The sequence below is a fragment of the Labrys methylaminiphilus subsp. lupini genome, assembly GCF_051161885.1.
Taxonomy (GTDB): Bacteria; Pseudomonadota; Alphaproteobacteria; order Rhizobiales; family Labraceae; genus Labrys.
In genome coordinates, this window is the sequence record NZ_JBMDIH010000002.1 from 811,454 (window position 1) to 1,042,139 (window position 230,686).

The 230,686-nt window shown below is 61.4% G+C and carries 199 protein-coding genes, 4 pseudogenes and 1 riboswitch (2 of these 204 cut by a window edge); of the genes and pseudogenes, 137 read left to right on the forward strand and 66 right to left on the reverse strand.

The annotated features are described in order from the left end of the window. From ACN6KF_RS29465 to ACN6KF_RS29475, 3 genes are all read left to right on the forward strand, one after another. Positions 1-703, forward strand: the 3' portion of a protein-coding gene (locus tag ACN6KF_RS29465; RefSeq protein ID WP_434960434.1) for an urease accessory protein UreD. 173 nt of this gene lie to the left of the window's left edge; the window shows 703 of its 876 coding nt (coding positions 174-876); its start codon lies beyond the left edge, outside the window; its stop codon occupies positions 701-703. 42 nt (positions 704-745) lie between these two features. After that, complete coding sequence (locus ACN6KF_RS29470) at positions 746-1,348, forward strand: HupE/UreJ family protein (RefSeq protein WP_434960435.1); 603 nt, start codon at positions 746-748, stop codon at positions 1,346-1,348. 98 nt (positions 1,349-1,446) lie between these two features. Next, complete coding sequence (locus ACN6KF_RS29475; RefSeq protein ID WP_434960436.1) at positions 1,447-2,079, forward strand: helix-turn-helix domain-containing protein; 633 nt, start codon at positions 1,447-1,449, stop codon at positions 2,077-2,079. Positions 2,080-2,495: 416 nt separating this feature from the next. Here the strand turns inward: ACN6KF_RS29475 and ACN6KF_RS29480 are convergent, their stop codons facing one another. Next, complete coding sequence (locus ACN6KF_RS29480) at positions 2,496-3,089, reverse strand: Urease operon accessory protein (RefSeq protein ID WP_434960437.1); 594 nt, start codon at positions 3,087-3,089, stop codon at positions 2,496-2,498. Between the two features lie 237 nt (positions 3,090-3,326). Between ACN6KF_RS29480 and ACN6KF_RS29485 the strand changes: the two are divergent. Continuing rightward, positions 3,327-3,419, forward strand: a pseudogene (locus ACN6KF_RS29485) (IS6 family transposase); the annotation flags it as partial. Positions 3,420-3,628: 209 nt separating this feature from the next. Continuing rightward, complete coding sequence (locus ACN6KF_RS29490) at positions 3,629-4,966, forward strand: S41 family peptidase (RefSeq protein ID WP_434960438.1); 1,338 nt, start codon at positions 3,629-3,631, stop codon at positions 4,964-4,966. A 265-nt stretch (positions 4,967-5,231) separates the two neighbouring features. Here the strand turns inward: ACN6KF_RS29490 and ACN6KF_RS29495 are convergent, their stop codons facing one another. Next, entirely contained in the window at positions 5,232-6,155 is a 924-nt protein-coding gene (locus tag ACN6KF_RS29495) for a nitrilase-related carbon-nitrogen hydrolase (protein ID WP_434960439.1), read from the reverse strand. Positions 6,156-6,506: 351 nt separating this feature from the next. Here ACN6KF_RS29495 and ACN6KF_RS29500 point away from each other — a divergent pair, with 351 nt between their 5' ends. Then, complete coding sequence (locus ACN6KF_RS29500; protein WP_434961341.1) at positions 6,507-7,670, forward strand: extracellular catalytic domain type 1 short-chain-length polyhydroxyalkanoate depolymerase; 1,164 nt, start codon at positions 6,507-6,509, stop codon at positions 7,668-7,670. A gap of 260 nt (positions 7,671-7,930) precedes the next feature. Here ACN6KF_RS29500 and ACN6KF_RS29505 read toward each other — a convergent pair whose 3' ends face one another. Further along, the gene (locus ACN6KF_RS29505; protein ID WP_434960440.1) at positions 7,931-8,980 is read right to left on the reverse strand and encodes a LacI family DNA-binding transcriptional regulator; all 1,050 of its coding nucleotides are present in this window, start codon (positions 8,978-8,980) and stop codon (positions 7,931-7,933) included. 106 nt (positions 8,981-9,086) lie between these two features. On the opposite strand from ACN6KF_RS29505, the gene ACN6KF_RS29510 reads away from it, so the two are divergent. The 4 genes and pseudogenes from ACN6KF_RS29510 to ACN6KF_RS29525 all read left to right on the forward strand — a co-directional run bounded on the left by ACN6KF_RS29510 (position 9,087) and on the right by ACN6KF_RS29525 (position 20,351). Further along, positions 9,087-9,923, forward strand: a complete 837-nt coding sequence (locus ACN6KF_RS29510) for a phytanoyl-CoA dioxygenase family protein (RefSeq protein WP_434960441.1) — start codon at positions 9,087-9,089, stop codon at positions 9,921-9,923. A gap of 727 nt (positions 9,924-10,650) precedes the next feature. Then, complete coding sequence (locus tag ACN6KF_RS29515; protein ID WP_434960442.1) at positions 10,651-11,103, forward strand: DNA-binding transcriptional response regulator; 453 nt, start codon at positions 10,651-10,653, stop codon at positions 11,101-11,103. Between the two features lie 71 nt (positions 11,104-11,174). Then, positions 11,175-11,387 carry a hypothetical protein gene (locus ACN6KF_RS29520; protein ID WP_434960443.1) on the forward strand — a complete coding sequence of 71 codons (213 nt, stop codon included), beginning with the start codon at positions 11,175-11,177 and terminating at the stop codon, positions 11,385-11,387. 419 nt (positions 11,388-11,806) lie between these two features. Further along, positions 11,807-20,351 (forward strand): annotated as a pseudogene (locus ACN6KF_RS29525) (glycoside hydrolase family 94 protein). 311 nt (positions 20,352-20,662) lie between these two features. Here ACN6KF_RS29525 and ACN6KF_RS29530 read toward each other — a convergent pair. From ACN6KF_RS29530 to ACN6KF_RS29550, 5 genes are all read right to left on the reverse strand, one after another. Beyond that, a complete protein-coding gene (locus ACN6KF_RS29530) occupies positions 20,663-20,920 on the reverse strand; it encodes a hypothetical protein (protein WP_434960444.1) in 258 nt (85 codons plus the stop codon). Positions 20,921-21,038: 118 nt separating this feature from the next. Then, complete coding sequence (locus ACN6KF_RS29535; RefSeq protein ID WP_434960445.1) at positions 21,039-21,248, reverse strand: cold-shock protein; 210 nt, start codon at positions 21,246-21,248, stop codon at positions 21,039-21,041. Positions 21,249-21,503: 255 nt separating this feature from the next. After that, entirely contained in the window at positions 21,504-21,701 is a 198-nt protein-coding gene (locus tag ACN6KF_RS29540; protein WP_434960446.1) for a hypothetical protein, read from the reverse strand. A 1,601-nt stretch (positions 21,702-23,302) separates the two neighbouring features. Continuing rightward, on the reverse strand, positions 23,303-23,581 hold the full coding sequence (locus ACN6KF_RS29545; RefSeq protein ID WP_434960447.1) for a hypothetical protein: 279 nt from the start codon (positions 23,579-23,581) through the stop codon (positions 23,303-23,305). A gap of 483 nt (positions 23,582-24,064) precedes the next feature. Next, on the reverse strand, positions 24,065-24,397 hold the full coding sequence (locus ACN6KF_RS29550) for an NAD-dependent epimerase/dehydratase family protein (RefSeq protein WP_434960448.1): 333 nt from the start codon (positions 24,395-24,397) through the stop codon (positions 24,065-24,067). Here ACN6KF_RS29550 and ACN6KF_RS29555 point away from each other — a divergent pair. Next, positions 24,382-24,942 (forward strand): hypothetical protein, encoded by a 561-nt coding sequence (locus ACN6KF_RS29555; protein ID WP_434960449.1) that lies wholly within the window; start codon positions 24,382-24,384, stop codon positions 24,940-24,942. The genes ACN6KF_RS29550 and ACN6KF_RS29555 overlap by 16 nt on opposite strands. A 35-nt stretch (positions 24,943-24,977) precedes the next feature. Then, complete coding sequence (locus tag ACN6KF_RS29560) at positions 24,978-25,328, forward strand: hypothetical protein (RefSeq protein WP_434960450.1); 351 nt, start codon at positions 24,978-24,980, stop codon at positions 25,326-25,328. A 178-nt stretch (positions 25,329-25,506) separates the two neighbouring features. Here ACN6KF_RS29560 and ACN6KF_RS29565 read toward each other — a convergent pair whose 3' ends face one another. Continuing rightward, positions 25,507-26,526, reverse strand: coding sequence for a LacI family DNA-binding transcriptional regulator (locus ACN6KF_RS29565; protein WP_434960451.1), 1,020 nt, complete (start codon positions 26,524-26,526; stop codon positions 25,507-25,509). A gap of 92 nt (positions 26,527-26,618) precedes the next feature. Between ACN6KF_RS29565 and ACN6KF_RS29570 the strand changes: the two genes are divergently transcribed. From ACN6KF_RS29570 to ACN6KF_RS29595, 6 genes and pseudogenes are all read left to right on the forward strand, one after another. Further along, a complete protein-coding gene (locus tag ACN6KF_RS29570; protein ID WP_434960452.1) occupies positions 26,619-27,845 on the forward strand; it encodes an MFS transporter in 1,227 nt (408 codons plus the stop codon). A gap of 400 nt (positions 27,846-28,245) precedes the next feature. Further along, positions 28,246-29,196 (forward strand): ABC transporter substrate-binding protein, encoded by a 951-nt coding sequence (locus ACN6KF_RS29575; RefSeq protein ID WP_434961342.1) that lies wholly within the window; start codon positions 28,246-28,248, stop codon positions 29,194-29,196. A 70-nt stretch (positions 29,197-29,266) separates the two neighbouring features. After that, positions 29,267-30,751: a mannitol dehydrogenase family protein gene (locus ACN6KF_RS29580; RefSeq protein ID WP_434960453.1), complete on the forward strand. Its 1,485-nt coding sequence runs from the start codon at positions 29,267-29,269 to the stop codon at positions 30,749-30,751. A gap of 50 nt (positions 30,752-30,801) precedes the next feature. Continuing rightward, positions 30,802-30,948: pseudogene (locus tag ACN6KF_RS29585) on the forward strand (ribose ABC transporter permease); the annotation flags it as partial. A 717-nt stretch (positions 30,949-31,665) separates the two neighbouring features. Further along, on the forward strand, positions 31,666-33,237 hold the full coding sequence (locus ACN6KF_RS29590) for a Re/Si-specific NAD(P)(+) transhydrogenase subunit alpha (RefSeq protein WP_434960454.1): 1,572 nt from the start codon (positions 31,666-31,668) through the stop codon (positions 33,235-33,237). 10 nt (positions 33,238-33,247) lie between these two features. After that, complete coding sequence (locus ACN6KF_RS29595) at positions 33,248-34,684, forward strand: NAD(P)(+) transhydrogenase (Re/Si-specific) subunit beta (protein ID WP_434960455.1); 1,437 nt, start codon at positions 33,248-33,250, stop codon at positions 34,682-34,684. Positions 34,685-34,903: 219 nt separating this feature from the next. Here ACN6KF_RS29595 and ACN6KF_RS29600 read toward each other — a convergent pair whose 3' ends face one another. Next, a complete protein-coding gene (locus ACN6KF_RS29600; RefSeq protein ID WP_434960456.1) occupies positions 34,904-35,689 on the reverse strand; it encodes an AraC family transcriptional regulator in 786 nt (261 codons plus the stop codon). Between the two features lie 105 nt (positions 35,690-35,794). On the opposite strand from ACN6KF_RS29600, the gene ACN6KF_RS29605 reads away from it, so the two are divergent. Then, positions 35,795-37,051, forward strand: coding sequence for an MFS transporter (locus ACN6KF_RS29605; RefSeq protein WP_434960457.1), 1,257 nt, complete (start codon positions 35,795-35,797; stop codon positions 37,049-37,051). A 109-nt stretch (positions 37,052-37,160) separates the two neighbouring features. Here ACN6KF_RS29605 and ACN6KF_RS29610 read toward each other — a convergent pair whose 3' ends face one another. Beyond that, a complete protein-coding gene (locus ACN6KF_RS29610; RefSeq protein WP_434960458.1) occupies positions 37,161-37,760 on the reverse strand; it encodes a LysE family translocator in 600 nt (199 codons plus the stop codon). A 103-nt stretch (positions 37,761-37,863) separates the two neighbouring features. Then, positions 37,864-39,297, reverse strand: a complete 1,434-nt coding sequence (locus ACN6KF_RS29615; protein ID WP_434960459.1) for an NAD(P)/FAD-dependent oxidoreductase — start codon at positions 39,295-39,297, stop codon at positions 37,864-37,866. A 284-nt stretch (positions 39,298-39,581) separates the two neighbouring features. Here ACN6KF_RS29615 and ACN6KF_RS29620 point away from each other — a divergent pair, with 284 nt between their 5' ends. The 12 genes from ACN6KF_RS29620 to ACN6KF_RS29675 all read left to right on the forward strand — a co-directional run bounded on the left by ACN6KF_RS29620 (position 39,582) and on the right by ACN6KF_RS29675 (position 51,494). Further along, positions 39,582-40,595, forward strand: coding sequence for an SMP-30/gluconolactonase/LRE family protein (locus ACN6KF_RS29620; RefSeq protein WP_434960460.1), 1,014 nt, complete (start codon positions 39,582-39,584; stop codon positions 40,593-40,595). Between the two features lie 62 nt (positions 40,596-40,657). Beyond that, positions 40,658-41,503: a sugar phosphate isomerase/epimerase family protein gene (locus ACN6KF_RS29625; RefSeq protein ID WP_434960461.1), complete on the forward strand. Its 846-nt coding sequence runs from the start codon at positions 40,658-40,660 to the stop codon at positions 41,501-41,503. A gap of 148 nt (positions 41,504-41,651) precedes the next feature. Continuing rightward, on the forward strand, positions 41,652-42,530 hold the full coding sequence (locus ACN6KF_RS29630) for a branched-chain amino acid ABC transporter permease (protein ID WP_434960462.1): 879 nt from the start codon (positions 41,652-41,654) through the stop codon (positions 42,528-42,530). Between the two features lie 2 nt (positions 42,531-42,532). Continuing rightward, complete coding sequence (locus tag ACN6KF_RS29635) at positions 42,533-44,335, forward strand: branched-chain amino acid ABC transporter ATP-binding protein/permease (protein ID WP_434960463.1); 1,803 nt, start codon at positions 42,533-42,535, stop codon at positions 44,333-44,335. After that, positions 44,328-45,029 carry an ABC transporter ATP-binding protein gene (locus ACN6KF_RS29640; RefSeq protein WP_434960464.1) on the forward strand — a complete coding sequence of 234 codons (702 nt, stop codon included), beginning with the start codon at positions 44,328-44,330 and terminating at the stop codon, positions 45,027-45,029. The genes ACN6KF_RS29635 and ACN6KF_RS29640 overlap by 8 nt, the downstream gene beginning before the upstream one ends. Positions 45,030-45,034: 5 nt before the next feature. Beyond that, positions 45,035-45,559 (forward strand): thioesterase family protein, encoded by a 525-nt coding sequence (locus tag ACN6KF_RS29645; RefSeq protein ID WP_434960465.1) that lies wholly within the window; start codon positions 45,035-45,037, stop codon positions 45,557-45,559. A gap of 93 nt (positions 45,560-45,652) precedes the next feature. Next, positions 45,653-46,549, forward strand: a complete 897-nt coding sequence (locus ACN6KF_RS29650; protein ID WP_434960466.1) for an enoyl-CoA hydratase — start codon at positions 45,653-45,655, stop codon at positions 46,547-46,549. A gap of 37 nt (positions 46,550-46,586) precedes the next feature. Next, complete coding sequence (locus tag ACN6KF_RS29655; RefSeq protein WP_434960467.1) at positions 46,587-47,750, forward strand: acyl-CoA dehydrogenase family protein; 1,164 nt, start codon at positions 46,587-46,589, stop codon at positions 47,748-47,750. 13 nt (positions 47,751-47,763) lie between these two features. Further along, complete coding sequence (locus ACN6KF_RS29660; RefSeq protein ID WP_434960468.1) at positions 47,764-48,828, forward strand: acyl-CoA dehydrogenase family protein; 1,065 nt, start codon at positions 47,764-47,766, stop codon at positions 48,826-48,828. Then, complete coding sequence (locus tag ACN6KF_RS29665) at positions 48,821-49,975, forward strand: acetyl-CoA C-acetyltransferase (RefSeq protein WP_434960469.1); 1,155 nt, start codon at positions 48,821-48,823, stop codon at positions 49,973-49,975. The genes ACN6KF_RS29660 and ACN6KF_RS29665 overlap by 8 nt, the downstream gene beginning before the upstream one ends. Further along, positions 49,975-50,577: a gamma carbonic anhydrase family protein gene (locus ACN6KF_RS29670; RefSeq protein ID WP_434960470.1), complete on the forward strand. Its 603-nt coding sequence runs from the start codon at positions 49,975-49,977 to the stop codon at positions 50,575-50,577. The genes ACN6KF_RS29665 and ACN6KF_RS29670 overlap by 1 nt, the downstream gene beginning before the upstream one ends. An 11-nt stretch (positions 50,578-50,588) precedes the next feature. Then, positions 50,589-51,494, forward strand: coding sequence for an SDR family oxidoreductase (locus ACN6KF_RS29675; RefSeq protein ID WP_434960471.1), 906 nt, complete (start codon positions 50,589-50,591; stop codon positions 51,492-51,494). A 219-nt stretch (positions 51,495-51,713) separates the two neighbouring features. On the opposite strand, the gene ACN6KF_RS29680 is transcribed toward ACN6KF_RS29675, so the two are convergent. Next, entirely contained in the window at positions 51,714-53,297 is a 1,584-nt protein-coding gene (locus tag ACN6KF_RS29680) for a FadD3 family acyl-CoA ligase (protein ID WP_434960472.1), read from the reverse strand. Positions 53,298-53,513: 216 nt separating this feature from the next. On the opposite strand from ACN6KF_RS29680, the gene ACN6KF_RS29685 reads away from it, so the two are divergent. The 5 genes from ACN6KF_RS29685 to ACN6KF_RS29705 all read left to right on the forward strand — a co-directional run bounded on the left by ACN6KF_RS29685 (position 53,514) and on the right by ACN6KF_RS29705 (position 59,151). After that, positions 53,514-54,320: an SDR family oxidoreductase gene (locus ACN6KF_RS29685; protein ID WP_434960473.1), complete on the forward strand. Its 807-nt coding sequence runs from the start codon at positions 53,514-53,516 to the stop codon at positions 54,318-54,320. 193 nt (positions 54,321-54,513) lie between these two features. Beyond that, complete coding sequence (locus ACN6KF_RS29690; protein WP_434960474.1) at positions 54,514-55,713, forward strand: ABC transporter substrate-binding protein; 1,200 nt, start codon at positions 54,514-54,516, stop codon at positions 55,711-55,713. Positions 55,714-55,728: 15 nt separating this feature from the next. Then, the gene (locus ACN6KF_RS29695) at positions 55,729-56,505 is read left to right on the forward strand and encodes an ABC transporter ATP-binding protein (protein WP_434960475.1); all 777 of its coding nucleotides are present in this window, start codon (positions 55,729-55,731) and stop codon (positions 56,503-56,505) included. Next, positions 56,498-57,211: an ABC transporter ATP-binding protein gene (locus ACN6KF_RS29700; protein WP_434960476.1), complete on the forward strand. Its 714-nt coding sequence runs from the start codon at positions 56,498-56,500 to the stop codon at positions 57,209-57,211. Before ACN6KF_RS29695 ends, ACN6KF_RS29700 begins: the two co-directional genes overlap by 8 nt. A gap of 5 nt (positions 57,212-57,216) precedes the next feature. Further along, on the forward strand, positions 57,217-59,151 hold the full coding sequence (locus ACN6KF_RS29705) for an ABC transporter permease (protein ID WP_434960477.1): 1,935 nt from the start codon (positions 57,217-57,219) through the stop codon (positions 59,149-59,151). Positions 59,152-59,167: 16 nt separating this feature from the next. Here ACN6KF_RS29705 and ACN6KF_RS29710 read toward each other — a convergent pair whose 3' ends face one another. Further along, positions 59,168-60,706, reverse strand: a complete 1,539-nt coding sequence (locus tag ACN6KF_RS29710; protein ID WP_434960478.1) for a class I adenylate-forming enzyme family protein — start codon at positions 60,704-60,706, stop codon at positions 59,168-59,170. A gap of 99 nt (positions 60,707-60,805) precedes the next feature. Further along, positions 60,806-61,561 (reverse strand): SDR family NAD(P)-dependent oxidoreductase, encoded by a 756-nt coding sequence (locus ACN6KF_RS29715; RefSeq protein WP_434960479.1) that lies wholly within the window; start codon positions 61,559-61,561, stop codon positions 60,806-60,808. A 211-nt stretch (positions 61,562-61,772) separates the two neighbouring features. Between ACN6KF_RS29715 and ACN6KF_RS29720 the strand changes: the two genes are divergently transcribed. The 9 genes from ACN6KF_RS29720 (at position 61,773) to ACN6KF_RS29760 (ending at position 71,748) form a co-directional block, all read left to right on the forward strand. After that, positions 61,773-62,783, forward strand: a complete 1,011-nt coding sequence (locus ACN6KF_RS29720; RefSeq protein ID WP_434960480.1) for an NADPH:quinone oxidoreductase family protein — start codon at positions 61,773-61,775, stop codon at positions 62,781-62,783. Continuing rightward, entirely contained in the window at positions 62,780-64,873 is a 2,094-nt protein-coding gene (locus ACN6KF_RS29725; protein WP_434960481.1) for a 3-hydroxyacyl-CoA dehydrogenase NAD-binding domain-containing protein, read from the forward strand. Before ACN6KF_RS29720 ends, ACN6KF_RS29725 begins: the two co-directional genes overlap by 4 nt. A gap of 49 nt (positions 64,874-64,922) precedes the next feature. After that, positions 64,923-65,801, forward strand: coding sequence for a CoA transferase subunit A (locus ACN6KF_RS29730; RefSeq protein ID WP_434960482.1), 879 nt, complete (start codon positions 64,923-64,925; stop codon positions 65,799-65,801). 11 nt (positions 65,802-65,812) lie between these two features. Then, complete coding sequence (locus tag ACN6KF_RS29735) at positions 65,813-66,613, forward strand: CoA-transferase subunit beta (protein WP_434960483.1); 801 nt, start codon at positions 65,813-65,815, stop codon at positions 66,611-66,613. A 58-nt stretch (positions 66,614-66,671) separates the two neighbouring features. Then, positions 66,672-67,880 (forward strand): acyl-CoA dehydrogenase family protein, encoded by a 1,209-nt coding sequence (locus ACN6KF_RS29740; protein ID WP_434960484.1) that lies wholly within the window; start codon positions 66,672-66,674, stop codon positions 67,878-67,880. A gap of 15 nt (positions 67,881-67,895) precedes the next feature. Then, the gene (locus tag ACN6KF_RS29745; RefSeq protein WP_434960485.1) at positions 67,896-68,966 is read left to right on the forward strand and encodes a phosphotransferase; all 1,071 of its coding nucleotides are present in this window, start codon (positions 67,896-67,898) and stop codon (positions 68,964-68,966) included. A 12-nt stretch (positions 68,967-68,978) separates the two neighbouring features. After that, positions 68,979-69,749, forward strand: coding sequence for an SDR family NAD(P)-dependent oxidoreductase (locus tag ACN6KF_RS29750; RefSeq protein ID WP_434960486.1), 771 nt, complete (start codon positions 68,979-68,981; stop codon positions 69,747-69,749). Positions 69,750-69,929: 180 nt separating this feature from the next. Beyond that, entirely contained in the window at positions 69,930-71,135 is a 1,206-nt protein-coding gene (locus ACN6KF_RS29755) for an acetyl-CoA C-acyltransferase (RefSeq protein WP_434960487.1), read from the forward strand. A 19-nt stretch (positions 71,136-71,154) separates the two neighbouring features. Further along, positions 71,155-71,748 (forward strand): VOC family protein, encoded by a 594-nt coding sequence (locus ACN6KF_RS29760; RefSeq protein ID WP_434960488.1) that lies wholly within the window; start codon positions 71,155-71,157, stop codon positions 71,746-71,748. A gap of 39 nt (positions 71,749-71,787) precedes the next feature. On the opposite strand, the gene ACN6KF_RS29765 is transcribed toward ACN6KF_RS29760, so the two are convergent. The 5 genes from ACN6KF_RS29765 to ACN6KF_RS29785 form a co-directional block, all read right to left on the reverse strand. After that, positions 71,788-72,531, reverse strand: coding sequence for a TetR/AcrR family transcriptional regulator (locus ACN6KF_RS29765; protein WP_434960489.1), 744 nt, complete (start codon positions 72,529-72,531; stop codon positions 71,788-71,790). Positions 72,532-72,715: 184 nt separating this feature from the next. Beyond that, positions 72,716-73,606 (reverse strand): SDR family NAD(P)-dependent oxidoreductase, encoded by an 891-nt coding sequence (locus ACN6KF_RS29770; protein WP_434960490.1) that lies wholly within the window; start codon positions 73,604-73,606, stop codon positions 72,716-72,718. Beyond that, on the reverse strand, positions 73,603-74,481 hold the full coding sequence (locus ACN6KF_RS29775; RefSeq protein ID WP_434960491.1) for an SDR family NAD(P)-dependent oxidoreductase: 879 nt from the start codon (positions 74,479-74,481) through the stop codon (positions 73,603-73,605). The genes ACN6KF_RS29770 and ACN6KF_RS29775 overlap by 4 nt, the downstream gene beginning before the upstream one ends. An 18-nt stretch (positions 74,482-74,499) precedes the next feature. Continuing rightward, entirely contained in the window at positions 74,500-75,018 is a 519-nt protein-coding gene (locus tag ACN6KF_RS29780) for a nuclear transport factor 2 family protein (RefSeq protein ID WP_434960492.1), read from the reverse strand. A gap of 103 nt (positions 75,019-75,121) precedes the next feature. Beyond that, positions 75,122-75,889: an SDR family NAD(P)-dependent oxidoreductase gene (locus tag ACN6KF_RS29785; RefSeq protein WP_434960493.1), complete on the reverse strand. Its 768-nt coding sequence runs from the start codon at positions 75,887-75,889 to the stop codon at positions 75,122-75,124. Between the two features lie 206 nt (positions 75,890-76,095). Here ACN6KF_RS29785 and ACN6KF_RS29790 point away from each other — a divergent pair, with 206 nt between their 5' ends. The 10 genes from ACN6KF_RS29790 to ACN6KF_RS29835 all read left to right on the forward strand — a co-directional run bounded on the left by ACN6KF_RS29790 (position 76,096) and on the right by ACN6KF_RS29835 (position 84,774). Then, positions 76,096-77,238 carry an acyl-CoA dehydrogenase family protein gene (locus ACN6KF_RS29790; protein WP_434960494.1) on the forward strand — a complete coding sequence of 381 codons (1,143 nt, stop codon included), beginning with the start codon at positions 76,096-76,098 and terminating at the stop codon, positions 77,236-77,238. Next, positions 77,235-78,410: an acyl-CoA dehydrogenase family protein gene (locus ACN6KF_RS29795; RefSeq protein ID WP_434960495.1), complete on the forward strand. Its 1,176-nt coding sequence runs from the start codon at positions 77,235-77,237 to the stop codon at positions 78,408-78,410. The genes ACN6KF_RS29790 and ACN6KF_RS29795 overlap by 4 nt, the downstream gene beginning before the upstream one ends. A 55-nt stretch (positions 78,411-78,465) precedes the next feature. Continuing rightward, entirely contained in the window at positions 78,466-79,002 is a 537-nt protein-coding gene (locus ACN6KF_RS29800) for a nuclear transport factor 2 family protein (RefSeq protein ID WP_434960496.1), read from the forward strand. 26 nt (positions 79,003-79,028) lie between these two features. Beyond that, positions 79,029-79,793 (forward strand): SDR family NAD(P)-dependent oxidoreductase, encoded by a 765-nt coding sequence (locus ACN6KF_RS29805; protein ID WP_434960497.1) that lies wholly within the window; start codon positions 79,029-79,031, stop codon positions 79,791-79,793. A gap of 112 nt (positions 79,794-79,905) precedes the next feature. Continuing rightward, a complete protein-coding gene (locus ACN6KF_RS29810; RefSeq protein ID WP_434960498.1) occupies positions 79,906-80,973 on the forward strand; it encodes an NAD(P)H-dependent flavin oxidoreductase in 1,068 nt (355 codons plus the stop codon). A gap of 13 nt (positions 80,974-80,986) precedes the next feature. After that, positions 80,987-81,745 (forward strand): enoyl-CoA hydratase family protein, encoded by a 759-nt coding sequence (locus tag ACN6KF_RS29815; RefSeq protein WP_434960499.1) that lies wholly within the window; start codon positions 80,987-80,989, stop codon positions 81,743-81,745. 22 nt (positions 81,746-81,767) lie between these two features. Then, complete coding sequence (locus ACN6KF_RS29820; RefSeq protein WP_434960500.1) at positions 81,768-82,568, forward strand: SDR family oxidoreductase; 801 nt, start codon at positions 81,768-81,770, stop codon at positions 82,566-82,568. A gap of 2 nt (positions 82,569-82,570) precedes the next feature. Continuing rightward, positions 82,571-83,029 carry a MaoC family dehydratase gene (locus ACN6KF_RS29825; protein WP_434960501.1) on the forward strand — a complete coding sequence of 153 codons (459 nt, stop codon included), beginning with the start codon at positions 82,571-82,573 and terminating at the stop codon, positions 83,027-83,029. 28 nt (positions 83,030-83,057) lie between these two features. Then, a complete protein-coding gene (locus ACN6KF_RS29830; RefSeq protein WP_434960502.1) occupies positions 83,058-83,675 on the forward strand; it encodes a nuclear transport factor 2 family protein in 618 nt (205 codons plus the stop codon). Further along, positions 83,656-84,774, forward strand: a complete 1,119-nt coding sequence (locus tag ACN6KF_RS29835) for an NADH:flavin oxidoreductase (protein WP_434960503.1) — start codon at positions 83,656-83,658, stop codon at positions 84,772-84,774. Before ACN6KF_RS29830 ends, ACN6KF_RS29835 begins: the two co-directional genes overlap by 20 nt. 108 nt (positions 84,775-84,882) lie before the next feature. On the opposite strand, the gene ACN6KF_RS29840 is transcribed toward ACN6KF_RS29835, so the two are convergent. Together ACN6KF_RS29840 and ACN6KF_RS29845 are read right to left on the reverse strand one after the other, a co-directional pair. Then, entirely contained in the window at positions 84,883-85,947 is a 1,065-nt protein-coding gene (locus tag ACN6KF_RS29840; RefSeq protein WP_434960504.1) for a helix-turn-helix transcriptional regulator, read from the reverse strand. Positions 85,948-86,350: 403 nt separating this feature from the next. Then, positions 86,351-87,514, reverse strand: a complete 1,164-nt coding sequence (locus ACN6KF_RS29845; protein WP_434960505.1) for an ABC transporter substrate-binding protein — start codon at positions 87,512-87,514, stop codon at positions 86,351-86,353. A 281-nt stretch (positions 87,515-87,795) separates the two neighbouring features. On the opposite strand from ACN6KF_RS29845, the gene ACN6KF_RS29850 reads away from it, so the two are divergent. The 3 genes from ACN6KF_RS29850 to ACN6KF_RS29860 are packed head-to-tail and all read left to right on the forward strand — an operon-like array spanning position 87,796 to position 90,043. After that, the gene (locus ACN6KF_RS29850) at positions 87,796-88,707 is read left to right on the forward strand and encodes an NAD-dependent epimerase/dehydratase family protein (RefSeq protein WP_434960506.1); all 912 of its coding nucleotides are present in this window, start codon (positions 87,796-87,798) and stop codon (positions 88,705-88,707) included. Further along, positions 88,704-89,141, forward strand: a complete 438-nt coding sequence (locus tag ACN6KF_RS29855; protein ID WP_434960507.1) for a nuclear transport factor 2 family protein — start codon at positions 88,704-88,706, stop codon at positions 89,139-89,141. Before ACN6KF_RS29850 ends, ACN6KF_RS29855 begins: the two co-directional genes overlap by 4 nt. A gap of 32 nt (positions 89,142-89,173) precedes the next feature. After that, a complete protein-coding gene (locus tag ACN6KF_RS29860; protein ID WP_434960508.1) occupies positions 89,174-90,043 on the forward strand; it encodes an SDR family NAD(P)-dependent oxidoreductase in 870 nt (289 codons plus the stop codon). 237 nt (positions 90,044-90,280) lie between these two features. On the opposite strand, the gene ACN6KF_RS29865 is transcribed toward ACN6KF_RS29860, so the two are convergent. Then, complete coding sequence (locus ACN6KF_RS29865) at positions 90,281-91,522, reverse strand: porin (protein ID WP_434960509.1); 1,242 nt, start codon at positions 91,520-91,522, stop codon at positions 90,281-90,283. A gap of 399 nt (positions 91,523-91,921) precedes the next feature. Then, positions 91,922-93,379 carry a hypothetical protein gene (locus ACN6KF_RS29870; protein ID WP_434960510.1) on the reverse strand — a complete coding sequence of 486 codons (1,458 nt, stop codon included), beginning with the start codon at positions 93,377-93,379 and terminating at the stop codon, positions 91,922-91,924. A gap of 1,018 nt (positions 93,380-94,397) precedes the next feature. On the opposite strand from ACN6KF_RS29870, the gene ACN6KF_RS29875 reads away from it, so the two are divergent. After that, positions 94,398-94,862: a Ros/MucR family transcriptional regulator gene (locus ACN6KF_RS29875; RefSeq protein ID WP_434961343.1), complete on the forward strand. Its 465-nt coding sequence runs from the start codon at positions 94,398-94,400 to the stop codon at positions 94,860-94,862. 161 nt (positions 94,863-95,023) lie between these two features. Continuing rightward, a riboswitch (cobalamin riboswitch) is annotated at positions 95,024-95,220 on the forward strand. Positions 95,221-95,520: 300 nt separating this feature from the next. Here ACN6KF_RS29875 and ACN6KF_RS29880 read toward each other — a convergent pair. Further along, positions 95,521-96,600: an IS5 family transposase gene (locus ACN6KF_RS29880; protein WP_434960511.1), complete on the reverse strand. Its 1,080-nt coding sequence runs from the start codon at positions 96,598-96,600 to the stop codon at positions 95,521-95,523. Between the two features lie 45 nt (positions 96,601-96,645). Between ACN6KF_RS29880 and ACN6KF_RS29885 the strand changes: the two genes are divergently transcribed. Beyond that, on the forward strand, positions 96,646-98,577 hold the full coding sequence (locus ACN6KF_RS29885) for a TonB-dependent receptor plug domain-containing protein (RefSeq protein ID WP_434960512.1): 1,932 nt from the start codon (positions 96,646-96,648) through the stop codon (positions 98,575-98,577). A gap of 418 nt (positions 98,578-98,995) precedes the next feature. On the opposite strand, the gene ACN6KF_RS29890 is transcribed toward ACN6KF_RS29885, so the two are convergent. The 3 genes from ACN6KF_RS29890 to msuE form a co-directional block, all read right to left on the reverse strand. Further along, on the reverse strand, positions 98,996-100,105 hold the full coding sequence (locus ACN6KF_RS29890) for a calcium:cation antiporter (protein ID WP_434960513.1): 1,110 nt from the start codon (positions 100,103-100,105) through the stop codon (positions 98,996-98,998). 433 nt (positions 100,106-100,538) lie between these two features. Next, positions 100,539-101,651 (reverse strand): dimethylsulfone monooxygenase SfnG, encoded by a 1,113-nt coding sequence (gene sfnG / locus ACN6KF_RS29895; protein WP_434960514.1) that lies wholly within the window; start codon positions 101,649-101,651, stop codon positions 100,539-100,541. A gap of 34 nt (positions 101,652-101,685) precedes the next feature. After that, positions 101,686-102,252 (reverse strand): FMN reductase, encoded by a 567-nt coding sequence (gene msuE, locus ACN6KF_RS29900; protein WP_434961344.1) that lies wholly within the window; start codon positions 102,250-102,252, stop codon positions 101,686-101,688. Positions 102,253-102,467: 215 nt separating this feature from the next. Here msuE and ACN6KF_RS29905 point away from each other — a divergent pair, with 215 nt between their 5' ends. Then, complete coding sequence (locus tag ACN6KF_RS29905; protein ID WP_434960515.1) at positions 102,468-102,983, forward strand: GAF domain-containing protein; 516 nt, start codon at positions 102,468-102,470, stop codon at positions 102,981-102,983. A 307-nt stretch (positions 102,984-103,290) separates the two neighbouring features. On the opposite strand, the gene ACN6KF_RS29910 is transcribed toward ACN6KF_RS29905, so the two are convergent. Together ACN6KF_RS29910 and ACN6KF_RS29915 are read right to left on the reverse strand one after the other, a co-directional pair. After that, a complete protein-coding gene (locus ACN6KF_RS29910) occupies positions 103,291-104,418 on the reverse strand; it encodes a Gfo/Idh/MocA family protein (protein WP_434960516.1) in 1,128 nt (375 codons plus the stop codon). Continuing rightward, positions 104,405-105,415 carry a hydroxyacid dehydrogenase gene (locus ACN6KF_RS29915; RefSeq protein WP_434960517.1) on the reverse strand — a complete coding sequence of 337 codons (1,011 nt, stop codon included), beginning with the start codon at positions 105,413-105,415 and terminating at the stop codon, positions 104,405-104,407. Before ACN6KF_RS29915 ends, ACN6KF_RS29910 begins: the two co-directional genes overlap by 14 nt. Before the next feature lie 154 nt (positions 105,416-105,569). On the opposite strand from ACN6KF_RS29915, the gene iolD reads away from it, so the two are divergent. The 3 genes from iolD to ACN6KF_RS29930 are packed head-to-tail and all read left to right on the forward strand — an operon-like array spanning position 105,570 to position 109,186. Next, complete coding sequence (gene iolD / locus ACN6KF_RS29920) at positions 105,570-107,414, forward strand: 3D-(3,5/4)-trihydroxycyclohexane-1,2-dione acylhydrolase (decyclizing) (RefSeq protein WP_434960518.1); 1,845 nt, start codon at positions 105,570-105,572, stop codon at positions 107,412-107,414. A 49-nt stretch (positions 107,415-107,463) separates the two neighbouring features. Continuing rightward, on the forward strand, positions 107,464-108,363 hold the full coding sequence (iolE, locus tag ACN6KF_RS29925; protein WP_434960519.1) for a myo-inosose-2 dehydratase: 900 nt from the start codon (positions 107,464-107,466) through the stop codon (positions 108,361-108,363). A gap of 4 nt (positions 108,364-108,367) precedes the next feature. After that, positions 108,368-109,186: an SDR family oxidoreductase gene (locus tag ACN6KF_RS29930; RefSeq protein WP_434960520.1), complete on the forward strand. Its 819-nt coding sequence runs from the start codon at positions 108,368-108,370 to the stop codon at positions 109,184-109,186. A gap of 121 nt (positions 109,187-109,307) precedes the next feature. Here the strand turns inward: ACN6KF_RS29930 and ACN6KF_RS29935 are convergent, their stop codons facing one another. The 4 genes from ACN6KF_RS29935 to ACN6KF_RS29950 all read right to left on the reverse strand — a co-directional run bounded on the left by ACN6KF_RS29935 (position 109,308) and on the right by ACN6KF_RS29950 (position 113,221). Continuing rightward, positions 109,308-110,177: a MurR/RpiR family transcriptional regulator gene (locus tag ACN6KF_RS29935; RefSeq protein WP_434960521.1), complete on the reverse strand. Its 870-nt coding sequence runs from the start codon at positions 110,175-110,177 to the stop codon at positions 109,308-109,310. Positions 110,178-110,350: 173 nt separating this feature from the next. Next, positions 110,351-111,367 (reverse strand): substrate-binding domain-containing protein, encoded by a 1,017-nt coding sequence (locus tag ACN6KF_RS29940; protein ID WP_434960522.1) that lies wholly within the window; start codon positions 111,365-111,367, stop codon positions 110,351-110,353. 62 nt (positions 111,368-111,429) lie between these two features. Continuing rightward, on the reverse strand, positions 111,430-112,473 hold the full coding sequence (locus tag ACN6KF_RS29945) for an ABC transporter permease (RefSeq protein ID WP_434960523.1): 1,044 nt from the start codon (positions 112,471-112,473) through the stop codon (positions 111,430-111,432). A 7-nt stretch (positions 112,474-112,480) separates the two neighbouring features. Next, positions 112,481-113,221 (reverse strand): ATP-binding cassette domain-containing protein, encoded by a 741-nt coding sequence (locus ACN6KF_RS29950; RefSeq protein ID WP_149250197.1) that lies wholly within the window; start codon positions 113,219-113,221, stop codon positions 112,481-112,483. Between the two features lie 333 nt (positions 113,222-113,554). Here ACN6KF_RS29950 and ACN6KF_RS29955 point away from each other — a divergent pair, with 333 nt between their 5' ends. Both ACN6KF_RS29955 and ACN6KF_RS29960 read left to right on the forward strand, forming a co-directional pair. Then, positions 113,555-114,748 (forward strand): Gfo/Idh/MocA family protein, encoded by a 1,194-nt coding sequence (locus ACN6KF_RS29955; protein ID WP_434960524.1) that lies wholly within the window; start codon positions 113,555-113,557, stop codon positions 114,746-114,748. Positions 114,749-114,781: 33 nt separating this feature from the next. Beyond that, positions 114,782-115,783 (forward strand): Gfo/Idh/MocA family protein, encoded by a 1,002-nt coding sequence (locus tag ACN6KF_RS29960; RefSeq protein ID WP_434960525.1) that lies wholly within the window; start codon positions 114,782-114,784, stop codon positions 115,781-115,783. An 89-nt stretch (positions 115,784-115,872) separates the two neighbouring features. Here the strand turns inward: ACN6KF_RS29960 and ACN6KF_RS29965 are convergent, their stop codons facing one another. The 3 genes from ACN6KF_RS29965 to iolG are packed head-to-tail and all read right to left on the reverse strand — an operon-like array spanning position 115,873 to position 119,160. After that, positions 115,873-116,688 carry an HpcH/HpaI aldolase family protein gene (locus ACN6KF_RS29965; RefSeq protein WP_434960526.1) on the reverse strand — a complete coding sequence of 272 codons (816 nt, stop codon included), beginning with the start codon at positions 116,686-116,688 and terminating at the stop codon, positions 115,873-115,875. Positions 116,689-116,698: 10 nt separating this feature from the next. Then, positions 116,699-118,135 (reverse strand): NAD-dependent succinate-semialdehyde dehydrogenase, encoded by a 1,437-nt coding sequence (locus ACN6KF_RS29970; protein ID WP_434960527.1) that lies wholly within the window; start codon positions 118,133-118,135, stop codon positions 116,699-116,701. 2 nt (positions 118,136-118,137) lie between these two features. Further along, on the reverse strand, positions 118,138-119,160 hold the full coding sequence (gene iolG / locus ACN6KF_RS29975) for an inositol 2-dehydrogenase (protein WP_434960528.1): 1,023 nt from the start codon (positions 119,158-119,160) through the stop codon (positions 118,138-118,140). A 432-nt stretch (positions 119,161-119,592) separates the two neighbouring features. On the opposite strand from iolG, the gene ACN6KF_RS29980 reads away from it, so the two are divergent. Genes ACN6KF_RS29980 through ACN6KF_RS29990 form a run of 3 tightly spaced genes read left to right on the forward strand, consistent with a single transcriptional unit; the run spans position 119,593 to position 123,078 of the window. After that, entirely contained in the window at positions 119,593-121,089 is a 1,497-nt protein-coding gene (locus ACN6KF_RS29980; RefSeq protein WP_434960529.1) for a sugar ABC transporter ATP-binding protein, read from the forward strand. Next, the gene (locus ACN6KF_RS29985) at positions 121,082-122,095 is read left to right on the forward strand and encodes an ABC transporter permease (RefSeq protein WP_434960530.1); all 1,014 of its coding nucleotides are present in this window, start codon (positions 121,082-121,084) and stop codon (positions 122,093-122,095) included. The genes ACN6KF_RS29980 and ACN6KF_RS29985 overlap by 8 nt, the downstream gene beginning before the upstream one ends. Before the next feature lie 35 nt (positions 122,096-122,130). Beyond that, positions 122,131-123,078: a substrate-binding domain-containing protein gene (locus ACN6KF_RS29990; RefSeq protein WP_434960531.1), complete on the forward strand. Its 948-nt coding sequence runs from the start codon at positions 122,131-122,133 to the stop codon at positions 123,076-123,078. Positions 123,079-123,457: 379 nt separating this feature from the next. Here ACN6KF_RS29990 and ACN6KF_RS29995 read toward each other — a convergent pair whose 3' ends face one another. Beyond that, positions 123,458-124,312, reverse strand: a complete 855-nt coding sequence (locus ACN6KF_RS29995) for an IclR family transcriptional regulator (RefSeq protein WP_434960532.1) — start codon at positions 124,310-124,312, stop codon at positions 123,458-123,460. Between the two features lie 50 nt (positions 124,313-124,362). Between ACN6KF_RS29995 and ACN6KF_RS30000 the strand changes: the two genes are divergently transcribed. The 7 genes from ACN6KF_RS30000 (at position 124,363) to ACN6KF_RS30030 (ending at position 131,217) form a co-directional block, all read left to right on the forward strand. After that, a complete protein-coding gene (locus ACN6KF_RS30000) occupies positions 124,363-125,112 on the forward strand; it encodes an SDR family oxidoreductase (RefSeq protein ID WP_434961345.1) in 750 nt (249 codons plus the stop codon). Positions 125,113-125,304: 192 nt separating this feature from the next. Beyond that, on the forward strand, positions 125,305-126,846 hold the full coding sequence (locus ACN6KF_RS30005; RefSeq protein ID WP_434960533.1) for a sugar ABC transporter ATP-binding protein: 1,542 nt from the start codon (positions 125,305-125,307) through the stop codon (positions 126,844-126,846). Further along, complete coding sequence (locus ACN6KF_RS30010; protein ID WP_434960534.1) at positions 126,846-127,844, forward strand: ABC transporter permease; 999 nt, start codon at positions 126,846-126,848, stop codon at positions 127,842-127,844. Before ACN6KF_RS30005 ends, ACN6KF_RS30010 begins: the two co-directional genes overlap by 1 nt. A 69-nt stretch (positions 127,845-127,913) precedes the next feature. Next, positions 127,914-128,858, forward strand: a complete 945-nt coding sequence (locus tag ACN6KF_RS30015; protein ID WP_434960535.1) for an ABC transporter substrate-binding protein — start codon at positions 127,914-127,916, stop codon at positions 128,856-128,858. 25 nt (positions 128,859-128,883) lie between these two features. Then, the gene (locus ACN6KF_RS30020; protein WP_434960536.1) at positions 128,884-129,132 is read left to right on the forward strand and encodes a fumarylacetoacetate hydrolase family protein; all 249 of its coding nucleotides are present in this window, start codon (positions 128,884-128,886) and stop codon (positions 129,130-129,132) included. A gap of 20 nt (positions 129,133-129,152) precedes the next feature. Further along, the gene (locus ACN6KF_RS30025) at positions 129,153-130,430 is read left to right on the forward strand and encodes an L-fuconate dehydratase (protein ID WP_434960537.1); all 1,278 of its coding nucleotides are present in this window, start codon (positions 129,153-129,155) and stop codon (positions 130,428-130,430) included. A 10-nt stretch (positions 130,431-130,440) separates the two neighbouring features. After that, positions 130,441-131,217 carry an L-fucose dehydrogenase gene (locus ACN6KF_RS30030; RefSeq protein WP_434960538.1) on the forward strand — a complete coding sequence of 259 codons (777 nt, stop codon included), beginning with the start codon at positions 130,441-130,443 and terminating at the stop codon, positions 131,215-131,217. A gap of 76 nt (positions 131,218-131,293) precedes the next feature. On the opposite strand, the gene ACN6KF_RS30035 is transcribed toward ACN6KF_RS30030, so the two are convergent. Further along, positions 131,294-132,127 (reverse strand): enoyl-CoA hydratase/isomerase family protein, encoded by an 834-nt coding sequence (locus tag ACN6KF_RS30035; protein ID WP_434960539.1) that lies wholly within the window; start codon positions 132,125-132,127, stop codon positions 131,294-131,296. A gap of 126 nt (positions 132,128-132,253) precedes the next feature. On the opposite strand from ACN6KF_RS30035, the gene ACN6KF_RS30040 reads away from it, so the two are divergent. The 9 genes and pseudogenes from ACN6KF_RS30040 (at position 132,254) to ACN6KF_RS30080 (ending at position 141,297) form a co-directional block, all read left to right on the forward strand. Continuing rightward, positions 132,254-132,622, forward strand: a complete 369-nt coding sequence (locus ACN6KF_RS30040) for a winged helix-turn-helix transcriptional regulator (RefSeq protein ID WP_434960540.1) — start codon at positions 132,254-132,256, stop codon at positions 132,620-132,622. A 315-nt stretch (positions 132,623-132,937) separates the two neighbouring features. Further along, positions 132,938-134,347, forward strand: a complete 1,410-nt coding sequence (locus tag ACN6KF_RS30045; protein ID WP_434960541.1) for a rhamnulokinase — start codon at positions 132,938-132,940, stop codon at positions 134,345-134,347. A gap of 36 nt (positions 134,348-134,383) precedes the next feature. Then, a complete protein-coding gene (locus ACN6KF_RS30050; RefSeq protein ID WP_434960542.1) occupies positions 134,384-135,139 on the forward strand; it encodes a DeoR/GlpR family DNA-binding transcription regulator in 756 nt (251 codons plus the stop codon). A gap of 97 nt (positions 135,140-135,236) precedes the next feature. Next, on the forward strand, positions 135,237-135,920 hold the full coding sequence (locus tag ACN6KF_RS30055; protein WP_434960543.1) for a class II aldolase/adducin family protein: 684 nt from the start codon (positions 135,237-135,239) through the stop codon (positions 135,918-135,920). 49 nt (positions 135,921-135,969) lie between these two features. After that, entirely contained in the window at positions 135,970-136,743 is a 774-nt protein-coding gene (locus ACN6KF_RS30060; RefSeq protein WP_434960544.1) for an SDR family NAD(P)-dependent oxidoreductase, read from the forward strand. Then, positions 136,740-137,206 (forward strand): annotated as a pseudogene (locus ACN6KF_RS30065) (SDR family NAD(P)-dependent oxidoreductase). Before ACN6KF_RS30060 ends, ACN6KF_RS30065 begins: the two are co-directional and overlap by 4 nt. A gap of 35 nt (positions 137,207-137,241) precedes the next feature. Beyond that, positions 137,242-138,135: a sugar phosphate isomerase/epimerase family protein gene (locus ACN6KF_RS30070; protein WP_434960545.1), complete on the forward strand. Its 894-nt coding sequence runs from the start codon at positions 137,242-137,244 to the stop codon at positions 138,133-138,135. 149 nt (positions 138,136-138,284) lie between these two features. Then, positions 138,285-139,268, forward strand: a complete 984-nt coding sequence (locus ACN6KF_RS30075; RefSeq protein ID WP_434960546.1) for an ABC transporter ATP-binding protein — start codon at positions 138,285-138,287, stop codon at positions 139,266-139,268. 232 nt (positions 139,269-139,500) lie between these two features. Further along, positions 139,501-141,297: a flavin-containing monooxygenase gene (locus ACN6KF_RS30080; RefSeq protein WP_434960547.1), complete on the forward strand. Its 1,797-nt coding sequence runs from the start codon at positions 139,501-139,503 to the stop codon at positions 141,295-141,297. A gap of 220 nt (positions 141,298-141,517) precedes the next feature. Here ACN6KF_RS30080 and ACN6KF_RS30085 read toward each other — a convergent pair whose 3' ends face one another. Next, on the reverse strand, positions 141,518-142,159 hold the full coding sequence (locus ACN6KF_RS30085; RefSeq protein ID WP_434960548.1) for a TetR/AcrR family transcriptional regulator: 642 nt from the start codon (positions 142,157-142,159) through the stop codon (positions 141,518-141,520). A gap of 326 nt (positions 142,160-142,485) precedes the next feature. Between ACN6KF_RS30085 and ACN6KF_RS30090 the strand changes: the two genes are divergently transcribed. The 7 genes from ACN6KF_RS30090 to ACN6KF_RS30120 all read left to right on the forward strand — a co-directional run bounded on the left by ACN6KF_RS30090 (position 142,486) and on the right by ACN6KF_RS30120 (position 151,347). Next, complete coding sequence (locus ACN6KF_RS30090) at positions 142,486-143,598, forward strand: sugar ABC transporter substrate-binding protein (protein ID WP_434960549.1); 1,113 nt, start codon at positions 142,486-142,488, stop codon at positions 143,596-143,598. A gap of 83 nt (positions 143,599-143,681) precedes the next feature. After that, entirely contained in the window at positions 143,682-144,647 is a 966-nt protein-coding gene (locus ACN6KF_RS30095; protein ID WP_434960550.1) for an ABC transporter permease, read from the forward strand. Between the two features lie 7 nt (positions 144,648-144,654). Then, the gene (locus ACN6KF_RS30100; RefSeq protein WP_434960551.1) at positions 144,655-146,160 is read left to right on the forward strand and encodes a sugar ABC transporter ATP-binding protein; all 1,506 of its coding nucleotides are present in this window, start codon (positions 144,655-144,657) and stop codon (positions 146,158-146,160) included. A gap of 11 nt (positions 146,161-146,171) precedes the next feature. Continuing rightward, positions 146,172-147,113, forward strand: coding sequence for an ABC transporter permease (locus tag ACN6KF_RS30105; protein ID WP_434961346.1), 942 nt, complete (start codon positions 146,172-146,174; stop codon positions 147,111-147,113). A 16-nt stretch (positions 147,114-147,129) separates the two neighbouring features. Then, positions 147,130-148,164, forward strand: a complete 1,035-nt coding sequence (locus tag ACN6KF_RS30110) for a zinc-dependent alcohol dehydrogenase (protein ID WP_434960552.1) — start codon at positions 147,130-147,132, stop codon at positions 148,162-148,164. Between the two features lie 85 nt (positions 148,165-148,249). Then, entirely contained in the window at positions 148,250-149,749 is a 1,500-nt protein-coding gene (locus tag ACN6KF_RS30115) for an aldehyde dehydrogenase family protein (RefSeq protein WP_434960553.1), read from the forward strand. Continuing rightward, positions 149,749-151,347, forward strand: a complete 1,599-nt coding sequence (locus ACN6KF_RS30120) for a GMC family oxidoreductase (RefSeq protein ID WP_434960554.1) — start codon at positions 149,749-149,751, stop codon at positions 151,345-151,347. The genes ACN6KF_RS30115 and ACN6KF_RS30120 overlap by 1 nt, the downstream gene beginning before the upstream one ends. Positions 151,348-151,527: 180 nt before the next feature. Here the strand turns inward: ACN6KF_RS30120 and ACN6KF_RS30125 are convergent, their stop codons facing one another. Further along, on the reverse strand, positions 151,528-152,346 hold the full coding sequence (locus ACN6KF_RS30125) for an aldo/keto reductase (protein WP_434960555.1): 819 nt from the start codon (positions 152,344-152,346) through the stop codon (positions 151,528-151,530). Between the two features lie 176 nt (positions 152,347-152,522). Here ACN6KF_RS30125 and ACN6KF_RS30130 point away from each other — a divergent pair, with 176 nt between their 5' ends. Both ACN6KF_RS30130 and ACN6KF_RS30135 read left to right on the forward strand, forming a co-directional pair. Further along, positions 152,523-154,115, forward strand: coding sequence for an acyl CoA:acetate/3-ketoacid CoA transferase (locus ACN6KF_RS30130; protein WP_434960556.1), 1,593 nt, complete (start codon positions 152,523-152,525; stop codon positions 154,113-154,115). Continuing rightward, on the forward strand, positions 154,115-154,885 hold the full coding sequence (locus ACN6KF_RS30135) for an enoyl-CoA hydratase/isomerase family protein (RefSeq protein ID WP_434961347.1): 771 nt from the start codon (positions 154,115-154,117) through the stop codon (positions 154,883-154,885). Before ACN6KF_RS30130 ends, ACN6KF_RS30135 begins: the two co-directional genes overlap by 1 nt. Positions 154,886-155,036: 151 nt before the next feature. Here ACN6KF_RS30135 and ACN6KF_RS30140 read toward each other — a convergent pair whose 3' ends face one another. Next, positions 155,037-155,510 carry a MaoC family dehydratase gene (locus tag ACN6KF_RS30140; protein ID WP_434960557.1) on the reverse strand — a complete coding sequence of 158 codons (474 nt, stop codon included), beginning with the start codon at positions 155,508-155,510 and terminating at the stop codon, positions 155,037-155,039. Next, positions 155,507-156,523 (reverse strand): aldo/keto reductase, encoded by a 1,017-nt coding sequence (locus ACN6KF_RS30145; RefSeq protein ID WP_434960558.1) that lies wholly within the window; start codon positions 156,521-156,523, stop codon positions 155,507-155,509. The genes ACN6KF_RS30140 and ACN6KF_RS30145 overlap by 4 nt, the downstream gene beginning before the upstream one ends. Before the next feature lie 134 nt (positions 156,524-156,657). On the opposite strand from ACN6KF_RS30145, the gene ACN6KF_RS30150 reads away from it, so the two are divergent. The 13 genes from ACN6KF_RS30150 to ACN6KF_RS30210 all read left to right on the forward strand — a co-directional run bounded on the left by ACN6KF_RS30150 (position 156,658) and on the right by ACN6KF_RS30210 (position 170,831). Next, complete coding sequence (locus tag ACN6KF_RS30150) at positions 156,658-157,803, forward strand: acyl-CoA dehydrogenase family protein (RefSeq protein WP_434960559.1); 1,146 nt, start codon at positions 156,658-156,660, stop codon at positions 157,801-157,803. Further along, complete coding sequence (locus tag ACN6KF_RS30155; protein ID WP_434960560.1) at positions 157,800-158,582, forward strand: 3-ketoacyl-ACP reductase; 783 nt, start codon at positions 157,800-157,802, stop codon at positions 158,580-158,582. Before ACN6KF_RS30150 ends, ACN6KF_RS30155 begins: the two co-directional genes overlap by 4 nt. A gap of 10 nt (positions 158,583-158,592) precedes the next feature. After that, entirely contained in the window at positions 158,593-159,738 is a 1,146-nt protein-coding gene (locus ACN6KF_RS30160) for a dihydrodipicolinate synthase family protein (protein ID WP_434960561.1), read from the forward strand. Between the two features lie 9 nt (positions 159,739-159,747). After that, on the forward strand, positions 159,748-160,608 hold the full coding sequence (locus tag ACN6KF_RS30165; protein WP_434960562.1) for a sugar phosphate isomerase/epimerase family protein: 861 nt from the start codon (positions 159,748-159,750) through the stop codon (positions 160,606-160,608). A gap of 154 nt (positions 160,609-160,762) precedes the next feature. Beyond that, positions 160,763-161,800, forward strand: coding sequence for a LacI family DNA-binding transcriptional regulator (locus ACN6KF_RS30170; RefSeq protein WP_434960563.1), 1,038 nt, complete (start codon positions 160,763-160,765; stop codon positions 161,798-161,800). 104 nt (positions 161,801-161,904) lie between these two features. Continuing rightward, positions 161,905-163,560: a GMC family oxidoreductase gene (locus ACN6KF_RS30175; RefSeq protein WP_434960564.1), complete on the forward strand. Its 1,656-nt coding sequence runs from the start codon at positions 161,905-161,907 to the stop codon at positions 163,558-163,560. Between the two features lie 101 nt (positions 163,561-163,661). Further along, the gene (locus tag ACN6KF_RS30180) at positions 163,662-164,174 is read left to right on the forward strand and encodes a VOC family protein (RefSeq protein WP_434960565.1); all 513 of its coding nucleotides are present in this window, start codon (positions 163,662-163,664) and stop codon (positions 164,172-164,174) included. 115 nt (positions 164,175-164,289) lie between these two features. After that, positions 164,290-165,702, forward strand: coding sequence for an extracellular solute-binding protein (locus ACN6KF_RS30185; protein WP_434960566.1), 1,413 nt, complete (start codon positions 164,290-164,292; stop codon positions 165,700-165,702). Between the two features lie 76 nt (positions 165,703-165,778). Beyond that, positions 165,779-166,672, forward strand: coding sequence for a carbohydrate ABC transporter permease (locus ACN6KF_RS30190; protein ID WP_434960567.1), 894 nt, complete (start codon positions 165,779-165,781; stop codon positions 166,670-166,672). Positions 166,673-166,689: 17 nt separating this feature from the next. Continuing rightward, entirely contained in the window at positions 166,690-167,514 is an 825-nt protein-coding gene (locus ACN6KF_RS30195) for a carbohydrate ABC transporter permease (RefSeq protein ID WP_434960568.1), read from the forward strand. Between the two features lie 81 nt (positions 167,515-167,595). Beyond that, complete coding sequence (locus tag ACN6KF_RS30200) at positions 167,596-168,681, forward strand: ABC transporter ATP-binding protein (protein WP_434960569.1); 1,086 nt, start codon at positions 167,596-167,598, stop codon at positions 168,679-168,681. Between the two features lie 28 nt (positions 168,682-168,709). Then, positions 168,710-169,705: a zinc-binding dehydrogenase gene (locus tag ACN6KF_RS30205; protein ID WP_434960570.1), complete on the forward strand. Its 996-nt coding sequence runs from the start codon at positions 168,710-168,712 to the stop codon at positions 169,703-169,705. A 760-nt stretch (positions 169,706-170,465) separates the two neighbouring features. Next, positions 170,466-170,831: a tail fiber domain-containing protein gene (locus ACN6KF_RS30210; RefSeq protein ID WP_434960571.1), complete on the forward strand. Its 366-nt coding sequence runs from the start codon at positions 170,466-170,468 to the stop codon at positions 170,829-170,831. A 91-nt stretch (positions 170,832-170,922) separates the two neighbouring features. On the opposite strand, the gene ACN6KF_RS30215 is transcribed toward ACN6KF_RS30210, so the two are convergent. The 3 genes from ACN6KF_RS30215 to ACN6KF_RS30225 form a co-directional block, all read right to left on the reverse strand. After that, a complete protein-coding gene (locus ACN6KF_RS30215) occupies positions 170,923-173,247 on the reverse strand; it encodes a caspase family protein (RefSeq protein WP_434960572.1) in 2,325 nt (774 codons plus the stop codon). Between the two features lie 195 nt (positions 173,248-173,442). After that, positions 173,443-174,720 carry a type VI secretion system protein TssA gene (locus ACN6KF_RS30220; protein WP_434960573.1) on the reverse strand — a complete coding sequence of 426 codons (1,278 nt, stop codon included), beginning with the start codon at positions 174,718-174,720 and terminating at the stop codon, positions 173,443-173,445. A gap of 201 nt (positions 174,721-174,921) precedes the next feature. Beyond that, positions 174,922-176,289, reverse strand: a complete 1,368-nt coding sequence (locus tag ACN6KF_RS30225) for a sensor histidine kinase (protein ID WP_434960574.1) — start codon at positions 176,287-176,289, stop codon at positions 174,922-174,924. A gap of 281 nt (positions 176,290-176,570) precedes the next feature. Here ACN6KF_RS30225 and ACN6KF_RS30230 point away from each other — a divergent pair, with 281 nt between their 5' ends. From ACN6KF_RS30230 to tagH, 3 genes are all read left to right on the forward strand, one after another. Next, positions 176,571-178,328, forward strand: coding sequence for a type VI secretion system Vgr family protein (locus tag ACN6KF_RS30230; protein ID WP_434960575.1), 1,758 nt, complete (start codon positions 176,571-176,573; stop codon positions 178,326-178,328). Positions 178,329-178,635: 307 nt separating this feature from the next. Further along, complete coding sequence (locus ACN6KF_RS30235; protein WP_434960576.1) at positions 178,636-179,190, forward strand: DUF6931 family protein; 555 nt, start codon at positions 178,636-178,638, stop codon at positions 179,188-179,190. A 46-nt stretch (positions 179,191-179,236) separates the two neighbouring features. Next, positions 179,237-180,550 (forward strand): type VI secretion system-associated FHA domain protein TagH, encoded by a 1,314-nt coding sequence (gene tagH / locus ACN6KF_RS30240; protein ID WP_434960577.1) that lies wholly within the window; start codon positions 179,237-179,239, stop codon positions 180,548-180,550. A gap of 458 nt (positions 180,551-181,008) precedes the next feature. On the opposite strand, the gene ACN6KF_RS30245 is transcribed toward tagH, so the two are convergent. Together ACN6KF_RS30245 and ACN6KF_RS30250 are read right to left on the reverse strand one after the other, a co-directional pair. After that, positions 181,009-183,456 carry a M23 family metallopeptidase gene (locus ACN6KF_RS30245; protein WP_434960578.1) on the reverse strand — a complete coding sequence of 816 codons (2,448 nt, stop codon included), beginning with the start codon at positions 183,454-183,456 and terminating at the stop codon, positions 181,009-181,011. An 18-nt stretch (positions 183,457-183,474) separates the two neighbouring features. Beyond that, the gene (locus tag ACN6KF_RS30250) at positions 183,475-184,023 is read right to left on the reverse strand and encodes a DUF1036 domain-containing protein (RefSeq protein ID WP_434960579.1); all 549 of its coding nucleotides are present in this window, start codon (positions 184,021-184,023) and stop codon (positions 183,475-183,477) included. Positions 184,024-184,326: 303 nt separating this feature from the next. On the opposite strand from ACN6KF_RS30250, the gene tssK reads away from it, so the two are divergent. The 7 genes from tssK (at position 184,327) to ACN6KF_RS30285 (ending at position 196,878) form a co-directional block, all read left to right on the forward strand. Continuing rightward, positions 184,327-185,661 carry a type VI secretion system baseplate subunit TssK gene (gene tssK, locus ACN6KF_RS30255; protein WP_434960580.1) on the forward strand — a complete coding sequence of 445 codons (1,335 nt, stop codon included), beginning with the start codon at positions 184,327-184,329 and terminating at the stop codon, positions 185,659-185,661. Positions 185,662-185,672: 11 nt separating this feature from the next. Then, complete coding sequence (gene icmH, locus ACN6KF_RS30260) at positions 185,673-187,133, forward strand: type IVB secretion system protein IcmH/DotU (RefSeq protein WP_434960581.1); 1,461 nt, start codon at positions 185,673-185,675, stop codon at positions 187,131-187,133. Then, the gene (gene tssM / locus ACN6KF_RS30265) at positions 187,133-190,699 is read left to right on the forward strand and encodes a type VI secretion system membrane subunit TssM (RefSeq protein WP_434960582.1); all 3,567 of its coding nucleotides are present in this window, start codon (positions 187,133-187,135) and stop codon (positions 190,697-190,699) included. Before icmH ends, tssM begins: the two co-directional genes overlap by 1 nt. 11 nt (positions 190,700-190,710) lie before the next feature. Then, positions 190,711-191,394, forward strand: a complete 684-nt coding sequence (gene tagF, locus ACN6KF_RS30270) for a type VI secretion system-associated protein TagF (protein ID WP_434960583.1) — start codon at positions 190,711-190,713, stop codon at positions 191,392-191,394. Further along, positions 191,394-192,161 (forward strand): PP2C family protein-serine/threonine phosphatase, encoded by a 768-nt coding sequence (locus ACN6KF_RS30275; RefSeq protein WP_434960584.1) that lies wholly within the window; start codon positions 191,394-191,396, stop codon positions 192,159-192,161. The genes tagF and ACN6KF_RS30275 overlap by 1 nt, the downstream gene beginning before the upstream one ends. Before the next feature lie 21 nt (positions 192,162-192,182). Further along, positions 192,183-194,876, forward strand: a complete 2,694-nt coding sequence (locus tag ACN6KF_RS30280) for a serine/threonine-protein kinase (protein ID WP_434960585.1) — start codon at positions 192,183-192,185, stop codon at positions 194,874-194,876. A gap of 526 nt (positions 194,877-195,402) precedes the next feature. Then, the gene (locus tag ACN6KF_RS30285; protein ID WP_434960586.1) at positions 195,403-196,878 is read left to right on the forward strand and encodes a PIN domain-containing protein; all 1,476 of its coding nucleotides are present in this window, start codon (positions 195,403-195,405) and stop codon (positions 196,876-196,878) included. A gap of 93 nt (positions 196,879-196,971) precedes the next feature. On the opposite strand, the gene ACN6KF_RS30290 is transcribed toward ACN6KF_RS30285, so the two are convergent. Further along, the gene (locus ACN6KF_RS30290) at positions 196,972-197,262 is read right to left on the reverse strand and encodes a PAAR domain-containing protein (protein ID WP_434960587.1); all 291 of its coding nucleotides are present in this window, start codon (positions 197,260-197,262) and stop codon (positions 196,972-196,974) included. A gap of 175 nt (positions 197,263-197,437) precedes the next feature. Continuing rightward, on the reverse strand, positions 197,438-198,352 hold the full coding sequence (locus tag ACN6KF_RS30295; protein WP_434960588.1) for a hypothetical protein: 915 nt from the start codon (positions 198,350-198,352) through the stop codon (positions 197,438-197,440). A gap of 282 nt (positions 198,353-198,634) precedes the next feature. Here ACN6KF_RS30295 and ACN6KF_RS30300 point away from each other — a divergent pair, with 282 nt between their 5' ends. The 11 genes from ACN6KF_RS30300 to ACN6KF_RS30350 all read left to right on the forward strand — a co-directional run bounded on the left by ACN6KF_RS30300 (position 198,635) and on the right by ACN6KF_RS30350 (position 212,658). After that, positions 198,635-199,321 (forward strand): response regulator, encoded by a 687-nt coding sequence (locus tag ACN6KF_RS30300; RefSeq protein ID WP_434960589.1) that lies wholly within the window; start codon positions 198,635-198,637, stop codon positions 199,319-199,321. Positions 199,322-200,037: 716 nt separating this feature from the next. Continuing rightward, positions 200,038-200,556, forward strand: a complete 519-nt coding sequence (gene tssB / locus ACN6KF_RS30305) for a type VI secretion system contractile sheath small subunit (protein WP_434960590.1) — start codon at positions 200,038-200,040, stop codon at positions 200,554-200,556. Positions 200,557-200,610: 54 nt separating this feature from the next. After that, positions 200,611-202,104 carry a type VI secretion system contractile sheath large subunit gene (gene tssC, locus ACN6KF_RS30310; protein ID WP_434960591.1) on the forward strand — a complete coding sequence of 498 codons (1,494 nt, stop codon included), beginning with the start codon at positions 200,611-200,613 and terminating at the stop codon, positions 202,102-202,104. Positions 202,105-202,223: 119 nt separating this feature from the next. Beyond that, positions 202,224-202,712 (forward strand): Hcp family type VI secretion system effector, encoded by a 489-nt coding sequence (locus ACN6KF_RS30315; protein ID WP_434960592.1) that lies wholly within the window; start codon positions 202,224-202,226, stop codon positions 202,710-202,712. A gap of 236 nt (positions 202,713-202,948) precedes the next feature. After that, positions 202,949-203,503: a type VI secretion system baseplate subunit TssE gene (locus tag ACN6KF_RS30320; protein ID WP_434960593.1), complete on the forward strand. Its 555-nt coding sequence runs from the start codon at positions 202,949-202,951 to the stop codon at positions 203,501-203,503. A 4-nt stretch (positions 203,504-203,507) separates the two neighbouring features. Further along, positions 203,508-205,472, forward strand: a complete 1,965-nt coding sequence (gene tssF, locus ACN6KF_RS30325) for a type VI secretion system baseplate subunit TssF (protein ID WP_434960594.1) — start codon at positions 203,508-203,510, stop codon at positions 205,470-205,472. Continuing rightward, positions 205,469-206,497, forward strand: coding sequence for a type VI secretion system baseplate subunit TssG (gene tssG, locus ACN6KF_RS30330; protein WP_434960595.1), 1,029 nt, complete (start codon positions 205,469-205,471; stop codon positions 206,495-206,497). Before tssF ends, tssG begins: the two co-directional genes overlap by 4 nt. Positions 206,498-206,502: 5 nt before the next feature. Continuing rightward, positions 206,503-209,136, forward strand: a complete 2,634-nt coding sequence (tssH, locus tag ACN6KF_RS30335) for a type VI secretion system ATPase TssH (RefSeq protein WP_434960596.1) — start codon at positions 206,503-206,505, stop codon at positions 209,134-209,136. Positions 209,137-209,284: 148 nt separating this feature from the next. Then, on the forward strand, positions 209,285-210,709 hold the full coding sequence (locus ACN6KF_RS30340) for a peptidoglycan-binding domain-containing protein (RefSeq protein WP_434960597.1): 1,425 nt from the start codon (positions 209,285-209,287) through the stop codon (positions 210,707-210,709). Positions 210,710-210,902: 193 nt separating this feature from the next. Further along, the gene (locus ACN6KF_RS30345) at positions 210,903-211,742 is read left to right on the forward strand and encodes a hypothetical protein (protein ID WP_434960598.1); all 840 of its coding nucleotides are present in this window, start codon (positions 210,903-210,905) and stop codon (positions 211,740-211,742) included. Between the two features lie 79 nt (positions 211,743-211,821). Beyond that, positions 211,822-212,658 (forward strand): peptidoglycan-binding domain-containing protein, encoded by an 837-nt coding sequence (locus tag ACN6KF_RS30350; RefSeq protein ID WP_434960599.1) that lies wholly within the window; start codon positions 211,822-211,824, stop codon positions 212,656-212,658. 132 nt (positions 212,659-212,790) lie between these two features. Here the strand turns inward: ACN6KF_RS30350 and ACN6KF_RS30355 are convergent, their stop codons facing one another. Beyond that, a complete protein-coding gene (locus ACN6KF_RS30355) occupies positions 212,791-213,492 on the reverse strand; it encodes a polysaccharide deacetylase family protein (RefSeq protein ID WP_434960600.1) in 702 nt (233 codons plus the stop codon). Positions 213,493-214,097: 605 nt separating this feature from the next. Beyond that, a complete protein-coding gene (locus ACN6KF_RS30360) occupies positions 214,098-215,018 on the reverse strand; it encodes a LysR family transcriptional regulator (protein ID WP_434960601.1) in 921 nt (306 codons plus the stop codon). A 128-nt stretch (positions 215,019-215,146) separates the two neighbouring features. Between ACN6KF_RS30360 and lysA the strand changes: the two genes are divergently transcribed. Further along, positions 215,147-216,472, forward strand: coding sequence for a diaminopimelate decarboxylase (lysA, locus tag ACN6KF_RS30365; protein WP_434960602.1), 1,326 nt, complete (start codon positions 215,147-215,149; stop codon positions 216,470-216,472). A gap of 91 nt (positions 216,473-216,563) precedes the next feature. Further along, positions 216,564-217,079: a L,D-transpeptidase family protein gene (locus ACN6KF_RS30370; protein ID WP_434960603.1), complete on the forward strand. Its 516-nt coding sequence runs from the start codon at positions 216,564-216,566 to the stop codon at positions 217,077-217,079. A 148-nt stretch (positions 217,080-217,227) separates the two neighbouring features. On the opposite strand, the gene ACN6KF_RS30375 is transcribed toward ACN6KF_RS30370, so the two are convergent. From ACN6KF_RS30375 to ACN6KF_RS30400, 6 genes are all read right to left on the reverse strand, one after another. Then, on the reverse strand, positions 217,228-217,581 hold the full coding sequence (locus tag ACN6KF_RS30375; protein ID WP_434960604.1) for a hypothetical protein: 354 nt from the start codon (positions 217,579-217,581) through the stop codon (positions 217,228-217,230). 210 nt (positions 217,582-217,791) lie between these two features. Further along, complete coding sequence (locus ACN6KF_RS30380) at positions 217,792-218,004, reverse strand: hypothetical protein (protein ID WP_434960605.1); 213 nt, start codon at positions 218,002-218,004, stop codon at positions 217,792-217,794. 263 nt (positions 218,005-218,267) lie between these two features. Beyond that, positions 218,268-218,414, reverse strand: coding sequence for a hypothetical protein (locus ACN6KF_RS30385; RefSeq protein ID WP_434960606.1), 147 nt, complete (start codon positions 218,412-218,414; stop codon positions 218,268-218,270). A 123-nt stretch (positions 218,415-218,537) separates the two neighbouring features. Beyond that, entirely contained in the window at positions 218,538-219,140 is a 603-nt protein-coding gene (locus tag ACN6KF_RS30390; RefSeq protein ID WP_434960607.1) for a response regulator, read from the reverse strand. A 230-nt stretch (positions 219,141-219,370) separates the two neighbouring features. Beyond that, a complete protein-coding gene (locus ACN6KF_RS30395) occupies positions 219,371-219,787 on the reverse strand; it encodes a response regulator (protein WP_434960608.1) in 417 nt (138 codons plus the stop codon). Between the two features lie 282 nt (positions 219,788-220,069). After that, complete coding sequence (locus ACN6KF_RS30400; RefSeq protein ID WP_434960609.1) at positions 220,070-220,336, reverse strand: hypothetical protein; 267 nt, start codon at positions 220,334-220,336, stop codon at positions 220,070-220,072. Between the two features lie 255 nt (positions 220,337-220,591). Here ACN6KF_RS30400 and ACN6KF_RS30405 point away from each other — a divergent pair, with 255 nt between their 5' ends. The 5 genes from ACN6KF_RS30405 (at position 220,592) to ACN6KF_RS30425 (ending at position 225,080) form a co-directional block, all read left to right on the forward strand. Beyond that, on the forward strand, positions 220,592-221,668 hold the full coding sequence (locus ACN6KF_RS30405) for an ROK family protein (protein ID WP_434960610.1): 1,077 nt from the start codon (positions 220,592-220,594) through the stop codon (positions 221,666-221,668). A gap of 88 nt (positions 221,669-221,756) precedes the next feature. Beyond that, a complete protein-coding gene (locus ACN6KF_RS30410) occupies positions 221,757-221,912 on the forward strand; it encodes a hypothetical protein (RefSeq protein ID WP_434960611.1) in 156 nt (51 codons plus the stop codon). 343 nt (positions 221,913-222,255) lie between these two features. Then, positions 222,256-223,710: a PAS domain S-box protein gene (locus tag ACN6KF_RS30415; protein WP_434960612.1), complete on the forward strand. Its 1,455-nt coding sequence runs from the start codon at positions 222,256-222,258 to the stop codon at positions 223,708-223,710. An 89-nt stretch (positions 223,711-223,799) separates the two neighbouring features. Then, positions 223,800-224,060 carry a PepSY domain-containing protein gene (locus ACN6KF_RS30420; protein ID WP_434960613.1) on the forward strand — a complete coding sequence of 87 codons (261 nt, stop codon included), beginning with the start codon at positions 223,800-223,802 and terminating at the stop codon, positions 224,058-224,060. An 87-nt stretch (positions 224,061-224,147) separates the two neighbouring features. Then, a complete protein-coding gene (locus ACN6KF_RS30425) occupies positions 224,148-225,080 on the forward strand; it encodes an alpha/beta fold hydrolase (protein WP_434960614.1) in 933 nt (310 codons plus the stop codon). Here the strand turns inward: ACN6KF_RS30425 and ACN6KF_RS30430 are convergent. The 7 genes from ACN6KF_RS30430 to ACN6KF_RS30460 form a co-directional block, all read right to left on the reverse strand. Further along, entirely contained in the window at positions 225,062-226,027 is a 966-nt protein-coding gene (locus tag ACN6KF_RS30430) for a DUF6328 family protein (RefSeq protein ID WP_434960615.1), read from the reverse strand. The genes ACN6KF_RS30425 and ACN6KF_RS30430 overlap by 19 nt on opposite strands. Before the next feature lie 28 nt (positions 226,028-226,055). Further along, positions 226,056-226,334: an aa3-type cytochrome c oxidase subunit IV gene (locus tag ACN6KF_RS30435; protein ID WP_434960616.1), complete on the reverse strand. Its 279-nt coding sequence runs from the start codon at positions 226,332-226,334 to the stop codon at positions 226,056-226,058. A 190-nt stretch (positions 226,335-226,524) separates the two neighbouring features. Beyond that, on the reverse strand, positions 226,525-227,178 hold the full coding sequence (locus ACN6KF_RS30440; protein WP_434960617.1) for a UdgX family uracil-DNA binding protein: 654 nt from the start codon (positions 227,176-227,178) through the stop codon (positions 226,525-226,527). Positions 227,179-227,207: 29 nt separating this feature from the next. Next, a complete protein-coding gene (locus ACN6KF_RS30445) occupies positions 227,208-227,405 on the reverse strand; it encodes a hypothetical protein (RefSeq protein ID WP_434960618.1) in 198 nt (65 codons plus the stop codon). 32 nt (positions 227,406-227,437) lie between these two features. Beyond that, positions 227,438-227,752: a plasmid stabilization protein gene (locus ACN6KF_RS30450; protein WP_434960619.1), complete on the reverse strand. Its 315-nt coding sequence runs from the start codon at positions 227,750-227,752 to the stop codon at positions 227,438-227,440. Positions 227,753-227,879: 127 nt separating this feature from the next. Next, on the reverse strand, positions 227,880-228,881 hold the full coding sequence (locus ACN6KF_RS30455; RefSeq protein ID WP_434960620.1) for a DNA topoisomerase IB: 1,002 nt from the start codon (positions 228,879-228,881) through the stop codon (positions 227,880-227,882). A gap of 541 nt (positions 228,882-229,422) precedes the next feature. Continuing rightward, entirely contained in the window at positions 229,423-229,578 is a 156-nt protein-coding gene (locus tag ACN6KF_RS30460) for a DUF3309 family protein (RefSeq protein WP_434960621.1), read from the reverse strand. A 35-nt stretch (positions 229,579-229,613) separates the two neighbouring features. Here ACN6KF_RS30460 and ACN6KF_RS30465 point away from each other — a divergent pair, with 35 nt between their 5' ends. After that, on the forward strand, positions 229,614-230,069 hold the full coding sequence (locus ACN6KF_RS30465) for a hypothetical protein (RefSeq protein WP_434960622.1): 456 nt from the start codon (positions 229,614-229,616) through the stop codon (positions 230,067-230,069). Positions 230,070-230,132: 63 nt separating this feature from the next. Continuing rightward, the gene (locus tag ACN6KF_RS30470) at positions 230,133-230,339 is read left to right on the forward strand and encodes a CsbD family protein (RefSeq protein ID WP_434960623.1); all 207 of its coding nucleotides are present in this window, start codon (positions 230,133-230,135) and stop codon (positions 230,337-230,339) included. Between the two features lie 101 nt (positions 230,340-230,440). Here ACN6KF_RS30470 and ACN6KF_RS30475 read toward each other — a convergent pair whose 3' ends face one another. Then, positions 230,441-230,686: the final stretch of a DUF72 domain-containing protein gene (locus ACN6KF_RS30475; RefSeq protein ID WP_434960624.1), read on the reverse strand. 645 nt of this gene lie beyond the right edge of the window; 246 of the gene's 891 nt are visible here — the last part of the coding sequence; its start codon lies off the right edge, out of view; it ends in the stop codon at positions 230,441-230,443.

A 230,686-nucleotide genomic window follows, 5' to 3' on the forward strand; every position in this document is an offset into this window, starting at 1 on the left:
AGACATTCCGTCGCTACTCACGCTCTACCAGCAATCGTCATCCGGCGGCCTTTATCGAGGGGAGCGGCTCTCCTGCCGATTTCGCGTTGCAGCAGGTGCCGCCGCCCATATAACGACCCAAGCTGCCACGATCGTCCATGACTGCCAGGGCCAGCCCGCTCTTCAGAATACCGCCATCCGGGTCGAGAGCGGCGGTTTCCTGGCCTATGCGCCTGACCCGCTCGTGCTCTTTCCTGGTGCGTTTTTTGCAGCCGGGCTGGAGGCTAGCCTGGCCGATGACGCAGTCCTGTTCCTTTGCGATGCTTTCAGCATGCATGACCCCAGGGCCGAAGGGCGCTGTTTCGATCGGCTCAGTTCGGACGTGGTGATCCGGGATCGTGGCGGAAGGCTGGCCGTGCGGGACTGCTTCCAGCTCGTCGGCGATGCGCTACGCGATCGGGCTTCTCCGATGGGCCGCTGGCAGGTCATGGCAAGCTATCTCATTCTCGGGCCCTCCTCCCGTCTGCCGTCCCAAGCCGACCTGCAGAATTCGCATGTCGAGGGCGGCTCGATCATTGGTGTGAGTGCGCTCCCCAATGTGGCCGGCTGGGGCATTCGCTGCCTTGCCGCAGATGCGATTGCGGCTCGTAAGGCCTCCGATCGGCTGTTCTCACTGTGTTGCCAAGCCGTATTCGGCCATTCGCCCATGCCCCGGAGAAAATAACGCCTCGGGGACGTTGACTGATTTTATAAAGGAGACATGCCCATGAAATCCCGGTGCACCGCCCCATTGCTTGCCGCGATCCTTGTTGGCGCCATGACAGTCACGGCCAATGCCCATACGGGTGTTGGAGCGACCAGCGGGCTCGCGCATGGTTTCCTTCATCCTGTCAGTGGACCGGATCATGTCCTGGCCATGGTCACTGTCGGCCTGTTTGCTGCCCAATTGGGCGGGCGGGCAATCTGGCTCGTACCCCTGAGTTTTGTCTGCGTCATGGCATTCGGCGGCGCCTTGGGGCTTGTTGGCGTGACCTTGCCGTTCGTTGAACTGGGCATTGGTCTTTCCGTGGTGGTGCTGGGCGCGATCGTTGCTTTGCGATTGCGTGCTGCCACACCCATGGCGATGGCTCTTGTCGGCTTTTTTGCGATCTTTCATGGGTATGCGCATGGAGCCGAGATGCCAGAAAATGTCGGAGGCTTCACCTATGGCGTGGGTTTCGTGCTTGGAACGGCTTTGCTGCATGCAATTGGCGTGGGAACGGGCCTTGCAATCGGCAATCTGCGGGAGGGGCGGGGCGAGCTCATGGTTCGTTCCACGGGCGCTCTCATCGCAATTGCCGGCGTCGTTCTTCTCGGCGGTCTGGCTTAGACAGCCATGCGCGTCGCCGTTACCAAAGTTCTGATCACCGTCATCCATGGGCGTGACAAAGGCCCAGGCTATATCGGCCTGAGCCAATTGCTTCTTCCATGGATGAATTTGCAGCACCATTCGATCGGGAGGGTCGGTTGTCAATCAGGAGAAAGAAGGAACGCCTTCCGGTTGTAATTGGACGAGAACTGCGAGCCTGCAGAGAACGCGAGGGAATTTCGGCCGTCGACTTGGCTCGTGCAGCACGGATATCGGGGGGGACACTGTCAAAAATCGAGCATGGCACCATTACGGCGTCGCTGACAATTATACAGTCCCTCTCTCGAATTCTTGGCGTCTCTCTCTCCACGCTGATGCGGCGCGCCGAACAGCATCGAAGCGCCATATTCGTAAGGCGAGATCACGCGACTTCTCCCGTAAATCGTAATCTACTTGAGACGCGTGCAAGTTATCTACTTGGTGAAATCAATAATGATTCAAGTCGTTTTCAATTAAATTCGTCTATAATTCTCTTGGAAGATTGTGGTATTGGTTTCGAATTGGTGCAAAAGAAGGGAAATTTCCTCGTTTATGTGCTGGAAGGGGAGATGATATATCGGCATGATGCAAAGTATTATGCATTGACACCAGGAGATAGTTTATTCTTTGATGCGAGCTGGTTGCATGGACCGGATCGTGTTGTCAGTGGCCCAGCAATATTTTTGCAGGTACATTCCAATTTTGTAATATAACTTTTAATTCGGATTTGACAATTTTAACTTGGTATAAAAATTGATATGTTGGATTATTTGGCCAAAAAATTCTTTATGCATTGTAATTTTAATTTGGAATTAAGCTATCTGTCGATACTTTTTGTCTTTTATGCCCAATATATACTCAACAATGAGGTTCGCCGGGGCGGCTAAGCATGACTACGTCATGCTGGAGGCGACAAGGCCGCGGGCCTCGCAAGGATTCTTCCGCATGGGTGCTTAATAGGCAACGCGGACTCGGCTCGTGAGACCATTGGGATCGGCAAGCAGGACTGTCAGGAATTTCGTGCGTAGGTTGCTGCTTGACCGTCGGGCCGCCATGGCCCCGATGAACCACTCTCTGAAGAGTGCGACGAGTTGAGCTTGGAACATAGCCGCTCATGGGCTGGGCTCTCTTAAAGGCGAGTTACCCGACCAAGACGGATATAGTGGTCCACGAGGGTCTTTTCTGCAGAAAAAGGATGCCACTTCCACCCTTGGTGGGTAAAGCCTGCGAGAATGACAGGAAGGTCCGGGAAACGTCGGAGAACATAGTGGAGGGCAAGCATTCCGCTGCTCGGTACCACATAGCGCGGCGGGCCAAAATCCGCCAGATTGCGGTCGACTTGATCATGGATACTGTGATCAAAAACGACAAAATTCTTGCCAAGGGCGGCGGAATAGGCGGCGAACCTCGATGTGTGATCGTCGCAAAAGTCAGCAAGGCCGGGCCACTGATCTATGATGGAATCCCTTAATTCGAGAAATTTGGCTGGATTGCGCACGCACCAAAATTCGCGGGCCTCGCGGATCGCCAGATGGGATCGCCATTTGGCAGAGGTCGCCAACGAGCGGCCGGATCGGCCGGTATTGCAGACGGCTACGGCATGTGTAGGGCCCGGTAGCTCGCCATAAGACCGGCAGTCGTTGAACCGGACAACGAAGTTGGCCTGATCGATAAGGGACACGGCGTCAGGAGAGATGGGACCGTTGCCAACCAAGAGGATCATGCAGCAGCCAAATAAGACCGTAGCGCCCGACGACCGGGAACACGATAGCGCGAACTCACAGGATTGTGTCGCAAATTCACGGATGGAACGCAAACGCGTTTTCACCAGACACGTTTCAGAGAAACCACTTCGCGGTCGGAAGGCCTTGGTGCTCGGCCACCTCAAAGTCCGCCATGTCTCCGATGCGGACCCAAGCCGTGCCCAGCCTCAAATCGACTGCCAGCGCAGCGACAGTCTGGGATCGAAATGGTTCACATGATGCGGAAACGGCAGGCGAGGTATGCCTGTGATCCGGTGCGACTGCTCGCCAATCGGTTCGAATTCCTCGCTGACCGAATACCGTATCCGATGGCCTTTTTGTCCAAGCACGCGTTTGCGACGCAGCTCATTGGTTGGATGGCGCCGAACGAGCAACAAAATGCGGCCATAATCGAGGTATCATTTTCGCTGGCGCTTACCTGGGGCAAAGTGAAGTGGGGATGGAAGGCGCACCGAGTTCGTTTGGACTCAAGCTTGGCTTCCAACAGAAGAGTTCCCCCATGCGTAATCTTGCCCTCATGTTGACGGGAGCAGCCCTTGGCGCTCTCGGCACGGTCGCGCTGACGCAATCCCCTGTTTGCTTTGTCGGCCGTGCCCAGGCGTCCCTGGCGGATAGCTACAAGCAGCTCAACCTGTTCGGCGAGGTGTTCGAGCGGGTGCGTTCGGATTATGTCGAGCAGCCCGAGGATGGCAAGCTGGTGGAAGCGGCCATCAACGGCATGCTGACCTCGCTCGACCCGCATTCGAGCTATATGGATGCCAAGAGCTTCCAGGACATGCAGGAGCAGACCAAGGGCGAGTTCGGTGGCCTCGGCATCGAGGTCACCATGGAGGACAATGCTCTCAAGGTTGTATCGCCGATCGATGACTCGCCCGCCTCCAAAGCTGGAATCCTCGCGGGTGACGTGATCACTGCGCTCGATGGTGATGCGGTGCAGGGCATGGGCATGCAGCAGGCCGTCGACAAGATGCGCGGCGCCGTCAACACGCCGATCACGCTGAAGATCCTGCGAGCGGGCAAGGGAGCTCCCTTCGACGTCAAGCTCGTGCGCGACATCGTCAAGGTCGCGTCGGTGAGAGACGAGAAACTCGGCAATGATATCGGCTATATCCGCATCAGCCAGTTCACCGAGCAGACCTTCGACGGCCTGAAGAGAAGCATCGACAAGCTGAGCAAGGAAATCGGCCCGGACAAGCTCAAGGGTTTTGTTATCGACCTGCGTAACAATCCGGGCGGCCTGCTCGACCAGGCCGTATCCGTTTCCGGCGCCTTTCTGGGACGAGGAGAGGTCGTTTCGACGCGGGGACGCCAGGCCGACGACGTGCAACGCTTCACGGCGAGCGGCCCCGATCTCACCAAGGGCAAACCCATCGTGGTGCTGGTCAATGGCGGCTCGGCTTCGGCATCGGAGATCGTCGCCGGCGCCCTGCAGGACCACAAGCGCGCCACCATCCTGGGTACGCGCTCCTTCGGCAAGGGCTCGGTGCAGACCATCATTCCGCTGCAGGACAATGGCGCGCTGCGCCTGACCACGGCGCGCTATTACACCCCGTCCGGCCGCTCGATCCAGGCCAAGGGCATCGAACCGGAGATCGTGGTTCAGGAGAACGTGCCCGACGACCTCAAGGGCAGTGACCAGACCAAGGGCGAATCCGGTCTCAAGGGCCATCTGGCCAATCCGGATGCCGACAACAAGTCGGAGGAAGGCGGCTCCTCGGCCTATGTGCCCGCCAACGAGAAGGACGATACCCAGCTCAACAAGGCGATCGACCTGCTGCATGGTGCGCAGAAGAGCGCCTATTTCCCGCCGGATCCGAAGGCGGGCGTGCCGAACTGACGGGCTTTCAGCCCGACTCGGCTATCGCCTGCTCGATGGGCCGGTCCGGCAATGGCTTAAACAATGTTTTAGCGACCTCGTTTCGCTCGAAAAATTGCGCATCAATAAAATCAAGCACTTACAATCGCAGATTCAAATCAGGGGTTCCGTACCCTGCAACCAATAGCAGAAGCCGTTGATGGAAGGAGCTGAGAGAGGGAGAAGCGGCAAGGCCCAGGACTCGTTGATCAGAGCCAAATGATGACGGCCGCTTCGAATCGGAAAGCTACGACGCCGCCGGATCGTTGATAATAACATGGTCGGCCGACCATGAACTGGGCCACACCTCTGCCTCGGCAGCCCCGTGGCGCATCTTGCGGCAGTAGCCGACCGGCAAATCATGCGCGATGAGGATGGGGCTCAAGCCGGATGCGGCCGCATGCGGCCCGAGCGCCGCTGCAATGCCGGTGTAGCCGAGTGCCCCGTCGCACGGCACGTAAGCGCAAGCGCCGCCCATGACGACGTCGGTTGCCGGGTTGCTGCCTGGCGTGCCGACGGCGCCGACGACACAAACGACAGTCTGCAGTTCGGTCGCTCGCGCATAGGCACAGCTAAACACGCGGTAATAGCCCGAGATCAGTCCCGTCTTGGCTGGAATGAGAATCAGATCGAGGTCGAGTTTGCCGAGGCGGGCCCACAGCGACGTGAATTCCACATCGAGGCAGATCAGTATCGCAATGCGCAAGCCCACCCACTCGATAATCTCGACGTCGGTTCCAGGCGACAGCAGCCAGCCCTGCGGGTCCATCTCGCTCGGCGTAAGGCAGAGCTTGTCCTGGCTAACCTCGCGCCCGTCCGGAAGGAAAAGCCAGGCTCGGTTCGCGTAGCGCGTACTGCCTTTCTCGTCGATGAGTGCGTGCGGCATTGTACCCGGCAGCAGGGCCACATTGTAGCGCGCTGCGAGCGGGCGCAACATGACAAGCGCTTCCACGGCTTGCGCGGCGAGCCAGGGCAACTGATCTGGCACCGTAAGCCCGGGCGGAGAGAAACTGAGCCACTGCATACAGGCGAATTCAGGCAGAGCGAGGATTTGCGGTGTGGACGACGAGAATTCCATCATCTTCGCTTCAACGAACCCGACCCAGGCCTCCAGGCTAACAGCCGATACTTCAAGATTCGTAGCCCACATCGCGACGGATAACGTGTCCATGGTCCATCTCCTGCTGTCGAACCCGAACAATTCATGCGCTGGAGTTGTTATGGCTCTGTGTGAATAATGCCGGAATTATTTCCAGTCGCCGTTATTGCTGCCGGTGCGTCATATTTGCTCGAATGACCTCGGAAAGTGATATCGGATTAATCAAGCTAGGAACATGGCAAGAACGAGTCGATGGAGGTCGATGTCGGCATATTGCCGTCCCGGCTGGCAAAGGCAGCTCTCGTCTGGTGTTCATGGACGATTTCCAATCCAGTTTTTTTGTGCAATGCAGCAACGATATTGCTGCAGATGCGTTGTTCCCGTTGCCGTTCAATTCCGGGCGTCAAAACAGAGACAGCCACATTGCGAAAAATCTCCGATACGATCGCGCGCCTAAGCGCGTTGCACATGCAACGCTCCGTTCAAGCCCTGGACCATGGAAAGCAAGACCGCCTCAAGGTTCTGACGGACTTTGGCTCCAATTCGGGGGCGCTGAAGGGCAAATTCTACCTTCCGATCGACTTGCCAGAGAATGCGCCGCTTGTCGTCGTGCTCCATGGCTGCACCCAAAATGCCTCCGCATACGACCATCATTCCGGATGGTCTCGGCTTGCCGACGACGCCGGCTTTGCCCTGCTTTTTCCCGAGCAACAGCGTACCAACAATCCGAACCTTTGTTTCAACTGGTTTGAGCCTGGAGACACCAGGCGTAACTCCGGTGAAGCGCTCTCGATTTGGCAGATGATCGAGGCGATGGTCCTTACGCACGGAATCGATCGACAGCGCATCTTCGTCACCGGGCTTTCAGCCGGCGGCGCAATGGCGGGGACCATGCTGGCGACGTATCCGGAGGTCTTTGCTGGCGGGGCAATCATCGCAGGGTTGCCGTATGGCAGCGCGGCGACGGTCCCGGAGGCGTTCGATCGCATGCGCGGCCACGGTGGCCCGTCGGCGCAAGATCTGCAGCGGCTCCTCCATCGTGCTTCGGACCACCGTGGACCGTGGCCGAAGATATCGATCTGGCAAGGCACGGCCGACCACACGGTTGCCCCTTCCAACGCGGAAGCAATCGCCCTTCAATGGCAGGACGTGCACAGGTTGAAAAATACCCCGGCACGTTCGGAAACCACCGGTGCCCATGCAAGACAGGTCTGGTGCGATGCTTCCGGTGAGGCGGTCGTCGAGATCAGGATGATCGCGGGAATGGGGCACGGAACACCCGTCGGAGATGGCTTGGGCACTCCCGGACCCTACATGCTCGATATTGGCATCTCGTCCACGCGCGAGATCGCGCGTTTCTGGGGCATCGACGCGACGCAGATAAGCGATTCGACACCATCGAAGCCCATCGTGGCTGCAACAGAAGTGCCATCACCGAGCATGCCGTCGCCGGCCGCGGAAAAGAAGATGGCGAGGCTTCCAGCCCCGTCGGACGGTGGTCTATCCACACCTCGATTGGAGACAGACCGGCGGGGTGTACGCACGATCATCGAAGATGCGCTTCGGGCAGCGGGCTTGATGCGTTGATGTAGGCATCACGGTATAAATTGACCTCGCGCGTGCTCTGCGGCTGTTGTCTGAGCCTGAACGGGCAGAGTAGGGGGCTCTTGGGTTCGATGAGAGCCCGCGGATGGTCGGATTGGGCCCGATCTGAAAGTCGCCGAACGTCCCAGGATGCGGGCGTAGCTTCCCTGAGGCAATGGATATGCCGTGGATCAACCGATGAAATCCACGGCATGATGCAGACAGACATGCCCCAGTCGCGCCTGGGCTGACCGGGCGCGATGTCATGGCTTGCGAGCTGCTGGTCTACCTGATGACGCCCGCTCGATCAGAGTGCATCCGACCTTGTGAATGCGGTGAGGCGACGATGTGGTCTTGTTTGCGAGTTGCCCGACGGCCCAGGCGCCCATCGGACGATGCGGAAGCTCAAGCGTGGTCAGCTGGGGCCGCAGATGCCGTGACAGCTCGTCATCGTCAAATCCGACGACGGAAAGATCATCCGGAATACGCAATCCGGCCTCGCCGATCGCAGTAAAGCAGCCCATGGCCATTTTGTCGTTCTGGCAGAAAATGGCAGTCGGTGGCTCCTCGAGCGACAGGAGTTTCTGCGTCGCCTCGAAGCCGGATGTCGGTGTCCAGCTCCCCTCGACGACCAGCCGGCCGTCGTAAGGAAGGCCAGCCTCCGCCAGCGCCCCTCTATAGCCGGCGAGCCGATCCTGAGCGGCCTCCATGAAACTCTCTCCAACGATTGTGCCGATGCGCCTGTGCCCTTTCTTGATTAGTGAGCTGGTCGCCATTCGCCCGCCCGTCATCTCATCGGGGACCACCGCTGGAAAGCGGTCATCGTCGGTATAGCAATTGAGCAAGACCAGGGGGACGGGAAGAGTGTCAAAGGCGTGATCCAAGGAGACCCGACGTGTGAAGATCGACATATAAACAATGCCTTGCGCGCCGGCCTGCAGAAGCCGAGCCAGCGCTTTGCGCTCGTGCTCCGCCCGGCCTTGGGTTTGCGCCACGAGAATGGTCACGTCGTTTTCCCAGGACGCGTGCCGGGCGCCCTCAATGGCGTTGACCGCTTCCGGCGTTGTCGCCAACTGGTCCACAATGAAGCCGATGCAACCGCCTCGCAGGTCTTCGAGACCCGCCCGCCGGATCGGACTTCCCATTCCGTAGCCAAGGGAGCTAGCAACATTCAACACCCGCTCCCGCAGTTCGGGAGAGATCTTGATGTCCGTGACGCTGTTCAGAACGACGGATACCGTCGCCTGCGAGCAACCGGCCGCCTTCGCCACGTCCATCATCGTCACGCGCTTGGTGGTCTTCCGGCTATTCACGTGTCCCCCGTTCGGACCTCGATCGTACATGAACTAATAAAGTTCGACCATTGACTAATAATTATTAGTGGCGGTAGTGTTGGAAAAATTGGGAGGAGATGGCTCCATGACCGCGCAGCCCTCGTACAAATACGACATCGCCTCTCAGGTGGCGCAACTTGCCGAGGACGGCATTATCGGACTGAAAGGGGCCTTCAGCCCCGAATGGGCTGACCACATGCGGGAAGACATGATGACGGCGTTCTGGTCAGCCATTCAAAGGCCCGGCGGCGCCGTCGGTCGCGGTCCGCGCCGCTGGTATGTCGAGATACACCCGCAGGCGTTTGGCGGTTTTGTGGACCTCATCGTCCACCCATGGGTGGTGGATGTCTGCACCCATGTCCTGGGGCCTGATTACCAGATCGTGGAAGTTGGCTTCGACGTGCCGTTCCAAGGTGCAAAGTACCAGCCCTGGCACCGTGACTTTCCCTCGCCTGTCGACACCTATCGCGATCGAAAAATCACCTCGCTCGCCTTCAACCTCACCGGCGTCGACGTCACCGAGGATATGGGGCCTTTCGAAGTGGCGCCCGGAACGCAATATGACGACGGCCGCGAATGGAAGCACGAGATGTTTCCGGACAAGTCGCTCTGGAGCCGTTTCCAGGAGCGTGCGACCCGCAAATATCCTCAGCGTGGCGATGTCTCCTGTCGGTCTGCCCTGACGGTCCACCGAGGAACAGAGCACCAGTCGCCCATCGCGCGGCCCGTCATGGTCCTCGGCGTCGATGCACCAGGGGCCGGACATGCCGAACTGCATGACATGATGGTCACCCGCGACTGGTATGACGCGTTGCCGGGCATTGCGAGAAAACATCTCGTCTGCCGGGTCGTGGATGAGTTGGTGCCGATCAGCCAGAAGCACGATATCGAAGGTCTCGTGATGGGAGCCGATCCGACCTGAAGACAGCCCTCAGCGCGGGTGGATCAACCAGCCCGCCATTTTGGTGTCTCGAACTCTGTGGTAGAATGTCAAGAATACCGGGCTGCATTGACGCCCACCACAGAACGACGCCAGGCTATGCTATCACTTCTTTTTTGGAAGAATAGTGCTGACCGGCGTCAGCGTTCCTCGCGTCAGTAATGAAGTTGCGGCAGCGGGGGCTGCCGGCTTGGCAGCCTTTGGCTTGCGAGTTTCCCGATTGCCGCGTTTTTGTCCCTTGGCCATTCCTGTCGCCCTTTGTCAGCCGCATTTTGAATTTCTTGCGCAGAAACACAAAGCCCTGCGATCTTTAAAATCCAAAATGGTGCGATGGTTTCGTTAGTTATGTTACATCATATTTCACAATTATATTCGTAAATGAACGCAAAAATCATGCCAATTGACAATTGAAATAGGCAATTTACGTTTTCACTTAGGTAGTTATGATTACAAAAATTAAAAGGGGAGGAGGATATATTATTTTGTTTATTTTAAATTCATGAAAAATACCTTGATATTGAGGTGGATCCGTGTAAGGTTTCACTGCTGCATTTTCTGGCCTCCGTGGCCAGAGGTGCCACCATATGTGAGGTCAATCGGGCTTCACGTGCTGCGCCACCGGTTTTTGCAGCGGGGACCAGCCAGGGCAAATTACCTGCCGTCGCCACGCAACAGGCCCATCCCGGCCCTCGTATCGACAGGCTTTGATATGCCCACCAGCACCACCATCGCCGCGGTGAATCATCGCCGCCGGCATTCGGACAGGCCTTTGCAATTGGCCTCATCTCCCTTGGTTCTACTCGTGGAGCACGAACTCGCTTCGCGTGTGAGCAGTGCCAACGAACTGCTGGATGAAGGCTACGATATTGTCGAAAGTGAAAGTGCCAGCGAGGCTATGAGCATTTTGCGGAGTCGCAGCGACTTCGATGCGATGATTGGTGACATTGACGCGGAGCATGCTCCTGGTGGGCTGGCTCTTGTTCGCTACGCGGTAAATCACCATCCGTCGATGAAGATCCTGGTCCGGTCCGCCTGGCCGGATGCCCAAGCGGAGTCGGGCGAGATCGATACGGATTTTCTGCCGAAGCCATATCCCGCGGGTGACCTCGTCCGGCGCATGCACGGCCTGCTCGGCTATCGGCTTGCGCCGGTACGTGAATAATCCGTCTGCACCGCAAGGTTCTCCCGTGACGTGGAACCCCCTATCGAAATCTAAAACGACGAAGGAAATCCATGATGGTTACAGATGTGAAGCCGATCTACAGCAGTTCAAACGGGGATCGTTGGGTTCTGGTCCACGACATCGAATCCGGCCGATCTTTGGTCAGGCATGAACCGAACCCGTCTTCGGGCGGGAAAGCAGTCGAGATCGATGTTGACGATTTCATTCTGCGCGATGGTGAGAGCCCACAAGGGATCGCGTTGCGAGCATTGCTGAGCAAATAATTCTTCGTTCGGGTAGCCCGAAGAGAAAAATTCAGGACACGGGCATCGGATCGGAAAAATTAATTGCGAGTCTCGATGTGAATTTGATCCATCAAGTCGATCATAAAACCTCAATATTGCGATATTTTTGTAGTTCTATTTTTATAATTTATCGCTAGTTCGCCGTTCGATTCAATTCAGAATCGAAAATTTTTTCAAAAATGCTGTTAATACATTGATATAAAGTCCCGAAAATATTCGCGATTGATCGTCTAATCTGAACGGAAACAATAGCAGGCGCTAGCCACGGATGGACTAGCGGGCGTTTGCTGGCATGTCATTTTGGATGAGACCGATTTGGGAGGTGCATACGCGTGCTGCCATGGAGCTCGCCATTCATATGCGCTGAAGCCGGCGCTGACAGCGCGACTGGATAGGGAATGAACGCTTTGTTGCATCGGATGTTCGGGCTTCGCGCGCCACCACACCCATGGAGCGCCATCGCACCGGTGCGCGAGGAGCTGTTCGGCGTCGAGCGGCTCGAGCAGCATGCGCAAAGCCTCTCTGCTGCGCAAACGGTCACGAGGCGCCCGCCCGCCGTTCTGCCTCTACAGACACGGTTGAACGACAATGCCACTGCACTGCTCAAGGCGTACCGGGCAAGCGCCGCGGACGTGGAAAGCGGCCTTGGTATTGTTCCCGCGGCGGAATGGCTTCTCGACAATTATCATCTGGTCGAGGAGCAGATCCGCGAGATCCGGGATGACCTGCCGCCTGGCTATTATCGGCAACTGCCGAAGCTGGCGAGCGGGCCTTTCGCGGGCTATCCGCGGGTGTTCGGGCTAGCCTGGGCCTTCATAGCGCATACCGACAGCTATTTCGATCCCGAGCTACTGCGCCGGTTCATCCGCGCCTACCAGCAGGTCCAGCCGTTGACGATCGGTGAATTGTGGGCCGTCGCGATCACGCTGCGCATTGTCCTCGTAGAGAATCTGCGCCGGCTCGCCGACCAGATCATTGCCGGACGCGAGGAGCGGGCGGATGCCGACGCCCTGGTCGAAAAGCTTCCTGCAATAGGGCAGGCGGCTTCCGAGCTCGATGTCCTGATGGGCCCCTTCGTGCCCCTGTCGGACATCTTTGCCGCGCAACTCGCCAAGCGGTTGCGGGATCAGGATCCCAGGACGACCCCCGCGCTTGGATGGTTCACGGAGCGGCTCCGCCTGCAGGGCACCTCGATCGAGGACGTGGTGCAGCATGCCCAGCAAAGGCTGGGAGCATCCAACGTCACCGTGCGCAATGTCATCACCAGCATGAGGCTGATCTCCGACATCGATTGGGCGGACCTGTTCGAGACCGTGAGTCTCGTCGACGAGCGTCTTGGCTCGGGAAGCGATTTCGCCGCGATGGACTTCCCGACGCGCAATCTCTACCGGAGCGCGATCGAGGAACTCGCTCGCGGCTCGACATTGACGGAACTCGAGATCACCGGGCAGGTGCTGGAGACAGCGCGCCGGGCAGCCGCGGGCGTGGTCGAGCCCGAGGAACGCTGGCGCCTCGCTGATCCCGGCTACCATCTGATCGGGGACGGCCGGCGCGCGCTGGAACGGGCGATCGACTTCAAGCCGCCTCCACGAACGCGGATAACCCGCTTCGGCCTGCGCCTGGGCATCAGCGGATATGCGGGTGCCATTTTTTCCGTTACCGCCGTGCTGCTCGCCCTGGCGTCATGGGCGCTTGGCCTCTACGGCCTTGATGCCGGCTGGCTTGCCCTGTTCGTCTTGGTGGGGTTCGTGCCGGCGACGGAGGCCGCGATCGCGATGGTCAACCGAGTGGTTGCCTGGTGCTTCGGCGCGACAGCGTTGCCGGGCCTCGAACTCGCCGATGGCGTGCCGCAATCGCTGCGAACACTCGTCGCCGTGCCGACGCTGCTGACCAGCGAGGCCGATCTCCTCGAACAAGTCGAGCGGCTGGAAGTGCATCATCTGGCGGGCTCGAGCGGGGACCTGACTTTCGCCCTCCTCACGGACGGCCTCGACGCGGATCGGCAGACCGTCGAGAGCGATGCGGGACTCATCGCGGTGACGGCGCAGGCGATCGCGCAACTCAATCGACGCTATGGCCCGGGACCGGGAGGCGACCGGTTCCTTCTTCTCCATCGTCGCCGCCTCTTCAACGAAGGCGAGAGCACATGGATGGGATGGGAGCGCAAGCGAGGCAAATTGCACGAGCTCAACAGGCTGCTTCGCGGGGCCTCCGACACCAGCTTCGTGGCCGTGGAAGGGCGCCCCCCCCAGGTGCCGGACGGCGTACGCTTCGTCATTACCCTCGATGCCGATACCAGATTGCCGCGCGATGCCGCGCGCCGTTTGGTCGGCAAGATCGCCCATCCCCTCAACAGACCCAGATTCGACGACGGCGAACGACGAGTCGTGAGCGGCTACGCGATACTCCAGCCGCGTGTCACGCCGGCATTGCCGCTCGACCATGAGGGCTCCATCTATCAAAGGGTGTCGTCGGGCCCGGCCGGCATCGATCCGTACGCGGCGGCGATCTCGGACGTCTACCAGGATCTGTTCGGCGAGGGCACCTATACCGGCAAGGGTATTTACGACGTCGATGCTTTCGAGGCCGCTCTCGCCGGACGCGTGCCGGACAGCACGCTGCTGAGCCATGATCTCTTTGAGGGCGTTTTCGCTCGCGCCGGCCTTGCCTCCGACATCGAGGTCGTCGAGGAGGTCCCGCCGCGATACGACGTCGCCGCAAGACGCCAGCACCGATGGATCCGGGGCGACTGGCAGCTTCTGCCCTGGGTGTTCGGCTCCTCGACCGGGGACCGGGCGATGCCGCCCCTGGGGCGCTGGAAGATGCTGGACAATCTGAGGCGGTCGCTGCTGGCGCCCTTCACGCTGATGGCCTTTGCTCTGTCGTGGCTGTTCCCAATCCCTGCGGCAGCGGTCGGACTTGCGGTCGTGTTCGCGGCCGTTGCGATCCCGGCCTTCCTGCCGGGCGCTTTCTCCATATGGCCGCGCCGCTCGGGACTGCATTTGCGCAATCATCTCGGCATGCTCGATCGTGGCCTGCGCCTCGCGGCTGCCCAGGCGTTCTTTTCGATCGCCTTCCTGCCCGATCAGGCTTGGCGGACGGGAGACGCGATCACAAGAACCCTTGCGAGGCTGTTCGTCACGCATAAGCATCTTCTGGAGTGGACGACGGCGGCAAGATCGGCTGCAGCACCGCGCCTGAGCGTGGGTGGCTTCTATCGCCGGATGGCGGGCGGTGTGGCGCTTGGCCTGGTTCTGGCGGCACTCGCCGTCACGCTCGCTCCGGCCTCCTGGCTGCTCGTCCTGCCTTTCGCATTGCTCTGGGCCGGAGCGCCGGCACTTGCGTTCCGCATCAGCCGCGCGCCGCCGATCTCGCGCCGGCTTACCATGTCGCAGGCGGAGGCGGCCGATCTGCGCCTCACTGCGCGTCGCACCTGGCGCTATTTCGAGACCTTCGTCACACCGTCCGACAATATGCTGCCGCCCGATAATTTTCAGGAAGAGCCGAAGCCGGTGCTCGCGCGGCGTACGTCACCCACCAATATCGGGCTCTATCTGCTTTCCGCGGTTGCCGCCCGCGATTTCGGCTGGGCCGGGCTTACGCAAACCGTCGAGCGATTGGAAGCCACACTCGACACCATGCGCGAGCTCGCCTTGTTCAAGGGGCACTTCTTCAACTGGTATGATACGCAGAATCTGCGCATTCTCGAGCCGGCCTATGTCTCGTCGGTCGATAGCGGAAACCTCGCGGGTCACCTGATCGCGCTTGCCAACGCCTGCGAGGAATGGGTGGGCGCCGCACAGGCGCCGGATGTGAGGGCCGGCATGCTGGACGCCTTCACCCTGGCGCGCGAGGCGGCCGACGCCCTGCCCGCCGGAGGAGGAGGGCCCGGGCAACCACTCACCGTCATTCTCGATGAGATCGAGGCCCTGCTCAACAGTCCGAGGGCGATCGAGTCCATCGCTGCGCCGCTCAACAGGCTGGTCGAAAAGGCCACCAATTCGGCCCGCACTTCTATGTCTTTGATGAAGGACAATGGAGAAGGCGGCCCGCCAGACCTGTTGTTCTGGATCGAGGCGATGAGGCAAGGCGTGATCGAGTGGAGCCGTGATCGTCTCGGGATTGCCGATGTGCCGAACCTCCTCGAGGAGCGCCTGCAAGCGATCGCCGACACGGCGCGTGAAATGGCGCTCGCGATGGATTTCGCGTTCCTTCTCGATCCCGACCGGAAACTGCTGTCGATCGGCTATTCGCTTGCCGACAATGGCCTCGACCCAAGTTGTTACGACCTGCTCGCCTCGGAGGCGCGTCTTGCCAGCCTGTTTGCGATCGCCAAGGGTGATGTTCCCACACGGCACTGGTTCCGGCTGGGCCGAACCGCGACTCCGGTGGGAAGCGGTTCGGCATTGATCTCCTGGTCCGGATCAATGTTCGAATATTTAATGCCGTCGCTGGTGGTGCGTGCGCCGGCCGGCAGCCTGCTCGAGCAGACGAGCCGCCTGGTGGTAGGGTACCAGCAGGCGTATGCGCGCTCCCTCGGCATCCCGTGGGGCATATCGGAATCGGCCTACAACGCCCGCGACTTCGAGTTCACCTACCAGTATTCAAACTTCGGCGTGCCGGGCCTGGGTCTCAAGCGCGGCCTCGCGGGACAGGCCGTGATCGCGCCCTACGCGACGGGACTGGCGACCATGATCGACCCCCAGGCGGCGCGCGCGAACTATAGCCGGCTCGCTGCGATGGGCGCCCGTGGCCGCCACGGCTTCTATGAAGCGCTCGACTTCACCCGCTCCCGTCTGCCGGCGGAAGAGAAAGTCGCCATCGTGCGCGCTTTCATGGCCCACCATCAGGGCATGACGATCGTCGCCATCGCCAACACCCTCCAGGAGGGACGGATGCGCGCCCGGTTCCATCGCGAACCGATGATAAAGGCCAGCGAACTCCTGTTGCAGGAACGTATCCCGGACGAGATCGCCATAGCGCAAGCCCGGGCTGAGGAGGTGAATGCGCCGCCTGTCGCAGCCATCGACGAAGTTGCCTCGGCGCGGCGGCTTGCCGCCTCGGCTGCAGGCCCGCCGATGACGCATCTGCTCTCGAACGGTCGCTATGCGGTGATGCTGACCACCACCGGCGCCGGCTACAGCCGCTGGCGCGACATGGCCGTGACGCGATGGCGGGAGGATGCGACCCGCGACGACTGGGGGGCGTTCATTTTCCTCAAAGACGTCCAGACCGGAAAGGTCTGGACCGGGGGCGCACAGCCGATAGGGGACGGTTCCGGACACGGAGAAGTCATCTTCGGCGAGGACTACGCCCACTTCATCCATCGCGACGGCAGTCTGACCACGACGATGGACGTCCTGGTCTCTTCCGAGGACGATGGCGAAGTCCGTCGCATAGGCCTGACCAACAATGGTCGCCGCCCGCGTGAGATCGAGCTTACCTCCTACGCGGAAATGGTGCTGGCGACGCCCGCCGCCGACAACGCTCACCCGGTCTTTTCCAAGATGTTCGTTCAGACCGAGCATCTTGCCGAGTTTGGCGCACTCGTGGCGACGCGCCGGCCGAGGTCCCCTGACGAGCCACGGCTCTGGGCGGCCCATCTCACGGTGGTCGAGGGTGAGATTGCTGCCGATCCGCAATATGAGACCGATCGGGCCCGCTTCCTCGGCCGCGGCCGCACGATCGCCGACGCGGCGGCTCTCAAGGAGGATCGGCCGCTCTCGAACACGGTCGGCACGGTTCTCGATCCGATCTTCTCGCTCAGGCAGCGCGTGATCGTTCCGCCCGGCAAGGTGGTGCGGGTCGCTTTCTGGACCGTGGTTGCATCGTCGCGGCCCGAGCTTCTGGACATCGTCGACCTGCATCACGATCGCAGCTCGTTCGATCGTGCAAAAACACTGGCGTGGACCCAGGCGCAGGTTCAGCTTCGCCATCTCGGCGTCGCGGCGACGGAGGCGGCCGATTTTCAGCGCCTCGCTGCACCGATCCTCTACGCCGATCCGCGTTTTCGGGCATCGTCGGAAGCGATCCTGCGCGGGGCTGGACCCCAGTCTGGACTGTGGCCGCTTGGAATCTCCGGCGACCTGCCGATCGTCGTGCTGCGCATCGACGATATCGCGGACATCACCCAGGTCGGACAGTTGCTCCGTGCCCATGAGTATTGGCGCATGAAGCGCCTCGCCGTCGATCTCGTCATCGTCAACGAGCATGCCGCCTCGTACATGCAGGATCTACACATCGCGATTGAAATGGCCGTGCGCAGCAGCCAGTCCCGGCCAAGGCTGGGCGATGCCCACGCGAATGGCTTGGTTCATGTGCTGCGAACCGATCTCATGAGAGCCGAGGCCCGGTCCCTGCTGCACGCGGCGGCCCGAGTTGTACTCCACGCCCGTCGCGGGCCAATTGCCGATCAGGTCGGGCGCTTTTGGCCCCAAGCGGCCGTGCCGTCCCATGGCCGGCGGACAAAGGCGACTATACCCCTCGGATTGTCACAGCCAGCAGCATCCGAACTCGAATTCTTCAACGGCCTCGGCGGCTTCGATAGGGACGGGCAGGAGTATGTGACCATCCTCCATGGCGGCCGCATCACGCCCGCGCCCTGGATCAATGTGATCGCCAACACCAGCTTCGGCTTCCAGGTCTCGGTGGACGGAGCGGGCTATAGCTGGGCGGAGAACAGCCGCGAGAACCAGTTGACGCGATGGTCGAACGATCCGGTTGCAGACCCCTCAGGCGAAGCGATCTATGTGCGCGATGAAGTCACCGGCGATCTCTGGAGCCCGACGGCGCAGCCCATCCGTGACGGAGGTACCTATGTCGCTCGCCATGGCTTCGGCTACAGCCGCTTTGAACATGAGACGAATGGGATCGCCCTCGCGCTGCTGCAATTCGTGCCGCTTTCCGACCCGGTCAAGATCTCCCGCCTGACATTGCGCAACAATTGCGAGCGGTCGCGCCGATTGTCGATCACGGCCTATGCGGAATGGGTGCTGGGCATATCGCGCGGCGCTTCCGCGCCGTTCGTCGTGACGGAGATCGATGCGGTCACCGGCGCCATCTTCGCCCGCAACCCCTGGAACGCAGCCTTTCCGGGCCGCATCGCCTTCGCCGATCTCGGCGGGCGTCAGACATCGTGGACAACTGATCGTAGCGAGTTTCTCGGGCGTGGCGGGGAGCCTGGCACGCCGGCCGCACTCATGGACGAGCACGCGCTGTCGGGTGCGGCGGGAGCCGGCCTGGACCCCTGCGCGGCGCTCGCCACGAGCATCGAGCTCGGCGTGGGCGAGACAGTGGAGATCGTGTGGCTGGTCGGCCAGTGCAGTTCGGTGGAAGACACGCGCGAACTGATCATGCGCTATCGCAACGCCGATCTCGACGCGGTACTGGCATCGGTGACCGAACATTGGCAGACCCTGCTCGGCTCGATCCAGGTCAGGACGCCGGATCGCACCATGGACCTGATGCTAAACGGCTGGCTGCTCTACCAGGCGCTCGCATGCCGTATCACAGCCCGCTCGGCTTTCTATCAGGCGAGCGGCGCTTACGGCTTCCGCGACCAGCTCCAGGACGGCATGGCGCTATCCTTTGCGGCTCCCGAAGAGACCCGCCGCCATCTCCTACGCGCGGCCTCTCGGCAGTTCGTCGAGGGTGACGTGCAGCATTGGTGGCTACCGCATTCGGGCCAGGGCGTGCGCACGCGCATTTCCGACGACCGTGTGTGGCTTGCCTTCGCCACCGCGACCTATGTCGCTGCTTCCGGCGACGCTGTAGTGCTGGAAGAGACAGTGCCATTCCTGGAGGGGCCGCCGCTCGGCGAGGGCGAGCATGACGCCTTCTTCCAGCCCTCGATCGCCGACGAGCAGGAGACGCTGTTCGAGCATTGTGCTCGGGGGCCTTGACCAGTGCCTCGAACTTACGGGCGAGCACGGCCTGCCACTGATGGGGACCGGCGACTGGAACGATGGCATGAACCGGATTGGCGAAGGCGGGCGGGGCGAGAGCGTGTGGCTCGGCTGGCTGCTGGTGCGTGCGATCGCGCTTTTTGCTCCTTTTGCCGACAGTCGCGATCCGGCCCGTGCCGCACGTTGGCGGGCGCATGCCGCCTCCGTCCAAGCCGCGATCGAGCGCGACGCCTGGGATGGCGAATGGTATCGCCGGGCGACGTTCGATGATGGAACGTGGCTCGGCTCGAAGGAGAGCGAGGAATGCCGGATCGATTCCATCGCCCAGTCCTGGGCGGTGCTGTCGGGTGCTGCAGACCCCGCGCGCGCCGTGCAGGCGATGGCCGCCCTCAAGAGACACCTGATCCGCCGGGAGGATGGTCTGGCGCTGCTCTTCACACCGCCTTTCGACACGACCTCCCGCGATCCCGGCTACATAAAGGGCTATCCGCCGGGCTTACGCGAGAACGGCGGACAATACAGCCATGCCGCCATGTGGGCTATCATGGCCTTTGCAAAGCAAGGGGACGGCACAGCGGCTGCCGATCTGTTTTCGCTCCTCAATCCGATCAACCACGCCCGAACGCCTGAGGAGGTCGAGCGCTACAAGGTCGAGCCTTATGTCATCGCCGCCGACGTCTATTCCGTTCCGCCCCATGTGGGACGAGGGGGGTGGACGTGGTATACGGGCTCAGCCGCATGGATGTATCGCGCGGGCGTGGAAAGCATCCTGGGCATTCGCCGCGAGGGTGCCTACCTTGTTATCGATCCCTGCATCCCCGCTGCCTGGCCGGGCTTCGAAGCCACGGTCAAGATTGCCGCCACCCAATACACCATCCGTGTCGAAAGCCCATCCGATACGGGTTGCAACGTTGTTGTTGCGGCTGTCCTCGACGGGGCACCTCTCGGATGCGTCAAAGGCTACGCCCGTGTCCCCCTGGACGGAGGAATGCACGATTTGCGGATCAGTCTCGGTGGAAAGGTTATTCATGGGGCATGACCGTTCGTCAGCCTCTCCGATTCTGAGTTTGTGGAAGTGTTCGTCGGCATTGCCGCAACGTGCGCGATCTCTTCGAACAGGTGCCGGCCAAGCCACGGCCAATCGAGTTCATCGACGTGCTCGGCCGAAAGCCAGACCGGCAGTGCAGGCCGGCTTCAAGGCCACTATGAACGCACTGTTGCTGAAAGACTTTCCGCTGAAAACCCATAGAGGCCTGCGGAGCAGGATGGAGAAGGACAAGGCGGAGGAGGGCGCTGTAACAGGCCTGCCGATCTGGAAGGTTCCTCGAACAGCTGTTGTTCGGAAACGTCTCAGTCGGCCGCTTTGCGCAGCGGATAATTATTATGGTCGTAGAGAGACTGGATCTCGGCGCCGGTGTAATCGCCATCATCGGTTTCGATCATGAGCGTTCGCAGTTCTGCCAGCGACGTCTCGACCGCGAACTGAACGGCAAGTGCGAGGCTTTCGAACCGACGATATTTCTGGGGTGCCCTGCCTCGCATTGAACGAAAGGCCCCGGGTATCTGCACATATACCGCTGCGGGCGTCGTGAAATCCAATGTCGTCATTTCGGCAATCTTCTCGTAAATTACCATAACAAAAAGGCCGGGCGAACCCGGCCTTCTCATCGCGCATCAATGGCCAGTGCCAGTACATCCGTGGTCAAAGACCAGACGCGCCATATTCTCACGCAGCCTGAAGGTTCTCAGCTGCACTTTTTCCATTGCGCCGATCCGTCACGACATCAAACGAGAGCTTCTGACCCTCTACGATGGTGTGCATTCCCGCCCGTTCGACGGCCGAAATGTGAACGAACACATCGGAGCCTCCAGCATCGAGCTGGATGAAGCCAAAGCCCTTGGTCGTGTTGAAGAACTTTACGGTTCCGGTATTCATAACGATTTCCTTTCAATCGTTCATAATAAATAACCCACCGTGCAAAGCCCCGGCGAGTAAGTTTTGATCGATTTTTGGAGAGGAAAATCGTCGACGCTAATAGCGCAGAAAAAGATCGGCAACAAGATCGATGAAAATTACCATAAACTTTAAATATGATTATGGCAAGTCAGATAAATATTTTTAGAACTTTCTTCGGAAAGATCCCAGAAATTCCCGGAATTAACATCTCGTATTCCAGAAAATACGAGATGTTCACTTGTCGATCTTAACGACGGATAATCCACTCGGCAATGTGTCCCCGTCGCGAAGCTCAGCAAGTATCTGCGTCACGTCCTCCCGGAAGGACTCCCACATGGGCTCGCCCTCAAACCCTACCAATTCCTCATGTCCCTCCATGCGGCACATCAAGCGGCAAATGCGCTCCACCGGGCCGGAGAGGTTTTGGGACATCGTTCTTTCCTTTCAGTGTGTCTGTTACCGGTGAGCGGAAAGGCCCCTGCCTACCGTTCCGCATTCCCCCGATCGGCAAAGGGAGGCGTTTGCACAAGTGTCGCTATGAGTCGCAGCAAAGCCCTATGCTCTGGACCGTCTGCGCCAGCTCTGAGGAAGTCGCGCAAGGCGATAAAGGAAATGGCGGAGCCGGAAGGACCATTCGCTTGATGAATGATGATGGCCATCCCGTCCGAAGGATCGCGACCGAGGTACCAGACATCATCGCCAGGGCTTCTGTAAAGCTCACGTCGTTCTTCCATCTCAGTTCTCCTGTTTTGCGGTAGCCGGCAATGAGTTGGGTCAGCTTCAGGCAAAATGAGAGGGCCCGGGTGAGAGCTCCACGTCGCAGCCGTTCCCCGCCGCGCCGCTGGCTTCCTCAGTACCTGTCATCATGACAATGTGATTGTCTCACTTTCATTTGGACAATGGTGCGAACGCTGGCTGGGGTGACATCCAAGCAAAGGGACCAAGGTCATCATCCAGCCACGGACCCCCCTGCAGTCTATTGACAGGATCTTTCAAAATCACATTCGTCTTGCACGCCGACCAGAACTTATCCCAGGTCGCGTTGAGCTTGACTCTTCCTGGGAGCGCGGACGTTCTCGTCCGCTCTTGGAAACACGGCAATCGCGGATCGAAGAGCGGATCGTCCGACACTCTCTTGAGTGTTGCAGGGACGTCCGCGCTCCCAGGAAAGCTAAGTCTTCGATAGGTCAGTGTGTTTGAGACTCGATATTACTCGTCTCTACGGCTTTCGAGCCAGGGAAGCTCCTTTTCGTTTCTAGCCGATCAACGCTGGGATCTTGCCAGTTCGCTACGGCGCATGGGCGATGGCTTCCCGTAGCCTTTGAATGAGTTCTTCATGCCCTATGGCTACGGATACTGTCGTTTGATCACCCAGATATATCATCGACCCCTCCTTGAGAGGTTCGATTTTCAAAATCTGGGATACGTTCACAGTAACCGGTGTTGCGTCGCGGCCTGTCTTTGTGAGTGTCATGAGGATTGGTTTCATCTGCCCCCTCGGATTATGAATGTGGCCCCTGACGAGCAACATAACAAGGCGTGAAGGGTACGCTAAACAAGGAGGACCTTGAAGCTCTGCAGACAGCATTCCCTCATAAGCAAACAGGTGTTGCCTCGGTCTTGGTTTCTCACTCTGAAATCTCTGTTTTCCGTCCGCTGCCCGCTGCTGCGCTCCAACAGCATTGCACCTTATGGGGACGAGCGAATTAGACGGGCTCGCTGGACCCGTCGAGATCCGGGGGATGTCTTTTGGAGCCTGGTTCGCGTAGGCGGTGTCCCGTCGGTATTTGTACCGCCGGCGGTCTCTTCACGGTCGCCTTCGCTGTCATGCCTTTGTATTTCTTGCGAAACGTTGGAGCGCTTCTTGTAATAAGAACTTGAAGCGACAGAAAAATCGCTGTTCTTCGGTTGATTTTTTTGTGCAGACTTATCATTTTTATTTTTCATATTATCCAATCCAATCATCAAGTTTAGATCTTAAGCCTTATTTGTCGGATTTAATATGAATAAATATTTATTTTGTCTAAGTAATTCTAATTGCTCTTGTTTGCCGCGTGCTCATTCATCGAGGGCAATTCCAACTGAGGCCCGCGCACATAAACGACGTCGATGCCTACTTCTTGGGCCAAATTCGTTGCGGCTTTGACTGCATCGCCGCGGGTATGAAACGGCCCAATGGGGTCGGAGGGAACAACATCCTCCGAGTATGTGGCGCTGTTTACAACCCAAACGGGGCCGGTCAATTCAATCAGGACCCAATGGCTTTCCGTCGGAGGGCTTTCGTCTTCGCGAAGAAATCGAACCGTGGTCATCGCCGTTCCCCTACCAATCCTCATAGGGTGAGAACAGTATGGCACTCGCAAGGTTCCAGTTCGAGGTTGCCACACTCGCATGTGACGACGGTCTTTATCTGTAGGATCGCAGCGAAGTTGAGCTTTCACCGCGCGAAAACCCGGTACCCGGTTCCCACCACGCTGATCGCGTCAGACCCGCCGTAGATGCCCCCTGGTCGCTTCTAAATGTGGGTCGGCATTGTAGCGGGACCCCAGCCATACTCGGTATATCAATGAGTTAGAAAGCAGATCGGCATCGTAGGCGCGAGCCGAGCCACAAACGCGGAAAGGTTCAAAATGGAAGGCTTCCACTTGCTGGGAAGCGCTTCGCCGGTGCGGCTTTTGTCGGTGGCGCCGATATTCCAATCCGTATTCCAATGGTGTTTGTGCTGGAGCGGCGCATCATAGGTTTTGACGGTTCTGTCAGATCGACCATTTAGCCCGATGCTCGCGGCTGCCGGATCAGCCAGGGGCCGCGCGTACCTGGGCGAAGCCTTGGCGCCACGAGGGGTATCGCGGGATCCATCCGATTTCGGTCTTTGCTTTCCTGTTCGAGCCGGCCCGGATTTCAGTCATCATCTTGACCAGGTGGTCGCCGACAACGAACTGGGCGATCCATGCCGGGATGTGCATTGGTGGCTTGGCGCCAAGCAATTCTGCCAACGCCGGAAGCCACTCGCGGACCGGTGCTGGCTCATCGTCGACGACGTTGTAGATGCCAGGCAAGCCGCGGTCGACCGCCAGAGCTGTGGCTTCTGCCGCGTCGTCGATATGCAGGAATGACCACCATGCCATGCCATGCCGTTGCCGATGATCGGCATGCGGCGCTTGCGGATCTGCTCGATCAGGCTCGGATCGAATACGCCGCTCTCGGGACCGTAGAAAGCGCCATAGCGCAGGACGACCCCCTCCACGTCCCTCGACGTGGTGACGCGACGCTCCATATAGGTCAGCGCGTCGAGGGTGGGCTGCATCTGGTGGAGCCGGAACCGAAGTTCCGTCGTGCCATCGATGCTTTCTTTCTGTTTATCGAGCAGCAGCCGGTGGCTGCGCGGGTTTTGCTGTCGACGCCGACCGACAATTTAGTGGCGGCTGAACTGTCACGTGCGGTGCAGGTCGGGGCTTCCGCGAGACTGGTAGTTCTGCTTGCCACATTTATGCGGGGCGATGCTTCGCCCCGCGTGCAGGCTGCGACGGAGTTTCTCAAGCATGGTCTCCACGCGCTCGGCTTGTGGTGGTTCGACCATCCCGATGTCGCGCGTGCAGAACTCGTCGACGTCGTCATGCGCATCGCCTGGCTTGGGCTCCAAACCGATGATGCTCGAGGAGAGCCGTCGTAAACGGTGTCGACATATCGACCCGACGGGGGTGCCCGATGAGAGATCTGGCTTTGCAGGCCGCGGGAGCGTTGGCCATCATGTTTGCGATGATGCACGGGGTCATTGGCGAATGGCAGCTGTTTCCCAAAGCGATCATCGAGACAAAGAGGGTGCGCGCGCTGCTCAGGATGGTCTGGCAGGCAAGCACGATTGACTGGATTGCAATTGGGGCGCTACTGATTGCGGCCCCTGCATTAGGTTCGGAGAATGCCCGCCGATGGATCATTGGAGCCGCGGTGATCGTCTATGGCTACGCGGCTGTCGGCAACGCCATAGCCAGCCGAGGCAGGCATTTGGGTTGGGTCTTGATGAGCCTTGTGGTGATCTTTTCCCTGGCGGGACTTTGAAAAGACACGAGATCGAGTTTGAAGAATATGCCGTGGACCGAGATGGGTGCGCATCGCCGTCCCGTCCAGAAACAGCGGGCGCAGGGGCGATGGCAACCAGATCGGCGGTGTAGAGGCGGTTCAGTATGGCACTGCCGTTTGCCACTCCTCCACGATGTCCGATAATCTCGTCAATGCATCAGGATTTCGCCGCCCCTGCCGATCCTCGCTCGATGAGAGTGGCTGAAAACCGTGCATCTTCTGCTTTCTCCTTGCTGGAAAACATATGTTGCAGCTTGGAAACACTGGCTCGGCCCATGTCGCCGGCCGGCATGCGCATGGTCGTCAGCGATGGGCGCACGAACTTGCTGGTGACGTAATCGTCAAAGCCCATGACGGATATGTCGCCGGGAACGCCAAGGCCGCAATCGGCGAGCGCCGCCAAGGCACCGAGAGCATGGCGGTCCGTGGAGGCAAGGAGGGCGGTGGCGTTCAATCCGGCTGCATAGGCTTCACGAACACAGCGATAGCTATCGGCTTCATCGAGGAGGTCCTCAAAGACCCGGGCCTGATGATGTTCGGCCCTGCTGCGCAGAAACTCCAGCATGCCCGCTTCCCTGTCCTTGAAGTCGTGCCAGCCTGCATGACCCGTCAGATAGGCGAACCGGCGATGTCCCAGGCTCCAAAGATACTCGGTTGCTTCGTAGCCGGCGCGGCGGTTATCGACGGTGATGATCGGAAATCCTGTATTGGCCTGCTGACCGATCAGCACGAAGGGGACGCCGGCGGCTTCAGGTGTACGGCCGGGCATGTGGTCTGCGGCGCCCGCACACACGATGATGCCATCGACCTGGCGAGCAAGCAGTTCGTCGATCACCGTCTCGCGTCTTTCCTCATCGCTGTTGGTGAGACTGAGCAGCATGCAAAGCCCATGTTCACGTGCCATTGCATCAATGCCTTCGACCATGGCCGCGTAATAGGGATTCACCAACAATGGTGCGACCACCCCGATGCTGTCGCTTCGCGCCCGGGCGAGGCTGCGGGCCAGTGCGTTTGGCACAAAACCAAGCGCCCGTGCCGTCTCCTGAACTTTTTCGCGCGTTGCCGCGGCGACCGGGTAATTTGTCGAAGCCAGAACGCGCGATGCCGTGGCGACTGAAACGCCGGCCGCTCTGGCGACATCTCGGATGTTTTTCGTGCCGGTGGTATTGCCGCCCAATCTGAGGCTCCTCGTCTTGTCGTCGCGATGATTGACCGCATCGCTTTGACAGAATATGCATATAGTAACCGGTTACTGCAAAGGCCCAAGGCATGGAAGCGCGTGTTTTCGACCAGTCCGAAGGCCCGTCGGCCATCAAACAGGTTTTGTCTTCGCCGCTTTACCGTGGCGCGACCGTGGCGATGTTCCTTTCCGGCCTCGCAACGTCGGCGGCGGCTCCCCAGATCGTGCTGTTCCTGGTGAAGGAATTGCGCATCTCCCTGCCGGTCGCTGGTCTGTTCTATCTGACCAGTCTGGTGGCACCCATTGCCGGTTATGTCGTCGGTAGCTACTCCGACCGGACCGGCAACCGCCTCGGTCTGTTCCGGATCTGCGCAATCCTGGGCTTCCTAGGCTGGGCCGGCATCGCAATCTCAACTGCGGCGTGGATGCCGTTCGTGATGAGCGCTTTCTTCCTGGCGTTCTCCGTGGCAGCCGCTTCACAGGTGTTCGCGGCCCTTCATGATGATTTGGGCCGGGGGGGAGGGCGAGCCAATGAGAGCGTTGTCGCCATCGTCCGCATGGCCCTTACTGCAGGCTGGGTTCTGGGACCGGTGGCCGGGACATGGCTTGCTGCCGAAGCGGGTTACCGCACCATGTTGTGGGCAACGGCACTGTGTTTCCTGTTGCAGATCGTACCGCTGGGTACCCTGAACGTTTCAGTGCCGCCAAGGCAAAGCACGCCAGCATCGCCTGCCGGGAGCGGTCAAGTCGCATCGTGGCGGTCAATGCTGCCTTTGCTGGTCTTCACCGGCTTTTTCATTCTCGTCTACGGTGGGGAATCAATCAAATACGGTTTCCTGCCGCTCTATATGGAAGAAACACTCAGGCTGGATGCCGGAACCCGCGGCGCTGTCATCGGTATTCAGCCTTTCGTGGAACTGCTGATCATGCCCTTCAGCGTCGTTCTTGGCCGCAGGATCGGGTATCTCTGGCTGATGTCACTGGCCGCAGCACTCGGCGTTGCGGCCAATATCTGCTTTGCTGTCTGGAGCACGGCAGCCGGAATGTTTGCCGGCCAGATTCTCATGGGCGGCGTGTGGGGCGTGTTCGCGGCACTTGGCATCATCGTTGCCCAACGGCTCCTCCCACAAGCGGTCGCCACAGCATCAGCCATCTTCATGAGTTCGGCGGCACTCAGCACAGCTCTTGGAGGCGCGACCGGTGGGCTTGGAGTCGCCTTGGTCGGACTGCCGAATGTGTTCTTCTTTCCCGCCGCTTTCTCCACCGTTGCCGTCATCGGATTGGCTGTGATGGCCCGCTCCTCTGAGTTGAAATAGTTTTGCTCGAGCGCTGCGCGTCAACCGATCACCTCAGCCGGTTCTGTCAGAGCAAACCATCGTCCGGCAGCACGACAGGGACTTGCCTGCCGGATTCCAGGTAGCGATTACTTAGAGCACGCTATCGGTGCCGTCGCCGGCGGGCCTCTTGCAGTGTTGTTCTCCGCGTCGCCGATCAAGTCGGTGAACAGCTGAGAATCTACCTTGTTCATAGCTTTTACCCGTCGCCCATTTCGGTAGCACGGTTCGGCGCAGACGGTGCCGCGATCGGCGCAGCGCACGGGTCCGCTCGAGATCGACATAAGAGGTTGACAGGGCAGTCGAGTTGATAACAGTCTGTACACGTTAAATATAAAATTCTAATGAGATCGATCTCATTAGGGAGGGAAACGTGAAAGCCATGAATTATCTCGCCGGCTTTGCAATGACCGGCGTTGCCCTGGCCATGGGTGCGGTTGCTCCAGCATCGGCCAAGGACGTCAGATCGGTGGGTATATCGGTGGGATCGCTCGGCAATCCCGGCTTCGTGATCATCGCCAACACGGCGACCCGGATCATCAAGAAGGCCTATCCCAAAGCACAAGTGACCACCGTCGGCTACGACTACGACCTCGGCAAGCAGGTCAACCAGATCGACAATTTCATCGCTGCCGGTGCCGACTTCATCCTGCTCAATCCCGGCGATCCCAACGCGATCACCCCGGCCATCAAGAAGGCGCAGGCGGCCGGTATTCCCGTCGTCGCCTTCGATACGGCCGCCGAGGGAGCCGATGCCGTAGTAATGACCGACAATATCATGGCTGGCAGTGTTTCCTGCCAGTATATCGCCGACAAGCTCAAGGGTGCCGGCAATGTCGTCATTCAGAACGGGCCGCAGGTTTCTTCGGTGATCGACCGTGTGGTGGGCTGCAAGCAGGTACTAGCCAAATATCCCGACATCAAGATCCTGTCGGACGACCAGGACGGCAAGGGATCGCGCGACGGCGGCATGGCGGTGGCGCAGGGCTATCTGACCCGCTTCCCCAAAATCGATGCGATCTTCACCATCAACGATCCGCAGGCTATCGGCACGGCGCTCGCGGCCAAGCAGGCAGGTCGCAGCGAGTTCTTCATCACGTCCGTCGACGGCTCGCCCGACATCGAGTCCGCCTTGAAGGATCCGGCCCTGGACATGATCAAGGCCTCGGCCAGCCAGGATTTCTATGCCATTCCCAAGGTCTCGGCGCAGACGGCAATGGACCTGGTCAACGGCAAGAAGCCCGAGAAGCCCATTATTCTGATTCCCCCCGCCCTGGTTACCCGCGAAAATGTCGGCGACTACAAGGGATGGAATACCAAGCACGACGACTGACACCATCGTCTGGCTCAAGATGGCCTCCTCCTGCCCGAGGAGGCCATTTCAATCCTGAAAGTACAGGCCCATGCTCCCGCTCAATACTTCGACACTTGCCTCATTCGGCCCGACCGTGACCAGGCCGATCTACGACCGGAGCCGGCTGCGGGCCGGGATCGTGCATTTCGGGGTCGGCAATTTCCATCGGGTGCACCAGGCAATCGCCATCGATGCCTGCCTCCATCATCCCGGACATGAGGATTGGGCGATCTGCGGCGTAGGCCTGACGGATGGTGCCGCTGCCCGCACCAAGGCCGATGCCTATCGCCGGCAGAACAATCTCTACACGGTGACGCAACTCACCTCGTCGATGCCGAAGCAAACGCAGGTCGTCGGGGCGATGATCGACTATCTGCATGCTCCGGCGGATCCGGAAGCTGTGCTCGCCCGCCTCGCTGATTCCGCGACGCGCATCGTCTCGCTCACCATCACCGAAGGCGGCTACAATATCGACGAAGCCAGCGGCGCTTTCCGTCTCGATACCCCCGACATCCGCCACGATCTGGCGGGCGGACCGCCCCGGACAGTGTTCGGCTATATCGTGGCTGCGCTGGCGCGCCGGCGCCAAGCCGGGCTGCCGCCCTTCACGGTGATGTCCTGCGACAATCTCCCACGCAATGGCGACACCTCGCGTCTGGCCGTGATCGGTTTTGCCCGCGCTCTCGATCCCGGTCTTGCCGATTGGATCGAGGCGAATGGTGCCTTCCCCAACTCGATGGTCGACCGCATCGCACCGCAGGTGCCGGAAGACGAGCGCCGACGCATCACCACCGGTATCGGCGTCGACGATTTCGTCGCCGCCACCTGTGAACCCTATACGAGCTGGGTGGTGGAGGATCGTTTCTGCGCCGGGCGGCCGCAGCTCGAACTGGCCGGGGTGGTGTTCAGCGATGAGGTGCCGGCCTATGTCGCGGTGAAGGGGAGGCTCTCCAACGCCGCCCATATGCTGATGTGCTATCCATCCTTGCTGATGGGTGCCCGCCTGGTCGACGAAGGCATGCGCTACCCCGACATTCCCCGCCTTCTCCACGCCTTCTGGGAGCGAGACGTCCGGCGCCTGGTCGAACCGCCCGCCGGCTATTCGACGAAAGACTTCACCGACAAGGTGATCGAACGTTTCGCCAATCCCGCGATCAAGGACCAGCTCCTCAGGGTGGCCGGCGACGGCGCCTCCAAAATCGTGGTCTTCCACGGCAAGACGATCGGCCAGTTGCTTGCCGGCGGTGGCGAGCTCGACCGCGAGGCCTTCCTGCTTGCCTGCTTTGCCCGCTATCTAGGCGGCGTGGATGATCAGGGTGTTGCCTTCGAGATTTTCGAACCGCGCATCGGCACAGCCGATTGGCAGAGGCTGAAGGGTGGCGATCCCCTGGCCGTGCTCGACATCGAGGCTTTTGCCAGCCTGGGTCTTCGCCGAAGCTCGGCCTTCGTTGCGGCCTATCTCAAATCCCTAGGGGCTCTGGCAGAGCAGGGCGCTGCTGCAACATTGGTGCAACTGCTGAGATCACGGCATTGAGTTGGGGGCAGGATGAACACAGGCCAGAGGCAAGCCTTCCTTGAAATGCGGTCGGCGCCCTGATCATCGCCGTGCTCTCCAACGGCCTGATTCTGATCGGTGTCTCCGACATCTGGCAGTTCATCATTAAGGGCTTGATCATTATCGGAACCGTCGCTCTCGACCGCCTGCGATCTTCCGGCGACGCCCGGACATAGAAATCGATACTCACTCGTGAGGTCGATAGGGCCCCGCCCAAGAATCTGCCCTGTCCTTGGGCGCGTGGCCCTTTTTTTCGAGAGAGCCCACGAAACGGCTTCATTGCGTGATCTCAACAATGAAAACCAGAAACGACCGCATCATCGTCGTCGACGCATACGAGATCGTGCTGGCTGGGAGCGAGCAGGCTCTCCCTCCCTATCGCGGCCTGCCTTGCCGAAGCCGGCATCGCTCCTGGCGAAGTGGCGGTGATCGGGGATGGAGCCCGCAACGCGCTGTGGGTGCGGATTCTCGCCGATGTGCTTGGCCGGCGGCGAGGCGATCGCCGTAATTGCCACCAAGTCCGCCAATCTTGGACGTTGCCAAGCCGAGGGCCGAGCTGATGCAGGCCTATCCCGATAATTTTGCGGCCTTCTCGACGGCTCCTATCGGTTGTCGAGGGTGGTGCTCTAAAAGACTCTTATAGCAAGAGGCATTTTCAATAACTCCTGGTTCCGTCCAACGATTTTTGCCAAATCGTCGATTTGGTGTCTGAGATCGTCAGGTGTTCAAACCCCCGTTGCGCCAGCATCTCCGGGGCTTGGTATAAGGTCAAAGTGTGTATGGGTCGTCGACATGGACTTGACCCCACGACATAAGCCGAAGCTAAATATTGGCGATCCATCAAAACTGAACATCGAAGGATGCCGGTGGGAGTGCTGGCGCAGGGGAGTGGAATGAAGATAGGCGCACTGAAAGAAATATGGGCGGGTGAGACGCGGGTTGCGGTGACCCCGTCGTCCGCGGCGCACCTTGCCAAGCTGGGCCATGAAGTCTTTGTCGAGGCCGGCGCTGGAACTGCTTCCGGTTTTGGCGATGCCGACTATGTGAAGGCGGGCGTCGTGGTGGCCAATTCTGCCGCCGATCTCGTCGAGGCCGTCGACGTGGTGGCCAAGGTACGCCAGCCCAGCGATGCGGAACTGGAGCGCATGAAGAGCGACCAGACGCTGATTTCCTTCTTCTACCCAGGCCAGAACCAGGAACTGCTCCAGCACGCGAAGGACAAGGGCGTCACCGCGGTGGCCATGGACATGGTACCCCGCATCTCGCGCGCCCAGAAGATGGACGCCTTGTCCTCGATGGCCAATATCGCCGGCTATCGGGCGGTAATCGAGGCTGCCAACAATTTCGGGCGCTTCTTCACCGGGCAGGTCACTGCCGCCGGCAAGGTGCCGCCGGCTAAGGTACTGGTGATCGGCGCCGGCGTCGCAGGCCTTGCCGCGATCGGCGCAGCCCGCGGGCTCGGGGCGATCGTGCGCGCCTTCGACGTTCGGCCTGAAGTCGCCGAGCAGATCGAGTCGATGGGTGGCGAGTTCCTCTTCCTCGATTTCTCCGACCAGCAGGATGGCGCTTCGACGGGTGGCTATGCCGCGCCCTCATCGCCCGAATTCCGGGCCAAACAACTCGAGCTGTTTCGCGCACAGGCGCCCGAGGTCGATGTCGTCATCACCACGGCCCTGATCCCCGGCCGCGACGCTCCGAAGCTGTGGACCGCCGACATGGTGGCGGCGATGAAGAACGGCTCGGTCGTGGTGGACCTTGCCGCCGAACGCGGCGGCAATTGCGACCTGACCGTGCCGAACGAGAAGATCGTCAGCGAGAATGGCGTCACCATCGTCGGCTATACCGACTTCCCCAGCCGCATGGGCGCGCAGGCTTCCGAGCTCTACGCCAACAATGTCCGCCACTTCATCGCCGACCTGACACCTGCCAAGGACGGCATCATCAACCACAATATGGAGGATGACGTGATCCGCGGCGCGACCGTCACGCGGGATGGTGCCATCACCTTCCCGCCGCCGCCGCCCAAGATCGCGGCCATTGCCGCGCAAAAGCCGAAGGAGAAAGCCAAGGAGCTGACCTTGGAGGAAAAGCGGGCCAAGGAACGCGCCGACTTCAGGGCACAGACCCGCTCGCAGTTCACCCTGCTCGGCATCGGCGCCGTGCTGATGCTGATCGTCGGCCTCTATGCGCCGCCCAGCTTCCTCGGCCATTTCATCGTCTTCGTGCTGGCCTGCTTCATCGGCTTCCAGGTGATCTGGAATGTCAGTCACTCGCTGCACACGCCCCTGATGGCGGTCACCAACGCGATCTCCGGCATCGTCATCCTGGGCGCACTGCTGCAAATAGGGTTCGGATCGTGGTGGGTGATCCTTCTTTCGGCGATTTCGGTACTGATCGCCTCGATCAACGTCGTCGGCGGCTTCCTCGTCACCCGGCGCATGCTCGCCATGTTCCAGAAGTCGTAAGGGGATCGCCATGGAATACGGATTGACCACGGCGATCTATGTTGTTGCCGCCATTCTCTTCATCCTGTCGCTCGGCGGCCTGTCGGGGCAGGAGAGCGCCAAGCGCGCCGTCTGGTACGGCATCATCGGCATGGCGCTGGCGGTGCTCGCCACCCTGTTTGGCGCCGGCTCGGGCCATTTCTATCTGACGGTGGTGATGATCGCCTTCGGCGCGCTGGCCGGCTGGTATGTCGCCAATCGCGTGCAGATGACGGAAATGCCGCAGCTGGTGGCTGCCTTGCACTCCTTCGTGGGCCTTGCCGCGGTGTTCATCGGCATCAATGCCGAGATCACGCTGCAGGATGTGGTCGCGGCTCATGCCTCCGGTACGGCAGAGACCTTCACGGGCTTTGCGGCGGTGCTGGCGCACAAGACCTCGGCCGAGATCGCCATGCTGAAGGTGGAAGTCTTCCTCGGCATCTTCATCGGCGCGGTCACCTTCACCGGCTCGATCGTGGCCTTCGGCAAGCTGGCCGGCAAGATCGACGGCAAGGCCCAGAAATATCCTGGCGGCCATGCCCTCAATGCCGGGGCAGCACTGCTCTGCCTGGTTCTGGGCATCGCCTATTGCATGGGCGCCGGGCTGTGGGCGCTTTTGTTGATTACGCTCGCTGCCGGTTTCATCGGCTGGCACCTGATCATGGGCATCGGCGGGGCTGACATGCCGGTGGTGGTGTCGATGCTCAACTCCTATTCGGGCTGGGCAGCGGCGGCGATCGGCTTCACGCTGGGCAACGACCTCCTGATCGTCACCGGCGCGCTGGTGGGCTCGTCGGGCGCGATCCTGTCCTACATCATGTGCAAGGCGATGAACCGCTCCTTCGTGTCGGTCATTCTCGGCGGCTTCGGCGGCCAACAGCAATCGACCATGCAGATCGAGGGCGAGCAGGTCGCCATCGATGCCGACGGCGTGGCGTCAGCGCTCAACGATGCCGAAAGCGTTATCATCGTGCCCGGCTACGGCATGGCGGTCAGCCAGGCCCAGCAGTCGGTCAGCGAGCTGACGCGCAAGCTGCGCGCCGCCGGCAAGAACGTGCGCTTTGCCATCCATCCGGTGGCGGGCCGGCTACCTGGCCACATGAACGTGCTGCTCGCCGAGGCCAAGGTGCCCTACGATATCGTGCTGGAGATGGACGAGATCAACGAGGACTTCCCCTCCACCGACGTGGTCATCGTCATCGGCTCCAACGACATCGTCAATCCGGCAGCCCAGGAGGATCCGGGCAGTCCGATCGCCGGCATGCCGGTGCTCGAAGTGTGGAAGGCCAAGACCGTCTTCGTCTCCAAGCGCGGCCAGGGTACCGGCTATTCGGGCATCGAGAACCCGCTGTTCTTCAAGGAGAACACGCGCATGTTCTACGGTGACGCCAAGAAGTCGATCGACCAGCTCCTGCCCATGCTGGCCTGATCCAACGGGGCGATATCGGAATATACATGGCAAAGGTCGCTCCCGGCATATGGGAGCGACCGGAGGCTTCCTCCCGAGGAATTGCGGTGTTCGACATTCACCGGTCCCTGGCACTGTGAAGCAGCATAGAAATTGGCCGAGGGTGCGAGGCCGTTTTCCAAGATCATCATTCAAGGCTCGCAAGAGGCCTTCGCAGTATCAGGGTTTCTTGGCCTTTTTTCAGTTCGCGCGGCTGGTACGCATCCCAAGATAGGTCAGGGGCGGACTGCCGAAGGCGCGCTTGAACATGATCGTGAATGCGGCCGGGTTTTCGTAGCCCAGGTCGATCGCAACCGTCGTGACGGGCTCGCCCGCCGCCAGACGGGGCATGGCAAATAATAGACAGGCCTGCTGGCGCCAGGCCAGGAAACTGAGACCCGTCTCGAGCCGAAAAACGCGCGTGAACGTGCGCCGGCTCATGCCGAGCGCTGTGCTCCAGTCGTCGATTTGCTCGTGAATGTTCGGTCGTTCGACGAAACGTCGGCAGCGGAGAGCCAGCGGGCCGTGCGAGGGGTAATTCAGCGAAAGCGGCAGGGCCGGCATTTGCTGCATTTCATGGCGTATCAACTCCATCAGTGCGCCGGAGCGGCTATCGAGGTCGTATTCGAGTGGTAGGCTGAGCGCCTCGGTCATGAGGCTTCGCATGAACGGCGAAATGCCGACGACCTGGCAGTGGGCAGGCATGCTCGGAACCGCGTCAGGCTCGAGATACAGGCTTTGCATGCCGACCACGCCGACCATGCGAACATGATGGGTCGTGCCGGGTGGAATCCACATTCCGCGTTGCGGAGGCATGACCCAAGTACCGTCCGGTGTCGCAAGCACGACGACGCCGGACGCGCCGGAGATCAACTGCCCGCGTCGGTGATGGTGAGGCGGGACGATGAAGCCATCCGGATAATCTCGGCCGATCGCGATAATCGGCCGGGGGATGTGATCGACGGTGTCGATATGAATGTCCCGCATGTTGGCCCACTCTCGTAGGATTTTGGCCCAACATTGGTGGCAGGCCGCATGGCCACTCGGTACGCTGCCGATCGGCCGAACACAAGCTCTCCGTTCCGATCGGCGATGGCTTTCTCCGAGGATTTTCCCGTGTCTACCCGAACTCTACCGCGTCAACATACATCCCCCCAACCGCAGACAAGGACAAAGACGGTATTCACCGTCTTGGGGGCGGCGAGTTTTTGCCATTTGCTGAATGACATGCTGCAGGCGCTCCTGCCCGCCGTCTATCCGATCCTTCAGGGCAATTTCGCACTCAGCTTCGCACAGGTCGGTTTTCTGACCTTCATCTACCAGATCACGGCATCGCTGTTTCAGCCCTTCATCGGTTACTATACCGATCGCCGGCCCATGCCATATTCCCTGCCTGTGGGCATGGCTTCATCGATGTCGGGTTTGCTGACGCTCGCCTTCGCACCCAATTATGGCGTGCTGCTGATCGGCGCCATGTTGCTCGGCCTCGGCTCCTCGATCTTCCATCCGGAAACGTCGCGCATTGCTCGTCTGGCGTCCGGCGGCGCCCATGGTCTGGCGCAATCGCTGTTTCAGGTCGGCGGCAATTTCGGATCGGCGCTCGGTCCCTTGGCGGCCGCCTTCTTCGTGCTGCCTCGTGGACAGGCCGGCCTCGCCTGGTTCGCGCTCGCCGCTCTTGCCGGCATCATCATCCTGACGGCGCTGGGGCATTGGTATCAGCTCAACGGTCACGCAAAGCGGGCATCGCACAAGGCTCCCGGCCATCATCCGACACTGACACGCGGTCAGGTTTCGCGGGCAATGGCCGTACTGATCGCGCTGCTTTTTTCAAAATATATCTATCTCGCCAGCTTCACGAGCTATTACATTTTCTATCTCAAGGACAAATTCGGCTTGGCCACGCAGACGGCCCAGATCTATCAGTTCGTCTTCTTCGCGGCCGTCGCATCCGGTACTATTGCCGGCGGGCCGATCGGCGACAGGCTCGGGCGCAAAGTCGTGATCTGGGTTTCGATCCTTGGCGTGCTGCCATTCACCCTGCTGCTGCCGCATGTCGGCCTGACCGCAACCGCCGTGCTGAGCGTGATCATCGGCTTCGTGATCTCCTCTGCCTTCCCTGCGATCGTGGTCTATGGGCAGGAACTGATGCCGGGCCGTGTGGGCATGGTATCGGGCCTGTTCTTCGGCTTCATTTTCGGGATCGGTGGCATCGGGGCAGCCGCACTCGGCACGTTAGCGGACCGGACCGGCATCGACTTCGTGTTCCAGCTCTGTGCCTTCCTGCCGGCACTCGGCATTCTCACGGTGTTGCTGCCGAACCTGCGAGGGCACGAGTCATCGCAGGCATGAGGGGCTGGCGGCGGCGCTCACTTTGCTGTGCGGCATCTGAGCCTGGAACAGACGTTCGGGCACAAGTCCCATGGATAGCGAGCCCACGTGCGCGAGAGCGCGCGCGGGATCACCGGTCGAAGGCTTTGACCACCGTAGATACGAAGAGGGAAGCGGCAAAGAGCAGGAGCACCAGTGCCCCTATACGGGCGAACAACCGCGACGAAGCCATGAGTCTGAAGCGCGAGGCGAGCCCGGCGCCGATCATGGTCCAGACGAGGCCTGCCGATGGGATGAGTACCGACAACCAGCAAAGATAGGGAAGGGCGGCCAATATCTGGCCGTCACGCAGGTGCGGTACGATCGACAGCGTGAACAAGAGTGCCTTGGGATTGAGGAGCGTCACGAGGAAAATGTCGCGGCTGCCCGATCCGACCGATGCCTGCCCGCGCTCGTGCCATCCCCACAATTTCCTTGCCGAGTAGAAAAGGGCGCAGCATGCGGCTATCGCCGCATATGTCGTTGCCGCGGGTACGATGCGTGCCGCGATGGCGAGGCCATAGGACCAGCCGAGTATGCCGGTCAGGTAGCCGGCCAGTTCCGCAGGCAGCAAGAATATGGTCGAGCGAAAGCCGATAAGGGCACCATTGGTCGCGATGAGCGTGTTGGTTGGCCCTGGGACGAACAGCAGCGCCATGGCCGCGAGTGAAAACGCAAACCAGTTTTCCATTACCGATACCTATGGCTGTGTGACGGCACCATGCGATGGCCGGCTCGGTCCAACCGGCCGACAACGTGGTCGGAAACCGCCGACCACGTCCGGGCATTCGGCCCTAGGCCGCCTGGGTGAGCATGATCTGGGGCCGGGTGACGACATAGAGGCCGTCGATCGCTGCAGTGGCCTGCAGGAAGTGCAGTCCGTTCAAGGCATCCATGAACTGCATGTTCTCGCGCCGCGTTTCCTCGCCGAATTGACCGGCACCACGACGCATGTCGACGCCCTGCCGCAGCTTTTCGGCAACCTTCTTGGCGACGAGCTCGCCATATTTTCCGTCGCTGAACTCGGTATAGTCGGCCCCGCCGGAGACGATGCTGACAAATGCCTTCTTCATGTCCTGATCGGAATAGTCCTTGGAGGTGAGATGCTGCGCTTCCCAGAAATAGCCGTCCTGTCCCTTGTTCAGGTCATAGAACGAGGACACCATCATCAGGAAGCGAAGATAGGCTTGCCGGTAGCTCGTTTCGAAGAAGTTGACCGCCCGGTCTTCGTCGACCTTTCCCTTGAAGATGCTGGCAATCGAAGCACCGGCGACGAGGCTCGACATCATCGCCAGATGCACGCCGCTCGATAGCAGGGGATCGAGGAAGCAGGCTGAATCGCCGCACATGAAATAGCCGGGCCCGGAAAACCGTTCCGAGGTGTAGGAGTAGTCGGTCTCCATCCTGATGTCGTTGCGCTTGGCATCTTTCAGGATGATCTTGGCCTCGTCATTGTTGGCCAACAGATGATCGTAGACCTGTTCGGCAGAACGGCCGTCCTCGCGTTCTTTTCTCAACTGGTCGCGGGTAATCACCGTGCCGACGCTGACGGTGCCGTCATTGAGCGGGATGAACCATATCCATCCCGCCTCGATCGAAATGATGCGCGTCGAGCCGGGCGGCAGGTTGTCATAGTTCAGGTTTGTCCCGGTCCAGTACGACCAGACGGCCACATTCTTGAAGACGTTATGGAATTGGCGGTCCTTCCTGTAGTCGTTGGCGATGATGCCGCTGCGCCCCGAACAGTCGACAAGATATTTGAAGCGGATGGTGCCCCGCGTCTCCGAGCCACGATCGAGATAGCTGGCGCCAACAGCCCGGCCATTCTCGAATTCGATATTGGTGACTTTCACGTTTTGATGGATGTCCGCGCCGTTTTCGGCTGCATGATCCAGCAGAAGCTTGTCGAATTCGGACCGTTTTACCTGGTACGAGTGCTGGGGCGCGCCTTCGATCTCGTCAAAGCGGAAAGACCATTTCTCGTTACCCCAGTTGAAGTAGCCGCCGGGTTTTTCAACGAAGCCATGTTGCTTGATCTTCTCGCTGGCGCCAATCGCATCGAGCATGGGCATCAGGGATGCGAGGAGAGATTCACCAATGTGGTACCGCGGAAACACGTCTCGTTCCAGAACCGTCGTCTGTACGCCATGACCGGCGAGGATGGTGGCAACCGTCGAGCCGGCTGGACCTCCACCAATCACAAGTACATCTGTTGTATTTGGTATCATCTAGGTCTCCTGTGCGTTTCGCGAGGCTAGATGTAGAAAGGGCGGCGGATTTGAAGTCCTATCGAGCCTCGGTAGTACGGGCGCCCGAATTGACGATAATTCTGCAAGTGAGAGCCGGTATCGTCCGTTCGGACAATATGTATTGCGTTCTTCTTGGCTGGCGGCGGCGTTGAGCGGCGGATGATCCGGCCGCCGTCTGGCAGGGAGCTAGTCCAACCGGACGATGCTCCGGATGCGGCCGACGTTAGCTTGGCCGGTATTGTCTCTCGAATGAGGCGCGCGGCATGTCGGCATTACTGCATAGGGCGCTGCTCGCGCTGATGATCTCGCTGTCGTGGACGTCGGCTCGGGCATCGCAATGGCGGATATTGGCGCAATTCGACGATGCGCCTGAGGGCCTGGTCGCAGACGCGGACGGCAATCTCTTCGTCAGCCTGTTTCATTCCGGTCGGATCATGCGGGTGACCGGGGATGGCCGGGTCAGCAAGGTTGCCGATCTGCGTGATGTCATCGGCGATGCCAAGGGCAGCACGGTCGGCATCGATTGGGATCGCAAGGACCATCTTTATGTGGCGTTCTCTCAATATTCGGAACGCTACCCCTGGCCGGCAAAGGCCGAGCTTGCCGCCGAAGCCTGTGGCGATGCGACCGTCACCAAATCCGGCCTTTATCGCGTAACGATTACGACCGGAAAGGTCGAAGCGATCGTGACCAGGGCGGACGGATATCCGTTCTGCTTTCCCGATGATCCGGTCTATGCGCCGGACGGTACGATTTTTCTTTCTGACCTCAGCCTGCAGGCGATCTGGAAGATCGATCCCGAGCAAAAGGCGGCGCGGATCTGGTCGAAGGATCGCTTGTTCAGCCCGGGCGACCGCTCCCTGAGCGGCTACCCGGTCGGCGTGAACGGCATAGCCCTGGCGCGCGATGGCAAGGCGCTGTTCGGCGTCACCGGAGGCATCCCCATGCTCGTGCGGGTCCCGATCCTCGACGACGGCCGTGCCGGCAAGGCCCAGATGCTGGCCTTCGGCTATGACAATATGGATGGTCTGGAAGTGGATCGGAGCGGCAATTTCTATCTGACCGAAACCACGCGCAGCGAGATATGGAAGGTCAGCGCCGATGCCAGCAAGCGCCAGCAACTCGGCAATCCGCTCGAGGCCCCCCTCGGAGCCCCCGCCAGTATCGCACTCGTCAATGACGAGCTGTGTGTCACCAATTTGAATTTCTTCAAGAATCTCCCCCCAGCCAAGGCCAATTCGATCGTATGCCGCAAGCTCGATACTTCCCTGTGGTAGGCGCGGCTAGTCTCGATGCGCTTCGATGGTTTGTCCGTCGCCGTCGACAAGGGCCAAGGAAGATGAGGTCGCGTCCATATATCTGCAGCTCCTATACGATAAGCGGCACGATGCCGGGCGGGGCGGTAGCGTCGCGCCATGGTTTTGCCGAAAGGGTGGCTGCGTGCGCCGAAGCCGGCTACGCCGGCATGTGCCTGCATTTTCGCGACTATGCCGAACAGCGCGAGCGCGGATGGCGCGACGAGGACATGCGGGCCGTGCTGGCTGCAGGCCGGATCGACTATCTGTCCATTGAGTTCCTGATCGAGTGGTTCATGGACGGCCAGGCAGGCGAGCTTGCCAGATCAAACGAAGAAGTCGCCTTCCAGGCGGCCAGGGCACTGGGTGCGCGGATTATTCATGTCGGCCCGGATCTGTCCGATCGCCGGATAGCCGGGCCGGTGATGCGCCTGAAATTTCGCGAGCTTTGCGAGCGGGCGGCCCGCTATGGTCTGATGGTTGCCCTGGAGCCGGTCGCCTGGGGCAATGTGCGCGACATCGACACGGCTCTGGGAATCGTCGACGATATCGCCAATGCTGGCCTGGTGCTCGATTGCTGGCATTTCTTCCGGGCCGGCCTTGCGCTCGACGAGATGAAAAAGATCCCGATGGACCGTATCCTGGCAGTTCAGATCAACGACGCCGACAGCGTGCCCGTCGGGGCCCTGGCCGTCGACACGATGAACCGCAAACTGTGCGGGCAGGGTTCGTTCGAGCTCGATCGTTTTGTTGCGACCCTGGACGAAATGGGCGTGACCGTGCCCCTGAGTATCGAGATCATTTCCACGGATATGGCAGGCCGGTCGGCAGCCGAGGCCGCGGCCCTATCGCTGGCCTCGGCGCGCAACTGCCTGCGTGGCCTGGGCTGAGCCATCAAACTATCCGCTGCTAGTCCGTTCGAACGATGTCGAGGCAGGCGGTAATTTTGCATAAGCTGGCAAAAATGCGCCGTCTGCTTCGTGGGCTTAGAGCCCCCCGATGCAGTCGTTGCGTCCTCGAAATCAGGGAGGCGATGCGATGCTCAGTGAACTCGTGATCATCGCGATACGCGGGATTGCCATCGGGTCAATTTTCGCCACCATCGCGATGAGCTTCAACATCGTCCACGGCGCCACGAACATCTTCAATTTCGCCCAGGGCAACATGTTCATCCTGGGCGGGTTCGCAGCCTATTTCCTGGCAAACCAGGTTGGCCTGGGCCAATGGAGCGTGATGCTGCTGGTAACGGGCCTTGCCATCGCCGTCCTCGTTACCTTCCAGGGCTATCTCACTCTCCTGCCGCTCCGCTCGTCCGTCGAGCAGGATAGCTGGCTGATCTCCACGGTCTCGGTGTCGGTCATCGTCGCCGCCCTCCTGATGATCACGCAAGGACCGTTCGCTTATTCGGTATCCAATGTGGTGCCGAGTTTTCGCATTTTCGGAACCCGCACGCCCGGTGCTTATGCGTTGGCGATCGGGGCCATGCTATTCTGGTTCTGTGCATTGCGCTTCTTCCTGCGCCACACCTTCACCGGCCTCGCCATCAGCGCCCTGTCGCAGGATTTCGATGCTGCCCGAGCGGCGGGACTGCCGGTGCGTCGCCTTCAACTCATTTCGTTCGGCATCAGCGGCCTGATGGTGGGAACGGTCGGTTTCCTGGTCGCTCCGGTCATCTCCGTCAGCCCGGATGCCGGCCTGAAATATGTGCTGAATGGTTTCGTGGCCGCGGTCGTCGGCGGTATCGGCTCCAATGCAGGCACGCTGATCGGTGGGCCCCTGGTCGGTATCGTGGCGATGCTCACCGCCTACAAGCTCGGCGGGGCCTATCAGGATCTGGCGTCCTTGCTGGTTCTGGTCCTGATCCTGATGTTCAGGCCGCAGGGCTTGTTCGGGCGCGCCAGCGCAAGGCGCGTGTGACCATGCAGACAGCCCTGAACGTCCACACCGATCCTGTTCCCGTGACGAATGCCAAGGCCAAGGGCCGCTTCAACTCCGATCTTGCGCAGGTCTGGATCGGCGTCGCGCTCATTGCGGTAACCGGTTTCGGCCCCTTGATCGTCGGCAATTCCTACTGGATCCATACGTTCCAGCTGGTGAACATCTATATTGCCGCGGCAATCTTCCAGAACATGCTGTTCGTCGACGCGGGGCAGAAGTCATTCGGCCAGGGCGCCATTCTCGGTCTCGCGGCCTATGGCGCCGCCATTCTCTATGGCTTGCATGGCTGGTCCTTCGCCACTGCGGCCTTGGGTGGTGTCGCCTGCTCGGTCCTGGGCGGCCTGCTGTTCGCCCTGCCGGCGCTCAGGGTGCAAGGCTTCCACCTGGGTTTTGTCACCATGAGCGCGGCTATCGTCTTCCCGCAGCTCCTGGTTACGCTCGATGCCTGGACCAACGGCATCAACGGCATCAACGTCACGGTGCCCGCGCTGACCAATCCGGCCATCCTCGGCATGTCGCCGCTGGCGATCATGGTCGGCGTTCTTCCGATGGTCGCGCTGTTTGCGCATTATGCTGTTCGCCGCTCGAAGCTCGGCCGGAGCATGTTCATCGCTGCGCTTAGCCCCGAGGCGGCTCGCTCCCTTGGCATCAAGCCGGGTGTGATGCGCTTTCTCGCCTTCGTGCTCACGGCGGTCGGCACGGGCCTGTGCGGGATCCTCTATTTGCCCACGGTCGCCTTTGTGAGCCCGCAGGGCTTCAACATCGAGCTGTCTTTCGTGTTCTTCTTCGCCGTCGTGGTGGGCGGGCGCGGCCAGATGCTTGGGCCAATCGTCGGCATCTGGATCGTCTTCATCCTGCCCAATATCCTGCTCGCCCAATTCGTCGAATATCGCCTGTTGATGTACGGCACCTTGACGCTCCTGGCGGTGATGGCCTTCCCGGATGGCATCGTCGGCTCCATCGAGCGCCTGCGTGCGAAACGAAAGCAGCAGGGCGGAGGCGAGCACGCCTTTCGCATCGATGGCTTCCTGGCCGACCTGCAGTCCGGCAAGGGCTCGCGCGAGCCGACCGAAGAGACCGCCATCGAGGTCCGCGGCGGCACCAAGAAGTTCGGCGAGGTTATTGCGGTGAACGCCGTCACGCTCAAGGTCCGCAAGGGTGAGGTGCATGGCCTGATCGGCGCCAACGGCTCGGGCAAGACCAGCCTTCTCAACGTGCTGAGCGGCCTTTCCAGGCTGAACGCCGGCTCCTTCACGATCAACGGCTTCGACGCGACCCGAATGGCCGCCGATCGCATCGCCAATCTGGGCCTGGGCCGTACCTTCCAGGCACCGCGCATCTTCAGCCAGATGTCGCTGTGGGATAATTTGAAGATCGGCATGGATGCCCGGGTCGGCCCCGCGAGCACCAACATTGCGGCACTGGCGAGGACCCTGGAGGAAAGCTTCGGCCAGGATAGCGCCGGCCTGCTGTCGCACGGCCAGCGCCGTTTGGTGGAGGTGATGCGCACGGTGCTGAAGGAGGCTCCGATCGTGCTGTTCGACGAACCGGCCGCCGGTTTATCTCCCAGCGAGCGGGCCAATTTCGCCAATCTGGTCAGGTTCCTCAGCCGGCAGATGGGCAAGACCGTGGTGCTGGTCGAACATGATCTCGATCTGGTGTGGGGCATTGCCGATACCATCACCGTGCTGGATCAGGGCAAAGTGGTTTGTTCGGGCAAGCCGGATGTGGTCGCCAAAGATCCGGCGGTGCAGCATATGTTCGTGAGTCCACGCCATGCTTGAGGTCAAGAACCTGGTCGCCGGCTACGGCACCATTCCAGTGCTGCGGGATGTCAGCCTCATCGCCAAGGCAGGCGAGATCCTGCTCATCGGCGGCGAGAACGGTGCCGGAAAATCGACATTGATGCGAGCGCTTGCCGGCTTCAACAAGCCGGACGGCGGAGAGATCCTGCTTGATGGCAGGCCGATCGGCGGGCTTGCTCCCGAGAGGATCGCGCAATCGGGCCTGCGTCTGGTGCTGGACGGGCACCGCGTCTTCCCGGAGCTCAGCGTCTTCGACAATCTGCGCATGGGAGCGGCGGCTCGCCGCGGTGACCGTGCCGGCTTCAATCATGCCGTGGAGGAGATCTACTCGGTCTTCCCGGTCCTGAAGGAAAAGCACAAGCTCTATGCTCGCGACCTGTCGGGAGGGCAGCAGCAGATGCTCGCGCTTGGGCAGGCCTTCATCGCCCAGCCCAAAGTGTTATTGTGCGACGAACCCTCGATGGGGCTCGCCCAGGCATTGCTCCCGCCGATCCTGGCTTTCCTGCGTCGTTGGGCAGAGACCGGTACCGCGGTCGTCATCGTGGAACAGCATCTGGGAGTAACGGCGCCCTTTGCTGATCGCGCCATGATCATCGAGCGCGGGCAGGTGAAGTTCTCGTGCCTGGCTCCCGAGCTCGACGGCATGCTCGGCGCATCCGTGGCCGCGGAGTAGGCCGGATGAAAGGCGGCATGGACGAGCAGGCCGATAGGACGGTCGCGCTGGCTGGGGGCGATCCGCGGCCCTATGTCAGCTTTCGCGGCGCGGTCGAGCCGCATTGGCTCGATGTGAACCGTCACATGAACGTGTCCTGGTACGATGGCGTGTTCGACAGCGCCGAAAGCGACCTGTTCGATGTTTTCGGCATTCGCGATGCCTATATCCGCAGAACGAACTACAGCATCTTTCGTCTCGAAAAAACTGTTCGCTATGAGCGCGAACTGATGCTGGGTGGGCGGTTGGAAGTGCGCAGCCTCGTGTTGTGGACCGACCTCAAGCGCATCCACCATTTTCACGAATTGTGGAATGTCGACCAGGACTACCGCGCGGCGACGGCCGAGGGGGTGTCGATCCACGTGGATCTGCGATTACGCAAGGCCGCCAAGATTCTCGACGCCGAGGTGACGGCTCCCCTGATCCGGCTTGCCGCCGAACATGGACGGTTGGCGCGCCCGAAGGGTGTGGTGCGGACCTTTGGGCAGTAGGGCTTTGCTAGTCTCTTTGGACGATTGCGGCTTCTGGCGGCGGTCGTAGTGTCCCGCCAGCTAGTAAATTGAATTGTCGGCGGAAATCCTGACATGAGCGATCTGGTGGAGCCGCGTAAGGCAGACATTGCCTATGAGACCGAGCGGCCGGTTCTCTACGAGACCGAGGGGCCGGTTGCCTGGGTGACGATGAACCGCCCCCAGTTTAACAATGCCCAGAACTCGCAGATGACCTACGCGCTCGACGACGCCTTCAAGCGGGCGGTGGACGACGATGCAGTCAGGGTCATCATTCTCAACGGTGCCGGCAAGCATTTTTCGGCGGGCCATGACATCGGCACGCCGGGGCGCGATGTCAGCAAGACGTTCGACCGGCGCCTGATGTGGGCCGATCACGTCAACAAGCCGGCGGCCGAAATGCTCTATACCCGCGAGCATGAGGTTTATCTCGGCATGTGCCGGCGCTGGCGCGACATGCCCAAGCCGACGATTGCGCTGGTGCAGGGGGCTTGCGTCGCCGGTGGTCTGATGCTTGCCTGGGTCTGTGATTTCATCATCGCGACCGACGATGCCTTTTTCCAGGACCCGGTCGTGCGCATGGGCATTCCGGGCGTCGAATATTTCGCGCATGCCTTCGAGCTGCCGCCGCGCGTGGCCAAGGAATTCCTCATGATGGGCGAGCGCATGCCGGCTGCTCGCGCCGAGCGTTTCGGCATGGTCAACAAGGTGGTGGCCCGCGACGACCTCGAGGCTGAAGGCCGCGCCATGGCCGGCAAGCTCGCAGGCCATCCTCGTCTCGGCCTCTGGCTCTCCAAGCAGGCGATCAACCATGTCGAGGACCTGCGCGGCAAGCGCAGCGCCATGGATGCGCACTACCACATGCACCACTTCGCTCATGCTCAGAACGACCTGACCACCGGCAATACGCTGGGAGGGCAGGACGCCAGGAGCATGGCGGCCGCCAACAAGAAGCAGGCCGGCGAGGGATAGGCCCGCCGCCGCCCGCGATCATCGGGAATATCAAGACGTGGACCTGAACTATACCCAAGAACAGAAGGCCTTCCGGCGGGAAGTGCGCGCCTGGCTCGAGACCCATGCACCTCAAAAGCCGCTGCCTTCCTTCGATGCCAGCCGCGAGGGTTTCGAGGCGCATCGCGCCTGGGAGCGTGTGCTGGCTGGGGGGCGCTGGGGCATGGTGACCTGGCCCGAACGCTATGGGGGGCGTGGGCTCGACCTCATCCAGTGGCTGATCTTCGAGGAGGAATATTATCGTGCCGGCGCGCCGTTGCGGGTCAACCAGAACGGCATCTTCCTGTTGGGCCCGACTTTGATGGAATATGGCACGCCTGAGCAGAAGGCGCGCTTCCTGACCGCGATGGCGTCCGGCGACGAGATCTGGGCGCAGGCCTGGTCCGAACCGCAAGCCGGATCGGACCTGGCTGCAGTGCGCTCGACGGCACTTTGGGAGGGCGATAGCTATGTGCTCAAGGGCCATAAGATCTGGTCGTCGCGCGCCGTCTTCGCCGACTGGGCTTTCGGCCTGTTCCGCACCGATCCGGCTTCGCAGCGACACAAGGGCCTGTCGCTGGTCTTCTTTCCCCTGGACGCACCGGGCGTGCGGGTGCAGGCCATCCCGCAGATCGATGGCGAGACCGGCTTTGCCGAGATCTTCCTGGAGGATGTACGCGTGCCGGCCTTCAACCGCCTCGGCGGGGAAGGCGAGGGCTGGGCGATCTGCATGGCAACAGCCGGTTTTGAGCGTGGCCTGATGCTGCGCAGCCCGGCGCGTTTCCAGGTCGCGGCGCGACGGTTGGTCGAGCTTTACAAGGCGCATGAGGCGGACGTCGATGCCACCGTTCGCGCAGCCGTCCTCCAGGCTTGGATGGATGCGGAGGCCTATGCGCTGTCGATCTATGCCACCGCCTCGAGGCTGACGGCAGGGGGCCAGATCGGGGCCGAGGCCAGCACCAACAAGATCTTCTGGTCGGAAATGGACATCGCACTGCACAAGGCGGCCCTGTCGATCCTCGGCGCGCGTTCGGAACTCCTGCGCACGGCCCCCGCGGCGGGCGATGTCGGCCGCTGGCTCGATGGCTATTTCTTCTCTCTGGCCGGCCCGATCTATGCCGGCTCCAACGAGATCCAGCGCAACATCATTGCCGAGCGCATGCTCGGATTGCCGCGCGCCTGAAGGAGGACGAAGAATGGATTTTCGTTTTTCCGAAGAGCAGGCCATGACGGCCGATATGGTGCGCGAACTGCTGGCCGAAATCTGCCAGCCGGCGCATCTGCGTCGCCTGATGGAGGAAGGGGCTGCTCGCGATGCCGGGCGCTGGACCAAGATCGTCGAACTCGGCCTTGCGGGCGCGCTGGTCCCCGAGCAGAGCGGCGGGCTTGGCCTTTCGGCCGTCGATTTCGTGCAGGTTGCCGAGGCATGTGGCCATGCGGGCTTGCCCGAGCCGCTGGTGGAGAATGCCGGGGTGGCGCTGCCGCTGCTGGCTGCTTTCGCCAGCAATGCCCGGGCGGCACGCCTGCTCGAACAGGCGTTGGCGGGCGAGGCGACGGTCACGGTCGCCCATCCCGTCAATCCTTTCGTCGCCGATGCCGACATGGCGAGTGCCGTCCTGGCCGTGCGTGAGGGCGCGGTGCATCTGGTCAACCTCAAGAAAGCGGATGTCGTGGCACAGCCCAGCATCGATCCGTTTCGACGCCTGTTCACGCTTGCCCTCATACCGGATGCCGGGACAGCGATTGCCGATACCGGGCAGGCCGACGTTGGGCTCGCGACAGCGCTCGATCGGGGTGCCTTGTTTGCGGCCGCCCAGTTGCTGGGCCTCGCCCAGCGCTGCGTGGATCTCGGCGTCGTCTATGCCAAGGAGCGCCAGCAGTTCGGCAAGCCGATCGGCTCGTACCAGGCGGTCAAGCATCATCTCGCCACGGCGCAGGTGAAGATCGAGTTTGCCCGCCCGGTGTTGCATGCGGCGGCAGCCGGGCTCGAACGATCGGATGTCCACAGCCGGGCGCGCATCTCACAGGCCAAGCTTGCCTGCGCCGAGGCAGCCGATATTGCTGCGCGAACCTCGATACAAGTCCATGGCGCCATGGGTTATTCCTGGGAAGTGGACGTGCACCTGTTTCTCAAGCGTGCCATTGCCTTGACCCATTGGTGGGGCGGGAGCGCCTTTCACCGCGAACGCGTCGCCGCCCGCGTCTTCGGGACATCGATCGGGCCCGAACATACTTTTGCAGGAGAGGCCGAGAATGCCTGAAGCCTATATCGTCGACGCCATCCGCACCCCCGTGGGCCGCAAGAAGGGTGCGCTCGCCCATCTGCACTCGGCCGATCTTGGCGCCCAGCCGATCAAGGCCCTGATGGCGCGTACCGGCATCGATCCCGGTGCCGTCGACGACGTCGTCTATGGCTGCACCGACACCATCGGGTCGCAGGCGGGCGATATCGCCCGCACCTGCTGGCTGGTTGCCGGATTCCCCGATCACGTGCCGGGGGTGACTGTCGATCGCCAATGCGGATCGGGACAGCAGGCCGTGCATTTCGCAGCGCAGGCGGTGATGAGCGGCACGCAGGATCTGGTGGTTGCCGGCGGGGTCCAGAATATGAACATGGTGCCCATCGGGGCCGCCATGATCGTCGGCGCGCACTATGGTTTCCCTGATCCTTTCAGCACTTCGCCCGGCTGGCTCGCCCGCTATGGCGAGGAGGAAGTCAGCCAGTTTCGTGCGGCCGAGATGATTGCGCAGAAATGGCAGTCCAGCCGCGAAGAGATGGAAGACTTCGCCCTGGAAAGCCACCGGCGCGCCATCGCGGCAATCGACGAGGGGCGTTTCGTCGACGAGATCGTCCCGGTCGGCGACTTTTCTGTCGACGAGACGCCTCGCCGCGACACCTCGCTGGAAAAGATGGCCTCGCTCAAGAGCCTGGTCGAAGGCGGCCGTGTCCACGCCGGGGTGGCCAGTCAGAACTGCGATGCCGCCGCCGCGCTCTTGATCGCCTCCGAACAGGCGCTCAGGGATCACAACCTCAAACCGAGGGCGCGCATCCACCACATCAGCGTTCGCGGCGACGATCCGGTCTGGATGCTGACGGCGCCCATCCCGGCGACGCGCTATGCCCTGGCAAGAGCTGGCATGAAACTCGACGACATCGACCTGTTCGAATGCAACGAGGCTTTTGCCTCCATTCCACTGGCCTGGATCAAGGATCTCGGGATTCCCCGTGACAAGGTCAACGTCAATGGCGGGGCCATCGCTTTGGGACATCCCCTCGGCGCGACCGGCGCGCGGCTCATGACGACGATGCTTTACGAACTCGAGCGCCGCAACGGCCGCTTTGCCCTGCAGACCATGTGCGAGGGCGGCGGCCAGTCCAACGTCACCATCATCGAAAGACTGGGGTGATGCCTGTCTATGCTTTCGAGGGGATCGTGCCGGTCGTGCATCCGACGGCCTTCCTGCATCCGACTGCGGTCCTGATCGGCGATGTGACCATTGGCCCGCGCTGCTATATCGGCCCGGGGGCATCGCTTCGAGGGGATTTCGGGCGGATTACCGTGGTGGGAGACGCCAGCGTTCAGGACAATTGCACGCTGCACACCGGCGCCGGCTCGGATTGTATCGTGGGGCGGGGAGCAACCGTCGGCCATGGTGCGATCCTTCATGGCTGCCGCGTGGGCGAGAACACGCTGATCGGCATGAATTCCGTCGTGCTCGATGGCGCCGTGATCGGCGAGGAGAGCCTCGTCGCGGCGATGAGCCTGGTTAAAAATGACCTGGTGGCGCCGTCTCTCAGCCTGGTGGCCGGCAATCCAGCCAAGGTGATCAAGCAATTGCCGCAGGAGGCCGTCATCTGGCGTAACGACGGCGATGGTGAATATCAGCGCCTTGCTGACCGTTCACTGGCCGGCATGGTCGAATGTGAACCGCTCAGGGCGCCGGAGCCCGGCCGCAGGCGCAATGCCGGACAGGCACGCGCCGTGCGGTTGTCGACACAGGTGAAGTGAGAAAGAACGATATGGCAGGCATCTGCGAAAACCGGGTTGTGATCGTCACCGGTGCGGGCCGCGGCCTTGGCCGCGCTTATGCATTGGGGCTCGCGGCCGAAGGGGCGAAAGTCGTGGTCAACGACCTCGGTGTCGGCACCCATGGCGACAGCACCGGCGAAACGCCGGCACAGCAGGTCGTCGACGAGATCAGGGCCCTGGGTGGCCAGGCCATCGCCAATTACGATGACGTGGCCGATTTCGAGGCGGGTGGTCGCGTGGTGAAGGCCGCGCTCGATACATTCGGAAATTTGGATTGTGTAGTCAATAATGCGGGTTTTGTGCGCGACCGCATGTTCGTCTCCTGCACGCCGGAGGAGTGGGACGCGGTTCTGCGGGTGCATCTGCGTGGTCATTTCTGCATCAGCCGCCATGCCGTCGATTATTGGCGGGCCCGTCAAAAGGCAGGCCAGGCAGTCGATGCGCGTATCGTCAACACTTCGTCGGGCGCGGGGCTGCAGGGCAGCGTCGGTCAGGCCGCCTATTCGGCGGCCAAGGGTGGAATCGCCTCGCTGACGCTGGTCCAGGCAGCGGAGCTGCGTCGGTATGGCATCATGGTCAACGGCCTTGCGCCGAATGCGCGCACGCGCATGACGGAGACAGCCTTTGCCGAGGCGATGAAGCCTGAGCAAGGCCAGTTCGATATCTTTGCGCCGGAGAATACCGCGCCGCTGGTGGCTTGGCTGTGCAGCTCGGCTTCGGCCGAGGTCACCGGCCAGATCTTCGAGTTGATCGGCGGCAGGATCCGTTTGGCGCTTGGTTGGAACGATGGCCCCGAATTCGACAAGGGCAGTCGCTGGGATGCCGTGGAGCTGGGAGCCAAGATCAGGGAGCTGGTCGCGGCGCGTCCTGCCGCCAAGCCGGTCTACGGTTCATAAGGTACAGCATCCCCGAAAACTGTGAGGGCGTGGCCGATCACACGCCCTTGCATCGCGTCAGTGTCGAGAGCGTTTTGCGATTTGACGGAGTCACCAAGAATCGCAAAGATGCGTCGAACCAAAGAGTTAGAGCAAACAAGCGGTCAATCATGAACGCACTTTGCTCCAGCGGACACACGGCCTTCAGCTTCGGTTGCGACTGCAGGAGGCCTGCAATGATCAGGCCTCCTGAAGTAATTCTTCGCGCAGGATGTTCTTGAGAACCTTGCCCTGGGCACTGGTGGGCAGCGCCGGGCGGATCTCGACACTGCGCGGGCATTTGAAATTGGCCATGTTCTCCCGCGACCAGGCGATGATTTCCTGCTCGGTAGCGCCCGTTCCCGGGCGGAGCACCACGAATGCCTTGCCGACTTCACCGAGCTTCTCGTCAGGGACGCCGATCACCGCGACGATGCCGATGGCCGGGTGGGTGCTGAGGATGCGCTCGATCTCGGCGGGATAGCAGTTGAAGCCGCCGGCGATGTACATGTCCTTCAGCCGGTCTTCGATGCGCAGATTGCCGTTTGCGTCGAAATAGCCGATGTCTCCGGTATGCAGCCAGCCTTGCTGATCGATGGTCTTGGCCGTCGCTTCCGGATCGTTGAAATAACCCTTCATCACGACATAGCCGCGAATGACCACCTCGCCAGGCTTGCCATCGGGCAGGAGCTGGCCATCCTCTCCCATGATACGCACGTCGACACCGGGCGCAGGCTTGCCGGCCGTATTGGCAATGACGTCATCGGGGTCGGTCGCCAGGCACATCGTGCCGTAGCCTCCGCATTCGGTGAGGCCATAGCCGTTGACCACGCCGGCAAAGCCCAGCTCCGACCGCATGCGACGGATGAGGATGGAAGGCACGACCGCACCCCCCGTAACGCCCAATCGCAGGCTCGACGTATCGAATTTCGCGAGCTCCGGATGCTGCAGCATGCCCTGGAAGATTGCCGGTGGGCCGGGAATGACGCTGATTTTCTCCATCGAGACGCGTTGAAGGATCTCGCCGGCATCGAAGGTGAGGTGGGGCATCAGCACCGCGCCCCGCATCAGCGATACGATGGCGCCGGAACGATAGCCGAAGGCGTGGAAGAAAGGCGGGATGACGAGAATGCGGTCGTGCTCCTGGATGCCGACCCGCGTCGCCCAGGCATCGATGGCCCTGAGGCACTGCCGGTGGGCATACATTACGCCCTTGGGATAGCCCGTGGTCCCCGATGTGAAGAGCATGTCGCAAAGATCGTCCGGACCAATGTCGGCTTCGCGCGCGGCGAGTTCGGCGTCACTGATCGCATCGCCCGCGGCGACGAAACTCTCCCAATCCTGGTCGCCGCCATGCGGATCACCGAATACGACCACCCGGCGCAGCAGATCGCGTGTTTCCGGCTTTAACTGGTCGGGATAGTAGATGCGCAGGAAGTTGCCGGCTGAGAACAGCACCGAAGTGCCGCTACGCTTGACCAGTTCGGCAATCTCGGTGCCCTTGAAGCGCGTGCTGGCCGGGATCAGGACGGCGCCCGCACTGACAAGACCCAGTGCCGTGGCAAACCACTTCCAGGTATTGGGCGCCCAGATCATGATGCGGTCGCCCTTCTTGACGCCGGCGGCAATCATGGCCTTGGCGACGCGCCTGCGCATCGCATCGAGCTCGATGAAGTTCAGCGTGATGCCGTCCTCGATCGCCATGCGGGTGCCGTAGACCTCGGCTGCTCGTGCGCACAGGGCGGGAATGGTGGTGAACGTCCAGTCCGAGTCTTCGATGATCATCGGTCTACCTGCGCACTCTTTGGTTGTCTGGGTCTTGGGTTGTCTGGATGGTGCGGCCGGGCGGGGTGGCCGGGCAAGCTGGAAAGGGAACATAGGCATTGACCGATGACCAACATCGTCCGAAGGGACGACTTAAGCTGACGGCGATGGAATTATAGGCGTGTAGGAGTGCGCGCAATCGCGTACGTCACCGACAGGCAGGCTGAGAGAAACCAGATGAATGAGGCCCAGCAATCGACCGCCACCGGCTTCGAGGAGCGCGTCGTGATCGTGACCGGCGGCACCAAAGGAATCGGGCGCGCCATCGCGCATGGGTTTCTCGAGGCGGGCGCAACGGTGATCGTATGCGCACGCACGCAGCCCGAGGATTTGCCGCGAAGCGCCGGGCGCCAGGCCCTCTTTCTTCCTTGCGACGTGCGCAACGCCGCTGCCTGCAAGGAACTGGTCGAGCGCGTGGGCGAGGAGCACGGACGCGTGGACGTGCTGGTCAACAATGCTGGCGGCTCGCCGCATGTGGATGCCGCCTCCGCCTCGCCGCGTTTTTCCGATGCCATCGTCAATCTCAACCTGATGGCGCCGATCTACCTTTCCCAGGCAGTCTATCCCTGGATGGCCAGATTGCCCGAGGGGGGCAATATCATCAACATCGCCAGCGTGGCGGGACGGCGGCCGTCGCCCGGCACGGCTGTCTACGGAGCCGCCAAGGCCGGACTGCTCAGCCTGACGACCAGTCTTGCCCAGGAATGGGCGCCTAAGGTGCGCGTCAACGCTATCATCGTCGGCTTGATCGAGACTGAAAAGGCGGACGAGACCTATGGTTCCCCAGAAGCACGGCGGGCGATCGCTGCATCCGTGCCGATGAAGCGCATGGGCAAGGGAGCCGATATCGCCCGCGCCGCACTGTATCTGGCAAACCCGACGGCGACTTTCGTGACGGGGGCGACGCTCGAAGTTCATGGCGGTGGCGAAACCCCGCTGTTTCTCGATCTCATGAAACGCCATGCCAAGGCTGATCCGACCTGACCCCTCCGGTGGCCTGGCGACGGGAGCCGGGCACCGACATCAATAGTCCGCATGGACGATGCTCGCTCCGCGCGCATCCTGTGATCTCTCCCGAGCAGCCGACGCGCCGTTTGCAAAAGGATGGCCTCGCGTCGGTCTGAATGCCGGCATGCATAAGACCGGCAGCCAAGTCATGTTTCCCTGGGAGGGATGAATGAGGAAATGCCTTCTGGCCGCGGCTTTCCTGTTGTCGATGCCGCTCGCCGTGGCCGCACAGGAGGGAGCGAGCGTCAAGCTTGGTGTGCTCAACGACCAGAGCTCGTCCTTTTCCGCCCTCGGCGGCACCGAAGTCGTGGATGCCGTGGCGCTCGCCATTTCCGATTTCGGCGGCAAGGTCTTGGGAAAGCCGATCGAGCTGGTTTCGGCCGATCATCAGAACAAGCCGGAAATCGCGCTCTCCATCGCGCGCGAATGGCTGGAGCGCGACAATGTCGACGCCCTGTTCGACATCGCCAACTCGGCGATTGCCCTGAGCATCAACACGTTGCTGGGCGAACGCAAGAAGCTGGGCTTCTTCATCTCGCCGATGACCGACAGGATGACCGAAGCCGATTGCAACGGCTACGGCCTGGCCTGGGCTTTCGACGCCTATTCCCAGGTGCGTTCCTCGGTGAGTGCCCAGTTGAAGGCGGGCGGGGAAAGCTGGTTCGTCATTTCGCCCGACTATGAGGCAGGCAAGGTGCTCGAGGCCGGCGTGAAGACCGCGGTCGAGGAAGAGGGCGGCAAGGTTCTCGGAACGGTGCGCGCGCCGCTCGGGACGACCGATTTTTCCTCCTACATCCTGCAGGCCCAGGCCTCCGGCGCCAAGGTCCTGGTGCTGACCCTCAACGGGCCGGAGCTGGTCAATGCCTTGAAGCAAGTCCAGGAATTCGGCCTGATCGACCAGGGCATGCGCGTGGCGTTGACGGTGCTGCACCAGTCGGATGCGCGCGCCATCGGCCTCGAAGCGTTGAAAGGCACGCAGTTTGCCGCGGCCTGGTATTGGAACACGGACGAAGCCTCCCGGCACTTCAAGGAAGAGATGCAAAGGAAGACAGGTCATGCACCGGGCTGGGTTGCGGCTGGCGCCTATTCGGCCGTGACCAACTATCTCAAGGCGGTCGAGGCCGCGGGTACGGACGAGCCCAGCGCCGTGCTTGCCAAGCTGCGCGCAACCAAGATCAACGATCTGTTCGCGCACAATGCCATGCTCTGGCCGAATGGCCGGCTGGTGCATGACATGCAACTGCTGGAGGTTCGGGCTCCGGGCGAATCCGCCGACCCGCAGGACGTTTTCAAGGTCGTCGCGACGATACCCGCCAACGTTGCCTTTCGCCCGCTCGACAAGAGCGCCTGCAAGCTGGCCGGCCACTGACTTCGAGGCAGCAAGATGGAAAACGAGGTGCGCGGAGGTGCTGGCGATTACATCATCGAGGCGAAGGGCCTGAGCCGGTACTTCAACGGTTTTGCGGCCGTCGAGGATGTCGGGCTCAAGGTCCGGCGCAACACCATCCACGCCCTGATCGGCCCGAACGGAGCCGGCAAGACGACCACCTTCAACCTCATTACGAAGTTTCTTGCCCCGAGCGGGGGCACGATCCGCTATGACGGCGAAGACATTACCGCGCTGTGTCCCGAGCAGGTGGCGCGCAAGGGCATTGTCCGTTCCTTTCAGATCTCGGCCGTGTTCCCCCGCATGAGCGTGCGCGAGAATGTTCGCATAGCGCTGCAGCGTTCGTCCGGCGCGCCCTACCGCTTCTGGCAGAGCGAACGCAGCCTCGCCCGTTTCGATGAGCGCGTCGATGAACTGCTCGATACGGTCGGCCTGCTCGATCATCGCGATCACGTCGCCGTAAACCTGTCCTATGGCCGCAAGCGCGCGCTGGAAATCGCCACGACCCTGGCGCTGGATCCGCGCATGCTGCTGCTCGACGAGCCGACCTCCGGCCTGGGCCAGGAGGACGTCGAGCGTATTGCGCAGTTGATCGGCGCGGTGTCGGCCAAGCGCACCATTCTCATGGTCGAGCACAATCTGCCGGTCGTTGCCGCCCTGTCGGATACCGTCACGGTGCTCGCCCAGGGGCGCGTGCTCGCCGAAGGTCCCTATGACACCGTGTCGCGCGATCCGCGCGTCATCGAAGCCTATATCGGTGGCCCGGATGATTGAGATATCGAAACCGGTACTCGACGTCGCCGAACTGCACGCCTGGTATGGCGAGAGCAAGGCTCTTCACGGCCTGAGTTTCAAGGTCGGGGAGGGCGAGCTTGTGACGCTCATCGGCCGCAACGGCGCGGGCAAGACCACCACCTTGCGCTGCATCATGGGCCTGGTCCGCAAGAAAACCGGTACCATCGCCTATCGCGGCCGAAACGTCACGGCCGAGGCGCCGGAGATCATCGCACGCCGCGGCATTGCCTATTGCCCGGAGGAGCGGGGCATATTTTCGAGCCTGTCGGTTGGCGAGAATCTGGTGCTGCCGCCGCTCATCGCGTCCGACGGCATGGGCCTGGACGAAATCCTCGCCTTGTTCCCGAACCTGAAGGCGCGCTGGTCTAGCCCCGGCACCAGATTGTCTGGCGGCGAGCAGCAGATGTTGGCCATCGGCCGCATCCTGCGCACGGGCGCCAGGTTGCTGATCTTCGACGAGCCGACCGAGGGGCTGGCGCCGGTCATCGTCAAGCAGATCGCTCGGGCAATCGAGGTACTCAAGGCCAGGGGCTTCACCATTCTGATGGTCGAGCAGAACTTCGCCTTCGCATCGAAACTCGCCGACCGCCATTTCGTCGTCGATCACGGCAGGGTGGTCGATTGCTTCAGCCGTGACGAGCTCGCCGGCAACGAAGGCAAGATCCACGCCTATCTCGGGGTATGACTGCCATGCTGGACCTGTTCGGCATCTCGCCGACCCTCCTTTTCGGCCAGCTGCTGGTTGGTCTCATCAATGGTTCCTTCTACGCCATGATGAGCCTGGGCGTGGCGATCATCTTCGGCATGCTGCGCATCGGCAACTTCGTCCATGGCGCGCAATATATGCTCGGCGCGTTCGGAGCCTGGTTTCTGCTGCGCCTGCCGGAGCTGTTTCCCGGCATCGGCCTGCCATCCGTGGGCTATTGGTGGGCGCTCGTCCTCGTGCCGGTGATGGTTGCCCTCATCGGCTGCCTGACCGAGCGCATCTTCATTCGCCGCATCTACGATCTCGACCACGCCTATGGCCTGCTGTTGACCGTCGGCCTTGCCATGGCGATCGAGGGGGTGTTCAACGTCCATTATGGCGCCGCGGGCCAGATGTACGGTGTGCCCACCTCCCTCAAGGGCGGCCTCAATCTGGGCTTCATGGTCCTGCCGTTCTATCGCGCCTGGGTCATCGTGGCCGCCATCGTCATGTGCTTCGGCACCTGGTACGTGATCGAGCGCACCAGGCTCGGGTCCTATTTAAGGGCCGCGACCGAAAACCCCGATCTGGTCCGCACGTTCGGCATCAATGTGCCACGGATGCTGATGTTGACCTATGGCTTCGGCGTCGGCCTTGCCGGCTTCGCCGGTGTGATGGCCGCCCCGATCTACCAGATCAGCCCCCAGATGGGGCAAAGCATCATCATCACCACCTTTGCGGTCGTGGTGATCGGCGGCATGGGTTCGATCTCAGGCGCCATCGTCTCAGGCCTGATGCTGGGCGTGATCGAGGGGCTGACCAAGGTCTTCTATCCGCAGGCCTCGTCAACGGTGATCTTCGTCATCATGGCGCTGGTGCTGATCTTCCGGCCGGCCGGCCTGTTCGGCAGGCAGACATCGAGCCATTCGGTGACCGACGTCTCGTCGGGCCGTTCGGGCGGCTTCCTGGAAAACGGGCGCCTGTGGCTCGCGATCTTCGCGCTGGGCGGGTGCTTCCTGCCATTCCTGGTCTATCCGGTGCTGGGCATGAAGATCCTGGTGCTGGCGCTCTTTGCCTTGGCCTACAATCTGATCTTCGGTTATGTCGGCCTGCTCGCCTTCGGCCATGCCGCCTTCTACGGGGCTTCGGCCTATGTGACGGCCCATGCGGCCGTGGCATGGGGGCTGCCGCCGGAACTCGCCCTCCTGCTCGGTGTCATGGCGGCCACCGCCATCGGTGCCTTGTTCGGCTGGCTGGCGATATGCCGGCAGGGGCTCTACTTTGCCATGATCACGCTGGCATTGGCCCAGATCGTCTATTTCTACGTCGTGCAATCGCCATGGACCCATGGCGAGGACGGCATCCAGTCCGTGCCCCGCGGCACCCTGTTCGGCCTGGTCGACCTGTCCGATACGCTCAACCTGTATTACGTCACGCTGGCAGTGTTCCTCGCCGGTTTCGCCTTCGTCTATCGCGTCATCCATTCACCGTTCGGCCAGACGCTGAAATCGATCCGCGAGAACGAGCCGCGGGCGATCTCGCTTGGCTATTCGACCGATCGTTTCAAGCTGATCGCATTCACGCTTTCGGCAATGCTGTCGGGCGTGGCGGGCGGCATGAAGGCGATCATCTTCCAGCTCGCCTCATTGGCCGACGTCTATTTCACGACCTCGGCCGATGTATTGCTGATGACGTTGATCGGCGGCGTCGGCACCTTGCTCGGTCCAGTCGTCGGCGCTGCCGTCGTCGTGGTCCTGCAGCGGGAATTGGCAACGCTCGGCGCGTGGGTGGTGGTGGTACAGGGCGTGATCTTCGTGCTGTGCGTGCTCTTCCTGCGCAAGGGCCTCGTCGGCACGCTGGAGGAGTTCCTGGCCAACCGCGCCGAGCGCAAGGCACAGGCCAGCACACAGGCTGCGCCGTCGACGAAGCCGGCGCAATGAACGCGCCATCGACGCCTCACCTGTTCCTGAAATCGTCCAGGCGGTTCTCGTGCAGCGCCGACACCAGTTCGCGCTTGCGGATCTTTGCCGCCTCAACCGGCATGGTGTCGATGAAGTGGATGGCACGCGGTGCCTTGTAGGCCGCCAGATTGTCGCGGCAATAGCGAATGAGCTCCTCGGATGAGGTTTCCTGGCCTTGCGCCTTGACCACGATGGCGACGGGGATCTCGCCCTTGCTCTCGTCCGGCGCGCCGACCACCGCGCACAGGGCGATCGCGGGGTGCTTGTAGAGAAGCGCCTCGATCTCCAGCGGATAGACATTGTGGCCGCCGGCGATGATGACGTCCTTCTTGCGGTCGACGATGAACAGATAACCGTCTTCGTCCAGATAACCCAGATCGCCCGATTTCCATCCGCCATCGCTGAAGGCTTCTTCCGTCGCTTTTTCATCCCGCCAATAGCCCTGGGACACGCAATCACCCGAAATGACGACCTCGCCGATCTCGCCTTGCGGGAGAGGGCGGCCCTCGTCGTCGATGATCAGGATGCGCGAGCTGCCGACCGGAAGGCCGGCGGAGCCGGGCTTGCGGGTGCCGGCGGTGGGCTCCATGACGTTCTGGCCGCAGGTTTCGGTTGAGCCATAGACCTGGGTAACGCGTGCTCCGGACAGCGCCTCGAACCGGCGGATCACGGGCTGGGGCACCGGGGAGCCGCCGGTGACGCACACGCGCAGGGAGGAGAGGTCGTGCTCGTCCGGATCGACCTCATTGACCATGTAGGCGTACATGGTCGGTGTGCCGCCGAAATAGGTCGCCTTATAGCGGCTGATATCGGCCAGCACGCGCAGGGTATCCCAGCGTTCGTGCAATACGATGCTGCCGCCCGTATACACACACAGATTGAGGGTCACCGTCAGGCCGAAATTGGTGAACAGCGGCACCGCGCACAGATAGGTTTCTCGTCCAAAGCGGGTGCGATGGGAGACCATCATATCCCGTAATGTCGAGCATTGGTTGAACTGCGATTGCACGATGCCCTTGGGGGCGCCGGTCGTGCCGGACGTGAAGAAGAGCGCGCAAATGTCCGCGCCGTCGCAGGCCACGTCCTCGAACATCGGCGATGCCTGCGCCATCAAGATGGCTAGATCGTCGGCACCCCCGGTGCCCGAGGCCACCAGGCGATGCGCGAGATCGGGGAATTCATGGCGGATTTCGGCAAAATAGGGCCAGGTCGTGCTGTCGGCGATCAGTGCCTTCATGCCGGTCTGCGGCATGATCTTGCGCAGTTCGGCATGGCGGAACATGGCGCTGAGCGGAGCGGGAATCGCGCCGAGCCTCTGGCATGCCCAAAAGCCGATCGCCATCATCGGCGTACTCGGCAGATAGAGACCAACCCGATCGCCCTTGGCGACGCCGCGCGCTTTGAGCACATGGGCAAGCTGGGCGGTACGCCGGGAAAATGCCGCATAGGTCAGCGTTTCATCGTCGGTCACGATGAAGGTGCGCTCGCCGATGAGGCGCACATTCCGCGCCAGGATCTGGCTCAGGGTTTCCATGATCGTCTACCTGCCCTCGGATGGGATTTGCACCGACTTCAACGCGTGTTCTTCGGCCGGTCATCGTCTGCATAGACTAAGGATCGGCGGAAGTGGCGATCACGAAATCAGAATGCCGCCGTCGATGGGAAGCTGGTGGCCGGTCATGCGCCGCGAGTCGTCGCAAGCCAGATAGAGAGCGGCCCTGGCGACGTCGATCGGTTCGGCGATCCCGAGTAGATAGGCGTCCCATTGCGCCTTGAGATGGGGCTCGCGTTCGAAGAAACCGAGAACGCGGTCGGTGGCGACCGCGCCCGGCACCAGGACATTGACGCGGATCCTGTCCTTGGCGAATTCTACCGCCATCGAACGGGTGAGCGAGATGACACCGCCCTTGGCCGCGGTGTAGGCATCGCGGTTGGGGATGCCCATGGCACCTACGATGGAGGAGCAATTGACGATCGACCCGCCGCCGCATTCCTGCATCAGCGGGATGGCATGGCGGCAGCACAGCCAGGTGCCGAACAGGTCGAGCTTGATGCAGCGCCAGAATTCCTCGACCGGGGTGGTGGTGACCGGCCCATCGGCCGAGCTCGAGCCGCCGGCATTGTTGTAGAGCACATCGAGCCTACCCCAGGTTTCCGCCACCGTCCTGAAGCAGGCCCCGACGCTGTCGGGCAGGGTGACGTCCATCTCGAGATAGCGCGCCGTGCCTCCCCGTGCGTTGATCCCGGCGGCGACTGCCTCGCCCTTGCCTCGGCTGCGGCCGGTGACGGCGACCTTGGCACCCTCTTCGGCGAACAAGTGGGCGGCCGCTTCTCCGATTCCGCCGGTTGCACCGGTGATAATTGCCACCTTGCCTGCCAGGCGGGCCATTGTTCATTCTCCTTCAAACACAATCCGCAAGCTGCGTGTCGAGGCGCGGCCGGCATCGTCCGAATGGATTAAAGGCCTGGAGGGGCGCTCTTTCGGCCCGCGCCCGCCTGAGTTCTCGCGACTAGTCTCATCAGACGATGTTTGGCCCGGGGCCATGTTCCATTGCTTGGACAATGGATGAATTTGGCAAGGCCGGTTCGGCGGTACAGGTATGAAAGCAGTCGTCTGCAAAATGTTTGCGCCGCGGGCGGGGCTCCGGATCGAAGACGTGCCGGAGCCCGTGGCAGGTCCCGGGCAGGTCGTGATCCAGACCCACGCGTGCGGTATCAATTTCTTCGACGGCCTGATGGTCGAGGGCAAATATCAGACCAGGCCCGAGCTCCCCTTCACGCCCGGCAGCGAAGTTGCCGGTATCGTCGTGTCGGTGGGGCTGGGCGTCGAATATCTTGAGATCGGCATGCGCGTGCTCGGCTTTGCCGGCATTGGCGGCTATGGCGAGCAGGTTGCGCTCGATGCCGGGCGGGTATTTCCGATCCCGGCTGAAATGAGTTTTGTCGAGGCCGCCGGCTTTCTCATCACCTATGCCACCTCCCATCATGCGCTCAAGGATCGGGCGCAGCTCAAGGCGGGCGAGACCTTACTCGTCCTGGGTGCGGCGGGTGGTGTCGGCCTTACCGCCGTCGAACTCGGCAAGCAGATGGGCGCCCGCATCATCGCCGCTGCTTCCAGCGACGAGAAGCTCGCGCTCTGCCGCACCCACGGCGCGGACGAGACAATCAATTATGCCAGGGAGGACCTGCGCCAGCGCATCAAGGCCCTGACCGACGGGCAGGGTGTTGACATCGTCTATGATCCGGTCGGTGGAGCCATGACCGAGACGGCGGTGCGTAGCCTCGCACTATTCGGACGCATGCTGGTGATCGGCTTTGCAGCGGGTGACATTCCCCAGATCGCCCTCAATCTGCTGCTTCTCAAGCAATCGGCCCTGATCGGCGTGTTCTGGGGTGCCTTTGCGCGTGCAATGCCTGAAAGGAATGCCGGTAATATCGCCGAACTGATGGATTGGTTCGCCAAAGGCAGGCTCAAGCCGCACATCTCGGCCCAGTATTCCCTCGATCGCTTTGACGAAGCGCTGGATCTCGTCATGGAACGGGCGGTCAAGGGCAAGGTGGTGCTGGTCATGGGCCAGGCGGCGAACAATATGGAAGGAATGCCGGCATGACCGAGTTGCTCGCAAGATCCGTATCGATCGTCCGGCAAGGCGACATCCTGCTTGCGGCTGTCGACAATCCACCGGTTAATGCCCTGTCGTATTCAGTGCGCGCGGGATTGATCGAGGCGGTGAGGATGCTGGAAGGCGATGCGGATGCGCGCGCCATGGCGATCATCTGCCGGGGACGCACCTTCATCGCCGGCGCCGACATTCATGAATTCAACAAGCCTATGGTGCCGCCGCTCCTGGGCGAGGTCATCGACAGGCTCGATGCGGCCACCAAGCCGATCATCGCCGCAATCCACGGCACGGCGCTCGGCGGGGGGCTCGAGGTGGCGCTGGCCTGCAGCTATCGTATCGCGCTCGAAGGCGCTAGGGTCGGCCTGCCCGAGGTCAAGCTCGGCATCCTGCCGGGCTCCGGCGGCACGGTGCGTCTGCCGCGCCTGGTGGGCGTGGAACAGGCGCTGGCGATGATCAGCGAGGGAGGACAGGTTTCAGCGCGTGATGCATGCGAGAGGGGCCTCATCGACGACGTAGTCAGTGGCGATCTCGAGGCTGCGGCCGTCGCCTTCGCCGGGAAGGTGGTTGCCGAAGGCGCCAGGATGCGCCGCACCAGCGATCTGCCAATCCCGGCCTTCGACCCGACCGTACTCGAAGCAAGTCGAGCGTTATTATCTAGGAAATACAAAGGGTTCAAGGCACCTCTTATAGCGGTGGATCTAGTTCGGATGGTAGCCGAAACGCCCGTGGCCGAAGCTATCGCTCGCGAATATCAGACTTGCAGGGAGTTGCTTGGCTCACAGCAGTCGAAGGCGCTGCGCCATGTCTTCGCGGCGGAGCGCGAAGCTTTCAGGATTGACGGTGTCGGCGCTGAGATAAAGGCCCGGGAGGTAAGGAAGGTAGCCGTCGTCGGCCCCGGCGTCATGGGCCGCGGCATCGCCACATGCTTCCTCAATATCGGCATCCCCGTCACACTGGTCGGCTTGTCGGAAGAGGGGCTCGCTACGGCGGTCGGGGCGATCGGTAAAAGCTATGAGAGCCTGGTCAAGCGCGGCGTCTTGACGGCCGAGGAGATGACGCGGCGCATGGGGCTGCTGACCCCGGCCACGACCTATGACGGGCTTGGCGACATCGATCTTGCCCTCGAGGCGGTGACCGAGGATATGGCGGAGAAGAAGGAGGTCTTCTCCAGGCTCGAGGGGGCGGTTCGCGACGATGCGATCCTGGCGACCAACACCTCCTTCCTCGACATCGAGGAACTCGCGGGCAGTTGCAGGAATCCCGGCCGCATGGTCGGCATGCACTTCTTCAATCCGGCCAATGTCATGAAGCTGCTCGAAAATGTGCGCTCCGCGAAAACGTCCTTGGACGTGCTGGCGACCACGATGGCGCTGGGCAAGCGCCTGGGCAAGGTGCCGGTGATGGTCGGCCGCTCGGAAGGCTTTGTCGCCAACCGCATGCTCTCCAAGCGGACGCGGGAAGCCCAGTTCCTGCTCGAGGAGGGGGCGACACCCCTTCAGGTCGACCGGGTGCTCACCACGTTCGGTTTCCCCATCGGGCCGTTCGCCCTGGCCGATCTCGCCGGCATGGACATCATGGCCGCCGCCCGAAGGGCTCGTCTGCCTCGCATGTCGCTGCGCGAGCAGCAATGCGCCATCGTCGACAAGCTGGTTGGAGCCGGCCGGCTCGGCCAGAAATCGGGCGCGGGCTATTATGTCTATGACGAGAACCGCAAGGCTGCCCATGATCCGGCCGTCGACGATATACTCGATGCCCATCGGCGCGAGCGCGGCTTTGCAGCGCGCAGCATCAGCGACGAGGAGATCCTGGAGCGTTGCCTGTTTGCCATGATCAACGAGGCGGCGCGGATCCTGGAGGAGAAGGCCGCGGCGCGGCCCGGCGATATCGACGTCATCTGGACCAGCGGCCTGGGTTTCCCGGCCTATCTGGGGGGGCCGATGTTCCACGCCGACCAGATCGGCTTGGCGAAAGTCAAGTTGGCCCTAGAGAAATATGCCGGCCTGGTGGGCGACGATTATTTCCGCCCTGCCGCTCTCATCGAAAGGCTGGTTGCCGAAGGCCGCGGCTTCCATGGCTGATGTCGCCGCCCGTGCCGAACCCATTCAAGACCAGACGGAATAGGACATTATGAACAAGCAGATGGACCTGGCAACGGCAGTCGGCCAGCTCAGCAGCGGCATGACGATCGGCATCGGCGGTTGGGGACCGCGGCGCAAGCCCATGGCGCTCGTGCGCGAGATCCTGCGCTCCGATCTCAAGGATCTGACGCTGGTCGCCTATGGCGGGCCGGAGATCGGCATGCTGTGCGCGGCTGGCAAGGTCCGGAAGCTGATCTACGGCTTCGTATCGCTCGATGCCATGCCGATCGAACCCTATTTCCGCAAGGCCCGCGAGGCGGGTGCCGTCGAGGTCTCGGAACTGGACGAGGGTCTGCTGCTGCTCGGGCTGCAGGCAGCGGGCCATAATCTACCCTTCGCGGCGACGCGCGTCGGACTCGGCTCTGGCGTCATGACCTATAATCCGCATTTCAGGACGGTGAAATCGCCCTATGACGATGGCGAGGTATTGCTGGCGATGCCGGCAATCAGGCTCGATGCCGCCTTGATCCATGCCAGCCGGGCCGACCGGCTGGGCAACACCCAGACCGATGGTCCCGACCCGTTCTTCGATGGCCTGTTCGCGCGCGCGGCGGACAGGGTGTTCGTGACCAGCGAAGTGCTGGTCGACCGCATCGATGCCGACCATTCGCACACGGCCAGGTCGAACCTGTTCGAGCGCTGCCTCGTGAACGGCGTGATAGAGGCGCCGCTCGGTGCGCATCCGACCGCTTCGCACGATGCCTATGGCTGGGACATGGGCCACCTGAAGAGCTATGCCGCATCGGCCGGCGAAGAGGGAGGCTGGCAGCGTTATTTCGAGCAATATCTGAAGAGCGACGAGGCCGGCTACATCGCGAGCGTGGGCGGCGAGGCCGAGATCCGCGCTTTGCCGCTCCCCATTTTCTGATCGGATACGATATGACGACCGCACAAGACTATACACTGGCAGACCTGGTCATCGTGGCTGCCGCACAGGCCTGGCAGGGCGATGGCGAAGTGCTCGCCACCGGTATCGGCCCGTTGCCGCGCCTGGCTGCCGGCCTTGCGAAACTGACCTTTGCGCCGGGCCTCATGCTGACGGATGGCGAGGCCTATCTCGTCGAGGATCCCGTGCCGCTGGGGCCGCGCGGTGACTATCAGCCGAAATTCTCGGGCTGGATGCCCTATTCGCGCGTGTTCGACAGTGTCTGGAGCGGGCGCCGCCATGCCATGGTCACACCCGTCCAGGTCGACCGCTTCGGCCAGGGCAACATCTCCGCGCTTGGCGGCGATTTTCGCAAGCCCAAGGTCGCCATGCTCGGTGTCCGCGGATTCCCGGGTAATTCGATCTGTCACAAGAACTCGATGTTCCTGCCCAACCACAGCAAGCGCACCTTCGTCGAAGGAGAGGTCGACGTGGTGGCGAGCGTCGGCCACAACCCGCGCAACTGGCCGGAGGGCGCCAAACCGATAGATGTCAAGCTCGGCCTTGTCGTCACGGATCTTTGCGTGTTCGATTTCAATGGTCCCGGCCACACCGCGCGGGTGCTGTCACTGCATCCCGGCGTGACCTTCCAGCAGGTGCAGGAGGCCACCGGCTTTCCATTGTTGCCTGACGAAGGCCTGACGACGACGCCGGCCCCCACCCCGGAGCAATTGGCGATCATCGGCCGGCTCGATCCGCACAATATCCGGTCTGGGGTCCTGAAGGGCAACCCGCCGGGCGTACGGGCAGCCTAAGACGGCCGCCACCGGCGATCGGACCGGCGGCGCCGCGCCAACCAGCGGCGGATGCGAGATGGATTTCGATTACAGCACCAGGACCAAGGACCTGCTCGACAGGCTCAATGCCTTCATGGACGAGCATGTCTATCCCAATGAGCGACGCTATCATCAGGAGGTCGAGGCCGACCGCTGGGGGCATCCGCCCGTGCTCGATGAACTCAAGGCCAAGGCGAGGGCGGCTGGGTTGTGGAACCTGTTCCTGCCGGATTCAGAGCATGGCGCAGACCTGAGCAACACCGAATACGCGCCGCTTTGCGAGGTGATGGGACGCGTGCATTTCTCGTCCCAGATCTTCAATTGCTCGGCGCCGGACACCGGCAATATCGAGACGATCGAACGCTACGGCACCGAGGAACAGAAGGCGCGCTGGCTGCCTGGCATGCTCGAGGGTACGCTACGTTCGGCTTTCGCCATGACCGAGCCGGATGTTGCCTCCAGCGATGCCACCAATATTCAAAGCTCGATCGTCCGCAGCGGCGGTGACTATGTCGTCAACGGCCGCAAATGGTGGATCTCCGGTGTCGGCGATCCGCACTGCCGGCTGCTGATCTTCATGGGCAAGACCGATCCGAGCGCACCCAGACACAAGCAGCAATCGATGATCCTGGTGCCGATGGATACGCCCGGCATCAAGGTACTCAGGCCGATGTCGGTGTTCGGCTATGACGATGCCCCGCACGGGCATATGGACATGATCTTCGAGAATGTGCGCGTGCCCGCGTCCAACATCCTTCTGGGCGAGGGGCGGGGCTTCGAGATTGCACAGGGTCGTCTTGGCCCGGGGCGCATTCATCATTGCATGCGCCTGATCGGACTGGCGGAGCGCTGCCTGGAATTGATGTGCCGGCGCGTCAACAGCCGCGTCGCCTTCGGCCGGCCGATCGGCGAGCAGTCGGTAACCCTGGAGCGCATCGCCGAATCACGCATCCTGATCGATCAGGCGCGGCTGCTGACGCTGAAGGCAGCGCATATGATGGATACGGTCGGCAACAAGGCGGCCAGGGCCGAGATCGGCATGATCAAGGTCGCAGCGCCCAACATGGCCTGCAAGGTTATCGATTGGGCGATCCAGGCGCATGGTGCCGCCGGGCTGTCGCAGGATTTCGTGCTGGCGAACTATTATGCCCATGCGCGCAAGCTGCGTTTCGCCGACGGTCCGGACGAGGTGCATCGCAACCAGATCGGGCGACTCGAGCTCGCCAAATATGCCGGCAACGGTTGAGCGGGAGGGCAGGTCATGGATGCCAGCCGCTTCGCCGGCACCGAGCCGCTTGCAGCCGAGAGCAGGATCGATCTCGCGCGGCTGCAAGCCTATCTGAAGGCTCATCTCGATGGATGCGGAGGCGAGCTGACGGTCGCGCGCTTCCGTGGCGGGCAATCCAATCCGACGATGCTGCTCAGCTTCGACGGGAAGCCTCGCCTGGTCTTGCGCAAGAAGCCGGACGGCAGGCTGCTGCCCTCGGCGCATGCTGTGGATCGCGAGTTTCGCGTGATCTCCGCGCTGCGCGACAGCGATGTGCCCGTGGCGCGAGCCAGACTGCTCTGCGACGACGACAGCCTCGTCGGCACCATGTTCTATGTCATGGATTTCGTCGAAGGCCGCTCGTTCTGGGCGCCTGCCTTGCCCGACCAGTCACCCGCCGAGCGCCAGGCGATCTATGGCGAGATGAACCGTATCGCGGCGGCACTTCACAAGATCGATCATGGGGCGATGGGGCTGGAGGATTTCGGCAAGCCGGGCGATTACGTCGCAAGGCAGGTGGCGCGCTGGACCAGGCAATACCGGGCCTCGCAGACCGGGACCATCGAGGCCATGGATCGGCTGATCGAATGGCTGCCCGACAATCTCCCGCCGCAGACGGGCACGTCGCTGATCCATGGCGATTTCCGGATCGACAATCTGATCTTCCATCCAACCGAGGCGCGCGTGCTCGCGGTCGTCGACTGGGAGTTGTCGACCCTGGGCGAGCCGATGGCGGATTTTGCCTATCACATGTTGACCTGGCATCTCCCCAACAAGCCCTATCGCGGCCTTGGCGATCTCGACATCCAAAGTCTCGGTATTCCGGACGAGCGGCGCTATCGCGACGCCTATCTTCGGACGACCGGCCAGCAGGGCGTGCCGGATCGGCATTGGTATGCCTATCTCGCCTACAGCCTGTTTCGCGTTGCGGCCATTCGCCAGGGCATCATGAAGCGCGTGGTCGAGGGCAATGCCGCGAGCGCCCACGCGCGCGAAGCCGGCGCATTGGCCCGGCCGGTGGCGGAATACGGTTGGCGTTACGCCGAACTGGCAATGAAATCCTGAAGGAGAAAGCGCATGAGCGGGCTCTATCCGGCGGCCGGAACCGCCATCGTCATAGGCGGCAGCGGCGGTGTTGGGGCCGAGATCTGCCGCGTGTTGGCACGTGATGGCTGCGATGTTGCCCTTACCTACCATACCAACCAGGCCAAGGCGGTCACATCTGCCCACGCCGTATCCGACGAGGGGCGGAAGGCCTCGATCCACAAGCTCAACATCGAGAATGCCGAGGCGACGCGTGGCTTCATCGACAGCGTGGCCGAGACGGGTGGCGGCATCCACACGGTGGTCTATGCCGCCGGCCCGTTGGTGCCGCTGATCCATCTGAGCAAGATCGAGCCGGAACAGATGCGTAAGCACCTCATGCATGATGCCTTCGGCTTCTTCAACGTCGTGCATTTCGCCATCCCGCATCTGCGCAAGACACAGGGCTCGATCGTCGCCTGCCAGAGTTCGGCGCAGTATCGCTTTGCGCCGGCCGACGGCCTGTCGGTCGTGCCCAAGGCCGCCGTGCAGGCGCTGATGAAGGGCGTGGCCAAGGAAGAAGGGCGCTTTGGCGTGCGCGCCAATGGCGTGGCGCTCGGCGTAATCGAGACCGGCCAGCACACGCAATTGAGCGAGCTTGGCTATATCGACGACAAATATATACAGGCTGCAGCGATGAACACGCCGCTGCGCCGCAACGGCAAGGCGATCGACATCGCCGAGGCCGTCACCTTCCTGGCTTCTAGCCGGGCTGGCTTTATTTCCGGCCAGGTCATCAATGTCGACGGCGGCTATCACGTCTGAGGATCCTTCACCGCTGGCAGAGCCGGACCGCACCGGTCGCTAGTCTTTTCAGACGATGTTCGTTCGCACCACCGCTCCTAGGCATGTTGTTGGAAAATAGCGGTTCCGGGCCCCGTTGATGGAAAAACTCACCGAAGCAACCCGGATCCCTGCCGAAAACAACTGTCCTGGAGCAATCCATTGCGCGAAGCCGTCATCGTTTCAGTCGCCCGCACTCCCATCGGCAAGGCTTTCCGCGGCGCCTTCAACGACACCGAGGCGCCGACGCTGTCGGGTCATGCCGTTCGTGAAGCAGTCAAGCGCGCCGGCATCGCCCCTCAAGCGGTGGAGGATGTCGTCATGGGATGCTCGGCCCAGCAGGGCACGCAGGGCTACAATATCGGGCGCCTTACGGCTGCCGCCGCCGGCCTGCCGGACAGCGTGCCAGGCATGTCGATCGATCGCATGTGTTCCTCGGGCCTGATGGCGGTGTCGATCGCGGCCAGGCAGATCATCGTCGACGGTATGGAAACCATCGTTGCCGGCGGAGTCGAATCGATCAGCCTGACCCAGAACAAGCACAAGAATGGCTATCGTGCCCGCTCGCAGGCCGTGATCGCCCAGTGGCCGCATATGTATATGACCATGATCGAAACCGCGGAGATCGTCGCCAGGAAATACGGCGTCAGCCGGGAGGCGCAGGATGAATTCGCGCTGACCAGCCAGCTGCGCACCGCCGCCGCGCATCAGGCCGGCCGTTTCGATGACGAGATCGTGCCGATGGCTTCACGCAAGATGGTAGTCAACAAGGAAACCAACGAGACCAGCTTCGAGGATGTCCTCCTTGCGCAGGACGAGGGCTTTCGGGCCGATACCAATCTGGAAGGGCTGGCCAAGCTCAAGCCGGTCTTCGCTGATGGCGACGTCATCAGGATCGGAGACTATGTGACCGCCGGCAACTCGTCGCAGCTTTCCGACGGGGCGGCGGCCCTGGTCGTCATGGAAGCGCGCCGCGCCGCCCAGCTCGGCCTGCAACCCCTGGGCGCCTATCGTGGCATGGCGGTGGCGGGCTGTGCGCCGGAGGAAATGGGGATCGGGCCGGTCCTGGCCGTGCCGAAGCTTCTGCACAGGCATGGCCTCAAGCTCGACGATATCGGCCTGTGGGAACTCAACGAGGCCTTTGCCAGCCAGGCCGTCTATTGCCGCGACACGCTCGGCATCGATCCGCAGAAGCTGAACGTCGATGGTGGCGCCATTGCCGTTGGCCATCCCTTCGGCATGACGGGTGCGCGTACCGCCGGCCATATCCTGATCGAGGGCCGCCGGCGCGGCGTGAAATACGGGGTGGTGACGATGTGCGTCGGTGGCGGCATGGGCGCGGCCGGCCTGTTCGAGATCTTCAACTGATGCTGGATCGGAGGCGGCGATGAGAGTGTCGGCAGCGGGACTCGAACCCATCCTGGGGCATGCCACGCAGCTCGGCTTCGTCGTACGCGATATCGAAAAGGCAATGCGCCATTGGATCGAGGTCTTCGGCGTCGGTCCCTTCCTTTTCATGCAGCGGGGCGTCAACCAACCCGTCGCCATCACTTATCATCGTGGCCTGCCCGTCGAGGTCGAGCTGCGGCTGGCCTTCGGCTATCTCGGCGACGTCCAGATCGAATTGATCGAGCAGACCAACGGCGCATCCTCGCCCTACAGAGATTTCCTGGATGCGGGCCGCGAGGGCCTGCAGCATCTGGGTTTTTGGGTGCACGATCATGCCGCCGCCACGGCCAGGGTGGAGGCGGCAGGCTATCGGCGCGACTATGAGATTCGCATTGCCGGCCAGGATCACGCGATCCTCTACTACAGATCACCGGAACTCTACGGGCCGATGCTGGAGATCGTGCCGCCGAAGTGGCGCCGGTCCCGCCAGGCGGTGCTGGATCATATCCGAGCCCATGAGGGGACCGACCCCATCATCCGATTTGACACCTATAGCAGCTTCATCCGTCAGGTTGGCGTGACATTCGACTGACGGGGCGGATGGCCTTTGGCCCCGCCGAGGCAGAAACGTTCATTTGACCAGCTTTTCCAGGGCGTCGATCTGCTGGCGCAGGCCGGCGATGGTCTGGCGTACCGCTTCGGCATCGCGTGGCCCATCCTCATGGGCGCGCAGGCCCGCCAACGCCATGTCGGCGATAATCTCGCCGATTTCGCGCGGGGTCTTCGAACCTGTCGGCGAATACCAACGCGAGGTCCAGTTGGCCATGCCGATGACAGCGAAAGCGGTGATCTTCGGATCGACGGCACGAAATTCGCCGCTGGCGATGCCATCGGCGATACAGCGTACATAGAAATCGTAGATATGGCGCCGCCCCTGGTTGTAGAGCGGGCCGAGGGCCTCGGGGATCTGCGTCTCCAGCCGCGAAACCAGGATGAAGCGAGCGCCTGACGACAGCCGGCGGACGACCCCGTCGACGACCGCCCGCCGAATGCGTTCGGTGGGCGCCAGACCGGGCTCGGACATCAGCTCCTGGAGACGGTGCGAGGGCGTGAGCGCTTCGGATTCGATCAGTGCCGCCAATATTTCCTCCTTGTTGCGGAAATAGTGGTAGACGGCGGAGCGGCCGAGCCCGAGAGCCTGGGCTATGTCGTTGATGCTGGTCTGGGCATAGCCCTTTGAATCGAAGAGTTCGGCGGCGATATCGATAAGCTGCTCTCGCACCAGTTCCTTGCGCGGATTGGTTGGGGTGCGTGCCGCGCCATCGCGGTCAAACGCCGTCTCGACACCATTGTCGCCCCTGTCCATCTGTGCCATTCGAACCACCCTGCTCACTGTCAGGCCTCCCCTTGTGCGGCGTGCAGCTTCCGCGCGCTTGCCAAATGGATCCGCGAGCTGAATCGCCGGCGGCCGGAAGGTCTTTCGATCGAGACTATAATACGGTTCCTGGAAGAGAGTGACAGTCGCGGAAACTGACTGATCGTAAGCACAGAAAAAGTCATCAGTGGTTCTTGTTCCTCGTCTCTGACAGCGGGTGGTAGAGAGGCGTGCCGAACAGGGGACGTCTCGTATCGGGGCGTCGGCCGTCGACATCGACGACGTCGTAGCGCTCGGCGAGTTCGGTCGAATAGAAGGTGCCTCCGCTCAGCGCCATCACATCGCCTTTCGAGACGATGGCAGCCAGCAGGCGGCCGATGAAGAACGGCGTTTCGATATGGGGCAGGTCGCCGGCTTGCGCGCCGATGACACCGCCGGCCTCGATGCCGGCAAGGGTGCGCTCCGTGCCGATCAGGCCAGGCCAGAGCGAGATCGCGGCGACGCCGAAGGGCTGCAGCTCGACGGCCATGTCATGGGCGAGCTTGTCCTGGCCGACCTTGCCCACGCCATAGGGCAGGGCATGGCGATAGACCTTGCCACCCGGGCCGGAAGTGTTGGCGATCAGCCCGGAACCCTGGCGGATCATGATGGGCGCCGCGAAATGGCTGGCGACGTAGCTCGATCGCAGGCCGACATCGATCATGTCGCGCCAAAGCGACAGGGGGCGTTCCCAGAACCTGCCGTCCGGCACAGCCCAGTCGGGCATGGCGAAGGCGTTGTTGACAAGAAGGTCGAGCCGGTTTTGCTCCGCGTCGACGCGCTGAAGAAGGGCGCGCGTCTGGGCATCGTCGAGATGGTCGCAGACGGCGGCGATACCGTCGCCGCCGGCCTGGCTCACCGCATCGGCGGTCTCGCGCACGGTGCCGCCCCAAGGACCGGTCGCCCGGCTGTCGCTGCGGCCGGTGCAGTAGACGGTAAAGCCGGCTTGCCCGAGCGCGACGGCGATGCCTCGCCCCAGGCCGCGGCTTGCGCCGGTGACGACGGCAACGGGGCGTGTCTGGGGCGAAATATTCATTTGGCAGGCCCCGCATAACCGAGGCCGAGTGGTTGCTGCCTGTCGGCGAGAATTTCCGCAAAGGCGCGGCCGACCGTCTCATAGCTCCAGTCGTCCTCCAATATCGGCTCGGCGATCAGGGGATGGGTCACGAAGGAAAGTTGTCGTCCGGCGATGCGCACCACCTGTCCGTTGATCCTGCTGCTGGCGTCGGACAGGAGGAAGCTCACGACGGGCGCATTGACCTCCGGATCGGGAAGGGTGGTGTAATGAACCTGCCGATTGGCGGCCTGCTCGGCCATGAGTGCCTTGTTCTGCGCCGCCATGGCCGTCTCCGCCAAGGGTGACAGTGCATTGACGCGTATGCCCGTGCCACGCAATTCCATGGCCCAGCTATAAGTCAAGGAGGCGACCGCGCCTTTCGTTGCGCCATACCCGCCAAGCCCGATATCGCCCGCCTGCGATCCAGACGCCACATTGACGATCGATCCGCTGGTGCCGACGGCGAGCATTCGCCGCGCGGCGTGGCTGGCGCAGGCAGCGGTGCCGACAAGGTTGATCTCGACCATTCGGCGCATGTCGGCCTCGGTCAGGTCAAGGACCCTGCCGGTGCGCAGGATGCCGGCATTGTTGACCAGGCCGGTCAAGGTGCCGAACGCATCGAGGCAGGCTTCAACAAGCGCCTCTGCGTAAGGCCAGGACGACACGTCGCCGGCATGCGCGATGGCTTTGCCACCGGCTCTCGTGATCGCCTCGGCCGTGGCCTGCGCCGCCTTGCCATCGACATCGTTGACAAGGATCGCGGCCCCGAGAGCCGCCGCATGGCGCGCATAGGCTGCTCCGAGGCCGGAGCCTGCTCCGGTGATGATCACCGCCTTGCCTGCAAGTGCTTGCATGTCACATCCCCCCGGCCATTATCGCGGCGGTTTCGCCGCCTCGGCGACGCCGTTCGACAGGAGATCGCGTGCCTCGGCCTGGCCATTCAGGAGACGGTTAGTGCGACGCTTGATGCGCCAGCCCGCGGCGGTACGGATCAGGTCCCAGCGGTTGGCGCCGGCCCTTTCGACCCGCCACCGGTCACCCTCGTGGATGTAGACGCAGGAATAGCCGGTTGCGACGGCGGTATCGCGGTCGATGGTGACATGCGGCATGGAGATCACATGCGCACAGCCCGCTGCGACATAGCCGATATGGGGTTCGATATCGACCAGAGAGCCGACCTTCTGAGCGCCGACCATGGGGGCCGCGCCAAAATCGAAGCTGCCATCTTCGGCCCATAGCGAAGCGGTGACTCCTCCCATCCGGCTGTCGACCGACGGGCCGTAGGTGGCCAGCAATTTGTTGATGGCAAGTTGGTCTTCCAAGGCCCGAATACGCGATTCCAAGGTTGAGAGGCGGTCTTCGGCTGAAACACGATCTTCGACTTGAGACATTCCGGCCTCCGGCTTTGCTTGAGGGACCATTGCTAACGAGGAAAGACGCAGCGGCATCGTTCGTTTGGAGGATGACGGCCGACGGTGATTTTCGCCGGCAGGGTCAACCCACGATCTGGGCCCCGTCGACCGCCAGCACGGCTCCCGTCACGAAACAGGCCTCGTCGGAGGCAAGATAGGCAAAGGCACTGGCGATATCCTCGGGCTCGCCGAATGTCTTGCCCGCGAGTTTGGGGGGCCGGACCGAGATGGCGGGATCCTGGTCTTCGATGGGCGCGAGGGCCGCTGCGATTTCGGTTCGGATACGGCCGGGGCAGATCGCGTTGAATCGCACGCCCCTCGGGGCATATTCGGCTGCCAGCGATTTGGTCATCGCGATAATTCCGGCCTTGGATGCTGCATAGGCTGCGGCATAGGCGATGCCCTGCAAGGCGGCGGTCGAGGCCGTGGAGACGACGTTGCCGTGCGCAGCGATCAGCGCCGGCAAGGCCTGCTGTACGATGTGAAGGACACTCGTCAGATTGACGTCGAGGACCTGGGACCATTCCTCGCCGGTCTGCTTGGCGAAATGGTCGCGCCGGTAGATGCCGGCATTGTTGATGAGGCAGTCGAGGCGCCCGTGGAGAGCCACGGCAGCGCTGATCATTTCCCGGGCCGAGGTGGTGTCGGATGCCTCGTAGAAGAGTGCATCGGCCCGCACGCCGAACCGCGAGCCCGCCTCGGCGCGAACCTGCATGGCCCCTTCCAGATTGCGGTCGGCGAGGATCACGTCGGCGCCTTCGCTGGCGAGGCGCAATGCGGTTGCCCGCCCGATGCCGGAAGCGGCGCCCGTGATCAGCACGGCCTTGTCGACGAAACGCTTCGGATTCATGGCCTTCTCCACTGCAGGGGCGGCGTTCTCACATCGGCCGCCGGTCCCAGCAGACCAGCCACGGGGCAGGTCGGGCATCCCACATTTGGACGATGCCGCTGGCCCTTGCCGCTGCCATTCGTCATGAATGAGCATGCGCCGCGGCACTCGAGATCGAGCCCGGCCCGGCGCACGAGACCGCCCAACACCTGCCCCCCAAGGACTGTATGTTCCTCCAATTCACACCCGACCAGCAGATGATCCGCGAGGAGGCCGAACGCTTCCTGCGCGAGGAATCGTCGTCCGAGGCCGTCAGGCGCGTCGTCGATGCCGGCGCCGGCCATGACGCCAGGCTCTGGCAGCGTATTTCACGCGAACTCGGCTGGTGTGCCATGGCTATCGGCGAAGACCGTGGCGGCCTGGGATTGGGACCCACCGAGGTCGCTATCCTGCAGGAACTCACCGGAGCGAGGCTTGCCTGTGTGCCATTCTGGTCGACGGTCTGCGTGGCGGTGCCGCTCCTGCAGTCGGCCGCGAGCGAGCCGGCCAAGGCTGAATATCTCGGGGCCATCGCAGCCGGTGAGATGGCCGCTACCGTTGCCTATGCCGACCTCGGCGCTGTCGAGGCCGCAGCGAATGCAGGGCTCAGGGCGCGGATCATTCCAGGTGGTTATCGCCTCGACGGCCGGATCGAACAGGTGATCGATCTCGAAGGGGCCGATCTCGTCCTGGCCCTGGCTGAGCTCGAGGACGGCACCACGGGGCTGTTCGCGCTGGGGCGCGATGAGGGCCAACGGGTCCAGCAGCATAAAGTGATCGATACGACACGCCCGATCGCCATGCTGGAGCTGGCCGGTGTCGAGGTTTCAGCGAGAGGCCGTATCGATGATGGCGGCGTCACCGACATGCAGCTTCGCTCGGCACTGGCCTTTGCCAATCTGGGCCTTGCGGCCGAGCAGGTCGGTGCCGCGCAAGGTGCTCTTGACGCAACGCTGGCCTATGTCGCCGGACGCGTGCAGTTCGGCCGAACCATCGCCTCCTTCCAGGCGATCAAGCATCGCTGCGCCAGGCTTGTCGTCGATATCGCCGAGGCACGCTCCCTGGTTTTCGGCGCTGCCCTCGCCCTGCAATCGGGAAGTGCCGTCGAGGCGGAGCGGGAGATCGCTGGCGCTCGTGTGCTCGCCACGCAAGTGCAATTCCTTGCCGCCGAGGAGGCCATCCAACTGCATGGCGGCGTCGGCTTCACCTGGGAGTACGACCCTCATCTTTATTTCAAGCGCGCCCAGGCGAGTGCGGCCCTGCTCGGCTCATCCGAGAGACAGCTCGATTGCATTGCCGCAGCACTTTTCGGTGACGGAGGCCGGTCATGAGCGATCTCGAGGGACTGCGCGCCGAGGTGCGCTCTTGGATGGCGAGCCATCTTTCGGGCCGGTTCGCCGAGCTGAAATATCGCGGCGGCTCCGGCGAGGGGGATGTGCTGCCGGAACTGCGCAAAGCGTGGGAGCGTGAACTGGCAACTGGTGGCTGGACCTGCCCTGGCTGGCCTTTGGTCCATGGTGGACGCGGGCTTTCGGTCGACGAACAGGTGGCCTTTCAAGAAGAGTATGGCCGCGCCGGCGGACCTGGCCGGATCGGGCATATCGGCGAGGGGCTGCTGGGGCCGACGCTGATCGCCTATGGGAGCGACGCGCAGAAGAAGCGTTTTCTTCCCGGCATTCTGAATGCCACCGAATTCTGGTGCCAAGGCTATTCAGAACCCAGCGCCGGCTCTGATTTCGGCAATATCAAAACCCGCGCCAGGCGCGATCCTGCCAGCGGGGATTGGATCGTGTCGGGACAGAAAATCTGGACCTCGCTCGCTCATCTGTCCGATTGGATCTTCGTGGTGGCGCGTTGCGAGGAAGGCTCGGTTGGGCGCAATGGCCTGATCTTCCTGCTCATGCGGCTCGACCAGCCCGGCATCGAGATCCATCCGATCCGCCAGATCAGCGGCGGTGCCGAATTCAACTCCGTGTTCTTCGATGGTGCCCGCGCCAGTCCCGAACATGTGGTCGGCCAGCCGGGCGACGGCTGGAAGATCGCCACGGCCCTGCTCGGCTTCGAGCGCGGGATCTCCACGCTCGGCCAGCAAATGAGCTTCCAGCAGGAACTCGATCTGATCATCGAACTGGCCAAGGAAAATGGCTCGGCCCGTATGCCTGCAATCAGGCAGCGCGTGGCAATGGCCTGGGTCGGTCTGCGCGCCATGCGCTATCTCGCCATGCGGGTCCACAGCGACGACCCGTCGGCGGCGACGCAGCGCGAAGCCCTCACCTACAAATATCAATGGTCGAACTGGCACCGCGATCTTGGGCGCCTCGCCATGGACGTCCTGCGCATGGATGCCAACCTCGTCGGCACCGATCCGCGCCGCGACCGCTTGCAGCAGATGTTCCTGTTTGCACGGGCTGACACGATCTATGGCGGCACCAACGAGATCCAGCTCAACATCATCGCCGAACAAGGGCTCGGCATGCCCAGGGAACCACGCGGCAACCTCTAGCGTGTTGCGGATCGGCGGGCGCGCAGCCTTGCCCTCGGCGGAAGGAAGGAACGGGATGGCCATTCGGGAGGCGGAGCCGGCGGAACTGGCTGCACGCGAGGCTTTGCGGCAATTGGTGACGGCCTATTCGCGCGCCATCGACCGGCGGGATTTCAACCTGCTGCGCAGCCTCTATCACGACGATGCCGTCGAGGACCACGGCGACATGTTTGCCGGTGGCCCTGGCGCCTATGTGGCTTTCGTCGAAAAGGCCCTGTCGACCTACGCTGCCACTGCCCATTACGTGGTCAATGCCAGCTTCGAGATAGCCGGCGACCGCGCCGAGGGCGAGGTCTACAAGATCAACTATCACCGTACCCACGGACCTAATGCCCATGAGGTGATCACCGGCAGCCGGAGCCTCGATCGCTACAGGCGCGATGATGGGCGTTGGCGCTTCGCCAGGCGCTCGATCACCCTCGACTGGTCGACCAAACGTGCCGTCGAGGCCGAGGCCTATGGCGATTTCGCCGCTGCCAGTCCGCCCGGCAGGCCGGGTGGCGATGATCCATCCTACACGATGCTGACACTTTTCGGCCGTCACGGCGGCTGATGCAGAAAATAGACAGGGAGGAAGACATGACCGACAACAGGCAGTTCACCGGCAAGATCGCCGTGGTGACGGGGGCCGGCAACGGCATCGGCCGGGCTGCGGCAATTGCCTATGCACAGGAGGGGGCCGATCTTGCCCTCCTCGACCGGGAGGCCGATGCGCTGGCCGAAACCGCCGAACTGGCCAGTGCGCACAAGGCGAAGATTCTGCCCCTGGTCGGTGACATGACGAACCAGGAAACGGTGGTCGACAGCTTTGCCCGTATCAAGCGCGAGATGGGAGCAGTCGACATCCTGCTCAACAATATCGGCCAGACCGCGCGCGAAAACTATTCCGAATTCTGGCAGGCCAAGCCCGAGACGCTGCAATTCGTGATCAACGTGTCGCTGATGACGACATTGATGTGCTCGCGGCAGGTGGTCGGTGACATGCGTGAGCGCCGTTCGGGCAAGATCGTCTCGATCTCATCGGACTCGGCCATGAATGGCGATATCGGTACCGTCGACTATGCCTCCGCCAAGGCCGGCGTGCTGGGCTTCACCCGTGCGCTCGCCCGGGAGCTGGGCCCCTTCAAGGTGAACGTCAATGCCGTCTGCCCCGGGCCGACCAATACGCGTGCCATGCAGCGCATTCCCAAGGATGCCTATGAGCGCGCGCGCAACATGATCCCCCTGGGCGAACTGAGCGAGCCGGAGGACATCGCCAATGCCGTAATCTTCCTGTCCAGCGAGAAGTCACGCTTCATCACCGGCCAGACGCTGATGGTCAATGGCGGGCGGGTCTTCTACTGATTTCCACGGTAGTTCATTCAGACGATGTTTCCGATTGTGCAATGCATCATCTGAAGTGAAGCAGCGCGGCCGCCCAGGGTGGTCGCTGCAATCGTACCAGAGAGAACCGATCATGAGCCTGCATACCGTCCTGTGCGAACGTCTGGGTTGCCGCTATCCGGTGGTGCAGACGGCCATGGGCTGGGTTGCCGATGCCGGCCTGGCCGCCGCCACCTGCAATGCCGGCGGTTTCGGTTTCTTCGCAGGAGCGACCGCCGAGCCGGGGAATGTCGAGAACCAGATCCTGGCCATCAAGGCGAAGACGGACCGCCCGTTCGGCGTCAACTTCCATATGTTTCAACCCAATGCCGAGGAAGTCATTGCGGCGGTCATCAAGCACAGGGTGCGCGCCGTCAGCTATGGCCGCGGCCCCGATGCCAAGGCCATCAAGCGGCTCAAGGATGCCGGCGTGGTCTGCATGCCCACCGTCGGCGCCGTCAAGCACGCGGTCAAGGCGGTCGAACTCGGGGCCGATATCGTCACCGTCCAGGGTGGCGAGGGCGGCGGCCACACCGGCGCGGTTCCGACGACCATCCTGCTGCCGCAGGTCCTCGATGCGGTAAGGGTGCCGGTGGTCGCCGCGGGAGGATTCTTCGATGGGCGTGGCCTTGCCGCCGCCCTCGGCTACGGGGCCGTCGGCATCGCCATGGGCACCCGCTTCCTGATGACCCGGGAATCTCCCGTGCCGCGCTCGGCGCTCGATCGCTATTTGGCGACCAAGGATCCGGCATTGATCCGTGTCACCACCGCGGTCGACGGCTTGCCGCAACGCTTCATCGAGAATGCCGAGATCCGGCGGCTGGAAAGCATGAGCCTGCCGACCAGGCTCGCCATGAGCTTGAAATATGCAAGCCAGTGGAGCCGGCAGAACGGTCTTGGCTTTGCCGGCATGGCCAAGCTTGCCTTCAAGGTGCTGTCGAGCGGGCAGAACAGCTTTGCCCAGACCGTTATGGCGCCCAACCTGCCGACACTGGTGCGACGGGGCATTGTGGACGGCAATGCAGAGATCGGCCTGCTGCCGTCTGGCCAGGCCGCAGCCATGATCGACAGGATCGAAAGCTGCGAAGAATTGATCGCCCGTATCGTGCGCGAGGCGCAGACCCGGCTCGATGCCATCTCGACACGCGTCGCCGCCAACTGACTGGAGAATTTCGATGAGCGAGCCATTCTGGATCCGGATCGAGGAGGGCATCGCCGAACTGGTGATCGAAAACGCGCCGGTGAATGCCCTCGACAGCGCTGGCTGGCGCGCGCTTGCGCAGGCGATCGACGGGCTCAACGCCAATCCGCAGGCTAGCGTGATTGTCATCCGCGCCGAAGGCCGGGGTTTTTGCGCCGGCGTCGACATCAAGGAGCTGCAAAAACACCCTGAGCGGATCCCCGAGGTCAATGCCGGCAATTGGGAGACCTTCCGTGCCGTGCACCGTGGCCTGAAGCCGGTGATCGTGGCTGCCCATGGCTACATCCTGGGTGGTGGCATCGGCATCTGCGGATCGGCCGACATCATCCTGTGCTCGCCCGACGCCACGTTCGGCGTGCCCGAGGTCGACCGGGGGGCCTTGGGAGCCGGGGCGCATCTGCAGCGCCTCTTCCCCGTTCAGAAGGTTCGGCAGATGTATTTCACCGGCGAGCCGATCGATGCGGCCGAGGCCTATCGCCTGGGCGCGGTGGAGAAGATCGTTCCGCGCGAAGATCTGCGTGCGGCGGCCCTTGATCTTGCCAGGAAGATCGCGGCCAAGAGCTCGGTGATGATCCGCCTCGCCAAGGAGGCACTGAACGGCATCGAGGATGGTGACCTGGAGCAGAAATACCGTTGGGAACAGGGTTTCACGGCACAGGCCTACCTCACCCGGGAGTCACAGAAGGCGCGCGACGCCTTCGTCGCCAAGCGCGATGCCGATTTCAAGAAATAGCCAATTCCAGGATGCCTAGGAAATGACCTCTGCCAATTCCATTCCAGTGCCTGCTTATGTGGCGGGCCATGGCCTGCTCAAGGGGCGTTCTGTGCTCATTACCGCCGCGGCCGGCGTCGGCATCGGCTTCGCCGCGGCCCGCAAGGCCATCGAGGAAGGCTGCCGCGCCATCATGATCTCCGACATTCATGAGCGCCGCCTTGCCGAAGCCGCCGAGAAACTGCGCCACTATTCGCCGAGCGTCGAAATCTACAGTCAGATTTGCAACGTCACCGATGAGCAGCAGGTCCAGGCTCTGGTCGATACCGCCGAGGACAAGCTCGGCGGCATCGACGTGCTCATCAACAATGCCGGCCTCGGCGGTCTCAAGCCGGTCATCGAGATGACGGATCAGGAATGGAACCTCGTGCTCGACGTTACCCTTACCGGCACCATGCGCATGACCCGGGCGGTGCTGAGGAAGATGCAGCCGCGCGGCCGCGGTGCCATCGTCAACAACGCCTCCGTGCTGGGTTGGCGCGCCCAGAAGGGCCAGTCGCATTATGCGGCCGCCAAGGCCGGGGTCATGGCTTTCACGCGCTGCTCGGCGGTGGAAGCGGCCGAATATGGCGTCCGCATCAATGCGGTTTCCCCCTCCATCGCCATGCATGACTTCCTCAAGCGCTCGGCGCCGCAGGAGCAGCTCGATGCCCTGGCGAGCCTGGAGGCCTTCGGCCGTGCGGCGGAGGTGTGGGAGATCGCCAATGTGATGATGTTCCTGGCCAGCGACTATGCCGGCTACATGGTCGGCGAGGTCATCTCCGTTTCCAGCCAGAGGGCGTGACGATGGGGTTTGTCTTCTCTTCGCCCGAGCAGGCGGTGGCGGCGATCGGTCGGCAGCTGGGGGAGACCGACTGGCTGACCATCGATCAGGAGCGTATCGACATGTTTGCCGATGCGACGGGCGATCACCAGTGGATCCATGTCGATGTCGAGAGAGCCAAGGACGGCCCGTTCGGCTGCACCGTGGCGCACGGCTATCTGACGTTCTCGCTCATCAATGCCTTCCTTCCCGACCTCTTCCGGGCTGAGGGCATGACCATGGCCATCAATTATGGCTGTGACCGGCTGCGTTTTCCCGCGCCCGTCCCAGTCAATTCGCGCGTGAGGGCAAGCGCCCAATTGATCAATGCCGAATTGCTGCCGGGCCATGCGGTGCAGACGACCTTGCGGGTGGCGGTGGAAATCAAAGGTACGGCAAAGCCCGGCTGTGTCGCCGACATCGCGGGCCGCTACTATTTCTGAGCCGCCATGCTGGAGACGGGAACAGGCCATGGATCAAACGATATTGGCGCGGCTCGATCGGCTGGAATCGCGCGAGGAGATCCGCCAGTTGATCTCCAAATATTCATTGGCACTCGACATGCGCGACATGAACGCGATGGCTTGCCTGTTCGTGCCCGACGTCAAGGTCGGCAGCCAGGGGCAGGGGCGCGTAGCCTTGCGGAATTGGCTGGACCAGACGATGCGCCAGCAATTCGAGGGCACGTCGCATCACGTTGGATCGACGATCATCGAGTTCATCGACACCGAGAACGCCGTCGGCATCGTTTATTCGAAGAACGAGCACGAATGCAGCGGCGAGTGGGTCATCATGCAGATGATGTATTACGACCACTATGAACGCCGCGACAGCCGCTGGTTGTTCCGCCGCCGCCAGCCGCTCTATTGGTACGCCACCGACCTCAACAAGCCTCCCACCGGTCCGCGCAAGATGCGCTGGCCTGATCGTGACGCCTATGACGGCTCCTTCCACGACCTGTTCCCGTCCTGGAAGGAGTTCTGGGCTCGCTCGACAGCGAAGGAAGGATTGCCGGAGCCCGCTCCGCTCGAGGCCTTCATTGAAACCATGCGCAGAGGCAATGAAGTCCGTGGCAATCGCGTGCGCTGACGGCATCATAAGGGATCGGCTGTTCGCGCCGTTCGCCATGGGAAACCTCGCGCTTGCCAATCGCATCGCGATGGCGCCGATGTCTCGCTATTTCTGTCTGGATGGTGTGCCGCACGACCAGGTAGCCGCCTATTACCGTCGGCGGGCCGAGAATGAGGTCGGGCTGATCATCACCGAGGCCACCTATATCGGCCATCCAACGGCGCCCAGCTACGAAGGTGTGCCCTGGTTTCACGGCGAGGCGGCGCTTGCCGGGTGGGCCAGGGTTTGCGCGGCCGTTCATGCCGTGGGCGGCAAGATCATTCCCCAGCTCTGGCATACGGGCAGCTTCCGCAATTCCTCCATGGGCCCCCAACCGGGCGTGCCCGGCGTGGGCCCATCGCAGAACCTCAATGCGTTTACCGGCCATCCCGAAGCGACGAGGCCAATGTCGCTTCAAGAGATCGCCGAGGTGATCGCAGCCTTTGCGGACGCGGCCGGCGCTGCTCGCAAAATCGGTTTCGACGGGATCGAGATCCATGGGGCGCATGGCTATCTGATCGACGAATTCCTATGGGGCACCTCCAATCGCCGTGTTGATCGCTATGGAGGAGACCGCCGAAACCGGACGCGTTTCGCCGTAGAGGTGGTCAAGGCCATCCGGGACCGCGTCGGGCCTGACCTTCCCATTTCGTTTCGCTACTCGCAATGGAAGCAGCAGGACTACAAGGCGAGATTGGCCGAGACGCCTGCCGAGCTTGCCGATATCCTCGAGCCGCTCGCCGCTGCCGGCGTCAGCCTGTTCCACTGCTCGACGCGGCGGCTGTGGGAACCCGCCTTTCCGGAGGAGGGCGACATGACGCTGGCCGGCTGGACCAGGAAAATAGCCGGCCTGCCCGTCATCGCCGTCGGCGGGGCGGGACTGGATCGAGCCGGCCTGAATGCGGCGAGGGCAGCTTCCCTGGCGCAGATCGAAAAGCCTCTCGAACGTGGTGAATTCGATATTCTGGCCGTCGGCCGGGCCTTGCTGGCCGACCCGGCCTGGGTGCGTAGGGTCAAGCAGGGCAGGGCGGAGCAGGGGCCGGGTTACACGTCGGATTTGCTAGACACGCTGATCTGAAACGATTGTGACACCGACGATCGCTTTCGTGCCATCTCGTGGAACGTAAAGCCGCCCTCCGGCAACCGGAGCGGCTTCCCTCTCGAAAATGACTGCGATCGGACCTCTTTACATGATTTGTCGGGGTTCGCCGAGAATGACGGCGCTGTTGAGGACCAGGCGAACGAGCTCGGACTGGCGCGTAATGCCGCTCTTGGAGAAGATCGACCGCAGATGCGCACGCGCCGTGTTCCGGCTGATATCCAGGGAACTGGCGGCATCTTCGAGCGAGAAACCGGCAGTGAGCTGACGCGTGACGGCGGCTTCCGCCGGCGTGAGATCGAAGATCTGCCGAACCAGCTCGCCTTCCACGCTGTGATTGGCCTCCTGGTCGCGGATATAGACAGCCACGGCCGAACTCGCCGCGGCGGCGCTGTCCTGGCTGCCGCGAATGGGGCGGACGATGACGCCGAGATTGCGCAGGCCGGACTGCTTGGTCAGCGACAGGCCGCGCGGGGCACTGCCTTGCCCCCGTTGAACGGGCTCCAGGGCGTCCTTGATGAGCTTCTGCAGATCCCGGTCTTCACCTGTCGAGTTTGCCCTCAGCCGATTGGCCCGCAGTTGGAGACCATCGCGGGCTTCCAGGACGCGTCGGGCCGTCTCGGACATGCGAATGACTTTGCCGGCATGGTCGAGGATGACGACACCGACATAGAGGCGGTCCATGACATGGGAGAACAATGTGCGCTCGACTTCCGATGTCCCCATCTTCCAGGTGGTCTCTACGCTGCGCACGATTTGCGACAGGAGAATCTCGCATACCGAGCTGGCATCGTCGTCGAAGCCTGCCGCCATGCGATCGCGAAACACCCAAAGCGTGTAGCGCACGGAACCGTCTTCGTTGAGAAGCGTGACGGACAATGGACGGCATCGTTCCGTCAGATAGGACAATTGCGCCGGCCGGCTCAGCAATGTGCCCGAGGCATCGGTCATGCGCTCGGCGATTTCGGTGAAGACGTAATAGGTCTCTTCCGTGCGGCTGCGATCGTCGATGACCAGGACAGTGGCGTAGGCGTCGAATTGCTGCCTGATCAATTCCAGGGAATGACGCAGCGGCTTGCCATTGAGAATGGCCTCGGACACCCCATTGAGGAAACGGCCAAATTCCACAATCGAACGGGCATGAAAGGTCATTCGAAACTCCCCGGATATGAATAGGCGTGCGCGCGTATGCTCGCGGCTCATGCCAGAGCATCGGCTGATAGGATGGTCGAGATTTGATTTTGCTCAGGCGGGCTGTGGGTCGGGTGGCGCAGGCGGGGAGAAGGAAAGCGGCCGGGTGCCGGTCCCAATCCGTGAGCCGGCCGGGCTCACGCAAAGTCCCTCTTGCGTGATCATTGCGCTTCCTCCCCGAATGCGAAATGACTATCTGACGACAATGTCATTAAATCAACGTACTGTCAAATTTAAAGGTAGTACGTTGATTTTTTGACGCAATGCAAAAAAGGCAAGAGGCATGTACCGCGCGCACAGAAAAGGGCCGGTCTTGCGCCCGGCCCTCCCACTTGGTCCTATCGCTATAGCTCCCGGTGTGTCGCTACGAACGGCAATCGGCTCGCTCGACCAGGCCATCCTCGCGGGGCTGATAGACGTTCTTCACTACCTTGATCGATTCGGGGGCCGGCAGGAAATGGCTCTTTGCGCTGGCCTGGATCGGCCCGATGAGCAAGTCGACCCTGGAGGCATTGTCCTGCAGCCATGCGGCAATGGCCTTGCCGTCGGAGGCACCCGAACCATTGATGGCGGCCGCGAGCACGAGTGGCTGGATGTAATAGGGAATGAGAGCCGAAGGGCCTCCCATGCGATCGATGTCGGCCACCTGCTGCCGGGCGCGCTGGGCGAATTTGGCGAAGGCAGAGGTGCCGACCTTGTCGCTCGGGCAATAGGTCATCCCGACGAACTGCACGCTGTAGACGTCGTTGAACAGGTCCTTGCCGCCGACTTCCGCGATACCGACGGCATAATTGGTCATGGTCTGGCTCGCAAAGACCGGTACGTTCCAGCCGATATCGGCACGATTTTCCAGGAGCTTGCGCGAGTCGTCGCTCAGCGAATTAATGAGCAGGATCGCCTCCGCTCCGGAATCGCGCATCTGGAACAATTGCGGGGTCATGTCTTCGGTGCGGAAGGCGAATTCCTGCACGGCGGTCGGCTCGACACCGCGAGACTTGAGATAAGCCACGATCTCGGCGATGGCCGCCTTGGACATGCCACCATTGTCCGAAATCAGGGCGAGCTTGTTGAGCTTGAGCACGTCGAGCGCATAGTCGATCGAGGGCCTCATCTGGTTGAGGCCCGTCACGGAACTCGAGAAATGAAACGGCCCGATTTCGGGCGTAAGCTGGGTCGACGCCGCCGTGGTGACCTGGGCAATATCCTTCTCCGTCGATACCGGGACGATGGGCATTGTCTCCTGGCTGGTGACGGGCCCGACCAGAATCTGCACCTTCTCGTTTTCGATCAGGCGGCGGGCCTCGCTGACGCCGTGGGTCGGGTCGGTCATCGTGTCGCCCAGCACCAGTTCCGCTTTCCTGCCGAGCACCCCTCCGGCGGCATTGATGTCTTCGATGGCAAGTTTCCAACCCATCTCCGCCGTCTTGCCGATGGGAGCGCCGCCTCCGGTAAGGGATAGAACCCCGCCCACCTTGAATGCCTCTTCGGCTCTGCCAGGGCTCGCCGGCAGTGTCAATGCTGACGTCATGGCCAGAGTTGCAACCAGATATCCGACCGTGGACCGGCCTTTTTGGACGTGCATATGCGTTTCCTCCGCTTGCTCCGTACGATAACCAGCCACAGCCCCTTGCCTAGGGCATCGTCCGCTTGGACGAGGAATTGTTGCACGTGCGAGAGCAGGTCGTCGGCGGGCAATCGATCACCGCGTCGGATTTTTGGACCCGATAGTCCAAATGGACGATTTCATGGATTGGGCACGGGTGCAGCCTGGCCTTCAATCAGGTCTCTTGAGCCGAGCGGGAAGATTCAGTGAAGATACTCATTGTCGGGGGAACAGGGATGATTGGCGGCCACGCCGCCTTCCATCTGGCGGCACTCGGGCATGAAGTCGTCCTGGCCGCGCGCAAGCCCGTGGCGACGCAATCCCTGCTGGCCGGATTTCCCGTGATCGTCGGCGATTATACGAGCGGAGGCATTGCGCTGGAGGACCTTGCCTCGTTCGACGCGATCCTGTTCGCTGCCGGCAATGATATCCGCCATGTCCCAAAGGAAGAGGACGAGAACGAGTTCTGGCGCCGCACCCAGATCGACGGCGTGCCCGCCTTTGCCGCTCTGGCCAAGAAGGCAGGCGTCAGGCGCCTGGTTCAGCTCGGCAGCTATTACCATCATGTCATGCCGCACCTGGCCGATACCAACGCCTATGTCCGGGCCCGTAAGCTCGCCGATGAACGTACCCGCGCCCTGGCGGGGTCGAGCTTCAATGTCTGCACCTTGAATCCGCCCTCCATTGTCGGGGCGATGCCCGGTGCTTCGGCGCGGCGCTATCAGACCCTGGTGAAATGGGCCGAGGGCGACATGCCGCAAATTCCCGATTTTGCACCAGCCGGCGGCACGAACTACATGTCCGTTCGCTCGCTTTGCCAGGCGATCGAGAGCGCGCTTGAACACGCCCAGCCCGGCAAGGCCTATCTTGTCGGCGATCAGAATCTGAGTTTTCGCGCCTTCTTCCAACTCGTCTTCGATGCGGTGGGAAGCGATCGGCGTCTCGAGGAACGCGATGAAGAACATCCCTTCCTGCCGGACGCATTCATCGTGCCGGGGCGGGGCAATGTCCTGGCCTATGAGCCGGATGCAGAGGAGACGAGGCTTTTGGGCTATGCGCGCGATGATGTGCGCGCGGCGATCCGGAGAATCGTCGAACAGGTCAAGCCTTCTGCATGAGCATGGACGACGCTGCAGCCGAGACGCTGGCGAGCGTCGAACTGCGCCTCTTGGCGGAGCGTTATGCCATGGCGGTCGATAGGGGTGACGGCGCGCTGTTTGCCGCCCAATTTACGCAAGGAGGTGTGCTGGTGACGCCGGCTGGCAGCTTTTCGGGGCGTGCCGAGCTCGCCACCGTGCCTGAAATCGTGAGAAGCCGCTATGAGCACACGCATCATGCCGTCGTCGGCATGGTTCCTGTGTTTGATGGTGATCGCGCCAATGCACAAACCTACTGCCATGCGCGCCATTTCTATCGCACCGGGGCCAGGGAACGGATGTGTTACGAGATGACCATCCGGTACGACGACGAATTCGAACGCGCGCGGGGGCGCTGGCTGCTTTCACGCCGAGCCCTGACGGTGGTGGCGGAGACCCGCTTTTCCGCGTGTTAACAAGCGGTTATTGCAGTGGGAGTGACCAAGGCATGATTTCCTCGGATGAGATGTCGATACTCGGGGTGAAGGATAAAGTCGCGGTGATCACGGGCGGCGGCGCCGGCATCGGGCGGGCCATTGCCGAGCTGTTCGCCCAGGCAGGCATGCGGCTGGCGGTCGCGGAGATCGATCCGCAGCGCGTGAAGGATGTTCGCCAGGCGCTGGAGGCGATGGGCTGCGACTGTCTCGTCGAGCAGTTCGACGTGCGCAAGAGCGCCGATGTTGCCTCTTTTTTCGGTCGGGTTCAGGAGCGCTTCGGGCGGCTCGACATAGTGGTCAACAATGTCGGAGATTATCTCGGCTTCAAATCGGAATTCGTGGATTCGTCCGAGACGGAATGGCAGGCACTTTATGAAGTCAACCTGCTGCATATGCTGATTGTGACCAAGGCCAGCATTCCGCTCCTGAAGATGAGCGGCGATGGCGGTAGTATCGTCAATGTCTCTACCATAGAGGCATTTCGCGGCATTCCTCTTTCCGTGGTCTATTCCGCCTTCAAGGCTGCGATTACCGGCTTTACGCAAAGTCTTGCGGTTGAACTCGGCCAACACGGCATACGCGTCAACGCCGTGGCGCCGGAAACCACCGATACGGCGCAGATCACCGCGACATCCAGAGTGCCGGCGGCAAACAAGGATCATCTCAAGCGCTGGTTCCCGATCGGCCGCTTCGGGACCCCTTCGGACTCGGCGGGGGCCGCCTTGTTCCTGGCTTCGGATCGGCTTTCGGGCTGGGTCAGCGGATCGACGATCGTCGTCGACGGGGGCGCTCTCACCGCCGGCGCCTGGATGCGTCTGCCGGACAATGGCTGGACGCATCTGCCCATTATTCTCTCCGACGGCTACACGGTGCCGGCATAAGATGCTTTCGACAGGGCCGGATGGCTGCAGAAGGTCTGCGCCTTCCCTGCGCGTCTTTGCGATTTGATTGAACCCACTTCAAATCGCAGAGGCCTGCCTAACCAAAAAGCCAGAGCAAGGATCGCACGGCTTTTCTCAAGCGGCTACAAAGGCAGACAGCCGCAGAAGAGAGCGAGTGGCGGCAATGCTTTGCCGCCACCTTGCTGCACGGGATGATTGTCTTTGGAAGGAGGTGCTTCAGAAAGTGCGCTTGATGCGCAATCCGCCGAACCACAGATTATAGTGATCGAAGCCCTTGGTGGGCCCTGATGCGATCTTGCCGCCGCTGACGCGCCCCGTCTCATAGGAAATCATCGGGGTGATCGAAAGATCCTTGGTGACCGAATAGACCAGTGAACTCGTCAGGATGAGGTCACTGTTCCCCAACGAAGCGGTGTTTGCGAATACGCCGTCATATTTGGCGTCGTAGTAGGATGCGATGAGATCGAGGTTCAGCGACGGTGTCAGGCGGGCGGACAGTTCGGCGGTTACCGACCACCCCTTGCCGCTCCGTATCTGCCCCGAATTCGTTCTGAAATAGTCGGATTGGGCAAGCCAGGTGAGATTGCCGCCGAGATAGTTGAGGGCACCGTCGGCATATTGGCCTTCGATGATGAGGTAGCCCTTGATCGCCGGTATGTTGATCAGGGCGGTCGCGCCGGCGGCCCAGCCGAATTTGCTCTGCCTGGGCGTTACATCCTCTGCGGTGCGAAACTCATGGGCAGCGGCCTGAACGGCGAACGATCCCCAGTCCTGGGTATATCGCAACTGGCCGACGAGATCGGGCAGGCGTTGCCCGCCCTGTTTGATGGGAAGCTGCCCGCCACTGGTGAGCGTGCTCATCTGGCGGTGATCCCGGCCGTCTTCGATTGATACGGTCGCCAGGAAGCCATTACCGAGTTCGGCCGTATAGGCGATGAGATTGGATCTGGCGTTATTGGCAAAGTAGTTGGCAAATACCGAATATCCGTATTCGGCGTCGTAAAAGCCGAAGAAGGAATGGGCATATCCCGCGGTCAATCCGCCATACTGGATGAAGGCGCGCCAGAGGACGAAGCTGTTCGGGTTGTAGCTGCCGCCACGGCCCTGCTGGCTGATGGGATGGCTGTCCATCCAGGTTTCGACATAGGAGCGCAGCACACCGTAGTCCGTCTGGGTGCGGGCATCGAATGACAGACGCATCTGGGCATTGAACGCCGAGCGATCATCGTTTCTGCCAAACCCGGTGCCACCGTAGACGCGGTAGCTTGCACGCATGTCACCGCCGATCTTGAGGCAGGTATCGGAACCGGGCAGATAGAAAAAGCCTTTGCCGAACTGCGAACAGACCTTCACATATTCGACAGCACTCCCTTTTTCCGCAGGAAGATCGCTGGCTAAGGCTGCATTTATTGACGTGATTCCGGCGATAACAGCGACTGCGGCTGCTTTACGCTTCATTGTTCCTCCCTCCACTGACAATACGAAACCACACAGGCCACAAGTCTGCTGCTTGCAGTCACAAGGCTTGTTCGGATTTCAGCGCTGTACTTATTCTTGAGTTGGCGAATTGGGACTTCTTGTTTCTGCTGCCGACATAGGAGGCCAAGAGCATTGATTGGCCACGCTAGCGTTTGCCGCGCGCTGAACATCGTCCGGTTGGACTATCGCTGTAGTTGCGATCGTCATTTTGGAAACGCCCATGGCGTGCATCCATGGCGGCATCGCTTCTCGATGCCGATCGTAAGGCCGCCAACCGCGACGGCCTGAAAAGGACGGGACACCAATACCCAGTCTGGTGTCGCACCGGCTGAAATAGCAGCCGACGCCTGACAACTCAGTGGCATGTTACGGCAGGTCTTAGATGAGCTCCATTCGATGCAGCTTTATACTAAGGCGGCGTTCGTCCGAATTGATGCCGAGCGTCTTGGGACTAATCGCGGTGTCCATGCCGATCGAAATTTCCAGTATCGAACCTGCCGTGGCCGGTGGGAGGGCAATCTGCAATTCGCACGTTTCGGCGGTTGCCAATACCATTTTCTCGGTGAGGCCGACGGGTTGTGAAGAAATAACCAGTTCCTGTGGGTGATCCGCATCCGGTACAAAGGCGCTGAGTGTCAGAACCAGTGTCGTTGCCGTCCCGTCATTGCAGGCAGGTACCTGAAGAACAGCCAATATGCCGTCGCTCCAGACGCCATCCGGTTCTGTTCCGCTCCAGCCGAACACGCAATAGGGTTGGATATTCGTCGTTGCTTCGCCTCGCGAGAGCGGCGAGAGGGCAGTGGCCGTCGCGGGCGGCGGAAGCCCCCAGTTCGCCCCGAATAGACGACGCACCGGGAGACCTGGGGAAGGAAGACTTGGCGTTTGAACGGCTTGATTGAGCAGGTCCCCCCAGAAGGGAGCGCTCGAAGCCCTGCCATCGATGCGCTGAAACGGGCCAACCACGCCGGGTTCGACAAACTCCACATCGGGGTCGATCAGCCGGCTGGCGGGCTTGTCGAAATACATGGCTTCTGTCGCGACACTTGATGAAAGAGTGACGACTGCCCCAAGCCAGGGAGCCGTCATCAAGGCGTAGATGTTGTCGCGCGTAAAGCGGCTTCTGGGCAAGGCGCGATGCAGCGTCGCAAGATCGGGATTGCCAGGAGCATAGGGATGCGGCTTTAGCAGAATTTGGCGTCCGGCAGCGATCTCGTTCAATCGATGGGCAAAAGGCGTTGCGCTTTGAATGCGGCTCCCGGCAATCAGGCTGCTGTCATCGGGAACTTGTCCTGCGAACACGATTGCCTCCGGCTGGGCAGGGAGCGGCTGAATTCGGGCTCTAAGGTCTGCTGCGCCGGCAGCAATCTGTTTTGACGGAACGGATTGTTCGGCAAGCAACGTCTGGAGCACGGGATCGTTGCTGCGCATTCGCAAGAACAAATCCTCACAGAAGCGGATGGGATCAATCGAGATATCGATCAGTCTTTGTCCGTGTGCATGCAGACCACGTATGAGATTGGGAGGCATCTCGAAGCCCAGCACCAGATCAAAGGCTCGAAGCCGGGCAAGTGTCGGCATGATCAGGTTGCTGACGTCAGGGTGGGAAAAGACATGCGCCCAGCCACTTTTGTCCCGCGGCCAACCATGCCGTGCTGCGAGATCCTCGAGCAGGGTGGGGCCGCCGTCCGCCAGGATCGAGACACGCTCGACCTCGACGCGAAGTGGTCGCAAAATCTGAAGGAACCGATTGTAGAACCAGTGGCCAATGACGGGATCGGCTTCCGGCATGCCGAGCACGCTGGAACGAAAAATGTCGTGGATGGTTGCTATTCTCATCGGTCTTTATTGGCCGAAAGGTGTTGCGGGAAATATAGTCGATTGGCGTAGAATTCGGTAAATTTTATCGATGCCGGAAGGTGTGGCCAATAGCAATGCAGGATAGGGATCAAGATTGGATTATCCTGGATCTTTGATCCCAGCTTTGATGGGGTATGCATATCATCTGAAACAAAGGATGCGCTGTAGGCCAGATTCTGTATGGGAGCGCCACAACGACAGAGATGCTCGCCGACGATACGGTATCCGCTGTGTCACCATCTCGGCGCCCTGCCGGAATCATGGGATCGGTGACGCCAGCATTTTACAAGTGGAAGGCGCAATACGGCGGCATGAATGTATCGCTGGCCAGGCAGATGAAGGGATGAGAACGCCGAACTCAAACCGATGCTAGCGCATGTGATGTTCGACAATGTCGCGGAGAGATCTGGTGGGAAAGAAATGGTGACGCCCCCTGTCGCGCGGAAAGCCGTCAGCACATCCGGTCGAACCCAGGGAATGAGCGACCGGCGGGCATGTGAAGCCGTCGGCTGCGCTGCCGCCGCATGATGATCCGATGCAAAACACTCGCTCCAACCACGCCACGCTTCGGGAGCGTAAGCAAGTCATTGCACACGAACGCCGCTGTTTCTGCCAGGGTGCCCCTTGCGTGAGGTTGCGACCGTGGGCTTCTCCAAAGGTAGGAACGTTGCTGGCATGAACCCCGGCGGATGGGCGTGGCAGCTTGTCTGTCTTGAGGAGATTGATCTTCGTTCGGGAACGGGCCGATGTAAATCGAATGCTCTCAGACGACCCTCTTTTATCTGGATTTGTTCAAAGAGAGCCGCTGGTGGAAGCAAAATTCGAGAAAACTCAAAATAGTGGTGGCGAGGACTTCGATTGTTTACGGAGCGTCCTTTACACTGGCCCGCAATTGCCTGAGAATCCAAGATGGCGCAGCGATCGGGTCCACAATGCTGCGCTCATAAAGAAAAACGTCACTCACTTCGATATCAACACAACAAGAAAGTGATTGAACATGCTTGAAGAAGACACGAGTTTGCTCGACCTGACCGCCGATATCGTCTCCGCCTATGTAGCCAACAATCAGGTCGCCACAGCTTCCCTCGCGGATCTGATCCGTTCGGTGCATGGAAGCCTTACTGGTCTGAATAGTCCAAAGCCGGTTGAAGCGGACAGACCGCTGACGCCTGCCGTTCCGATCAGGAAGTCCGTCACCCCGGATCATCTGATCTGTTTGGAAGACGGTCGCAAATTCAAATCGCTGACGCGGCATCTGCGAACAGCCTATGACCTGACGCCGGTGCAGTATCGGGAAAAGTGGCGGCTACCCAGCGACTACCCCATGGTCGCACCAAACTATTCGGCTCATCGCTCTCGCCTCGCAAGGGAACTCGGCCTTGGCCAAGTGCGCCAGAAAGCCAAGAGCGAGCCACCGCCGCCTCCCGCCCCAAGCAAGGGCAGAAGGAAAAAGGCGTCATAGACGTTCGTCACCTCGGTCTAATGACGATCCCGATCTCGCCGGCTCCAGCAGGGCCGGCGAGTACGATCCAAGCCAGGTAGATGGAGCTCAAGCTTTCCCTGAAATCGTCCAGGATTGCACAGGACGGGGATTCCCAGTGCTTGACAGTTGCGACCCTGTCACCCTAGCGTCACGTCGACGGTTCCCCTCGGGGATAATAGGGAACGCGGAGAAGTGAGAAATCATTTCGAACCGCGGCTGCCCCCGCAACTGTAGGCGGTGAGTCCTTCGTTACATGCCACTGGGATCAGGCCCGGGAAGGCGACGAGGCGTACGACGACCCGTGAGCCAGGAGACCTGCCGTCACAATGGTCACGCGCGGTAACATTGGGCGGGGGTCCTCAATGGTGGTCGATCCAGATGTCCTTATGGGGCAGCGGGAGGGACTTCAATCGCAGTGACGGCCATTGGCTATCCTGCTTGAGGTCTTCATGGACTCGACTATTTCGCGCCTGCAACGCGCGGTTTTGACAGCCGGACACCTCCAATAACCGGGTTTTCGGTTGAAGTAGCGTGCGCGATTGATGGCGCCGACGGCGGTGGGCGAGTTTTGTCGCAGATGAACGGTCAATTCGAGGCCCGAGAGCGTCGCGCAACGGCGTTCCCGCCGTCTTTTAGATCATCCGGCCGCCGCTCTGGCGATCAGCCAAACGCTGCGCCTCATGTTGTAGACGAGGTTGGCCAAGCCGATCTTCACCTTCGCCCGCGCCAGGCCGATGGTTCGCACGACGAGCGCCATCGGTCCCTTCTCCTGAGCGAACACATGCTCGACGGCGGAGCGAACCTTGGATTTCATCGCGTTGGCACGGCGAGTGCGCTCGGACATGGGCTTGCCTTTAGGCTTCTTACGGTGAAGGCGCGAGACAAACCCTCGCGCCTTCAGCATCGTCTCGTTCTTGGCCGAACGGTAGGCCGTGTCGGCCCACACGTCGCTCGCTGTGTTCCTCGCGTCGAGCACCTCGCCCAGTCTCGCGCCGTCGTGTGCAGCGGCGTCGGTTGCCGTCCACTTGCGGATCAGGCCGTGCTCGCGGTCGATGGAGACGTGGTTCTTATAGCCGAAGGCCGGGATCGCCAGATCGACCGGTTTGGTTCCATCTTCCTGCGGCTTGGCCTTGGTGTATTTGACGGTCCAGCGCGCCTCGCGGTCCTTCTGCGCGATCTTTGCCGGCTTGTCCTTCCAGGCGTCCGGGATGCAGCCCTCCTTGATCGCCTGCTTCTCGTCCTTCGTGTTGCGCTGCTTGGGCGCGGCCACGACGGTGGCGTCGACGATCTGGCCGCGCATCGCTAGAAAACCACCGGCGCGCAGTGCCTCGTCGAAACGCACGAACAGCGCCTCGACGGCGTCGGCCTTTTTCAGCGCCTCGCGGAACGTCCAGATCGTGTTGGCGTCCGGCACGCCGTGGCTCAGCGACAGGCCGAGAAAGCGCATGAACGAGAGGCGGTCCTTGATCAGATATTCGGTCCGCTCGTCCGATAGCGAGTGCATGGTCTGAAGGATCAGGACCTTGAACATCAGCACCGTGTCGAATGGCGGACGACCGCCCTTCGAGCGGTCGGCTCGCGGAACCGCAGCCTCCAGCGCCGGCCGGAATATCTCGAAATCCACGACCGCGTTCAAGCGCTCCAGGTCATCGCCCTTGGCCGAAAGCTCGGCCAGTCGTTCGTCAAAATCGAAAAGCCCTGGAACCTTCGACGCCATGATCGTCTCCACGAACCATGCCCCACGGAATCACATTCGCCGCAAATGCGCGAGGGTTTTTGGAGGTGTCCAGCCGGCATCGTTGGGACGTCCTGCATTCTGGCGACGCATGCTCTGGCGCAGAGTGCGGGAACACCGCCCGAGCCGATCGAACTGGATCCGGTCTATGTCAATTCTGCCACGCTGACGCCGACACCCGCCAGTCAGATAGGCAGTTCGATCACGGTAATCACGGCAGATGACATCGCCAAACAGCAGCGGCGCACCGTCAAAGACGTACTGAGCACCGTGCCCGGCCTCAATCTCGTGCAGTCAGGCGGCCCGGGCACCCAGACCTCCATCTTCATGCGCGGAACCAATTCCAACCATGTCAAGGTGCTCATCGACGGCATCGATGTTTCCAATCCTGCCGTTCCCAATGCTGCCGCCGATCTTGGCCAATTGCTGACCGGTGACATTGAGCGCGTCGAAATTCTGCGTGGACCGCAAGGCGGACTCTATGGCGCCGACGCCATCGGAGGCGTCATCTCGATCACCATGAAGAAAGGCTCAGGCGCCCCCAAGCTGACGGCCAGTGTCGAAGGCGGATCACATGGCACGTTCAATCAACGCGCGGGAGTGAGCGGCTCGGCTTCGATTTTCAACTATACCTTCGGTATCGAGCATTTTCGTTCGACGGACACGCCGGTCACGCCCTGGGAACTTCTCGTATCCGGCACCGTCGCGCGCCCCAACTACTATGACAATTACACCTATTCCGGCCGGGTCGGTGCCGATCTGACGGATAATTTCTCCGTCAATGTCATTGCCCGCTACACCGACTCCAAGCTCGGTTTCACCAGCGACGGCTATGGAGCGTGCTTTTGCGCGCCCAACCCTTCGCGCACCTGGCTGTTGAACCATCAATTGTTCACGCGTGCCGAGGGTATCTGGCATTCGCTCGATAATCGCTACCGAACCATATTCGGCGTTTCCTACAGCAATCTATGGAGCCGGAACGTCTATCCACCGGTGACTTTCACGGCGCCGAGCGCGGCAACCGGCGAACGGCTGAAGTTTGACCTGAGGCAGGAGATTGCCCTCAGCGACAATTACAAGGTGCTGCTCGGCGTCGAGCACGAGCGCTTCAGCCTGGATCTGGGAAATCTCAAGGCTTCGGATGTCGACAACGCAGCCTATGCCCAGTTGGAAGCAAACCTCTTCAAGGGCTTCACCGTGGCGTCCAACATTCGCTATGACCATTACAATAGTTTCGGCGGTCACTTCACCTATCGCCTCGCCCCGACCTACACCTTCGATCAGACCGGAACCCAACTGAAGGCCAGCGTCGGCACGGGCTTCAAGGCACCGACCTTGAGCCAGCTCTATCAGAGTTTTCCAGCCTTTGGTTTCTACGCCAATCCCGACCTGAAGCCGGAAGAGAGCACCGGCTATGATGTCGGTTTCGAACAGCCCTTGTTCGATGGCGAGGTTCGGGTTGGATCGACCTATTTTTACAACAAGATCAAGAACCTCATCATGGCCAATGCCGATTTCACCACCAATATCAACATCGGCAGGGCCGAAACGCATGGCAACGAGTCATTCATCGCCTGGAAGGTGAACGATCAGCTCGATCTGAGGGCGGACTACACCTTCACCATCGCCAAGGACGAGGACGAGAACCAGGAATTGCTGAGGCGACCGCGGCACAAGGTCAGCCTGCAGGCGAACTGGTCGCCGATCGACCAGCTCCACCTCTCCGCCACGTTGCTCTTCGTCGGTTCCTGGGTCGACGGTAACCGTGATTTCTCGATCCGACGCATGCGAACTCCCAGCTACACGACGGTGAACCTCGCGGCCGATTATGATCTGAACGACAAGATCAATCTCTACACGCGCGTCGATAACCTGTTCGACCGTCGCTATCAGGAACCAATTGGTTTTCTTCAGCCGGGCCTCGGGGTCTATGGCGGTGTTCGGGTGCGGGCGTTTTGATGCGCCGATCTCGGGGTCCGACCAGAGCAGCGTCCACCTTCTGGTGGCCTGCCTGGTCCTCGCGATGTCTGGTATCGGACAAGCCAGCGCCGAGACTCCGGTGTCTGCGTCTCCACCACCCAAACGCGTCGTCTCCATCAACATGTGTACGGATGAACGTCTGCTGCTGCTGCATCGTGTGGGCATGAATGTCGCTGAATACGATGTCCTGCAGGGTCTCCAGGGCGTGCGCGGACAGATCCGCCAGGTCGCCAGGCTCGTCGGAGAGCCGGACAGGGGAGAAGCTATCATCCGTGAGATGGACGGGCGCCTGGAGGCCTTATTTTGTCATGACAGAAGAGGAGCGCTTCCGCCACGACTGCAGATATGCTCGCCGTTGGCGGGTCGGCTTGCGCAAGAGACAGGCGGGCCATGCCTCTTACGGGCTGAAGACCAGAACCAGGAAGACGAAGAACACGCCAAGATGCACTGCGCCCTCAAGCATCGTCGTTCTGGTGCCTGTGAAGGTGAGCGTCGAAAGCATCAGCGTCATCGCCAGCAATATCATGTTGGTCGCTGAAAGCCCGAGCACCACATTCTGTCCGGTCAGGAGACCGATCACGAGGATGGCCGGCACAGTGAGGCCCAGCGTCGAGGCCGCCGCACCGAGACATAGATTGATGGCCCGCTGTAGCTGATTGGCCGTAATGGCCCGCAAAGCCGTGATGCATTCGGGTGTAAACACGATCATGGCGATCAGAATGCCGCCGAGCGCTGTCGGGGCGCCCAGGCGGGCGATGCCGAAGTCGAGCACTTTTGCCAGGCTTTTCGCCAGCAGAACGATCGGCAGGATGTTCAGCAAAAGCAGGAGAAGATGGGGCACGATCGGGCCGTCGTCGGCTGCCTCCTGGATCCCCGTGTCCTCCTCTTGTACTGGAGCGGTTTCCGCAGACGGCTCGCGGTAGAACTCGGCGTGGCGGCCGGTCTGAAGCACCAGGAAGGCGCCATAGAGCATGAGCGTGAAGATCGAGAAACTGATCGCCTGGAAGCGCGTCAGGGAGCCGTCGCTGACGGAGGTGGTGAAATTCGGCAAGATCAGGGGGATGACGGCCAGCGGAATGATGATCGCAAGATAGGATGCCGCGCCCTTCAGATTGTAGCGCTGGGCGAAATGCTTCATGCCCCCGAGTAGAAGACCAAGCCCGACCACCCCGTTGAGAACGATCATCAGTACCGCGAACATCGTGTCGCGCCCGAGGGTCGGGGCTCCTTTGGCGCCCAGCATCACGGCGGAGATCAGCGCGACCTCGATGATGACGATCGCGAGCGTTAGGATCAATGTGCCGTAGGGCTCGCCGAGACGATGTGCCAGCACCTCCGCCTCGTGCACGACGCCGAAGGCGGTCCACATGATCACAGCCAGGAGCCACAGGAAGACCGCCACTGCGACAAGTGGCGTGTCGAGATGACCCAAAAGCGGGTCCGCCAGGAAATGGAAAGCGGCGACGCTGGCCCATGCGGTGACGAGGCGGAGAATCAGGATCGGCATGAAGGGGAGACCTCGGATGTCCAACGGGATGTCGGAGAATGGCCCGTCAATCGCTCCACGGCAAATCGAGCCTGAAGCGTTTTGCGATCAGACGAGGATACTGGAATTGCAACGAGGCATCGAAAACGGGGCTGGAGGGGAGGCGCTGCTCATGGTTCTTCTGCTCTCAGGATTGGGAGGCATTGTCCCGCCGATGGAACAGGTAGCGGCAGATGTCGAGGATAGGCTTCCTATCTTCAAGTTTCGTAGTGTGCAGGCGCAAGGTCACGTCTACGGCTGCTGTCCCGCCTATAGATGACGTTGATGTGCGAATTCCTGCCTGCGCCGTTAAGCCCGATGATGGTAAATATCTCAGCGGGGCGGACAAGCAGGCTTACCTGCGCGAGCGTCGTGACGCCGTCGAAGGAGAGGCTGCCAGCCGCGGGCTGATGAACTATTCGGCCGCGACAGCCAGCGACCGCTCGGCTTCCAGCTCACGCACCAGTGGGATGATGTGCCTGCCGAAATATTCCACCTCTTCCTGGAAGTGCAGGAAGCCCAGGAGAATAAGGTCAGCGCCCGCATCCTTGAGGGCGATGACGCGCTCGGCGATCTGTTGCGGCGTGCCGATCAGATTGGAACGGAAGCCGTCATTATACTGCACGAGGTCCTCGAAGGAGGACTTGGCCCAATTGCCTTCGCCTTCGGGCGAGGCCTTGCCGGCGTTTTTCACCTCATGGGCGAAGCCGTGCACGGCATCAGGATTGGCCTTGGCGATGATTTCGGCCAGGACGGATTTGGCTTCCTCCTCCGTCTGTCTGGCAATGGCGAAGGCGTTGACGCCGACCTTGACGGAATGGCCATTCGCGGCCGCCTTGGCGCGAATGTCGTCAACCTGCTTCTTGATTTCGGCGGGCGTGTTGCCGTTGGTAAAATACCAGTCGGAGACCCTGGCCGCCATATCACGAGCCGCCCGCGAGGAGCCGCCCTGGAAGATTTCCGGCTGGGGGTCGATCGGCTTGGGCTTGAGATTGTAGTCGGTGAAACGGTAGAAATCGCCCCGGAAAGTGAAGTTCTCCTGGGTCCAGATTCCGCGCAAGGCGCGGATGAATTCTTCCGAACGGCGATAGCGTTCGTCATGGTCAAGCCAGGGTTCGCCTATGGCCGTGAACTCGCCCCGGAACCAGCCGCTCACCACATTCACCGCGACGCGGCCGCCATAGATATTGTTGATCGTCGCAATCTGCTTGGCGGCGACGGCCGGATTCCACGGCCCCGGCAGGAGAGCTACAATCACCTTCAGGCGCTCGGTCGAGGCGATCAGGGCCTGGCTGAAGGTCACGGGCTCGTGCTGGTTGTCGGCGCCGTAGCCCGCCGTGAAGCGAATCTGGCTGAGCGCGTAGTCGAAGCCGTTGTTTTCGGCGATCTGGGCAAGCTTGCGATTGTAATCGATGTCCCAGCTCGTGCGCTGCTCGATATTGCTGATCACGAGTCCGCCAGACACATTTGGAACCCAATAGGCAAATTTCAGTGGTTCACGCTCGCGTGGCAAAGGGTTGGACGACATTGGCTTATCCTGGATCTGGGAGGGGCGGAGAGGTTCAGGCATTGACCGAAAGACGGATCGGGGCAGGGCGCGAGGCGAGCGCGGGTAGGGTGAGTTGTTGCCGGGCTTCGACCACAGCCCGATCGATCCGCTCCTGCACGGCCTGGCTGGTAAGCTCGTAGTCATCGAAGTCGGCATCGAGTGCGTAGACGGCGGTCGAGATCGTGCGGGCACCGAAAAAGCCGAATAGCGGTCGAAGTTGGTGCTCGGTCATCAGGCCGTGCAAAGGAGTACCGCCGGTGGCGGTGAGGACGACCGGCGTGCCGCGCAGGGCCCGATAATCGACAAGATCGAAAAGATGCTTGAGGGCGCCGGTGTAGGAAGCGCGATAGACGGGCGAGCCGACCACCAGCAGGTCTGCATTTTCTACGCGTTGGACAACCGTAGCGGCACGATCCGAGAGGGTTGCAGCCGTCAACGAAGAGAACAGATGCGGTGCTTCGTCGACAAGTTCCAGCAGGGTAACGGCACCGAGATCCCCCAGTCTGTCCAGGATGTTCTGGACGAGGGCAGTCGTCCGGGACGGCCGCCTCACGCTTCCGGATATTCCGACAATCTTCAAGCCAGACATTGCGATCCCTTTGTTGCGCCATTAACAATTTATAATCTATAGATTTTGTCAATTAATTATTTGGAGCACCTCGTTTGCAGGCTTGGCGCTAGCGTCCTGCCTTTGTTGCGGTATCGGTGATCAAAGGTCGGTCGGGTCTCGCTCGGCCGTAGGGCGGCACGCTCTCAGGCCGGCAGATTCACTCGCACATATGGGAAACGATCGATATGAGCTTTCAGGCAACGGCTATTCAAGGCGACAACAAGTCGGACTTCTATCATGATCTCGCCGCGCAGCTCGGTGCCCTTCTGCATGGAGAGCGCGACGCGATCGCAAATGCCGCCAACACCTCGGCCCTGATCTTTCAGATGGTGCCTCAGCTCAACTGGGCCGGCTTTTATTTCCTGCGCTCCGAAAGGGAGCTGGTGCTCGGGCCATTCCAGGGTAAGCCTGCCTGTGTGCGCATCGCCGTCGGGCGCGGCGTCTGCGGAAGTGCCGTCGAACGCGGCCTATCGGTTCTGGTCGAGGATGTGCACGCTTTTGCGGGGCACATCGCTTGCGACGAGGCTTCCCGATCCGAACTCGTCGTGCCCCTCATGCGGGGGGACCGGATCTTGGGGGTGCTGGATCTCGACAGCCCGGTCGCGGGGCGCTTCGACCTCGCCGACCAGGCGGCTATGGAGGAACTCGCCGGGATCTATGTTGCTGGAAGCGAATGGGATCAAGCCATAACGCTACCGTGAGGTTCGATCAAAGATCGCGTCCTATCTCCCGACCGGGAGTGATCACAGAGCGCCGCCAAAATATATTTGCACACCTGCGAGGTTCATGGGCTGGAGAGCCGTAAACCTTCGTATATGTTGTTCGGCCCGATATTCGCGATACGCTGACCGGCGTAACTCCGCGTCCTGTACACGTGGATGATACTCCTAACGACCATCTCACCCGGCGCTTGTTGGCGTCGGGTTTTTTGCTTTTCCATCAACTCGATATGGCTTCGACCTGCCGCCGGAGTTCATTTTCCGTCCAAGATCATTTTTCCGTCGAAGATCATGGGCCGGTATCGACCCACCGGCCTTCGGTGGCAGACCTCTGGATTGCTTCCACGAGTTGCTGAATGCGCCGGCCCGATCCGAAGCCAAAGGGTTCGGGATGCCTGCCGGCGATGGCGTTGACGAAGCCGGCGATCTCGATGGCCTTGAGGTCGTTGAAGCCCAATTGATGGCCAGGGGCAACGCAGAACAACCCGTAAGGAGTGTGGTCGGGGCCCGCCTCTATGCGGCGAAAACCCCGCCGACCCTGCTTGTCTGCGGCATCGTAGAAATTCAGTTCGTTGAAGCGCTCTTGCGTGAACACCAGCGCTCCCTTGGTGCCATAGACCTCGAAATCGTGCTGCATCTTGCGGCCCGTGGCGATCCAGCTTGCCTCCAGGCTGCCGGAAGCCCCATTGGCGAACCGAAGGAAGGCTCTGCTTAAATCGTCGATCTCAACCTGCCGTCGCCCGCCCTTGCCATCAGGCCGGCTGGCGATCACGGTGGCGCTGTCGCCCTGGACGCGTTCGATCGGCCCGAGGAGGAACTCCGCCGTCGCCAAGGCATGGCTGCCCAGATCCGCCAATGCCCCGCCGCCGGCCGGATCATGCCGGAACGTGAAGGGGCTTTCGGCATCGGCCATATAGTCCTCGGCGTGAATACCCCGATAGCTGCGGATCTCGCCGAGTTCGCCACCGCGGATCATATCGCGGGCGAGTGGAAACAGAGGGTTGCACAGATAATTGAAGCCGACCTGGGTACAGACGCCGGCCTCTTGCGCGGCTTGCGCCATTTGGGCCGCATCCACGGCGGTGGTCGCGAGAGGTTTTTCGCAATAGACGTGCTTGCCGGCCGCCAGCGCGGCAAGCGCCATTTCCTTGTGCAGGGCGTTGGGGGCGGTGATGTCGACCACGTCGATGTCGGGATCGGCGACGAGGGATCTCCAGTCGCTGGATGACTTCGCAAAGCCGAGCGTCCGCGCTGCTTCGGCAGCTAGATCGTCGGTGCGATCCGCCACAGTATGCAGCACGAGTTCATAGGGAAGGTCGAAGACACGTTGCGCGGCTGTAAATCCGAACACGTGGGTTTTTCCCATGAAGCCCGTGCCGATGAGGCCGATCCTGAGCTGCCTTTTATGAGCTGGCATTGAGATGTTCTCTGTTGACGACGAGTGCGGGATCGATCGCGCCGGAAAAGAAATCCAGCACATTCTGGACCGATGAGATGGCCATCCGCTCGGCGCATTCGGCCGTCAGGCCGGCGATATGCGGTGTCAGGATCACCTGATCGAGCCCAAACAGAGGATGATCGGCGAGGGGAGGCTCATCGTCGAAGACATCGAGACCCGCGGCCGAGATCCTTCCCGTGCGAAGCGCGTCGAGCAGCGCAGCCTCGTCGACGACGCCGCCTCGCGCCGTGTTGACCAGGATTGCCGACGGTTTCATGAGCGCCAGTTCGTCCGCGCCGATTGCCGGGCGTTCTCCTCTCGGTACGTGCACGGATATGGCGTCAGCCCAAGCCAGCCCCGCCCTCAGGTCGCTCACGCAGGCAACCGCGCCTTTAGGCCAGCCCAGACTTTGGAGATAGGGGTCGAATGCCCGCACTTCCATGCCGAAGACGGCGGCAAGCTTGGCAAGTTGCCGCCCCGTGCGGCCAAACCCCATGATGAGGAGACGTTTGCCGAAAAGTTCAGTGGCCTCGAGCCGGTTGCGCCAGGCCCAGCCGGCCTCCCGCACGGAACGATCCGCCCGCAGCAACTGCTTGGCGCAAGCAAGCATCAACATCATCGCGTGTTCGGCCACCGATATCGAATTCACGTCGCCCACGATCGAAAGAGCGATGCCCTTGCTGTTCAATGACGCCAGATCGACGGCGTCGTAGCCGACGCCGTGCCGGGAAACGATCCTGAGCCTGGCGGCATGTGCGACCGTGGCGGCCGAGAGAGGCTGCGTGCGAATGATCAACCCGTCCGCAGCGGAGATGAGAGGGGCATAGCTGGCCTCCGAGACCTCTTCCACATAGTCGAACGTCACGCCGGCTTCAGACCGCAAAAGGGTGATCCCGCTCGGATGCAGTTTGCCCGCGACGAGTATATGCGGCATCGTTTCCTCCGACCAATTCTGACGACTGGCTGTCTCGATCATCTCACGGCCCGCCACGGGACCGGGGCTGGCCCGTGAGAGACCGGCCTTTTGCGTCTTGTTCGACTAATGATGCAATGGTGATTGCAATTATCTTGCTTTGTCAATAATCATTTCGTAAGCAGTATAAAAATCGCAATTGCGAGGGAGGAACACGATGTCCGCCACCATTCGTCTCACCATGGCCCAGGCCCTGGTGCGCTACCTGTGCAACCAGTTCACAGTCGTGGATGGCGCGAAGGTGCCTCTTTTTCCCGGCGTTTTCGCTATCTTCGGGCATGGAAACGTCACCTGTCTTTCGGAGGCGTTGGAAGCCGTCAAGGACACGCTGCCGACCTGGCGAGGCCAGAACGAGCAGTCGATGGCGCTCGCCGCCATCGGCTTTGCCAAGGCCAAGCGCCGGCGCCAGATCATGGTCGCGGCGACCTCGATCGGACCCGGCGCCCTGAACATGGTTACGGCCGCCGGCGTTGCCCATTCCAATCGCCTGCCCGTGCTGCTGCTCTCAGGGGATACCTTCATCAACAGGCGACCTGATCCGGTCATGCAGCAGGTGGAACATTTCGGCGATCCGACCATTAACGTCAACGACGCCTTCAAGGCGGTGACGCGCTATTGGGATCGCATCGTGCATCCCGAGCAGATCATCTCCTCGCTACCGCAGGCGGTCGGCGTGCTCCTGGATCCGGCCGATTGCGGGCCCGCTTTCATCGCGCTTCCCCAGGACGTGCAGGAGATGGCGTGGGATTACCCGGAAGCGTTCTTCGAGCCGGTCATGCACCGGATACCGAGGGCTCGGCCCGATCGCGACCGCCTCGGTGAGGCGGTCAATATGCTGCGACAGGCCAAGCGCCCCCTGATCATTTCCGGTGGTGGGGTTCGCTATTCGGGCGCGGAAAAGGCCCTGGCTGATTTCGCGCAGAAGCGCGGCATTCCATTGGCCGAGACCATTGCCGGCAAGGGGGCGGTGACGCATGACCATCCCGCCCATGTCGGGCCGCTCGGCATTGTCGGCTCGACATCCGCCAATGCGCTTGCCGGCGAGGCCGATGTCATCGTCGCCGTCGGCACGCGGCTGATGGATTTCACCACCGGCTCGTGGACCGCCTTCTCCCCGGCGGCGAAGTTCATCTCCATCAACGCGGCGCGCTGGGATGCCACCAAGCATCGCGCATTGGCGGTGGTGGGCGACGCCCTCGAAACCGTCGAGGAACTGGAAGCTGCGCTCGATGACTGGAAGGCGCCGGAGGCCTGGACGGCAAAGGGCGTGTCCGAATTCGCCACATGGAACGACATGCTCGACGGCTTCCAGAAACCCACCAATGATCCTATCCCGACCTATGCCCAGGTCGTGGGCGTGGTGAATGCCAAGGCCGGCGCAAGGGACCTGCTCATCACCGCTGCCGGCGGATTGCCCGGCGAAGTCATGAAGAACTGGCGCGTCAAGGATCCCAATACCTTCGATTGCGAATTCGGCTTTTCCTGCATGGGCTACGAGATCGCCGCGGGCTGGGGCGCCGCAATGGCCGATCCGACACGCACGCCCATCGTCATGATCGGCGACGGCACCTACATGATGATGAACTCGGACGTCTATTCGACCGTCCTGAGCGGCCACAAGATCATTCTGATCGTCTGCGACAATGGCGGCTATGCTGTCATCAACCGCCTCCAGAACGCCAAGGGTACGCCCGGCTTCAACAATCTCATCAAGGATTGCCGCGTGAAGGAGCCTTTCTCGGTCGACTTCGCCAAGCACGCCGAGGCGATGGGGGCGCTGACGCGGCGCGTGGAGAGCCTGGCCGATCTCGGCCAGGCCGTGGAATGGGCGAAGACGAATGACCGCACCACCGTCATCACCCTCGTGTCGGATGCCTTCACCTGGACGCCGGGCGATGCCTGGTGGGATGTCGGGGTCCCGGCCACCAGCGAGAGGAAGGAAGTACGCGAGGCGCATGACGCCCAAATCGCTGGCCGCCAGCATCAGCGGGTCGGCGTCTGATGGGCGTTCCCAAAGCTGACTGACTGTTACGCATGCGTTGGAGAATCTTATGAAAGCGAGACTTGGCATCGCGCCGATTGCCTGGTGGAACGACGACCTGCCGGAATTGAGTGACGACGTCTCCCTCGACGAGTGCCTGCGCCAGGCCCGCGAGGCGGGCTTCACCGGGATGGAGACCGGCCGCCGCTTCCCGATGGATCCCGCCGACCTCAAGCCTGTGCTGAACAAGCACGGCGTGAGCGTATGCGGCGGCTGGTTCTCAGGCCTGCTGCTCGACGGTGACCTCGAGCGGGAGAAGGAGCGCGTCGCTGCCCAGATGGCGCTCTTCAAGGCCGTCGGTGCTCCCTGCATCGTCTATGGCGAGACCGCCGGTACCATCCAGGGCGATCGCTCGGCGCCGCTCGCGACCAAGCGGCGGCTGAGCGAGGACGAGATCAAGGCCTATGGCCGCAAGATGACGGCCTTCGCCGAATGGTGCGCGGGGCAGGGGATGCCGATCAGCTACCATCATCACATGGCGGCGGCGATCGAGACCGAGGCGGAGCTTGACCTCCTGATGAAGCACTCGGGCGAAGCCCTGCCGCTGCTCTATGACGCGGGACACATGGCGTTCGCGGGCGGCGATGTCCTGCGGGTAATCGACAAGCATCACGCCCGCATCTCGCATGTCCATACCAAGGACATCCGGGCGGAGGTGGTTGATGGCCTCGATCGGGGCAAGGAGAGTTTCCTCGACGCGGTGGTGAAGGGAGCCTTCACGGTTCCCGGTGACGGCTCGCTCGACTTCGAGGCCATCGTGAAGCGCCTGGCTTCCTACGGCTATGAGGGCTGGTTCGTGGTCGAGGCGGAGCAGGACCCCGTCAAGAGCCCGCCGCTGCAGATGGCCAAGACTGGACACGAGGAACTGCTGCGCGTGATGGCAGCAGCCGGCTATACCGTGGAGAACTGACGACATGAACCGCATGGATGGAAAGATCTGCGTCGTGACCGGCTCGACACAGGGCCTGGGTGCCGAGATCGCCCGGCAACTTGCTGCCGCCGGTGCCACCGGCCTGGTGACGCTTGGACGCAATGCCGCGAAGGGTCAGGCCGTGGCTGACAGGATCAAGTCGCAGACCGGCGTTCCCATTCATTTCGTCAAGGCCGATGTCGCCGATGTCGGGGAATGCCGGCATGCCATCGCCGAAGCGGACCGCCTCTATGGCCGCGTGGATGTCCTGGTGAACGCCGCTGCCTGCACGGATCGCGGCACGATCATCGATACTTCACCGGAACTGTTCGATCTCATCTTCGCCACCAATGTGCGCGGGCCCTATTTCCTGATGCAGGAAGCCATCAAGCTGATGGTCCGTGATGGCGTCGCGGGATCGATCTGCAATATCGGCTCGATCTCCGAACATACCGGCCAGCCCTTCATCAATGCCTATTGCGCCTCCAAGGGCGCGCTGGCGACGCTGACCCGCAACACGGCGTTTTCGGTGATGAAGAATCGCATCCGGGTGAACCAGCTCAATGTCGGCTGGATGTCGTCCGACCATGAACGGGAGCTGCAGGCCGCGGCCACGGGTGATCCGGACTGGGAGGCCAAGGCTACCGCCACACTGCCGTTCGGACGGCTGGTCGACCCGGAGGAGGCCGCAAGAACTGTCAACTTCATCGTATCCGATGATGCCGGCCTGATGACGGGTGCCGTGGTCAATTACGACCAGACGGTGTGGGGCGGCTCGGCCGGCCCCATGCCGGTACCGACCGAGGCGCTTGCGCTCGCCTGATGCCTTTCAGGAAAAATCCATTGTCCCGACTGGAAGCAGCCCGTCTTGGGCTGCTTCTTTTCAAGACCCGGGCGCATGCGTCCTGAACGCATGTATCCTGTGTGGAGGCGACAAGAGCTCTTCAGGGCTGCGTGACGATCGGGATGCGCGGCACGGGAGCCTTCTGCAGCCGAGCGGCCAGAGCTGCCGTAAGGGATTGAGCCAGGCACATCGGTGCGGCCAGGGATCTTGAGAACGTATACTGATGCTCGGGCACGGAGAAGAGAACCGTTGCACTCTTGGCAAGTGGCGAAAGGGTCGAATCCGTTATCGCCAGGATCGGCAGGCCCTTGGCTGCAGCCTGCTCGACGATGTTGACGACCTCGGTTGCGTAAAAGCGGAATGAAACGGCAAAGAGCAGGTCCGTGGGCCGCATGGTGCCGGCGATATGCGTGGAAAGACCGCCGCTTGCGTCCAGGAGAACCGTGCGTTTTCCCAGCATCGTCAGAATGTAGCGGGTGAGATCGACGATCGGCGCTGAGCGGAGCTGGCCCACCAGATAGATGGTGTCTGCCTTTTCCATCAGGTCCACGGCCTTTTCGATGGTCTCCCCGGAGGTCAAGTTCAACAATTCCTGGAGTGCGTCGATGTCCCGTAGCACCAGGTCGTGCAGGAATCCCCAGCCGCCGACATTCTCGCGGTCGCTCAGCTCGGTCTCCAGGGCCTTGATTCTAGCCTGGAAACCGGGAGCTGCGGTCGATAGGCGTCGCTGAAAGACCGCCTGTACTTCCTTGAAACCCTTATATCCCAGCATCTGGGCGAAGCGTACAAAGCTGGATGCGTGGATACCACAGGTTTCTGCAATGGCGTTGAGCGACATGACCGCCACATCATTGGGGTTTTGGGTCAGATACACCGCTATATTCTGATAGGCCTTGCTCATCCCGTCATATTTGTCGTGGATGATCCGAATTAGGTCCTCGTAGTCTTGCGGGACACTGTCGGCGCCCATGAATATTCCCTCTTTCCAATACGTCCGCGGCTCTCAAGCGTGCCATGTACAAATGGCGCTTCTAGCATAGGCATGCCGCGCAACGTTAGTCGCGCGACATGCCGCCATGGGCCCGAAACGAGACCCGGGAGGTCAAGCGGGATCGCTCGGCTGCGCAGAGCGTTCTCGTTTCGTCAATTGCCACCGCCGATACAGGTGGCGACATTGTCCGGCGTGCAGATGTCGAGACCGGTATAGCTCGGGTCCTTGGGCGCTGCCTTGCCGTCCTTGATGTCCTTCAGGTAGTACATGGCCTTGTAGCCCATCTCGAAAGGACGCTGACCCACATTGCCGGAGGCCAGACCTTCCTTAAGCAGGTCGATCTGCACAGGCAGCGTATCGGCAACCACGAGGGCGAGAGCGCCGGAGGCGATCTTGGCCTTGTATTTGGTCGCGACTTGCCGGTAGGCATCCGGCAGGAATTGCGGGAAGCCGCCTGTCGGGATGAAGGCGTCGAGATCGGGATACTTGCCGAGAGTATCTTCAAGCTGCTGCACCGATTTGGGGAAATCGTCATCGGTATAGAGCGGGCAGCCGTCGACTTCGGTCCAGCCATTTTGACCAGCCAGCCGATCGCCGGGGGCCTGGGCGCTTTCCTTGCCCGCAAGCGTATCGCGAATGCCCTGCATGCGCTCATTGTGATTGGCGGCAGCTGCGCCGCCGGACTGGATGCAGATCTTGCCGCCTTTCGGCTTGATCTTCATGGCGATCTTGGCGAGGTTCACGCCAATCTCGTAATTATGCGTTCCGACATAGGCGGCGCGTTCGCCCTTGGCGTCGGGCAGGAGATCGGAATCCCAGGTCAGGACCGGAATTTTTGCGCCAGCGGCACCCTGCAGCGCCGCCGCGATGGCCGGGGCGTTGGCTACGGAAACCGCAATGCCGTCGACGCCCTTGGTGATGAGGTCCTGCACCATCTGCGCCTGTTCGTCGCCGCCGCCATGCTCGCCAGGGCCGACATAGAGGCATTCGATGGCCCCGTTGAGTTCCTTTTCCGCCTTCTTGCAGCCGGCCATGGCTTGGTCGAAGAAGGGATTGTTGGTGTTCTTGGGAACCAGCGCGAAGGTAAGCTTGTCGGCGGCGTAGGAGCCACCGGCCGTAGCGGCAAGACCGACGGCAATCGCCGCCGTGGTCAGCAGATATCTCAACATCGTTTCCTCCAGATGGGTTGTTCGCCGTTTCGGGCGTTTCACACGACGCCGGCTTTGGCCGGTCATTCGCGTCGTTTGCCGCGGATCCGCTCGAGCAGCACCGCGAGAACCAGGAAGCTACCGACGAAGACGCCCTGCCAATTGGAGTCGACGCCGGCCATGAGAAGGGAATTGCGGATGACTTCGAGAAGGGCAGAACCGATGAATGCACCGAGTGCTCCACCTTCACCGCCCATCAGGTTCGCGCCGCCGATCACGGTCGAGGCGATGGCGCGCAACTCGTAGCCCGTACCCAGGGAGTTGATCGCCGAGCCTGCCCAACCCACGCTCAGGATCGACGCGATGGCGCCACTGAGCCCGGAAATGGTATAAGCCTGCAATTTGATGCGCTTGACCGGTACCCCGGTGAGGTTGGCCGCATGCTCATTGCCACCGACGGCGAGCAGATGCCGGCCCCATGTCGTCATGCGCATCACCACGAACATGGTCAGGGTCAGGACAACGAGCACCCAGACCGGGTTGGCGATACCCAAGATCGCACCAGCGCCGATCGACTTGAAAGCCGGGCCGCCGGGACCGAAATTGTAGAGCATCTTGTTGCCGGAAAGCACCACGGCCACGGAGCGTGCCGCCGACAGCATGCCCAGGGTCACCACGAAGGGTGATAGTCCCAGATAGGCGATGAGGCCGCCATTAATGGCGCCGGCGACGCCACCCGCCGCGAGGCCTGCAATCACCGCCGCGTACCAGGGATAACCTGCTTCCAGCGTGAGTCCGCAGGCGACTGCGACAAGGCCCATGATCGAGCCGACCGAAAGGTCGATGCCACCGGTGATAATGACCATGGTGGCGCCGAGCGCCATGATGCCGATGAAGGCGAAGTTGCGGGTTATGTTGTAGAAATTGTCTTCCGTGGCGAAGCGCGGCTCGCGGATGGACATGATGGCGCAAATGACGATCAGCGCGATTGTGACCCAGAAGGCCTGGCTCGACAGCATCGTCTGCCACAGCGACTTCTCCTTGACCGTCAGGACGGACTCGATGGAGACATTAGCTGGTGCAGGCGTATTGGCCTGCTTCGGGCGGTTGGAAGAAGTGTCCGTCATCGCGACCTCACGCCGTATGGATTGCGCCAGTAATGAGACCCGTAACTTCCTCCGGCGAGGTTGCGGCGATGAGCTTGTCGGCCACCTTGTGGCCGCGTCGCATCACGATCACCCGATCGCAGACCTCGAAGACATCAGGCATTCGATGCGAGATCAGTACGACGCTGATCCCAGCGTCGCGCAGGCGGTGGATCAGCCCCAGCACTTCGGCAACCTGCCTGACGCTGATCGCCGCGGTCGGCTCGTCCATCAGCACGATCTTAGCCTGGGACAGCCTGGTGCGTGCGATGGCGACGGCCTGGCGCTGCCCGCCCGACATTTGGCGGACGAGGTCGCGCGGCCGGGTTTCGGACTTCAGCTCACCGAAAAGTTCACCGGCTTTCTTGATCATCGCACCGTGATCAAGCCAGCGGAAAGGACCCGCTCGTTTCTTGATCTCCCGGCCGAGGAAGACGTTGGCCGCCGCCGAGAGGTTGTTGCACAGCGCCAGGTCCTGGTAGACGACTTCGATGCCCTTGGCCCGAGCTTCGACGGGCTTATGAAAATGCACGATCTCATCATCTAGGACGATTTCGCCAGAGGTGGGCGGGAAGTTGCCGGCGATCAATTTCACCAAGGTGGACTTGCCGGCACCGTTGTCACCCATCAAGCCTACGATCTCAGCTCTGCCAATCGTCAATTCGACGTCCGTCAGTGCTTTGATGGCGCCGAAGCTCTTCGAGACTGACTTCAGCTGCAGCAGTGTCATTCCTCGCTCCCTGGTTTATTTTCTTGTTTGTCTAATCATGACACATCAACCGCAGGTTGCCACCGGGGAGGCGCCGATATCGACCGCTGCCTGGATCGATAGTCTCACCGCGAATGGTTCTGCCGAAGCCGAGGATGGCCCCGGGATGGCCAGTTGATTTGCTTTGCAATTTCTATTTCATGATTTTAAAAATTGCAACACTTATTGCGGGTGTGGTGCCGGCGCGACGATTTGAAACAATAATTGACTATTTTTATTTTTAGCAATAATCGTTGATTCATGCGGAAAACCGCGGTCACCCCGTCAAATGACCCGCTCCTGGGAGGAGAAGGCATGAAAGCCGAGCAATTTCGGATCGATACCTATCCCCCGCCGGATCGCCGCTTGAGACTGGGATTTGTCGGAGGCGGGCGGGGCGGCCAGGTGGGCGCCTGGCATGCTGCGGGCGCTCGTCTTTCCAATCGATGGGATATCGTTGCGGGCGCCTTGTCGACCGATCCTGCAAAGGCGAGGCTATCGGGTCGCGATTGGTTCCTGGCCGAGGATCGCATCTATGACGACTATCACGCCATGGCCGAGCGCGAGGCGGCTCGTGCCGATCCCGTAGATGCAGTTGCGATCTGCACGCCCAATCACACCCATTATGAGATCGCGCGCACATTCCTGCAGGCGGGCATCAATGTCATCTGCGACAAACCCCTGACGACCTCTCTCGAAGACGCCCAGGCCCTTGTCGCTCTCCAGAAAGACACCGGGCTCGTCTTCGGCGTGACCTATGCCTTTGCCTTCCATGCCATGGTGAGGCAGGCGCGGCACATGATCCTGGAGGGCAGGATAGGGCGGATCCGCCAGGTCCATGTCGAGTATTTCCAGGAATGGTCCTGCCTGGAAAAGAAACCAGACAGCGGCGAGGTCTCGTGGAGGCAGGATCCCACCAGGGTTGGAAAGGCGTCTGCGATCAGCGACATCGGCACGCATGCCTTTCATCTGGCTGGCTATGTCACGGGGGAAGAGATCGTCGCCTTGAAGGCCGATCTGTATGTTTGCGGCCCGGAGCGCGGGCTGGAGGACACGGCCTTCATCAATGTGCGCTTGGCTGGCGGGGCGCCCGGCACGCTTCTGGTCACGCAGGTCGCCCCCGGCAATTACTGCGCTCTGCGTATCCGGGTCTATGGGGATCGGGGCGGCATCGAATGGGACCAGGAAAAACCGGAATATCTGCGGGTCAGCTATCTCGGACAGCCGGACGAGATGATCGTCCGGGGCAAGGAGGGGGCGATGCTTCCTTCCATCGAGAAGATGTCCACGCTGCCGAGCGGACATGGCGAGGCGCTCAGCAATGCCTGGGCCAATCTCTACACCGAATTTGCGGTGGCAATCGAGGCGAGAGCCGCCGAGCGTTCGTTGCCTGAGGGAATGCTGGAATTTCCCACTGCGCAGGATGGTGCTCGCGGGGTGCGCTTCATCCATGCCGCGGTGGAGTCTCATGAAAATGGCGGTGCTTGGACGCCGTGCGGGCCGGCGTAGAAGTCGGCCGGGGTCACTATCGGGAGGGAAGGCATGACTGTCAGGTTGGGGATTGTCGGCGTCGGCGTGATGGGCGCCGATCATGCGCGCACGATCGCTTCGCAAGTGGCAGGAGCGGTCATCCATAGCATCTACGATGCCAATCAAGAGCGGGCGCGGCAGATTGCTGACGAAGTCGGCGCCGCCGATGTGGCCGGCGATCCCAGGCGTCTCATTGACGATCCGCAAGTGGATGCCGTCCTGATCGCCTCTCCTGATGCCACCCATAAGGAGCTGACGCTCGCCTGCGTGGCGGCCCGCAAGCCGGTACTGTGCGAGAAACCCCTTGCCCCGACTTCGCCGGAATGCCTCGAACTGATCGAGGCCGAACTCGCGGCGGGCCGGCGTTTCATACAAGTCGGCTATATGCGACGCTACGATCCATCCTATGTGGCGATGAAGAATCATCTCGCGGCAGGCCAACTCGGCAAGCCGCTGATGTTTCACTGCGTTCATCGCAATGTCGCCGCACCGCCCTGGTTCGACGGCGGCATGGCGATAGCCAATTCGGCCGTGCACGAATTCGATATTGCCCGTTGGCTGCTCGCCGGCGAATTGATGGCGATCTCCATATTCAGGCCCGCCAATATCTCAGGCCAATCGCCGGGAGCGCCCGTTTTCCTGGTCTTGGACAGTGCCGGTGGCAGCCTGGTGACGATCGAGGTCTTCAACGACGCGGCCTATGGCTACGATGTCAGGGGCGAACTCGTATGCGAAAAGGGCACGGTCGAGCTGCAACGGCCGGTTCATGGTGTCGTCAACCACGCTTTGTTGCAGGGGACCGCCTACCCCCTCGATTGGCGTCCGCGCTTCCAGGATGCCTATCGCCTGCAGGCGCAGGGATGGATCGAAGGCATCAGGACGGGCAAGCCCAACGGTGCGAGTGCCTGGGACGGCTATGCCGCCACCCGCGTGGCCGAGGCAGGGATGCGATCGCTGAAGTCGGGCCTGCGGGAGGAAATCTCCGCCGTGCCTGTTCCAAAGCTCTATGGCTGAGCCGGCTCGCGTCCGACGAGGCAAGATCTCTTGCGCAAATGCCGCACCGCTGGATCTGTAATCCGGCGATGCGGCCCTCCGGCGAGAGGTCAATAGGCCGATTTCACCGTCGACGGTGCGGCCGCGGCCTTTCCGTTGAGCTCCCTGAAACGCGCGACGCTGGCGTGGGCGGCTGCCGCGAGCAATCGTGAATCGCCCGATACCGTCGTCATGTCGAAACCCCATACGATGGCGCGCGTCGCATAGTCGGGCGTGCCGCAGTGCAGGGCGGCGATCTTGCCCGATTTCCTGCACGCCGCGACGATCGTCTGCAGCGCCTCGATCATCTCCGGCTCCTCGCGGTCGAATGCCGGAGCCAGGCGTCCCTGATGCAGGCTGAAGGTCAGGTCGGCCGGCCCGACATAGATGCCGTCCAGCCCGGGTGTGGCAGCGATCGCCTCCAGGTTTGACATGGCTTCGGCGGTCTCGACCATTGCGAAGGCGAGGATCTCGTCATTGGCTTCGGCGGCATAGTTTGCCCCTGCCGAAAAATTGGCGCGCGTCGGCCCGAAGCTGCGCTGGCCAAGGGGGGGATAGCGCATATAGCTGACGAACTCGGCGGCCTGGCTGGCCGTGTTCACCATCGGGCAGATGATGCCATAGGCGCCGGCATCCAGCGCCTTCATGATAATGCCGGGTTCGAGCCAGGGCACCCGTGCCATTGGAACGACGCCGGAAGCGCGCACGGCCTGGAACATCGGCAGCAGCATGGAATAGTCGAGGGCACCATGCTGCACGTCGACCGTGACACTGTCATAACCCTGTGCGGCCATGATCTCCGCGGTGAACGGGTTGCCGATCGAGAGCCATCCGTTGATCGTGGGACGTCCCTCGGCCCAGGCCTGCTTCAGCTTGTTCTTGATCACGAGTGCCTCCTCAAAACACGATCTGCGCCAGCTTGGTGTCGAGATAGTCGGAAATGCCCTCGAAGCCTCCCTCTCGGCCCATTCCCGAATATTTGGTGCCGCCGAAAGGAGCCTCGGCAGCCGCGAGCGCGAAGCTGTTGATGCCGACCATGCCGGACTTCAGCTCCGCGACGGTGCGCCGGGCTCGCTTGGGGCTGCTCGTGAAGGCATAGGCGGATAGCCCCATATCGCTGGCATTGGCCCGGGCGATGACGTCATCATCCGTCGAGAAGGACGTTATGGCGGCGATCGGTCCGAAATTCTCCTCGGCGAACACGCGCATGCCGTCCTCGACATGGGTGAGCACCGTCGGCTCGAAGAAAAAGCCTGTATTGAAGGCAGAGGGGGCTCGTCCACCGGTGGCCAGCCTAGCCCCGGCTTTTTCGGCCTCGGCGACGATGGATTCGATCTCGTCACGGCGATTGGCGTTGATGAGAGGTCCCATCTGCGTTGCGCTGTCGAGGCCATCTCCGAGCCTGAGGGCCCGGGTCCGGGCAACGAACCCTTCCACGAAGGCGTCATGCAGGCTTTCGTGAACGAAGAAGCGATCGGGCGTCACGCAGACTTGCCCGGCATTGGCGTATTTGGTCGGTACCGAAACGTTGAGCGCCAATTCGAGGTCGGCATCGTCATAGATGATGAGAGGCGCGTTGCCGCCGAGTTCCATCGAGACCTTCTTCACCGTCTCGGCGGCATCCTTGATCATCTGCTGTCCGACGCGCGTCGAGCCGGTCAGCGAGACCTTGCGCACCCCCGCGGAGGCCATGATGGGATCATAGGTCGCGCTGGTCGGTCCAACGACAAGGCTGACGACGCCGGCCGGAATGCCGGCGGCCTTGGTGCAATCGACCATGACCATGGCCGTTCCCGGCGTTTGGCTCGAAGGGCGAACGATGATCGAACAGCCGGCAGCGAGGGCTGGCGCTACCTTGCGGGCCACCAGTGCCGCGGGAAAGTTCCAGGCCGTGAAGGCGGCAGCGATACCGACGGGCTCATGCAGGACTTCGAAACGCCCCGCCGGCACCCGGCTTTCGATGACGCGGCCATAGATGCGGCGTGCTTCCTCGGCGTACCAGCGGAACTGGTCGGTGGCCAGGATCCATTCACGTTCGGCCTGCACCAGAGGCTTGCCGGTTTCACTCGAAATCATGCGGATGGCTTCGTCCTTGCGGCGAAGCATCTCATCTGCAATGCGATGCAGGGCATCCGCGCGTTCGAATGCCGGTTTGGATTTCCACAGTGTGAACCCCCTTGCCGCACCTTCAAGGGCGTCTTGCGTATCGGAGCGTGCGGCGACGGGTACCTCGCCCAATACGCGTTCATGTACCGGGCTGATGACCGGTGCGCGGGCCTTGTCCGCTGCCTCGCGCCATTGGCCGTCGATGAAAAGGCCGAAATCCTGGTACATGCTCAAATGACCTCACTTGTCTTTACCGGCCGTCCCTCCTGGATGGATCTGCCGGCGGCTTCCGCCAGAACGAGGGCTCGCCGGCCGTCCTCAAAACCAACCTCCGGCGCCGTGCCATTTTCGACGGCGTCGACGAACGCACCGATCTCGGCGTTGAAGGCCTCGGCATATCGCTCGATGAAGAAATTGAGGTAGGGCGCCCCACGGGATGTGAACTCCCCGGTGAAGCGCACGGAATCATGCATTCTCCGGTTCTCCGAGACCGCCATGCCCTTGTTGCCGAACACTTCGACCCGCTGGTCGTAGCCATAAACAGCCTGCCGCGAGTTCAGGATGACACATTGCTTCCCGGATGCCGCGGTGAGAACCACCGATACGGTATCCCAGTCATTGCAGCGTTCCATCAGTGGCGGGTTCACAAGGCGGCTTCCGACGGCACTCACTGTTTCGGGTTCCTCCCCCAGCAGGAAGCGGGCCATGTCGAAATCATGGATCGTCATGTCGCGAAAAATGCCGCCCGAAACCTCCATATAGGCAGCTGGAGCCATTGCCGGGTCTCGGGAGGTGATGACGATCTGGTGCAGGTCGCCGATGTCACCGTTCACGATGGCGGCGCGCGTAGCCCTGTGCGTGGGATCGAAGCGCCTGACGAAACCAAGCATGATAGGCAGGGACGACTTGCCGATGATCCTGGCGCAGCGATCCACTCTTTCCAGGCTGAGGTCGATCGGCTTCTCGCACAGGATGGGTTTGCCAACCGCCACAGCCTTCTCGATATAGTCTGCATGCGTGCTCGTGGAGCTCGCAATGAGCACCGCATCGACGCCCTCGGAGGCGAATACATCTTCGTCGGTTTCAAAAACGGTGGTGGCTTCCCTTGCCCCCACCTCCATGGCCGCCTCCCTCGAAACGTCGAAGACACCTGCAAGCCTTGCCCGAGGGTGCGCTGCTATATTCGCAGCATGCATCCGCCCGATGCGCCCGCAACCCAACACAGCGATTCTGAGCACGGAAGTTCCTCCCATTTTTTCTTAGCAATGATCATTGCAAAAATCTCATATTGTCAACAACTGATGCGGAGTTTTTGAAGGAACCTCCATCACAGTTTTGGGATGACCGTTTTCGCACCGCCCTGTCAGGCGCCGGACAGCCGAACTCCCGGTTCGTGGCGGCCCGGCACAGGTCCCATCGTCGGCCTGCGCCACGGTCGGCTCTCGAAATGTCGCCCAATGGAGAAATGTTTATTGACATTTTTTATTGTTTGCAATTTCCTTTGCACGGGTGCCTGAGGGAGGACGTGATGACTGGCCGGGAAAAGGCATATGCGCTGGAGGCATGCCGCGGGTCCAGGAAGATCGTTCCCTCTGATTTACCTGGGTTTTCAATCTAAAACAGGTTCATAGAGATAAAATCTAAATTAAAACATTAAGTATTTCCGAGGGCGGGAACCAGCGAAAATGTCACTCCTGAGATTGGAGGAGGTCGCCAAGTCCTATGGCGATGTCCAGGTGTTGAAGGACATCACACTTACCGTCGCGCCCGGTGAGGTTCTCGCGCTGGTCGGAGAAAACGGTGCCGGCAAATCCACCCTGATGCGCATTGTTGCGGGGCTGACCGCGTCAAGCGCCGGTTCTCTTAAGTTCAAGGATAGTCCGGCGCCTGGAACGCTCATCGAAGCCGAGCAGGCCGGGATCGTGATGGTGCATCAGGAGTTCTGCCTGGCGCCGCATCTGACCGTTGCGGAGAATATCTTCCTCGGGCGGGAACTGACACGGGGCCTGTTTACCGATGTGAAGGCGATGAGGATATCCGCCGCCGCAATCCTGGCCGAACTCGGCTCGGCGGTGTCACCTCGGGCGCGGCTCAGCGAATTGCCGGTATCCGCCTGGCAGATGATCGAACTCGCCAAGGCCTTCGCCCGCGATCCCAGACTGATACTCATGGACGAACCGACGGCGGTGTTGTCCGCCGATGAGGCAGCACAGCTGTTTGCCAGGCTTCGCAAATTTCGAAGCACCGGCGGTTCGGTGATTTTCACCTCGCATCGCCTCGATGAGGTCAAGCAGATCGCCGACAAGGTAGCCGTGTTGCGCGACGGGCAGATCGCCCGGATCGAAACGGCGGAGCGCATCTCTGAAGAGGAAATGGCCGAGGCGATGGTCGGCCGTCCGCTCGCGGAGATCTATCCGAGGAAGGCCGATCGAAAGACGGTCGAGATCTTCCTGCGGGTGGAAGCGCTTTCGGACAAGACGCTTGTGCGAAACGCGACGTTCGAAGTGCGCCGAGGCGAGATCCTCGGCATATCCGGCCTCATCGGATCCGGACGAACCGAGCTCTTCGAAGCCCTTTTGGGGCTGCGCTCCGCCAGTTGCCGCTCACTGGAGATCCATGGAAGGCCTTCGAGACTGCCGTCTGCACGCCAGGCATGGCGCATGAGACTGGCCTATCTGACCGAAGATCGAAAAGGCAAGGGGCTGCTGCTCGGCAAGAAACTGGAAGAGAACATCGCCCTTACCAAAGGAGCGATCGATGGCGGAGCCTGGATCGATTTCAGAGCGGAAAATCAAGATCTCGTCGACGCGGTGCGGGTCTACGACATCCGCGCCGGCAACTTGAACATCGCCGCGGGCTCTCTGAGCGGCGGCAATCAGCAAAAGGTCCTGATTGCAAAGACACTCGCCACCGATCCCGATCTGATCGTGTTCGATGAGCCGACGCGCGGCGTCGATATCGGCGCCAAGCAGCAGATCTACCAGATCATCGCCGACCTGGCGGAGACCGGTAAAGCCGTCGTCGTCATCTCTTCCGAAATGCAGGAAATCGTCGGACTGGCCGATCGGGTTCTCGTGATGCGCGGCGGCGCCATTGCGGGCGAACTGGCCGGCGCTGACGTCAAGGAAAACGAGATCATCCGCCTAGCGATGGGACTTCGGGAGGAAGCAGTCAATGTCTGATATCGCAAAGGCCAGCGCCCCGGGTTCCGGCGCGCTCGTTTGGTCGCCTCGGCGCCTGCTGGAAGCGGCGGGACCATTGCTGGCCCTCGCGCTCCTCCTGATCGTGGGCGCCTCCATGAGCGGCAGTTTTCTCGGGGCCGAGAATCTATCGAATGTGCTGACGCGCAGTGCCTTGATCGGCATCATCGCGATAGGAGCGACATTCGTGATCACCGCCGGCGGTCTCGATTTGTCGGTGGGCTCCCTTTCCGGCCTCGTGGCCGGCTTGACGATCATGTTCATGAATCACGGGCTGCCATGGCTCGGGAGCGATTGGGGCCTGGTGGCGGCCGGCATTGCCTGCGCGCTCTTCCTGGGGGGCTGCGCCGGATTGCTCAACGGCGTCATGATCGTGAAGGGGCGTGTCGAAGCCTTCATCGTGACCCTGGGCGCCATGGGTATTTTTCGCTCCATCCTGACCTGGCTGTCGGATGGCGGCTCGATAGCGCTGGATTTCTCGCTGCGGACGGCGTCGCGCCCGATCTACTACGGCGAGATCGCCGGCATTTCCGTGCCGATCATCGTGTTCGCCCTGATGGCAATCGTCGGCGAAGTCGTACTTCGGCGCACGCGCTTCGGCCGGCACGTTGCGGCCATCGGCTCCAGCCGTTCAGTCGCGGTCTACTCGGCCATTCCCGTGGATCGGGTTCGCATACTGACCTATGTCGTGCAGGGACTGACCGTCGCGGTTGCAACGGCGATCTACATCCCGCGCCTCGGCACGACCACGCCGTCTACGGGCCTGATGTGGGAACTGGAGGCGATTGCGGCCGTCATCATCGGCGGGACCCGTCTGAGCGGTGGATTTGGCCGCATCTGGGGAACCGTGGCCGGCGTTCTGATCCTCGGCTTCATCAGCAACATCCTCAATTTGAGCGGTCTGGTCAGCCCCTATCTGAACGGGGCTTTCCAGGGCGCCATCATCATCATCGCCGTCTTGCTCCAACGCGATCGCTCACAGGGTTGACGGCGTCAGAACACCAATCAAAGAGGGAGGAAACTATGTTCGGCAGATTGAAATCGGTCGTGGCAGCGGGAGCCATGCTCCTGGCGGGATGGACAGCGCCAGCGGCGGCCGCCGAAACCACGATCGGTATCTCTATCCCCGCGGCCACCCATGGCTGGACTGGGGGGCTCAACTATCACACCAAGCGCACGATCGAGCGCATGAAAGCGGCCTTTCCAGACGTTGACTTCGTCCTCACCACGTCGTCGAGCGCGACACAGCAGGTCAACGACGTCGAGGACATGCTCGCCCGTGGCATCAAGGCCCTGGTGATCCTGCCTTTTGAGTCCGACCCGCTCACCGAACCGGTCAAGGCAGCGAAGGCCAAAGGGGTCTTCATCGCAACGGTCGACCGAGGCCTGTCCCAGGAAGGGATCGAGGACGTCTATGTCGGGGGCGACAATCCCTCTTATGGGCGCACGGCTGCCGAGTACTTCAAGAAGAAGTTTCCGAATGGCGGCAAGATCGTCGTCATGCGCGGCATTCCCACCGCCATCGACAACATTCGGATCGAGGCCTTCAACGAAGCGTTGAAGGGGACCAACATCAAGGTCCTCGACATGCAATACGCCAATTGGAATCCCGACAAGGGCTTTGAAGTGATGCAGGACTATCTGCAGCGCTTCCCCGAGATCGACGGTGTCTGGACAGGCGATGACGACGCTGCTCTCGGCGCCATCGAGGCCATCAAGCAGTCGGGCCGAAAAAACGTCGCAGTACTGGGAGGTTCCGGCATGAACAAGGTGATCAAGCTCGTCATGGATGGGCACGACATGGTCGATGCCGATATTTTCTATCCGCCGACCCTGATCATCCCCGCCATCGAACTGGTCACTATGAAATATGCGACTCAGGCACCGATCAGCGGCCGTTATGTTCTGTCCAGTCCGCTCATCACCAAAGACAACGCCGCGGAATATTACTTTCCGGATGCGCCTTATTGATCCAGAACGGGGGCGAGTTCGGTGGAAAGCTGAAGCGTCTGGCGGCCGCACGCGATCGTGCGGCCTGCTCCCTTGGCGATCCGTACAATCTTAAGCGGGCGTTCTTCGCCCACATCGAGAAGGGCAGGCAACCTCCCGGGCTGCCTTGTTCATCCGGAAGATCTTACAGCGGCCGCGCACACCGGCAGCCATGCCGATCACACACGCGGCCCCGTGTAGTGGTGATTTGAGCGTTTTCTTATCTCCGCTGCCTGTTGTCTGACGAAGCATTTCGCGCCTGAGGCATTGAGCGCCGAAGAGGGCGATCTACGGCCTGTTTCCGACAACGACAGCGAGCCCCACCTCCGGGCCGAGAGCGATGTGCTGGCCAGTCTCTCGACTATAAAAAGGATAATTTGTCGGCGACCTCCTTCAAGAGCCGAAGAGCATCGTCAATCCCGCCCTCGACCGAATCCAGACGATGCACGAAGGGGCAGGTCAAGACAGCGACCGCATGGCGCTCCGGCGACAGAATTGGCACGCTGACATCTTCGATGCCCCGAACCTCCTGGCTGTCCCCGATGCGATGGCCTTGCTGCCGGTATTCGGCGAGGTGAGACTTGATCGCCTGGAAGGACTTCTGCTTATCGGGATCGTCCCATCGAGCAAGGAGGTCCTCCATTATGGCCGGGCTCGCAAAAGCAAGGAGCGTTTGACCGGAACTCGTGGCGACAAGATCGATTGGCGCGCCGATCCGCAGTCCGAACTCCCAATTTCCCGGACAGCTTGCGTGTGCGACGACGACAGCCGCATCTGCCTCCCGCACGACGAGATGGCAGGACTGGCGCGTTTCGCGAGCGAATGCATCCATCAGCGGCTGGGCGGGGGCGACAAGCCGCCGCAACGGCGGATGCCGATGCGCCAGCGAGAAAAGCTTCATCGTCAGCGCATAGCGGTCTCCCTCGAGGGAGCGGCTGACATAGTTGCGCGCCACGAGCCGTTCGACCATGCGATAGACTTCGCCGGGACTGCGGCCCATGGCCTTGACGATCTCCGCGCGGGTGAGCCCGCCGGGCTGCTCGGATAAGAGTTCCAGAATATCCAAACCCTTGTCGAGAGCCGGAGCGCGGTAGCGATCCTCGCTCTCCATATCGGCCTTGAGTGGCGTCGCCATCGTCTTTTCTCTTTTTGCCATCGTTCTCGGTTTACATATAAACGTATTGTTCGTATAAGAAGCGTGCAGGCAGATTATCATGCAGAAGCATTGTGGTCGAAGTCACAGGCTCAGGGAGGATGGATAGGCCCATGCGTTTGGAAGGTAAGCGTATTTTCATTTCCGCCGCCGCGCAGGGCATTGGCCGAGCTAGCGCATTGGCTTGTGCCCGCGAAGGCGCCGAGGTGGTGGCAACCGACGTCAATATCGAAGGCCTGCGAACGCTTTCCGCCGAAGACAGCCGCATCGAAACCCTGCCTCTCGATGTTCGCGACGGATCGGCCGTCTCCGCCTTTGCTTCGGCCCAGACCCCTTTCGATGCGATCTTCAACTGTGTCGGTTTCGTCCACAACGGAACCATCCTCGATTGCGAGGAAGAGGACTGGGACTTTTCTTTCGACCTCAACGTAAAGTCGGCATATCGGGTAACGAGAGCCTTGCTGCCAGGGCTGCTTGACCGGGCCAATCAAACAGGCACAGCCGCGATTCTCAACATGGCCTCGATGGCGTCATCCATCAAAGGTTTCCCAAATCGCTTCGTCTATGGGGCGACGAAAGCTGCCGTCATCGGCTTCACCAAGAGTATTGCCGCCGATTATGCGTCCCGGCGGCTGCGATGCAACGCCGTCTGCCCCGGGACGGTCGATACGCCGTCGCTGCGCGAGCGTATCGCCACTGCCGCCGATCCCGTTCAGGCCGAAAAGGACTTCATTGCCCGCCAGCCGATGGGTCGCCTGGCAGCGGTCGGCGACATAGCACCGATGGTCGTCTTTCTCCTCTCCGATGAATCGCGTTTCGTCACCGGTCAAGCCGTTCTCGTCGATGGCGGCGTCACGATCTGAGGAAAGCGTGAGCGGGTGACGGGCGGATCGAGCGCTCATCGGTCTCCGTCAGCAACGGGGCTTGGATCTCGTTCGAGCCGATCTCGCAAGTAAAGCCAAAGTACTGGAGCCGGGATCTCGATCCTCGGCAGGTAGACTCGTGCCTAGCTGTATCGCCTCTCATTTTTGCGCAAGCCACATGGACCAGAGGTCATGAACGCAATCGTCTCGATGACGGCAATTGAGAAGACGTTCCCCGGTGTGCATGCCCTTCGTCAAGCGCGGCTGGAGCTCATGCGCGGCGAGGTCCATGCGTTGATGGGCGAGAACGGGGCCGGCAAATCGACCCTGATGAAGATCCTTTCCGGCATCTACACGCCTGATGCGGGCGAGATCCTGCTCGATGGCAGGCCGGTCACCATAACCTCGCCCAAACAGGCGCAGACCCTGGGCATCTGCATCATTCACCAGGAACTCAACCTGATGAATGACCTGACCGCCGCCCAGAACATCTTCATCGGTCGCGAGCCGCGCAAGGCAGCCGGCCTGCTGCTGGACGAAGCCAAGCTAAATGCCCAGGCGGCAACGATCTTCGCGGAAATGAATCTGCAACTCGATCCGCGCACGCCGGTCGGCAGTTTGACGGTCGCGCGCCAGCAGATGGTGGAAATCGCCAAGGCGCTGTCCTTCAATTCGCGCATCCTGATCATGGATGAGCCGACGGCGGCGCTCAATGATGCCGAGATCGCCGAACTCTTCGCCATCATTGCCAGGCTGAAGGCAGACGGTGTCGCCATCGTCTACATTTCCCACAAGATGGACGAGATCAAGCGCATTGCCGACAAGGTCACGGTGATGCGCGACGGGGAATATGTCGCCACCGTGCCTGCGGCGACAACGCCGCTTGAAACCATCATCTCCATGATGGTTGGCCGTACGCTGCAGGACGAAACACCCGTTTTCCCCGACCTCGGCGCCGCGCCGGAAGTGCTCAAGGTGGTGGGGCTGCGGCGCGGGCGCGAAATCCGGGACGTCAGCTTCGCGATCAGGAAAGGGGAGATCCTCGGCTTCGCCGGGTTGATGGGAGCCGGGCGCACCGAGGTTGCGCGTGCTATTTTCGGAGCAGACCGCCGCGAGGCCGGCGAGATCTTCATGCATGGGCGCAAAGTCTCCATCCACACGCCGCAAGACGCCGTGAGGGCCAGCATCGGTTATCTGTCGGAAGATCGAAAGCGTTTTGGCCTCGCCCTCGGCATGGATGTGCGAAACAACGTCGTCCTTGCCAGCATGAGGCGCTTCATCACTGCGGGAGGCATGCTCAGGGAAGGGGCGATGCGCCAGGTGGCGGTGGACTACATGGCGAGTCTTGCCATCAAGACGCCGTCGGACCGCCAGACCGTGCGCCTGCTGTCAGGCGGCAATCAGCAGAAGGTCGTCATCGCCAAATGGCTGCTGCGTGACTGCGACCTCCTCATTTTCGACGAGCCGACGCGGGGCATCGATATCGGCGCCAAGAGCGAGATCTACAAACTGCTCAACGCCCTCGCGGCGGAGGGGAAGGCGATCATCGTGATCTCCTCCGAATTGCCGGAGGTGGTTCGGCTGAGTCACCGCATCGCGGTGATGTGCGAGGGCCGCTTGACCGGCATGCTGCCGGGAGGCGCCTCGCAGGAAGAAATCATGCGCCTGGCAACCCAACGCCATGGCGGCGTGGCAGCCGAAATAGCGCAAGGCGACCATCGGGGAGGACATTGATGAGCAGTACGACAGCAGCCGGCGCGCCTACTTCCAAGCGCTTCGCCGACGCGCAGCAAAAATTGCTGGCTTTCGCGAGCCTGATCGCGCTCGTGGCGGTTTTCGGGATATTGCGACCCGACAGCTTCCTGCAATCGTCGAATTTCGTTGCCATCCTGCAGCAGACCACGGTGAATGGCGTGCTGGCCATCGCCGCTACCCTGGTGATCATCACCGGTGGCATCGATCTGTCGATCGGCACGCTGATGTCCTTTTGCGCCGTCATTGCCGGCGTGATCCTCACATGGGGGCAGATGCCGCTGGCCGTGGGCGTGATCGGCACGATCCTGGCAGGCGCGGCGGTAGGCATTTTTTCCGGGACGCTCGTCGCCAAGCTGAAGATCCCGCCTTTCATCGCGACGCTTGGCATGATGCTGGTGCTCAAGGGAGCTGCCCTGCTGATTTCGGGAACCAAGCCGATCTATTTCAACTCGACGCCGGGCTACAGCAAGATCTCGCTGGGTTCGCTGGTCGGCGATGTCGTTCCAGGCTTGCCGCTGCCCAATGGCGTGCTGGTGCTGTTCGCCGTGGCGATCGTCACCAGCTTCATCCTTGGCCGCACCATCCTCGGCCGCTTTACCTTCGCATTGGGATCCAACGAGGAGGCCGTGCGCCTGTCGGGTGTCAATGTCGACGCCTGGAAGATCGCCATCTATGCCCTTGCGGGCGGTATCTGCGGTATTGCCGGCATTCTGCTTTCCTCGCGTCTCAACTCGGCCCAGCCGGCACTCGGCCAGGGCTACGAACTCGATGCCATCGCGGCCGTCGTCATCGGTGGTACCTCGCTCAGCGGCGGGCGGGGCACCATTCTGGGAACGCTCATCGGAGCCTTGATCACCAGCGTCCTGTCCAATGGCTTGCGCATCATGTCGGTGCCGCAGGAATGGCAGTTCGTCGCCACCGGCTCGATCATCATCCTCGCCGTTTTCTTCGACATGCTGCGCCAGCGTCGGCAATAGGCGCGCGGGCGCGTGCCGAACCAAAGAGTGAAAAGCTCAAGACCCTCATAACCTAGGAAGGAGACGTCCATGATCACCAGACGCATGATGCTCGGAGCGGCCGCCGCATTGGCGCTTGCCGGCTTGGCTCCCGCGGCCCAGGCTGCCGACCAGCCTTATGTCGCGTTGATTTCGAAGGGCTTCCAGCATCAGTTCTGGCAGGCCGTCAAGGCCGGTGCCGACAAGGCGGCCAAGGATTTCAACGTCAAGGTGACGTTCGAAGGGCCGGAATCGGAAACCCAGGTCGACAAGCAGATCGACATGCTCGCCGCTGCCCTCTCGCGCAAACCGTCAGCGATCGGCTTTGCTGCACTCGACAGTCAGGCCGCTGTGCCGCTCTTGCAGCAGGCGGCGGATGCCAAAATCCCGGTGATCGCCTTCGACTCCGGCGTCGACAGCCCGATTCCGCTCAGCACTGCCGCCACAGACAACCAGGCTGCAGCGGCGCTGGCCGCCGACAAGATGGCCGCGCTCATCGGCAATGAAGGCAAGATCGCGCTGGTGGTGCACGATCAGACCAGCCGGACCGGCATCGACCGGCGTGACGGTTTCGTCAACCGCATCAAGGAAGCCTACCCCAAGATCGAGATCGTCTCCATTCAATATGGCGACGGCGACCAGCTCAAATCGACCGAGATCACCAAGTCGATCCTGCAGGCCAATCCCGATCTCAAGGGAATTTTCGGTTCGAACGAAGGCTCGGCCATCGGCGTGGTCAATGGCGTGAGCGAGACGGGCAGGAAGCTCGTCGTGATCGGTTATGATTCCGGTGCTGCCCAGATCAAGGCCATTCGCGACGGCGTGATGGCTGGTGCCATCACTCAGAATCCGGTCGGCATCGGCTACAGGACGGTAGAGGCGGCGGTCAAGGCCCTCAAGGGCGAGACATTGCCACCGAAGATCGATACCGGTTTCTACTATTACGACAAGAGCAACATCGATCAGCCGGAAATCAAGGCGGTCCTCTACGATTGAGTATGGCTCCCTCAATTACGGGGCGGTGCGCCGAAGCATCGTCCCGCTTCAATCTGCTCAAGGCAGAGCCAAGACCATGATCTGCGCCGTCCGTTACATGATTTCCTGTCGTTCCCGCTTCCTGCGCCTGCAGATGGGTGACATTATCTCGACCGGCGTGCCGCCGGGCGCCGGTCTTGGTCAGCAACCGCCCGTCTATCTGCAGCCCGGCCAAACCGTTTCACAGGGCATCGAGGGCTTGGGCGAACGCAAACAGCGCGTCGTCGCGGCCTGATCTTCCAAGGAATAGTTTTCATGACCATTATCACCGGCATGCAGGTCCTCGATCTGCGCTTTCCAACCTCGCAGCATCTCGACGGTTCGGATGCGATGAATCCCGATCCCGATTATTCGGCTGCCTATGTGATCCTGGAAACGGATACGGGCGGGCTCGCGGGGCACGGCCTTACCTTCACCATCGGTCGCGGCAATGAAATCTGCTGCGCGGCCATCGAGGCGCTTCGGCATCTCGTCGTGGGGCTCGACATGGACGTGGTCACCAAGGACATGGGCGCCTTCTGGCGTCACATGACCTCCGACAGCCAGTTGCGCTGGATCGGTCCGGACAAGGGTGCGATCCACCTTGCCACCGGTGCCGTGGTCAATGCGGTCTGGGATCTTTGGGCGAAGATCGAGAAGAAGCCCGTCTGGCGGCTCGTCGCGGACATGACGCCGGAAGAGTTCGTGCGCTGCATCGACTTTCGCTACATCACGGACTGCATCACGCCCGAGGAGGCGATCGACCTCCTGCGTGGGCTCGAGCAGGGCAAGGCTGAGCGCCTCCAGACGCTGCAGCAGGAAGGCTATCCCTGCTATACGACATCTGCCGGCTGGCTCGGTTATAGCGACGAGAAGCTGCGCCGCCTTGCCAGGGAGGCTGTCGAGGCCGGCTTCAACCACATCAAGTTGAAGGTCGGGCGCGATCTCGAAGACGATATTCGCCGCCTGAGTATCGCCCGCGAAGCCGTCGGCCCCAATGTCAAGCTGATGATCGACGCCAATCAGGTCTGGGAAGTCGACCAGGCGATCGACTGGGTGAAGAAGCTCAGCTTCGTCAAGCCTTGGTTCATCGAGGAGCCCACCAGTCCCGACGATGTCGAGGGGCATCGCAGGATCCGGGCAGCCGTGGCCCCGGTACAGGTCGCGACCGGCGAGATGTGCCAGAACCGCGTCATGTTCAAGCAGTTCATCATGCGCGGCGCCATCGATGTCGTGCAGATCGATGCCTGCCGCATCGGCGGCATCAACGAGGTTCTCGCCGTGCTGCTCATGGCAGCGAAATACAAGCTTCTCGTCTGCCCTCATGCCGGCGGCGTCGGCCTGTGCGAATATGTGCAGCATCTGTCGATGATCGATTATCTCGTCGTCTCCGGTTCGCGGGACGGGCGGGTGATCGAGTTCGTCGATCACCTCCACGAGCATTTCAAGGATCCCTGCATCATCCAGGGAGCTGCCTATATGCCGCCGTCCGAACCGGGGTTCTCGATCGAGATGAAGGAACAGACCCTTTCAGATTTCCGCTTTCGCGGTTGAGGAGAGACGAATGGATCTTGGTCTGAAAGACAAAGTCTTCATCGTGACCGGCGGTGGCGCCGGGATCGGTGGGGCGATTACGCTGGGGCTTGCGGCAGAGGGCGCGATTCCCGTCATTTTCGGGCGCAGCCCGCTGGACGCTGATTTCGAAAGGCGCCTCCGCGAGGCTTCACCCGCGGCCCTGTTCGTGAGGGCCGATCTGACGCAAGACCAGGCCTGCGAAATGGCCGTCGCGGAGGCCTACAAGGCCTTCGGTAAAATTGATGGCTTGGTCAATAATGCCGGTGCAAACGACGGTGTTGGCCTGGAGGCGGGGCCGGCCGATTTCCGTGCGTCGCTGGAGCGCAATCTCATCCACTACTATACCCTTGCCCATCACTGCCTACCTGCATTGCGGCTTTCGAAAGGCTCGATCGTCAATATTTCCTCGAAGACGGCGTTGACGGGGCAGGGCAATACGAGCGGCTACACGGCCGCGAAAGGCGCGCAACTGGCGCTCACCCGCGAATGGGCGGCGGCGTTGCGAGAGGACGGCATTCGCGTCAATGCCGTCATCCCCGCCGAGGTGATGACGCCGCTTTATGAGCGTTGGTTGAACACTTTTGAGGATCCGCAAGCGCGGTTGCAGGACATCACGCACCGTATCCCGCTCGGCAAGCGCATGACGACGGCCGAGGAAATCGCCAATACGGTGATTTTCCTCCTGTCCGATGCCTCCAGCCATACCACGGGCCAATGGCTCTTCGTCGACGGCGGTTACGTGCATCTCGATCGCGCTCTGGTATGATAAGGTCGTTTTGGCGGAGCGGTGAGGGCAGGCATTCAGTCTGACCAAGGATCAGCGCAGATCGTAGCGGCGCAGGTCAGATGGCCAGGGCGCGGAGCAAGCCTTCGAGATTGCGCTCGCCGTCCTTGGTCTGTGCGCCGGCCCTCAGGCCGCCCCGGATCAGCTTTTCGGCTGCGGGACGTTCGAAAAGTCCGGCCCAGGCATCATGCTCACGGCGAAAGCCTTCTTGCAGGTCTGTCACAGGCACGGCTTGCTTGGCGGCGGCGATGACGCCTTCGGGCAACGCGGCGATGTTGCGCGCCAGCCGATCGACGAAATCGTCAAGCTCTGCCGCCGGCAAGGCTCGGTTGATCCATCCGTAGCGCTCCGCCGTCGCGGCATCGGTGAGATCGCCGCCGAGGATCACCTCGAGAGCGCGACCGCGCGTCATCCGACTGGATAGATATTGGGTGGCGCCGCCCCCCGGGGTGATGCCCATCAACGCCTCGCACTGCGCGAGCCCTGCTCGGTCCTGGGCGGCGAACGCCATGTCGGCTGCCGCAACGAACTCTGCGCCGCCGCCTCGGGCCAGCCCGGCGAGCTTGACGATGGTCACCTGCGGCTGCTCCCGCAGGAGTTCGCCGAACGCCTGGAATGGGTTGAGCCCGTCAGGAGCATCGCGCACGAGCTCGTCGAAGGCATGCGGTTCGTCGATCAATGTCATGTCGACATGGGCGATGAAGAACTCTGGATCGGCGCTCTGGAAAACCAGCACGCGCGTGTTTGGATCGTTGCGCAATGACAGGAGCAGGCGGCGGATTTCGCCCATCAAAGTCACATCGAGGACGTTGACCGGCGGATTGTCGATCGTGATCGTCGCGACGCCATCCGCCTGGGAAATGCGGAGCTTGCTGAAGTCTGCGTCTGTCATATCTACTTCTCTTTGTTTCGGGGAATACCGGGCGTTGGACTTTCACGCGTTTGATCATATGGTATTCATTGGATACCTAGCGTCAATTACGCACCTGAAGCATCCCAGGGATGCCGGAGGATACCGATGGATGACACCGATCCGATCTACCGTGCCGACTGCCCGAGCCGCGTGATCCTCGATCAGATCGCCGACAAATGGTCGATGATGGTGCTGGCGGTGCTGCGGGAGCCACGTCGCTTCAATGCGATCAAGCGCCGTCTCGATGGGGTCACGCAGCGCGTGCTGACTCAGACACTGCGCAAGCTGGAGCGCAATGGCATGGTGACCCGCCGAGTGTTGGCTGGCCGCGTGCTCGGCGTCGAGTATGCGCTGACACCGCTGGGCCAATCATTGCAGGGCCCATTCGCCATCCTGTTCGACTGGACCGTCGAGAACATGGGCGTGATTCAGGATTGCCAGCGCAGCTATGACGTACTTTCAGCGAGCGATTGAGTTGCCGCTCCGCCTCAGAATGCACCAGCGGGCCGTTCCCACACCTGGTGGCCGGCCATGGCATCGTCCGCTGGATGAGCCGGTCCGCGATGGCTAGAGGCCACCTCCATCCTGGTTGGGTCACGATGCGAAAGAGAAGAAGCTCTCCCTCCGATCAAAAGGACCTCCCAATCATCCCGCCTAATCGGCAATTGTCGGTTGCAGGTCGGCTGCGTTGGGCTCTAATGTCAAATTCGGACTTTTGACAACAATCGACCTGTCGAGTTTGCCCGATAATGTTGTTTATCGCGGAAGGTCGGAAATCGGAAAGAGGTGATGACGCGTTGTCTCGTACTTGACCTTGGAGCCGGCAGCGGCCGTGCGATGCTGGCTACGTTTGAGAACCGCCAGCTACGGCTCGACGAAATTCACCGCTTCGACGGCTATGCGGTCGAAAGGGACGACGGCCCTCATTGGTCCCTCCCGTGCCTTTTCGATGAGATCGAGGAGAGCCTGCGCCGGTGCAGGGTCGAGGTCGGTTCGCTCGATTCCATCGGCGTGGATAGCTGGGGCCTGGACTATGCGTTGCTGGATCATGCCGGCGGGCTGGTAGGAGAGCCCTATCACTACCGCCATCCGCGCTCGCAGCGCGGACGGGAAGCCTTGCGGCTCGCCCCGCAAGAGCTCTACGCGATCTCGGGCGCGCAGGACCTGCCTGTCAATACGATTTGCCAGCTTTTCGACCAGGCTCGGCATGGCCCCGATGAACTGGCAAAGAGCCGCGGCCTTCTGATGATGGCCGATGTCGTCAATTACCATCTGACCGGGAACCTGCGGTCCGAACTGAGCCTGGCGCGCACGTCCGGGCTCGTCGATGCCCGTACGGAAGATTGGAGTACCGAGCTTTGCCAAAGGCTCGGTCTGCCACGGCAGCTACTGCAGCCCATCATTCGCCCTGCCGAGGTCTATGGCACGCTGCGCGGTGAACTTGCCGACAGGCTGGGATTGGGGCCGGTTCCGGTGATCTCGGTCGCGGCCCATGATACGGCCAGCGCGGTAGCGGCGCTCGATCTAACCGATGGCGGCGGCTTCGTGATCTGCGGATCATGGTCCCTGATCGGCCTGGAGCGGCGTGTGCCCGATCTCGATGATGGCGTGCGGGCCTCAGGCTTCGGGAATGAGGGCGGCATTCTCGGCCGTACCTTCCTGGTCAAGAGCCTGAACGGCCTGCATCTCATCCAGAAATTGCGGGCTGCCTGGCAGCAGCGCCACGGCCGGCCGGTGACGTTTGCCGGGATCGCCGATGAAGTCACGAGAGCCGCTGCCCTGGATGATACGCCCGCCATCGATCCATCCGATCCGCTCTTCTTCAATCCCCCGGACATCATCGAGGCGATCCGCCGATCATGTGCGCGGAACGGCACCTTTCCTCCCTACGACCTCGGAGGCCTGGCGCTGGCCGTCTATAATGGCTTGGCCGCAGAAATCGGTTCTGCGGTCAAGACGATCGAGAAGCTGACGGGCCGTCCGCTGCCGAGCCTCACTTTGTGTGGCGGTGGCGTGCGGGATGCAGTTCTGTGTGACAGGATCGCCGCCCGTGCCGGAAAGACCGTGCGGATCGGTCCAGCCGAAGCGAGTTCCTGGGGCAATGCCTTGGTTCAGCTCCTTGGCCTGGGCCAGATAAAATCATTGGAAGAAGGGCGGGCTCTGGTTGAACAGTCCGCGGACATTCGCGATCTTGTCTGAAACGTTCCGATATTTGGTCAGGTGATCCGGTGATGCATGTTGGCGGTTGAGCGAAAAACCAGGATACTCGACCTTGTCACCCGCAACCGCAGCGTTGTGGTGGCCGAACTCAGCCAGGAACTGGGGGTCACCGAAGAGACCATACGGCGCGATCTCAACAAGCTCGAAAAAGAGGGCCTCCTCAGCCGGACGCATGGGGGCGCGATCGCACTCCAGGGCGAAGCCGAAGACCTGCCTTATCGGACACGGCATCTCATCAACATCGAAGCCAAGCGCTCGATCGCCGGGAAGGCATCGACGCTCGTCAGGGACGGCGACGCGGTGATGATGGATTCGTCCTCGACGGCCTATGAGACTTTGAGAGCGATTGGCAACCGGCGGGATTTGACCCTCATTACCAATTCCGTACGCATCCTGTCGGACCCCAGCCTGCCCCCTTACACGATCATGTCGGTCGGTGGAGAATTGCGGCGCCGCTCGATGACCTTCGTCGGCCCGCTGGCCGGCCAGACCATCGCCCAGTTCAATGCGGATGTCGCCCTGATCAGTTGCAAGGCAATCTCGCTGACCGGCGGTCTCATGGAGGCGAACATGGCCGATGCGGACGTGAAGCGCGCCTTCATCGAGAGCGCACAACGGGTTTGCCTCCTCGTCGACAGCGAGAAATTCGACAAGACGGCCCTGATCAGCATTTGCGGCTTCGGACCCATCGATTTCGTGGTCACGGACCGGGAGCCATCGCCGGAATGGCGCGAATTGTTCGAAAGGAACCAGGTGAAGCTGATCGTGTAATGGATATAATCGGACAAACACAGAAAATATAATGTCTGGATTATTGACTTTTTGACCGAATATCCGAAAACTTGGGGCGACCAATGAGGTGCCCGGCATGCAAGACGATCTGCGATTGCGCGAATATATCTGTGAAATCGGGCGGCGCGCTTATGCGCGCGAGATGGGCGCCGCCAATGACGGCAACTTCTCGGTTCTCCTGGATGACGGCACCTTGCTGTGCACCCCGACCAGCGTCTCCAAGGGGTTCATGACGCCTGACATGATCTGCCGGATCGACCGGCAGGGCGCTCTTCTCGAAGACAGGGGTTTTCGTCCCTCGACCGAAATTAAGATGCATCTCTGCGTCTACGACCGTCGTCCTGATGTCCGGGCCGTCGTGCACGCCCATCCCCTCTATGCCACCGTTCACGCCATCTGCGGCAAGCCGATCACGCAGCAGATCATGCCCGAATCCACCATGTTCCTCGGCGAGGTGCCTCTGACGCCCTATGCGCTGCCCTCGACGAGCGAATTGTCCGATGCGATCGCTCCCTATCTCGACCGATATGACGCCCTGCTCCTGGAAAACCATGGCGCGCTGTCCTACGGGCACGATCTCACCAGTGCCTATTTCAAGATGGAAGCGCTCGATTATTACGCCAAGGTCGTCTACCTCGCGGCCCATTATGGCGGCGCGAAGGAATTCAACGCCGAGCAGATCGAGAGGCTTCTCGATATCCGCCGCACCAAATTCGCTCAGCCCGGACGCCATCCCTTCCTCGATCGGCCTGCCGAATAAGAGCGGGCTCGACCTGCATTGCCATAATATCCGCAAACGGGAGGATCCCATGTATGTGCGCAAGTTCCGTCTTGACGGCCGGGTTGCCGTCGTCACCGGCGGGGGACGTGGCATTGGCCTGAGTTGCGCAGAGGCTTTGTTGGAAAACGGCGCAAAAGTCGTCATCGCGGACATCGACCTGTCGATCGCCGCCGAAGGGCAGGCGGAACTGGCGCGCAGGGGCTATGAAGTCGATGTGCGCCAGGTCGACGTGACCAAGCCCGCCGAGGTTGATGCCCTGGCCGGCGACATTGTGCGGGACCATGGCCGGGTCGACATCCTCGTTGCCAATGCGGGCATTGCCCGTTCGGGAACGGCGGCCGAGGATGTGACCGACGAGCACTGGCTGCACGTGAACGACGTGAACTACAATGGCGTTTTCTGGTGCAATCGCGCGTTCGGCCGCCACATGCTCAAGGCGGGGCGGGGGGCTATCGTGAATATCGGCTCGATGTCCGGCCTGATTTCGAACCGCCCTCAAAAGCAGACCTACTACAATGCGGCCAAGGCCGCGGTACACCAGATGACCTCGTCTCTGGCTGCGGAATGGGCCGATCGTGGCGTACGGGTCAATGCGGTGGCGCCGACCTATATCGAGACGGCGATGACAATGTACCGGCACGACAATGACGGCATGATCGATGTCTGGCTGCGCGACACGCCGATGCACCGCCTCGGCAAGCCGGACGAGATCGCATCGGTGGTGCATTTCCTAGCCTGCGATGCTTCCAGCCTGATGACGGGAACCACGGTGGTGGCAGACGGCGGGTTCACCTGCTGGTGACATGCGGCACCATCGATGTCCTGGTCAACAATGCGGGTGTCCTGTCGGTCCACAAGGTCGAGGATATCGAGCCTGACGCGTGGGACCGCATGTACGACGTCAACACCAAGGGCACCTTCATGGTGACCAAGGCCCTGCTTGGCCATTCCCGGCAGCGCAAGGCCGGGCGCATTACTGTTCCTGCAAGGCCGCGGTGATCAGCTTCACCCACATCCTGGCCATGGAGGTCGGCCTCGACGGCATCACCGTCAATGCGGTCTGCCCCGGCATCATCGACACCGACATGGGCCGCAACAATTATCGGGACGAAGAGTCGCTCAAGAAAGTCATCGAGAAGACCACGCTCGGGCGCCTGGGATATCCTGAGGATGTCGTCGGCTCCGTCGCCTTTTTCGCATCCGATGATGCATCCTTCATCACCGGGCAGGCGCTCAACGTCTGCGGCGGCATCATCTTCCACTGAAACCATCAACCTCCGCTGAAAGAAAGACCAGCATCGTGAACAATAAACTGGGACTGCACGCCTTTGTCTGGACACCCGGCTGGAGCCACGAACAGTGCGCTCGCGCCATCGGGAAGACGGCGGAACTGGGCTATGACATCATCGAAGCGCCGGCCCTCGATCCGAGCGTATTCGACGTGGATTTCACGCGGCGCGAACTCGAGAAAGCCAATGTCGGCATCACCTTCTCCCTCGGCCTCGATGCCACCACCGATATCTCGAATGGCGACCCCGAGATGGCCAAGCGCGGCGAACGGCGCCTTCTCGACATCGTCTCCATCGCCCGAGACCTGAAGGGCACGCATATCTGCGGGATCATCTATTCGGCGTTCCAGAAATATGCCGTGCCGCCCACAAAGGATGGTGTCGCCCGCGCCGTCGAGGTCCTGCAGCGCGTCGCCGAGCAGGCGGCCAAGAGCGATATCACCCTCGGGCTGGAGGTGGTCAACCGCTATGAGAGCAACGTCCTCAACACGGCGGCGCAGGCGGTCGAGATGTGCAAGCGCATCGGCGCCCCGAATGTGAAGGTCCATCTCGACTGCTACCACATGAACATCGAGGAGGCCGACGTCGCCGCCGCCATCGTCGAGACCGGACCGCTGCTCGGCTATTTCCACACCGGCGATTCAAATCGAGGCTATCTCGGGACGGGGTCGATCGATTTCAAGATGATCTTCCGCGCCCTCGCCAAGGCCAATTACCAGGGACCGATCACCTTCGAATCCTTCTCCTCCCGGGTCGTCGGCCAGCCTCTCGAAGGTATTCTCGGCATCTGGCGTGACCTGTGGGACGACGGCGACGACCTGGCCGCTCATGCCAAGATCTTCACGCAAGCCCATCTCAAGGCCGCCTATGAGACCGAAAAGCGCGGCCGCAGCAGCCTCGTCTAGATCGGATACCAAGTCGCGAAGATGCTGACGCATACGCGACTTGAGCACCTCGCGATTTTCGATGCCAAATCAAAGGCTTGGCGAAAATCGTGAGACGGAACCAAGAGCCATTTTCAATGACTCTCGGTGTGAGCCATCAGGAGGTGACCATGGGAAGCATTCAGTTCGACCGTGTCAGCAAGAAATATGGGTCCCATCAGATCGTCTCCGACGTCAGCCTGGAGGTGAAGGACGGCGAGTTCGTGGTGTTCGTCGGCCCGTCGGGCTGCGGAAAGTCGTCGCTGCTCCGGCTGATCACCGGCCTGGAGCAACTGTCGGAGGGCCGCGTGCTGATCGACGGCACGGATGTCTCCCGGCTCGCGCCGGCGGACCGTCGCATTGCCATGGTCTTCCAGTCCTACGCGCTCTATCCGCATATGAGCGTGTGTGACAATATCGGCTTCGGCCTGAAGATCGCCGGCATGCCCAAGCAGGAAATCGCCAGCAAGGTGGCGATCGGGCGGGCCATCGTGCGCTCGTCCACGGCCTTCCCGTTCGACGAACCCTTGTCGAATCTCGACGCGGCCTTGCGCGTGCAGATGCGCATCGAACTGGTCCGGCTGCATCGCATCCTTCGCACCACGATGATCTATGTCACCCACGACCAGGTCGAGGCCATGACGATGGCCGATCGCATCGTGGTGCTGCGGGCCGGCAATGTCGAGCAGTTCAGCACGCCGCTCGAACTCTACGACCGTGCCGCCAACCTTTTCGTCGCAAGCTTCATCGGCTCGCCCAAAATGAACTTCGTGCCGGCGATGCCGAGCGGCGACAAGGAGTTGGAGCTCGCCGGTGGCTCGAAAGTCGCTCTGCCGGATGGGCGGGGCACCCGGCTGGACCAGAAGATGACCTTCGGTGTCCGCCCCGAGCACTTTCTCTATTCCCCCGATGCTGGGCTGTGGGACGGCACGGTGTCCCTGGAGGAGCAACTCGGTGGCGACGCCCTGCTCTATGTCGACGTGCCATCGCTCGGAACCATTACCGTGCGCGCCGTGGGAGAAAGGCGCTTCAAGACCGGCGATAGGATCTTCCTTACGCCTGATGCGTCCCGCGTGCATTTCTTCGATGAGCACGATGTGGCCATTGCCGCATGATGCGCAATTCCTTCCCGATCGATTTCGGTTTCAGAGTTACTTGACACATACTTTGTGATCACCTCCATTTGGTACTGAAAGAACGAGGTGCGAGAAGAATCCATAGTATTACGTCTGCATATACGGCCTTTTGGCGATACGGATTGCCGGTATGCGTTGTTAAATCGCCGCTTTTTGCGGGCGCCCGGATCACAATGAGGCGCGCTTTGAAAAACCATAGGGATGAAATGCCATGAGTAGATCAGATGCAAAGGGCCAGCTTTCGAGGTGGCTGGATCGCTTTGCTCTCGCCGCGGCTGCTGCCGACAAATCCGGGCTCCTCGCTCTGTTCGCGGAGGATTGCTACTGGCGCGATCTGCTGGCGTTCACCTGGAACCTTTACACTGCTGAGGGCGGGGAAGGCGTCGGCGGCCTGATCGATGCGACCTTGGCACGCACGCGGCCCAGCGCCTTTGCCGTGCAGGACGAGGTGTCGGAAACCGATGGCGTCATCGAAGGATTTTTCACGTTTGAAACCGGCGAAGCGCGCTGTCGCGGCTATATCCGCCTCAAGGGCGATCTGTGCTGGACGCTGCTGACCTCGATGGAGGAACTGAAGGGATTCGAAGAAAAGAAAGGGCGCCGCCGCGTCATGGGCGCCCAGCATGGCGTACACCGCGATCGGCAGACCTGGCTGGAGCGACGGCAGGAGGAAGATAGCCTCCTGGGCACCGAGACCCAACCCTATTGCGTGATCGTCGGAGCCGGGCAGGGCGGCCTGGCCCTCGGGGCCCGGCTTAAGCGTCTCGGTGTGCCGACCCTCATCGTCGAGGCCCATGAGAGACCGGGCGATTCATGGCGCAAGCGCTACAAGTCGCTCTGCCTGCACGATCCGGTCTGGTACGACCACATGCCCTATCTGCCTTTCCCCGATGACTGGCCTGTTTATACGCCCAAGGACAAGATGGCTGACTGGCTCGAAGCCTATGCCAAGGTGATGGAACTTAATGTCTGGAGTTCCTCTCCTTGTCGGAAGGCATCCTTCGATGCCGCGCGAGGGCAATGGACCGTGGAAGTCTCGCGCGAGGGCAAGCCGGTTGCGCTCACGCCCAAGCACCTCATTTTGGCGACCGGCATGTCCGGTATTCCCAATGAACCTGCATTTCCCGGCATGGAGCTTTTTGCAGGCGAGCAATGCCACTCCAGCCGCTACAAGAGCAGTGATGCCTATAGCGGCAGGAAATGCGTCGTCATCGGCTCGAACAACTCAGCCCACGATATTTGCGCCGATCTGTGGGAGAAGGGCGCCGATGTCACCATGGTGCAGCGAACCTCGACCCATGTCGCGAGTTCAGACGCGCTCTTCCAGTTCGGCACCAGCCGGCTCTATTCGGAGGAGGCGCTCGAGCAGGGCATCGATACCGACAAGGCCGATTTGTTGAATGCCTCGGTGCCCTACAGGCTCATGCCGGACATTCTCAGGCCCGTGACCGCGTCCATCAAGGCCGCGGATGCCGATCTCCTGGAGAGACTTGAAAAGGTCGGCTTCCTGCTCGACTTCGGCGACGATGAATCCGGCCTTTTTCTCAAATATATGCGGCGCGGTTCGGGCTACTACATCGATGTCGGGGCGTCAGACCTGATTGCAAACGGGGACATCAAGCTGAAAAGCGGCGTGGGGGTCCGCGAAATCACCCGGAACGGCGTCATGCTCAGCGATGGCACCGAGTTGCCGGCCGAGCTCATCATCTACGCCACCGGCTATGGCTCGATGAATGGCTGGGCCGCCAGGCTGATTTCGCAGGAGGTCGCGGACAGGGTGGGCAAGGTCTGGGGGCTCGGCTCCGATACCACTAAGGATCCCGGCCCCTGGGAGGGTGAACCGCGCAACATGTGGAAGCCGACCCGGCAGGAAGGGCTGTGGTTCCATGGCGGAAACCTGCACCAGTCCCGCCATTACTCCCAATATCTCGCATTGCAGTTGAAGGCGCGCATGGAAGGCCTGCCCACGCCGGTGTTCGGGATGCCGCTGGTTCATCATCTGGTATGACGATGGCGAAAAGACTGTCCGGTGGCTGACTGCCGCGACCGATGCAACGGCGGAGAGATCCACATCGGACGGGGCGCACAATAGTGCCTCGTCCTGGGACTGCCAGCATCTTGCTGGCTCCTGGGCGGGGGACCTTTGCGGGCGGAAGCCAGAAAGATGCTGGCGGTCCCGGGGGAAATCCAAAATCGCCTATGCAGATCAGCGTCTTCGAGACCGGATATCAGGCCTCGACAAGCCGCATGATGGTATCGACGTTGAAACGGATCCGTTCTTCAAGCGCTTCGGGGGTCATGAGGTCGCGTTGAAAGACAATCGAACCGGTATAGCGATTTGTAAAATAGTAATATCCGATCGCTGCAATCGTGATGTTCAGTTGTACGGGGTCAATGCCTGACCGGAATTCACCCGTCTCGACGCCGCGATCAAGCAATTTCCCGACCATGTCGACAAAGCGCGTGCTCACCTGGCGCACCACTTCGGATTTCTTGATGTGCTTTGCCTTGTGCAGATTGGCGCTGTTGACGAGCGTCAGAAATTCCGGGTTCTTCAGGTAATAATTCCAGGTAAATCGCACCAGGCGCTCAAGCGCATCCTTGGGGGGCAGTCGTTCCAGATCGAGCTTTTGCTCGGCCGTTCGTATGTCGGAATAGGCGTCTTCCAAGACGCGTTGAAATAAATCCTCCTTGCTTTTGAAGTAATGATAGATCATGCGCTTGTTGGCCTTGGCGCGTTCGGCAATGATGTCGACCCTTGCGCCGCCAAGTCCGTTTTTCGAGAATTCCTTCTTCGCCGCGGCAAGGATTCTTGCTTGCGTGGCTTCCGCGTCTCGGATCCGGGGTCGCTTGGGGGGATTGGTGAGCATTCCTACCTCATTGGGCGTCGCCTGATGCGGAGCCGTCCGTGATGGTACTCGAGGCCGCGTGCCTCTTTCCAGTTACGCTTTGTCGGCCGGTCGGCGGATTCGATCAAGAATTTTGGTAACTTACTGGTTACTTTGACGCTGCGCCAGTGCCGCTTCCACTTTCCCGCTTTCCCTTGCCGCAATGATCCGAGGCTGCGCCCGCGCATCCGGCAGCGTTGACACATCGACGATAACGAAGTAACTAGATAGTGCAATATCGAGAACGCGACAGCGTCCAATGGCGCTCAAAAGCGCGGCGCGATGCGAAGGTCGGCAGGGAGGAAGACATGTCGTTCATCAAGAAATTCATCGAGCAGGAGACGATCAATCGTCGCAATCTACTCCTGGCATCCGCCTATGGTCTGGGCGGGTTGGCGACGCTCGGAGGGTTGGGTTCGACTGCCGCAAGGGCGGCAGCATCCAGCCCGACGATAGCCTGGAGCTATCGAGACAGGACCAATCCCTATTGGAACTACATCGTCTCTGGCGGCGAGGCCTTCGTCGAGAGCCTGGGGCTGCCCAAGACCGCACTGGTCAACCTCATCAATGAGGGATCCAGCGAAAAGTCGCTGGCGGACGTCAAGGCGTTGCTCGGCAAGAACGGCAGCAAGGTCGCACTGGCGATCGATGCGAACGATGCGCCGAACTGCCGTCCCGTGGTGGAGGCCGTTGCGGCCGCCGGCGCCTATGTCTCGACCATCTGGAACAAGACCGACGACCTGCATCCCTGGGACTTCGGCGACCACTACGTGTCCCACATGACCTGGTCGGACGAGGGGCCGGCAGAGCAGACTGCCCGCATCCTCATGGACGCCATGGGCAAGAAGGGCGGCGTGGTTCATCTGGGTGGGATCGCCTCCAACAATCCCGCCATCGAGCGCCTCAACGGGCTCAAGAAGGCCCTCAAGGACTATCCCGACGTGCAACTGCTCGATGCGCAGCCGGCAGACTGGGATACGCAGAAGGCAAATCAGGTCATGGCCGGCTTCATCACGCGCTACGGCGACGAGATCAAGGGCGTTCACTGCGCCAACGACACGATTGCCTACGGCGTGCTCGAGGCGCTGCGTGCAGAGGGCATCGAGGGGATGCCCGTCGTCTCCTATGACGGCAACCAGCAGGCTGTGGAACTCGTCGCCAAGGGACAGATCCTGGCGACCGTCTTCACCAACCCCTACTGGGGCGGCGGCATCAGCGCGGCGCTCGCCTATTACGCAGCGACGGGAGCCTTCAAGCCTTCGAGCGAACCCAAGGAGCACCGCGAGTTCTATGGGCCGACGATCCTGGTCACGCCCAAGGACGCCCTGGAATTCAAGGCCAAATATCTCGACACCAATCCCAAATATGATTGGAAGGACTTCTGGGGCCCGAGCAAGGGGCAGATCCAGTACAAGTCCTGATCCCTTCCTTCCGCACCGGCCGCACGCCCTCCAGGGGGAGGGCATGCGGCCGCGTCCCGTTCCCTCCGATGCAAGAGCGCGACATGGATAGCTTGCTCACCAAGGACAATATTCAAAAGTGGGCACCCGTCCTGGTGCTCCTGGCGCTCGTGTTGTTCTTCTCGGTCGTCAATCCCAACTTCCTGTCGGTGCGCAATTTCGCCCGCATCGCGATTTCGTCGACGCCGGCGCTGATGGTCGCGGTTGGCGTGACGTTCGTCATCCTGATGGGCTCCATCGATCTGTCGATGGAGGGCTCGGTTGCGGTGTGCGCGGTGCTCTTTGCCACGCTGTTCGGGGCGTTGGGCGGTTCCCTTGCCGGCTGGGGCTGGCTGGCGATCCCGGGCGCCATGGCAGTCGGGGCAATCTTCGGAGCCATCACCGGCCTGGTCCATGTCCGCCTGAAGATTCCTTCGTTCATGGCCAGCCTGTCGATGGGTTTCGTCGGCATCGGACTTTCGCTGCTGATCACCGGCGGTGACCGCATCCTCGTCGAGGATCCTCTCTTTCGCTCGCTGCTCACCTATCGTCTCGGCGGCTTCCCGTTGATGGCGTATGTGGCGCTTGCGGCGGTGGTCGCCGGCTGGTTCATCCAGACACAGACGACCATCGGACGAAATTTCTACGCCGTCGGAGGCGGCGAGGACCTGGCCCACGCATCGGGGCTCAATGTCTCCAGGGTACGGGTCATCTGTTTCATGATCGCCGGCGTCTTCTACGCCCTCGGAGCCATTCTCGCCGTAGCCCAGATCGGCATCGCCGAGACCGTGACCGGCCGAAACTTCATGTTCGTCTCGGTCACATCGGTCGTCGTCGGCGGCACGGCGCTTTGGGGCGGAGCCGGCGGCGTCTGGAACACACTGGTCGGCGTGCTGATCGTCAATGTCATCGGCAATGGCATGGTGGTGATCGGCCTGCCGAGCTACGTGCAGGATGGCGTCCTCGGCCTCCTGGTCATCACAGCAGTCTATCTGTCCACCGATCGTCGATCGCTGGCCTTTGTGAAATAGGCGCGCCATGTTCGAACTTCGAAACGTCGAAAAACGCTTCCCCGGCGTCCATGCGCTGAAGGGCATCAATTTCCAGATCGACCGCGGCGAGATCATCGGGCTCGTCGGCGAGAACGGCGCCGGCAAATCCACGCTGATGAAGGTGATCTACGGCGCCGTCCAGCATGACGGCGGCGAGGTGCTCGTCGACGGCAAGGCCGTCCGCTTCCAGAACCCGCGCGAAGCCATGGATCGCGGCGTGGGCATGGTCTTCCAGGAGCAGTCGCTCATCCCCAACCTGACCGTGATGGAGAACATCTTCCTCGGATTCGAGAAGCAGTTCGCCCGCTTCGGCAAGATCAACTGGAAGCGCATGGCGAAGGCGGCGGGCGAGCAGTTGAAGAAGGTCAAGCTGCAGATCGACCCCAGGACGGTCACCTCGAAGCTCTCCTTTGCCCAGCGCCAGCTCGTCGAATTGGCGAAGGTGCTGACGCTCGAGGAGCGCGTGCACGGCCATCTCGTGATCCTCCTCGACGAGCCGACATCGGTCCTTTCGAAGGAGGAGATCGGGCTGCTGTTCAGCCTGGTACGAGACCTGCGCAAGCGGGCGTCCTTCATCTTCGTCTCGCATCGCCTCGACGAAGTCATCGAGCTGTCCGATCGCATCTATGTGCTCAAGGATGGCGCGGTGGTCGATGTGGTCAAAGGCGCCGAGGCCAAGGCCGAAGCCATCCAGCAGCGGATGGTCGGCCGCGACATCAACCAGGAATATTACCGGGAAGAAAAACAGCGTCCCTACGATGTCCAGAAGCTGCTCTTGCAGGCGGACCAGATCAGCCTGCCCGGGCACTACCGGGACATCTCCGTCAAACTGCATGCCGGCGAGGTGCTGGCACTCGTCGGGGTCGAAGGGTGCGGAAGCGAGGCGATCCTGCGCACGATCTTCGGCCTTGAGCGGATGCAATCGGGCGCATTGGCCGTCCAGGGCAGCCAGGTGCACGACTTCGGTCCTTCGCAGGGTGTCGCCCGCGGCATCGGATATGTTCCCAGGGAGCGCAAGATCGAAGGCATCGTCGGCGGCATGAACGTCTTCGAGAACATGACGCTCTCGCAGCTTGGCAACTATGCCAAGGCCGGCGTTCTGGACATTGGCTCCGAGCGCAAGCTCGCGCGTGACTGGATCAAGCGCCTGTCGATCAAAGCCTCCTCCGAGAACGCCGATTGCGGAAACCTTTCGGGTGGCAATCAGCAGAAGGTCGTGCTCGCAAAATGGCGCAGTGGCGGCTCGAACATCATCCTCCTCGACCATCCCACGCGTGGCCTCGACATCGGCGCCAAGGAGGACGTCTACGAAATGATCCGGGAGATGTCAGCCGACGGCGTGGGCATCGTGCTCATCGCCGACACACTCGAAGAGGCCATCGGCCTCAGTCACACCATAGCCGTTGTCAAGGATGGCGAGATCCAAAAATGGTTCAATTGTCAGCCAGGCGCAAAGCCCTCCCTCTACGACCTGCTTCATCATATGACGTGAGCGCCAGGGTGATGAATCTCCACCAGCTCAAGCGCCATTTTCCCTGGATCACGCTTCTCGTGCTGATCCTGCTTGTCGGCATCATGGATCCGACCTTCCTCAGGCCGCAGAACCTGATGGAGCTCGGCGCCGACATCGCGCCCCTGTTCATCATGGCGCTCGGCATGACGCTCGCCATCTATATCGGCGGCATCGATCTTTCGGCTCAGTCCGTCGCGAACATGACGACGGTGCTCGCCACCCTGTCGCTGCCCTATCTCGGCGTCTTCAGCGCACTCCTGATCGCGCTGGTGGGCTTGCTGTTCGGTGCCGTCTCCGGGCTGGTGACGACGAGGCTCAAGGTGCCCTCCTTCATTGCCACCTTGGCGGTTGGCGGCTTTGCCCTTTCCGTCGGCCAGTTCGCTTCGGGCCAGCGTGCCTTGCACATGGATGTAGGGGCGAGGGACCAGGCGTTCGGATGGATGTTCGGCAGAACCGCCGGCATCCCGCACGAATTGATCGTGTCGCTGGGACTGCTTGCGATAGCCTGGTTCATTCAAAGCCGGACGACTGCCGGGCGCACGCTGAAGGCCGTGGGTGCCGGCGAGCTGGCGGCGGTCGCATCAGGCATACGCGTCGAGCGCTACAAGATCCTGGCCTTTGCCCTTTCCGGCCTGTTTGCGGCGATCGCGGGGCTCATGTTCTCGGTCAAGCTGTCGGGCGGCTCGCCGACCCTGGCCGAGGGCTTTCTCCTGCCAGCCATCGTAGCGGTGCTGGTCGGCGGCACCCCGCTCACCGGCGGCGTCGGTGGTGTCGTCAATACGCTCATCGGCGCGATGATCGTGGCCGTCGTGCGCGCGAGCATGCTCTATCTCAATATCCCCGCGACGGGTCAGCAGATCTTCTTCGGCATCGTGCTCATCGTCGCGATCGCCCTCACCATCGACCGCTCGAAGATGCGGATCGTGAAGTAAGCGAGGGGAGAGCCACATGGAAACAATGCGAGCCGCGGTGCTTACCCGCCCCGGGGCATTCGAAGTCCGGGACGTTCCCATCCCTCGGATCGGCCCGGATGACGCTCTCATCAAGGTGGATCGCTGCGGTATCTGCGGCACCGACATCCATATCTTCAAGGGCCACTATGCCGCCGACACCCTGCCCTTCATTCCCGGGCATGAGTTCACAGGCACGGTGAGCCGCGTGGGTGACAGGGTCCAGGGCTTCGAGGTCGGACAGCGTGTCGTTGCGGACGTCAATATCGGCTGCGGACATTGCTACTTCTGCCGCCGCGGCGAGGTCCTCAATTGCCAGGCAGTCAGTCAGATCGGAATCCATCGCGATGGCGGGTTTGCGGAGTTTGTCGCGGTTCCTGCCCGGCTGGTCATTCCCGCGCCCAGCGAAGCCAAGCCCGAGTTGCTGGCGCTGACGGAGCCGGTCGCCTGTGTTGTCAGGGCCGCGCGCAAATCCGGCATCGGTTTCGGCATGTCGGTCGTCGTGCTCGGCGCAGGGCCGATCGGCAATCTCCATATCCAGATGATGCGCCTCGTCGGAGCCGCCCCGATCATCGCCGTGGAGCCGTCGCGACCCCGAGCGGAACTCGCCGAGAGGGCTGGCGCCGATCTCGTCATCACCGACCCCAAGGACGCCCGCAGGCTCGTCGCCGAGGCGACGGAGGGGCGTGGAGCGGACGTGGTGATCGAAAGCGTTGGCGCCCCCGCACTCTACGCCGAGGCTTTCAGGCTCATCCGTCCCGGAGGCCATGTTGCCGCCTTCGGCATCACGGGCCCCGGCGACAGCGTGCCGCTTCCCTTGCTCGAAACGGTCCTGCGGGAAAACTCGGTCAAAGGTTCAGTGGCCGGCATTGGCCAGGATATGCACGATGCCCTGACGCTGCTGACCCACGGGCGCTTCCAAATCGAGCCCTTCATCGGCTCGGTCGTGCCACTGAGCGCAATTCAGTCCGCCTTCGAGACCATCCAGGATCGGCCGACTGTTCTGAAAACACAGATCGATACGACGGCATGACCGCTTCGGGTCCCCCGAGGCAACGGAATGACAGGCGCCTCGGCCGCGTTGATACAATTGCTCATAGAATAAAAGGATTGAGGACATGGACCAGGTCGTCGGTAGACAGTCGCTTCCCGACAGTCCCAGGACTTTCGGCTTTTTCGTCGATGGGAAGCAGATAGAGGCGGGCGACCGCGCCTATTTCGAGCGCCGCAGCCCGGGGCATGACGTGCCGGTGACGCGCATTCCAAAGTGCACCAGGGAGGACCTGGACCTTGCCGTGAAGGCGGCGCGTCGCGCTTTCGAGGACGGGCGCTGGTCGAGGATCCCGGCCGTGGAGCGCGCGAACGTGCTCTTGCGCGCCGCGCAGATCCTGCGCAGCCGCGCGGCAGAACTGGCATATTGGGAAACGCTGGAGAACGGCAAGCCCATCAGCCAGGCGAGGGCGGAAGTGGATGGCTGCGCCGGCATGTTCGAATATGCCGCCGGTCTCGCCAGGACGCTGCATGGCGATGCCTTCAACAATCTGGGTGACGGCATGTTCGGCCTGGTCACCCGGGAGCCGGTCGGCGTGGTCGGCCTGATCACGCCGTGGAACTTTCCATTCCTGATCCTCTGCGAAAGGGTGCCCTACATCCTCGCGGCCGGTTGCACCATCGTCGCAAAGCCCTCGGAGGTGACCTCGGCCACGACCCTCATGCTGGCCGAGATCCTGTCGGAAGCGGGGCTGCCTGACGGCTGCTACAATGTCGTCACCGGCTCGGGCAGCGTCATCGGCCAGGCCATGACCGAACACCTCGACATCGACATGGTGTCCTTCACCGGTTCGACCTCCGTGGGCCGACGCTGCATCGAGGCCGCCGGCGGCAATTTCAAGAAGCTCGGGCTGGAACTCGGGGGCAAGAATCCGCAAATCGTCTTCGCGGATGCGGACCTGGAGGATGCCGCCGATGGCGTGGCCTTTGGCATCGGCTTCAACACCGGCCAGTGTTGCGTGAGCGGCAGCCGCCTGATCGTCGAACGATCGGTGGCCAGTGAGTTCGAGAAGCTGGTTGCCGCCAAGCTGGCAAAGGTCAAGGTCGGGGATCCGCTCGATCCGACCACGCAGATCGGCGCCATCACGACAACGGCCCAGAACGAGACCATTCTGGGCTATATCACCAAGGGCAAGGAGGAGGGCGCGCGTCTTGTCTGTGGCGGCGGAGCGCTCGACTTCGGTCGCGGCCAGTATATCGCGCCCACCTTGTTCGGGGACGTTACCGGTTCGATGGCGATTTCCCGCGACGAGATTTTCGGCCCCGTGCTTGCGGTCATGCCCTTCGACAGCGAGGACGAAGCGATCGCCATGGCCAATGACACCGTGTATGGCCTGGCCGCGAGCGTGTGGACCAAGAACATCGACAAAGCCTTGAACGTGACACGCCGTGTTCGCGCCGGCCGCTTCTGGGTCAACACCACGCTGGCCGGTGGCCCGGAACTTCCGCTCGGCGGGTTCAAGCAATCGGGCTGGGGCCGCGAGGCTGGCTCCTACGGCATCGAGGAGTATACCCAGATCAAGTCCGTCCATATCGAGATTGGCAAGCGCGAGCCTTGGGTGCGCTGATGAAGGAAGATGGCTACGACTATGTGATCGTCGGCGGCGGGTCGGCGGGCTGCGTGCTTGCCGCACGCCTCAGCGAAAACCCTGCCGTGCGCGTGCTGCTGCTGGAGGCCGGCGGCCGTGACAGCAACCCCTATATCCATATGCCGGTCGGCTTCGCCAAGATGACCTCGGGGCCGCTGACCTGGGGGCTCAAGACGGCGCCGCAGCGGCATGCCTGCGACCGGGAGATCCCCTACGCCCAGGCAAAGGTGATCGGAGGCGGCTCTTCGATCAATGCGGAGATCTACACGAGAGGCCATGCCGCCGATTTCGATCGCTGGGCGGGGGAGGAGGGGGCTGCCGGCTGGTCCTTCAAGGAGGTGCTGCCCTATTTCATACGATCCGAAGGCAACACCATTCTTTCGGGCGACATGCATGGCGCGGACGGACCGCTGGGTGTCTCGAACCTGCCCGATCCGCAGCCGATGTCGCGCGCCTTCGTCCAGGCCTGCCAGGAGTTCGGCATGCCCTACAATCCGGACTTCAACGGCAGGGCGCAGGAAGGGGCGGGGATCTACCAGACGACCATCCGGAACGGGCGGCGCTGCTCGGCTGCCGTCGGCTATCTCAGGCCGGCGGCGAAGCGATCCAATCTCACCGTCGAGACCGGCTGCCTGGTCCGGCGCATCCTGTTCCAGAGTGCGCGCGCCATTGGCGTCGAATTCGTCAGGAATGGCCAACTCATCACCGCCAGGGCCGAGAGCGAAGTCCTCATCACCTCCGGGGCGATCGGATCGCCCAAAATCATGATGCTGTCGGGTGTCGGGCCTGCCGATCATCTCAGGAAGCTCGGGATCGACGTGGTCGAGGATCTGCCCGGCGTGGGCGAGAACCTCAACGACCATTTCGGCGTCGATATCGTGGCTGAACTGAAGGGGCCGACCAGCCTCGACAAGTATAACAAGTGGCATTGGATGCTATGGGCGGGGCTCCAGTATCTGCTCTTCAAGTCCGGGCCGGTCACCTCCAACGTCGTCGAGGGCGGCGCCTTCTGGTATGGCGATGCCGATGCCGCGATACCGGACCTGCAATTCCACTTCCTTGCCGGCGCGGGCGCCGAAGCGGGCGTGCCCACGGTTCCCTCCGGGTCCGGCATTACGCTGAACTCCTACACGCTCCGCCCGAAAAGCCGCGGATCGGTTAGGCTGGCTTCCTCCGACCCAGCCATCAATCCGATCGTCGATCCGAACTTCCTGGCTGAGCCGGACGATGTCCGGGTTTCCGCCGAGGGTGTGCGGATCAGCAGGGAGATCTTTGCCAAGCCGTCCTTGCAGAAGTTCATCAAGCGCCTGCACGTACCTGGCGACGATGTCAGAACCAACGCCCAGTTCGCGGACTATGCGCGCCAGTACGGCAGGACCTCCTATCATCCGAGCGGCACCTGCAAGATGGGCATCGATGCGATGGCCGTGGTCGATCCCCAGTTGCGAGTGCGGGGCCTCGACCGGATCCGTATCTGCGACAGCTCGACATTCCCCAGCCTGATTGGCTCGAATACCAATGCCGCCGCGATCATGGTCGGCGAGAAGGCTACGGATCTCATCCGCGGGAATATGTGAGCAAGGGGCTGGTCCCGACACCGTCGCTATCGCCGTTCGTCTGGAACAGCGAAAGCTCTAAAAGGGTGTGCCTCGCTAGACACAGAAAAAGTGCGGTCTTTTCGGCCGTACTTTTCCTTTGATTGCTGCACTTTTAGGTGCCTCGCCTGAACCGAGATGCCAGCGCATTTCGCGGAAAGCTCAGTCCCACTCCGGCGCCCAGGGGATGAGGTCGCGCCCGACGATGCGCAGGTTCTTCTGCGTTTGCGCGTCGATCCGCGCCATGTCGATGCTCGAGAGCGTGAAATCCATGATGTCGAAATTCGAGCGGATGTTTTCCGGTTTCGTCGACATCGTGTTCAGCGGCACGCCTTTTTGGAGAATCCAGCGCAGCACCACCTGTCCCGCGGTCTTCCCGTAGGCCTGGCCGATCTCGGCGAAGAGCGGTTGTTCGAAGACTTTTCCTCGTGCGACCGAGCAATAGGATGAAAGCGGGATGTTGGTCTCGTTGGCGGCGGCCAGCAGAATGTCCTGATTGAGGAAGGGGTGAAACTCGACCTGGTTGGTGACAAGCGGCGCGTCGACGATCGATCTTGCCTGCCTCATCATGCGCGCCGTATAGTTGGAGACCCCGATGTGGCGGGCCAGGCCACGCTGCCGTGCCTTTTGCAGGAGTTCGAGCGAGGGGGCGATATGGCCGTCGGCCGGCGCCCAGTGAACCAGCAGGACGTCGGCGAAGTCGATCCGAAGGTCCTTTAGGCTTTGTTCGACCGACGGGAGAAAGCGCTCTTCGGAGAAATTGTGGATGCTGACCTTGGTGGTGATGCAAAGTTCGTCCCGCTTCACGCCGCCATTGGCCAGGCTTTCACCGACCTCGGCTTCGTTCTCGTACATCTGCGCGGTATCGAAGGCGCGATATCCGGTGGCCAATGCCGTTTCGATCGCCTGCCGACACGCGTCGCCGCGCAGGGGGTAGGTACCGAAGGAGCGCTGGAACGTCCGCGTGAAATAGATGCTCATCCCTGTCGTTTCCTTTTTTTATCGCACTATCTAGTTACTTATATATCGTGTCTCGCCGTCCGGCAAGCGCGGTGGGTGGCTTCTGGGAGGCGGGCGGCGGAGAAAAGGAGTTGAAGGCGCTGGCACTATAAGGTACTAACCATATAGTTACTTATAAAAATCCTCGCGAGGAGACGATGTCCAAAATCAGGAGCGCGCTCGAGGCAGTGCAGCGCATCGGTGACAAGGCGGTCGTTGCCGTCAATTCCTCCAGCGGGCTTTGCTGCCCGGACCTGGTTCTCCAGGCACTGGGGGAGCGGTACCGCGAAGAGGGCCATCCCCGTCAGCTTACCATGATCCACCCGATTGCCGCGGGCGACATGTTCGGCACCAAGGGCGTCGACCATCTGGCCCAGGACGGTCTCATCGACACCATCATCGGCGGGTCCTATCCGTCGGGACCGTCTTCGGCGGAGCCGCCGCTGATCTGGAAGATGCTCGGCGAGAACAAGATCAGCGCCTACAACGTGCCCAGCGGCATCCTGTTCGACATTCTCAGAGAGGCGGCCGGAAAGCGTCCCGGCGTCCTGACCAAGGTCGGGCTCGACACCTTCGTCGATCCGGCGCTCGATGGCTGCGCCATGAATGACCGCGCCCGCTCGCAGCCGATCGTGCGCAAGGTTCAGTTCGAGGGCGACGAGTGGCTCTATTTCCCAGCGATCGCACCGGACGTCGCCATCATCCGAGCCTCGACGGCGGACGAACGTGGCAATCTGACCTTCGAGCATGAAGGCGCCTATCTCGGCGCCATGGAGTTGGCGCTGGCTGCGCACAATTCCGGCGGTACCGTCATTGCGCAGGTCAAGCGGATCGCCCAATCGGGCACGCTGCGTCCTCATGACGTCAGGGTGCCGGGCATCCTCGTCGACATCATCGTCGAGGCGCCGGACCAGTTGCAGACGACGGCGACGGCTTATGACCCGGCCATATCGGGCGAGCTGTTTCGCCCCCTCGATACGTTCACGATCCCCGCTTTCGATGCGGCCAAGGTGATGGCTCGCCGGGTGGCGATGGAGCTCGAGAACGGCTGGGCCGTGAATATCGGTTTCGGCATTTCCGCGAACGTTCCGCGTATTCTCCTGGAGGAAGGCCGGCATGGCGAGATCACCTGGGTGATCGAGCAAGGTGCCGTCGGCGGCATCCCGCTACTCGACTTCAAGTTCGGTTGTTCCTCCAACGCGGAGGCGTTCGTGGCCTCGCCGCATCAGTTCACCTATTTCCAGGCCGGCGGCTTCGATGCCTCCCTCCTGTCGTTCCTGCAGATCGGGGAGGATGGCTCCGTCAACGTCTCCAAGCTGGCGGTGCGGCCGCATGTGACGGCCGGCGCCGGAGGCTTCGTCGACATCACCTCCCGCGCCAGGAAGATCGTGTTCTCGGGCTACTTCAATGCCGGTGCGAAATTGTCGGTGGTCGATGGCAAGCTGAGGATCGACAAGGAAGGCAAGGTTGCCAAGCTCGTGCCCGAGGTCGACCAGGTCTCGTTCTCCGGCAAGCGCGCCACGCTGCAGAACCAGGACGTGACCTATGTCACCGAGCGCTGCGTGCTGAAGCTGATCGACGGCCGGCTCACCGTGACGGAAATTGCGCCGGGCGTCGACCTCAAGCGTGATATCCTCGAGCAGGCCGCCTTTCCGCTCACCGTGGCCGAGCCTCTCCCGCTGATGTCGGCCGACCTGTTCGAGCCCGATCGCCGCAGCCGGCAGGCAGTCACCAGAGAGGCGGCCGAATGATGAGCGGGGATGGTGTTCGGCTGAAGATCGAGGGGCCTGTTGCGAGTATCGTCATCGAACGCGAGGGCAAGCTCAACGCCTTCGATGCTGCCATGGTGGCGGAGCTGCAACGTTTGTGTGCCCTCATCGAGCACGATGCGACCATCCGCGTCGCGATCCTGACGGGGGCCGGGACGAAAGCGTTTTCGGCAGGCGGTGACATCGAGGCCTGGAGCCGCGAGGCTCCGGAGGATTTCGGCCGGTTCTGGGTGCGCGAGGGACACGCCGCCTTTGACGCGCTGGCCCGGCTGCGCCAGCCCCTGATCGCCGTGCTGAACGGCCATGCCTTGGGCGGAGGCCTGGAGCTTGCCGCCTGTGCGGACTATCGCATTGCGGAAGCCCACGCCAAGATCGGGCAGCCGGAGACGGGGCTCGGCATCATCCCGGGATGGTCGGGTACACAGCGGGCGACACGGCGCTTTGGTGCTCAGGCCGTGCGACGCATGGCGATCTTCGGCGAGATCCTGACCGCGAAGGATGCACGCGAACTCGGTATCGTGGACGAGGTGGTGGAGACCGGCCAAGGGCTTGCCCGGGCCATGGAGGTCGCGGAAAAGGTGTGCTCGCGCGCGCCCTTGGCGACCGAGATGACCAAGATGCTGGTGAACGCCGCCGAAGCGGAGGAGACGGAACGGGTTTTCGACTGCCTGGCCGGCATAGCCGCCGCACAGTCGAGCGAGCTGCAGGCGGGCCTCGCCGCCTTCCGCGAAAGGCGACCGCCGAAATTCTGACCGGCCGCCTTACGGCCGACAGATCTTTGTTCCGAGGCGCTAGCTTTGGGAAAAGACGCGCTGCTTCTTTACCCTCCCCATCGAGGGGAGGGTATGTTTGCGCGGACCCAGCAAGAGACGGTCTCCACGCGCGTGGCATTGGCTTGCCGTCTCAGCGATAGACCATCAACTGGTTCTCTCCGGACTGGACGATGTCTCCAGTCTGCTTGCGTACACAAAACCCCAGTATGAGGATGCCTCGGTCCGGCCGCGATGTCGTCCGCTTGTCTCTGATGCCGACGCGGGCGGCGATCGTGTCGCCGGTCAGGACGGGGCGCTCGAACCGAAAGTTCCAGCCTAGCGAGGCGATGGCGAGGAAGCGGGCCTGCGCCTGGTTCTTCAGCCCATCGACGAGCGACAGGATCAGGAGGCCATGGGCGACGCGAGAGGGAAAGCCGTGAGCACGCGCCGCATCATCGTCCATATGGATCTCGAAGCGGTCGCCGGTCAAATCGGCGAAGGCATCGATCAGTTCGGTACCCACATGCCTTGCCGGTGTGTCGAACCAATCCCCGATGGCCACATCTTCATAGCGCAGTCCGGTCGCCGCGAGGCGGCGACCGGTATCGGGTGCGATGTCGTTCATGCCGGCACCGGCGCGTCCTCGCGCAGCAATTGCTTGCTTTTCAGCTCGGCCCAGAAGTCCGAGGGAATGGGGTGGCTGAACCAGTCCAGGTTCTGGTCGAGTTGCTCCACCGTGCGCGTTCCCGCGCAGAAGGCCGGGATGGCGGGGTGGGCGACGACGAATTGGAGCGCCGCAGCGGCAAGCGGCACCCTGTGGTCGCGGCACACCGCCTCGATCCTGGCGACCTTCTCCATCACCGCGGCCGGGGCGGGGGCGTAGTTGTATTTCGCGCCGGGCACCGCGCCGGTTGCCAGGATCCCGGAATTGAAGCCGCCGCCGACCAGCACGGCCGCACCCCGCTCCTCGCAAAGCGGCAGGAATCCGTCGAGAGCCTCCTGTTCGAGAAGCGTGTAGCGGCCTGCCAGGAGGAAGCAGTCGAAATCGCGCTGCTTGAGCGCCTCGTGGCAGACTTCCCATTCGTTGACGCCCACACCGATCGCCTTCACCGCGCCTTCCGAGCGCAGGCGCTCCAGAGCGCGCCAGCATCCGTCCATGGCCTGCCTGAAGACTTCCGGCTGATCGTCGCCACGAGTGAAGCGGTCGATGTCGTGAATGAACAGCATGTCGATGCGCTCGAGCGCGAGCCGCTGCAGGGAATCCTCGAAGGCCCTCATCGTGCCATCATAGCTGTAGTCGAAGCTCATGGTGTTCGGCGCCGCATTGACCCAAGGCGAGAAGTCGATGTCGGAACGCCGGGCCGGATGCAGGATGCGCCCAACCTTCGAGGCGACGACGAAATCATCGCGCTTCTTCCAGCGCAGCGCCTGCCCCAGGCGCAGTTCAGAAAGGCCATGACCGTACATCGGTGCGGTGTCGTAGAAGCGCACGCCGGCATTCCAGGCATGCTGTACCATTTCGTCGGCAACCGGTTCGCTGATCTCGCGCAAGAAATTCCCGATCGGCGCCGTCCCGAAGGCAAAGGGGGTGACCTCGATGTCGCTGCGGCCGAATTTCCGCTTTTCCGATGGCTTCATGATTTCCTCCGTTGGCATCGCTCTTTGATGGCTTGCCTGACCTGGCCTCGATTCGAGGGGATCGTCAGGCTTGACCCGTTTGATCCACGTGCGTTATAGCAGTAACTAGATAGTTACAAAAGGGGGAGAAGCGCATGTACCCAAGCGAAACGCAGATGCAGGTGCGCGACATGGCGCGACAGTTCGCCGACGACGTGATCAAGCCGCTGGCCGAGGAGCTCGATCGTGAGGAGCGCTTCCCCCATGAGATCTATGAGCAGATGGGAGAACTCGGGCTCTTCGGCATCGGCGTTCCCGAAGCCATGGGAGGCCCCGGGTTCGACACGCTGACCTATGCGCTGGTGATGGAAGAGCTTTCGAGGGGCTATGCCTCGGTCGCCGATCAATGCGGCCTGGTGGAACTCATCTGCACGCTGCTGGTGAGGCACGGCACGCCGGCCCAGCGCCAAGCCTGGCTGGCACCGGTGATGCGCGGAACCAAGCGCGTGGCCTATTGCATAACCGAGCCGGAGGCCGGAACGGACGTGTCCGGCATCAGGACCACGGCAGAACGGGACGGAGAGGGCTGGCGTCTCAACGGCGGCAAGATCTGGATCCACAACGCGCCGGTCGCCGATGTCGGTTTCGTCCTGGCCCGGACGGATAAGGATGCCGGCCACCGCGGCATGAGCATCTTCATCGTCGATCTCAACGCCAAGGGCGTCGAGCGCGGCCCCAAGGAGCACAAGATGGGGCAGCGTGCCAGCCAGGTTGGCGCGCTCAATTTCACCGATGTCGTGCTCGGGCCGGATGCGCTGTTGGGAGACCTCGGCAAGGGCTTCCACATGATGATGAGCGTGCTGGACAAGGGCCGCGTCGGCATCGCGGCGCTCGCGGTTGGCATCGGCCAGGCCGGCCTGGAGGCTGCCGTCGACTATGCCCGCCAGCGCAAGCAGTTCGGCAAGGCAATCGCCGAGTTCCAAGGCGTGCAATGGCTGATTGCCGACATGGCCAAGGATATCGAGGCTGCACGTCTTCTGGTGCACAGCGCGGCTACGAAGATCGATCGCGGGGACAATGCGACCAAGGCCTGTTCGATCGCCAAATGCTTCGCCGGCGACATGGCGGTGACCCGCACGGCCGACGCCGTCCAGGTCTTCGGCGGTTCGGGCTACATCCGCGGCTTCGAGGTCGAGCGCCTGTATCGCGACGCCAAGATCACCCAGATCTATGAAGGCACCAACCAGATCCAGCGCATGATCATCGCCCGCGAGCTGTTCAAGCATGGAGCGCTGGCATGAGTACGCCACTCCGGCAGGCGGCCTTCATCACCGGCTCCAGCCGCGGAATCGGCCTGGCGGCCGCCATCGAACTGGCCAGAAACGGCTTTGCGATCGCCTTGAACGGGCCCGTGGATGATGCGGAACTGCAGGCCGCCGAGGAACGCGTGCGTGGCCTTGGTGTGCCGGTCACCCGCATCGCCGGCGACATCGCCGATATCGGTGCGCATGAGACAATGCTCGACCTCGCCGAAAAGGCGCTGGGGCCGCTTTCGACGCTCGTCAACAATGCGGGCGTATCGGTGCTGAGCCGCGGCGACCCGCTCGATGTCAGCGAGGAAAGCTACGACCGCTGCCAGGCTGTGAATGCGAAAGCGCAATTCTTCCTGTGCCAGAAATGGGCAAGACGCGTTATCGCGCGCGATCGCAATGACGGCCGCTTCTATGCGATCTTGAATGTGTCGTCATCGAATGCCGATGCGGTCGCCGAGCCGCGCGCGGAGTACTGCGTTTCGAAAGCGGGCTCAGCCATGGTCAGCAAGGTGTTCGCCGTTCGCCTGGGGCGCGAGAACATTGCCGTCTACGACATCAGGCCGGGCCTGATCGAGACCGCGATGACGCAATCCGTGACCAGCCTGTACCAGCGGCGCATTGATGAAGAGGGCCTGACCCTGATGCGGCGCCTGGGCCAGCCGCAGGATGTCGGCACCGTGATGGCGACCCTCGCCACCGGCAAGCTGCCCTATACGACAGGCCAGGTGATCGCCGTGGATGCGGGCATGCTGGTGCCGAGATTTTGAGGAAACTACGATGATCCGTCTTCCAGACGCCAATGGCGCTTTCTCCGACTATCGGCTCAGCGGCAAGGTGATCCCGGCCGCCCACTTGCCCGCCGGCGCGGCGCGCGTCGTGTTTTCGGCGGCGCATGTCGTGGCCGATCCGTTCACCGCCAATGATCCTTCCGGCCCGGCTACGGTCGACTGGAAGGCGACGATGGCGTTTCGTCACCATTTGAACGATCTCGGCCTCGGCATTGCCGAAGCGATGGACACGGCTCAGCGCGGCATGGGCCTGGACTGGCCTCGGGCCCTCGAGCTTATCCGACGCACCCGCGAGGAGCTTCCGCAGGCGCTGATCTTCAACGGATGCGGCACCGACCAGCTCGAGCCGAGCCAGGCGCGCGGGCTGGACGACGTCCGTCGCGCCTATTTCGAACAAATTGAGGCCATCCAGGCCCTGGGAGGGCGCCTGATCCTGATGGCGAGCCGCGCCCTTGCTGCGGTGGCCGGCTCACCGGAAGAATATGTGAAGGTCTATGGCGATGTCCTGGCCCGCTGCGACCAGCCCGTCATCCTCCACTGGCTTGGCGACATGTTCGACCCGGCGCTCAAGGGCTACTGGGGCAGCGAAAGCTTCGAGGCCGCCATGCAGGTGGCATTGCGCGTCATCGAAGAGAACGTGGCAAAAGTGGACGGCATCAAGATTTCGCTCCTGGACAAGGACAAGGAAATCCTGATGCGACGGCGCCTGCCCGCCGGCGTCAGAATGTATACGGGCGATGACTTCAACTATCCGGAATTGATCGCGGGCGACGAGGTCGGCTTTTCGCATGCCCTTCTCGGTATTTTCGATCCTCTTGCGCCGGCTGCGGCCTTCGCCATCCAGAAACTGGGGGAGGGCGACAGACAAGCCTTTCATGCGGTACTGGATCCCACCGTCCCGCTGGCGCGGCTCATCTTCCGGGCACCCACCCAGTTCTACAAGACGGGCGTCGTCTTCCTCGCCTGGCTCAATGGCTTCCAGGAGCATTTCATCATGCTGGGCGGGGCGCAGGCCATGCGGCCGCTGCCTTATTTCGTCGAACTTTTCAAGCAGGCGGATGCCTGCGGCCTGCTGCGCGACCCGGATCTGGCAACCGATCGTATGCGCAGGCTGCTTGTCCTTTACGGCGCCTGAGAGGTCGCGATGCGCGATTTCTCGACGGATCATTCGGCGCTCGCCCTGAATACCGCGACGCTCGGGCACAATCTGGATGGGCATGGCGCTGGCTGGTCCATCGAGCGCGTCATCGATGCCTGCGCCGAGCGCGGCTTTGGCGGGATCGTGTTCTGGCGCCGGGAGATTGGGGGGCGAGCCATCGCGATCGGCGATCGTGCCCGCCACGCGGGCCTCGAAGTCGCCGGCCTGTGTCGCAGCCCTTTCCTGGTAGGCCCGATGGCGCCGCGGCCTCTATCCGTCCTGCGGGATGACTTCCGGGCCTCGATCGACATGGCGGCAGGACTCGGGACCTCGGTCCTGACCATCGTCGTCGGCGGGGTCGAGCCGGGCAGCCTTGGGGTGAAGGAAAGCCTGAAACGCGTGGCCGAGCGGGTCGCCGAAGCCGCACCCTACGCGGCACAGAGGGGCGTTCGCCTGGCGCTCGAACCGCTCAACCCAATCTATGCGGGCAACCGCTCCTGCCTGGTGACGATGCGTGACGCCGTCGACCTCTGCGAGGCGATCGGCGAGGCCAATGTCGGCATTGCCGTCGATGTCTATCACGTCTGGTGGGACACCTCTCTTGCCGGCGAACTCCGGCGTGCCGGCAAGGAGCGCATCCTGGGATATCATTTGTGCGACTGGCTTGCCGAGACGCGCGATGTCCTGCTCGATCGCGGCATGATGGGAGATGGCGTCGCCGATCTGAAGTCGCTGCGCGCGGCGGTGGAAGACGCAGGTTATCGGGGTTTGTGCGAGGTCGAGGTCTTTTCGGCCGAGAACTGGTGGAAGCGCGATCCGACGCAGGTGCTCGACACCTGCGTCGAGCGCTTTCGCTCCGTCTGTTGAAACGCCTGTCTTCAAGCGCGCCGACCACGGCGTTGTCGGAGACCTGTTGACGATTGTGCCGACGTTCCAAAGGGGACTTTGATCGGGTGCCGCCGCTGGGCTAGGCTTTCACCGTTCGAGGCATAGCAGTAAGCGTCAGGGAAATTGGGCGGAAGTGGTCAGGCGTCCCAAAGGGCCGAGCATCAAGGACATCGCCCAGGCGGTTGGGCTGTCAACGGCGGCGGTGTCCTATGCCCTGAGCGGCAATGGCCGCGTCTCGATCGAGACCCAAGAAAATGTCCGGCGCGTCGCCGATGCCATGGGCTTTATCAGGAATGACACCGCAGCACGTTTGCGCACGGGCGAATCCAACCTGCTCGGGGTCATCGTTCACGACATTTCCAACCCGTTCTTTGCGGAATTGCTCAGTGATTTCGAGGCGTTTTGCTACGAAGCGGGCTATCTGACCATCGTCGCGAATACCAAGGATGATCTGGCGCGCCAGGCGACGCTGATCGACGCTCTGGTCGCGCAGAATGTTGCCGGCCTACTGATCAGTCCGGGTCATACGACATCATGCGACATGATGGCGGGCCTTCGTCGGCGATCGAAGCCCTATGTGATTTGCGTACGGGACATCAACGATCCTTCGGCTGATTTCATCGGTGCCGACGATGAAACGGCGGGCTATCTTGCCGCCCGGCACCTCATCGACACCGGCATCGTCGAATTCGGCTTCGTCGGTGGCCATGAAGGAAGCAAGACCTGGGCTGGCCGTCTTCAGGGCATTCGCAGGGCCTTGGGAGAGATTGGCAAAAGCATCGCGCTAGAGCACATCATACCGACCTCACCCACGAACGAGGGCGGAGAGATCGCGACGAGGCGGTTGCTGGAGACGAATCCAGACTGCTGCGCGGCCATTTGCTTCAACGATTACGTCGCCTTCGGAGCCTATGCCGCCCTTCACCTTGCGGGCAGGCTCGTCGGCGTCAACTACTCGATCGTCGGGTTCGACAATCTGCCTCAATCATCTTCCCTGCTGCCTGCGCTCACGACCGTGGATCTCTTCCCCCGCACAATCGGCAGGCATGCCGCCGCGACGCTGCTGGAGAAGGTGAGGGGAGCGGGGCTCGAGCCTCGGCGATATCTGGTCGAGCCCACTCTTGTCGTGCGCCACTCGGTGGCAGGCGCCGTTCCGCATCCGCGGCTTTGACGTTGACCGTATCGGCGAAAGCAGGCTAACTACGCATAGAAAATAACTATACAGTTACTTATATATCGGCTCGCGGCGGCGCGGGACCGGGGAGGAGTGTGCCGGTGTCTGCTCAATTCGATTACATCATCGTCGGCGCTGGCCCGGCTGGCTGCGTGCTCGCCTCGCGCTTGAGCGAAGACCCCGACGTCAAGGTGCTTCTTCTCGAGGCCGGAGGCGGTGACAGCAACTTTCTGTTCCACTGGCCTGCAGGCTTTGCCCGGATGACGAAGGGCATCGCTTCCTGGGGATGGTCGACCGTACCGCAGCGCCACATGCAAGGGCGGGTACTTTGGTACACCCAGGCGAAGGTGCTGGGCGGAGGATCCACCATCAATGCCCAGATCTACACCCGCGGCAATGCACTCGACTATGATGCCTGGCGCGACGAGGCCGGTTGCGAGGGCTGGGGCTATCGCGATCTTCTTCCCTATTTCAAGAGAGCCGAGGGCAATCAGCGCTTCGACGACGAATTCCATGGCGTCGACGGTCCGCTTGGTGTGGCGATGCCGCGTGGGGCGCTTCCGATCTGCGATGCCTTCATTCGGGCCGGGCAACAGGCCGGCCTCCCCTACAACCCCGACTTCAACGGGCGCTATCAGCGCGGCATCGGCTATTACCAGCTCACGCAACGCGATGCCCGTCGCTCCTCGGCGGCTGTGGCGTTCTTGCGGCCTGCCATGCCGAGGCCCAATCTGACCGTCATGAGCAATGCCGAGGTCAGGCGGATCCTGGTGGAGCGGGGGCGGGCAACCGGCGTCGAGGTCAAGGAGGGCACGGCACTCAGGCGCATTGCATGCGACCGGGAGGTTCTCGTTTCCTCGGGCGCGATCGGCTCGCCCCGCCTTCTCCTGTTGTCCGGCATCGGCCCGGCCCGCCACCTCGGCTCCGTCGGCGTGAAGGTCGTCCACGACCTGCCCGGGGTTGGCGAGAACCTTCAGGACCATGTCGATCTGTGCGTATTGTGCGAGTGCAGCGGCGACCATTCCTACGATCGGGTTCAGCGCCCGCATCGTATGGTGGCCGCGGGCCTGCAATACATGCTGTTCAAGACGGGGCCGGTGGTGTCCTCGCTCTTTGAAACGGGCGGGTTCTGGTACGCCGATCCCGCCGCGCGATCACCCGATATCCAGTTTCATTTCGGGCAGGGCTCCGGGATCGAGACCGGCATCGCCAAGCTCCAGAACCCGGGCGTCACCTTGAACACTGCCTTCATGAGGCCGCGCTCGCGCGGCAGCGTGCGATTGAAGAGTGCCGATCCCGCAGATGCACCGCTGATAGACCCCAATTACTGGGCCGATCCCTATGATCTGGAAATGTCTCTGCGCGGTCTCGAACTCGGGCGCCAGATCATGGCGCAGCCGGCATTGGCGCCATTCCTGAAGCGAGAGGTCCTGCCGGGAGCGGACATCGGCAACGACCCGTCAAAGGCCTTCGACTACGCCTGCCGGATGGCAAAAACGGACCATCATCCGGTTGGAACCTGCAAGATGGGACATGACGCGATGTCGGTGGTGGGGATGGATCTCAAGGTTCACGGCATCGATGGGCTGAGGGTCTGCGATTCCTCGATCATGCCCTTGATCAATTCCTCCAATACCAATGCTCCCACCATCATGATCGGCGAAAAGGCAGCCGATCTGGTGAGGGGCCGGCCGGCTCTTCCGAGTGCCGTATTCTCCTGGGAGCGCAACGAGCCGCGTCCGTTCGCCGAGGCCTAGGGCGTTGACAATATCAAGCCAAAATGAAATAACTAATTAGTTACTACTGAAGTCCGCACAAAATTGCTTAAACGGATAAGCGGCACCGAGGGAGGGAAGACTTGATCCAGGTTAGAGGCATTCAGCATATCGGCGTCACCGTGCCGGATATGAAACAGGCCGTTGACTTCTTCCAAACGGTCTTCGGTGCCGTCACGGTAATGGAATGCGGTGGTGCCGATCTCGACGACGAGTTCATGGTCCGCCGACTCGGTGTCCCGGCTGGGACGCGCATCAAGGATCAGCGCGTCATCCTGTGCGGGAACGGAGGAAATCTCGAGCTCTTCGAATATTCCGGCGAGCCCGAGCAAACACCGATGAAACGCAACAGCGAGGTCGGCGGCTTCCACCTTGCCTTCCAGGTCGATGACGTGGGCGCTGCCACGGAGAGGCTTCGCGCTGCCGGCGTCGAAGTGCTCGATGGACCCACGCGCATCCCGTCAGGGCCTCTGGAGGGTCTCGACTGGATCTATCTGAGGGCGCCATGGGGCCTGTCTCTCGAACTGGTCAGCTGGGACGGAGCGCTGGGCTACGAGCGCGACGGCGGCCCGAAAATGTGGTCCGTGAATAGCTGAGAGTTTGAGGGCAGGGAACGCAGCTTTCCCCTGCCGGCTGAACCCAAGCAGTCCGGTGACTATCTGCTTAATCGAATAAGCGTGCACTGCCTAATATCCAGGGAGGGAAATGGGAATGCTACACGTCAAGAAGTCTGTGTGGGCGGCCTGCATGGTGACCATGCTGGCCGGAACTGCCTGGGCGCAGGACAAGCCCTATGCCGGCGTGGAACTGAAGATGCTCGGTATCGGCGATACGTCGGTCACGCGCGTCGCTCCCCTCGTTGGGGAGTTCGAAGCACAGACGGGCATCAAGGTCCATATCGACCAGCTGCCCTATCCCGGGCTGATCGACAAGATCATCGTCGAATCGAGCTCCGATAGTCCCACCTACCAGCTGCTGTGGGTGGACAGTCCCTGGGTCGGCATGCTCGGAGAAGCCGGTGCGCTGGAGGACCTGACGTCACGAGCCAAGCGAGATGCCAGGGAGATCGGCCTTGACGACATCGTTCCCGTTCAGCTGCAGGAACTGAGCTGGCAAGGAAAGCTGCTCGGCTTCCCGGCCTCGGGAATGACGTGGCTCCAGCAATATCGGCAAGACCTGATCGACAACCCCGATGAGAAGTCCAATTTCAAGAAGAAATACGGCTACGACCTGGCGCCGGCCAAGACCTGGCAGCAATACCGCGACATTGCCGAGTTCTTCACGCGCAAGAAGGGAGAGCCGGCCGGCGGCAAGCCCCTCGATCATGATCTTTATGGCGTGAGCCAGTCCTACAGCCGCGTGCAGGGGGCCATTACCCACGACTACTTCCCCTTCATGCGCTCCTTCGGCGGCGACTATTGGGACCCGAAGACCGGTTTGTGCGCCATGACGGGCGAGCCCCATGTGAAGGCCGCCGAATATATGAAGGCGCTCATCCCCTTCAATCCGCCGGATTATCTGGGGCTGATGTGGGACATCCAGTCCGGCTTCATGGAGCGCGGAGCGGCGGCACAGGCAGCTTATTGGAGCGTGCGTTCGGTGCGGCTGACCAATCCCGACGAGGCGACGGTCGCTAAGGACGGCAAGGTCGGTTTTGCCGCAAACCCCGTCTCGGACGCGGGGGCCCAACCGACCTATACGGGCACGCTTGGTTTCGCCGTCAACGCCAAGTCACCCGAGAAGGAGAAGGACGCGGCCTGGGAATTCATCAAATGGGCGACGAGCGAGAAGCTCATGCGACGGTTTGCCGAAGAAGGCAAGGGCGTCAGCCAGTTCCGCAAGTCGATCCTCGCCGATCCCAAGCTTCAGGCCAAGTACCCCTATTACAAGGTCCTCCTCGACAGCCAGGTCGATGCGCGTCGCCGGATCTTCCATCCGTTCTACCAGACGGTTGAAGAAAACTTCGGCGTCGAGCTGAGCAAATACATGGCTGGGGAAACGCCGACGGCGCTCGAGGCCCTGACCAAGGCATGCACTGCGGTGAATACGCAGCTCTCCATGTTCCCGCTCGAACAGCGCCTGCGCTGGATCAAGGACACGCCGGTCGAAGTCCTGGCGAAGTAGATCGCACGAGGACCTCCAGCCTGGATAGCTCCGGCCTGCGAGCCGGGGCGATCAGCCGATGCATCGGGGAGACGCCATGAGCCAGATAGCCAAACGCAACAGAGCCATCGCACGCATCTTTCTGCTGCCGGCGATCGTCATCCTGTTCGTCACGACCATCTTCCCGATGCTGTACGCGCTCTGGCTCAGTTTCCGGAACTATGACCTTGCCAAGCCCTTCATCCCGCGCATTTTCGTCGGGCTGTCGAACTACGCGGAAGTCCTGAGCTCCTCGGCGTTCCTGCATGCCTTGATCACCACGTTCAAGCTGATGGCGATGACGCTGTCGGTGCAACTGGTCCTGGGCGTGGGCATGGCGATCCTGGTCACCCAGAAACTGCCGGCCATGGGGATCGTGCGCACCCTCCTGCTCATTCCCATGATGATATCGCCCGTGATCGTCGGACTGGTCTGGTTGTTCCTCTATTTCCCGGAACTTGGCTATCTCAATTATTTTACCGGACTGCTTGGGATTTCGCCGATTGGCTGGATCACCACGACGAAGTGGGCGCTGACGGCCATCGCCATCGCCGACATCTGGCAATGGACGCCCTTCTTCATGATGGGAACGGCGGCCGCGTTGCAGAGCCTGCCGACGGAACCCTATGAGGCAGCCCGCATCGACGGCAATTCCCGCTGGGACGTCTTTTGTTTCGTGACCCTGCCCCAGTTGAGGCCCGTGCTGGCGAGCCTGCTGTTCTTGAGGGCGATCGATGCCTTCAAGATCTACGACATCATCTACGTGCTGACCAAGGGCGGTCCCGCTGACGCGACCGAGGTCGTGTCGCTCTACATCTACCGACAGAGCTTCACGTTCTGGCGGATGGGCGTAGGGGCTGCCGCGTCCTTTGTCTCGCTGGTCATCATCTCGCTGCTGATCACCTATTTCTTCCGATCGATGCAGCGGCGCCAAGCCATCCAGGCACGATAGGCGGGAGGTTCTAAGTCATGACGCCCACAATACGCGAAAAAACGCTGATCTATCTGCTCATCGGCATCGTGCTGATCGTCTTCATGCTCCCGATCTATCTCATCCTCGCCTCGTCGTTGAAACAGCCCGTGGATATGTTCTCGCAGCCGCCGAAGTTCATCTTCACGCCGACGCTGCAGAATTACTACGACCTGTTCACCATACGCCCGTTCCACCTGCAGATCCTGAATAGCCTCATCGTGGCGCTGGGGTCGACGGCCTTCAGCCTGGTCATAGGCTCGCTCGCCGCCTATGCGATCTCACGGATCAAGAACAAGTGGATCAACGACGTCGCCTTCTGGATCCTGTCGATGCGGATGTTTCCGCCGATCACCGTCGTCGTGCCATACTACATCATCTTCAAGACGATCGGCCTGCTCGATACACCCCTTGCCCTGATCATCGTCTATTCGACCTTCAACATTCCACTTACCGTCTGGTTGATGAAGGGCTTCTTCGACGAGGTCCCCGAGGCCCTCGAAGAAGCGGCCCAGGTCGATGGGCATGGTGTGATCACCACCTTTCTCAAGGTGACGCTCCCCCTGACCGCGCCAGGCCTGGCCGTCTCGGCCGTGTTCTGCTTCATCTTCTCGTGGAACGAGTTTCTGTTCGCACTGATGCTGACCGGCTCCAAGGCCCAGACGGTCACCGTCGCGGTGATGTCCTTCTGGTCCAGCGATGCGGTCCAATGGGGACGCATCATGGCCGGCTCGTTCATCGTGCTCATTCCAGGAATGATCTTTGTCCTCACCTGCCAGCGCTGGCTCGTGAAGGGATTGACCATGGGTTCCGTCAAGGGCTGAAGCCGCGTCGAAACAAGGGGTTAGAGCAAGGAGGCGTTCAGCCTGAACGCGTCTGCTCCAGGCAGTTGGGAGTGTAACCGCATGTCATCCGTAACGCTGCGCGGTGTCATCAAGCGCTATGGCCAGATTGAGGTCGTGCACAATATCGACCTGGCGATCGAGGAGGGAGAGTTCGTGGTCCTGCTGGGACCGTCGGGCTGCGGCAAGACGACGACCCTGCGGATGGTCGCGGGCCTCGAAGACATTTCGCAAGGCGAAATCGAGATCGCGGGCAGGGTGGTGAACAGCGTCGCGCCCAAGGACCGCCAGATTGCGATGGTCTTCCAGAACTACGCTCTCTATCCGCATATGACGGTGCGGCAGAACATGGAGTTCGCGCTCAAGCCGCAAAAGCTCTCGGCCCAGGACGTTGCGGCTCGTATCACCGAGGCCGTCCGGATACTCGGCCTGGAGGCCCTGCTCGATCGCAGGCCATCGCAGCTTTCCGGCGGCCAGCGCCAGCGTGTAGCCATGGGACGGGCGATGGTGCGCACGCCCAAGGTCTTCCTGTTCGACGAGCCGCTCTCCAACCTGGACGCGAAGCTCCGCACGCAAGTCCGGCTCGAAATCGCCAAATTGCACAAGCGCCTCGGGACGACCGTGCTTTATGTCACCCATGATCAGGTCGAGGCCATGACCCTGGCCGACAAGATCGTGATCATGAAGGACGGTCACATCGCGCAAGTCGGCTCCCCCGAAGAGGTTTTCGCGCATCCTCGCAATTTGTTCGTGGCGACCTTCATCGGAAGTCCGGCGATGAACCTCATCCCCGCCGAGGTTCAGCAGGCGAACGGTCAAGCAATGCTTTCGGCCGGGCCATTGGGCTTCCCGGTGCCGGCCTCGATCGCCACCCGGCTCAAGGCCGGTCAGAACGCCGTCATCGGCATACGTCCCAGCGACATCCAGGTCGTCCCCGATGGGACGCCAGGTCATGACGCCTCGATCGAGGTCACGGAATATCTCGGCTCGGAAGCACTCCTGAATCTGCGGATCGGCGAACAGGAACTCTGCGCCCAGATCCCGGCTTCCAGCCGCCCCTCGGCCGACCGGCAAAGCATCCGGGTTAATTTCGACCCCCGGCATCTTCACGTCTTCGACGCCACCAGCGGCGAAGCCATCAGGGCGTGACCGCCCATCCAGAAGTTTGAGGACCGTCATGGGCCGCGAAGTCGTATTCACAGGCAAGCAGCAATTCGAACTCCTCGACTATGAGGAGGAAAAACTGGGCGGGAGTGAGGTGCGTGGGCCCACCCTGGTCACGCTTATCAGCCCCGGCACCGAGCTTGCCTGGGCCAATGGCGACAGCTTTCCGATCCGCCCGGGCTATGCGGCGGTTTTTCGGGCTGAGGAGATCGGTACGGCCGTGACGGATGTGAAGGTGGGGGATCGCCTGCTCTGCATGGGCGGTCATCGGTCCTCCCAGCAGTTCGATCACCGTTACACGCTTAAGGTACCCGAGGACATGCCGGCGGAACTTGCCGTCGTCGCACGATTGATGGGCGTGTCGATGACCACGCTGATGACGACGGCGGCTCGTCCCGGCGAGAAGGTCATCGTTTGCGGCGCTGGCCCGGTCGGCTACCTGGCAGCCCATCAGTGCCAGATCGCGGGCTATGACGTCACCATCGTCGAGCCGGATCACGGGCGCCGTGAAAAGGCACTCGCTTCCGGTATTGGCCGGGCACTGGCCGCCATTCCGGTCGAGGACGCGGACTATCGAGGGAAGGTCGCCCTCGTGATTGATTGCTCCGGCCACGAGAAGGCTGTGCTCGATGGCTGCAAAGTCGTCCGCAAGCGCGGCGAGGTTGTGCTGGTGGGCGTTCCCTGGAAGGCTTACACGGACATCTCGGCCCATGAAATCCTGCACGAAGTCTTTTTCAACTATGTCGTGCTGCGCAGCGGCTGGGAATGGGAGATTCCTGTCCTTTCTCGCGGGTTCATATGGGAAGAACTCTATGAGGGCTACAACAACGCGCCGCACAGTACCTTCTCTGGTCTGGCGACCGCACTCAAATGGCTGGCGGACAACCGCATTCCGACTGCCGGAATGTTCAGCGCGATGACACCATATGACCCCGCCACGTCCTATCGGAGATTGCTCCGGAAGGAAGTCGAGGAACCATTCGTCATCCTCGATTGGACCGCGGCCTGAGTTCTTTGAAGCCGGACTGTCGAGCCTATATGACCGTTGGGGCGGTTCAAGCGCGTTTTGAGGGATCGTAAGAGACCGCATTTGAGCGAGCTGCAGATCCAACTGGCAAACCGCTCTGCGAATCAGCGTGGGTTACTCCCACTGCGGCTTGCTTGCGCCGGCGGCAAGAGGCTGATCCAGTTCTGGCAGCCGCGGATGGATCCTTGGTTTGGTTGACGGCCGACCTTCCCAACTCGGAAAGGCCTCTCGAGCCAATCATCTCTCGGGGGCGTTTGGCTGCCGATCGCCCGGAAAACACGGTCTTCATTCCAGGCTGGCTCACACCGGGACGTCTGGAATTGCTTTGCAAAGACAGACTATATCTATGTGACGAACGGGTTTTGTTCTATATCCTCACCAGGGTCGTCGTCTTCGCGCTTGTTTTGTTGACCATTTGGTCAGTTCAGCGGGGCGGCTTCTATACAGGTCGGCCTGTTCCTCTGTGCGGGCTGTCACGCCTGAATCCGTCGTACTTGTTATGATCCTTATCGGCGCGGTGTGTGCCGCCAGATTTTAGGAGATACTGATGACGAGCAAATTTGAAGTTCGGCGGGGCCTGTTGTTTGGGGTCTTGGGAAGCGGGCTGGCCGTTGTGCTTGCCAGCTGCGCGTCAGGTTACCCCGACGAACCTGTCTACGTGGACGAACCGGAGCCCCTGCGTCGGAAGACGAGGCCGACCAGACCTCATCACAAGATGATGCCCCCTCGCAGGCGCGTGATCATGGAGCCAGGCGCTGGCGACGATGAACGCGGCCCGATGCCCAGCGGCGGTGGCGGAGGAGGCAGTGGGGGCGGAAATAGCGGCGGCGGCGGCTCGAGCGGGGGCGGCGGGTGGTCGGACCGCCGGCTCAAGACCGATATCCGTGCCATCGGCCAGTCTCCCAGCGGCCTCACCATCTATCGCTTCCGCTATGTCTGGGGCGGCCCGATCTATGTGGGCGTCATGGCCCAGGATCTTCTTGAGACACACCCGGAAGCGGTCATCCATACCGACAGTGGCTACTTCATGGTGGACTATGACCGCATCGATGTGAAGATGACGATGTTGGCGGATTATCAAAGGGCCGCACACCTGCTCGGTCGCTGAGTGCAATAATGCCGACAGCATAGAACCTGGCTTGAAGCCAGGTTCTATGCCGTAGAAAAGAACTGTCCTTCGCCTCCGTTGCGACGCTGCGTCAGAACAGGTCGAGACGAGGATTGCGCTTCTGCCAGGCCTTGCGAGCAAGCAGCACGACCATGCTGTCGACATCCGATGTCGGGGCCACCGCATCGCTGCCCAACTCGCCATTGAGCTTGTCGATGACCTTCTTTTTCTCGGCCAGCGGTAGAGCCTGAAGATTTCCGGCTTCTTCTTTGTGTTCGCCGTAAGCATCGAGCGCGACGGCGAGGCTCGAATACCAGACAGCCTTTTCCAGATCGCGCTGCGCCGCCGGGCCTTTGGAATAGATCCAGCCCAGATTGGACGCTGCGTAGAAGTCGCCGCGTTCAGCGCCGATCTCATACCAGCTCGTGGCGGTCGCCAGGTCTTTCTTGACGCCATTGCCCTTGAAATACATGGCGCCGATATTGGTGGGCGCGCCGGGATGGCCGCCCTCGGAGGCTTGCTTGAACAATTCCATCGCCATGGCCGGCTTGCGCGCCACGCCTTTGCCGTCGAGATAGGCGATGCCCATATTGCGCATCGCATAGATGTCATTTCGCGCCAGGGCCGCTTCGTAGAACTTGACGCCGCGCTTTGGATTGGCCGGCAGGTTCTGGCCATAGTAATACATGGCGCCGACAGCATTCATCGCATAAGTATGCCCGAGTTCCACAGCCCGGTTGAGCAGCTTGACGCCCTCATCCACTGATTTGGTTACGCCTCGTCCCAGGGTTAGGTTGCGGCCATAGGCGAGCATGGCATAGGGGTCGCCACGGTCGGCGCCCATTTTGAACAGCCTGTTGGCTTCGACCAGATCCTGCGAGCGGCCGAGGCCGCGTTCGGCCAGATAGCCGAGCTCATAATACGCACGTGTATAGCTTGCATCGGCAGCCGCGTTGAAAAGTTCGATTGCGCCCGCAACGTCCTTATCGGCCAGCTTGGCGCGGCCGAGTTCGTATTTATAGCGCGCGACAGTGGGAAATTTGGCGACCGCCTCGCTGCAGGCGGCGATGGCCGGCTTGGCGTCGATCTCGTTCGGCAGCTTGCCGACGGTTACGCCCTGCGGGTCGAGTGGTTCGCCCGCCTTGTCGTCGCAGACGGGTACGAAAGACTCGATCTTGCCGGTGACGACCTGTCCCTCGCCGCCGGGCTGCTCGACCTTGAGCTGCACGCTTTGCACCTTGCCTTCCGAGCCGATCGACGGTTCGAAGGTGATGGCACGCACGGCGTTCTGGTCGACGACGTCACCCTCGGCCAGAGGCGCTCCGTTGAGATACATCGTACCGAAACCCGGTGCCGCGGCGATCTGGATTTGCGCGCCCGTCGCGGCGCGCACCAGCGGCAGATCGTCCAGCATCGCGACCTGGCCGACACCGATCGGCACGCGGCGCGGCTTGTTGAAGGTTTCGCCAAGCAGCGCGGCGACCTGTATCGGGGCTTCCTGATCGGTGAAAGTATCCGATCCCTGCTTGGGCGCCGGGCCAATCTTCACGGTGGCATTCCTGGCAACCTGTACGGGTGCCGCCGCGGCAATGCGGATGACAGGCTTGGCCAGATAGATCGGCTGGGCCAGCGTGCCGACCGACCAGGGGCGCTGGCGCTTGTTGGTGGCCGCCCACACGTCGTCGGTCACCTTGTCGAGCGCGCGCTGCACATCGACACCCAGCGTGAAGGAATATTTCACCATGGAGCCGGTGAATGGCGAATTGTCCCCGGTGCCATCTTCCGCGACCGCGCCGGGCTGGGTCGAATAGGCGATGAGGCTGCTCGGCGGGCTGGTCAGGGGGGCGAGGCCGACGCCGGCGACCGCCATCTGCTTTTGCGGCCCGACCAGGAATGAGCGGGACTGGAATGGATTGTTCCGGCACGAATCCAGATAAATGAGCTGCGCCTTGGAGTTCTGCTGCATATAGGCGAAGATCGTCTTGACGTTGATCGTCTCGACCTCCAGGTCGGCCGGATCCTTCAGCTTGGCATCGATGGGAATGATGCGGTTGTCGCCGCCCACCTGAATGCCATGGCCGGAATAATAGAACACGCTGAGGTCGGCGCCCGGCAGCGAGCGGATGAAGCGTTGCAGGGCCTTGTCGAAATCGTTCCGATCGAGGTCGAGCGCCGACACCACTTCGAAGCCTTCGCGTTTCAAGGCAGCCGCGACGGCCTGCGCATCCTTGTCCGGATTGTTGAGCTGGGGAACCACCGTGTAGTGGCTGTTTCCAACCACGAAAGCCACGCGCCGCTCCGCCGCCTTGACGCTCGCCGGCAAGGCAAGCATGACAGCCGCGAGCGCTGCAACCGGCAGGCCGGTCCTCCAAGCAAGGCAATGACGCTTGCCCGGATCCTGATTTGAGGTCAGCATCTCCACCAACGCCTCCTGTACTATATTTGACTCTATGATATCAGTTTTCGAAGCAGTTGCCCGCCACTCTCGAAATAGTGATATCGGCTTAGTCCGAAAGCATAGAAGAGGAGATAAGAATACCTTACTTAACTCCCCGAGTGTCTCGTTTGTTCGTCCCGATGAGCGACCCTGGTTGATTCAGGATTTAGAATCCTACTTCTCATCTTTGCGCGAGATTTCCATGAGAAGAGCATTGAAGTCCTTGGCTACCAGAGTTCTCGCCTTCTCGATCAGCATGGGGATCGGGCTCGATGGCTCGATATTGTTGTAGAAGATCTCGATCTGGCGCATCAGCGCCGTGGCCTCGCCGCGCGTCGCCACGGTATAGATGCGGGCCTCTGCCTCGGTCTCGTCCGGTTTGCCGTCCTCGACCGCCAGCGCCGAAAGCTGGGCGAAGCTCAAGGCAAAGGGCATGGTGCCGCCGATCTGGATCTTGGCTTTCTCGACCAGTCCAGGCGCCAATATCTTCATGACTTCCACGAAGGATTTGCCGACGAGTTGATGCGCCTGCTTGAGGAGAAGCCTCGCCGGGCTCGACGGTTCCTTGCCAGCATAATAGGTCAGGATCGCGGCCAGCGCATTGGATGCCTCCTTCACCGAAGCAACATTCGAAGGCGCGAAGGGAGCGGGCGGTGGGGCAGCGGCGTCGGCGCTTTCCGGCCTGCTTTCGGTTTCGGTAGGCGCCGCCGGTGCCAAGCCCGGCTCGCGTGTCGTGACGATACCATCCACGTAAGCGCGAATGGCGCGCACCAGATCTGGCAACTGCTCGAATTGGGGCGCTGCCTCGTGTCCTGCCTTGTCGATGAAAAGCTGGCGCAGGCTTTCGAGGCTGGCGAGGACAGTCTCAAGACTGGCCGATAAATCGACAAGCTGCTGCAGCGGCTCGAACCGCAGAAAGGCGTCCTTGATGCTGGAAGACTCGATGACCGTCTCCCCCTCGCGGGCAGGCAGCTTTCCTTCCCCGACCAGGACCGAGCGTATCGATACCGCACCGAGGCGCTTGTCGTTGATCAAAGTGGCGCTCTGCAGCGGCAGGACGACCGTGGGCAGGTCGTCGAGCGATTTGAGGAAGGCGGACCTCAGTTCCGCACCGCCGGCCGCCTGGGTCGGATGGCAATGATCCCACTGCGCGACGAGCAAGGCATTGCTCGCTGCGATGGCGTCGACGAAGCCGGACAAATCATCCGACAGAATATGATATTTCGCCGCCAGGATGAGATAGCGCAGATCGCGCGATTTCTCGAGATGAGTACGAAGATCGGCAAGCGTTTGCTTGGATTCGAACGACTTCCTGTTGAAACTGCGATAGCTCGCCGGCAATTGGCCTTCGGCGACACTCAGAAAATTCTGGGCATCGGCGTCGGCATCGGGATCCGGCCCGCAGGGAGTGTCGGCTGAAATCTCGTTCTCGATGCCGGCATAGACTGCCATCTTGGCCTACCTGTTGGGATCCCGCAGCGAAATGATGCGGTTCAGCGCCTCCACCTGCAACCCCCCATATGGGGGAGGTCGCAAAAATGCCGCGCGGATCATTGTCAAAGGCCGCGGCCGCCTTCCGCAATCTGTGTTTTGGAACGATCGATCCACTGTCGGTGTCTTATGAAAAGCAATTCCGTGGGTCTTGCGAGCGGTCTATTGCTCCGCTGCCTGTCCTTCCTCCAGGTTCAATCCATGCCTGCGGACCAGCGGCAGCCAAAGGATGGTGGCGGTGCCTTCGCCCTGTTTGCTCAATACGTCCAGCGTGGCACCCAGGGCTTCGGCGCGTTGGACCATGTTCCGGCGGCCGCGGCCTATGGCCGGAGCGTTTATATCGAAACCGCTGCCATTGTCGGCAATCTCGACGCGAAGACCCGGCCTTCCCTGCAGCAGCGCCATCTTGCACTTGAAGGTGAGCTGCGTCGCCTTGCTATGGCCCATGGTGTTGCTGACCGATTCCTGCAGGATCCGCAGCACGTGCAAGGCGCTCGGCGCGTCGAGCCAGTCGAGCTCCGGCACGTCTTCGACCATCCATTTGACCGCAATCCCTGATTTTCGCAGCTCGGGCTCGTAGCGATAGCGCAGGCTGGCAAGGAGGGTGGCGACATTGCCTTCCACCGGCTCGAGCGAGTCGACCGCAACGCGAAGATCGGTCAGAGCGCCCTTGAGGGCGACCACAGCCGTCGTGCTCTCCTTGCCCTGGCGTTCGGCCGAAGCCAGCGCCGCCACCAGGCTCGAGCCGATGCCGTCATGAATCTCCCGCATCAGGCGCTCGCGTTCCAGCTTCACGGCATGGGCGATTTCGAGGGCGTGCCTCGCGCTTTCGCTCGCCAAGAGATTGGCCTTGGTGGTCTCGATGCGTTGGCCGAGCGTCTGGTTGAGCCTTTCTCGTGCCTCGGCATTGGCCAGGATATGCCTGAGGATGACGAAGCCGCTGAAGCCCAATAGGACGACTCCGGCATAAGGCGCGAGCCGCGTGCCGTGGCCGGACCGGATCGTCCCGGCATAGAGATCGAAACCAACCGCGCCGAGACCGAGCGCATAGAGAATGACCAGGGCCAGTTTTTCGGGCGCGCCAATCTGTGCTTCCGCCCTCGTTGCGAAGAAGCCCAGTATGAGCAGTGATACGCCTATGGTCGCAAGGCCCGCGATCCGCATGATCTCCAGGCCATGGAATGGGAAAGCTGCGGCGCCGAGGCCGAGGCAGCCCAACGCCATCACTACCACCAGGCCGCGAGGAAGGCTCGCACCGACCAGGCTCGCAGCCAGGCCGAGTGTGGTGAAAAGCAGCGGATAGAGCAGGGCGATCCGGTTGACCGGAAGGCCGAAGGGCCGTGCTTCGATCTCGGCCAGGCCCTCGAGATTGAACAGGCACCAGGCAACACCCGCACAGCAGAGCCACGCCAGGACGTTCTCCCGTCGGCGCAGCAGCCAACTCATCAGGGCAATTGCCGCGATGACAGCCAAGGTATCGGTGGCGAGCAGATGTCCCAACTGCCCCAAATCTTCCGCAACCGGGCTCATACACCGTCCTCAATGCAATATGGCTGCCTGGCTGGATCGCCGCTCGTCAACGGAGCAGCAGGCGCTTAAATCAGCACAGCGACAGGCCCTCCAATAAGAATAGCAAGAATGTCGAAACCCACCAGCCCGAGATGCGAGGACTATGGCCGGGACCCCCTAAATGTGGGAAGCGACAAAGCGTCTATGCCGTAGACGCTGAACTTGAACAGAGCTAGCCTTCATTGGCCGACGTGGTAGAGCGAGGGCAGGCTGTGGCACAAATATTCGGTCAAGACACACGAATGGGCTCTTTCACGAGCAGCCTTGGCAAGGACAAGCTCGTCGTCACCCGGTTCGAAGGCTCGGAGGGCCTCAGCGAGCTTTTCGAATACCGCCTCGAAGTGGTCAGCGACGACAACGAGGTCGATTTCGACAAGATTCTCGGCACCAAATGCCGTCTGGATATCCAGTCCCATCATGAGGGTGTCAAACGCAACTTCAACGGCGTGCTGGTGGAGACGCAATGGATCGGCAGGGACCAGGATCTGCGCTATTATCGCCTGGTGCTCCGCCCCTGGCTGTGGCTGCTGACCAGGACCACCAATTGCAAGATCTACAGCCACATGACCGTACCGGAGATCATCAGCCAGGTCCTGAACAATCGCGGCTTCATCCAGTTCGAGCAACGTTTATCGGAAAGCTATCCGCAGCTCGAATATTGCGTGCAGTATCGCGAAAGTGATTTTGCCTTCATCTCAAGGCTGATGGAGGAATACGGAATCTACTATTATTTCGAACATAGCGAGTCCGACCATAAGCTCGTCATGGCGGATGCGAGTGCGGCGCATGAGCCCAAGCTCGGTGGCGCGGCTCTCGAATTTGCGGCTGTCGGCCTCGACAACATCACCCTCAAGGACAGGCTGAACGAATGGGCCGAAGGCCGGCGCCTGCGATCCGGCAAGGTCACGCTGGACGACTACGATTATCACAAGCCCAGCACTGACCTGATGGCGGAAAAGGCGGCCAGCGCCAGGTACCAGCATGGCGACCTCGAACTCTATGATTATCCCGGCCGCTATACGGAGAAGGGCGATGGCACCACGCTTGCCAATGTCAGGCTGGAGGCCGAGCAGGCCATCGACAAGCGCGTGACCGCCGGCGGCGACGCCGTCACCTGCTGCCCGGGCTTCACCATGACGCTCGCTGGCAATCCCCCGGCCAGCAAAGGCACTAAATATCTGATCGTGCGGGCCCATCATCTCTTTCGCGCCCAAGCCTATCGCTCGGTCGACGCGTCCGGCGAGGAAGGCTATTCCGGCAGCTACGAGTTTCAGCCGCTCGACATTGCCTTCCGGGCACCGGCCGTGACGGCCAAGCCGGTCATTCACGGTCCGCAGACCGCGCTGGTGGTCAGCGACGTGGACGACCAATGCCGCATCGAGGTGCAGTTCTTCTGGGATCGCGACAAGACCCAGTCCCGCTATGTGCGGATCGCGCAGAACTGGGCCGGAAATGGCTGGGGGGACGTCAAGATCCCACGGGTCGGCATGGAGGTCGTGGTCAATTATATCGAGGGTGACCCGGACCAGCCTTTGGTGACGGGCAGTGTCTACAATGCGGAGAATGTCGCGCCCTATGTGAAGGACAAGCTCAACGCCGTATCAGGCACCAAGACGCAGACGCTCAGCGGATCGGGCTATAATGAGCTGATCATGGACGATACCGCCGGCAACGAACTGATCCGATTCCACGCCCAGCACGACCTCGAGGGCAAGGTCGAGAACGACGAGAGGCGCGAGATCGGTCAGAATGTCGAGGTGAAGATCGGCAACAACCGTGACGAAACCATCATGTCGACCTGGACGGTGAAGGCCAATCAGAAGATCGAGTTCACCGTGGGCACGAGCACATTTACCATGACGCCCGTCGGGATAACGCTCAAGTCGACCATGATCACCGTCAAGGCCAGCGCATTGCTGCAAGTACAGTCGGATGCGCTCGGCCAGGTGACGACCGGCGCACCCTTGACGATTCAGGGTGCCTTGGTTTTCGTCAATTAGCGCGTGTCTTTACCGTCCGGCCGAACAAGCGATAGTAAAGATCCACAGCACCGCAACGCATTTTCAGAAATCGGTTGGGATGCTGTGGAAGCATTTTTGGTTGGACGAAAGTGCGAGAAATTGCAAAAATACGTTTAAACAATGAGTTAGCGCAAAGAATGGTGCCGCCTTATCGGCTCACTCGTGTCATCCCAGGCACAACTTGTCTGCAAGTTGTGCCTGAGCACGCATCGCAGCACGAAGTGATGCGATATCGGGGTGTGACCGCGAGCAGAAAGAGCGCGTTCGAATGGTCGCAGGAGACGAGATGAAGCATCTTCGGTTCTCGACGGCCCGGCAGGTGATCGAAGCTTTCCCGAATCTCGATGGCGAGTTTTCCGGATATAATCTCGACCTTGAGCCTTTCGCGTTCATCGACGCCTTGCTGGCACAGGGCGGCGCACGCAAGGCCATGGCGTTCTGCGCCTTCTTGCTGCCGCGCCGCGAGGCGGTGCAATGGCTCAGCTTGGCGCTGCGCCAGCGCCAGCCGCCGCCGAGCGCGGCGGAGACCGACCTGCTCCGCCTGGTCGAGGACTGGCTGAAGAAACCGATTGAATTCACCCGCCGCGCGGCCCTTGATGCCGGCATGGACGATCCCAACAAGGGGGCCTTCGCCTGGGCCGCCTTGGCGGTGGGCTGGAGCGGGGGCAGTTTGTCGCCCAATCCAGAACATCCGGTACCACCGCCCCCGCATCTGACCGGCCATGCCGTGAATGTCGGCTTGACTTTGCTGGTCGCCGGCCTGCCCTTGGCCAAGCAGGTCGATGGGATGGAAGACCTCGTCGGCGATGCCGTGGTGCTGCTGCGCCGCGGCGGTACCTGATCAGTTTACATTTGGCCTCATGACGTGACAGGACCTCGCAACCGCCATGCTGACACTCCGGATCGAGAACTTTGATCGCCTGCCCGATGGCGGGCCGTTGGAGTTTGCGATCGACAAGCGCGGTTTCGATTTCGGGCGCGACCAGCATCTCGACTGGACCTTGCCCGACCGCAACCGGGTAATCTCCGGCAAGCATTGCGAAGTGCGTTTCTATGATGGTGCCTATTGGCTGACGGATACCTCGACCAACGGCACCTTTCTCAATGGCGCCAGCAAGCGCCTGCAAAGTCCCTATCGTCTCGCCGATGGGGACAGGTTGGCGGTGGGTGACTATGTACTGGCGGTGTCGGTCAAGCTGCCGCAAGTCTCGGTCCAGCCGGCCCAGCCGGTGCCGTCTCCCGACCCGAGCCCGTCCTTGGCAAGTGCGGATATCTGGGACAGCCCGCACGAGGTGCCGCCGCCCATCGATGCCAGCCAATTGGTGCCGCGTTTGAGCGAAGTCGACCGCGGGCCGGATTTCCTGCACCAGGCAGCCTATGTGCCGCCACCCCTCGAGGAGGCGGAACCGATCCGCAAGCCGAGGCCGGCCATTCCAACGCCTGCCCCGGCCGCAGCGCTGTGGGAAAGCGAGCACCCCCGGCCGGTCGAACCCGCCAAGGCCGAACCGGCAGTTGAAGAGGCGGCACCGATCGTGGTCACGCCCGGGGAGGCGGCGGAGGCCCCCAAGCCAGCCGTGGCGAAGAACGTTGCGGCGCCATCTTCGGACGATGGCGGCGCGGCCGAGTTCATTCGCCGCTTTGCGGCCGGTGCCGGTATTCCAGAAAACGTTCTCAGCGGTGCCGATGCCGGCGACCTGGCTGAAGATGCCGGACGGCTCCTGAACACCGCCTGCCTGCATGTGATGGCCTTGCTACGGGCGAGGGCCGAGGCCAAGGCGCTGTCGCGTGCCGGCAACCGCACCATGATCAGCGCCGAGGACAACAATCCACTGAAATTCATGCCGACCCCCGAAGAGGCCTTGCGGGTGATGCTCGGCCCGCGGACGCGGGGCTATCTCGACGGTCAGGCCGCGCTTGAGAACGCTTTCGGAGACCTCAAAATGCACCAGGTCGCGTTTCTGGCCTCGATGCAGGCAGCATTGACCGAGCTTTTCGACGAATTGTCGCCCGAGGCCATCAAGACCGCCGCGGATGCCAGGAAATCCCTGTTTTCCGGCAAGGGGAACTATTGGGAGCTCTATGCCGAACGCTGGGCCGCCAGGGCCGGGCGCCGCGAACATGGCATGCTGGGCGCCTTCCTGGAACTCTATGCCGAGCAATATGACAAGCTGAGCGCCTCGAACCGCAATAGGCATTCGTAAGGCGCGCCTTTATGACCTGCAGGCAGTGTGCCGGGACGGCGTCGGTCTTCCGGGGTTCCGGAAGAGGGTGAAATGATACCATAGCCAGCTCCGCGTCCATTTTCGGCCCAAACCGGTCGCAGAACATGTCGCATAGCATCAAGTCTCAAAAACCCTGACCTATCGAAGACGTGGCTTTCCTGGGAGCGCGGACGTCCCTCCGACACTCAAGAGAGTGTCGGACGATCGGCTCTCCGTTCCGCAATTGCCGTGTTTCCAGAGAATCAATCTCAACGCGACCTGCTATTACAGCCGAACTCGACCACTGGTTCCACTGGGCCGTCGCCCGCAAAGTTGGCGCCCGTAGGCGTCTTGATCGCTCATGGCAACGCTCGGGCGAGCGGATGGGAAGAGCAGGCGAGACGCCTTGGGGAAGGGGCAGTCCCAACTCCGATTCGCATGAGGCCCGGCACGACCCCTCATTGCAGCAGCGCCAGCACGGATGTCTTGAGCGCGGCGAAGGCGGGATCGCTGGCGAATTTCGCCAGCGGTTCGTTGTTGGCCGTGCTGGTGCCCGTATCCTGCGACGGCGTGGAGCTGCCCGAGATCGCCGCACCCATCTTCTTGGCGGCCCAGGCGATCAGGAAGCTCAGCGTCTTGCCCTGTTCGAAGGGGTTGGCCCGCACATGGGCGGCGCCGAACACGTCGGAGATCAGGCTGTTCTGTGGGCCTCGGAGCGCCTTCACCGCCCCGCCCGAGCCGAGGAAATGCGCCAGATAGAGATTGCCGGGCGTGACGGTATGGCCGGCCTGCCTGATCACCGCAGCATTGTCGCGGGTGTGGGCTGTTGTCATCGCCCGTGCGAGGTCGCAATTGGTGCGCAGCGCCAGCACCTCCTGGCGGCTTTTGCCAACCAGAAGATCCGGACGATGCAGCCGGATGGTGGTCATCCAGGTCGACTCGATGAACTGGCCGAGCCCGACCGCCGTGGAGAGCGGGTTAGCGGCATTGCATTTGTTGGCGCTTTCGATGGTGATGATACGACCGACGAACTGGTCGACGGCTCCGTTCGCACCGCTGGTGCTCGTGCTGGGAGCGTTGGGGGTGCCGGTGCTGGTACTCACCTGGCTGTCGGCGACCGGATCGACCGGCACGCCATTGTTCCGAACTTCGAAATGCAGGCGCGGCTCGCGGCTGGAGGCCGGCGTGCCGACATAGCCGATGGCCTCACCGGCCTGGACGCTATTGCCAACGGCAAGCCCGGTCGCCGCCCGAGCGAGATAGGCATACATCGAGGTCTTGCCATCATCATGGGAGAGCCGCACCACCGTGCCGAAATTGCTCTCCTCGCCGATCGCGGTGACCTTGCCGGCATAGGCGGCAACCACGGGCGCCCCCTCGGGAGCCGTCCAGTCGATGCCATAATTCATGGATGCGGCCGAACTGTCCGAGCCCTGCGGGCCGAATCTGGCGACGATCACGCCGTTGACGGGCGTGACCATGCCGCCATCCGGCACGCTGCCTTGGCCCGCCGACGACACGCATTCGAAGGGCGCACCCGCCTGTGGCTGCATCACATAGCAATCGAGATTACCGGTGGTACGCCCGATGCTGACAAAGACGATACGCCCGAGGCCCTGCTTGGAATCCCGCGGAGCGGGCGAGTAGATCAGCGAAATCGTGTCGCCTGGCTGCACCTTCTGCTCCAGGTCCTGGGCACGCGACAGCAGCATGATCGCTTCGCCGATCACCGGTGCGGGCAGCCTGTTGCGCAGCGCCGTGACATAGATCGCATCGAGCAGGCGTGGCTGGTTCTCCGGATCGACGTGCGCCGGTGCCAGCGGCGCCGCGAAGGGATCGCGCCGATACCAGGGATCTTCGGAACGCACATAGGCGCCGACATCGTTGAGGGCGATGGAGCCGATCAACTCGGTCTTGGCATAAACAGACACCTGCACCGGCTGCATGTGGTTGGGATCGCCATCAGCGGCAATCGCGCGCACCACGTAGCGGTCATCGGCCTCGAGCATCGGACGGCTGTAGAAGGCATTGAAGGCGTCCCCGGCCGCACTCGCCCGCTGGGTATCAAGGCCGAGATTGCCGAGCGCGTCCGTAAGGGGGATCCGAACCTTGGCCTTTTCGGCAAAATCCGCGACCCTGTCGCCTGCGCTGCTGCTCGAAGCGGCGATCGAGGAGGAACCGGTGGCCGTGTCGGCGCCGGGGGCGTTGTCGACCGCGCCGGCGGAAGCCGGCGCCTCCTGGGCGATGGCGATGTCCTCCTGGGACCCCAGCACCGCGACCTGCGATTGCGGAGTGGGCAGGTCGAGGACGTCCTTCAGCCGAAACACCTCGTTCTTGATGCCGAGGCTGACTGCTGCCTTGCGCTGCGTATCACCAGCCAGCTTGATCAATTGGCGCGGAGCGCCCGCAAGCTGTGGCACGATCACCGGGTCCCCGCTGAGATCGATGATGCGTGGCTTGATTGCCGCCCGTATCAGGGCCTCGTCTTCCGCTTCATTGTCCTCGCCCTGCACAGGAACCAGGCTGGCCTGCAGGTCGCTGTCGGTCACGGTGACCTGCTGCCGGGTTCGATCGGGAGCAAGCAAATAAATCGTGGTCACGGCCGAGCCGAGGCCGAGAAACACCAGAGCGGCAGCCATGGTGAGATAGACCAGCGCGCCTGCGGGGCGGGCGGCCGGCGGAGCTGGTTTGCCGGTATCCTTGGGAACATTCCTGGCCGGGCTGGCGCCGTCTGGCGCGGGCTTGGCGGTTTTCTTCGCGACCCGTGCGACGGGCTTGGCCGGCACGATGATGGTGGCGTTGGTGTCTTCGGCGGCCGCTTCGGTCTGCGGCTTGGCCACGCCCGGCCGGGAGGGATCCGCGGGATCGGAGGATGCTTGCCCGGCTATGACTGTCTTGTCGTCCATGGCGGAGGCGTGCCGAGGTCAGGGTTTGTCGTCGGGGCGGATGAACACCGTCCACGAGCCGGTATCGCCGGTGTCGACCTCCTTGAACTTGGCCTGCACGAAACCGCGCACCCAGCAATCCCAGGGCTGGTCCTGCACCTTTTCGATTTTGAAGCGCTTGGTGTCGACGCACATGTCCCAGCTTCCCTCGAATGCGCTGTCACCTGTGGCGGTCGTCGCATAGATATAAACATATCTAAGCTTGAGGCCGGCCAAATCTTCCTTGATCGGCGTGACGCAAGTATTGCCTGGCAATGTCCACCAGCCTTCGGTGGCGAATTTCCTGTCGATTTCCGCGCCGATCGCGACATTGTACAAAGTGACTGACTGATTGCACACTCGGAAAGCCGCTTCGGCCTGGTCGCCCTGACCCAGAATCAAGCCAAGCGACGTCATGGTGAGGCCTAAAGCAAAGTGCGTTTTAGAGAAAACGCGCTTTTGCTCTAACTCCTTGTTTCGACGGGTCTTTGCGATTCTAGGCAATTCCAATAAATCGCAAAGCACTTTGGCCTTCGCAACCACAGACATTGAGGAAACAGCTTCGAGAGCACTGATCGACTGTATCACGCGATGACAGAATTTCGTATCCGCCGCACCTCTTTCTGTCTACCTCACAATGGGGGAGGCGACGGTTGAACGCCTGCTTTAAACTACAGTGGTATGGTGGATGTAAGCCGGTGGGTCGCTTGACTTCCTCAGGTCATATGGCACAGTTCATGAGAAGCCGAGAGAATTCGCTGGCGCAGCGGCCGAACGTTTTTTTGGCGAGGCCTTGCGACAGCATTGCCAAGCCTGACAATCACACAACCAAATCCTTCGGGCGGCTGATCAATGTCCTGGTATAGCAAAGTCGCTTGGTCGGAAGGTCTGTTCCTCCGGCCGCATCACTTGCAGCAGGGCGATCGTTATCTCGAACACCTGCTCGAGGGCCGCACCAGCCAGATCACGCCCTATCCTTGGGGCTTCAGCGAAATCGAGATCGACCGCGACCTGGCGCAGCAAAGCAAATTCGGCCTGCGCCGCGCCGCCGGCGTCCTGTCGGACGGCACACCGTTCCGTTTTCCCGGTGATTGCCCGCCGCCACCACCCGCCATGGTGCCCGAAAATGCAGCCGGGCTGTTCGTCTGGCTGTGCATGCCCATGGCCCAGCCCAACAGCCGCGAGGTCGATGAGCCTGAGAGCGAAAGTGGCAGCCGCTATGTGGTGCAAGCGGAGACGCTGATCGACGCTTCCTCCGCCTTGCAGATCGAGGAAGAGATCGACATCGCGGTGCCGCGTTTCAGCTACGAAATCCGCCGGACGCCGAAACCGGGCTTCGTTTCCATGCTCTGCGCCCGGATCATCGAGGTCAACGACAAGACCATCGTCTTCGACGAGCGCTTTGCGCCGCCCGTGCTGGTGGTCGCCGCCCATGCCGCCGTCACCGGCTGGCTCGACCGCGTAATCGGCTGGGTGGAGACCAAGCTCGACGAGTTGGCGCGCTTTGCCTCGGACCCGCGCTCCAGCGGCGGCATGCAGAGCGTCGACTATTTCGTGCTGCAGATGCTCAATCGTGAAATTCCGGCGCTTCGGCATATGCGCCGCTCGAAATATACCCATCCCGAGCGGCTCTATGTGGAATTGCTGCGTCTGGCCGGAGAATTGGCGACCTATTCCACGCGCGAACGACGCGCCAACGACTATCCGGCCTACGACCATGACAATCCCGGCGCCACCTTCGCCCCGGTGCTGGCCGACATTCAGCGCTTCCTCAGCGTCGACATCAGCCGCGCCATCCGGCTCGAAATCGTGGAGAAGGCCACCAACGCCTTCCTGGCGACGGTGACCGACCGCAATTTGTTCCGGGCTTCGACATTCGTGCTCGAAGTGGCGGCCCAGCGCTCGCTCACCGAGTTGCAGACACAGTTCCCGGCTCTGTTCAAGGTCGGCCCCAATACGCGCATGAACGAGATCGTGCACGCCCATCTTCCCGGCATCGGGCTTATTCATTTGCCGACGCCGCCGGCGCAGATCCGGGCGATCACCAGCCACGTCTATTTCGCCCTCGATCGCATGTCACCCCTCTGGCCTGAGTTCAGCACCGCCAGCGGCATCGGCATGCATTTTTCCGGCGACTGGCCCGGGCTTGAGCTCAATCTGTGGGTCGTCAAGGAAGACGTGAAGTAGGATGTGGGCACATGACGAACGGCAAGGGCCCGTTCGGGTCTAATCCGGATTTCGAAAAGACGGTGATCAAGCCCAATCCGGGCGGCCGGCGTGACGGCCAAGGTGCGCCCAATCCGGGCGGAACCCCCGCGCCGGCCCAGGATATCTGGGGTGGGCCGCGCGTGGCGGCAGGCGCTGCAACGTCGCAGCCCTACCAGCCCCTGGCAGAGACACCGCGGGCCCAGTCGGCCTTGCCGCTCGCGCCCGCCACGGTCGATCTCGAAGCGCTCGGCGTCAGCGACAGGACCGGCGGGCCCAATCCCATCCTCGAAGCGGCCATGCCCTTGCTGCTCGTGCTCGCCAATATCCGTATCGCCAGGCAGGTTCCCCAGGTTGCGCCGATGATGAGCACGGTGGCGCAGGGCATCGAGACCTTCGAAGGCGAGCTCAATGCGCGGGGGGTTCCCGAACCGCAGGTGCGAACCGCCAAATATGCGGTCTGTGCCACCGCCGACGACATCGTGCAGAACCTGCCGAGTTCGGACCGCAATCTGTGGACGCAGTACAGCATGCTGAGCCGCTATTTCCAGGTGCGCGACAGCGGCGTCGGTTTTTTCGACGAACTGTCCAAGCTGCGGCAACACCCGCAGATCAATCATAATCTGCTCGGCCTGATGCATGCCTGCATGTCGCTGGGCTTCGAAGGCAAATATCGGGTTGCCGGCGGCGATGTCCCGCATCAGCAGATCCGCCGCGACCTCTATGAAACCCTCCGCGCCCGCGAGGCACGGGTGACGGATCATATCTCGCCGCATTGGCGGGGCCAGGACATCGCCGCCGCCTATGTACGGCGGACCGTGCCGGTATGGGCTATCACCTCCGTCGCCGTCGGCCTGCTCCTCCTCAGCTTCCTGGCGTTCCGCTGGCTGCTCGGCGGCATGTCCGACACGGCGAGCGCCGGCCTGCTCGCCTTGCATCCGACCGGCGACATCCATATCTATCGGACCGTGCCGGCACCGCCGCCGCCAACACCGCCGATCAAGGTCACCGGCCAGCTCGAGCGCATCCGCGAGCGCCTGAAGGACGACATCGCCGCCAAGAAGGCCTCGGCCGACTATTCCGGCAAGGACATCGTGGTGCGGCTCCTCAATGATTCCCTGTTCGACAAGGGCAGCACCACGGTGCGCCCCGATGCCGTTGCTGCCATCGGCCATATCGCCGCTGCGCTCGACAAGGAACCAGGGCAGATCCGTATCATCGGGCATACCGACAACACGCCGGTCCGCGCCACCGTGCGCTACAAGGACAACCAGCAGCTTTCCGAGCAGCGAGCCAAGGCGGTCGAGAAGATCCTCGTCGCCGGCATCGCCGATCCGCAGCGTCTGACCACTTCGGGGCTGGCCGATACTGCACCGATCGATCTCAGCAACACGGCCGAGGGCCGGGCCAAGAACCGGCGCGTCGAAGTGTTCATCCCGCGCGAGGATCTGTGATGAAGCGCTGGATCATTGTCATCGTCAGCTTCCTGGCCGTGGTCGCGCTGTGCGCGGTGATCTGGCTGGTGCTGCCGCTTGTCGCCGTGGCCGGCATCGAGCCCTTCGACAATCCCTGGCTGCGGCTGGCGCTGATCGGCCTCCTGCTGGCCGTTTATTTCTGCTGGCTGGCCTATCGCATCTACAAACACGGGCAATCGGCCCGGGCGCTGGCCGAGAACATCGCAGTGCAGGAGCCGGAGGATGACGGCTCCGATGCCGTCGTCCTGGCCGACAAGATGCGTGACGCCCTGCTCACGCTCAAGGGCTCGCGGCGCACCAAGGGCGACTTCCTCTATGAGCTGCCCTGGTATCTCATCGTCGGGCCGCCGGGCGCCGGCAAGACTACGGCCCTGATGAATTGCGGCCTGAAATTCCCGTTGGCCGCCCATACCGGACCGATCGCGGGCAGTGGTGGCACGCGCTATTGTGATTGGTGGTTTACCGAGGACGCCGTCTTCATCGACACCGCCGGCCGCTACACCACGCAGGATTCCGACACCGAATCCGACCGCAAGAGCTGGCTCGCCTTTCTCGATCTCCTCAAGCGCCACCGCGAGCGCCAGCCCATCAACGGTGTGCTGGTGGCCATCAGCATCGGCGATCTCCTGTCGATGAAGGAGGCCGAGCTCGGCGCCCATGCCGTCGCCATCCGCAAGCGCCTGGCCGAGCTCAACAATCGCCTGCAGGTGGATTTTCCAGTCTATGTCATTTTCACCAAGGCCGATCTGGTCGCGGGCTTCATGGAGTATTTCGGCAATCTCGACCCCGAGGAGCGCAAGGCCGTCTGGGGTGCCACCTTCCAGACCAAGAACAAGAAGGAGAACCGGGTCGGTGACGTCGGGCCGGAGATCGACCTCTTGGTGTCAAGGCTGAGCGCCGAATTGCCCGATCGCCTGCAGGAAGAGCCGGACCCGATTTCGCGCGTGAGGCTCACAGGCCTGCCGTCCCAGCTTGCGGCGTTGAAGCCGGTCATCACCCGCTTCCTCAACCAGATCTTCGAGCCGACGCGCTATCAGACCAGTGCCGCGCTGCGGGGCTTCTACCTCACCTCCGGTACGCAGGAAGGCACGCCGATCGACAAGTTGCTGGGCTCGCTGTCGCGCGACCTCGGCCTGCAGGCCGGTGCCAGCCTTGCCTATTCGGGACGGGCCAAGAGCTTCTTCCTCGAGCATCTCCTCACCAAGGTGGTGTTCGGCGAGGCGGGTTGGGTTTCCACCAACGCCGCGGCGGTGCGCCGCAAGATCCTGCTGCAGACCTCGGGCTATGTGCTCGTCGCTGGTGTGACCCTGGCCGCGCTCGCCGGCTGGCTGACCAGCTATTACGGCAACAAAGCCCTGATCGACCGCACGGATGTCGCCACTGCCGCCTATGCGAACGATACGGCGGCACTGCTCAAGGAGGATCCAGTCGACGATGCCGATTTCCTCAAGGTCGTCGGGCCGCTTGGCAAGCTGCGCGATTTTCCCTGGGGCTATGACCGGCTGAACAGCGAACCGCAGATCAACGAAACATTGGGGCTCGGCCAGCACAAGCGCATCGGCACGGCAAGCGTGGCAGCCTATCGCGACGGGCTGGACCGGCTGTTACGTCCGCGCATTCTTTTCCATCTCGAAAAACGGCTCGCCGATCTGCAGGACCAGCCCGAACAGCTCTATGAACCCCTCAAGGTCTATATGATGCTGGGCGGCGATCCCGCCATTCCGGTGGATACGGCCCTGATCGAGGGCTGGATGCGGGGTGATTGGGAAAGCCTTTATCCGGGCGAGCCCAACAAGGCGACGCGCGACAGCCTGAGCCAGCATCTCGACGCCATGCTCAATATCGAGGGCACGCCGCGTCCGATCGCCCTCAATGGTGATCTCGTCAAGGCGAGCCAGGTTGCATTGACGCGGCTGTCGCTGGCCGAACGCGCCTTTGCCATCATCAAATCGACCGCGCATGACCAGAGCGTCAGGGATTGGACCGTTGCAGGCAATGCCGGGCCGGATGCTGCCGTCGTCTTCGGCACCAATGACAGTTCGCCCATCGAGAGTGTCGGCGTCCAGTCGCTGTTCACCTATGATGGCTTCTACGCCTTGTTCCTCGACAAGATGAAGTCGGTGATCACGCTTCTGCAGAACGAGCGCTGGGTCCTGGGCGGCGCAGGCAGCACGCAGGCCATCGACGAGCAATACGCCAATCTCGGCCCCGATCTCTACCGCATTTACGACCAGGAATTCATCAAGGCGTGGACTGCGGCGCTCGGCAAGTTGAAGCTCAACAGCTTCGCCGCCGACAAGCCAGGCTATGCCACGCTGCGGGCCGCCACCGGTGCCGCTTCGCCGATCAAGCTTCTGTTCGAGTCCATCTCGGCGCAAACCAGGCTGACCGAGGCACGGCAGGGAGCCGATAGTGACGTCGGCGGCAAGCTCAAGGATGCTGCGGTGAAAGCCGCTACCAAGGCCGTCACCAGAGCTGCCGGCAGCAGGCTCGACGATATGGCAGCGATCGGCCTCGACGCCGCCAAGAAAGCCTCCGGCCGTGGCGGCAATGTCGAGGCACCCTTCGTGCCGGGCGCCATCATCCAGGAACATTTCCGCCGCTATCACGACCTTGCCCGCAAGAACGGCGACAAGAGCCAGATAGACCTCCTGGTCGAGCAGTTGAAGGGCCTCTACCAGAGCCTGATCGACGAGCAGGACTTCGAGCGCGCGGCGCAGGCGCGGCAGAACATGCAGACTTTCCTCGGCTCCATCGCCACCAGCTCGTCGCGGCTCGAAACCCCGTTCGACACCATGTTCCGCGATGCGATGGCGGAATTCGAGCAGAAAATCATCGGCGACAAGGTGGCCGACCTCAAGGGCGAGCTGAAGGGCTCGGTAACTCGCGAATGCCTCAATATCGTCGGCAACAAATATCCCTTCTCGCCGGGCAGCAAGCAGGAGGTACCGATCGGCGAATTCGGCCGGCTGTTCGGGCCGAACGGTGTGTTCGACACCTTCTTCCGCGAAAAGCTCGCGGGACTCGTCGATACCTCCGGCGCGGCTTGGGGCTGGAAGCAGAATTCGAAGTTCAGCCAGGCGCTTTCGCCCGAGACACTGCATCAGTTCCAGAATGCCGCGCGCATCAAGGAAGCGTTTTTCAGCGGACGCGGCACCTCGCCCAATGTGAAATTCGCGCTGGTGGCGCAGTCGATGAGCCAGAAGACGGCCTCGGTGAGCTTCGAGGTCAACGGCACCAAGCTCGACAGCCCGTTCGGCGTGGTCTCGCGCGGCGATTTCGAATGGCCGGGCCGTTCTCCCGACGGTACCGCCTCGATCACCATGCCTGAAAGCGATGGCACCTCACCCTCGCTGCGTTTCACCGGCGCCTGGTCCCTCTATCGTTTGCTGCAGAAGGGCGACATGCGCCAAGCCGGCAATAAGGCGACGGCCCGTTTCGTCGTCGGCGGCAGGGAGGTCACCTATCAATTGACCTTCGACACGCTCGACAATCCCTTCACCATCCTGTCACAACTCAAATTCGCCTGTCCGTCGGACCTGTAGGACCCGTCGTCATGATGACAATGTGCGGCATGTTCGGAAAGCTGCCTTCCAAGCGCGACTTCGTGTCCTACAACATGCCGCGGCCCTTTCTCGACCAATGGGAGGAGTGGCTCCAGGGTGCCGTCGCCGCCAGCCGGCACGCGCTCGCCGAGCGCTGGCAGGAGATCTATCTCGGCTTTCCGATCTGGCGCTTCTGGTGCGGCCGGCGGGTTTTCGGCTCGGCGGTGACCGGCGCGCTGATGGCCTCGGTCGACGGCGTCGGGCGCTATTTTCCGCTGACGGTATGCGCCTGCGAGCCGCCGGACGCCTATCTGGAACCGCCGCCCTCACGCGGGCTCGATCAGTGGCACGAGGGCTGCGAGCAATTCCTGCTCCATATGCTCGACGATAATTTCGAGCGCGAGCCCTCCCATCTGCTGGCGCAAATTCCGTTTCCACCCCTCGTATCGCGCCTGCCGCCACCACAGCGCGACGGTGGCTTGCTGCTGTGGCCCGGCAGCGAAATGCCGGTCACCGACGCTTTCCGCTCGCTGGAGATGGCGGACGGCGATGCCCGCAACGGCGGCCGTAGCTATTGGTGGACGCATGGCGGCCAAGGCGCCCTTCTGGGCGGCCATCAGGCCAGGCTCGTGGTGGCCGAGGGCAAGCCCGACGCCCAGTTCTTGTCGTTCCTGATGACGGGGGAGACGATCTGATGGACCCTTGGGCATCTGGCGACCATCTGAAATTCGAAACCGCAGCACTGACCCACCCTGGCCTTGTGCGCCGCTTCAACGAGGACAGCATCTTTACCGATGGCGAGCGCGGCATCTGGGTGGTGGCCGACGGAATGGGGGGCCACCGCGACGGCAATCTCGCCAGCGCGATGATCGCCGATGCCGCGCGAGGTGTCGGCAAGAGCGCTTCCTTGATGGAATTCGCGGAGGCGTTCCGGCGAGAGATCGGCATCGTCAATGCCGAACTTCTGGCCCGTTCCCAAGGTCGGCCGGAGCATATCGTCGGCTCGACGGTTGCGGCGCTGCTGACCCATGATGGCAATTACTGCTGTCTGTGGGCTGGCGATTCCCGCTGCTATCTGGTGCGCGGCGGGCGCATCGAGCAGCTCTCGCATGACCATACCGAAGTGCAGGAACTGGTGGATCGCGGCATCATCAGCCAGGCCGAGGCGGCAAGTTGGCCACGCCGGAACGTGATTACCCGCGCCGTCGGTGCCATCGATGATTTCCAGCTTGAACATGCCACCGGTGTGGTAAAGTCGCGCGATTGTTTCGTGCTGTGCAGCGACGGCCTGACCGGACATGTCAAGGATGAGGAAATCCTGGCCATGAGCAACGGGCTGAGCGCGAACCAGGCGAGCCACGAACTTCTCGAACTCGCCTTGGCGCGCGGTGGCAAGGACAACATTTCCGTTGTCGTCGTCAATGTCGTCGACACAGGCGCGACAACGGTTGTGATGCGATAATGGCCGCCGATGGAACCGTCCGTGAACGATGACCGAACCCGGATCGCGATCCGCGGCTCGGCCGTGAGCATCGGCGCCGAACTCAACCAGACCTACCGCATCGACGCCCTTCTCGGCGTCGGCGGCATGGGAGAGGTGTATAAAGGCCACAACATCCAGACCGGCGATCCGGTGGCGATCAAGATCGTGCTGCCGGAATTTGCCGGGGACGAGACCATTGTCGGTCTGTTCCGCAAGGAAGCCCGCATCCTCAACCACCTCTATCACGAGGCCATCGTCCGTTATCACGTGTTCTCGTTCGATCCGGTGCTGTCGCGGCCTTACCTGGCGATGGAATATGTGGATGGTCCTTCGCTCGCGGCCCATGTGAAGAACGCGCCGCTTGCCCCCTCCGAATTCATGCACTTGCTACGCCGGCTGGCCGATGGTCTGCACCGCGCGCATCTGGCTGGCGTCATTCACCGTGACATGTCGCCCGACAACGTCATCCTGCCGGGTGGCCTCGTGCAGAATGCCAAGATCATCGATTTCGGCATTGCGCGTTCCGCCAATGTCGGCGGCGAAACCCTGCTGGGCGGCAGTTTCGCCGGAAAATACAATTTCGTCTCGCCAGAACAGCTCGGTCTTTATGGCGGCGAGGTCACGCCCAAATCAGACATCTACAGCCTGGCCTTGGTGATGGTAGCCGCCATGCGAGGCCGGCCGCTCGACATGACAGGCTCGCAACTCGACATCATCGAGAAGCGCCGCAGCCTGCCCGATCTCGATGGTGTACCCAAACAATTTCACGCCGTACTATCCGCGATGCTGGCCTCCGATCCCGCGAATCGTCCGGAGGACATGGCCGCTATCCGCGATTGGCCGGATAGTCCGGCAAACCCCAAGCCGAAAGCCGAGAAGAAAGCCACCAGCGCCAAATCGGCCGAGGTCTCCCAGACAAAGCCTTCGCACGCCCTTCGTAACACGATTTTTGCCACCACCGCTCTCGCGGTCATCGGACTCGGTGCGCTGGGGGGCTGGATCTATACCGATGGGAACCTGTTTTCGGGCAATACCCCACCCATAACCGGGCAGCCCGATAACAAGCAGCCGGATGGCAACAGCCAGGAGACCCTTGCCAAGCAGGAGGCCGAGCGACACGATCGTCTGGCGAAACAGCTTGCGAGCGCTGGCCAGGGCGAGGCCGCCCTGCAAAGTTTCCTCGACCAGTGCGGCGCGGACTGCCCCGATGATCTGGTCCAGCAAGCCGGGATCAGTATCGCTGCGCTGAAGGAGCAGGCTGCGCGCCGTGAGCGCCTGGCGGCTCAGCTATCGAGCGCTGGGCAGGACAGCTCGGCCCTGCAGAGCTTTCTCGACCAGTGCGGCACGGATTGCCCCGATGATCTGGCCCGGCAAGCCAAGAACAGTATCGCTGCCCTGAAGGAGCAAGGCACTCGCCGTGAGCGCCTGGCGAAGCAGCTTGCGAGCGCTGGCCAGGACGAGGCCGCGCTGCAGAATTTTCTGGCTCAATGCGGTGCGGACTGCCCCGATGATCTAGCCCGGCAAGCCAGGGGCAGTATCAGTGCCCTCAAGGAGCAGGCCTCCCACCGTGAGCGCCTGGCGAAGCAGCTTGCGAGTGCTGGGCAGGACAGCTCCGCCCTGCAGAGCTTCCTCGACCAATGCGGCGCGGACTGCCCTGATGATCTCGCGCGGCAGGCCAGAGGCAGTATCAGTGCCCTGAAGGAGCAGGCCGCGCGCCGTGAGCGGCTGGAGAAGCAACTGGCGAGCGCCGGGCAGGACAGCTCGGCCCTGCAGAGCTTCCTCGACCAGTGCGGCGCGGACTGCCCCGGCGATCTCACCCAGCAAGCCCGGAACCGCATCGATGCGGCCAAGAAATTGGCTGCGCGGCATGACAGCCTCGCGGTGCAGCTCAAGGCTGCTGGCAAGAATGCCACTGCACTCAGGAGATTCCTCGATCAATGTGGTGCCGATTGCCCCGATGATCTGGCTGCAAAGGCAAAGGCCGCGATAGAAGGCACCAAATTGGCGGCTGTTACATCACCCACGCCGGCCGCGCTCCGGGATTTCGTGGCAGGCTTTGGCGCGGATAGCTGCTTTGCCGCAACGGCAGATGATGTAACGGCCAATTCCGCAACCGTCACGGCTCTCGGCACGGCAACGGTGGACCAGAGCTTCGCCGATGCCTTCAGGCAGAAGGCTGGCTTTACGCCGACGGTGAAGCTCGATGCGGTTTCCGACCAGCAATGCGGCTTCGTCGGCGCGTTGCGCCGCATGTCGGTTGCCGGAGCGCCACCTTTGAAGATCGTCTTGAGCAAAGCCGAGATCCGCGGCGGCGACGCGGATAAGGGCACGCCGGGTGACCCACTCACCGTCTCCGTAACCGGGGCAGGAGAGCGCAACATCTATCTGTTCGTGATGGACCACAAGGGCGGGATCCAGAACATCAATCGGCTCTGTGCCTCCTGCATCACCATGAAGGCAGGGGAAATCGAGGCCGGACTCAGCCTGTCGGCGCCGGCCAGGACCGATGGCGAGGCTCGGCCCTCCTTTTATCCGATGCTGGTATTCGCCGTGGCTTCGTCACGGCCGCTCATCAGCATCAACGCGCAGGATGCCTTCGAGGCGGATGATTTCATCACGCCTTTCCTGAAGGAGATCGCGAATGCGCGGGATGTCACCACGGTGGCGGGCTATCTCAAGCTCCGCGACCAGTGACGGCGCAGCGCGGAGCAGATTGCGGGCGGCGACTTGGTGGAATGGGGCGTGACTTTCCGCCCCCTCTGGCTTCAGGACCTGAGAAGTTCTACAGCACCTCCGGAGAGGGCTATTCCAATTTCGCGTGTAAAAGCTCGATGCAGTTTACTTAACTAAAGAGTATATCTTTTTTTTTAGAAAGTGCTTTTGAGCACTTACCGAATTCCTTGAATCGATGAATATTTTCAGATGGATTATCGATGAAGCCTACTCGAAAGACTTTCTTATTCCTGTGCGGAGAATTTGCTTATGTCCGATGATAAAATCTGAAATCGGCTGCATAGCAATATTTATAATATTGTTATTTGGAATAATAATTAAATATTAGAATAATACTCATGCAAATTTAGTGTAATATTTAATATATTTACCCTATATATTTACAAGTGCATTATTTATTTGTATAATTTAATTATATTTTTTAAAATAGAATTATTGGAGTCTTAGAAAATAAATTTACTTCCAGTAATAATCATATGGAGGCCCTATGACTGACCCCATTATCCTGGACAAGAACGTACTCACGTCGATTGCAAGGAATAATCAGCCGGCGGCTGAGAGTTTGAAAAAATACTTGAACTCCGGAACGCCGGTCTATATTTCGCGCGCTGCTTATGACGAGTTGGTGACGCGGGCGCAAACTCAAAAACAGGGCGGCGAATATGATTGGCTGCTCAAGGATGCGCGGATCACGATTGCACCGTCAGGCAGCATCAAGGATCGCGGCGACGTCTATGCCGACAACATCCAATATACTCCTGCTCCCAATCGCCCGCAGTTGAAGGATTTCTCGCGCAAGGACGATACCACCAAGCCAGGCGACGTGTTCGTCGTAGCCCAGGCCAAGGCTATCAACGCGCGTCTGTGGACGTTCGATAGGAAAGTACAGAATGCGGCGCCCGCACTCGGCGTGAGACTGGCGCCGGAGTGCAGTATTGGCGACCGCAGCGGTGTCGAGGACGTAGCGATAGCACGGAAGCTACTCGGACTTAATCCACGCACCCTTGGCGCCAATGGCAAACCGGTGCCGCCGTCAGGAGGATCGGGAGGCGGATCTGGCGGCAGCTATTCAATCGGTGTGGCCGACAATGCTGTTCCGGAATACGTCGGGCCATCCCCGAAGGGCACGGCAACGATAGCGGGGATTCAGCTGGCTTTCGAAGGGGTCAATTTCGTCCTCAATCTCGTCAATGACTACATCCAGAAGGGAAAGGTCACGCAAGCTCTAGATCAGGTCAGGCCGGGCATTGCCAGCGAACGCGCGTCGAATCCGCGGATGGGCATTCTGCTGTTATTTTACTATACCCAGTATCAGGCTTCCGATGAGAGTCTCATCAAGCCGGGCGCCGTGTTCGATCACTTGACCTGGGGAAAAGGGACCACCCGCGACGAAGCGCTTCGCGAGGCATTGAGCGTGCCGACACTATCGCGGGGCACCGGGCCAAACGAACGCGCCTTTTCGCAGGAAGTCTGGATAGCACCGCTTCAGAGATCTGCTGTCACCACCGCCAAATGTCCATTCAAACCCATTGCGATAGGACGGTTCTTTCTTGGCGACTCCAACAAGGCGAAATTCCAACAGGTGGAGTTCAACATTCTTGGTGGCTTTGACGATGTGGTTGAAACGAGCGTTGAACTGCCAGCCGACTCCAATGTCGATTTTGCCGTCCTTGAACCGCCAACTCAGGTCTACTGGTACAATATGAATGGGCGGCAATCCGTCAACGTTCCACTCCTGGACGATAAGACCGCGAACGAGAACACCATCAAGGTAGTCGATCTCGATCCATGGAGCCCGTTCCACGCGAAAGCAGCGATGGTCTTTCCTGTGGATGAATGGACGGAGAAGGTATTCGGACTAATTTCACCTACGGGAAACTATTTCAGCCTCGGGACCTATGTGAATTTCAACATGATCCGGTGGGTACGCGCTAAAAATATCCATCTGCTGCGCTTTTTGTAGCCGTCCAGGAAGAATTCGAGTGTCAGTCTGAGACGAGCCTCGGTCCGAGGTCGATGCCGTTGCGCGTTCGCACAACGGCCAGCTTTCGAACAACTACCCCCCGATCAGCACGGTCGGCCACATGCCCACGATGGTGCCACCATGGGCGGTGAGATCGCCGATACGTGCCGCCATCTGGCCGTTGACATACACCGTGGTCGATCCCAGTGCGATCATGTCAGGCGGCCCGACGCAGATGCAGATATCCCCGACCCGGGCCTGCAACTGGCCGCCGGTGAAGACATTCACCGACCCCATCACGATCGGACCGCCGACATGCGGCACCAGCACATTCACCAGCGGGCAGACATGCATGTCGCCCAGACGTGAAGCAGGTTGTCCCATCAGCCACTTCCTGTTCCGCGTCCTTCAGGACCGAACGCGCGACGTTGCACCATACTCTGTCCGACTGCAGCGTTTTTGTCACGCCGCCCCGATCGTACAAACCAATCATAGGCCGAGGCCGCCCGAGGCACATCCTTCAAACGGGGGGAATTCGGGCAGAACTCTGCCGTGCCGCTTATTTGGAACCGAACCTGTCGAAGGTGCCGCCCCAGGTCAGCGTCAACGTCTGCTGGCCGTCATGCCAGTAGTAATTGGCCTGGATCGCCGAGTTCTTGAGACGAACCAGATCCGCCGACACGCCGATGGGCAGCAGCGTCTTGCCGATGTCCTTGACATCGCCGATGCCTGAAATGCGGTTCACCCGCTCGGTCAGGCCGGCAAAGCCGTTCTCGGCATCGGAAAAGCGCAAGGACAGGCGATTGACCGCTTCGACCACGAGTGCTCCGACGACATTGTCGCCGACCAGTCCGTCGAGCCAGTCCCGGAACATGGTCTTGAGCAGCAACTCATTGGCGATGTGCCCCCAGAAGGTGGGCGTAACCACGGCGCCATCCCGTGTGGCTACCACGAAGCCGCGCTCGTCGACATGGATGTTGCACTTGTTCTTGGAGACGGCGGCATGAAGGGCCGTGAAGGTCAGGCGCTTGCCCGTCTCGCCGAAAGCGAGGAAGATACGATCGCTGCCCCGATGAGGTAGTGGCGGCACCAATCTCAGGGAAGGCGGGGGTGGGCGCCATTGCTCGCGAAAGCCCTCGCCGACGGTAGCGCCGAACGAGGCCTTGAGGGCCCAATGCTGGGGGTCTTCCTTCATGCTGATCATCGAGGCATTGGCCGGACGTGGACTGCGCGTGGTGTTGATGGAGAAAGGTCTCGGTGCGGGCGCGTTGCCGGCGCCAGGCAACTTCATACGGCCACCCAGTTCGGCGATGAGATCGTCCGGATCCACCGCCTCGAACGTGATGCCGTCAAGCGTGTTGTTCGCCACCTGCCAGGTGCCTGCCTTGATGTGTCTGACGATATCGATCGGGGGGATCAGGTCCCTGCAGCGGGCCACGATCGTATCAAAGGTTCTTTGCTGAAACGCGTCCATGCTCGGTCTCCTAGTGCCCTGGCGATGATTGCGGAGGGCAGGGAGGCGATGATCGCGGGATCCTGTCCCGCTTGGACCGGCAAGACCGGCTCGTGTCCCAAGATTTGCCGAGCAAGCGGCGATTGCCACAAGATTGACGCCAAACAGAGGTCTTGGCAAGTTGGAGGAAAGAGCGCACATGAATGGGTACTGGCGATATCGGGCAAATATGCAGGGCCGATCCTTGCACGGTCGATCGCCGTTTTGCCGTGAAAACAACGCCGAACCGGACGATATCTTCCGATGACAGAAGCTCCTGCCACGCAAGCGCCCCAGCCTCTCATTCGCGTTGCCGTTGTCGAAGACGATCCTGCAGCCCTGGAACGCATCACCGCGGCACTGGAGTCTGTGCCGGACATTTCGGTCATCGCCAGCGCGCCGAACACCGCCAATGGAAAAACCATGATCGACAAGGGTGGGTTCGACGTATTGTTGTGCGATCTCGGGCTGCCTGATGGCTCTGGCATCGGCCTCATCCGCTATGCGGCCCAGAAATATGCCGATGTCGACATTATGGTCATCACGATTTTCGCTGACCAGGACAAGGTATTGGAAAGCATCAAGGCCGGTGCCCGCGGCTATCTCCTGAAGGACGAACGTTTCGATAGTTTTGCTGAGAGTATCCGCGAGGTGCGGCGGGGCGGTTCGCCGATCAGTCCGGTGATCGCCCGTCAATTGCTCAAGGAATTCCAACCGCACGAGCAGGAGGCGGACAAGAAAGGCCTCGAATTGCTGTCGAAGCGTGAGCTCGAGGTGCTCAAGCTCCTGGCACGCGGTTTTACCTTCGTCGAGATCGGCGACATTCTCAAGATCGGCCGCAGCACCGTGGCGACCTATGTCAAGAACATCTATCAGAAACTCGAAGTGAATTCTCGTGCCGAAGCCGTCTTCGAGGCCTCGAGCATGGGCGTCATCAACATGCCACGCTGAGGCGCATCGAAAATCTGACGGCACGGTCCGAAGCTCAAGACTATCGGAGCCCCCTTTTCGCACGGGGCGAGCGCCTGGACAGATCGGCCCTTTGCCTGGGCCCGCCGGCGCTCGTTGGACTTTCCTTCCGTAGATCGGCCCGATTGCGCCCGCCTCTGCAAGCCTCATCTTAAGCTTGGAATCAATCTTGCGTTCTATACTGAGTTAGGAGAATATATTCCCCTAACAGGCTCAGTCATCGCCGCACGCTTCTCCGATCGTCGTAACATTCACAAGGAGGCGAGCAGGGGGAAGTCTTCGCCACAAAAGATTGCCGGCTCGTGATTTCATCGCGCCGGTGCCGGACGGATCGAGGCCTCCTGCGGGTGCAGCTCCTGCCTGATGTCACGCCGGAATCACTTGGCTTGTCTAAACTGGCTATTGGGCCAGTCTCGTTTCCCGAAATTCCCGCAGCACGGCCGGTTTTGCTTTGAGAGAGCCGGTATGTGCCATCGATCACAGTATTCGACAGAGGGGGCTCGGCGCCGGCCCCCCAAATAGGGGATTACGGGGGAGGGGGTTTGGCGCAAGATTGGTTTCGCAAGGGGGATGACACCGCCCGCTAGGCCGGCGCTCACCAACCTCAATGAGTTCAAGCGCGATGGTTGGAACTTTTCCGCCGGTTTCCTTCGGTGGGCGGGAACTCCCACCGCAGTGTCGAGGAAAGAGGCAAAGTCATGGTTGACAGCGGACAGAAGTTCATCAAGCGCAACCGCCCGCCGCGGGTTCAGATTCAGTATGAAGATCCCTATAATGCGGAAAAACTCGTCGAGATTCCTTTTGTAACGGCGGTTATGTCGGATCTGTCCGGCAATGCATCCGAGGTCGAGAAGGCGCCGATCGCCGAGCGCAAATATCTCGACATCGACATGGACAATTTCGATGACCGCATGAAGGCCATCAAGCCCGGCGTTGCCTTCAAGGTGACCAATCGGCTCGGCAACGCCAAGGGCGACGAGAAGATGTCGATCAAGCTCGATTTCGAGAAAATGACCGACTTCAACCCGGCCGAGGTCGTCCGCAAGGTGCCGGCGCTGGCGAAACTGCTGAAGGCGCGCGAGCAACTCGCCAATCTGCAGCGCTACATGGACGGCAAGGTTGCGGCCGAGGATCAGATCAAGGCCCTGTTGAAGGATCCCGAACTCATGCGGCTGCTCAAAGACAATAGCGAGCAGGCCAAGCCTGAAGAGAACTGACCACGGCTCCCGCCAGTAGACCAAGCCAGAAGATCAAGTCAGGAGTTCAGCCATATGGCCGAAACAACTGCTACCCCACAGACCCTTCCCGCGACCGAAACCCGTGATCTGGAGACCTTCTCCAGCCTGCTGCGCAAGAGCTTCAAACCGCGCAACGACAGCGCAGCCAGCGAGGTCGAAAACGCCGTCAATACCCTGGTCCGCCAGGCGCTCGAAGATACCTCGCTGGTCAAGGAAGATGTCCTTGATACCATCGAGTCAATGATCGCCAAGCTGGACGAGCAGCTCTCGATCCAGCTCAACGAAGTCATCCACGCGCCCGAGTTCCAGAAATTGGAGAGTGCTTGGCGCGGCCTCAATTATCTCGTCTTTAATTCCGAAACCGACACCACGCTGAAGATCCGCTTCATGAACGTGTCGAAGGAGGAGCTTTTCCGCGAATTCAAGGTCTATCCTGGCGCCCGCTGGGACCAGAGCCCGATTTTCAAGAAGCTCTACGAGGCCGAGTACGGACAGCTGGGCGGCGACCCCTATGGCGCCCTGATCGGCGACTATTATTTCGACCATTCACCGCCCGACGTGCAACTGCTGCGCGACATCAGCAAGATCGCGGCCTCGGCGCATGCGCCCTTCTTCGCGGCGGCCAATCCGGCCTTGTTCGGCATGGATAGCTGGAACGAACTCTCCAATCCGCGCGACATCGGCAAGATCTTCGATACGCCCGACTATGCCGCCTTCCGCTCGCTGCGTGACCAGCCCGATTCACGCTATGTCGGCCTGTGCATGCCGCGTGTGCTCTCGCGCCAACCCTATGGTGCGAAGTCGGAGCCGGTGGAGGAATTCGCCTTCGAAGAAAATACGGACGGCCATCACGGCACCAAATATGCCTGGATGAACGCCGCCTATGCCATGGCTGTGAATGTCAACCGCGCTTTCAAGGAATATGGCTGGACGGTGCGTATTCGTGGCGTGCAGTCGGGCGGCGAAGTCGTCAACCTGCCCACGCACACCTTTCCCACCGACGATGGCGGCGTCGACCTTAAATGCCCCACCGAGATCGCCATCAGCGATCGGCGCGAGGCGGAGCTGTCTAAATCGGGCGTGCTGCCGCTGATCCATCGCAAGAACACCGACAAGGCAGCCTTCATCGGCGCGCAGTCGCTCTACAAGCCCAGGAAGATGGATACGGATGAGGCGACGGCCTCCGAAAACCTTTCGGCCCGCCTGCCTTACATGTTCGCGGTCTCGCGCTTTGCGCATTATCTAAAATGCATGGTGCGGGACAAGATCGGCGCCACGATGGAGCAGGACCAACTGCAGAAATGGCTGCAGACCTGGATCAATCGCTATGTCGATGGCGATCCCAAGAATTCGACCGAGGCGATCAAGGCCAAGAGACCGCTGGCCGCGGCCAAGGTCGATGTGTTCCCCGACGAAGAGAACCCCGGCTATTACGGCGCAAGGTTCTATCTGCGGCCGCACTACCAGCTCGAAGGAATGGATATCGGTATCAGCCTCGTCTCGAGACTGCCCGGTAGCCAGAGGTAACCAAAGGAAAGAAGCCGGCCTGCGCCAACGCTCCGACGAGCGAACGATGACTCATGTCCGTGTGGAACGGCCATGCGCATCGCAACAAAGGCCGATCATCCAACGCACAGGAGAGCAAAATGGCACAATCTGACGCACTACTGAATATCAAAGGTATCACGGGCGAAACCCAGCAGGATGGCCTCGATGGCTATATGGAGCTGCTGAGCTGGAGCATCGGCGGCTCCAACTCCTCGACCTTCGGCAGCGGCACTGGCGGCGGCAAGGGCAAGTCGGTCCTGCAGGACCTGCATTGCACCAAGGCCGTGGACAAGGCTTCGGCGACGATCTTCCAATATTGCGCCTTCGGCAATCATATCGACGAGGTGAAGCTCGTCGCGCGCAAGGCGGCTGGTGAGGACAAGCTCACTTATATCACCGTCACGCTCACCAATTGCTTCATTACCAGCTATCAGAAGAGCGGCGGATCGGATGGCGGCGGGATGGAGAGCTTCTCCGTCACCTATGAACAAATTCACGACGAGTACCAGCCCCAGGACAAGAGCGGCGCTGCCGATGGCGGCCCCATCGAGTTCACCTTCAACGTCGCCACGGGCAAGGATTCTTAATTCTTGATCCAATCAGGGACCGGGCGGCCGTACAGGCGTGACGGCCGCTCGCCTCTGCAAGGACTGTTCCTCAACCACGGTCCATAACAGCCTCTAGAGCAAAGCGCGGTTACGTGTGAACGCTTCTTTACTCTAACTCTTTGTTTCCAAGCCAATCCAAAGGATTGGCTAGAGCGCCTTTGCGATTCTTGCCGATTTCGTCAAATCGCAAAACGCTCCAGAGCGTGGAAATCGATGTGACCCGTTCCCGAGCCGCCAAGAGCGATCGTTTCGTTCCTCCCATCATGCATGCCTTTCGGGAGGCCTTCCGCCTGCGCGATGCCGCCAAGCCCATCGACACCCGCAACGATGCGGGCGAGCGCGTCATTGCCGGTCGGCGTACCTCGCCGCGTTCGGCGGTCGGGGAGGTCGTGCTGCGCTCTGAACTCGGCGAAGATCTTGCCTCCTTGCTCAACACTGTCGAGCTGGCGGCGATCGAGGATCTCAACGGCTGCGACGCCGTGGCCGCCTCGATCCTCAATTTCGGCGTGCCGGATCTGACCGCGATCGTTGCCAGCCCGGAAGCGGCGCAGCGGGTCGCCTATCTCCTCAAACAGAGGCTGGAACTTTATGATTGCCGGCTGGTGCCGGGCTCGGTGGTCATAACCAGTGAACCGCTCGACGACAGCGCTTCCGGACAGCTGAAGCTTCATATCAGCGCTGAAATGGTGTCGACGCCCGCCGATATTCCGGTAGAGTTCGTGGCGGATGTCGAGGTCGAGAGCGGCAAGATCAGAGTCTTCGGATTGTGACGCCATGAACCGTGAATTCCTCGAACTCTACAATCGCGAGCTTGGTATTCTCAAGGAGGAAGCCAAGCAGTTCGCGGTCGAATTTCCCGGCGTAGCCGAGCGCCTGGGCGGGCTTTTGGAGAACAACACGGATCCGATGATCGCGGGGCTGCTCGAAGGCACCGCTTATCTGGCCTCCCGCGTACAGCTCAAGCTCAAGCATGAATATGCCGAGTTCACCGACAATTTGCTCGACCAGCTTCTGCCCGATTATCTGGCACCGGTACCGTCGGCGGCGCTGCTGCGGGTGGAACCGCCCTATGGCGATCCCAATCTCAAGGACGGCATGAAGATCGCCGCCGGCTGCTATGCCGATGCGCGCTTCGTCGAGCGGGAACGCCGCATTGCCTGTAAATACCGCCTCGCCAGCGAGATCACGTTATGGCCGTTCGAACTCGGCCAAGCCGAATTCCTGAGCGGGCCGGCGACGTTGCAGGCGCTCGGCATCGAAGCGAGCCCGACCAGCCAAGCGGGCTTGCGGCTTTCCCTGTTGCGGCGCTCCGCGGCCGATCGCCTTACCGAGCCCGCCGACAAGCAGGTGGCACAGCGGCCCGACTGCTGGTTTGCCAATTGCCGGACCGATGAGCTGACCTTCCATCTCATCGGCCATGAGGGCGATGCGGTCAGGCTCTATGAGCAGCTCTTCGGCGCCGCCACCGGCATCTATTTTCGCTATCTCGATGAGGCCGGCGACCCCATCATCGTGCCGCTGCCCAAGAGCTGTCTGACCCAGATCGGCTTTGCTCCCGACGAGCCGCTGTTTCCTTCCGATCGGCGGGTGTTCAGGGGTTTTGATCTCCTGCGCGAATATTTCGTGCTGCCGGCGAAGTTCCTCGGCTTCAAGCTAAGCAATCTCAAGCCTATCCTGTCGGCGATCAGGACCAATCGCTGCGACATCGTCATCGCTTTCGCGCAGGGAGACAGCCGGCTGCAATCGGTGGTGAGGGCCGACAGCTTTGCCCTATACGCGGCCTCCGCCTCCAATCTCTTCGAGATGCAGCTGGCGCGCGTGCCGATAAGAGACAATGAGCACGAATATCACATCGTCACCGATCGTTCGCGCCATCTCGATTTCGAAGCCCACCGCCTGATCAGGATGCATGCCCACGTCACCGGCAGTAGCGACAAGATGGAGGTGTTTCCACTCTATGCCGCGCCCCCGCTCGGCGTCTCCACCACCGAGACGATGTTCTATACCGTGCGGCGCCTGCCGCGCCGTCGCTCGCAGGAGGAGCGGCGCAATGCCCAGCCGACACAATATGTCGGCAGCGACATGTTCGTCACGCTCACCAACCATCGCGACAGGGCGGATGGCCTCCATGTCGCCGAGCTCAGCCTGCGGGCTCTGTGTTCGAACCGCCACCTCACCGAGCATCTGCCTATCGGGCAGGGGGGCGCCGATTTCATTCTTGAAGACAGGACCACGTTGAGGGTCGATTGCGTGGTCGGGCCGACCCTGCCGCGCGATTCCATCGCGACCGATCCCGAGGCGCGCGGCCAGCATGGCGCGGGCGGCACCTCGGCCTGGCGGCTGATCAGCATGCTGAGCCTCAATCATTTCGGGCTCTCCGGCTATGGCACGCGGGATTCGGCGGCATCGCTACGCGAAATCCTCTCGCTCTTCGCCACTCGCGGCAGCGCCGCTATCGAGAGGCGCATCCAGGGCATCCTCGCCGTCGACAGCAAGCCGATCACCCGGCGCATCCGTCAACGTACCGGCGCGGGCGTCGTACGCGGGCTGGAAGTCACGGTGACACTCGACGAGAAACATTTCGAGGGCAGTGGCATCTTTGTGCTCGGCGCCATCCTCGATCGCTTCCTTACCGAATATGTCGGCCTGAACAACGTGGTCGAGACGGTCATCCGCTCGACCGAACGCGGTGAGATCATGCGCTGGCCGGCACAGCTCGGGCGGCGGACCCAGCTATGAGTGGGCCTGCCTCCCTTCCGCAGGAACCGGGGAACTACGATTTCCTCGACCTCATGCGTCGCCTCGAACATCTGGCGGGCACCAAGCCGCGCATCGGCGAAAGCGCCTCCTCGGCCGAGGCCGTGGCGAAGCTGGGCCAGCAGCCCCATATCGATTTTTCCGACGCCAATGTCAGTCGCATCGGCGCTTCGGAAGGCGGTCCTGCCGAAGTGGAAAGCCGCTTCCTTGGTATGCTGGGGCCGCAGGGCGCGCTGCCGCTGCACACCAGTTATGAAGCGACCCATTGGGCCAATATGCGCGAGGTGGCCTTCGCGCGCTTCCTCGATATCTTCAACAACCGCTTCCAGCAATTGTTCTTCCGGGCCTGGGCCAATGCCCGGCCGGCAGTGCAGGCGGACCGGCCGGACGAAAACCAGTTCCTTACCTATCTCGGCGCCATGATCGGCATCGGCACGCCAGCCATGCGCGGGCGCGGCCGGCTCCATGATTTCTCCAAGCTGGCGCTGGCCGGCCTGATGGCCCCGGCGGTCAAGAGCGCCTCGCGCATCGAGGGCATGCTCGGCTGGCTGTTCGACGCCAAAGTCGAGGTGCAGGAATTCGTCGGAGTCTGGCTGCCGCTCGAGGAGCGCGAGCAGGCGGTGCTGGCGGCCGGCAGTTGCGCGCTCGGTGTCGACAGCATCATCGGCCGCTCGGCCTACAGCCTCAGAGACAAGTTTCGCATCAGGCTGGAAGTCGCCGATCTCGACGAGTTGGAGACCTTCCTGCCCGACGGCCTTCATTTTGAACCGCTGGCGGATATCATCCGCTTCTATCTTGGTGAAGCCTTCATCTACGACGTCGAGTTCGGCCTGGCGGAAAGCAAGACCAAACCCGCTCAGCTCGGCGGTTTCGGCCGCCTGGGATGGACCTGCTGGATGGGCAGGGAAGGGGGCCCCGACGCCGTATCCGACCGCATGCGCTGGGACTGCCATTTCCATCCGGCCGAGATCCGCGCCGAGCGCCGCCGTAAACCGAGCAAGGGGTAGTTGCCATGGCCGACGTCAGCCTTGAAGTCCTCACCGGCAAACTCAATCCGCTCGGCTATGACAGCTTCATGCAGGCCTTCCGCCTGGCCCAGGGCGCGGGCAACCGCAATCTGGAATTGGCGCATTGGCTGCAAGCGGTGCTGCAGGCCGACCGCAGTGATCTTGCCTTGACGATGGCCCATTTCAAGCTCGACGGTGGCCGGCTGCTGGCCGATCTCAGCGCCGTCACCGCCGGCTTTGCCATGAACAAGACCGAGCTGCCGGGCTTTTCCGACGATATTTTCGATGCACTCAGCCAGGGCTGGAACTACGCCACGCTGATGTTTGGCGAAACCCAGGTGCGGACCGGACATGTGCTCACCGCCATCCTGAAGGAGCCGCGCCTGGCGCGCACGCTCAATGGTCTCTCCAAGCAGTTCCGCCTGATCGATGTCGAGCGGCTCACCAATGAGCACCGCAAGATCTGGCAGCAATCGGCCGAGGAGAATATGCGTCCGATGGATGGCTCGGGCCCCGTCGCGAAGGGGGCGGGCGGCGAAGGGGGCCCTGCCTCCAAGGGCACCGCTGCGCTCGATCGCTATGCCGTCGATCTGACCGAGCGTGCCGCCAGCGGCACGATGGATCCAATCGTCGGTCGCGACGAAGAGATCCGCCAGGTCATCGACGTGCTGATGCGGCGGCGGCAGAACAATCCCATCCTGACCGGCGAGGCCGGTGTCGGCAAGACGGCGGTGGTCGAAGGTTTTGCGCAACGCATCGCGGCCGGCGACGTTCCGCCGCCGCTCAAGGGCAACAAGCTCTACGCGCTCGATATCGGCCTGATGCAGGCCGGCGCCTCGATGAAGGGCGAGTTCGAGCAGCGCCTGCGCTCGGTGATCGACCAGGTCCAGGCCTCGGTGATCCCGGTCATCCTGTTCATCGACGAGGCGCATACGCTGATCGGCGCCGGCGGCGCGGCCGGCACGGGGGACGCCGCCAATCTGCTCAAGCCTGCTTTGGCCCGGGGCACGCTCAGGACGATCGCGGCGACGACCTGGTCGGAATACCGCCAGCATATCGAGAAGGACCCGGCGCTGACCCGCCGCTTCCAGCCGATCAATGTCGGCGAGCCCGGCATCGAGCAGTGTTGCAACATGATGCGCGGCCTGCTGGCGCCGATGGAAAAACACCACAACGTCCACATTTCTGAAGCCGCTGTCGTCGCCGCCGTCAAGCTGTCAAGCCGTTACATTCCTTCGCGCCAACTGCCGGACAAGGCGGTTAGCCTGCTCGACACCGCCGCCGCGCGCGTGGCGGTCTCGCAGAACGCGACGCCGGCCGCCGTCGAGGATGTGCGCGTCGCCATCGAGGCGAGCGAGCGCGAGCTGAAGGCCTTGGAGCGTGAGCGTGATGTCGGCAATGCCGACGAGAAGCGTATCGGTGAGGTGACGCAGCTCATCGTCGCCACCAAGGAGAAGCTGGTAGCGCTAGAGCAGGCCTGGGGCGAGGAGAAGGCCATCGTCGCCGACCTGATGGCCGCGCGCCGCGATATCGTCGAAGGCGGCGAGGGGGTGGAGGTTGCCCGCGAGAAGCTTACCAGGATCATGGCGGACCTCGCCGCGATCGATCCCGAAAAGCGCATGGTCTACCCCTATGTCGACGAGCAGCCCGTGGCCTCGGTGGTCTCGGACTGGACCGGCATTCCGGTCGGCCGCATGGTGAAGGACGAAGTCGAAACCATCCTCAACCTCGGCGAGATTCTGGCCAAACGCGTGGTCGGCCAGGATCACGGCCTGAAGATGATCGCCCGGCGCATCCAGACCAACCGCGCCAAGCTCGACAATCCCGACAAGCCTATCGGTGTCTTCATGCTCGCCGGCCCCTCCGGCGTCGGCAAGACCGAGACGGCGCTTGCGCTCGCCGAGGCGCTCTATGGCGGCGAGCAGAACATGATCACCATCAACATGTCGGAATTCCAGGAGGCGCATACAGTCTCCACCCTGAAGGGCGCGCCACCCGGTTATGTCGGCTATGGTGAAGGCGGCCGACTCACCGAGGCCGTGCGCCGCCGGCCCTATAGCGTGGTGCTGCTCGACGAAGTGGAGAAAGCCCATCCCGACGTGCACGAGATCTTCTTCCAGGTCTTCGACAAGGGCGTGATGGAGGATGGCTCGGGCCGGCGCATCGATTTCAGGAACACGCTGATCATCCTCACCACCAATGCCGGCACCGACATGATCATGGATGCCGCGGCAAATGGTTCGGAAAAGCCGGAACCCGAGGCGCTGGCGGTGGATCTCAAGCCGCATCTGTTGCAGGTCTTCCCGCCGGCGCTGCTGGGGCGCATCGTCACCATCCCCTATTACCCGCTGTCGGGCGACATGCTGGGCGCCATCGTGCGGCTGCAGCTCGACCGCATCGGCAAGCGTATTCGTGACAATCACGGCGCCCGTTTCAGCTACGACGATGCCGTGGTGGAGAAGATCGTTTCCCAATGCAAAGACCCGGACTCCGGCGGGCGCATGGTCGACAACATTGTCACCAACACGCTGCTGCCGGCGCTGTCGCAGCAGATTCTCGGCAAGGCGATCGCAGGAAAGCAGATCGAGGAAGCGTGGGTGGGGGTGGAGGATGGCGCGTTTGCCTATGCGGTGAGCTAGGGCATTTTCCAGAGTGATAGACGGGTATGCCGATCAAGAAGGTAATCTAAAACAAAGAGTTAGAGGAAAAGGTGCGTTTTGAGGAAATCCCGCCTGGCTCAAACGAGAACGTTCCAAGGACTTCTGGCACCAGAATGAGGATTACCCCATGCCTCTTCAATCACAGCTCTTTCGCGGCGATCAGAAACTTGAAGCCGCAGCCATTTCCGACCCCGCCCATATCATGCCCGGCGCTGTGGGAGATCATGTCAGGAAAATTCAGCAAGCCCTGATCGAGCTGGATGGCGCGACCATCACGCCGGATGGACAATATGGGCCGAAGACCGCTGCGGCGGTGCTCGCCTACAAGCGGAAACGGAACATTATCAATCCGAGCTATCAGACACAGGCCGACAACATCGTTGGCAAAATGACGATGGCGAGTCTCGATGTGGAGATATTGAAACGAGAATCTGTCCCGCCCGCCCCGGTTCAGATCAAGCCCATATCTCAGTTTTCGATTAGGTCTGCCCAGTCGAAGGTGGCATTCGTTCAAAATTCCAGTGCTTCTGCCGGTCGCATCGAGAGCCTTTCCGGTTCAGCTGCCAGGTTGGAAATTCCGCCCTACGGCGTCGGGAGCTTCGAGGTCCTGAACGCCGTTGGCGGCAGAGTGATGATCGACAGCGATATCGCCACCCTTCGGGATTCTGATGGAACCATGGCCGGGCCGGTGGGGGGGATGGAAGTGCGCCGAACCCCACAGCTTTTTCAAATTGTCAGTACCGTCGAAGCCGGCACGGCGACGGTCATGGCCATGGCCTCGGGCGCAAATCTGATCGCTAGCTTTCCGAGCATGGGTGGTCAGGCCTTTCTTCAGGTGAAGGTCGGCGTGCCCCCGTCCGGCGGCGCCAAGGAACTGAATCTGGTCGGGCAATTCGAGTGGGACACCGCGATGAGCGATGACGATCTCCTGCAGGAGTTGGCGGCCAATCGCTGGGAGCCCGGCACGCTTGATTTCTCAGCCATCCCAGGCGGGACAGTCGCAGTCACGCCCACATTCGGCAACATGCTGGGTGCCATTTTCATCCAGCCACCCGGCAGTATCAGCCGGCTTAACCTTTTCACCCACGCCAATAAGGATCTTATTGGTTTTAGCGGCCAGATCCAACGACGTACCGTCGGGCGGGCAGACGTCATGATCAATACCAACAGCTCTGGGGACAATCTGACGGCTATGGACCCGACGAGCATGAACAATCTCAATCAACCCGGCGTATTCTTCGAGATTGGTTCCGGAAACCAAAAGAAAAAAGTAACAGTGGCAGAAATTCGTACTCGTTTCGCCGAGAACGCAATAATCGTTCTTTATGCCTGCCATACCGGTCAGCTTAAGAGCTTCGTCAAGTCCATCGCGACATTCTTCAACACGAAGGTGATCGGCTTCACGATTAACGTCGCCTACTTTCCTCCTGCACAAACCGTGCCTCACAAATTCGTTCGCAAGGACATGAAACTTGGCCTTGCAGGCGGGAGCGCCGTTCCCGACTTTCGCACGCTGATCAATCAGCCGCAGGCAGTCACCGAAACGCCGTAAAGCGCTGAGGTTGCAGTGCACATTGTGGCGTTACGCCCAGGGGCAGGTTCAGGTTTGGATCTGTGTCGTCTCCTGTCTTTGGAGGATGTTCGGCTGGTACCGGAGGCGTAGTATAAGACATCGATACACCTATTCGAGCGCATATCAGTTGAGCTGAAAGTATTTTTCAGTCCATCGATCGCAGGGAGCCGCCGTGACGCCTAAAGAATATCTGGACCGATACACCTATCTGAAGTTCTACAGCCCGCTCAACAATGAGCTGATCTCGGCCGGTATCAGCATGTATGGCTCGGGCTGGGACTTCCGAAACGGCAAAGCCGGCACCGGCCAGGTGATGCAGCGCGAGCACGCGGCCTTCGCGGCGGCGCTCCGAATGGCTCACCATGGCAATGTCAACAAGCCGTGCGGGAGCAAGTTCTTCTTCGACCAGCAGCCGCTTGGCCTGATCCAGCCGACCGAGGACTTCTACGCCACCACCTTCATCCAGGCCTTTGTCGGCAAGGGCAGCCCCGACGAGATCATCGATACGCTCCGCCTCGCTTATGCGATCGGCCGTATCGGCACTGGCAAGGATGTTGCGGGACAGCCCTGCGCCCGGGCGACGGCCCAGGCCTATGCGACGGATTTCATCACGCTCGACTGCAACGGGCTGGTCGGCAACTATTATGGCGGCAGCCCCTCTGCCTCCATCGATGCTTATGCCTCGACCGCCCGGCGCCGGACCAGGATCGAGGATATCCAGCAGGGCGATGTGGTCGTCACCCATTGTGCGGCCTCACCCTATGAGCATATCGCCCTGATCGACTCCTGCACCGTCAGCGGTTCGACAGCGATCATCCAACTGGTCGAATGGGGCTGGTATGGCGGCGAGGAAGTCCACTATTCGAAGGAAGCGAAGGCCTATTCCATCATCCAGGGGCCGGAAAAGGCCTATGGCATCGGTTGGGCAGCCAGAAGCAACGTCAAGCCGGTTGATTTCTTCAGATACATATTCAAGCGCCCAAATGATGAAGAGCCGCATGGATGGTCATGATCTTCCATATCGAAGACCTGGATAGTGCTTGGAATTATTCGGAAACATCGTCAAGCAGACAGCGAAAAGGAAAGCCATCATGGCTTTGACATCAGTTCGTTTCAAGAATGAACCCTCTCTGCAGCGCATCGAGGCCGGCAACGACGTTCTGTTGCGCGGCATGTCCGGCCGTCATGTCCATCTCCTGCAGATGGCCTTGATCGATCTCGGCTTCGCCATGCCGGTCTCGACCCAGAGCCAGGATTACAGCCCCGACGGGGTCTACGGCATCGAGACGGAATCGGTGGTGAAGGCGTTCCAGCGGCGCAACCCGCCTCTCGTCGACGATGGCAAGCTGGGGCAGGCGACCATCCGCGAGATCGACAAGCAGATTGGCGGATTCAAGCACCGTGTGAAAGTGCATTTCCGTTCGCTGGCCCTGAGCGACGTGCCGTTCGAGCGCATCCTGTCGAGTGCCCAGGCCGTCTACGCCCAATATGGCATCGAGATCTTCTTCGCCTCCGGCGAGTCGCTCGGCCTGACGCAGGAGGAAGAGAACCGCTTCAACGTGGTGGGTCAGAACTGCACCTGGCAGATGGATTCGGGCGAGTTCGCAGAGCTTCACGCTCTTGGAACCCCGGTTCCCGTCAGCGACGTGAAGCTGTTCTTCGTCAACAGGTTCCAGGAGAATAACGTGCTGGGCTGCGGCGGCCATGCCATCGGCAAGCCAGCCTGCGCCGTCACGCATGATTGCTCGCGTTGGGATCCGGCGCACGAGATCGGCCACGTCATGCTGACGAGTTCTTTCTCACCCGTGCATTCGGGCAGCACGCGCAACCTGATGTTCGCAACATCGAGCAACGGGCCGACGCCATTGGCACTGACCGAAAAGCAGCTAAAGCAAATCCGCAGCTCACCGGTTTGCCGCGCGGTTTGATGCATGTGAGTGGAACGAGGGTGACGGTGTGCACGGCGCCTTCAACGGCCCGCCGCTCTGGAAGCGGCACCATGACAATATCCCTCAAGGCTCCCAGGCGACGGGCGGATGGGAGGATCTGGAGCCTCTCGATCAGGAGCCGAGCCGATGAGCGAGATATTCCTCCAAGGGGGCGATGCTATCCATGACATGGGCGAAGGCGCCATGCGACCAGTCATGAGACGGTGCAGGCCGCACAAAAGGCGCTGCCGATACGGTGGCGGGGTCGGTCCCGTGCCGACATGCCTGCAGTTGACCAACCGTGGCAAACCGGAAGCCTCGCATCTTGAGAGTGTGGATGATGTCTGGCACGGCCTCGATGGTGCTGGCATGGATATCATGCATCAAGATGACAGCGCCTGCCGGTGCGCCGGCGCCGATCAGCTTGGTCAGGGGCGCTTCGTCGTCCAGCCAATCGAAGGAGTCGAAGTTCCAGAAGACTATTTGGCGCCATAGGCCAGCGCCACGCAATGCGGTCTCGATACGAGCATCGATCTTACCCCAAGGTGGGCGCAGAACATCGGGCCTATGGCCCGTTTCCGCCATTATGGCTTCGTCCGTCATTTCCACTTCGGCGATGGCTTCGCCATCTGTCAGTTCGGTGAGCGCCCGGTGGTCGAACGTGTGGTTGCCAATCTCATGGCCTTCAAGAAACATGCGTCGTACCAGGCCGGGCGAGTAAGCCAGTCGTTTGCCGACCACGAAGAACGTCGCGTGCACCTTCTCACGTGCCAGAATATCGAGAAGGCGAGGTGTCAACGTCGCGTCCGGCCCGTCATCGAAGGTTAGCGCCACGCAAGGTGTCAGGGCCTGTGTTTCATGCCTCTGATGACCGGCAGAGGCGGGGCGGCTCGGCAATATCCACGACAGGGCCGCGAGGAAAGTCAGCATGCCTATGCATATCCGGTGCGAGCTTTTGCCATGCCTTTGCTTCGAACTGCCCTTCCAGATACGTGACACTGCCTTGAACCTCACCAATACCAAGTCTCGACCATTCCGACACATACAAGACCTGAACACCTCACGATTTTCGACACCCAATCAAAGATCTGGCGAAGATCGTGGGACAGAACCAAGAGGCATTTTCATTGCCGCTTGGCATAAGACCTCGCGGATCGATCAAAAGGCCTTTCGAGGGAAAAAGCCACAGCCATGATTCCGTTTGTCATGGCACGGCCACAAAACATGCGCGGTCTGCAGGGTGCAGGAACCGGCCCCAGGCGTGGCAATCACGAATACGGCCATCGCGCCGTCGGCCCGATGAGAATGGCCCGGCACTATCCCCGCTTTCCGAAGGCCGATCTTGCCGACTATCGGCGAGGCTGCCGGGCATGTGGGACCTGAAGAGGAAGGTGTCAATCCTCAAAGCCAATTCGCATTCTTGCACCGCGAGACCACATCTAGGGTCCCAAAATCCGTTGCAGCTCTACCGACATTTCAGTGGAGGCCTGGCGCAGGGCGGCGACGAATTTTTCAGCCTGGACGGCGCGCTTGCTGCGTATCGGACGCCAGACTGACAGGCTGTAGGGCACCGAAACCGTCAGGCGGCGGAACATCACGTCACGACCCGTGTAGCTGGCAGCCGTCAAAGGATTGATGACAGAAACTCCGACTCCCGCCGCTACCATTGCGCAAACACTGGCAGCCGTGGTCGTCTCCGCGGCATAGTTGCGGGCTACGCCACCAGCGAGGAAGACATGGTCAAGCTTGTGGCGATAGGGATCGTTCTGACCGAAATAGATAAAGGGCTGCCCGGAGAAATCCGTCGGCGAAAGCGCCTCATGCATTGCCAGTGCATGATTGTTCGGCAGAACGCAGACCATATCCCCTACCGGGATGGTCTCGGTCGTCGCCCCTTCGGGGCCGAATAGATTTTCGGCCAGGCCAAGATCGAAAACCTGTGTTGTCATCTCGTGGCGCAGCGAATGTTCCTCATGCGAATGGATAGAGAAATGGACAGGGGGACGGGTTTTCACAAGGAGCCGGATTGCGCGGGGAATGATGGATTCCGCATAGGCTGGAATGCTGGCGATGCGGAAATTCGCCGCGTTGCGGGTTCGGATCGCGGAAGCGGCACGGTTGATTTCGTCAAGCCCGATAAAGGAACGCAAGACGACTTCATGCAGCAGGATTGCCTGTTCGGTCGGTGTCAGCCTTTTGCCGAAACGCTGAAACAGGTCGAAGCCGATACGTTGCTCCATTTCACGGATTTCACGGCTGAGGGTCGGTTGTGAGCTACCCAGCCGCGCCGCGGCAGCGGTAACGCTCTTATTGACCATGACCGCATTGAAGATATCGATCTGGCGCAGGCTCAAATTCATGTTCCACCCCATTGTCCCCGACCGATATCTATATATCGAGAATGAATAAGGGGTGCGAATGAAGCATTTCACAATCCGGTGGCGATTTGTAATGGCTTCGCGACACGAACAGAGTGCTGCGCGCCATCATGACCGATATTATTGAGATCGCTCCTCCTGCCACCACCGACAGGCCACCGCGTTGGCTCGCCCGGCGAGACGGCGCGCTGTATGGCGAAAGCGTCGCGCTGAGCGATATCGCCAGGACGGTAGGCACGCCATTTTACTGCTATTCCGCCTCGACGCTGCGACAGGCCTATGCCGAGTTGTCCGAGGCGATTGCGCCCTTAGGAGCGCGTGTCTGTTTCGCAGTCAAGGCCAATGGAAACCTGAGCGTCCTGAAGGAATTCGCCCAGCTCGGGTGCGGAATGGATATCGTTTCCGGGGGTGAGCTGACGCGGGCATTGGCTGCCGGAGTTCCTGCCTCCCGCATCATCTTTTCGGGGGTGGGCAAGACCCGTGCGGAAATCCGCCAGGCGCTGGTCGCTGGTTTGCATCAGATCAATGTCGAAAGCCCTGCCGAGCTTGAAGCCGTAGCCTCGGTCGCGCGTGAAATGGGCCTGCGTGCGCCCGTGGCGTTGCGCGTCAATCCCGACGTCGATGCCATGACCCACGCCAAGATCACGACAGCCAGAAAAGATAGCAAGTTCGGCATTGCCATCGATGACATCCCGGCCCTTTATGCCGCAGCCTCTTCCCGCGCCGAGCTGCATATGGTGGGGCTGGCCGTGCATATCGGCTCGCAGATCCTTGATCTCTCTCCCTTCCGCGACGCCTGGACTGTCATGGCTGAACTCGTGCGTGATCTGCGTTCCAGAGGCCTGTCGGTCGAGCGTTTGGATCTGGGCGGAGGGCTGGGCATCGGGGACGACGTATGCGATGGCCCCGATCTTGCCGAATATGCCGCGATCATCAAGCAGACGGTGGCTGGCCTGGGTTGCGCGCTCAATGTCGAGCCGGGCCGTTGGCTCGTTGGCAGGGCTGGGGCGCTGGTTACCGAGGTTCTCTACGTCAAGGATGGAGCGGGCGTTTCCATCGTCGTTCTGGATGCCGCAATGAATGATCTCATGCGGCCGGCATTGTACGATGCTCGCCATCCTGCACTGACGGTACACGATCCGCGGGCCGATGCGGATGCACGGCCGAGCCTTCTTGTCGGTCCAATTTGCGAAAGCTCCGATGTCTTCGGCAAATACCGGACGCTGGGGCAGATCCAGAGCGGTGACCTTGTGGTATTCGACAATGCCGGAGCCTATGGCGCTTCGATGTCTTCGACCTATAATTCACGCGATATGGTACCCGAGGTTCTGATCGACGGCGAAGTGTTCAGGCTCATCCGGCGCAGGGTCGACATTTCGGATGTCTTGGCCCATGAGCAGGCCGGGCCATGGCAGAATACCACCCAGGCAGGATAAGGTCGCCGATCGTGTCGGCGTGGTGTTTCCTGGTCGAGGGTGGTGGGGTCGTCAGCTGCCATTTCCCGCTTGTATCTTGAAGGAGGCGCGTTTGGACTTGATCGTGAAGCGCAGTGGCGAAAGCTGGCAGGCTGTCTATGCAGACCAGGTTTGGCGCGCGGCTGTCGGTCGCAGCGGCATCCGCCGAGAGAAGACCGAGGGCGACGGCGTCAGCCCGGTCGGCTGCTGGCCGATCCGCCGGGTGCTTTATCGCGCCGATAAATTCCCGGCCGCCCCGGTATCCGTTTTCGAAACGACGGCCATCGATCCGCAGGACGGCTGGTGCGACGCGCCCGATCATCCCGACTATAACCGCCCGGTCCGGCTCCCGTTCGACGCCAGCCACGAAGAGATGTGGCGCCACGATGATCTTTACGACATCGTCGTGGTTCTCGGTCAGAACGATGCGCCGATCGTTCCCGGCGAAGGCAGTGCGATCTTCCTTCATATTGCCAGCGAGGGATATGGTCCCACCGCCGGCTGCGCCTCGATGAGGCGTGAAGATCTGCTGGCATTCCTCGCAATGGCGAGACCTGGAACGCGGCTCTGTTTCCAGGCAGACGACTGACAAAGGAGCTGGCAAATCAGCGCCAGATTGTCCGAGCCAAAGGCGCGAAAATCAATCAGACCTCGGTTCAGTCTGCGGTGCCCGAGTGTTCAGACAGGACAACCGAGATCTCGAAAACCAGGGCAAACATGCCGTGGACCAAGGCCATTTACGAGGCGATAACCAGCGTCACCTCGTTCGTGTCATCGAATGTCATCGCGATCACCGAGGACGGCGCTGCGCCATGATCCTCCAGCGCGGCTTGCAGGCGGGGTGTATCGGCGATGACCTTCCTCATGCGCTGCAGCTCGTTCGGGCCTGTTTGGGCAATCTGCTGATTGACCATGACCCGCTGAGGAATCGACAGCTCGTCAAGAGTGGAGACCGTTACCGTTCTGATCTCGCCGGGAGCCCGCTCGATAACGCCGTCATCGGGCGAATCCGGCGGATTGGTCGCGGGTTGGGCCAGGCTGGTGGCAATGCCGGCAGCCAGGACGATCGGTGCGAGCAGAAGCTTGTACATGATGTCTCCTTTCCGGAAGATGGTCAGGGATCATCTTCGTCAAGTCTCGCACAAGAAGCGTTCGATCGTTTGCCCGTCAGGTGGCAATTTTGTGGATCGGAATGTGTTGCGAGCGGCCCGGCATGGAGGATTCCCCACCGCACTCGAGGCGGCTTGGTTCCAGACCACGTTCGCAACTGAACGCTGGTCGGCTCTCTAATCCCACGCGCTCTAGCCAGCCTTCTTGGCGTCCCTCAAAGCCCTTTGCAGCTTGAAGGCAAGTTCCAGCAGACGCTGCGGAATGGGTTCCCGCTCGACGCGGGCCAGAATGCGCGCCACTTCCTTGTCTGTGGATCTGGCCTTGTCACTCTTCTGATCGTTGTCCACTGAACTGCTCATCTCGCCGTTGGTCGGGGGCAACTTGCTCGAGCCGAAGAACGTCAAGGAGCGGTTTCCTCGGTCGCCTGCCAACAGACTAAGAGGTTTGTGCGGGGAAGTCACTTGCAAAGGTCCTGTCGTATTTGCCGTCCTCGCAAGTCGCGGGGACGGACTCGATATGGCCTTGCTAACCATCCTTACCGAACAATGTTCCGGACGCAGGACGCAATCCTCGCATTACCTTCGGCATAGGGATGTGCACTGATGCAATGGTGCCGGGTGTCTCATCACGGCTGCGGCCTCTCAGGCTCAAGCGCGACGCGTGCCGCTCAATCGGAGGGCCCCTTAACTTTGACGCCCTGGCCGCCAATAGTAATTTCAACGGTATTCTTGTTTTGCTCATGGTAGATGTAGGCGCCAATACCGGCAGCCGCTACGATTACGACAATCAGCAAAATGAGGGTGTTGCGGCTCATGAAATCTCCAGACGCGATCGACTACGGGACATCAACGCGTCGTTGCCCTTCATGGTTCCGCTGTGTCCAAGACCGGCGGATTGGTCTGAAATTTCGGCGGAAGAAACTCGAAGATTGTGCCGTTCAATCGAGCAGTTGGTGACCGATGGCAATGAAAGCCCGATCCATGATCTCGCAAAGCCAGGGAAGCGTATCCTGATCTCCGGGCTTGCCATCCGCCAGATCGATGGCGGCAAGCAGCGTTTGTTCGACCAGCCGGTCGGCGGCAGCCTTGCCGGGAAGATATTGGCGTGCCCTGAGCCTGAGTTCGGGAAGGAAACCGGCCACGTCATTGGTCGGATCCCCGGCGAGGCCCTTGATTTCATCCTGCGTCCTGCGACGCGCCGCAAACAGGGTTTCAAGCAAAGCGTGACGGTCGCCCGACTTGCGAACATTGTCGACATGTTTGAGATGCAAGGGGATGACGTCTTCGTCATAGCTGCTGAAGAAGACGAACGGGATCCCCAGTGCGAGCAGGCGGTCCGCGATCGGGAAGACCATCTTGCCATTGATGTTGACGTCCAGGATGGCCGCATTCGCCGAACTTACATGGCATTGCGCCGCCTCGATCGTTGATGCCGGCCCGAGGATCACAGCCCCTTTCTGCTCGAAATAGTCGGCCAGATCGCCCGCGAGAAAGATCTCGTCTTCGACGATGAGGAGACGTAGGCCGTGGAGTTGCTGCATGGGTCGTCACTTGTTTTGAGTCAATCCGGCCGAATGCGGCTGCCGCACCTTCTGCCCTGGTGGAGTTCGCGTGAAAACGCCGTGGCCTTTTCTTTCGAGGCCGGCGCTTAACGATTTCCACCAGTGCTTGCCTGTAACCACCCAAACTTGTGCATGTTCCATGGAGCGTTTGGAACAGTCTAAGGATCCGCCAGGAATGGCGCCGCGCCAGACCTTTACTGCCCAGACCTTTACTGCCTGGTCAGGCGGGCCATTGTTTCCAGCAATAGCTGATGCTGAACCGGTTTGCCCAGAACCGGCGCGTCGGGAACTTTCTGCCGGAAGGCTTCTGGAAGCATCTTGCCCGTGCAGAATGCGATGGGAATGCCACGGGCCGCGAGCAAGTCGACGATGGGTTCGCTCGTATCCCTTCCGAGGCTTATATCCAGAACGGCGGCCGTGATGGATTGCTGATCGGTGATCTCCAGCGCGGAGGCCAAAGTCAGGCAGGGACCCGCGATCCGGGCGCCGGCGGATGCCAGCGTATCCTCGATATCGAGCGCGATGATGATTTCATCGTCGGCAACCAGGATCGTATTGCCTGCTAGGATGCCGCCGGAGGACAGCTGGTCCTTTGTCATAGAGTACTCCTTCCGCAGGGCCAGCATGGATTCGGCCAGATTCCGGCGCACCGATAAATGAGGCACCTCGGAAAATGACGCTGGCAGGGAACGTCGATGCCGCCTGGGCCAAACGTATCTGATCAGGATTAGAGAATTACCGCCCGGTTCGCCATCCATGCCGGGCAGAATAATGATCCGATCTGTAGACGGAATCCCATCCCCCGCTTTCGCCCCGATCGATGCTGACGCGTAAAGCCTTGATGCGGGACATGTCGGTCGTTCTCCCAATCTCTCCCGAACCGACGATGGCGATTGCCACTTTCAGCATCACTCGGCTTTGCCGCTCGGGCTGTCGAATTGGCTGCGCTGACGGGCCGGTTCGGATTCGGTTGCCAGGGCCTCGCCATCTTCGGGACCTTCCGGAAATTCTACGGATATGTTGACGTTTCGGCGGTCTTTGAGATCCAGCGAGGCAGCAGTGACTGCGGTTTCGAAAGCCGCTTCCGGAAGTTCGTATCCGCCGCCGCGCTGGCCATCGTGCTCGATGACCCAGCCTTCGGCGGTGCCAATGATGCGATAGGATGCGTGCGACATCGTCGGTCTCCTTTGTCGGATCGGTTGCAAAAGGGGTGAGCCGCGGGCGTCGGCCGCTCAGCCTCGACGACTTCAGGCAAACCCGAGGGTCCGCTTCAATGCCTGCTTGCCTACCGAACGACACGCGCGGAAGAGGGTTCCCCCGGCTGCGAGCCATTTTTGCCGGCCTCGGGGCAGACTTTGGGGGGAACCTTCCCGTGTGCGATTGGTTGTCGCCAGCAACAACGGTTGCCGAGGGGATCGACGGGTTCGGGAATGAACGATCAAGCGGGCTGGCAATTTCTCAATCACGGCGGCGACATGCTGCCTTCCGTCCGCGTCGATGGCTACAATATCGGCCTGCGCGACAAGGAGGGCTTTGTCGGCGACAAGGCCAATACGGGAGCCTTTCTCGGAAAGCTTGAGGAGTTGCGCCTGCTCTACCGCAAGACGGGCAATGATCCCCTGGGTGAGGAAGCCACCGAGGAAATCAAGCGCAGGCAAATCGACGACATGCTGATCGGCGACGATTTGAACAGCGCCGCACTCGTGCACGGTGCGTTGGAGGAATTTGCCCGCTCGCTGTCGAGCGTGATCCGGCGCTTCCTGCGAACCGCCTCCTGGCGACGCACCGAACGCATCGTCATCGGCGGAGGCTTTCGGGAAAGCCGTGTGGGAAGACTGGCGATTGCAAGAACCCAGGCCCTGCTCAGCGCCGACGAGGGCTCGGTAGAGGTGGTGCCAATCACCAATCATCCGGATGAAGCGGGGTTGATCGGCAGCCTGCATCTGCTGCCGCCCTATGTGCTGGCCAATCACCACGGCATGCTGGCGGTGGACATTGGCGGGCGCAACATCCGGGCCGGCATCGTGTTGAGCCAGGTCGACAAGCAAGCCGATCTTGGCCGGGCAAAAGTTGAAAAGCTCCTGATCTGGCGCCATGCCGATGACGAGCCGGCGCGAACGGCGGCAATCGGTCGGCTTGGAGAGATGCTGCAGGATCTGCGTTCGCGGGCTGAGAAGAACAAGATCAGCCTTACCCCGGTGATCGGTGTCGGTTGTCCGGGCGCCATCAAATCCGACGGATCCATCGCACGCGGGGGCCAGAATCTGCCGGGCTCCAATTGGGAAAGCGACAATTTCAACCTGCCGGCAGCCTTGCTCAAATTCGTGCCCAAGATCGGGGGGCAGCAAAGCCACGTTGTTCTTCACAACGACGCCGTGGTCCAGGGCCTGTCGGAGGTGCCTCGCATGGGCGACGTCAAGCGCTGGGGCATATTGACGATCGGCACGGGGCTGGGCAATGCGCGCTTCACCAACAACAAGAAGGAGGGCAAAGCGTCCATCCGCTGACGCCGCCGCGAACACAGCATCCTCATGAGGTTGGAACCGAATTGTCTCCGGGCCGTTGGAAAACCATATATCAACGGAGTGGAGCACGATGCCCGAGAAAAAGGCGATGGAGCCCCTGGGACGCCCCAACGACAAGGGGCGGAACGAAGAGGCGGAAAAGCTCAAGCACGGCGAAACACCGAAAGACCAGACCGGTGCGCCCAAAGGCAAGAACCGCAGCAATGCCGGTGAGAACACCTCCTGAAAAGGCATGAATCCGGCTAGGTTGCTGCTGGCTGCGACACTTTTTACCATGAAGCAGATCCTGCCTTTGTCAGGCGGTCGAAGACTTGGCTGGCCGGGTTTTGGAGTGTATTTATCCGAAGGGCGCCGCTATTGAGATAGTGGTATTCTACCGCACTTCGAGGCAGGGTGGTGCATCTCATATGCCGATCGATCTCGGAGCGGGTATCGAGCAATAGTGCCGGGTCTTTGAGATAAGTAGGGCTGGGTCGGCGTTGAAAACCAAGAAGGAGGAGCTGAGTGGAAAACCGACGCTCGCTTTTGGGGCGGCGGATTCGCACGAACAAGTGCCGCTCGTGCATCGGATGCGCCAGCAAAGTTCGCTTTTCCACTTCACCGATCGGCTCTATCGCGCACGCAATCTCGATCAGATCTACAGCGCGGCCCTGGATGCCATCGATGACATGCTGGGCTGCACGCGTGCATCGATCTTGCGGTTCGATGGCGGGGGCGTCCTGCGTTTTGCGGCCTGGCGGTGGCTTTCGGAAGAATATAGGGCCGGTGTCGAGGGACATTCGCCATGGGAGCCTGGCGACGAGGAGCCGGCGCCCGTCTATATAGACGACATCGCTCAGGCCGATCTACCGCCCGACCTTGCGGCGCTGACCCGGCGTGAGGGCATTGGTGCGTTGGCCTTCATTCCGGTCATGGTCAGCCAGGGCATGGCCGGCAAATTCACCCTCTATTATGAGGCACCCCATCTTTTCGCGGATGAAGAGCGCGAACTGGCGCTGATCATTGCCCGTCAACTGGGTTTTGCGATAGAGCGTCACCACGGCGACCAGACCGCCCGCCGCTTGGCCGCGCTCGTGGAATCTTCGGACGACGCGATCATATCCAAGAATCTCGAGGGGATCATCACCAGCTGGAATGCCGGGGCCGAGCATCTGTTCGGCTATGGCGTTTCCGAGGCGATCGGCCGATCGGTGATGATGCTGATTCCACCCGACCGGCATAATGAGGAGCCCGCCATACTGGCGCGCATCCGGGCAGGGGAGCGGATCGACCATTATGAGACCATCCGCCAGCGCAAGGACGGCAGCCTGGTCGATATCTCGCTGAGCGTGTCTCCGATCAAGGATGCCGATGGCATCATCATCGGTGCATCCAAGATCGCGCGCGATATCACCGAACGACGCCGGGCCCAGGAGCAGCAACAACTTCTCCTGCATGAGATGGATCACCGGGTCAAAAACCTGTTCGCCCTTGCAACCAGCATCGTCAATCTGAGCGTGGCCTCCGCCGAAACCCCGGCGATGCTCGCCTCGATCGTCGCCGATCGCTTGGGCGCGCTGTCGAGGGCGCATGCCCTGACCCTGGCTTCCGGAACCGTCGACAACGGCTTCAGGAAAACGGCGACCCTGCACGCGCTGATCGAGGCCATTCTGGCTCCCTATGTGGAAGGAGCGCAAGGTGAGCGCAAGCGGTTCACAGTTGAGGGGGTCGATTTCGAACTTGCGGAAAGCGCGGTTACGCCGGTTGCGCTTCTTCTGCATGAATTTGCTACGAATGCTGCCAAATATGGCAGCTTTTCTACATCGGCAGGCCGGGTGGAGATCGAATGCGGGCGCCGTGACGGCGATGCCATCATCGTGTGGCGCGAGCTCGGCGGCCCGAAGGTACAGCCGTCGGGCGCGGAAGGTTTCGGTAGCCGTCTCGTGCGACTGGCCGCCAGCCAGTTCGGCGGATTTTCGCGCCAATGGCATTCTGAAGGGCTGGTCATCGAATTGACGATGGATCTGAGCCGCGTCGGCGCGTGATCCTGGCCGACGTCCCGGGGCGACGTCCTTGGGAACCTAAAGCCTTCTGTTTGGTTTTTGTTGTGCATTCGAAACATGAGGGATGCGCAATGGGAAGACTAGTCGGGGCCCTTGCCGGCCTTCTGCTTCTTGCTGGGGTGGCCAGCGCTCAGACCACCAGCACCGCTCTACCTCCACAGGGCAGCCTCAAGCTGTCGCAGATCATCGCGAAGGTCGAAGCCCGCGAGGGCTTTGCCTATATCTCGGAGGTGGAATGGAGCCAAAGCGGCTATTATGAGGTCACTTACATGACCACCGACAAGGCCAAGGTCGAATTGCATCTCGATCCCATGTCCGGCTCTACACGTTAGGACCGATACGCTCATTTGACGCGGCAATTGTATCGATGGAGCCGCAGGGCTGGCTCCTCCCGGGCGGAGGATCATCGTCGTACCGACATGGGCTATCGCCAATCTTCCCATCCAGGCCGATCGCATGGCGGGATCGGCCTTACCAGGAAGGAGTTTGGCGCGATGGAAGAGCGGACCATTGAAGGCGAGGGGGTGAAGATCCAGACGCAGGCTTTCGGCAATCTCGACGATCCGCCTATCCTTCTGATCATGGGCGCATTCGCCTCGATGGCCTGGTGGCTCGATGACTTCGCGGAATTGCTTGCCTCGGGTGGCCGTTATGTCATCCGCTATGACAACAGGGATACCGGCCTGTCGACGGCCTATGTGCCGGGAACAGCCAAGTACACACTCGAGGACATGGCGAAGGATGCCATGGCTGTGCTCAGTGGCTACAATCTGCAGGCAGGTCATCTGGTCGGCATGTCGATGGGTGGGGTCATTGCCCAGTTGGCCGCACTCATCAGGCCGCATCGGGTCAAGACGTTGACCATCGTCAGCTCCACGCCGCTCGGCGTCGAGTGGTTGCCGCCGCCCGACGACGACTACAGGAGGCACATGGCCACGCTCGACCATCTGGATTGGAATGATCGGGATCAGGTGGCGGATTTTCTGGCCCGCGACGCCGAGGCGGTTGCAAGCAAACGCCACCCGCATGATGCCAGCGCAGCCCGGCGTCTGATCGAAAGGGATCTGGCTCGTTCGCCATCCTTTTCGAGCCTGCAGAACCATTTGGCGGCGGCGGCCCCGTCGCCCGTCCGAGCCAAAGCCGCTGATATCCAGATTCCCACCCTGGTCGTGCATGGCATGGCGGATCCGGTGTTTCCGATCGCACATGCCCATGCCATGGTGGCGGCCATCAAGGGAGCGCGCCTCGTCGCCATCGAGGGCGGCGGCCACGAACTGCATGCCGAGGACTGGCCGCAGATCGCACGGGAAATCCTGCTCCACACTTCCGTCATTCACGTTGGAAGATTGTGAGAGCCGGGCCTTGTCCTCGATTCTTGTCTCGGTGGAGGAGTGTTTTCTGACTGTTCCTCGCCCAGCCGTCGCCGGGCATGCCACAAAGGCAGCACATACCACAGCCCCAGCAGCAGTGCGGCCGAGAGGCCGGCGAGCAGATTTGCAAGCTCATCTCTTTGGGCGATCTTCTGCACGACCACGTGGACGTCCGCACAGAGGCCGAGAGCCAGAAAGACGGTTGCAGCCAGGACGAGCCGACTCGCAACCTCATAAAACTCTTCGGTATCACGGCCGCGGTAGCCCAGCCGGTGGTAGGCGGCCGGGGCCATCAGCAGAATGGTGGACAACGCCACCAGCCCGAGCGCCAGGCCGTGCACCAGCTTAGCAGACGGGGGCAGGCGTTCGAAGCCCTCGGTCAGGATGATGGCCAGTTGAAAGCCCAGAAGGGCCTGTGCACCGGGCAGAACCACGCGCGCCTCGGTCAGGACGTGGTCGACCTTGGTGCCAATGGAGGTTTCCTGGGCGATCGGCATAGGTTGTTCCCGCTGTTGCCGGCATTGAAAGAGCGGCAGGCCGTACCAGGTGCCCAATGCGAGGACGGACCCGGCCAATGCTGCGGCCACGCCAGTGGCGAAGCCGGCGACACGGATCCCGGCTATGTAAAGAGCGAACCCCAGCGCCAGTGCGAATGGCAGCAAGGTTGCAACCATCGCCCATTTGACCGTTTCTTCAACCCCAGGAGCGGCGTGCCCCTTGTGGACGATGCGATGGTGCGCGCTGGGGAAGACCAGAAAGCCCAGAACCAGCACCATGAGGCCGAGCACGATGATCTCGATGGCCTTTTCGGCGGGCGTGAGATGTTCGAAGGCGTCCTGGAAAGGAGCCTGCAATTGAAAACCCAGCAGGATTTGTGCCCCGAGCATCAAGGTGCGGGATTCATCGAGAGCTGCCTTGACCCTGCCCATCTTCACCTCGTGGCCCGAACGGGCACGCTCAACCGGCGGCGATCGCCAGGGTCAGCAGGCAAAAGGCCAGTACGGCGGCTCCAGGCTTCCAATCAAGGCCAGGGATCGCCGCGCCAACCACGGCGGCAACGATCGATAGAGCGACCTCCAGGCAAGCCAGAAGCCATAAATGGGCCACCCCTCCGACAGCGAGTGCCACGAGGTGGGAGAGCAGGAGAAAGACCACGATCAGTGTGAGCCGCACGAAGCCTTGATAGGCGTGACGATGCTCGGCGAAGTCGAAGGATTTTCTATCCGGTTGCATCATTCGTACCTCCCTCATCGACGAATGAAATCTGGGCCTTACCCGCTCCTCAGGCTGCGGGCCGGACCTCGACTGCAACCGGGGAGGCCGGCCGCGAGTCTGTTTCCTAAGCCGGATGCGGCAGGTTTGTTCCATTGACTGCGCGTTTGGAGGCTGTCTCACGCTAGGACAGCGGGGCGTGCCTGAGGTGACTTCATCGTGCCTGTACCCTTTTTGCGAGGATGGCGTGGACCTTGCGTAGATCCTCGATGAAGGCAGAACGGGCGCGCGCAGCCATATCGGAGTCCGGGATGCGCAGCAGATAGCTGGGATGGACAGTCACGAGAATCTGGAGCCCGTCCGGCCCGGGCAGGACCTGGCCGCGCTGTTTCATCACACCGACGCCACGGCCGAGCAGGGCCTGGACAGCCGTCGCACCGAGAGCCACCACCAATTCGGGCTTGATGATCTTCAACTCCCTGTCCAGCCACCATTTGCAGGCCTGCACCTCGCCGGCATTGGGCCTTTCATGAATCCGGCGCTTGCCCCAGCGTTCGAATTTGAAATGCTTGACGGCGTTGGTGAGGTAGCACGCGTCGCGATCGAGTTCTGCATCCTGGAGGCATCTGTCGAGCAACCGGCCGGCCGGCCCGACAAAAGGGCGCCCCTGCCGGTCCTCCTGATCGCCCGGCTGCTCGCCGACCAGAACCAGGCGGGTATCTTCCCGACCTTCTCCCATCACCACCTGGGTGGCATGCTTGTAAAGATCGCAGCGCTCGCAAACAGCAACCAATCGTCTGACCTCGGCGAGCGTGATGATCTCGTCCTGATCTGGGTCCAGGGTCTCTGCGCCGGTTGGAGGTCGCATGGCGGTACCCGTTCGAGCTTGCCGTAGCGTCATCGATCCAGATCACCTGATCGGTGCGGGGGACGACCTTTGTCCGGTGCGCGCTTGACTCCGCCGCCAGGCTTGCTGTGGGCACGTCGTTCTTCCGGATCGGTCGGTGGTTTCACCTTGTCGAACCGATATTCCTCTCGCTCGGTGGTGTAGGGCTGGTCGCGGTCCCTGTCCGAAGGCTTCGGCTTGCGGGTCATGATGTCTTCCCTCACGCTGCGGGCATGCCGTATCAGGCATGCCCCGCTTCGTGGCGCTTGCGCGTGGCGGCTGCTTTCTTGGCGGATGCGGAGCGTGCCGCCGCTGGCCGCGAGGCGGAAGCCTCGCCTCCGAGCTTGCCGCCCTTATGGGAAGCCGGATGGGTCGTGGCTTTGCCACGCCCCGACCCGCCCGGTTTCTTGCCGCCACCATCGTCCTTGTTGACGGTGGCCCAGGCGCGCCTTTCGGCCTCCTTCTCGGATACGCCGCGAGCCTCGTAACCCTCGGCGATATGGTCGGCCTTGCGTTCCTGCTTGTCGGTATATTTCGACTTGTCTCCACGGGGCATGATGGGCCTCCTTTGTGCTGGTCCTCCAAACCAATACGGCCGTGCCAGGTTCCCGAATGGCCTCGACATGGCGAAAATCGTCGAGGAAATCGAGGAGGGCCCGCATGTCCGGACGCGAGCGATCCGATCAGACGGTCTGCTCTTTTGTGGCCAGAAGATGCAGCGCCGCTTCCGCGCGGCGGCGATAGCTGCTCGAACGGGCCTTCATGAACGCTGCGCGCAGCTTGCCGGTTTTGAAGGAGTCGAGGATGAGGGCCGGGACATAGCTCTTGCGGGCGACCGCCGGTGTGTTGACGAGATGATATGATACCTGGCGTATGACGGCGGCAATCTGCCGTTTGCGGCCTATTATGTTAAGAGCCGGCGTCAGGGCGGCGAGTTCCTGGACGGCCCATTTGCTGGCGCCCAGCAGGCGCAGATCCTTGGCCGTGACGTCGATGCCGGAAATGTCGCGCAGATAGGCGTTGATGTCGCCAGCTTCGATGGGGTGGAGGGCGCCGTCCGCACTTACGAACTGGAACAGCCTCGGCCCCGACAAGGCGCGCAGGCGGCCGAGGGCGCGGGCGAGGGCGGCATCGTCCGTCATGCAGCGTATGGGCTTGCCGCCCTTGCCGCGAAACCGCAGTTCGACCCGGCCCGCCTTGATAGTGAGATGCCGTTTGAGCAGGGTGGCGGCGCCATGGCTGCCATTGTCCCGCGCATAGGCGGTGCCACCGACCCGTATATGCGTGCTGTCGATCAGGGCGACGGCGCAGGCGATGGCCTTGTTCCGATCCAGCTTCGGAGAGGCGAGGTCGCGGCGGACAGCGGCCCGGATCCTGGGAAGCGTGCGCAACAGCTTTACCATGTTCAAGGCCTTGCGGTTTTCCCGCCGACGTTCCCACTCGGGATGATAGCGATATTGCAGCCGTCCCGCTTCATCCCGACCGACCGCCTGGATATGCGCCCGTTCGTCGGACGCGATGCGGACCTGAGAATAGGCCGGTGGAATGGCCAGGGCGCGAAACCGCGCCAGGGCCGCCTTGTCGGCGATCCGATGGCCCTGAGCATCGAGATATGAAAACCCCCGCCCGCAGCGGCGCCGGCAAAGCTCGAGTTGATTGGGCGATACGATCCTCAATCTTGGCATCGCTCCCTCCTAGAGCAACGTGCGATTTCTCCGAACCGCAGTTTTACTCTAACTCTTTGTTTCGACGCGTCTTTGCGATTCCAGGTGGCCCGGTCAAATCGCAAAACGCTTTAGCAGCGGATCAACGGCGCAAAAAGGGACTGGTTCCAAACGCAGCGAACACATCAGGCTATCCGCCCAGGGAACCCCTATGGTTGTCGAGGGTTAGGGAGAGTGTGCCGAGCCATGTGTGGCGGCCATGTGTGGCGTAGTCCACGAGACGGTTGCCGCAAGGATGGCTGTGCTCAAAGGAGCGATACCATGAGATCCAAACAAGGCGGAACCGGCATGGCGCCCTATGCGGCCGAGTCTCGGCACGAAATCCGCACGCTTGGTCGCGATGGACAACGAAATGCTGAAGGGCAGCTGATGCCATCCGGCGCGGCGTTACCCCCGCACTCGTCAGGCAGGCTGCAGAGAGATCGGCTCCCAAACCAGGGAGCGTGGAAGAAGGCGGCACGAAACGAAAGCGGGCACCGCCGTCGTCCCAGTCTCGATAGAATCACAATCGACCTAACAGGAGCAGCAAGAGCAGAATGACGACGACAAGGCCGAGGCCGCCACTCGGCCAATATCCCCAGCCGGTCGAATAAGGCCATCTTGGCAGGGCGCCAAGCAGTGCAAGTATAAGAATAACGAGGAGAATTGTGTAAATCATGCTAATCTCCTTTCAATCGGTGGGTAGAAACTCACATGATTGGGAAATTGTTCCGTGTATGTATGATAATTACTGACAGATTTCTGAAGGCATATTCAGGTATCTGGAGAATTCCTTGTGAAGATTGGCTGAAATCGACATTCCGCGGCACGCTCGCCCTGTTGCAGATGCCGATATCGGACCAGTCAGCAATCTTTCTGGTTGGGGAGGATACGATGTCCCGCCTTCGTCTACTGGTATCTCTTGCGGGTGGATTCGCCATCGTCAGGCTGCTCGACGAAAATCGGCGTCTACGGGTGGAACTCGACGCCCGTATGGCCCGGGAAGCAATCTTGGACGAGAAGTCCAAGCGCGGATTGGGCGGGGAGCGCCATGCCGGGACTGAGGCGATGCGCTATCCTCCTGGGCAGTGGGATGAAGTGGATGAGGCGGCGGACGCATCCTTTCCCGCCAGCGATCCCCCCGCTTTCAATAGCCGCCGCACGACATGAATGGGCTTCAGAACATTTCGGCTCCTGGCGAGTTTGGTAGCGGTCTCGAAACAGGAGGACGACATGGATTGGAATCGCGTGGAAGGAAACTGGAAGCAGCTCAAGGGTCAGGTGAAGGAGCAATGGGGCAAGCTCACCGACGACGACCTGGATGTCATTGCGGGTCAGCGTGAGCAGCTCGAGGGCAAGCTTCAGGAGCGCTATGGTCTCACCAAGGACAAGGTCCGCTCGGAGATCGATTCCTGGTACGCCAGCCGGAACTGGCAATAAAACAAGCGCCCCGGATCACCGTTCGCGTGGTCCGGGGCGCGCTTGATTTCGGGGGAATCGCGGCCACGGCGGCGCGTAGCGCCTCAATCGGCACAATAGGTCTAACTCTTTGCTTGAATCGTAAAACGTTGGAGCCGCTCCATCAAGGTCTGGGCATCATGTGGTGCCTGCAGCTTGTCGGTATTGTCGAAGAAGACGAAAACGTCGCGCCGTCGCGATATGTCCTCGGGCTGTCCCACCAGCCGGCTTTCGACCGGTGTCCTGCCCAGGGCCCACGCCTTTACCCGTCTTGCCCAGAGATCGATCGCCTCAGCATCGTAAGCGCTGCGATAGAGTTCCTTTGATCC

Bases quoted from the DNA above. Each gene is read 5' to 3' on its own strand.
- ACN6KF_RS29940 (WP_434960522.1), bottom strand. From the start codon at position 111,367: ATGTTGAGATATCTGCTGACCACGGCGGCGATTGCCGTCGGTCTTGCC.
- ACN6KF_RS30420 (WP_434960613.1), top strand. From the start codon at position 223,800: ATGGGAAGACTAGTCGGGGCCCTTGCCGGCCTTCTGCTTCTTGCTGGG.
- ACN6KF_RS29985 (WP_434960530.1), top strand. From the start codon at position 121,082: ATGTCTGATATCGCAAAGGCCAGCGCCCCGGGTTCCGGCGCGCTCGTT.
- ACN6KF_RS29950 (WP_149250197.1), bottom strand. From the start codon at position 113,221: ATGACACTGCTGCAGCTGAAGTCAGTCTCGAAGAGCTTCGGCGCCATC.
- ACN6KF_RS30125 (WP_434960555.1), bottom strand. From the start codon at position 152,346: ATGAGCATCTATTTCACGCGGACGTTCCAGCGCTCCTTCGGTACCTAC.
- ACN6KF_RS29770 (WP_434960490.1), bottom strand. From the start codon at position 73,606: ATGAATATTTCGCCCCAGACACGCCCCGTTGCCGTCGTCACCGGCGCA.
- ACN6KF_RS29700 (WP_434960476.1), top strand. From the start codon at position 56,498: ATGATTGAGATATCGAAACCGGTACTCGACGTCGCCGAACTGCACGCC.
- ACN6KF_RS29575 (WP_434961342.1), top strand. From the start codon at position 28,246: ATGAATTATCTCGCCGGCTTTGCAATGACCGGCGTTGCCCTGGCCATG.
- ACN6KF_RS30025 (WP_434960537.1), top strand. From the start codon at position 129,153: ATGACCATTATCACCGGCATGCAGGTCCTCGATCTGCGCTTTCCAACC.
- ACN6KF_RS29595 (WP_434960455.1), top strand. From the start codon at position 33,248: ATGGAATACGGATTGACCACGGCGATCTATGTTGTTGCCGCCATTCTC.
- ACN6KF_RS29610 (WP_434960458.1), bottom strand. From the start codon at position 37,760: ATGGAAAACTGGTTTGCGTTTTCACTCGCGGCCATGGCGCTGCTGTTC.
- ACN6KF_RS30405 (WP_434960610.1), top strand. From the start codon at position 220,592: ATGAACGATCAAGCGGGCTGGCAATTTCTCAATCACGGCGGCGACATG.
- ACN6KF_RS30250 (WP_434960579.1), bottom strand. From the start codon at position 184,023: ATGTCTGTGGTTGCGAAGGCCAAAGTGCTTTGCGATTTATTGGAATTG.
- ACN6KF_RS29890 (WP_434960513.1), bottom strand. From the start codon at position 100,105: ATGCCGATCCTGATTCTCCGCCTCGTCACCGCATGGGCCAGCGTCGCC.
- ACN6KF_RS30430 (WP_434960615.1), bottom strand. From the start codon at position 226,027: ATGGGCAGGGTCAAGGCAGCTCTCGATGAATCCCGCACCTTGATGCTC.
- ACN6KF_RS29885 (WP_434960512.1), top strand. From the start codon at position 96,646: ATGCGCGAGGGTTTTTGGAGGTGTCCAGCCGGCATCGTTGGGACGTCC.
- ACN6KF_RS30090 (WP_434960549.1), top strand. From the start codon at position 142,486: ATGTCGTTCATCAAGAAATTCATCGAGCAGGAGACGATCAATCGTCGC.
- ACN6KF_RS30055 (WP_434960543.1), top strand. From the start codon at position 135,237: ATGCAAGACGATCTGCGATTGCGCGAATATATCTGTGAAATCGGGCGG.
- ACN6KF_RS29760 (WP_434960488.1), top strand. From the start codon at position 71,155: ATGAGAGTGTCGGCAGCGGGACTCGAACCCATCCTGGGGCATGCCACG.
- ACN6KF_RS29720 (WP_434960480.1), top strand. From the start codon at position 61,773: ATGAAAGCAGTCGTCTGCAAAATGTTTGCGCCGCGGGCGGGGCTCCGG.
- iolE (WP_434960519.1), top strand. From the start codon at position 107,464: ATGAAAGCGAGACTTGGCATCGCGCCGATTGCCTGGTGGAACGACGAC.
- ACN6KF_RS30115 (WP_434960553.1), top strand. From the start codon at position 148,250: ATGGACCAGGTCGTCGGTAGACAGTCGCTTCCCGACAGTCCCAGGACT.
- ACN6KF_RS30230 (WP_434960575.1), top strand. From the start codon at position 176,571: ATGGGCTCTTTCACGAGCAGCCTTGGCAAGGACAAGCTCGTCGTCACC.
- ACN6KF_RS29560 (WP_434960450.1), top strand. From the start codon at position 24,978: ATGAGAGATCTGGCTTTGCAGGCCGCGGGAGCGTTGGCCATCATGTTT.
- ACN6KF_RS30410 (WP_434960611.1), top strand. From the start codon at position 221,757: ATGCCCGAGAAAAAGGCGATGGAGCCCCTGGGACGCCCCAACGACAAG.
- ACN6KF_RS30360 (WP_434960601.1), bottom strand. From the start codon at position 215,018: ATGAATTTGAGCCTGCGCCAGATCGATATCTTCAATGCGGTCATGGTC.
- ACN6KF_RS30190 (WP_434960567.1), top strand. From the start codon at position 165,779: ATGAGCCAGATAGCCAAACGCAACAGAGCCATCGCACGCATCTTTCTG.
- ACN6KF_RS30315 (WP_434960592.1), top strand. From the start codon at position 202,224: ATGGCACAATCTGACGCACTACTGAATATCAAAGGTATCACGGGCGAA.
- ACN6KF_RS30040 (WP_434960540.1), top strand. From the start codon at position 132,254: ATGGATGACACCGATCCGATCTACCGTGCCGACTGCCCGAGCCGCGTG.
- ACN6KF_RS30140 (WP_434960557.1), bottom strand. From the start codon at position 155,510: ATGAACGACATCGCACCCGATACCGGTCGCCGCCTCGCGGCGACCGGA.
- ACN6KF_RS30400 (WP_434960609.1), bottom strand. From the start codon at position 220,336: ATGTCGCACGCATCCTATCGCATCATTGGCACCGCCGAAGGCTGGGTC.
- ACN6KF_RS30300 (WP_434960589.1), top strand. From the start codon at position 198,635: ATGACAGAAGCTCCTGCCACGCAAGCGCCCCAGCCTCTCATTCGCGTT.
- ACN6KF_RS29945 (WP_434960523.1), bottom strand. From the start codon at position 112,473: ATGACGGACACTTCTTCCAACCGCCCGAAGCAGGCCAATACGCCTGCA.
- ACN6KF_RS30275 (WP_434960584.1), top strand. From the start codon at position 191,394: ATGGACCCTTGGGCATCTGGCGACCATCTGAAATTCGAAACCGCAGCA.
- ACN6KF_RS30210 (WP_434960571.1), top strand. From the start codon at position 170,466: ATGGAGCCAGGCGCTGGCGACGATGAACGCGGCCCGATGCCCAGCGGC.
- ACN6KF_RS30200 (WP_434960569.1), top strand. From the start codon at position 167,596: ATGTCATCCGTAACGCTGCGCGGTGTCATCAAGCGCTATGGCCAGATT.
- ACN6KF_RS30105 (WP_434961346.1), top strand. From the start codon at position 146,172: ATGAATCTCCACCAGCTCAAGCGCCATTTTCCCTGGATCACGCTTCTC.
- ACN6KF_RS30290 (WP_434960587.1), bottom strand. From the start codon at position 197,262: ATGGGACAACCTGCTTCACGTCTGGGCGACATGCATGTCTGCCCGCTG.
- ACN6KF_RS29600 (WP_434960456.1), bottom strand. From the start codon at position 35,689: ATGCGGGACATTCATATCGACACCGTCGATCACATCCCCCGGCCGATT.
- ACN6KF_RS30145 (WP_434960558.1), bottom strand. From the start codon at position 156,523: ATGAAGCCATCGGAAAAGCGGAAATTCGGCCGCAGCGACATCGAGGTC.
- ACN6KF_RS29640 (WP_434960464.1), top strand. From the start codon at position 44,328: ATGCTTGAGGTCAAGAACCTGGTCGCCGGCTACGGCACCATTCCAGTG.
- ACN6KF_RS30245 (WP_434960578.1), bottom strand. From the start codon at position 183,456: ATGGACGACAAGACAGTCATAGCCGGGCAAGCATCCTCCGATCCCGCG.
- ACN6KF_RS29635 (WP_434960463.1), top strand. From the start codon at position 42,533: ATGCAGACAGCCCTGAACGTCCACACCGATCCTGTTCCCGTGACGAAT.
- ACN6KF_RS29840 (WP_434960504.1), bottom strand. From the start codon at position 85,947: ATGACCTTTCATGCCCGTTCGATTGTGGAATTTGGCCGTTTCCTCAAT.
- ACN6KF_RS29670 (WP_434960470.1), top strand. From the start codon at position 49,975: ATGCCTGTCTATGCTTTCGAGGGGATCGTGCCGGTCGTGCATCCGACG.
- ACN6KF_RS29870 (WP_434960510.1), bottom strand. From the start codon at position 93,379: ATGAGAATAGCAACCATCCACGACATTTTTCGTTCCAGCGTGCTCGGC.
- ACN6KF_RS29905 (WP_434960515.1), top strand. From the start codon at position 102,468: ATGAGCTTTCAGGCAACGGCTATTCAAGGCGACAACAAGTCGGACTTC.
- ACN6KF_RS29675 (WP_434960471.1), top strand. From the start codon at position 50,589: ATGGCAGGCATCTGCGAAAACCGGGTTGTGATCGTCACCGGTGCGGGC.
- ACN6KF_RS30440 (WP_434960617.1), bottom strand. From the start codon at position 227,178: ATGCGACCTCCAACCGGCGCAGAGACCCTGGACCCAGATCAGGACGAG.
- ACN6KF_RS30225 (WP_434960574.1), bottom strand. From the start codon at position 176,289: ATGAGCCCGGTTGCGGAAGATTTGGGGCAGTTGGGACATCTGCTCGCC.
- ACN6KF_RS29590 (WP_434960454.1), top strand. From the start codon at position 31,666: ATGAAGATAGGCGCACTGAAAGAAATATGGGCGGGTGAGACGCGGGTT.
- ACN6KF_RS30015 (WP_434960535.1), top strand. From the start codon at position 127,914: ATGATCACCAGACGCATGATGCTCGGAGCGGCCGCCGCATTGGCGCTT.
- ACN6KF_RS29990 (WP_434960531.1), top strand. From the start codon at position 122,131: ATGTTCGGCAGATTGAAATCGGTCGTGGCAGCGGGAGCCATGCTCCTG.
- tssB (WP_434960590.1), top strand. From the start codon at position 200,038: ATGGTTGACAGCGGACAGAAGTTCATCAAGCGCAACCGCCCGCCGCGG.
- ACN6KF_RS29680 (WP_434960472.1), bottom strand. From the start codon at position 53,297: ATGATCATCGAAGACTCGGACTGGACGTTCACCACCATTCCCGCCCTG.
- ACN6KF_RS30285 (WP_434960586.1), top strand. From the start codon at position 195,403: ATGACTGACCCCATTATCCTGGACAAGAACGTACTCACGTCGATTGCA.
- ACN6KF_RS30295 (WP_434960588.1), bottom strand. From the start codon at position 198,352: ATGGACGCGTTTCAGCAAAGAACCTTTGATACGATCGTGGCCCGCTGC.
- ACN6KF_RS29960 (WP_434960525.1), top strand. From the start codon at position 114,782: ATGACTGTCAGGTTGGGGATTGTCGGCGTCGGCGTGATGGGCGCCGAT.
- tssC (WP_434960591.1), top strand. From the start codon at position 200,611: ATGGCCGAAACAACTGCTACCCCACAGACCCTTCCCGCGACCGAAACC.
- ACN6KF_RS29790 (WP_434960494.1), top strand. From the start codon at position 76,096: ATGTTCCTCCAATTCACACCCGACCAGCAGATGATCCGCGAGGAGGCC.
- ACN6KF_RS30085 (WP_434960548.1), bottom strand. From the start codon at position 142,159: ATGCTCACCAATCCCCCCAAGCGACCCCGGATCCGAGACGCGGAAGCC.
- ACN6KF_RS29665 (WP_434960469.1), top strand. From the start codon at position 48,821: ATGCCTGAAGCCTATATCGTCGACGCCATCCGCACCCCCGTGGGCCGC.
- ACN6KF_RS30130 (WP_434960556.1), top strand. From the start codon at position 152,523: ATGTCCAAAATCAGGAGCGCGCTCGAGGCAGTGCAGCGCATCGGTGAC.
- ACN6KF_RS30450 (WP_434960619.1), bottom strand. From the start codon at position 227,752: ATGCCCCGTGGAGACAAGTCGAAATATACCGACAAGCAGGAACGCAAG.
- ACN6KF_RS29955 (WP_434960524.1), top strand. From the start codon at position 113,555: ATGAAAGCCGAGCAATTTCGGATCGATACCTATCCCCCGCCGGATCGC.
- ACN6KF_RS29915 (WP_434960517.1), bottom strand. From the start codon at position 105,415: ATGATCGAGACAGCCAGTCGTCAGAATTGGTCGGAGGAAACGATGCCG.
- sfnG (WP_434960514.1), bottom strand. From the start codon at position 101,651: ATGTCGTCCAACCCTTTGCCACGCGAGCGTGAACCACTGAAATTTGCC.
- ACN6KF_RS30160 (WP_434960561.1), top strand. From the start codon at position 158,593: ATGATCCGTCTTCCAGACGCCAATGGCGCTTTCTCCGACTATCGGCTC.
- ACN6KF_RS29695 (WP_434960475.1), top strand. From the start codon at position 55,729: ATGGAAAACGAGGTGCGCGGAGGTGCTGGCGATTACATCATCGAGGCG.
- ACN6KF_RS29710 (WP_434960478.1), bottom strand. From the start codon at position 60,706: ATGGAAACCCTGAGCCAGATCCTGGCGCGGAATGTGCGCCTCATCGGC.
- icmH (WP_434960581.1), top strand. From the start codon at position 185,673: ATGACGAACGGCAAGGGCCCGTTCGGGTCTAATCCGGATTTCGAAAAG.
- ACN6KF_RS30415 (WP_434960612.1), top strand. From the start codon at position 222,256: ATGCGCCAGCAAAGTTCGCTTTTCCACTTCACCGATCGGCTCTATCGC.
- ACN6KF_RS30350 (WP_434960599.1), top strand. From the start codon at position 211,822: ATGGCTTTGACATCAGTTCGTTTCAAGAATGAACCCTCTCTGCAGCGC.
- ACN6KF_RS29765 (WP_434960489.1), bottom strand. From the start codon at position 72,531: ATGGCACAGATGGACAGGGGCGACAATGGTGTCGAGACGGCGTTTGAC.
- ACN6KF_RS30000 (WP_434961345.1), top strand. From the start codon at position 124,363: ATGCGTTTGGAAGGTAAGCGTATTTTCATTTCCGCCGCCGCGCAGGGC.
- ACN6KF_RS29480 (WP_434960437.1), bottom strand. From the start codon at position 3,089: ATGATCCTCTTGGTTGGCAACGGTCCCATCTCTCCTGACGCCGTGTCC.
- ACN6KF_RS29750 (WP_434960486.1), top strand. From the start codon at position 68,979: ATGAGCGGGCTCTATCCGGCGGCCGGAACCGCCATCGTCATAGGCGGC.
- ACN6KF_RS29685 (WP_434960473.1), top strand. From the start codon at position 53,514: ATGAATGAGGCCCAGCAATCGACCGCCACCGGCTTCGAGGAGCGCGTC.
- ACN6KF_RS29725 (WP_434960481.1), top strand. From the start codon at position 62,780: ATGACCGAGTTGCTCGCAAGATCCGTATCGATCGTCCGGCAAGGCGAC.
- ACN6KF_RS29745 (WP_434960485.1), top strand. From the start codon at position 67,896: ATGGATGCCAGCCGCTTCGCCGGCACCGAGCCGCTTGCAGCCGAGAGC.
- iolG (WP_434960528.1), bottom strand. From the start codon at position 119,160: ATGGGAGGAACTTCCGTGCTCAGAATCGCTGTGTTGGGTTGCGGGCGC.
- ACN6KF_RS30220 (WP_434960573.1), bottom strand. From the start codon at position 174,720: ATGGCAGTCTATGCCGGCATCGAGAACGAGATTTCAGCCGACACTCCC.
- ACN6KF_RS29620 (WP_434960460.1), top strand. From the start codon at position 39,582: ATGTCGGCATTACTGCATAGGGCGCTGCTCGCGCTGATGATCTCGCTG.
- ACN6KF_RS29995 (WP_434960532.1), bottom strand. From the start codon at position 124,312: ATGATAATCTGCCTGCACGCTTCTTATACGAACAATACGTTTATATGT.
- ACN6KF_RS29730 (WP_434960482.1), top strand. From the start codon at position 64,923: ATGAACAAGCAGATGGACCTGGCAACGGCAGTCGGCCAGCTCAGCAGC.
- ACN6KF_RS29580 (WP_434960453.1), top strand. From the start codon at position 29,267: ATGCTCCCGCTCAATACTTCGACACTTGCCTCATTCGGCCCGACCGTG.
- ACN6KF_RS29490 (WP_434960438.1), top strand. From the start codon at position 3,629: ATGCGTAATCTTGCCCTCATGTTGACGGGAGCAGCCCTTGGCGCTCTC.
- ACN6KF_RS30060 (WP_434960544.1), top strand. From the start codon at position 135,970: ATGTATGTGCGCAAGTTCCGTCTTGACGGCCGGGTTGCCGTCGTCACC.
- ACN6KF_RS29980 (WP_434960529.1), top strand. From the start codon at position 119,593: ATGTCACTCCTGAGATTGGAGGAGGTCGCCAAGTCCTATGGCGATGTC.
- ACN6KF_RS30375 (WP_434960604.1), bottom strand. From the start codon at position 217,581: ATGTACAAGCTTCTGCTCGCACCGATCGTCCTGGCTGCCGGCATTGCC.
- ACN6KF_RS29570 (WP_434960452.1), top strand. From the start codon at position 26,619: ATGGAAGCGCGTGTTTTCGACCAGTCCGAAGGCCCGTCGGCCATCAAA.
- ACN6KF_RS29515 (WP_434960442.1), top strand. From the start codon at position 10,651: ATGCCCACCAGCACCACCATCGCCGCGGTGAATCATCGCCGCCGGCAT.
- tssG (WP_434960595.1), top strand. From the start codon at position 205,469: ATGAGTGGGCCTGCCTCCCTTCCGCAGGAACCGGGGAACTACGATTTC.
- ACN6KF_RS29555 (WP_434960449.1), top strand. From the start codon at position 24,382: ATGACCACCATGCCATGCCATGCCGTTGCCGATGATCGGCATGCGGCG.
- ACN6KF_RS29740 (WP_434960484.1), top strand. From the start codon at position 66,672: ATGGATTTCGATTACAGCACCAGGACCAAGGACCTGCTCGACAGGCTC.
- ACN6KF_RS30205 (WP_434960570.1), top strand. From the start codon at position 168,710: ATGGGCCGCGAAGTCGTATTCACAGGCAAGCAGCAATTCGAACTCCTC.
- ACN6KF_RS29630 (WP_434960462.1), top strand. From the start codon at position 41,652: ATGCTCAGTGAACTCGTGATCATCGCGATACGCGGGATTGCCATCGGG.
- ACN6KF_RS29550 (WP_434960448.1), bottom strand. From the start codon at position 24,397: ATGGCATGGTGGTCATTCCTGCATATCGACGACGCGGCAGAAGCCACA.
- ACN6KF_RS30425 (WP_434960614.1), top strand. From the start codon at position 224,148: ATGGGCTATCGCCAATCTTCCCATCCAGGCCGATCGCATGGCGGGATC.
- tagF (WP_434960583.1), top strand. From the start codon at position 190,711: ATGATGACAATGTGCGGCATGTTCGGAAAGCTGCCTTCCAAGCGCGAC.
- ACN6KF_RS30185 (WP_434960566.1), top strand. From the start codon at position 164,290: ATGCTACACGTCAAGAAGTCTGTGTGGGCGGCCTGCATGGTGACCATG.
- ACN6KF_RS29810 (WP_434960498.1), top strand. From the start codon at position 79,906: ATGAGCCTGCATACCGTCCTGTGCGAACGTCTGGGTTGCCGCTATCCG.
- ACN6KF_RS29910 (WP_434960516.1), bottom strand. From the start codon at position 104,418: ATGCCAGCTCATAAAAGGCAGCTCAGGATCGGCCTCATCGGCACGGGC.
- ACN6KF_RS30445 (WP_434960618.1), bottom strand. From the start codon at position 227,405: ATGACCCGCAAGCCGAAGCCTTCGGACAGGGACCGCGACCAGCCCTAC.
- ACN6KF_RS29520 (WP_434960443.1), top strand. From the start codon at position 11,175: ATGATGGTTACAGATGTGAAGCCGATCTACAGCAGTTCAAACGGGGAT.
- ACN6KF_RS30235 (WP_434960576.1), top strand. From the start codon at position 178,636: ATGAAGCATCTTCGGTTCTCGACGGCCCGGCAGGTGATCGAAGCTTTC.
- ACN6KF_RS29855 (WP_434960507.1), top strand. From the start codon at position 88,704: ATGAGCATGGACGACGCTGCAGCCGAGACGCTGGCGAGCGTCGAACTG.
- ACN6KF_RS29865 (WP_434960509.1), bottom strand. From the start codon at position 91,522: ATGAAGCGTAAAGCAGCCGCAGTCGCTGTTATCGCCGGAATCACGTCA.
- ACN6KF_RS29800 (WP_434960496.1), top strand. From the start codon at position 78,466: ATGGCCATTCGGGAGGCGGAGCCGGCGGAACTGGCTGCACGCGAGGCT.
- ACN6KF_RS29495 (WP_434960439.1), bottom strand. From the start codon at position 6,155: ATGGACACGTTATCCGTCGCGATGTGGGCTACGAATCTTGAAGTATCG.
- ACN6KF_RS29815 (WP_434960499.1), top strand. From the start codon at position 80,987: ATGAGCGAGCCATTCTGGATCCGGATCGAGGAGGGCATCGCCGAACTG.
- ACN6KF_RS30385 (WP_434960606.1), bottom strand. From the start codon at position 218,414: ATGAGCCGCAACACCCTCATTTTGCTGATTGTCGTAATCGTAGCGGCT.
- ACN6KF_RS29625 (WP_434960461.1), top strand. From the start codon at position 40,658: ATGAGGTCGCGTCCATATATCTGCAGCTCCTATACGATAAGCGGCACG.
- ACN6KF_RS30465 (WP_434960622.1), top strand. From the start codon at position 229,614: ATGATTGGGAAATTGTTCCGTGTATGTATGATAATTACTGACAGATTT.
- ACN6KF_RS30165 (WP_434960562.1), top strand. From the start codon at position 159,748: ATGCGCGATTTCTCGACGGATCATTCGGCGCTCGCCCTGAATACCGCG.
- ACN6KF_RS30010 (WP_434960534.1), top strand. From the start codon at position 126,846: ATGAGCAGTACGACAGCAGCCGGCGCGCCTACTTCCAAGCGCTTCGCC.
- ACN6KF_RS29830 (WP_434960502.1), top strand. From the start codon at position 83,058: ATGGATCAAACGATATTGGCGCGGCTCGATCGGCTGGAATCGCGCGAG.
- ACN6KF_RS29845 (WP_434960505.1), bottom strand. From the start codon at position 87,514: ATGACGTCAGCATTGACACTGCCGGCGAGCCCTGGCAGAGCCGAAGAG.
- ACN6KF_RS29510 (WP_434960441.1), top strand. From the start codon at position 9,087: ATGACCGCGCAGCCCTCGTACAAATACGACATCGCCTCTCAGGTGGCG.
- ACN6KF_RS29605 (WP_434960457.1), top strand. From the start codon at position 35,795: ATGGCTTTCTCCGAGGATTTTCCCGTGTCTACCCGAACTCTACCGCGT.
- ACN6KF_RS30215 (WP_434960572.1), bottom strand. From the start codon at position 173,247: ATGCTGACCTCAAATCAGGATCCGGGCAAGCGTCATTGCCTTGCTTGG.
- ACN6KF_RS29470 (WP_434960435.1), top strand. From the start codon at position 746: ATGAAATCCCGGTGCACCGCCCCATTGCTTGCCGCGATCCTTGTTGGC.
- ACN6KF_RS29475 (WP_434960436.1), top strand. From the start codon at position 1,447: ATGGATGAATTTGCAGCACCATTCGATCGGGAGGGTCGGTTGTCAATC.
- iolD (WP_434960518.1), top strand. From the start codon at position 105,570: ATGTCCGCCACCATTCGTCTCACCATGGCCCAGGCCCTGGTGCGCTAC.
- ACN6KF_RS29735 (WP_434960483.1), top strand. From the start codon at position 65,813: ATGACGACCGCACAAGACTATACACTGGCAGACCTGGTCATCGTGGCT.
- tagH (WP_434960577.1), top strand. From the start codon at position 179,237: ATGCTGACACTCCGGATCGAGAACTTTGATCGCCTGCCCGATGGCGGG.
- ACN6KF_RS29775 (WP_434960491.1), bottom strand. From the start codon at position 74,481: ATGCAAGCACTTGCAGGCAAGGCGGTGATCATCACCGGAGCAGGCTCC.
- ACN6KF_RS29690 (WP_434960474.1), top strand. From the start codon at position 54,514: ATGAGGAAATGCCTTCTGGCCGCGGCTTTCCTGTTGTCGATGCCGCTC.
- ACN6KF_RS29615 (WP_434960459.1), bottom strand. From the start codon at position 39,297: ATGATACCAAATACAACAGATGTACTTGTGATTGGTGGAGGTCCAGCC.
- ACN6KF_RS30195 (WP_434960568.1), top strand. From the start codon at position 166,690: ATGACGCCCACAATACGCGAAAAAACGCTGATCTATCTGCTCATCGGC.
- ACN6KF_RS30030 (WP_434960538.1), top strand. From the start codon at position 130,441: ATGGATCTTGGTCTGAAAGACAAAGTCTTCATCGTGACCGGCGGTGGC.
- ACN6KF_RS29795 (WP_434960495.1), top strand. From the start codon at position 77,235: ATGAGCGATCTCGAGGGACTGCGCGCCGAGGTGCGCTCTTGGATGGCG.
- ACN6KF_RS29820 (WP_434960500.1), top strand. From the start codon at position 81,768: ATGACCTCTGCCAATTCCATTCCAGTGCCTGCTTATGTGGCGGGCCAT.
- ACN6KF_RS30395 (WP_434960608.1), bottom strand. From the start codon at position 219,787: ATGCTGGCCCTGCGGAAGGAGTACTCTATGACAAAGGACCAGCTGTCC.
- ACN6KF_RS29860 (WP_434960508.1), top strand. From the start codon at position 89,174: ATGATTTCCTCGGATGAGATGTCGATACTCGGGGTGAAGGATAAAGTC.
- ACN6KF_RS29880 (WP_434960511.1), bottom strand. From the start codon at position 96,600: ATGGCGTCGAAGGTTCCAGGGCTTTTCGATTTTGACGAACGACTGGCC.
- ACN6KF_RS29935 (WP_434960521.1), bottom strand. From the start codon at position 110,177: ATGGGCGCCGACAGTGTCCCGCAAGACTACGAGGACCTAATTCGGATC.
- ACN6KF_RS29715 (WP_434960479.1), bottom strand. From the start codon at position 61,561: ATGGCCCGCCTGGCAGGCAAGGTGGCAATTATCACCGGTGCAACCGGC.
- ACN6KF_RS29545 (WP_434960447.1), bottom strand. From the start codon at position 23,581: ATGACCACGGTTCGATTTCTTCGCGAAGACGAAAGCCCTCCGACGGAA.
- ACN6KF_RS30050 (WP_434960542.1), top strand. From the start codon at position 134,384: ATGTTGGCGGTTGAGCGAAAAACCAGGATACTCGACCTTGTCACCCGC.
- ACN6KF_RS29805 (WP_434960497.1), top strand. From the start codon at position 79,029: ATGACCGACAACAGGCAGTTCACCGGCAAGATCGCCGTGGTGACGGGG.
- ACN6KF_RS30340 (WP_434960597.1), top strand. From the start codon at position 209,285: ATGCCTCTTCAATCACAGCTCTTTCGCGGCGATCAGAAACTTGAAGCC.
- ACN6KF_RS30470 (WP_434960623.1), top strand. From the start codon at position 230,133: ATGGATTGGAATCGCGTGGAAGGAAACTGGAAGCAGCTCAAGGGTCAG.
- lysA (WP_434960602.1), top strand. From the start codon at position 215,147: ATGACCGATATTATTGAGATCGCTCCTCCTGCCACCACCGACAGGCCA.
- ACN6KF_RS30390 (WP_434960607.1), bottom strand. From the start codon at position 219,140: ATGCAGCAACTCCACGGCCTACGTCTCCTCATCGTCGAAGACGAGATC.
- ACN6KF_RS29970 (WP_434960527.1), bottom strand. From the start codon at position 118,135: ATGTACCAGGATTTCGGCCTTTTCATCGACGGCCAATGGCGCGAGGCA.
- ACN6KF_RS29780 (WP_434960492.1), bottom strand. From the start codon at position 75,018: ATGTCTCAAGTCGAAGATCGTGTTTCAGCCGAAGACCGCCTCTCAACC.
- tssK (WP_434960580.1), top strand. From the start codon at position 184,327: ATGTCCTGGTATAGCAAAGTCGCTTGGTCGGAAGGTCTGTTCCTCCGG.
- ACN6KF_RS30035 (WP_434960539.1), bottom strand. From the start codon at position 132,127: ATGACAGACGCAGACTTCAGCAAGCTCCGCATTTCCCAGGCGGATGGC.
- ACN6KF_RS29660 (WP_434960468.1), top strand. From the start codon at position 47,764: ATGGATTTTCGTTTTTCCGAAGAGCAGGCCATGACGGCCGATATGGTG.
- ACN6KF_RS30135 (WP_434961347.1), top strand. From the start codon at position 154,115: ATGAGCGGGGATGGTGTTCGGCTGAAGATCGAGGGGCCTGTTGCGAGT.
- ACN6KF_RS29530 (WP_434960444.1), bottom strand. From the start codon at position 20,920: ATGACGACATTGGATTTCACGACGCCCGCAGCGGTATATGTGCAGATA.
- ACN6KF_RS30045 (WP_434960541.1), top strand. From the start codon at position 132,938: ATGACGCGTTGTCTCGTACTTGACCTTGGAGCCGGCAGCGGCCGTGCG.
- ACN6KF_RS30110 (WP_434960552.1), top strand. From the start codon at position 147,130: ATGGAAACAATGCGAGCCGCGGTGCTTACCCGCCCCGGGGCATTCGAA.
- ACN6KF_RS30080 (WP_434960547.1), top strand. From the start codon at position 139,501: ATGAGTAGATCAGATGCAAAGGGCCAGCTTTCGAGGTGGCTGGATCGC.
- ACN6KF_RS29930 (WP_434960520.1), top strand. From the start codon at position 108,368: ATGAACCGCATGGATGGAAAGATCTGCGTCGTGACCGGCTCGACACAG.
- ACN6KF_RS29540 (WP_434960446.1), bottom strand. From the start codon at position 21,701: ATGTCCCAAAACCTCTCCGGCCCGGTGGAGCGCATTTGCCGCTTGATG.
- ACN6KF_RS29875 (WP_434961343.1), top strand. From the start codon at position 94,398: ATGCTTGAAGAAGACACGAGTTTGCTCGACCTGACCGCCGATATCGTC.
- ACN6KF_RS30095 (WP_434960550.1), top strand. From the start codon at position 143,682: ATGGATAGCTTGCTCACCAAGGACAATATTCAAAAGTGGGCACCCGTC.
- tssH (WP_434960596.1), top strand. From the start codon at position 206,503: ATGGCCGACGTCAGCCTTGAAGTCCTCACCGGCAAACTCAATCCGCTC.
- ACN6KF_RS29825 (WP_434960501.1), top strand. From the start codon at position 82,571: ATGGGGTTTGTCTTCTCTTCGCCCGAGCAGGCGGTGGCGGCGATCGGT.
- ACN6KF_RS29705 (WP_434960477.1), top strand. From the start codon at position 57,217: ATGCTGGACCTGTTCGGCATCTCGCCGACCCTCCTTTTCGGCCAGCTG.
- ACN6KF_RS30155 (WP_434960560.1), top strand. From the start codon at position 157,800: ATGAGTACGCCACTCCGGCAGGCGGCCTTCATCACCGGCTCCAGCCGC.
- tssF (WP_434960594.1), top strand. From the start codon at position 203,508: ATGAACCGTGAATTCCTCGAACTCTACAATCGCGAGCTTGGTATTCTC.
- ACN6KF_RS29785 (WP_434960493.1), bottom strand. From the start codon at position 75,889: ATGAATCCGAAGCGTTTCGTCGACAAGGCCGTGCTGATCACGGGCGCC.
- ACN6KF_RS30100 (WP_434960551.1), top strand. From the start codon at position 144,655: ATGTTCGAACTTCGAAACGTCGAAAAACGCTTCCCCGGCGTCCATGCG.
- ACN6KF_RS30455 (WP_434960620.1), bottom strand. From the start codon at position 228,881: ATGCCAAGATTGAGGATCGTATCGCCCAATCAACTCGAGCTTTGCCGG.
- ACN6KF_RS30075 (WP_434960546.1), top strand. From the start codon at position 138,285: ATGGGAAGCATTCAGTTCGACCGTGTCAGCAAGAAATATGGGTCCCAT.
- ACN6KF_RS30005 (WP_434960533.1), top strand. From the start codon at position 125,305: ATGAACGCAATCGTCTCGATGACGGCAATTGAGAAGACGTTCCCCGGT.
- ACN6KF_RS30120 (WP_434960554.1), top strand. From the start codon at position 149,749: ATGAAGGAAGATGGCTACGACTATGTGATCGTCGGCGGCGGGTCGGCG.
- ACN6KF_RS30435 (WP_434960616.1), bottom strand. From the start codon at position 226,334: ATGATGCAACCGGATAGAAAATCCTTCGACTTCGCCGAGCATCGTCAC.
- ACN6KF_RS30460 (WP_434960621.1), bottom strand. From the start codon at position 229,578: ATGATTTACACAATTCTCCTCGTTATTCTTATACTTGCACTGCTTGGC.
- ACN6KF_RS30150 (WP_434960559.1), top strand. From the start codon at position 156,658: ATGTACCCAAGCGAAACGCAGATGCAGGTGCGCGACATGGCGCGACAG.
- ACN6KF_RS29645 (WP_434960465.1), top strand. From the start codon at position 45,035: ATGAAAGGCGGCATGGACGAGCAGGCCGATAGGACGGTCGCGCTGGCT.
- ACN6KF_RS29535 (WP_434960445.1), bottom strand. From the start codon at position 21,248: ATGAATACCGGAACCGTAAAGTTCTTCAACACGACCAAGGGCTTTGGC.
- tssM (WP_434960582.1), top strand. From the start codon at position 187,133: ATGAAGCGCTGGATCATTGTCATCGTCAGCTTCCTGGCCGTGGTCGCG.
- ACN6KF_RS29650 (WP_434960466.1), top strand. From the start codon at position 45,653: ATGAGCGATCTGGTGGAGCCGCGTAAGGCAGACATTGCCTATGAGACC.